The organism is Cyanobium sp. T1G-Tous (genome assembly GCF_024345455.1).
Classification (GTDB): domain Bacteria; phylum Cyanobacteriota; class Cyanobacteriia; order PCC-6307; family Cyanobiaceae; genus Cyanobium_A.
Genome location: NZ_JAGQBD010000003.1, coordinates 1 through 204460 on the forward strand (window position 1 = coordinate 1; position 204460 = coordinate 204460).

A 204460-nucleotide genomic window follows, 5' to 3' on the forward strand; every position below is an offset into this window, starting at 1 on the left:
CCTCCATGGCCGTTCAGAAGATCCGCTGGTATGTCAAGGCCCAACTCGGCGTGCTGCTCCTGCCCGCCGGGCTCTGCCTATTTGGCGAGGCGGTGATCCGCAAAGGCATCCAGGTGCTTGCCGCCGCAGGCAAGTTGGAAACCCTGACCAGCCCCGGGCCCTGGTTTTGGTACGGCACGTTTGGCCTGATCCTGATCAATGCCGGCGTGGGGCTGATGATCGAAAGCGGCTTACTGCGCGGCTATCCCGGACGCAGTTAGGGCTTAGGCAGCTACGACTGCCGTACGAGCGGCTCCAGCACCCAGGCTGGCCATCAACTCCGCAGGCGATTCCAGGGCATGAATCTGCCAGCGGGCCCGCTCACCGCAGAGGGGTAAGAGGCGATCAAGGTCGTCAGCAGCCTGCTTCGGGCTTACGTAGGGCCCAACATGGCGGGTATTCAAACCATCGCGGATGGTCAGCAGATACATACAGGACTGCTCACGTAGTTGATGGAATGGTAGGCAGTCCTAGTTGGCCCTGAAAGGGCGGAAAGCCGCTCCAAAACAGCAGCTAGGCGCCTAGGAGAAACCCTGCGCCTTTAGATTTTCCTTGGAATTGCCGCAATCGCCGAACTGTTTTGCTCCCAGGGGAGCGACCGCTAGTCAGGACTTGCTGCCAGAAGCCCAAGCAGCCCCACTGCGAGCGCGCTTGCCCCACAGCGAATCAAGCCGCCGATCCCGGCCGCAAGCCCAGCGGTAGTAGTTGTATTTGACGCTGTTGAGCTGCGCGTAGTTCTGGTGATAGGCCTCCGCCGGCCAGAAGCGATTCAGCGGCTTGATCTGCACCTTCAGGGCTGCGACCGGACGGCCCAGCTCGGCGGCGGCCGAACGCAGGCTTGCCTGGGCCTGGTTTTGTTGATCGGCGCCACTGGTAAAAATCACCGGGCGATAGGAGCTACCGCGATCACAAAATTGGCCACCACCATCTAAAGGATCAATGTTGCGCCAGTAGGAGCGCAGCAGGGTTGCGTAGCTGATCAGGCCGGGATCGAACCGCACCCGCACCACCTCCTGGTGGCCGCTGCCCCCAGCCGATACCTGGCCGTAGGTGGGGTTAGCTCCAGCGCCGCCGCTGTAACCACTCTGAGCATCCAGCACCCCTGGGAGCTTTTCAAGGTCGTGTTCCAAACACCAGAAGCAACCGCCCGCAAGCACCGCTTCCTGAGGCGCATTGGCAGCCAGGGCTGGTGCTGGGGCTGCGCAAAGCAGGAGCAGCAGGCTCAGCAGCCAGGCCAGGGGGCGGGCCCCAAGAGAGGGGGGGCGGGTGTTCATCGAGCTTCCAGTACCTGGTCAAAGATGGCGGATGCGGCCCGCTGGGTGACGCCCGGCTCCCCTAATTCCAATCGCAGCCGCCGGTATCCATCCAGCATGGTTTGGCGTGCCCCACAGCTGGCATCAAGCTCAAGCAGGGGTAGGGCCTCGCGCACGATGGCCGCAGCCGTGAGGTCCTCCTGCAGCAGCTCCGGTACCAGCCGCTCTCCCAGCACCAGGTTTACGGGAGAAATGTGGGGCACGCTGAAGCGCAGGAGGTGGCGGGCCACAAAGGCTGTAGCCCGGCTGACCCGATACACCACCACCTGGGGCACCCCCCGCAGGGCCAATTCCAAATTCACCGTGCCCGATTTAGCGAGGGCTACATCGGCGGCGGCGCAGAGGCTGGCCTTGAGTTGGTCGGAATCGGCGGCAGCAATGATCACCGCCCGCACCCCAGCCTGGCCAAGTTGCCGCGCCAGATGGGCCTCGAAACCTGGCAATCCCGCCGGCACCACCACCTGCAGCTCAGGCCGCTGGCGCTGCAGCTCAGCCGCCGCCGCCACGATATGGGGCAGCATGTAGCGGATCTCCTGGCGCCGCGATGCCGGCATCAGCAGCAGCACTGGCGCATCACCGCGCAGCCCAAGCTGACGGCGGGCCTCCTGCTGGCTTGGCACTTCACCGATGGTGTCCAGCAGAGGATGGCCCACATAGGTGACATTGGCGCCACGACAGCGATAGAAGCGGGCCTCCTCCTGAAAAATCGCCAGGATCTGATTTGTGAAGCTGATCAGATTGGAGCGGCCGCCGTTGCCGAATTTGAATGCCCACTCCTGCGGGGCTATGTAGTAGGTGACGGGCACCTTGGGAAATCTGCGTTTGAGCCGCAGCCCCAAGCTCACATTGGGCCCCATGTAGTCGATCAGCACCACGCCATCGGGAGGGTCGCGGCGAAACCAATGCTTCAAGCGCCGCTGCAACCTCAGCGTCGGCAACACAAAGGGAATTGCTTCTAGCAAGCCGATGGCACCCATCCGGGTGGTGTTAGCCAGCAGTGCCGCACCGGCGCGCTCCATGCGCTCGCCTCCAAGGGCCACGATCTCGAGATCGAGCTGGCGGCGCCGGGCCTCCTCGTGCAAAGCCTTTACCAAAAGCGATCCCTGCAAATCCCCAGACACCTCACCGGTGCTCACCAGCAGCCGCAGCATCAGCGGGTCCCCGGGATCGGCCCGCGGCGGGAGGGGCCAATGGAGGCCTCTAGAAAACTACAAAGTTGGTCTGCAGCTCCGCCCAGAGGCTGGGAGCGCAACTGGCTTAGGGCTTCTGCCAGGGTGATGCCACTGCGATAAAGCAAGGTCCAGGCCTGCTTGAGCTGCTCAAATTGTTGGCCGCCGTCCTGATCGAAAAGGCCGCTGCGCTGCAAGCCGATCTTGTTGAGCGCCCTGACACGGGAGGGGTGGCCCTCCACCATGGTGAATGGCGGCACATCACGCTCGATACGACTCATACCCCCCACCATGGCCAGGGTACCTATGTGCACGAACTGGTGAATACCGAGCACGCCGCCGATCACAGCCCGATCGCCGATCACCACATGGCCGGCCACGGCTACCCCATTGGCGATCACGATCCGGTCGCCTAATTCGCAATTGTGGCCCAGATGGCAATAGGCCATCAGCAAATTGCCGCTTCCAAGCCGTGTTTGCTGGTGGCCAGTGGTGGCCCGGTTGATGGTGACGCACTCCCTGATCGTGTTCTCGTCGCCCAGCACCACCTCGGTGGGATCCCCTGTGTATTTGAGGTCCTGGGGTTCGAGGCCGATGCAGGCCCCAGGAAATATGCGGTTATCGCGGCCCATGCGCACCCGGCCATCGAGAACCACATGGGGCCCAATGCGGCAGCCAGCACCCAGCTCCACCTGGGGACCGATCACGGCGTAGGGGCCAACTTCAACACCCTCAGCCAGCTGAGCTTTGGGATCGACAACAGCCGTGGGATGGATGGTCGTGGCCATCAGTCCACCAGCGAGAACATCAGTTCGCCGGAGCAAACCAGCAGACCATCCACGCTGGCTTCTGCCTTGACCTTGCCGAAACGGCGGCGCTTGAGGCTCAGCAACTCACAGGTGATTACCAGCTGGTCGCCAGGCACCACCGGACGACGAAAACGCACCCCATCTATGCCTGCAAACACAAATAAGCCCTTGGGCAGATCGGGCATCTGAGTGACGATCAACCCGCCCACCTGGGCCATGGCCTCAACGATCAACACTCCGGGCATCAGGGGGCGACCGGGGAAATGGCCCTGAAACTGGGGCTCATTGAGGGTGACGTTTTTAATCGCCACAGCGCGTTTGCCCGGCTCATGCTCAATCACCCGATCCACCAAGGCGAATGGATAGCGATGGGGCAGCAGTCCCTGAATCTGCTCGCTGGTGAGGATCACCGCGGCTCGGAGATCCAAGGACGCCGGCGCGGCGGGCTCAGAAAGCTGTGGGCTGGTGTCAGACAAGGGCATCAACTGGCGAAAGAACTGGAGGGGGAGGTGCTGGCCAGGCCGGCCAGGGCCGCAGCCAAAGATGTGTGGAGCCCGTGGGAGCCGCGATAGGCGAAAACCTGGGCTCGAGGCAATCCGATTAGCGCCAGGTCTCCCAACAAGTCCAGGATTTTATGGCGCACCGGTTCCTCCACAAACCGCAGCGGCGGATTGAGCCAGCTATCGCCATCACATACAAGGGCATTCTCAAGGCAGCCACCCCGGATCAGACCGGCCGCCCGCAGCTGATCCACCTGGGAACGCAGCCCAAAGGTGCGGGCCGGGGCAATCTGCTCAACAAACGCGCTAGGTGACAAATCGATTGAAAACAGCTGGCGGCCAATGGCCGCATCGGCAAATTCAATCGCCGCACCAAGCCGCAAGCCGGCATGGGGCAAGGCAGTGGCAAAGCTGACTCCACTACTAACAGTGAGCGGCAGCTCAAGCTCCAGCGCCGCTGACGCATAGGGCAGCGCCTGAAGGCCCGCCTCATCTATCGCCTCCACCCAGGGCAGGGCCGATCCATCCAGTAAGGGGATCTCCTCGCCGCTCACGAGGATTTCAGCTTGGGTAACACCGGTGCCGGCCAGGGCAGCCAGCAGATGCTCAACCGTGGCTAGGCGACGTTGGTCTAGCCGCAAAGCTGTACAAAGCTGAGTGTCGCTCACCTGATCCGGGGCCAAACGAATCAAGGGGAGCTCCGGGGCATCCAGCCAACCCACCCAGTAGCCCGGGCGCCGTGATGGCTGTAAACGCACCTGGGTTTGCTGCCCGCTGTGCAAGCCCACACCCTCCCGTTGCACCGACTGGCTCAGAGTCCAGGCACCGGAATAGTCACTTGGCCATTGCGCCACTAGAACTTCCAGCCCACACCCAAGTTGAAGCGCCAATCACTGGAGAAATCCTGGGTGGCAACTTCAAGGCGCAGGGGGCCCACTGGCGTAGTCACGATTAAGCCAACTCCCGGGGAATAGCCCTCACCACTTTTGCCAAGCAATCCGCCAGGGTTACCAGGTATATCTCCCTGGGTCCCAAAAGTGGTACCAGCATCAAAGAATATCTCACCACTAACAATACTAAACAACGGGAATCGATACTCAATTGTTGCCTCAGCAAAGCTCTTGCCAACACCTAAATCGCAGTCGTAGTAACCACGCACAGAATTGCCACCACCCAGGCAGAAAGCTTCGTAAGGGGGAATGTCACTGCCTACCAATGTCCCAGCTGAAACTTGGAAAGCCAATGCCTGCTTACAATCTTTGGTCTCACCGGGCTTGGGGCGGCAGCCCTTGAAGATCTTCAACCACTCCACAGGTATGTAGTGGGTGAAGGTACCCCGAATGCGATTGAAAGTTGGGGAGTTTTCCCCAACAGAAATAAATTGCTCAGTGCCCAGGCTCAGGAAGTTACCCTTTGTTGGGTTGCGGGGGTCGTTAAGGGTGCTGTAGGTAGTACCAACCCTAAAACTAACCAGCTGGTTTTCAGAAGCGCAGTTGAAGGCGAGGCAGATAACCTGGTTGCTGGGCACACGAGTCGGCGATTTAGTAGCCCCGACCACACCGTAAGAATACTTACCTCCCGAAAAGTCCATTGGGGTAACTTCTTGGCCCCCAAATGACAAAATCAGATTCCAAGGAGCTTTTTTGTAAGGGTTACCACCATTCAAGGGACGCACAAGCTGAACGTTTGCCCCAATACGCTGAATCGCAACCGTATCAAAATTTGTCCTGATAGTTTCCGTGCCATTTGGGTTGACCTTGCGACTAGTCACAACGTCAAAATCAGCTCCATCGAAGTTCCTAAGTTGGTAGCTAAACGTTGTATTTTCACTTTGAAATAACTGAGGAATTTCGCGACTAAAGAAGAAGCGAGCCCGGAAGGAAGTTCGATATTTGTTGTCCTTGATCCAAGGATCTGTGAAGGTGATATCACCAAGGCCGCCGAATTGGCCGTAGGAGATGTTGGTGCCGAGGTCCCAAGCCCGGCCAAAGAGGTTGCTGTCCTGCAACTGGATCTGGCCAAACACACCCTGGCTCTGGCTGTAGCCCAGGCCGCCTGACAAAGAACCACTGGACTGCTCAACAATGCCAAGCACAATCACTACCTTGCCAGGCTCGGCCGGCACCGGCTTAAGAGTCACCTTGACATCACTGAAAAGGCCCGTGCCGTAGATGCGCTTGATGTCCTCCTCGAGCTCGCGCCGGTTGAACACCTGTCCAGGGCGCATGGACACCTCGCGGGTCACTACCCAGGGCTTGGTCTTGCCCCGAATTGGCTCGCCTTTGTCGTTGGTGGCAGAGCCTTCCTTATTGAGGAACTGCACCTCAACCCCCTCAACGGTGCCCTGGCGAACCAGCAGCTCCACCACCCCCTCCGGACTCACCCGGCTAGGACCGGTGATCCGTGCCAGGGAGTAGCCCTGATCGGCATACCAGCGCTGCAACTCCTGCATGCGGGTCTGCAGGGTGTTGAGGTTGAGAGTTTTGCCGTAGTCAGCGGCGAAGGTGTCCTTGACCACCTGCTCCGGCAACTTCAGGTCGGCTGGATCGAGCTTGACCTGCTGCAGCACCGGGTTGGCCACCACCACCACCACCAGCCGCACGCCCAGCGGACCATCTACAGGCTGGATCCGCACATCGGAAAACCAGCCGCTGGCATAGATCGCTGATAGATCGGTCTGCAGCTCGTTGCGGGTAACCCGCGAACCTGGGGTGGCCGCCATCGCGGCGTAGGCGGCCAGCTCCAGCCGTTCCCGTTCAGGGTGGTCTTGGAGGCCTTCGATCGCCACCTCGGCAATCAAAACCTTGGGTTCAGCTTTGGCAGCAGGCTCGGCTACCGGGGCGGCCTGAGTTGGAAATGGTGACTGGGGGACGGGCTTGGTGGGCGCGGGCGCCTGGCTGGCCGGATCCGCCAATGGGTTGTCCACCTGCTGCGATGCAGGCTGGGCTAGGGCAGGGCTCGCCGAGAGGAGGGCGGCGCCCATTAGGGGCCAAACAGCCTTCAAACTCAGCAAACCAGCCATGGGGAAGGGGTAGCGGAGCGGACAGGCCGCAAATTGCGCTGACCTTACCGGTAGACCCTTGGTGGAGGACAGGCCCCTTGGACCCGTTTGAGGACCTCCCCGTAGGCCTCGACAACGCCGCCTAAATCCTGTCGGAATCGATCCTTGTCCAAAATCCGGTCCTGAGAATCCAGCACCGCCCGATCCCAAAGACGGCAGGTATCAGGGCTGATCTCGTCAGCAACCACCAATTCACCACTGGCGGTATGCCCCAATTCGATCTTGAAATCCACCAGCTGCAAGCCGATTGAATCAAACAGGGCCAGTAGTTCCCGATTCACCTGACGGGCCAACTCCTCCAGTTTGCAGCGCTGTTCGGGGGTGACTAAGCCCAAATGCTCAAGCCGGGCTTCGGTGAGCAGCGGATCTCCGAAGCCATCGTCCTTGTAATAGAGATCAAGCAAGGGTGGCTCCAGGGGCGTGCCTGGTGCGATGGGCATCTGCTTGCAAAGCGAGCCCGCAGCCACGTTGCGGATCACCACTTCAATCGGGATCACCCGCACTGGACGGGCCAGCATCCAGCGGCTGCCTTCCACCCCGAGGTAGTGGGTGGGGATGCCCCGTGAGGCGAGATGCTCAAAAAGCAAAGCCGAAATTCGGCAGTTCAACTCTCCCTTCCCCGCCAGCTGGGCCTTTTTGAGGGCATTAAACGCCGTGGCATCGTCTTTGTATTCGACAGCTACCAAGTCGGGCTGATCTGTGGCGTATACCCGTTTGGCCTTGCCTTCGTAAAGCAGGGAACCAAGTGTGTAGGCCGTCATGGCTGGGGATCGGGGGACTGCGGTGCGGCGGCATGGCCACCAGGGGCGCGAGGGGTGCGAAGTTGACGCTCCAGATCACCCTGCCGGGACAGGGCAGCTGGATCCCGCCGCTGCAACAGCCACTCACCGTAGGCATCGTCGATGCGGGCGCTGAGGCGCAAGCGCCGCTCCGTTGCCCGGGCGACCTGCTCCGGCGTACTGCCGGCCAGGGCCAGCTGCTGGTCGAGGATCTCAGCTACCAGCCCCCAGCTACCTGAGGACGCCGCCTGCTCGAGGGCCAGCTCCAGCAGCCGGTCCTGCTCAGGAGCTGGTAAGGCTCCAAAAAGCGCCACCGCCTGAGCCAGCCGGGCCACCGTAGCCGCACCGGGCTGGGAGCTGCTGATCAACACCTCCGCGGCCCGTTGCCGTTGACCCAGGCTTTCGAGATGGTCCGCCAATAGATCCAGGGCTGGGCGATTAATCGGGGAGCCGTCCTTTTGCTGGCCCACCGGCAACTCCAGCAACTCCAGCTGCCCAAGGTTTCCAGCAGCGAGCCGCTCGAGGGCATCGGCCGCCAGCTGGTGGTGCAAGCCCGCCTGGGCAGCACGCCACTGCAACACCAGCCACTGGGTCCGCTCAGCGCCCGGTGCCGGACCCACCCGCGCCAGCACCTGCAGGGCCCCCTCAGGGGCCTGGCAGGTCAACAAGCTGTTGGCATTAGCCAGCACCACCGCAAGAGGCTGGGGGGCTGGGTGGATGGAGAGCAGCCGCTGTTGCAGCTGGCGCAACAACGGCCCATCGCGCCGCCGCACGGCACTGACACAGGCAGCGTCGAGGGCATTGAGATCTCCTTCGCGCAGCAGGGCAATCAGGGCTGGATCAGCGCTGGCAGCTGTGGTTTTGGCTTGCGCTTCTGGGGCGGCGGCGGCGGCGATAAGGCCAGCCAGCGCAGCGCCAAAAATTGGGAACAGCCGGGCCCGGGGGGAGAATGGCGCTGGTATTGCCGGCATGTCTAGAAACAGGGCTTGGCGGCCCCCCGCAGCACGTTTCAACTTAGAAGAGCTTTCGCTTCCATCCCACCTCCCGTCCGGCCCATGCCCCCTGCCTCCTGTCCAACACCCGCGAGGATCCTGGTGATCGGAGCTGGTGGCCGCGAGAACGCGCTGGGCTGGGCCCTGGCCCGCTCGCCAGGGGTTGAGGCGGTCTGGATTACCCCTGGCAATGGGGGCAGCTGCGACCTACCGGGCTGCCAGCAACTGGCCATCGCCGAATCCGACCAGGCCGGACTCCAAGCCGCCTGCCGCGACCTAGCAATTGAACTGGTGGTGGTCGGTCCAGAAGCCCCCCTGGCGGCTGGCCTGGCCGACAGCTTGCGCGCCGGGGGATTCCCCTGCTTCGGCCCGGGGGCCGATGGAGCGCAGCTGGAGGCAAGTAAACAGTGGGCTAAAGCGCTGATGCAGGAGGCCGGCATTCCCACTGCCGGCTACTGGGCCGCAAACAGCCGCGAGCAGGCTCTGGAAATTTTGACGAGCCAAGGACGTCCCCTTGTGGTGAAGGCCGATGGCCTAGCCGCTGGCAAAGGCGTCACGGTGGCCGAAAGCGTTGAGGAAGCCAGCGCCGCCATCGAGGAGATTTTTGCCGGCCGCTTCGACTCAGGGCCCAAGGCGGCTGGCGCCGAATTGGCAAGCGCCTGCCTGGTGCTGGAGGAGCGCACCGTTGGCCCCGAAGTGTCCGTATTTGCCCTCTGCGATGGCCAGCGCATGGTGCTGCTGCCCACTGCCCAGGATCACAAGCGCATCGGCGAGGGCGACACCGGCGCCAACACCGGCGGCATGGGCGCCTACGCCCCGGCTCCCCTATTGGATACAGCCGGCCTAGAGGAGGTGCGCCAGAGGGTGCTTGAGCCCACCGTGGCCGCCCTGCGGGCTCGAGGCATCGACTACCGCGGTGTGATCTACGCCGGCTTGATGCTCACCGCAGCCGGACCAAGCGTGATCGAATTCAATTGCCGCTTCGGCGATCCGGAGTGCGAAACCCTGATGCCATTGCTGGGGCCGGAGCTAGCCCAAATTCTGTTGGCCTGCGCCAACGGCAGCCTCGACCAAGCACCAGCCCTCACCATCCATCCCGGCTGCAGTGCCTGCGTTATCGCCGCTGCGGAGGGCTACCCGGGTGAGCTGCGCCGCGGCGACCCCATCGAAAGCGCCCTGCAGCCCACCGACCAGTTGCAGCTGTTCCATGCCGGCACCAGCCGAGATGACCACGGCCGCTGCCTAACCAGCGGCGGCCGGGTGCTGGCGCTGGTGGCCCAGGCCGACGACTTTGATACCGCCTTCGAGCGGGCCTACGCCGGGCTAGCCCAGGTGCACTTTGAGGGCATGACCTTCCGCCGCGACATCGGCCATCAGGTGCGCAGCCGATGAGCTGGCGCCAGGCCATGGGCCGCTGGTGGGCGGAATTCAGCCTGCAGACCAAGCTGCTGGCTGTGGCCACCCTGGTGGTGAGCCTGCTGATGACGGGCATCACCTTTTTGGCCCTAAACGGCATCCAGAGAGATGCCCAGCTGAGCGATACCCGCTACGCCCGAGACCTGGGCCTGCTGCTCTCAGCCAACATCACGCCTTTGGTTGCGGAGGGCAACGACAGGGAGCTGGCGGCGGTAGCGGATCGTTTCTGGCGCTCCAGCCGCAGTCTTCGCTACATCTTTTTCGCCGACCCAGAGGGGGTGATCTACCTAGGCATTCCGATCGGCGCCAGCTCAGGCAGCAGCGAACTGCTGCTCAGCCGCCGCCTCGAATTGCCCGCAGACCTACAGAAACGGCCTGACGCGCCCCTGATCCGCCAGCACCTCAGCCCAGGCGGCCAGGTGACCGATGTGTTTGTACCGATGGTGAGCGACGGCCGCTATCTCGGCGTGCTGGCCCTGGGCATCAATCCCAACGAAACCCTGCTGACCAGTGCCGCCCTCACCCGGGAGGTGACTGTGGCTGTGTTCATCTCAATCTGGGTTCTGGTGATTTTGGGGGCGGTTTTCAATGCCCTCACCATCACGCGCCCCGTGAAAGAGCTGCTGCAGGGGGTGCGCTCGATCGCTGGCGGCAACTTCGAAACCCGGCTGGCCCTGCCGGTGGGCGGGGAATTGGGGGAGCTGCTCGACGGCTTCAACACCATGGCCTCCCAGCTGGAGGACTACAAAGCAGCAAACATCGAGGAGCTAACCGCCGCCCAGGTGAAGCAGCAGTCGCTGATCGCCAAGATGGCCGACGGGGCGGTGCTGCTTGATGCCGAGGGCGCAATTGTGCTGGCCAACCCCACCTCCCGTCGCCTGTTCCGCTGGGAGGGACGCAACCTCGAGGGCAAGGATCTGATTGCCGAGCTGCCGGAACGGCTGGCGATGGAGGTGCAGCCAGCCCTCGACAGCGTGACCTGCCGCGACCGAGAAAGCGCCGATGTGCGTTGCAGTTTTGGTGAACCGATCCGCACCCTGCGCATCGTTTTGCAGTCGGTGAGTGATGCCAGCGGCGAAAGCCTCAAGGGCATCGCCATGACCATCCAAGACCTAACCCGCGAGGTGGAGCTCAATGCCGCCCAAAGCCGCTTCATCAGCAATGTCTCCCACGAGCTGCGCACGCCGCTGTGCAACATCAAGAGCTACGTGGAAACCCTCTACGACCTAGGCGACCAGCTCAGCGAAGAGGAAAAGCGCGAATTTCTGGGGATCGCCAACGCCGAAGCCGACCGGCTCACCAGGCTTGTCAACGACGTACTCGACCTATCCCGGCTGGAGTCGGAGCGGGAGTGGAACCTTGAGCCGCTGGAGCTGGCCCCAGCCATCGAGCAGATCCTGCGCACCTACCGCCTCAATGCCGATGAAAAGGGCGTCTCCCTGGCCTTTGAAGCCGATCCCCAGCTGCCGCGCATCCTGGGCAACTGGGACCTGCTGCTGCAAGTCTTCGACAACCTGGTGGGCAATGCCCTCAAGTTCACCCCCAAGGGTGGGCGGCTGCAATTGCGGGCCTACCCCTGGCCCGATCTCTGCGTGCTTACCCCGGGCAACGAACCCAGCAGCGATAGCCCCAGCTGCGATCTCACCTCGCCCCTACCCCGGATTCGAATCGAAATCGCCGACAGCGGCTGCGGCATCTCGGATGCAGATCAGGAGTGCATTTTTGATCGCTTCTATCGAGTTGAAAACGCAGTGCACACCGAAGCTGGCACTGGCTTGGGACTATCGATTGTGCGGGGCAACCTCGAAAAACACGGCACCCAGGTGCGCATGGCCAGTGCCCTAGGTGTGGGCAGCACCTTCTGGTTTGACCTACCTCTAGAAAATTCAGACACGGACGAACTGCGGTTACTGGCCGAGCGACGCCGCTACGACCAGGCCTAGATTTAAATCTCGTCGTCGGCGACGCTTCGGGCAATACGGGAGAGCTCGCTGCGCTCGTCGGTGGTGATCCGGTGGGGCACCCCGGAGATGATGCGCTCGAAGTTGGAAAAGGAATCCTTGATCTCAGGGCCGTTGCTGGTGATCACGAATTCACGGATGCCCTTGTCGTGCCAGGAGCCACGCATTTTGAACACGTTCAAGGCACGGGCCATCTCACCGCGGATCTCCACGTATTGGAGCAGCAGGATCGTGTCGGTGATTGTGGAGATATGGGAGTCGGTGATCGAATGGCTGCCCATAAACTCCTCGGAGGTGTTCGTAAAGAAGCCGGCAATCTCCTCCTGCTTGGCATAACCAGTAACGCCAATAACAAACTGCCTAAAGGCGTTGTGACTCACGCCCCGGGCTAGGGCACTTAAGGAATCGATCGCCATCCGCGATGGCTTGAACTGACCTATCTCAGTTTTGATGATTTGGAGATGATCTTCCAAACCCGTGGACTCGGGATAGGCGCAAATGATCTTGAGCAGGCCGTCCTGCTCCATCTGCTCAAAATCAATACCCCAGCTGGTGGCATTGCGTAGCAGCTGGGCGCGGGACTCCTCGTAGGCGAACAGGATTGCTCTCTCCTTGGAGCGGCAAGCATCCTCAACAAATTTGGATACCAGCAGGGTTTTACCCGTACCCGTGGCACCGGTGGCCAGGATGATCGAATCCTTGAAGAAGCCTCCGCCGCACATCTCGTCGAGCCTGGGCACGCCGGAGCTGAGCCGCACATTTGAGGAGCGTTGGGTGAGGCGCATGGCTCCCAGCGGGAAAACGCTGATGCCGTGGCTACCCATCGTGAAAGGAAACTCGCCCTTCATGTGGGTGGTGCCGCGCAGCTTGAGAATCTCCGCGGTGCGGCGCCGCCGCTCCCCCTCCAGCACGTTGCGGAGAATCACCACGTTGTCAGAAACAAATTCTTCAACCCCGTAGCGAGCAATCGGACCGTATTCATCGATCCTCTCGGTGGTCATCACCGTGGTGACACCAATTTCCTTCAACCTGGCAATTAGGCGGAAAATCTCGCGGCGCACCACGGAAACCGCGTCGTATTGCTGAAATACAGCCGTGATCGAATCAATCGCTACCCGGCGGGCTTTGTATTTGCGAATCGCATAATTAATCCGCTCAATCAAGCCGGATAGATCAAAACTTCCCGCCACATCTTGACCTTCCGGATCCGGCGAGGCATCCAGAATAAAGAGCTTGTCTTGCTCCACCATCTCTTGCAGATCCCAGCCAAAGCTGGCCGCATTACGCAGAATATCTAGGGGCGACTCTTCAAAGGTTACGAAAATTCCAGGTTCGTTGTACTGACGAATGCCGTTGTACAGGAAGTTAAGAGAAAACACCGTCTTACCGGTGCCTGAGGTACCACTGATCAGGGTGGAGCGGCCGATGGGCAAGCCGCCATGGCACACGTCGTCGAAGCCCTCGATCCCAGTCGGGAGCTTCTGAACCTGCATCAAGGGGTTGCTGGCGGGGCTTGGTTCCTGCATCGAGGGAAGAGATCTGAAGAAAAACTACTCAGGGCAGCGGCTCAAGAGAAGGGAGAGGATCTGTAGGAACCGAAACCGACGGATTTTCCATGCCGTCGGTTTCGCATAATTCCTCTTCCAAAACCTCCTCACTGAGCTCTTCGTAGAGCAAATCAAGCCCGATCAGCACCCGCTCCCGATCGGAGAGATCACCGATGATGCGGCGCACGGGTGGCGGCAGGATCTTGGCCAAGGTGGGGGTGGCAAGAATCTTGTCCTCCTCAGCTAGCTGAGGATTTTTCAACACATCAATCACCTTGAGGGCATATACGCCCCGGAATTCCGTTTCCAGGATATTCCGCAGTGTTTTCAAGGCACGCATCGAGTTGGGCGTATTGCCCGCCACGTAGAGCTTGAGGATGTAGGTCTTGCGTGGAGTCATGGTTAAGAAACCTCCTGGTTCAAGCCATCGTGGGCTGGCCGGACGCCTGGACCGGCAAACCAGTCAAAGGCGCATCGGCTGGAATTGAGCGGCGGTACATCTCGCAGAGATGGGCCATCACATCGAGCAGGGCCAGCCGATAATCCTGGAGGAAATCGTTCTTGTGCCCTTCCAGCTTGAGCTGCTTGGAGAAGCCATCAATGAGATTCATGTGAATCTCAACAGTTTTAGTAATGGGTAAATCACTGAAAAAAGCCGTATTGACGAAACTTTCCAGAGCCTGGTTTGCCGCCGCCGGATCCCGGAAATAACTGAGCAGCAGGTCTCGATAGGTGCGCTCCAAAGAATGGATCAGCTCTTCGCGCTCCTGCTCGCTCAGGTTACGTAGAAAGCGGGCTGGATCACGCTTGTAGAAAACCCCAACAAAGCCGACGCGGCCCTTCAGCCGGTTGGCCAGCTTCCAGCGATCGGGGGTTTCGGTGCTCTGGCCAGCAGGGGAGCTCTCGGAGCCCGCTAGGCCTTCGCGCAAGTAACGGGAGACAGCCGCATCCAGGCTGTAGCTGAGCTGCTCAAGCTGATCGGAGGGCAGGTGCACCTCCGCTTGATGGAGTTCGATCTGGCCTCCCACGCCACCGATCACCACAGCCGGCATCAGCAGTCCCAAATCCCCAAAGGCGCGGCAGTCCTCCGGGCTAAGGGCCCCCTGCTCCAGCAGCACGGCGTCAAATTCCTCGCGGCGCTGCTCAAGCTCCACCAGGGGGTTGCTGGTGGGATCTACCCAGACCATGCGGCAACGCCCCCCGACCAGCCAACGGGAGCACGCTTGCTGCAAGCGGGGATCTCTGATCAGAGAAGCGATGGTGAGGGCCGGTTCGGGCATGGACCGCTTTGGCAGCGGGGCAACCCGCGGGAAAGGCCCCTGAATGTTGACGAAAGGAAGGGCCAGACGGGAGGATTATTGTTTGTTTTTCGATTGTGCGCCAGGCCGAATGACGCCGAGTCACTTTTCGAGCTCTGGGTTTGCTGAAACCCTTGGCTTAGAGGGTGCTCCGTCAGCCTGGCCACGCTCCTGCCGCCATGAGCCCTACCACCGAATCCGCAGCCACTAGCAGCGCCTACGCCATCGTTGAGGCGTCAGGCCAGCAGTTTTGGCTGCAGCCGAACCGCTACTACGACCTCGACCGCCTTGGCATCGATGTCGATGGCACCTTGACCATCGACAACGTGTTGTTGATCAACGACGGCAAAACCACGACCCTGGGCCAGCCGTACGTCAAAGGAGCCAGCGTTGAGCTCAAGGTGATGGCCCATCGCCGCGGCCCCAAGATCATCATTTATAAGATGCGCCCTAAGAAAAAGACCAGGCGCAAGAACGGTCACCGTCAGGAGTTGACCCGGGTGATGGTCGAATCGATTTCCCTAGGTGGCAAAGCTCTGGCCTGAGCTGTTTACCGCTCCCTTTTCAATTTCCATACCCACTCTCTGATACCCCCGATCCATGGCCCACAAGAAAGGCACAGGCTCAACCCGCAACGGCCGCGATTCCAACTCCAAGCGCCTCGGCGTCAAGCGTTACGGCGGTGAAACCGTGAGCGCAGGCTCCATCCTGATTCGCCAGCGCGGCACCTCGGTGCTGCCCGGGGTCAATGTGGGCCGCGGCTCCGACGACACCCTGTTCGCCTTGGTGGATGGTGTAGTCAACTTCGAAAGCATCAAGCGCAGCCTGCGCAACCGCAAGCGCATCAACGTTGCCATCGGCTGAATTGGCCCCAGGCCCTTAAAGCGATTCCTTAAAGCCGGCGGACTTCCGACGGCTTTTTTATGCCCCGGCCTCCCTGCCCTTCAGGCCAATCGATAGGCCCGGGTGGTGATCAGGTAGGGGTGAAACACCTCGAGAAAGCGGCTCTGCAGGGTGCGGAAAAACGCCTCCACCAGCTCTGGGGCATCGAAGTGAAAGGGGTACTCGCCCTGAAATCCCTTGAAGAAATACCAGTTGAGTAGGGCGATGCCGGCTGGGGAGAGGCGCTCTGCAAACAGGGCCAGCTGGGCGGCAGGATCGCTCAGATGCTCCAGCACATCCAGGCAAACGATCGTGTCGAAGCGCCCGGGTAGGGCCGGATCAGCCATATCCCGATAGCAGCTCAACTTGGCGCCCAGGCCGAGCTCGGCAGCGCGAGCCTGCACAAAGGCCCGATTGTGGGGGTTGAGATCCACAAACCACACCCGCTCCACCTCGGGGAGAGCCGCGGCCGCCAGGGCATGGCTGCCGATGCCGCCGCCGAAGTCGAGCACCTGGCCGCGGGCAAAGCGCTGCTGCAGCCGCAGGGTGTCGGCGATGTAGTCGGCGCTGCCTAGGTGCCAGGCCGCCAACTCCAGCAGATGGCCGGTGCCAACAGTGTCTTCATAAAAGCGACCCGCCTGATCTGGATCAAAGGCACCGGGATGTAGGGCGGCCAGGTCGTCGGTGCTGCAGGGCAGGCGGCACTCCAGCTCCTCGGGGGAAATCTCGAGGAAGCTGGCCAACTGGGAGCGCAGGGCGAAGCCATCAGCCAAGAAGCGCTCCACCCCCAACTCCAGCTCCCCTACCGCGCCCATGCCTTGCCTTGCCCTTTAGATGGGGGTCAACCTAGGAGCCAGCCCCGATACGGGCCTCTTCCACCAGTTCAGCCCCTTCTCCCGGCACCTCTAACCAGCGCCGCAGCCAGGCCACCAGGCCATAGAAGGGCAGGGTGTCAGCAAGGGCTGCCACAAGTTTGAACAGGTAGCCACTGGCGATGAAGGAGGCCAACTGGGGCACCACCGGCTCGCCGGGGCGCACCGGCAGCACATGGCTGGCGTAGTGACTAATCAGCACCACGGCACTGGTATCGACCAGTTGGCTCACCAGGGTGGAGCCGTTATTGCGCAGCCATAGGGCCTTGCCCCCGCTGAAGCGCTTCCAGAAATGGAATAGGCGCACGTCGGTGAACTGGGCCGCCAGGTAGGCGACCATCGAGGCCCCGACAGCGCCGAATGCCAGACGACGGACCTCGAAGAAGGTGGCGTCCGGCGCACCGGCAACCCCCGGCAGGATGCCGCCAAGCCAGAGGATCAGCACAATCCAGCCGTTTAGCAGCAGACCCACCCACACCAGCTGGGAGGCCTTCTGCTCACCCCACAGCTCACTGATCAGGTCGGTGCAGAGAAAGGTGATCGGATAGGGCAGGGCCCCCACCGCCACCACGATCGGCCAGGAGCCAATCGTGCCTAACTGCAGAAAGCGTGTGAGTCCAAGGATGTTGAGCATGCCCATGGTGCCCAGGAAGATCCCAGCCAGCACCAGAAACGCCAGGTCGCGGCGTTGCTGCAGGGTCATTGGAGCTGAACATGGGACGCTGCAAGGGTGACGCTCCGATCCATGGCTGACCAGCCCTGCGGCTTTCTGGTGCTCGACAAGGCGGCTGGGCTCACCTCCCACGCCTGTGTCGCCAGGGTGCGGCGCGCCTACAAGCTCAAGCGCGTGGGCCATGGCGGCACCCTGGATCCAGCCGTCACCGGGGTGCTGCCAATCGCCCTAGGCCCCGCCACCCGGCTACTGCCCTACTTGGAGGGCGACAAGACCTATCGGGGCGTGGTGCAACTGGGGCTGCGCACCGTCAGCGACGATCTGGAGGGTGAGGTGCTGGCCCGCTTTGCGGTGCCCGCTTTGGAGGCAGCGGATCTGGAGGCAGCCCTGGCGAGCTTTCGGGGCAGGATCGACCAGGTGCCCCCCCAGGTTTCAGCCGTGCACGTGAAGGGGCAGCGGGCCTATGCCCTTGTGCGCCAGGGCGAGCAGGTCGAGCTGGCCCCCCGAGCGGTCACAATCCAGCGACTGGAGCTGCTCGGTTGGGATGGCGCCACAGCAAGGCTTGAGCTGCTGGTGCGCTGCTCAGCCGGCACCTACATCCGCTCCCTAGCCCGCGACCTAGGCGAGGCGCTGGGCTGCGGTGGTGCCCTGGCGCAGCTGCGCCGCAGCGAGGCCCTGGGCTTTGGCCTCGAACAGGCCGTGCCATTGGAAGCCCTCGATCAGGCGCCATTGCCCGCCCTGCTCAATCCGCTGGCAGCCCTGGGGCACCTACCCCAACGGCAGCTGCTCGACGCAGAACTTGAAGGCTGGCGCTGCGGCCGCGCCCTTGACCATGGGCTGTCGCTGGAGGCCGGAGAGCCGGTGGCGGTGCTGGGGCCGGATGGCAACCTGGCCGGCATGGCTCGCACCAGTGAAGGCGGCCTCTTGCAGCCCAAGCTGGTGTTCAACGCAACCGGCTAGCCCCCCGCCCCTCTCCCCCCGCACCCCGATGGCCGGCCACAGCAAGTGGGCCCAGATAAAACGCACCAAGGCCGTGGTGGATTCCAAACGCGGCGCCGTGTTCACCCGGCTTGGCAGGGAGATCATGGTGGCGGCCCGAAGCGGGGCCGACCCCGCCGGCAACTTCCAGCTGCGCACCGCCATCGAGAAGGCCAAAGCCGCCGGGATGCCCAACGCCAACATCGAGCGGGCCATCGCCAAGGGCTCGGGCCAGGGCAGCGGCTCCGGCGAAGCCTTTGAAGCCGTGCGCTACGAGGGCTACGGCCCCGGCGGCGTGGCGGTGCTGGTGGAGGCCTTCACCGACAACCGCAACCGCACTGCCGCCGAGGTGCGCCTGGCCTTCGGCAAACATGGCGGCAACCTGGGCGAAACGGGCTGTGTGGGCTACCTGTTTGAGCAGCGCTCGGTGGTGCAGCTGGCCGCCGGGGATGGCCAAGCCATCGATGAAGAAGTCCTGCTGGAAGGGTTGCTGGCCCTGGAGGAGCAGGGCGGCCCCGCCGCCCTCGGCTACACCCCCCTCGAGCAAGGGGATCTGGAGGTGTTCGGCACCTTCGCCGACCTAGAGGCCCTGCAGGACGGCCTGCGCCGCCAGGGCTGGGTAGTGGTGGGCTGGGAACACCGCTGGATTCCCCAGACCGCCTGCCCCCTGAGCGACGCCGAAACTCTGCGCGCCTGCCTGCGCATGCTTGATGCCCTCGAGGACCTGGAAGATGGGCGCAGCGTCACCAGCAACCTGGAGGCCGACGAGGGGCTGCTCGAGGCCCTATCGGGCTAACAGGGATTAATTGTCCCTAGGGCCGCCCGATCCGCCAGCACCTCCAGCCGGGGGTGGTGCTGCAGCCAGCTGGCTGGCACCTCAGGGCAGGGGGGCTCCTGCAACGCCCGTTTCAAGATGGCTGCCTTACTGGCCCCGGTGACCACCAGCAGGATCCGCTCAGCAGCCAGGATCTCCGCCAATCCAAGCGTGATCGCCTGGGCCGGCACCGCCTTGGGATCGCCGCCGAAGGCGCCAGCGTTCTGGGTCCGGGTGGCGGCGCTGAGGGTCAGGCAGCGGCAGGGGGCCTTAGCCCCGCAGGGGGGCTCGTTGAAGCCCACGTGGCCGTTTAAGCCCAAACCGAGCAGCTGTAGCCCCACGCCACCGGCAACCGCGAGGGCGGACCCGTAGCACCTGGCCTCAGCCTGGGGATCGCTTGCCAGGCCATCGGGCAGCAGCACCTGCTCCGGCTGCAAACCCAGCGGGCGCTGCAGCCGGGCAGCCATGAAGGCGGCAAAGGAGCGCGGATCGTGAAGCGCCAGGCCCACATATTCATCGAGGTTGAAGCTCAGCCAGCCCTGGCGGATCGCCTGCTGTTGGGGCCCACTGAGCTGCTCAAGCTGCTGGGCTAAGGCCGCGTAGACAGGCTCCATGGTGCGGCCCGTGGCAAGTCCCAGCGGAAGCCGGGGCCGCCGCAGGCGCTCTTCCAGCAGGCGGGACGCCACCGCCGCCGCCACGGCCGGCCCATCAGCGAGGCAGCGCAACTCCAACTTCAGGGGCTGATGTAGGGGCGCAACTCCGCTCCGCGGTAGTAGTGATGCAGGATCTGCTCATAGCTCTGGCCCCGGTTGGCCAGGCCGTGGGCGCCCCACTGGCTCATGCCCACACCATGGCCGAAGCCCCGGCCGATCGCCAGCAGCGCAGGCGGCGGCAGTAGTTGTACGGGCACCTGATCCGGGCTGATGGCAGGCTCGGCAGCCAGCGGCATCAGCGGCGGCAAAGCCGGCAGGGAAGGGGGCAGGGCCGCCAGCTCTGGGGCCAGCACCTCAAAGCGCACCAGGGTGCTCTTGAGCCCCAGGCGGCTGCGCAGTTGGGCGCCGGTTAGCACCAGGGTGCCGGCAGGGCCAGTCACCCGCGCCTGGCGCACCCGACCAGAGCCGGTGGTGGCGAGCACATCGATGCGCTGGGCACCGCCGATCTCGCCAAACGCCTTCTGCAGCTGCTCGGGCTCCAGGCGCAACTGCCAGGCGTGCACCGGGCTGTGCTGATCAAAATCGGGCACGCTCACCAGGTAGGGAAGCTGCTGGCTCCAGAGATCGCCGCTGTTTTCGGTGCTGCCACCGGCGCTGCTGTGAAACACCGTATTGGCCAAGCTGGGACCAAACATCAACACCTGGCCGCGGGTGCTAATCACCGCCTGACGGGTTGAAGGGGTTTCCGCCTCAACGCCCTTGTAAACCTGGCTCGAAACCGTGGCGCTCACGTCAAAGGCGGCAGCTGGCTTGCGCTGACGCAGGGCATAGGTGCGGGCGGCCACCGCCTGAGCGCGCAGGGCCGCCTGGGGCCAGCTAGCCGGCATCTCGCTGGCCACCACGCTGGGCAGGTAGGCCTCGAGGGGCACATGGTTAACGGCCTGTAGGGCTGAGCTGCCCACCAGCACCTGCAGTCGGCCGCGATAGCCCCGCTGCTGTAGCTGAAAATCGGCGCCTTCCTGGGGGCTTAACTGCAAATCCTGCGGGGGGCCAGCGGACTGGGCTGCCGGCTCCAGCCAGAGCTCCCTAACCGCAGGCAGTCGCTCCACGCCGCCGGCACGTTCCAGCACAAGGCTGCCAGCAGCCAGTTGCAACACCACCGGCTCCAGCGGCGCCAGCGACCAGCGCTGGCTACCGGCCCGCAACACCAAGGGCTGCTGAGGCGCCGCCAGCGTCAGCTTGACCGTTTCGAGCAACAGCACCCGCACCGGCGGGTTGGCCTGCTGGGCCCGCAGCTGTCCCGGAGCAGCACCGGTCAGCACCAGGGCGCTTGCCAGCAAAGACACCAGGGGAAAGCGCAATACGGGCACGGAGGCTGCTTCTCCCGACTCGGGGGCCCATTGTGCCCGGCGTGGCAACATGCGCCAGAGGCAGCACGACCGTGCAGGTCACCTTTTTAGGCACCAGCTCCGGTGTGCCCACCCGGGGCCGCAATGTCTCGGCCGTGGCGCTGCGTCTGCCCCAGCGCAGCGAGCTGTGGTTGTTCGACTGCGGCGAGGGCACCCAGCACCAGTTTCTGCGCAGCGATCTGCGGGTGAGCCAGCTGCGGCGGATTTTCGTCACCCACATGCACGGCGACCATGTATTTGGCCTGCCCGGCCTGCTGGCCAGCCTCGGCCTGGCGGGCACCTGCACGGGCATCGACCTCTACGGCCCCGATCCCCTGCGCGACTACCTCGAAGGGGTGCTGCGCACCTCCTCCACCCGGATCAGCTACCCCCTTCGCACCCACCGGGTGCGATCCGCTGCCGAGAGCGGTGCCCTGCTCCTCGATGACGACGACCTCACGGTGCGCTGCACGCCGCTGACCCACCGGGTGCCTGCCTACGCCTACCGGGTCGATCAGAAGCCGCGGGCTGGCCGCTTCGACGTGGAGCGAGCCAAGGCCCTCGGCATCCCGCCAGGGCCGATCTACGCCGAACTCAAGGCTGGGCGCGACATCAGCCTCGAAGACGGCCGGATCATCAATGGCGCCAGCCTTTGCGGCCCCGATCGCCCGGGGGTCAGCGTTGTGTATTGCACCGACACCGTGTTCTGCGAAGCGGCGGTGGAGCTGGCCCGCGGTGCTGACCTACTGATCCACGAATCCACCTTTTCCCACGCCGAAGCGGAGCTTGCCTACCAGCGCCAGCACTCCACCAGCACGATGGCGGCCCAAACCGCCCTGGAGGCCGGCGTCAAGCAACTGGTGCTCACCCACCTGAGCCCTCGCTACATGCCAGGCAATCCGATGACCCCCGACGACTTGGTAGCGGAAGCCCAATCCATCTTTGCCAACACCCTGGTGGCCAAGGATTTCCTCAGCATCGACATCACCCCATCCGAACCAGCCACGGCCTAGCCCTGCAACAGTTCGCGTTAATCGGCTGCGGAGGGCCCTTTTCCCGTGATACAAGGTCTCCGATGCGGTCTTTACCGCCTACCCGCCGGCTTTTTCCAATGGCCTCCTCCTTCCCCTCGGCTGCCCTCCGCAAGGCGGTTCGCGTTCTTGCTCGAACCATGCTGGCCCTCCTGCTGTTCATGGGCTTCGGCAGCCCGGCTCTGGCAGCCGCCTGGACCACAGAGCAGCTCACCGTGCCCGCCACGCCAGACGGCACCCTGGTGACCTTCAGCGAGCAGGAGATCAAGGCCGGTCGCAAGGTGTTCAACAGCAGCTGCGGCGAGTGCCACGCCGGTGGCATCACCAAAACCAATCAGAACGTGGGCCTCGACCCTGAGACTCTGGCCTTGGCGACGCCATCGCGGGACAGCGTTGAGGCCCTAGTGGACTACATGAAGGACCCCACCTCCTACGACGGGGAATACAGCATTGCTGACGTGCACCCCAGCATGCGCAGCAGCGACATCTTCGTGAAAATGCGCGACCTCGACGACGACGACCTGCGCCTGATGGCTGGCTACATCCTGGTGGCCCCCAAGGTTCAGGGCATCCAGTGGGGCGGCGGCAAGATCTACTTCTAGGCTCAGATCAACTTTTAGCCTCAATCCCCCCGTTCAGCCGGTGCAATAGCACCGGCTTTTTTATTGGCCGTAAAAGGCGGTGGCTTGCAGTTGGCCAGGTCTAGGGAGGTGGGCTGCTTGCTGTACCACCACTCCTGCAACTGAGAGCCCAGCCGCATCGGGAACAGGGTGATCACCGTGCGGGTGGGGCGGGCGCCGGGCTGCAGCAGCTCAACGGCATAGGACGGGCAGCGGCGGGAGGCCAGATCTGGCACAAAGCGCCGGCCGATGCGCCGCCAGCTTGGCTCCTTGCTACGCCAGGCCAGCCGACAGCAAGGCCAGGGCAACTCCTCGCGATCAAACAGGCGACAGCAGGGGCCCAGCACCCGATAGCTGTAGTGGCCGCCGGGGCTGGTGTGCTCGCTCCCTGGCTCCAGCAGGGCTGCGACGTTGCCCCGGGAGGGGGGTGCCTGGGCTGACACAGAACTGCGGCTCGGGAATGACAGCAAAAAGCCACCCCTAAGGGTGGCAGAGAAGTTCAGATTGCTCAAGCGCAGGTCGGGGATTTGCCGAGCCTGCGCAGGCTGATCTGGGGCTCAATAGAGCTCTTCTTCAGCGTGGGTCTTGATGGTGCAGTCGCTGGTGGGGTAGGCCACGCAGGTGAGCACAAAACCAGCTTCGATCTGGTCGTCGTCGAGGAAGCTCTGGTCGCTTTGATCGACGGTGCCGGAAGTCAGCTTGCCTGCGCAGGTGGAGCAAGCGCCGGCGCGGCAGGAGTAGGGCAGATCAACGCCCTGTTCTTCAGCAGCGTCGAGGATGTACTGGTCATCAGGAACCTCGATGGTCTTGTTGAGGCCTTCGCTCTCGCTGATGAGGGTGACCTTGTAGGAAGCCATGAAAAAGATTGGGGCTCACAGGCACCCGGAAGCCGGGCCTGTAGGACTCGCCCTTCATACATCCGCCGGACGCCCTAACTGTCGATTTGGCGGCCAGAACGCTGGAAGGCCAATCAAATTGAAGGCACAGATCAGCGTGCCTTATGCGACACGCCGGATCGTCATCAGGCCCCATTGGCTTTGTTCAGCCGTGAGTTCGGCCTGCCAGCCCTCGTCCCGCAGGGCCAGTTGCAACGCCGGAGCCTGGTCAACGAGCAGGCCACTCAGCAGACCCACGCCGTTGGCGGCCAGCACGGTGCTGAAGGCTGGACAAAGGGCCTGAATCACCGGAGCAAGGATGTTGCAGAGCAAAAGATCGGCCGGCTGGCCCTCAAGCAGCTCAGCCAGGGCCTCAACCGAGCCCAGTTGCACCCGTACTTGAGGCGTGAGTCCGTTGAGGGCGGCATTGTCGGCAGTGGCTCGCACTGCCAGCGAATCGGTATCGACAGCCGCTACCGAGGCCGCGCCCAGCCGCAGGGCAGCCAGGCCCAGCACGCCGCTACCGCAGCCGAGGTCGGCCACCCGCAGGCCAGCCAGCCCCTCTGGCGTCATGGCGGCCAGCAGCTCCAAGGCCTCCAGGCACAGCCTGGTGGTGGGATGGCTGCCGGTGCCGAAGGCACTGCCCGGATCCATGGCAATTAGCTTCCGCTCGGCATGCTCGGGCGGACAGGGCAGCCACGCAGGCAGGATCAGCAGCCCCTTGCCCACAGGATCGGCCTGCCAGTGCTGCTTCCAGCTGAGGCTCCAGTCTTCATCGGCCTGCTGACTCCACAGCAGCGGGGGCAGGGCCAAGCCGAAGGGCTCGGCCAGTGGCGCCAGAGCCAGAGCCAGCTGCTGCCGCTCCGGCTCAGGCCAATCGATCGCCGGCAACCAGGCAATCAGCTGACGCTGGCTGGGGGTTTCGGGGCGGTGCTGAACCGCAACCCGAGGTATGCCCAGGTCAGCGAGCTTCCAGAGCAGGGATTCCTCCAGCTCCGGCAGGGAGGCCAGCTCCAGTCGCCACCAGCCCGGAGCAGCAGCCATCAAAGGGTTACCGGGTGGGCTTCCTGAATGCCGTTGATGGCGTGCACCGAGACCAGCAGGCTGGGGGGGATGGGGTCATCGAGGCTGAGCACCATCACGGCGTCACCACGCACGATGCGGCGGCCCACCTGCATCGAGGCAATGTTGACGTTGTGCTCGCCCAACAGGGAGCCCAACTGGCCGATGATCCCGGGCATGTCCCGGTGGCGAGTGAACAGCATGTGGCGGCTTGGAGCCACGTTCACCGGAAATTCATCGATGGTGGTGATGCGCAGCTCGCCTTCGGCGAACACCGCTCCGGTAACGCTGTGGCTGGCCTGGGAATTGCGGCAGCTGAGCTGCAGCGAACCACCGGCGAAATCGCGACTGGCGTCATCCTTGACTTCAAGCACGTGGATGCCTCGCTCCTTGGCCTCCAAGCTGGCGTTCACGTAGTTGATGCTGTCGCCCAGGGCGGTGGAAAGCAGACCCTTGAGGGCCGCCACCACCAGGGGCTGGGCCGGGTGGGCGGCGAAGTCGCCCTGGAGTCTCACCTCGAGCTCACTGATCGGGCCACCAGCCAGCTGGCTCAGCAGCTGACCCAGGGTTTCGGCCAATTGCAGGTGGGGCTTGAGCTGCTCCATCACCTCGGCATTGAGGCCAGGGATATTCACGGCGCTGCGGGCAGGCAAGCCCAGCAGTACGTCGCGGATCTGCTCTGCGACATCGATCGCAACGTTTTCCTGGGCCTCTTCGGTGGAGGCACCCAAATGGGGCGTGAGGATTAGGCGCTCCTTCACCTGCCGCAAGGGCGAACCCGCCTCTAGAGGCTCTTTGGCGTACACATCAAGGGCAGCACCGCCGATGGTGCCGTTCTCAACTGCCTCAGCGAGGGCCGCTTCGTCAATGATGCCGCCGCGGGCGCAGTTAACGATCCGCGCCGTCGATTTCATTGTCTTGAGCAGCTCCGCGTTCACCAGGTTCTCGGTGTCTGGGGTGCGGGGCAGGTGCAGGCTGACGAAGTCAGCTTCGGCAAATAGGGCGGGCAGGGGCAGCAGTCGGACCTGCATTTGCTGGGCCCGCTCGGCAGACACGTAGGGGTCGTAGGCCATCACGTCCATGCCCATCGCCTTGGCCACTCGAGCCACGTGGGAGCCGATCTTGCCGAGACCCACCACGCCCAGCTTTTTCTTGTAGAGCTCGTTGCCTACATATTTCTTGCGATCCCAGCCGCCGGCCATGGTGCTGGCATGGGCATGGGGCACGTGGCGCGACAGGGCCAGCATCAGGGCTAAGGCCTGCTCAGCGGCGGCGATGGTGTTGCCCTCCGGCGAGTTCACCACCAGCACACCGCGCTTGGTGGCCGCCGGCACATCGACGTTGTCGACACCGACGCCGGCTCGGCCAATGATCCGCAGCTTGTCGGCCGCTTCGATGATTTCAGCAGTCACCGTGGTGCCCGAGCGAATCATCAGGGCGTCGTAGTCGCCGATGATCGCCTTGAGCTCCTCGGGGGGCAGGCCAGTGCGCACATCCACTTGAGCCACCTGAGACAGGATGTCAATCCCCGCCTGGTCGATGGGATCCGAAACGAGAACCTTTGTCATGCCCGGCGGTGCGAAGCGGAGAGCCGGCCGTGCAGTGTAGTGAGCGGCGAGAATCGCCCCAACAACACTGAGTAGGGCGCAGCGTGGGCACAAGTGTGGTGGTAGTTCTGAACGACCGCAAAAGGTTGCATCAGCTTCGGGATCGACTGGCCGAGCTACAGCCGCCGCTGCTGCAGTTGGAGGCCATCGGCGAGGGAGAGCAGGCCATGGCCGATGTGGCCCGACTAAACCCTGCGGTGGCAAGGCGGGCCCGCCAGCAGGGCATGGCGCGCTGGCTAATTCCCTTTGGCTTTTTGGCTGGCCTCACCTTCACCTACATCACCGATCTGGACACCTTCGCCTTTGCGGGTGCCTGGAGCCAGCACCTGATCGGCGCCCTGCTCGGCATGGGTTCGGGCTGGATGGGCAGTTTTGCTGCCGCTGCCAGCGTGCGCTCCGAAGAGGACGACCGAATCCGCAGCCTGCGCAACCGAGTGGAAGAAGGCAACTGGCTGCTGCTGGCCGAAACCGCTAACGGCATCGATATGCCTTGGACCTCCCTGCAGCAGGCCAAACCCCTGGCGGTGGTGCGACTGGGCGATGGCTAGGGACCTTGAAGCCGTGATCGCTGCCGCAGACCTGGCCCTGCGGACCTGGGAGCCGGTATGGACCCCCTTTCTTGATGGGGCGTTGCTTGAGCAGGCCCAAGAGCACCTGGCAGGGCTGGCCGAGCTGGAGATGGCCAGCCGGGGGGGCTACCCAGGAGCTGAACGCCAGCGTCTGCTTTTGCAGCGCTACGACGCAGCAATTGATGCCGATGAAGTAGCCGCCGACCTGATGGGCCTCGAGCTGGGCGGCAATTTCCTATTTGACCCGGCTGAGCGACAAGACTTCCGCTCGGGCCTGCTAGCCCTCGGCGCTGCGGAGGGAGAGCTGGGCGATCTCTGGCTGCGAGGCGACCGGGGTGCCCAGGCAATTCTCACGGCTGCTCAAGCTGCTGCCCTTGATGGCCGCACCGCTGTGGTGCGCACGGTGGAGGTGGCCCTGGAAGCCCGCCCCCTGCATGAGTTGCAACTTCCGGCGCCGCGCCTGCCCCGCCGCTTTCAAACCGTGGAAGCCTCCCTGCGCCTCGATGCGGTGGCCTCTGCCGGATTCGGCTTATCTCGCAACCGCATGGCCGAGCTGATCCGCCAAGGCAGAGTGAGACTCAACTGGCAGCCAGTCAGCAGTCCCAGCCGGCCGCTGACGGTGGGAGACCGGGTGCAGCTGGAGGGCCGGGGCGAACTGCAGCTTGAGACGGTCACAGCAACCAAGCGGGAGCGCTGGCGAATCGAGCTGGTGCGCTGCTGAGTGATTACCTGAATCAGGCCTACCTGTAACCTGGCAAAGCTTCTGGGGCGATTAGCTCAGAGGTAGAGCACTACCTTGACACGGTAGGAGTCACTGGTTCGAATCCAGTATCGCCCATTTTTAAAGTTCAGTATTAGCCCTAAGTTTCGAGATGGCAGATGCAACAAGGGAATTGACCGTTGTTGTTGGACTTGCTCGTTCAGGGATTGGTGCTGCTCGGCTGCTTAACCATCTCGGCCATGCGGTGCTGGTGATTGAGAGCCAATCCAGCCCAGCACTTGAAACCAAAGCGAGCGAGTTGCGCCAGGCAGGCATTGATGTGCTGCTAGGCGTGCCCCTCCACGGCGACGCCTTTGCCGCCCTTGGCCCTACTCCAGCAGCCGTGGTGGTGAGTCCAGGCATCCGCTGGGACCATCCCACCCTGGTGGAGCTGCGCAACTCAGGAGTAAGCACCAAAGGCGAAATGGAGCTGGCTTTCCAAGCCAGTGGCGACGTGCCCTGGATCGGCATCACCGGCACCAATGGCAAAACCACCGTTACCCACCTGGTGAGCCACCTGCTTCAGCACGCTGGGCTCGATGCCCCCATGGGCGGCAACGTTGGCTTCTCTGGGGCCGAGCTGGTGCTGGAGCGACTGGAGCGCGGCGATCCCCAACCCAACTGGCTGGTGATGGAGCTCAGCAGCTATCAGATCGAATCGGCCCCTCAAGTGGCACCACGGGTAGGAATTTGGACCACCTTGACCCCCGACCATCTCGAGCGCCACGGCACCATTGAGGCCTACCGGGCCATCAAGCGCAGCCTGTTAGAGCGTTCCACGGCGCCCATACTCAACGCCGATGACGCCGACCTACGCGCCCATGCCGCCGGCTTGCAGCGGGCCATCTGGGTCACCGCCGGCAGCCGGGAGGACCTCCCCCCCACGATCCAGCCCAGTCTCTGGATCGAAGCTGGCCAGGTATGGCAAGCCCCCCAGCCCGGCGAGACCGGCCCCGGCAAACTTTTAATGGCTGCGGATTGCCTAGCCATGCCCGGCGCCCACAACCGCCAAAACATGCTGCTGGCCGCTGCGGCCGGGCTCGAAGCCGGCTTGAGCGGCGCCCAGATGGAGCAAGCCTTCCGCTCCTTTACCGGCGTGCCCCACCGGCTTGAGCTCATCCGCGAGCAGCAAGGCATCAGCTTCTACAACGACAGCAAGGCCACCAACTACGACGCCGCCGAGGTGGCGCTGCACGCCCTGGACGGTCCGCTAGTAGTGCTCGCCGGTGGTGAATCGAAGCAGGGCAATCCCCATAGCTGGCTGGCAGCCTTGCAACAGAAAGCCGCAGCGGTGGTGCTCTACGGAGCTGCCCAGGCAGAGTTTCATCAACTACTTAGCCAAGCAGGCTTTAGCGGAGTTGTGCACTGCTGCGACAACCTGGCTGAAGCCGTACCCCTGGCCAACCAATTAGCCCGCAGCCATCGCTGCCTAGCGGTGCTGCTTTCCCCAGCCTGCGCCAGCTTTGACCAATACAGCGATTTTGAGGCCCGTGGTGATCACTTCCGCCAGCTGGTCAAGTCGCTGTAAGGGCGTTCAGCTAGCTAGCTCCTAACATTCGCGCACCAGGCGACCGCAACGGGCCATGGCCTATTGGTTGATGAAAAGCGAGCCCGATGTCTACGGGATTGACCATCTGCAGCGGGAGGGCAGCACCCTATGGGACGGCATTCGCAACTACCAGGCCCGCAATTTTATGCGGAGCATGCAAATTGGCGATAGGGCTTTTTTCTACCACTCCAATACCAAACCACCGGGCATTGTGGGCTTGATGGAGGTGGTTGAAACCGAGATTGTCGACCCCAGCCAATTTGATCCCAACTCCAAATATTTCGATCCCGCCGCAAGCCTGCAAAAGCCCCGCTGGGACTGTTGCCGGCTGCGCTACTTACGCCACTTCCAGCAGCTGCTCAGCCTGGATGCCTTGCGGGAAAACTTCAGCCCCGAGCAGCTGGGGGTGGTGAAGCGGGGCAACCGACTTTCGATCCTGCCGGTTGAGCCCAGCAGTGCCGAGCGCCTGCTGGAGCTGCTTGAGTCGCCATGAGCCAACTGGCCACGATCAGCCCCAAGCCCCCCCTGGCCATCCGCAGCGCCGTCGAGCGGGGCTGGGCGGCCTTCAGCCACTGCCCCTGGGTGCTGATGGGGTTCACCCTGCTAAGCGGCGGCGCCAATTTGGCGGCCCAGCTGCTTTATCGCTACGAGAGCAGCCTGGTGCTGTCGCTACTGGGCAAGCCCGACCCCGTCGCCATCGCCCTGGCGGCGGCTGCCTGGATCATCTATGCCCTTACCGGGCTTTGGCTGGTGGTGGGGTTGATGCGGGGGGGCCAACTAGCCCTCAATCAGGGGCGACCCAGGCTGGCAGCACTGATCCGGGTCGATGGCAGAGCGATGTTGCGCTGCTTTGGAACCGTGGTGCTGGTCCTGGTTTTGCTGGCCCTAATAGTGCGCCTGGCCCAGGCGAGCTCCTGGCTGCTCACGATGATTCAACCGCTGTTAGCCCCCCTACCGCTGGTGGCGGGTTTGGCTGCCATTGTTTATTTGAGCGCCGATCAAATTCTCTGCCTGCCGCTGGCCCTTATCGGTGGACTTAACCCCCTGGCAGCCTTTCGCAGCGGTCGGACCGCCACCGATCCCCACTGGCTCCAGGCCCTTGGCCTAACCCTGGTGCTGCTAGCCATGGTGCTGGCTGGCTTCCTGGTGCTGCTCATCGGCCTGGTGGTGGCGTTGCCAGTGGCGGCCTGCACCCTCACGGCCGCCTACGAGCAACTCTTTGGCCAGGAGGACCGGGGTCAGCTCACTTCTGTTTGAAGCTCGCCTGGGCGGGAAAGAGATTGGCCAGGTAGCAGCGGGTGACTTCGCGGTCGCCAAGGCCGTTTTGCACCAGGAAACCAGCTAGGGCCGCTTGAAACAACCGATATTGATCCCAATTGGGGTGCTGCTCGATAAAGCCACGCATCGCGGCCAGTAAGGCCTCAGGCACCTCGGCGCGAAAACTCACCGTCAAGCCTTTCCCCTCCACGGGAGCTTGGGCTCGGACGGGAGTCTGCAGATCCATGGGAGATAAAGGTCTTGTGTGGCACCAGTTCTCCACACCAAGCCGGGCCCGTCAAATGGGCTGGCGAAGCAGCCCTGGCCAGACTCCCAGGTTAAGAACCCAGCTCTGCCAGAGCATTTGCCATGGCCCCCTCGCCTTTGGGCCAAGCGGTGGGGCTCAAACCGGCGTTGTCAAGGGGAAAGGGCCTGGCGGCGAGCTTCTCCCCAGGCCCTAGCGGGCAAGCCCCATCTGAACAACTGACCTGGGGAAAAACTGAGCAAAACCAAGACTGATCTGGGGGCTGCGCGGGAATACGGCAATGATCAGCAGTGCTGATCAGCTTCAACTGCCGCTGGGTCTCAGCTGCAACCGTGCGGGCTTGCCCACAGAGCCAGGGCTGCCACCAAAGCCGCGCTGGGCCCGGGTAGCCAGCTGCCCTCAACGGCACGGCATTCAGCCCCAGGCGTGAGTACAAACCGCAGCGACCAGGCGTTGCGGTCGCCTTCCAAGCCAATCCACACAGGGCCGCGTTCGAGTTCAATGCTGATCGACTCTTCCGGCATCAACTGACTTGCCAGATCATGGTGCTCTTGCACCAGCTGCACCAAAGCCCGCCCCAGCCCATCGGCTTCCTCCGCAGTGAGCTCAAAGGCCCAGCCCTGACCGCCAATCAAAAAAGAAAAGGGATGGCGGGCTGAATCCTCCAGCCACCTCCACCCCTCACCTTCTTGAACAAGCATCGGCCGAATCAGCCGGGCAGCAGATCGGGCTGGTCCTGCTCATCACTCATTTCGATGATGGCCCGCTGCACGGGTTTAATCATCGAATCGTCGAGCAGACCATCAAAATCATCAAAACGACGCTGCTTAGCCCGAAAAGCAATCTTCACCGTGGTGAGGTATCGGTTGCTGGTGTGGCGGATCAGACTCTCGGCCCGCTGGGCCAATTCCTTGTGGTTGACGTCAATACCGCTCTGCATGGGCACCCCTGTTTCACCTCAACCTAGGTCAACAGCGGCAATTCCCCGTTTAGAAGGGTGTAATGCGGGGCACGCTGGCGATTGATCTAGGCAGCAGCACCACGGTGGTGGCCTATCAGGGGCCAGACACCGCGGCCAAGCTGCTGGCCCTGCCGCCTTACAGCACCAGCGAGCCGGTTGCGGTACCAACCCTGCTGTGGCTCAGCGATCCAGCCATGTCACGGCCCCTGATCGGTCGGCAGGTATTGGAGGCGGGCCTGGCCCACAGCGATGGCCCGCAGTTGCATCGGGACTTCAAACGACAAATTGGCGCGCTCCCCCCCCCGGCGCCCCAACCAACCCCTGCCTTGCCCCTGGGGCCAGAACAGGCCGGAGCCTTGCTGCTGAGGCAGCTCTGGGCCGCCCTGCCGCCAGGGCTGGCGCCCGAGCGGCTGGTGCTGACCGCTCCGATAGACAGCTACCCCCGCTACCGCCAATGGCTGCAAGAGGTTTGCCGCGAGCTAGAGGTTCCTGAGCTGGCCCTGGTGGACGAGCCCACCGCCGCAGCCATCGGTGCGGGATTGCCTGCTGGCAGCACGGTGCTGGTGGTGGACCTGGGAGGCGGCACCATCGACCTGTCCCTGGTGGCCCTAGAGGGTGGCGAAGGTCGCCCGGCGCCCATGGCCCAGCTGCTGCGCTTCGCCGGCCGGGATCTGAGTTCAAGTCGCCAGGCCCTGCGCTGTGCCCGGGTGATCGGCAAGGCAGGGGTAGCCCTGGGAGGCCGGGATATAGATCGCTGGATCGCAGCCCACCTTTGTCCCGGAGCCCCCCTTGATGGGGCCCTGCTGGAGGCAGCTGAATCGCTCAAATGCCAGCTCAGCAACGCAGAAGAGGCCCTGGTGTTCTGGAGTCCAACGGGCCTGCCTCCCCAACCTCTGCGGCTGAGCCGCAGCCGCTTAGACGCCTTGTTGGTGGAGAGGGGCTTGCTGGCCCAACTCGATGACCTTTTGGAGGTCGTGTTGGCGGGAGCCCGCCGCGATGGCCTGGCCCTAAACCAGATCACCGCCCTGCTGCCGGTTGGTGGCAGCAGCCGCATGCCCCTGATCCGCCAATGGCTGCAGGAGCGCTGCGGCGGCATTCCCCTGCAGGGAAGCCGGCCGGTGGAGGCCGTAGCCCTGGGGGCCCTGGCTCTCACACCGGGGGTGCGGGTACGCGATGTTTTGCGCCACGGAATTTGCCTGCGCTGCTGGGATCAGCGCTCCAGCCGCCATCACTGGCAACCGCTGTTTGTGGCGGGGCAAACCTGGCCGAGTGAGCGGCCGCTGGAAATCGTGCTGGCCTGCAGCAGCCCCAACCAGAAAAGCCTGGAGCTCGTGCTGGGGGAACCAGACAACGAAAGGCGCAGCGAGGTGGTGTTTGAGGCCGGGCTACCGGTGCTGCGGCCGCGAGCAGCGGGGCAAGCCCGCGTGATGCCCTGGAGCGAGCAACCCCCAGATCTTGCCCTCGACGTGCCCGGTCAGCCTGGCGAGGACTGTCTGCGATTGTCATTTTCCGTCAACGATCAAGGCCAGCTGGTGCTGGAGGTCACGGACCTACGCAGCGGTCGCCGCAGTGGCGCCCAACTACTGGGCCCGGTGCGCTGAGGATTAATGGCGGCAAATTCAAGTGGACGCCGCAAGCGCTGCCCTCAGCTGACGGCATCTCGGCCGCAGCGTCCATAAAACTGAGTTTCATATTTCTGTATTTGCCTTGGCCCTACGCCGCCACAGGCTGCCCCGTTTCTGGCTGGGTCTCACCCTGGGTCTTGTGGCCTGCGGCATTGGAGCGACCTACTGGTGGGAGCAGCAGCTGCCGCAACGGTTGGAGCAGGCGGCAAAGAGCGGTGACTTAGAAGCCTGCCTGCGCTACAGCGAGCAGCTCGAAGCCCTGCGCTGGCTGGGGGGTCAGGCCCCTGCCGAACAGGGCAGCTGCCGGCGTCGCAAAGCGGCCCAGCTCTGGCAGCAGGAGCGCTGGGGCGAGGCTCTGCAGTTGCAATTGCAACTGGTGAACTCCCTTGCCGGCAGCGAAGCAGACCGCGAACGGCTGCTGGTGTGGCAGCAAAACCTGCAGCAGCGCGCCATGACCCGCTTCCAGGAGGGCGACCTACCTGGAGCCCTAAAGATCCTGGCTGTGATGGGCGATGACCACCGGGCCAACGGCGACAGCCTGGGCGACAAACTCAGCGAAAACTGGACTCGCAACCGGCTGCAGCTGGAGCGGGCCAAGGGCCTCACAGAGCAAAAGCGCTGGTGGGAGGCCCTCGAGGCCCTCACCCGCATCGACCATCCCTGGTGGAAAACCCAGAGCCGCGCCATACAAGCCAAGGTGCAGAAGGGCATCGCGGGCTTGTCAGTGCAGGAGCGCGAACACGACGCCCATGGCCAGCTGCCCCACACCGTGCCCTCCGCCCAACTCGATGCCCAAGTGCGCCAACGGATCTCCCAGGGTATGGACGAGTGGTCCGCATTCCAGGAGGCCTGTCGGGCCTTAGGTGGACAGGTGGTTGAGGCCGGGCCAGAGACGGCCTGTCAGCGCCGATCCAGCAAGCGGTGATTGGCGCGTGACAAGATTGGCCCCGCGATGAAGCTCTGGAGCCATGCAGCCAGGTGATCAGGTTCAGGTCTCCCAAAGCGTGGTCGTCTACCACCACCCCCAGCACCGCGGGGTCGCCTTCGATCTCAAAGGGCAACAGGGTGAGGTGGTCACCGTGCTCAACGAGTGGAAGGGCCGGGTGATCAGCCCAACCTTGCCGGTGGTGGTTGCCTTCGGCAAATTTAGAGCTCATTTCCGCTCCGATGAGCTGACTCCCGCCTGATCGCTTGCTTAGCTCTCGCTAGAGCTCCGGCCGCAGCAGGAACACACCCTCCTCGCCATCGATCTGCTGCAGGCAGAGCTGGATTGATTCTTGGCGACTGGTGGGCACCACACGCCCACAGAAATCGGGCTGGATCGGCAGCTCCCGGTGACCGCGATCCACCATGGCCAGCAAGCTGACCCGCTTGGGCCGCCCCCAGGCTTGCAAGGCTTCTAGGGCCGCCCGCACAGTGCGCCCCGTAAAGATCACGTCATCCACTAACACCACCTGGCGCCCATCCAGCGCCACGGGCAAATCGGTGGGCTGGCCCAGACGGGTGCCGACTCGCTCCAGGTCATCTCGATGAAAGGTGGGATCGACACTGCCCTGGTCGATCGGATGGCCGGCTAAAATTGCCAAACGTGAGGCCAACACCTCAGCTAGCGCCACTCCACGGGTGGGTATGCCGAGGAGCACCAAGGAGCGGCTGTCGGCAACGCCTTCCAATACCTGGGACGCAAGCCTGTCAAGGGTGCGGCCCAAATCCAAGGCCGAGAGCAGTTCGAGCCGATGCATTAGGGAATCTGGCAAGTCCGCTAGAGCATGTTGGCTGTGTGACCAAAGGCTGACTCCGAGGGAAGCAGCTGGGAACGCAGCACATTTGCATTGTAAGTTGGAATTTGGAAGGCGTTGGTTCAACGTCGCTAGGCGAGACGGGTGACGACTATTCCCTCCCAGCAGCAATCCACCCTGGCGCCAGGTCCAGCATCGGCCTCTCGGGCTTCATCCTCCGTGGCCCCGGTTGTACTCGCCATATTGGATGGCTGGGGCTATAGCCACGAAGCCGATCACAACGCCATTCGTGCTGCCAGCACCCCGGTGATGGATGCCCTCTGGCACGCCTATCCCCACACCCTGATTGAGGCCAGCGGCGCCGCTGTCGGGCTGCCAGATCATCAGATGGGCAATTCTGAGGTGGGCCATCTCACGATCGGCTCCGGTCGAATCATTCGCCAGGAGCTGGTGCGGATCAGCCAAGCCGTCAAGGACGGCAGCCTGGCCGCCAACCCTGCGCTCAATGCTTTAGCCGACGGCCTACTTCTCAAGGGCGGCTGCCTGCACCTGATCGGCCTTTGCTCCGATGGGGGCGTTCACAGTCACATCACCCACTTAGGGGGCTTGTTGCAATGGGCCGCGAGCCGCGGTCTCAAGGATGTCTGCATCCATGTGATCACCGATGGCCGGGACACGGACCCGAGCAGTGCTCCCCGATTCGTCACCCAGGTTCAAGAGCAGATCAGTCGCGCCGGCGTCGGCCGTATCGCCACCCTCTGCGGCCGCTACTGGGCCATGGATCGCGATAACCGCTGGGACCGCACCGAAAAGGCCTACCGACTCTTAACCGAACCAAGCGAGATATCCGAGCTCAGCCCGGTCAACGCCATCCACGCCTCCTACGCCCAAGAGATCGGCGACGAATTCCTCGAACCATTGCGATTGGCGGAGGGATTGATCAAGAGCGGAGACGCTCTGGTGTGTTTCAACTTCCGGCCCGACCGGGTGCGCCAGTTGATCCGCGCCCTGGTTTTGCCGGAATTTGACGACTTCGCCCGGCAGCGCCAAGACCCCCTGGATGTGGTCACCTTCACCCAATATGAAAAGGGCCTGCCCGTAGCGGTGGCTTTCCCGCCCGAATCTCTCGATGGCTTACTGGGCCAAGTGGTGTCGAACTCGGGGCTGCGCCAGTTCCGCACAGCTGAAACCGAAAAATATCCTCACGTCACCTACTTCATGAATGGGGGTATTGAGCAGGCCTTCCCTGGTGAAGATCGCCACCTAGTCCCCTCGCCGCGGGTGGCCACCTACGACCTCTCCCCGGCAATGTCCGCCGGCGAGCTCACTGAAAGCTGTATTGCAGCAATCAAAAAGGGCATTTACTCGTTGGTGGTAATCAATTACGCCAATCCGGACATGGTGGGGCACACCGGCAAAATGGCTGCCACCACTGAAGCAATCACCACTGTCGACACCTGCGTTGGAAAGCTGATGGAGGCCACCAACCGCATGGGGGGCACCCTGCTGATCACCGCAGACCACGGCAATGCCGAAGTTATGGAGGGCCCAGATGGTCGCCCCTGGACGGCACACACCACAAATCCCGTGCCGGTGATTTTGGTGGAGGGCGAGAAACGCAAGCTGCCCGGCCACGGCACCAACGTGTTGCTGCGTGACCATGGCGGCTTAGCCGACATCGCCCCGACCCTGCTGGAAATCTTGAATCTGCCCAAGCCCGCAACCATGAGCGGTGAATCACTGATCCTGGCAACTGGCACAGCAGCCGAAGCCAGTCCCATCCCCCAGACCCTGGGCGTTTAACCTACTCCTATCCAAAGAGGCCCATGATCACTTCAGTTTTGTCATGGGTGTGGATTGGCAGTGGCGTTCTGCTGATCATCAGCGTGCTGCTCCATAGCCCCAAGGGCGATGGCATGGGTGGGCTGGCCGCTAGCGGCGGATCGATGTTCACCAGTGCCCGTAGCGCCGAAGCCACCCTCAACCGCATCAGCTGGACATTGCTGGCAATTTTTCTTGGCCTGGCCGTTGTGCTCAGTGCCGGCTGGCTCGGTTAGGTCTGTGACCCCAATGCCGCGACGCAATCTGCTGGTAGCCCTGGGATCAAGCCTGGGCGCCTTCTTCACTGGTGTCTCCCGCGCCGAAGCCGCTTCCAAGGCCCAAGATCCCGCCTGGCAACTCAGCGAAGCCAGCTGGAAAAAACGTCTCAACCCTGCCGCCTACAACGTGCTGCGCCAGGAGGGCACCGAGCGGCCCTTCTCCAGCCCCTTGAATAGCGAAAAACGCCCAGGCACTTTCGTTTGTGCTGGCTGCGCCCTGCCCCTGTTTAGCTCCAAGGCCAAATACGAGAGCGGCACCGGCTGGCCCAGCTTCTGGCAACCGCTGCCCAAAGGGATCGCCACCAAGGTGGACTTCAAGTTGATTGTGCCACGCACCGAATACCACTGCCGGCGCTGCGGCGGCCATCAGGGCCACGTGTTTGACGACGGCCCTAAGCCCAGTGGCAAGCGCTACTGCAATAACGGCGCAGCCCTCAATTTTATCTCCGGTTAACCGGTGTATTCGCTGTTGTAGGCCTCTTCGCCGTGAGCATTGATATCGAGGCCCTGCTGTTCCTGAATATCGTTAACACGCAGGGGCATCACCAGGCGAATCAGTATAAGAATCACATACGTGCCTACTCCAACAAAAAGAATGGTGAATCCTGCGGCCTTGAGCTGAATCCAGAGCTGACCTGGCTGGCCCACTAGCAGTCCATCGGCGCCAGCGGGATTGAGGCTTTTCAACGTGAACACGCCAGTTAGCAGAGTGCCGAGCAACCCGGCCACGCCATGCACCGGCAGCACATCGAGGCTGTCATCTAGCCGCCAGCGGTTCTTGAGTTGCATGGCATAGCTGCAAACCAGCGCTGCCGCAAAGCCGATCAACACAGCCGCCAGAGGGCTCACATAGCCGGCCGCTGGGGTGATCGCCACCAGGCCGGCCACGGCGCCGGTAGCCACACCCACGGCAGTGGGCTTGCCGCGCTGCCATGTTTCCAGCAGCATCCAGCCCAGGGCAGCTGAAGCGGCAGCGGTATTGGTGGTGAGGCAGGCAAGGGAGGCCAAATTGCCTGCCACCAGGCCGCTACCACCGTTGAAGCCAAACCAGCCGAACCAGAGCAGGCCCGCCCCCAACAAGATGAAGGGCACGTTGTGGGGTGGGGCGGCATAGCCCACGCCCCCACTGCGACGCCGGCCCACCACCAGGGCAGCAACGGCGGCGGCCACACCGGAGGCCAGTTCCACCACCAGGCCACCGGCGAAGTCGATGGCACCGAGGCCGGAACTGCCCAGGAACCCACCTGGTCCCCACACCATGTGGGCCAGGGGGAGATAGATGAAGGTGCTCCAGAGCAGCAGAAACACCATCCAGGCGCGGAAATGCATCCGCTCAACCACCGCGCCGGAAATCAGCGCAGGAGTGATGATCGCAAAGGTGACCTGGAACAGGGCAACGGCGCCGTGACTGAGTTGCCCATCCCCATAGGGAGCCGACCAATTGCTGAGCCCCGCCCACTGCAACCCGCCGATGAAAGGAGCTAGGGGACCGCTACCGGAAGAGAAGGCCAGGCTGTAGCCGAACAACACCCAGAGCACACTCACCAGGGCCATGGCGGTGAAGCTCATCACCATGGTGTTAAGCACGTTGCGGCTGCGCACAAAGCCCGCATAAAAGAGGGCCAGAGCTGGCGTCATCATCAGCACCAGGGCAGCACTCACCAGCACAAAACCATTGTTGGCACTGCGAAGGGCCAGATCGGTTGCAAAAAGCAGCGGCACAGCTGAGCCAAAAGCAGGCGCCACCCTGAAGGCCAACGGACCCAAGACATGTAGCAACTGCTACCAAAAGGGCTCTTAAAGGTGGCAACCGATACAGCCGGGATGGCTAGACCCACTTGGCTGAACGGGAACAAAAAAAGGGCAGAAGGAAAATCCTCTGCCCTCGGTGCCGATGAAGGAGTGGGGCCACAAAGGCCCCACTCCCGCTATCAGTAGTCGAAGTCGCCGCCGCCCATGCCGCCACCGGCGGGAGCAGCATCTTTCTTATCTGGCATGTCGGCCACGATGCATTCGGTGGTCAGCACCATGCCGGCGATGGAGGCGGCATTCTGCAGACCGGAGCGGGTCACCTTGGCGGGGTCGACGATACCGGCAGCCAGCATGTCGACGTACTCGCCGGTGGCGGCGTTGTACCCCTCGTTGAAGGGCTTGTTACGCACGTTTTCAGCCACGACAGCGCCATTGACGCCAGCGTTTTGAGCGATGCGCATCAAAGGCGCGGTGAGGGCGGAGGCCACGATGTGGGCGCCGATCAGCTCCTCGCCAGAGAGGTTGGCCGCAGCCCACTCCTCGAGGGCGGGGGCTAGGTGGGCCAACGTAGTGCCACCACCAGGAACGATGCCTTCTTCAACGGCCGCCTTGGTGGCGTTGATGGCGTCTTCCAGGCGCAGCTTCTTGTCCTTCATCTCGGTCTCGGTGGCGGCACCCACCTTGACCACGGCCACACCGCCGCTCAGCTTGGCCAGACGCTCTTGCAGCTTCTCCTTGTCATAGGAGGAGTCGGTTTCGTCCATCTGCTTGCGGATTTGCTCGCAGCGCGCCTTGACAGCCACTTCGTTGCCTTCGGCCACGATGGTGGTGGTGTCCTTGTTGATGGTGATGCGGCGGGCGGTGCCCAGCATCTCCAACTTGGCGTTCTCCAGCTTGAGACCGGCGTCTTCGGTGATCAGCTGACCGTTGGTGAGAACGGCGATGTCCTCGAGCATGGCCTTGCGGCGATCACCGAAACCAGGTGCCTTGACTGCCGCCACGTTGAGCACGCCGCGCAGGCGGTTGACCACGAGGGTGGCGAGGGCTTCCTTCTCGATGTCCTCGGCAATGATCAGCAGGGGCTTGCCTGTACGGGCGATCTGCTCAAGCACGGGCACGAGGTCCTGCACCAGGCCGATCTTCTTGTCGGTGAGCAGGATGTAGGGCTCTTCGAGCACCGCTTCCATGCGCTCGGTGTCGGTGGCGAAGTAGGGCGAGATGTAGCCCTTGTCGAAGCGCATGCCTTCGGTGACCTCCAACTCGGTGGTCATCGATTTCCCTTCTTCCAGGGAGATCACACCTTCCTTACCGACCTTGTCCATCGCATCGGCGATCATGCGCCCCACCTCTTCGTCGTTGCCGGCGGAGATGGTGCCCACTTGGGCGATGGCGCTGGAGTCGGAGATGGGCTTGGCGTGCTCCTTGATCTTGCCTACGAGGAAATCGGAAGCCTTGTCGATGCCCTTTTTGAGGGTGATCGCATTGGCGCCGGCAGCCACGTTGCGCAGGCCTGCCTTGACCATGGCATGGGCCAAAACCGTGGCGGTGGTGGTGCCGTCGCCGGCGGCATCGTTGGTTTTGGAGGCGGCCTGACGGATCAGGGCAACACCAGTGTTCTCGATGTGGTCCTCGAGCTCAATTTCCTTGGCGATGGTGACGCCGTCGTTGATGATCTGGGGTGCACCAAACTTTTTCTCCAGCACCACGTTGCGACCCTTAGGTCCAAGGGTGACAGCAACGGCCTCAGCCAGAATGTCGATACCTCTTTCGAGAGCTCTGCGAGCGTTCTCGTTGTAAATAATGCGCTTAGCCATGGAAGGCGATTTCCTTATGGGGTTAGGTCGGATTCAGTAATAGGCCAGTCGTCAGTTGACGATGGCGAGGATGTCCTTCTCGGAAAGCAGCACAAACTCGTCGCTGCCGAGCTTGATGTCGGTGCCGGCATACTTGCTGTAGAGCACCTTGTCGCCAACGCTGACCTCAGGAGCCTGGCGGCTGCCGTCGTCGTTGCGCTTGCCTGGGCCGATCTGCACCACTTCGCCCACCTGGGGCTTTTCCTTAGCGGTGTCAGGCAGAAGAATGCCGCCGGCGGTTTTCTCCTCCGATTCGGACACCTTGATAAAAATGCGATCTCCGAGGGGCTTAACCGTGGAGACGCTGAGAGAAACAGCAGCCATGGATGGATTGCGAGAGCAATGACATGGCGCCTGAGACGCCACAGAACAGTGAACTGGAGTGGGCCAGAGAGGCGATTTAGCACTCGAGCTCAACGAGTGCCAATTTATGCCCAACCAAGCTCCAGTGCCCAGGCCCAGACCGTGCGGGTGACCGAACCACCGGGGTGAACAGGGGCTGAACAGAAGCCCGCGCCTACCGCAGTGGTAAGGTTGCGCCGCTTCAGGCGGGCTGATTCCCCCTGCGCTTCCCCGAGATTTCCTTACCTATGGCAGCTGCTACCGCCACCGGCACCAAAGGCACCGTCCGGCAGGTGATTGGCCCGGTTTTAGACGTTGAATTCCCGGCCGGCAAGCTGCCCAAGATTTACAACGCGCTTCGAATTGAAGCCAAAAATTCGGCCGGCCAGCTAGTCGCTTTAACAGCTGAGGTCCAACAGCTGTTGGGCGATCACCGAGTCCGTGCTGTGGCCATGAGCACCACCGACGGATTGGTGCGTGGCATGGAAGCTGTAGATACGGGCGCCCCGATCTGCGTACCCGTGGGCGAGGCCACCCTCGGTCGCATCTTCAACGTGCTCGGCGAGCCGGTGGATGAGCAGGGTCCAGTAACCACCACCGTGACCGCTTCGATCCATCGCGCCGCCCCCAGCCTCACTGAGCTGGAGACCAAGCCCAAGGTTTTTGAGACAGGCATCAAGGTGATCGACCTGCTGGCTCCCTACCGCCAAGGGGGCAAAGTTGGCCTGTTCGGCGGTGCCGGCGTTGGCAAGACCGTTCTGATCCAAGAGCTCATCAACAACATCGCCAAGGAGCACGGCGGCGTTTCCGTGTTCGCTGGCGTTGGCGAGCGCACCAGGGAAGGCAACGATCTTTATGAGGAGTTCAAGGAATCGGGTGTGATCAATCCCGACGACCTTTCCAAATCGAAGGTTGCTCTCTGCTACGGCCAGATGAACGAGCCCCCTGGTGCCCGCATGCGCGTGGGCCTCTCGGCACTCACCATGGCTGAGCACTTCCGCGACACCAACAAGCAAGACGTCTTGCTGTTCGTCGACAACATCTTCCGCTTCGTGCAGGCCGGCTCTGAGGTTTCAGCACTGCTGGGCCGCATGCCCTCTGCTGTGGGCTATCAGCCCACCCTCGGCACCGACGTGGGCATGCTGCAAGAGCGCATCACCTCCACCCTGGAAGGCTCGATCACTTCGATCCAGGCCGTCTACGTACCTGCAGACGACCTCACCGACCCGGCACCTGCTACCACCTTTGCCCACCTAGACGCCACCACCGTGTTGAGCCGCGGCCTGGCTTCCAAGGGCATCTACCCGGCCGTGGATCCTCTGGATTCCACCAGCACCATGCTTCAGCCAGCGGTGGTAGGTGATGAGCACTACCGCACTGCACGCTCCGTGCAAAGCACCCTGCAGCGCTACAAAGAGCTCCAAGACATCATTGCGATTCTTGGTCTCGACGAACTCTCCGAGGACGACCGCCGCACGGTTGACCGGGCCCGCAAGATTGAGAAGTTTCTCTCCCAGCCCTTCTTCGTGGCTGAGATCTTCACAGGTCAAAAGGGTGAGTACGTCAAGCTGGACGACACGATCAAGGGCTTCAACATGATTCTGGCCGGCGAGCTTGACGACCTACCTGAAGCTGCCTTCTACCTAGTGGGCAACATCGACCAGGTGAGAGCCAAGGCCGCCAAGATTCTTGCCGACGCCAAGGGTTGATACCCTCTTTTCCCTGAGGACCCCTACCCATGAGTCTCACCCTCCGCGTTCTGGCCCCTGATCAGAGCGTCTTTGATGGAACCGCCGAAGAGGTAATCCTGCCAAGCACTACTGGGCAGGTAGGTATCCTGCCTGGCCACGTCACCATGCTGGCAGCCCTGGATACTGGCGTAATGCGTCTGCGCTCCGGCGGCGCTTGGTCAACGATCGCCCTGATGGGTGGTTTCGCCGAAGTGGAGGCCGACGAGGTCACCGTTTTGGTGAATGCCGCTGAGCTAGGCAGCTCAATTAATGCCGCATCCGCCGAGGCTGCCTTTGAGGCCGCCCAATCGGCAGCAGCTGCTTTTGAGGGCAAGCCAGCCAGCCCAGAGAAGCTCAAAGCCCAGCAAGCACTGGCTTCATCGCGCGCCCGCTTCCAAGCCAGCAAAGCAATCTAATTTTTTTAAAACCTAGATTTTTAAAATCCTAGATTTGAACAGTCTAGATTTTTATATAATTTCATTCCGGAAGTCAACCCTTAAGCTCGGGGCTGGCTTCCGGATTTTTTAAGACCTTGCTCTTAATGGGTAAAATGATGCATAAAAAAGCACTCCTCGCGGAGTGCTAGTAAATTCAACTTATGCTTGGGCAAATAACTAAGCTTTAGAATTTAGCACTAATCAGGCGGTACCGCAGAAAGTAACATCGGGGAATTTAAGCTTGGCATCGTCCAGGCTCTTGCCTTTGCCCTCTTCCTGCCAGTAGTTGATCACCTCTGTGGCCTTGTTGAGCACCTCAACGCGCTCGTTATCTGTGATCCAGCTCTTGCCTTCGAGCTCGGTCTTGAGGGTTTCCCAGGCATCTTCCCGAGGCCAGAAGAAGTAAGAAGTAAGGGGGCTCGGACCACCGCCAACAATCTGATCCACCGCTAAGGCGACGTTGTCAGGCAGCCACAAGATCTTGAGCAGGAAACGACCTTCGTCAGCCTTGGGGGTATAGCCAGAGGGAACGCCATCCTCATCAATGGTGGCGGTCGCCAGGGCCGCACTACCGCCACGCATCACCGGACGCCCCTGGGTGGTGGTGTCTTCGGCAGCCGCGGCCACTTCGGCCATATCGGTCAATGCTGCGTCAGGAGCGCTCTCGATGGCTGTCATGGGGTCAGTGCTCAAGGCAACAGAGCAAAGAACTAACCTACCAGCCGCCTGGCCGCCCTCGGCCCCTGCCTGCGGCTATGGCCCTGCGCCTGTTCCTCGATTCGGCCGATCCCAAAGCCTGGCAGCAGTGGCTGCCCAGCGGCCTATTTCATGGCGTAACCACCAACCCCACTCTGCTGCGCCGGGCCGCCCAGCCCTGCAGCCTCGACAGCCTGGCAGCCCTCAGCCGCACGGCTCTGGCCCATGGCATCGCCGAACTCCAGCTGCAGGCATGGGGCGCCACCTCGGCAGACATGCTGCGCTGCGGCCAGGCACTGGCGGCCCTGGCCCCCGGCCACATCGCCGTGAAGCTGCCGGTGACCCAGCAGGGAGCAGCGGTTGCCCGGGAGCTGGTTGGCGCCGGCGGGGCCGTCACCTTCACCGCCTGCTACGAGCCCCACCAGGTGCTGATCGCCGCGGCCCTGGGGGTCGACTACATCGCCCCCTACCTGGGCCGCATCCAGGATCAGGGGCGCGATGGGGTAGCCGAAGTGGTCACCATGCAGCGATGCCTTGCCGGGCTTGGCTCCAGCGTGCGGCTGCTGGTGGCCAGCTTGCGCCAGCCCAGCGAACTGAGCCGCCTGGCCGCTGAAGGGCTGAACACCTTCACGATCAGCCCGGCACTGGCAGCAGAACTGTTCGGCAGTGAGGCCACCGCTGCAGCCAGCGTCCAGTTTGAAAGCGATGCCCGTTCCTGAAAGCCAATCCTGATGCCCCTGTCTGCCTCTCCGCCCCGGGCCGTCGTGCTGTTCGACATCGATGGCGTGATCCGCGATGTGAGCGCCAGCTACCGCCGGGCAATCGTCGAAACGGTGCACCACTTCCATGGCCAGCGTCCCGAGCCCGCCGCCATAGACGGCCTCAAAAGCGAAGGAAGCTGGAACAACGACTGGCAAGCCTCGATGGAGCTGCTGCGCCGCATTGGCCATGCCCCCCTGCCGGCGTTTGAGGAGCTGGTGGCGGTGTTCGAAGGCTTCTATTTCGGCGGCGATCCCGCCGGCGATCCGGGCCAGTGGCGGGGCTTCATTCGCGACGAGCCCCTACTGGTGCAGCAAGACTTTTTTGCCGCTCTGGAGGCTGCAGGTCTGGCCTACGGCTTCGTAAGTGGCGCTGAGCCCCCCTCCTGCCGTTACGTGCTGGAAACCCGCCTGGGGCTCGCCAATCCGCCCTTGATCGCCATGGGCGATGCGCCCGATAAGCCCGATCCCACCGGCTTGCTGCAGCTAGCCAGCCGGTTGGCCGGCAAGAGCATGGGGGCTGGCGCAACGCCTGTGGTTTACCTGGGCGACACCGTGGCCGATGTGCTCACCGTGCAGCGCGCCCGCGCCCAGTGCCCCGCTCAGCGCTTCTTGAGCTTTGCGGTAGCGCCACCCCATCTGAACAGAGAGCCTGAGCGACGGGCTGCCTACGAGGCCAAGCTGCTGGAGGCCGGCGCCGACGCGGTGATTCCCTGCACGGCCAACCTGCTGGAGCTGCTGCTGCCGCTGCTGGACTGATGCTCTGCCCTGCCCTGAGCCTCAGCGCTCCAGCGCCGCCGGCGACTTCAAGGCTGCAGCGGTGAGATTTTCATGGCCGTGGCTGGTCACGGCCACATCGTCTTCGATGCGAATGCCGATGCCCTTCCAGCGCGCTTCGATCTCCGGCTGGCCCTCTGGCACCGGCAGCCGATCGCTCACGTAGAGGCCCGGCTCCACGGTGAGCACCATGCCCGGCTCCAGCTCCACGTGGTGCTCACCGAGGCGATAGGCCCCCACATCGTGTACATCAAGGCCCAGCCAGTGGCCGGTGCGGTGCATGTAGAGGTGGCGGTAGGCCCCCTGCTCGATCACCCCATCAAGGGATCCCGCCAGTAGCCCCAGGTCCAGCAGGCCAGCCACCAGCACCCGCAGGGCGGTCTCATGCACCCCTTCAGCACTGAAGCCCGGGGCCACCGAATCCACCGCCGCCTCCTGGGCTGCAAGCACCAGCTCGTAGAGGGCGCGCTGCTCACCACTGAAGCGACCGTTGATCGGGAAGCTGCGAGTGATGTCGCCGTTGTAATAATCATCTAGGGAGCATCCGGCATCAATCAACAGAAGATCGCCGTCCTTCAGCGGGGCGTTGTTGGCGATGTAGTGCAACACGCAGGCGTTATCGCCGCCGGCAACGATCGTGCCGTAGGCCGGGCCACGGGCACCCTGCTCAAGGAAATGCTGCTCAATCACGGCCTGCACCTGCCGCTCATTGAGGCCAGGCCGCACCACCTGGCGGGCCAGCTCGTGGGCCTCGGCCGAGATTCGCGCCGCCTCGCGCATGCGCTCCAGCTCCTCGGGGCCCTTGCGCAGCCGCAGCTCATGCAGGAGCGGACAGGGGGCCACCAGGCCCAGGGCAGCCCGGCCGCTGCGGGGGGCTCGGTCGAGCTGAGCGGCCCAAGCCGCCAGCACCAGCGGCTCCACCTTCGGGTGCTTGCCAACGCGAAAGGCGATGCCCTCAGCGCCCCTGAGGTAGTCAGGCAGGCGCTGCTCTAGCTCGCTGCGCGGATGGGCTAGGTCGGCGCCAAACTCGGCCACGGCGCCTTCAGCACCCCAACGGAAACCATTCCAAACCTCGGCGCTGGCCTCGCGGGGCTGCACAAACAGCACGTAGCGCTCACCCTCGGGGCGGTGGGGCAAAAACAGGGCCACCGCCTCGGGTTCATCAAAACCAGTGAGATACCAGAAGTCGCTGTTTTGGCGGAAGGGCCACTCGCAGTCGGCGTGATGGGTCACCAGCGTTGCCGCCGGAATCACGGCAGCAGCTTCCCCGAGCTGAGCGAAGAAGCGCTGACGCCGCTGGGCGAAGGTCGACGGATCGAACATAAAAAGCGGCCGGCGGGCCCTGCATAAGTCCAGTTTGGAGCAGGCAGCGGGACAGACGCTGGCGGAGCCGATTTAATAGGTAGATGGCGAGCGGCGAAATGGCGCAATGAACGACCTGCTCACCCTGGCGCTGCTGGTGGTGCTGGTGATCGCAGGTTCGGCCCTGTGCTCTGGAGTTGAGGCTGCCCTGCTCACCGTGAACCCGGTGCGGGTGCATGAACTCGCCGCCCGCAGCAAGCCCGTGCGCGGCGCACGGCGCCTGGAGCAGCTGCGCCAGCGGCTGGGCCGCACCCTGTCGGTGCTGGTGATCGCCAACAACGGCTTCAACATTTTTGGCAGTCTGATGCTGGGCGGCTATGCCGCAATAGTTTTCAAACGGGAGGGCATCGAGGGAATCGCCCTGCCCCTGTTTTCCGTGGGGCTCACCGTGCTGGTGATCCTGCTTGGGGAAATCCTGCCCAAGGCCCTCGGCAGCCGCCTAGCCCTGCCGGTGGCCCTGGCCAGCGCCCCTGCCTTGGCAATCCTGACCAGGCTGATGCTGCCCCTAGTGCTGCTGCTGGAGCGCCTGCTGCCGGCGATAACTGCCGAGAACGAGATCAGCACCGACGAAGAAGAGATTCGTCTACTGGCCCGGCTGGGCTCCCAGAAGGGCCAAATCGAGGCTGATGAAGCGGCCATGATCGCCAAGGTGTTCCAGCTCAACGACCTCACCGCCCGCGATCTGATGACACCCCGGGTGGCAGCTCCCACCCTCGATGGGGCGACCAGCCTGGAGCAGTTGCGCGAAGACCTACTGGCGAACAACGCCGAGTGGTGGGTGGTGCTGGGCGAAGAGGTGGATGAGGTGCTGGGCGTGGCCGGCCGGGAGCGACTTTTGGCAGCCCTGCTCCAAGGCGAAGGCAATCGCACTGCCGCTTCCCTAAGCGAGCCGGTCGATTACGTGCCGGAAATGATCCGGGCCGACCGGTTGCTCACCGGCTTCCGCCGCAACAGCAGTGGCGTTCGCGTCGTGGTGGATGAATTCGGCGGCTTCGTGGGCGTGATTGGCGCTGAGTCGGTGCTGGCGGTGCTGGCGGGCTGGTGGCGCCGTCCCCAACCGGCGGGCGAAGGGATGCGGCCATGAGGCCCGAACCTTGCGCCAAACCGTGCCCCGATCAGGCGCCCGCCATCCCGGAGCGCTGCCAATCCCTGCTCGACCAGTGGCGCCGCCAGCTCCAGCTCAGTGGCCGCGAGCAAAGCCAGCTGGCCGGCCAGCTGCTGGCCCTGGATCGCCAGCTAGGGCGCCTGCAGCAGCGCAGTCTGCGGGTGGCCGTGTTCGGCCGAGTGGGGGTGGGCAAATCGAGCCTGCTCAACGCCTTGCTGGGGGAGGCGGCTTTCGCCACCGACGTGGCCCACGGCTGCACCCGCCACCAGCAGGCCCAGTCCTGGGCGCAACCCATGGCGGGACTCAGCCGGGTGGAGCTGGTGGACACCCCAGGCATCGATGAGATCGCCGCCGCCGCCAGGGCCCGACTGGCGGCCCGAGTAGCCCTCGGCTCAGATCTGGTGCTGCTGGTGCTAGATGGCGACCTCACCAGCGTCGAGCACGACGCCCTGGCGCCACTGCTGGCCAGCGGCAAGCCGGTACTGCTGGTTCTCAACCGCTGCGACTGCTGGAGCGAGGCCGAGCAGGCCGAGCTGATCGCCAGCATCAAGCGGCGGCTGCCGGCAGCGGCCCGGCACCTGGAGCTGATCCCGGTGGCCGCCGCGCCACGCCAACCCCAGCTGCTGGCCGATGGCCGGGTGCGCAGCGTTGTTCAAGCTCCGCAGGTGGAGCCGCTGCGGCAGTCCCTGCTGCAACTGCTGGAGCAACACGGCTGCCTGTTACTTGCCCTTAATGCCCTGGGCAGCGCGGAGCGCTTTCACCAGTCCCTGCAACGTTGGCGCCTGGGGACCAGCCGCCAGGCCGCCCAAAGCCTGATCGGCCGCTTCGCCGCCCTCAAGGCCACCGGCGTGGCCGCCAACCCCCTGGTGCTGCTGGATCTAGCCGGCGGCCTGGCCTGCGACACCGCCCTGGTGCTGCAGCTCTGCCAGCTCTACGGCCTGCCAATGCATGGCGCCGGCGCCCGCCAGCTGCTGCGGCGGCTCTCCGGCCACAACGCCCTGCTGGGCGGCGCCCAGATCGGCATCCAGCTAGCCCTGGGCGCCCTACGCCAACTGCTGCTGCTGGCGGCACCGCTCACCGGCGGCCTCAGCCTCGCTCCAGCCGCCCCGGTAGCCCTGGCCCAGGCAGCCCTGGCCGTGCACACCACCCGGCTCACCGGCCGGCTCGCCGCCGCCGAACTGCTGCGGAGCGCCCAGCGAGGCGGCCAACCTGGAGCCCTGCTGCGACGACTGGCTATCAGCGATCCCCAGGTGCGCCTCTGGCTAGGCGAGCGAAGCGAGCCCGCCCCCAACCTGCAGGCCCTGCTGCCATGAGCAACGGGGTTGTCAAAGCCGCAGAGGGGCCGGTCGCCCTGTTTGGCACCAGCGCCGACCCGCCGACCCGCGGCCACCAGGCCCTGTTGGAGGGCCTGGTGCAGCTCTATCCCCAGGTCGCCACCTGGGCCAGCGACAACCCGCAAAAACACCACGGTGCCCCCCTGGAGCAACGGGCCATCCTGCTGGGCGAGCTGGTGGCAGCCATCGACGATCCGAGGCTGAGCCACCGGCAGGAGCTCAGCAGCCCCTGGGCGATCACCACCCTGGAGCAGGCAGCGGCCCACTGGCCTGGCAGCGAGCTGGTGTTTGTGGTGGGCAGTGATCTGACTGCCCAGATCCCCAGCTGGAAACAGGCCGAAGCCGTGCTGAAAGCTTGCGTGCTGGCAATCGCCCCCCGGGCCGGCTGGCCCCTGCAGCCCAAACAACTGGAGCAGCTCACCCAGCTGGGGGGCCGAGTGGTGATCCTGCCCCTGCAGGTTCCCGCCACCGCCAGCTCGGCGCTGCGCCAAACCCCCGACCCCGCCCAGCTGCCTGCGGCCCTGTTGCCGCTGCTGCTCGAGCAAAATCTCTACGGCCTAGCGGGCGATCCGAGCCTCAGCCAGCCCCTCAAACACCCCTGATGCGCCTCGCCCTGGCCCAACTAAATCCGCTAGTTGGCGACCTGGCGGGCAACGGCGAGCTGATCCTGGCGGCCAGCCGTCAGGCCGCCGCCCAGGGGGCCGATCTGGTGCTCACCCCCGAGCTTTCCCTTTGGGGCTACCCCCCGCGCGACCTGCTGCTGCGCCCCAGCCTGATCGCTAAGCAAGGCGCCGTGCTCAACCAGCTGGCCGCGTCCCTAGCCCAAGAGCTACCCCAGCTGGCCGTGCTGGTGGGCATGGCCGAACCATCAGGCGCCGCGCCGTTGCCCAACCTGTTCAACGCGGTGGCGTTAGTGGAGGCCGGCGGCTGGCGCGTGGTGGCCCGCAAGCGGCTGCTACCCACCTACGACGTCTTCGACGAGCAGCGCTACTTCTGCGCCGCCACCGCGCCCAGCGTGCTGGAGCTTAAGCGGGGCGGCCGGACCTGGCGCCTGGGGCTAACGATCTGCGAAGACCTCTGGGTTGAGGAGGAGCTGCAGGGCCACCGCCTGGCTGGTGCCGATCCCGTCGCCGAGCTGCTCTCAAGCCGCATCGACCTGCTGCTCAACCTCTCGGCATCACCGTTTGGCCAGGCCAAAGTGGCCCTGCGTCAGAGCCTGGCCCGCCGCGCCGCCAGCCGGCTCGCTTGCCCTGTGGTCTACGTCAATCAGGTGGGCGGCAACGACGAGCTGGTCTTCGACGGCGCCAGCTTCGTAGTGGATGCCAGCTTCGTAGTGGATGCCAGCAGCGTGGTCGATGCAGGCAGCGCAGTGGTGAGCCAGCTGGCCAGTTGTAAGGAGCAGGTGAGCTGCTGGGAAGTCAACGGCCCAGCGCCAGCGACATCTTTGCCACCTTCATCTTTGCCAGTGGCACCTTTGCCTACTGAAAACGAGCAGTTGTTTCGGGCCCTGGTGCTGGGCGTGGCCGACTACGCCCGCAAATGCGGCTTCAGCAGCGCCCTGCTGGGCCTGAGTGGCGGCATCGATTCGGCCCTGGTGGCCGTAATCGCCGCCGCTGCCCTGGGGGGTGAGCGGGTGCAGGTTCTGATGATGCCCTCCCCCTGGAGTTCGGCAGGCTCCCTAAACGATGCCCAGGCCCTGGCTGGGCGCCTGGGCCTGGGCAGCCGCACCGCTGAGATTGCAGCGCTGATGGCCAGCTTCGACACCACCCTGACACCGGTGCTGGCGGGCCCACCCAGCGGCCTGAGCGCCGAAAATCTGCAGTCGCGCATCCGCGGCACCCTGCTGATGGCTGTGGCCAACCAGCAGGGCCAGCTGCTGCTCTCCACCGGCAACAAAAGCGAGCTGGCCGTTGGTTATTGCACCCTCTACGGCGACATGAACGGCGGCCTGGCCGTGATCGGCGACCTCTACAAAACCAGCGTGTTCGAGCTCTGCGCCTGGCTCGATTCGGCCGCCGCCGGCCCCTGCCGGCGTGAGCTGGGGCTGCCAGGCGACGGCGAGCTGGTGGGGCGGGCGATCCGCGATAAACCCCCCAGCGCCGAACTGCGCCCCGACCAGCTCGATAGCGATTCCCTGCCCGACTACGCCGTGCTCGACCCGATCTTGAAGGCCTACATCGAGGAATTGGCCAGTCCGGAGCAACTGATCGCCAGCGGTACCCCAGCGGAGCTGGCCGAACGGGTGATGCAGCTGCTGCGCCGGGCCGAGTTCAAGCGGCGCCAGGCCCCACCCCTGCTCAAGATCGGTGGCCGGGCCTTCGGCAGCGGCTGGCGCATGCCGATCGCCGCCCGCTGAATCGTGCATGGCGCCGATCGCCAGCCGCAGCCAACCTGGAACCACAAACGGCAGCACATCCATGGCACCCCCCAGCTCCAGCGGCGCCAGCCTGACGGCCCCGATGGCAAGCATCGGCGTGCCCGCAGAGATCAAGCGCGATGAACAGCGCGTAGCCCTCACCCCTGACGGGGTGGCCGATCTGGTGAACCAGGGCATGGAGGTGCGCATCCAGGCGGGAGCTGGTTTAGGGGCTGGCTTCAGCGATGCCGCCTTCGCCGCCGCCGGGGCCCGGCTGGTGAGCGCCGCAGAAGCCTGGGGCGCCCATTTGGTGGTGAAGGTCAAGGAGCCCCAGCCCGAGGAATTCGGCTTTCTGCGCTCCGATCTGGTGCTGTTCACCTACCTGCACCTGGCCGCCTACCCGGAGGTGGGCCGGGCCCTGCTGGAGGCTGGCACCACTGCCGTGGCCTACGAAACCGTGCAGCTCGAAGACGGCAGCCTGCCCCTGCTGGCGCCGATGAGCGAAATCGCCGGTCGGCTGGCAGCCCAGGTGGGGGCCCATCTGCTGGAGCGCCCCCACGGCGGTCGCGGCATCCTGATGGGGGGCTGCACCGGGGTGCGGCCAGCGCGGGTGGTGGTGCTGGGGGCGGGCAGTGTGGGCTGGAATGCGGCCCGGATCGCCGCCGCCATGGATGCGGAAGTATTCCTGCTGGATCGCTCGCCCGAGCGGCTGCGCAGCCTCGAGGCCCACCGCCGCGGCCGCCTGGTGAGCCTGGTGAGCAGTAGCAGCCTGATCGAGCGCCTGGTGCCGGGTGCCGATCTACTCATTGGTGCCGTGCTCACCGCCGGGGGCCGGGCCCCCACCCTGGTGGAGGAGGCGCTGGTGCGGCAGATGCAACCCGGATCCGTGGTGGTGGATGTGGCGATCGACCAGGGGGGCTGCATTGCCACCAGCCGCGAAACCAGCCACACCGATCCGGTGCACACGCTCCACGGCGTGCAGCACTATGCCGTCGGCAACATGCCAGGGGCCGTGCCCTTCACCTCCACCGAAGCGCTGGTGAGTGTCACCCTGCCGTACATCCTGGTGATGGCGGGGCGGGGCCTGGTCGAAGCAGTCACCGACCGAGCCGAACTACTCTCCGGTCTCAACACAGTGCATGGGGCGGTATGCCATCCCGGCGTTGCCCGGGCCCTGGATGTGACACCCCGCCACCCGATGGCCTGTCTGCGCTGACACGGCTTGCACTGAGCCGGCTTGCACTGAGCCGGCTTGAGCCGATGAAACAAGGGTCAGTCCAGTTCCAGCGCCTCCAGGTAGAGCCAGCCACCTTCGAGGCTGTTGCCCGCCCGCCCGAACAGCGAGCATTCCCGCATCACACCCCTCTGACCGGCAGCGTCGTAGTGGGCCTCAAAAGTCACCGTGCCGCTGAGGTCGTGCGGGCCGCCGGCCGTAACGGCCAGGATCTGTAGCCGCTGCCAGTGGAGCTGGCCGAGGCTGGCCGCCAGCTCCCGGCACCGGCGCGCCAGGGGCACCGGGGAGGGCTGGGTCTGCAGCAGGTACTCCACCTCCCCCAGGGCATAGGCGCTGTAGCGCGAGCGCATCAGCTGCTCGGCCGTGGCCGCCTGGCGTTCGCCGCGGTGCAGCGGCGCGCAGCAGCTGGAGTAGAGAAAGCCACCACAGGGGCAGGGGTTCTGCATGGATTCAGGCTGACCCAGCCAGCGGGCGGGTCAGGGCCGCCGGATCGATCCCCTCGCGCAGGGCCAGCACCAGCCCGGCGGCTTCGGCGTAGGAGCTGGCCGGGATCGCCGCCAGCCCCAGCGCCTCGGCGGTCACCTCCAGCAGGCAGGGATTGGCGACGCTGATCAGGGGGATGCCCCGCTCGGCACAGGCCAGCACCGCCGCTCCGCCCAGGGCACCGGCGGGGGCCACCACCGCGCCCAGCTGCGCGGCGTGCAGCAGCGGAGCCGTTCCGCGCGTTGCTGAGTCCACCAGGGGCAGCAGATCCGGCGCCCGGCTCAGTCCCACCAGCACGCAGGGCAGAAAGGTGTGACCCAGCTCTTCGGCCGCGGCGCGGGGATCTAGCGCTGGATCGAGAGGCAGGGGCAGCAGCGCCGGGGCATGGGCACAGGGAATCCCCAGATGGCGCACCAGCAGGTGGCTGATCACCGCTTCGGCGCCCGCCAGGGCATCGACGCCGGAGCCGGCCCGGTAGGCCGCCAGGGCTTCGCTTTCGGGATCCTCAGGGAAGCGGGCCACCACGGCGATGGCCGTCGCACCGGCCGCCACCAGCTGCTCGCCAGCGCGCAGCAGGACATCGGGGCGTTCGATCGTGCCCCAGCTGCTGCCGCTGGCCCCCTGCTGCAGAATCACCCCCAGGGGCAGCTCGCTGCTCAGCACCGGCCCGATCGGCAGGCCGAGGCTGGCCCGGCAGGCGTCGATCACCTGGCGGTGGCGTAGGGCCAGCTCCGGCTCGATGCCGGCATCGAGCAAAACGCCCACCCGCTGCGACGCCCGCGGCGCCAGGGCCAGCTCGCCGGCTGCGAAGCGATCCAGGGCCCAGCCCTCCACGTAGTGGATGCGGGAATCGCTCCAGTACAAGGAGGCCCCATTCATCACGTTGGGATGGGTGATCAGGCAGCCACTGGCGGCCGCCAGCAAGCGGGCGGCGGGCAGGCCATCGCCCGCATAACCACCCAGTTCACATCCAATCCCGGTGGGAATCACCAGCAAGGTGGGCAGAGGCAGGCTCGCCGTCATGCCAGCACCACCGCTTCAAGCGTCAGCAATGGGCAAGATCCACCCAGACCTGGCTCCACCGCGGTGATCGCCCAGCGCAGCGGTTGGCCGTGCGGAGCCAACGCGGCCTCGATCTGGGCCAACAATGGCCCTGGAGTGCGGCGGAACTGCAGTGTTACGGGCTGCAGGCGCAGCACCGCAGCACTCATTTCTGGTATTGACCGAACTGGGCTTCGTAGAGGGCGTCCTCCATCCCCGCTTGGAGCTTTAGATCAGCCAGGGGAAAGGAAACGCAGAGCAGGGCATAGCCCTTTAGTTGCAGGTCTGTCTTGACCCCCATGGCATCGGGCTGCTGAACGCTGCCCTCACTGATCAGAGCCGCGCAAGTGGTGCAGACCCCTGAACAGCAGGAACTGGGCAAGGGGACCCCAGCGGCCTCGGCTGCAGACAGCACGGTTTGGTCGCTGCGGCAAGGGAAGGTGTGTTGGGTGCCTTGAAACTCGGCGGTGATTGTGAAGGTCTGGGTTTCGGTCACAGGATGGTGCCGGAGTGGGCAGCTAAAAGCCATTGTTCCAGTCCGCCCGCGCCAGCCGCGGCGATCAAAGCTCCTGCCACTGGCTTGGGTGGGGAGCCAGGTATTCCGGTGGCGAGGAGCTATCCCTAGCCACGGGGGCTGTTAGGGCGAAATCGATGCTGAGGGAGCAGCGCAAATCATCTGGGTCCTCGTTGGGCAACACCGCATGATCGAGGCAGCTGGGAAACAGCAGCAGCAGTCCTGCCTGGGGAGCCACATCCAGCCAAGGTGCGCTCCAAGGCGATGCAGCCAACGGACCTTCGTGGCCAACGGCCATCCCAGGCACCAGCTCATTCACCTGCCGCTGCGGCCACAGGCGCAGACAGCCACTGCGGCCGCTGCCATCACCGTTGAAGTAGTAGATGGCACTGAGGTGAGCGTTGGGGTGATGGTGGCGGCCTACCACCTGACCCTCCTCACTAAGCACGGGCCAGCAGCGCTGCAGGTGCAAGGCGACTCGGCTGAGATCGAAACCCAATTGCTGCAAAAAAGCTTCTGCATGGCCTGTCAATACAGCAATCAGTGGCGCAAAGGCCGCCTGACGCTGCAACTGCCAAACACCATTAAGGTCTCCAGTCCAGGCGCAGCCAGGATCGGGGTTGGAGCTGGCTTGGGCCCGCAACTCGTGCAGGGCCTGAAGTTGCAGTGCCGTATCCAAAGGATCAGGCGAGAGCTGCACCCTGCCAAGAGCCACCGGAAACAGAGGCTCGATCTGCAAACCAGCCCCCAGGCTCAGGACATACCGGCAGAACCACCAACCACTTCCAGAATTTCCTGGGTAATGGCGGCCTGGCGAGCCTTGTTGTAGTCGAGCGTGAGGCTCTTAGCGAGAGCCTTGGCGTTATCACTGGCGTTGTTCATTGCCGTCATCCGACTGGCCAACTCAGAAGCTGCGGCCTCCTGCAGAGAACGCAGAAGCTGGTTTTCCAAATAAAGGGGCAGCAGGGCATTGAGCAACTGATCAGGGCTCTGATCAAAGACAATGTCGGAGGGCAGCTTGGGCTGCAAGTTGGCAGCCGTGCCCACTTCAACTCCCAGCCGACCTTCCCGGGTAGTGAGACGGAAGATCTCGTCCTCAGGGATAGCAATGCCCTGGGGATCCAGGGGCAGCAGGGTCTGGATTACGGGCTTGGAGCTCACCAAGTTGATGAACTTGGTGAAGATGATCTCGACACGGTCGGTGCTGCCGGAGAGAAACTCCGCCAGCACTTCGTTGGCGATACCCATCGCTTCACTGGCCTTGGGCACCTGGTCAAGACCGGTAAAGGTGGCGCGAATCGTGTACTGGTTAGCACGATTCTGGAAGTAGGTGATCGCCTTACGACCGATCAAGACCAGATCCACCTTGTAGCCCTGGCCAACCAATTCAGCAGTGCGCAGTTCGGTGCGCTTGATGATGTTGGCGTTGTAGCCACCGCACAATCCCCGATCACCGGTAACGGCAAGCAGAGTGATGGTGGCAACCTCGCGCTGCTCGAGCAGAGGAGCGTCGGCATCTTCAAAACGCATGCGTGACTGGAGATTTTCCAGCACGCGGGCGAGCCTGTCAGCAAAAGGACGGCTGCGCAGCACCTGCTCCTGAGCGCGGCGAACCTTGGCGGCTGCCACTAGGCGCATGGCCTCAGTGATCTTGCGAGTGTTCTTGACCGAACCAATCCGGTCGCGGATATCTTTGAGGTTTGCCATTAGTTATGCCCCTCCTCAAACGGAGGCGAGCATGGTCGACTTCACCTCGTTGATGGCATCCTTGAGCATGGCTTCAGCTTCGTCGCTGAGCTGCTTCTCGGTCTGCACCTTGGAGATGAACTCGGCCTTATTGCTCTTGAGGTATTCGCGCAGCTCGCGGCAGAACTGCACCACAGACTCCACAGGAACTTCGTCGATCAGGCCCTTGACGCCGGCATAAACCACAGCCACCTGCTCCGCAAGGATTAGGGGGCTGAACTGGGGCTGCTTGAGAATCTCGCGCAGACGCTTACCCCTGCCGAGCTGCTGCTGGGTTGCGGCATCGAGGTCGGAGGCGAACTGGGAGAAGGCAGCTAGTTCATCGAACTGGGCCAGCTCGAGCTTCAAGGTACCGGCAATCTTCTTGATCGCCTTGGTCTGGGCAGCGCCGCCCACCCGACTCACGGAAATACCAACGTTGATGGCGGGGCGTAGACCAGAGTTGAACAGGTCGGAGCTCAGGAACACCTGGCCATCGGTGATCGAGATCACGTTGGTGGGGATGTAGGCAGATACGTCACCGGCTTGAGTTTCGATAATCGGCAGTGCGGTCATCGAGCCCTTGCCCATGGCATCGCTGAGCTTGGCGGCACGCTCAAGCAAACGGCTGTGGCAATAAAAGACGTCGCCGGGATACGCCTCACGACCGGGGGGGCGACGCAGCAGCAGGGACATCTGGCGATAGGCCTGGGCCTGCTTGGTGAGGTCGTCGTAAATCACCAAGGTGGCCTTGCCCTTGTACATGAACGATTCGGCCAGCGCCGCACCGGTGTAGGGAGCCAGGTATTGAAGGGCTGCAGCCTCGGAGGCACTCGCAGCTACCACAATGGTGTAATCGAGGGCTCCCTTCTCCCGCAGCACTTCAACCACGTTGGCTACGGATGCGGCCTTCTGACCAATGGCCACATAAACGCAGACGACGTCTTCGCCCTTCTGGTTAATGATCGTGTCGATGGCGATAGCGGTTTTGCCCGTCTGACGGTCGCCAATAATCAGCTCGCGCTGGCCCCGGCCGATCGGAATCATGGCGTCGATGGCGGTGATGCCCGTTTGCATGGGCTCGTGCACCGACTTGCGCTGGATGATGCCAGGCGCCATCGATTCGATTAGGCGAGTTTCGGTAGTGGCGATGTCACCCTTGCCGTCGATGGGCTGGCCCAGCGAATTGACAACCCGACCAAGCATGGCGTCGCCTACGGGCACGGCGGCGATCTTGCCGGTTGCCTTGACGGTGCTGCCCTCCTGGATGCCGCGACCTTCGCCCATCAACACCACGCCGACGTTGTCGTCTTCGAGGTTGAGGGCGATGCCTTCGGTGCCGTCCTCGAACTGCACCAGTTCACCGGCCATCACCTGCTGCAAGCCATACACGCGGGCGATGCCATCGCCGATCTGCAGCACGGTGCCAACGTTGCTGACCGAAACCGACTTGTCGTAGTCCTCAATCTGCTGCTTGAGGATGGCGCTGATCTCGTCGGGGCGGATGGAAACCATGGGAGGAAGTCCCCACAGGGGGGCTAATGGAGGGGAAGACGGGGAAGCGGGGAGAGGGCTAACGGACCAAGAAGGTTCCGGAAGATTGGGCGGCCAGGTGAGCTAGCTCACCTGGGCCAGCGCCAGTCCGAGGCGGCGCACCTGACCAGACAGGCTGGCGTCAATGACTTGGGAGCCCATGCTGACGATGAAGCCTCCTATCAAGGAGGGGTCAACCACGAGGTCGAACTCCACCGATTTAGAACCTGCAATCGCTTGAACTTTGCTGTTGAGCTCAGCCTGCTGCTCCTCGCTGAGGGCAGCAGCAGAAGTCACCTTGGCCAAAGTGATATTGCGCAGCTCCCGATAAAGTTCCAAGAAACGCATCAAAACAGCCTCCATCATGGGCAGGCGCTGGCGATCGGCCAAGAGCTTGAGCAGGTTTTGCACCGCAGGGGTGACCTGATCGTCGAAAAGCTTTGCCAAAGCAGCCTTCTTGGCTTCGGCTTCAAGCACGGGCGACGCCAGAGCAGCTCTGAGCTCGGGACTTGAAGTCAATACGGCCAGAAGGGATTTTGCCTGTTCGGCAACAGCGTCAGTCTCATTACGAGATTCAGCTACCTGCAGCAACGCTTCGGCGTAGGGAGTAGCAATCGAGTTGAGGAGTGGCATCAGGCTTTACCCAGGGTTGAAATGGACTGATCGATCAGTCGGGCCTGGGCATCTGCATTGAGCTTGCCGGGAAGGGTGGCAAGTGCTTGGGCGATAGCCCGATTGGCGGCTTCGCGGCGCAACTGGTCGGTGACGCGGGCTGCTTCGGCATTCAAGTCGGCCATAGCTCCCTGCTTAAGGCGAGCCATTTCATCGATCGTGCGCTTTTCGCTTTCCAGACGCAAGGATTGGGCACGGGCCAAACCATCAGCGCGAATCTGCTCAGCCTTTTGTTGGGCAGCCGCCAAATCCTGCTGAGCTTGAGCTAACGAAGAAGTTGCTGCGAGAAGACGCTGCTCAGCATCTTGCAAGTCGTTAAGGATGGCTGCACGACGGCGCTCCAGGATGCTGCCGAGAAAACCTGGCAAAAACTTCCAAAGGCCGGCGATCACAATCGCCAAGTTGATGATGTTGGTCTCAAACGGATTGAGGTTGAAACCAAATCCACCGTGACTTGCTAGCAAGGTGGGGAGCAGGAAAGTCATGAGGCAGCCAGCAAGCGGGTCACGATCAGATCACCGAGCTTGTCGGCGTCTTTATTAAGCCGGTCCATCGCCTGATCTCGCTGAGAATCAATCTCACGGCGGGCCTGCTCCCGGGAAGCATTGGCATCGGCAGTAGCCGCGGCAAGGGCGTCGCGGTAGAGACGATCCATCTCCTGCTCGGCCTCGAGGATCAGCTTTTGGGACTGCTGACGCGCGTCCTTGAGCTGTTCCTTGAGATCTGCTTCTAGCCGCTCGGCTTGAGCCAGCTTCTGCTTGGCGTCGGCGCGGCTGGTGGAGATAAAGCTCTCACGCTCCTCCACGGCCCGTCCTACGGGGCGGAAGAACAGCGAATTCAGAATGAAAGTGAGGAGAACAACCTGAACCGCCATCAGCGGCAGGGTGGCATCGAGGTCAAAAAGACCTCCCTCAGGGACACCTGCTTCGGCGAGCAGAAGCCAGCTGGTCATTTGGGCGAGGGCGCTGGAACGATCGGTCGGGATTGAGGTTTGTGAGCCTGGGAGGGCAGGAGCAACAAGCCCCCGCCCTCCTTCCACTCACAACAACGCTCAACCAGCGAAGGGGTTGGCAAACAACAGCACCAGTGCGACCACAAGGCCGTAGATGGTGAGCGCTTCCATGAAGGCCAGGGAGAGCAGCAAGGTGCCGCGAATCTTGCCTTCGGCTTCAGGCTGACGTGCAATGCCTTCAACGGCGCCGCCAGCTGCGGTGCCCTGACCGATGCCGGGGCCGATGGCACCGAGGCCTACAGCCAGACCAGCGGCCAGAACAGACGCAGCGGAGGTGATGGAATCCATGGTGGAGTGGGGGATTGGGGTCGCGGTTGTGGCGCGTTATGGACCGGGAATAAAACCCTGCGCTGAGGACATCCTTTCAAGGATGGGCCCGGGATGCTGCCGGACCTGCGCGAGGGAGATTTAGCAGATCGCCGGAGCGGAGCTGCTGGTGAAGAGCTACTAGTGGTGCTCTTCGTGCACTGCCTCGCCGATGTAATAGGCAGCGAGGGTGGCAAAAATCAGAGCCTGAATAGCACTGGTGAAAAGACCCAGGAACATTGCAGGCAGGGGCACAATCAATGGCACCAAAAATGCCAGAACTGCAACCACCAGTTCATCCGCCAAGATGTTGCCAAAAAGACGGAAGGAAAGGGAAAGGGGCTTGGTGAAATCTTCAACGATCTTGAATGGAAGCATGATCGGTGTCGGCTCCACGTAGTACTCGAAGTACCTCAGACCCTTACGGCTCAAGCCGGCATAGAAGTAGGCAAGGGATACCAACAAAGCCAAGGCAATGGTTGTGTTGATATCAGCCGTTGGTGCACCAAGCTCGCCACTAGGCAGGTGGATCAGCTTCCAGGGCACCAGAGCTCCGCCCCAGTTACTGACAAAGATGAACAGGAACAGGGTGCCGATGAAGGGCATCCAATCGCGGTAAGCCTTCTCACCAATCTGTTCACGGGAGAGATCGCGGATGTAATCCCAGAGGAACTCCAGCAGGTTCTGGGTGCCTCGGGGATCACGCTCCAGCTTGCGGGTGCCAACCACTACAAGGGCAAGCAAGGCACCGATAACCACCCAGGAGCTCAGGAAGACCTGGCCGTGAATCTTGAGGTTGCCAAGTTGCCAGTAGAGGTGTTTACCAACCTCCAGTTCAGCAAAGGGGAGAAGGAGAGGCATCGGAGCCAGCGAAGGGGAGTTCGGGGTCGCCAGGGCGACGGAACGGAAACGGGATCAGGTGTCGAAGACTGCCTGAAGGATCACGGCCGGCTTGTAGAGCAGAAAGCCCAAAAGAGCCGGCAGGATCGAAAGTTGGGGGGTCCGGGCTGCGATCAGCACCAGGACGACCGGCACCAGCAGCTGAACCTTGCTAACCCGCCGGGCATTTTCTCCCAGCTTGGTGACACTGCGGCTGAGCAGCCACAGGTAAAGAAGGCCAGCTAGAGCACCCACCAACAGGCTTGAAGCCGTGGAGATGGAGCCAAAAACGGCTGTTCCTGCCACCGCCACTGCCGAAAGCAGCAAGGTTGCTAGCAAAAGCCGGCGTTGGAGCCGGAAATAACCATCCATGCCATTGCTGACATCGGCGGTTAGCGCTGGCAGGGTTGATGCACCGGTGGCATCATCCAACTGCTCGACCGCTTCACCAGCCTGAACTGCCGTTGAAACGGTGGGTTCAGGGTCGGGAAGTAGGGGGCAGGGGAGAGATACCGACAAGCGCGCTCAAATCCCTGAAAAGGCGCGCGGAATCTATCACGGTGCTGATCCCCGACCCCTCAGAGCACCGGCAGCAAAACCCTCTGCTTCAGCAGTTGGCGAGCCACGGCAATCCGTTGCGCCGCAGGCCAATCCAATGGAAGCTGGCCGATCGCCACACCCGGCGCGCTCTCAATGGCAGCCATCAAAATGAGTCCCTCCTCGCTGACGTCAAGGGGCATTAGGTCTGGCCCCATCAAGCGGGTGGCTGGCCAACCCCAAAGGCAGCGGTTGGTTTCACCCCCCGCTGCCAGCAGAACTTCGTCGTCGCCCCAATCGGGTGCCCTCACCGCACCATGGCTGAGAAAAAATTCGAAATGGCTGATATCGGGATCAAGCTCCTCCACCAGGCTCCACTGCTCAAGCTGACTGAGGCCCTGGGCCCGCTCCAGCAGCTCACCACTCAGCAAGCGCGCGGGCGACCACACCTCCGGATTGGAAAACCCGGCAAACTCCAAACCCGCTGAGGTGACAAAAGCCAGCAGACGCTCGAGGTTGTAGCTGGTCTCTTGGGGGTGCAGATACATATCCGCGAAATTGGCATCGGCTGCCGTGTCGACGATCCAGCGCCGCTCGTGATGCTGTCGCAGTCGGTTCCCCTCAGGCAACTCAGCCAGCAGCTGGCGACCCAGCCGTAGCCCCTCCTCTCCTGAGCCGACGGCCAGCCGTGCCAAGGCCCGCTGGGTGCGGTGAATTTCCCAGCGGCCGCCATCCGCATACAAAAAAAGATGCAGTAGCCCGCCCGGCCGCAGCAATCCAGCCAGTGCCTGCAAACCTGCCTCTGGCTCACGCAGGTGGTGCAGAACGCCGACGGAATTGATGTAGTCGAAGGGTCCCTCGCCAGCCAGATCCAGCAGGCTGCGCTGTTCGATACGCAACTCGCGCACCGCTTTTGCCGCACCTGAACGACGGATGCGCTCCCGTGCGACCTCAAGGGCTCCGGCGCTGATATCCACTGCCATCACCGCAGCACCTGGATTGAGGTGGCAGAGGTAGTCGGTGCTGACGCCGGTGCCGCAGCCGGCGTCGAGAATCCGCCAAGGGCGTTCACCCTGGTCGGGTCGCGGCGGCAGGGCTCCAGTAGCAGCAGCCCAGGCGCTATCGACGCACCAGCGCCAGTTGTATCCAGGGGGTGGGCCGTCTTGGAGGGGGTCTCCCGGGTAGGGGAAACGGTCGTAAAAAGCGCTCACCATCGGCGTGGCGGCATCACTGGCGGGCAAGGACGGATCAGCGGCAACCGGCTGAGCTTTTCACGCCCAGCGGCCACTAGAACGAGTCAATTGGCATCAGCAAGCCAGCGAAGCTGCAAACATTTGTTCATGGCTGGGCAAAGGCCCGGAGGGCCCGCCGTAACGTGGCCCAGCCCGGTTCGCTCTCGTCAATGACCGTGACCGCCAGCAGCGGCAGCACCAGGGTTTCACCCCAGCGCTACGACACCCTGCCGCTCTCCAGCGTCCGTCAGGCGGAGCAACAGGATCGCTTCCCTGACGGCGGGGAGCTTGAAACCCTGGTGGCGTTTTTCCAGAGTGGCCAGCAGCGCTTAGAAGCTGCACGCCGCATCTCGGAAAACGCTGATTTCATCGTGGCCAAGGCTGCCAACCGGATCTTCTCCGGCGGCACGCCCCTCTCCTACCTAGATGCTCCCTTGAGCGTCGTCAGCGGTGGAGCCAGCGACGCCACCCCTCTGGCCGCTGACCAGGCCGCCTTCCAGCGCTCGGTGCAGACCTTCGCCCAGGGCACTGGCGACTCCGGCGGCAACCTGATCACTCGCTTACTTGAAAGCTCAGGTGGCGACGCCGACGTGAGGGTTGTGCTGCCCACCGGCTTCAGCCCGATCGCAATAGGCCGATACGGCACCGATCGGATGCGCAAGTCGCTGCGCGACATGGGCTGGTTCCTCCGCTATGTGGGCTACGCCCTGGTGGCAGGAGACCCGAGCATCCTGGCCGTAAACACCCGCGGCCTGCGCGATCTACTGGAGAAGGCCTGCTCCCTGGCGGCGACCAATGTGGCTCTGCAGGAAATGCGTGCCGCAGCCGCCGGCCTCTGCAAAGACAATCCCCAGGCCCGCCAGCTGGTGATCCAGTACTTCAACGTGCTGCTCGCCGAACTGCAGGTGGCCACACCAAGCACCCGGCAGCGCCTCGGCAGCCCTGAAAGTCAGGGCCTGCAGCTGCCTGCTATCTATGCCCTAGCCGCAGACGGCAAGCAGCGCTTCATCATGCGGCCGCGCCTAAGTGGTGCCCAAAAGGCCGAAGTGATTCGAGCCGCCTACCGACAGGTTTTCGAACGGGACATCGCCAAGGCCTACAGCCAGACGCCCTGCCCAGTTGAGGCCACCCAGGTGCGCCAGGGCCAGCTGTCGATGAGGGAATTCATCCGCTCCCTCGGCCACAGCAAGGAATACCGCCAGCAGTTTTTTGGCCGCTTCTCCAATAGCCGGGCGGTTGAGCTGGCCTTCCGCCACTTCCTCGGTCGCGGCATCAGCTCCCGCGAGGAATTCACCCGCTATTTCGACATCGTCAGCGTCCAAGGCTTGAATGGCCTAGTGGATTCCCTGATCAACACCCTGGAATACGCGCGGGTGTTCGGCGAGGAAACCGTGCCCTACCTGAGGGATCTCGGTGAAGAAGCCCAGGAGAGTGCCGGCTGGGGATCAAATCGCAAGCTTTTCCGCTTCAGCGCTCCCTTTGAAGGCGCACCCCAATACGTCACCCTCTACGCCTCCTATCGCCAACCCTTCGCCGATCAGCACGTCTACGGCGGCGGCAACGACCCCCTGGCCCTCAACTACGGCGCGATTTTCCCTTCTGGCACCGCCTCAGTGGCAACCCGGCCAGCGCCCTACGGCTACGACAGCCGCCGCATCCTGATCGGCAATGGCCTGGCCCAGCCTGGCCAGATGGACAGCGTCCAGTTCCGCAAGGCCACTCCTCGCCGAGTGGGCCCCAAGGTCGTACGCCTCCAGCAGATTGCTACCGGCGGCAGCTCCGTGCCCCGCCGTGGCGGCCAACCCAGCATCCGTGGCACTGAAGCCAGCACCCAGGCCGTTATTAATGCGGTCTATGTGCAAGTTTTAGGCACTGCTGGCTATGCCGGAGAGCGCAATAAAGTTGAGGAAATCAAGCTCGAGAACGGCGATATCAGCCTGCGGGAGTTCATCCGCCAGGTAGCCCGTTCCAAGGCCTTCCGCCGCCGTTATTGGACCGGCCTTTACATCACCAAGGCCATCGAGGTGATGCATCGCCGGCTGCTAGGTCGCCCAACCTTCGGGAGATGGGAAATCGATGCCTACTTCGATACCGCAGCACGCACTGGCTTCTATGGGGTAGTCGATGGGATTCTCAACAGCAGCGAATACAACGAAACCTACGGCGAAGACACAGTCCCCTACGAGCGTTTTGTCACTGCTAATGATCGAAATGCGCGTAAGGTGCCCGGCCTAAACCGCCCCTTCGACGCCTCTGCCTATGCCAATGAATTTGCCCAGGACAAACGTCCAAATGTGCCCGTTGATCAGACCATACGCACTACCGGGGATATAACCAATCGAAATCTGTCGGCCCGTCGGCAGATGGTAGTGGGGAGCTGGACAGCCCAGACCGTAGGGGGCGAAACAATGAAGGCTGCTCAACCCCAAGACAACTTCATCGCGGGGCCGGGCAGCATCCGCCAAGCACCTGCGCCGAGTCGCCGCTGGAAGTAGCCCCCTAAGTCCAGCAACGCCTCAACCGCATGCCAACCCTGCGCCTGCGCACTGCTTCATCGACTTCGAGCCTCCCGGAGACACTTCGGGGGGTTTTTATGATCAAAATAACAATTGTCGCAAAAGTTGAGCCGCAAGCCGAAACAAGTGGAGCGATTAACGAAGCAAAATGATGAATAATTGCTGCGCCAAGTCGCTATTAACAATATCGCCCAAAGCCATTGCGCCGCAGCGGGTTTTCCGAGCACAAACGCCATGAAGAACTGTTACCGCCACGGGAGCAGCGAGGGGCTTTGCCGCAGAATGATTTGGCGATCGGCGCAAGTCGATCCTTTCCCTTACCCACCGGATATCGGTCTCCGTCAAGGCGGCCGCTTGTTTCGAGGCAGAACTGCATGAGCATCGTCTCCAACTCGATCATCAACGCGGACGCGGAAGCCCGCTATCTCAGCCCTGGCGAACTCGACCAGATCAAGTCCTTCGTGGGCGCTGGTCAACGTCGTATTCGCGTCGCCCAGGTTCTCGGAGAAAGCCGCGAGCGCATCGTCAAGACCGCTGGTGGCGCCCTGTTCCAGCGGCGTCCCGACGTGATTTCCCCCGGCGGCAACGCCTACGGCGAGGAGATGACCGCTTCGTGTCTCCGCGACATGGACTACTACCTGCGCTTGGTGACCTACGGGATCATCGCCGGCGATGTGACCCCCATTGAAGAGGTTGGCATCATCGGAGCCAAGGAGATGTATCGCTCCCTCGGCACTCCCCTCGATGCCATGGCTGAGTCCGTGCGGGAAATGAAGAACGCCGCCATGGGCCTACTCACCGGCTCTGACGCTGAAGAAGCCGGTTTCTACTTCGACTACGTCATTGGCGCCCTCTCCTGAGGCAGCGTTCTTTTACTACTCCCCGCCACCACAGCTGGATTCATGCAAGACGCGATCACAAACGTCATTAATCAGGCCGACGTTCAGGGCCTGTACCTAGACGACTCCGCCATGGGCCGCCTGGAGCAGTACTTCACCAGTGGTGAACTGCGCGTCCGCGCCGCTGCCACCATCAGCGCCAATGGTTCGGCCATCATCAGAGAGGCCGTAGCCAAGTCGCTGCTGTATTCGGATATCACCCGTCCGGGCGGCAACATGTACACCACCCGTCGCTATGCAGCCTGCATCCGCGATCTGGACTACTACCTGCGCTACGCCACCTACGCCATGCTGGCTGGCGACACCTCCATCCTCGATGAGCGGGTCTTGAATGGTCTCAAGGAGACCTACAACTCCCTGGGTGTACCCATTGGTGCAACCGTTCAATCCATCCAGGCCATGAAAGAAACCACCGCTGCCTTGGTGGGTCCTGATGCCGGCCGTGAAATGGCTGTCTATTTCGACTACATCTGCTCCGGCCTGGGCAACTGATCCCTGCCATCGGCACACCCGAGGATCATCTCCATGCGTCTGTTCAAGATCACGGCTTGCATTCCTTGCCCGGAAAAGAGCCGCTCCCAGCGTGAGCTTCAAAACACCTATTTCACCAAATGGGTGCCCTACGACAGCTGGTTCGCTGAGCAGCAGCGGATCATGAAGCAGGGCGGCAAGATCCTCAAAGTGGAACTAGCCACTGGGCGTCGCCAACAGAACGTCGGCAACTGATATTCAGTACCTTTCGTTTCTCCCCAAGCTCGGCAGATGCCGGGCTTTTTTATTGTTTGACTCTGGTTGCCAGGGGTCGACAACACCCCCCCGGGCACGGCTCAATGGGTTGACGATGGCCCTACCTCTGCCACTCCCCAATTTCAGCCTTGGCCCGCACCGCAACTCACAACCCCCACCGCGACGCTGTCGGCGGTCCTCCGAAGGCTGGAGCGCTGCTGCCGTTGCCCTGGTCCCAGTGGCCAGCAGAGGCCAGGTTGCTTCTGGGCATGGTGGCGCTCTGGAGCGTGATCGGACTATTAGTGCTCACCTCTGCCAGTTGGTGGGTAGCTGAACGGGAGATGGGTGACGGCGCCTTTTATCTCAAGCGCCAGTTGATTTGGATGGCTGCCAGCTGGGGGCTGCTCTGGCTCGGCCTGCGCACCAGCCTGCGGCGCTGGCTGCACCTGGCACCGCTGGGGTTGTGGGTTGGCATCGTTCTGGTCGCAGCCACCCTGGTGATGGGCAGCACTGTCAACGGCGCCAGTCGCTGGTTGGTGCTTGGACCGGTACAACTGCAGCCATCGGAATTAGTCAAGCCTTTTGTGGTGTTGCAGGGCGCTGCTCTTTTTGCCCACTGGAAGCGCATCGGCAACGACCAGAAACTGCTCTGGCTAGGGGCATTTGGCGCCCTGATCCTGCTGATCCTCAAGCAACCAAACCTCAGCACCGCGGCCCTATCCGGGCTGCTGCTCTGGCTGCTGGCCCTGGCTGGGGGCCTTTCTCTGCCCATGCTGCTCGGGGCAGCCGGAGCGGGGGGGCTGCTTGGCAGCGCCAGCATCATGATCAACGAATACCAGCGTTTGCGGGTGGTGTCCTTCCTGGATCCCTGGCGAGATGCCCAGGGGGACGGCTACCAACTGGTGCAGAGCTTGATGGCGATCGGCTCAGGAGGCTTCCTAGGCGAGGGGTTTGGCCTTTCCACCCAGAAGCTGCAATACCTGCCGATCCAGAGCACCGATTTTATTTTTGCAGTGTTTGCTGAGGAATTTGGCTTCGTGGGCTCGGTGGTGCTACTGCTGTTTTTGCTGCTGTTTGGCTTTGTTGGGCTGAGGGTTGCCCTCAGCTGCCGCAGCAACCAGCAGCGCCTGATCGCCATCGGCTGCACCACCTTGCTGGTGGGCCAATCCATCCTCAATATCGCCGTAGCCAGCGGTGCCATGCCCACCACCGGCCTGCCATTGCCACTGATCAGCTATGGCGGCAACTCCTTGATGGCCAGCCTGCTTGTTTGCGGCCTATTGATCCGGTGCTCGCTGGAGGCAGGCGGTCTTGCCCCTACCCCCAGGCGCCGGCGCACCGCAGCTGCCCGATAGGCTGATTCCATGATTAGTTTTGGGCCCCAACTGGCCGATTGGGCCCGCAGCAGCGAGGCGCTGCTGCAGCACTCCCTGGCCAGCCCCACCCCCACCACCGTTGGGGTTGTCTTTGCTGGCGGCCTGCTCACGAGCCTGGGGCCCTGCTCCCTATCGCTTTTGCCGGTCACCCTTGCCTATCTGGCTGGCTTTGGCGGCACGCCCGGCGTTAAGCCCAGCCAGGCTCCCTGGCAGCGCAGCCTCAGCTTTGCGGCCGGCATCGTGGCCTCCCTAGTGCTGCTGGGCCTGGTTAGCGGCCTACTGGGCCGGATCTATGGCCAAATCCCCGGGCTGATTCCCACGGTGGTGGCTGTGCTTGCCCTGCTGATGGGCCTAAACCTGCTGGGCCTGCTGAAGCTGCCCCTGCCCGCCGGACCCGATCCTGAAATCTGGCGTCGCCGGGTGCCGGCACCCCTGGCTCCCATAGCCGCAGGCCTAGCTTTTGGATTAGCCGCAACCCCATGCACCACCCCTGTGCTGGCTGTGCTGCTGGCCTGGATGGCCCAAAACGGCAAACCCCTGGTAGGCATGTTGCTGCTCACCAGCTTCGGAGCGGGTCAGGTGGTGCCCCTGCTGCTGGCCGGCACGGCGGCCGCCAGCCTGCCGGGCTTGCTGAGCCTGAGGCGGCTGGGCCAATGGGTTCCCCCGATCAGCGGCGTGGTGCTGGTGACAACCGGCGCCCTCACCCTTGTGGCCAACTGGCGATGAAAGCCTTGCTGCGAGTTGTGGGCTGGATCTCCGATCTGCGGGTGGCGATCGTGCTGCTTTTGGTGATTGCCATCACCAGTGGCGTCGGCACGGCCATCCCCCAGCGGGAACCCGCCGAGCTCTACCACCGGCTCTACGACCCCCAGCCCTGGCTTGGACTGCTGAACGCTGATGGGGTGCTGGCCCTGCAGCTCGACCATGTGTATTCCAGCGGCTGGTTCCTGGGGCTGCTGGCCTGGCTGGCCCTAGCCCTGCTGCTCTGCAGCTGGCGCCGCCAGTGGCCCGCCCTGCAGGCCGCCCTGCGCTGGATCGACTACAGCTCACCCCGCCAGCTCAGCAAGCTGAGCGTGGCTGAAACCCTCAGCACCGACACCCCCAAGGAGAGCCTCGATCAGCTGGCCGGACTGCTGCAACTCCAGGGCTGGCAAATTCAGCGCCATGACGATCGCCTAGCCGCTCGCAAGGGGCTGCTGGGCCGGGTCGGGCCCCTGCTGGTGCACGCCGGCATGGTGGTGCTGATGCTCGGAGCGGCCTGGGGAGCACTTGGTGGGCAACGGGCTGAGCAATACCTGGCCCCCGGCCGCAGCCTGGAGCTGATGGACAGCCGGGGCAGCAGCCAACTCACCCTTGCCCTCGACGGCTTTTCAATCCAGCGCGATCCCGCCGGGCGACCTGAGCAATTCACCTCCCAGCTGCGCATCCTCGAGGGCGATGGCAGCGGCGGCAGCCTGCTGAAGCAGGCCGAGATCAGCGTCAACCATCCGCTGCGCTTCCAGGGGGTCACCCTCTATCAAGCCGACTGGGCCCTGGCCACCATCAGCCTGCAACTCGGCAAAAGCCCCCTGCTGGAGCTGCCGCTGCAGAGCTTTCCTCAGCTAGGCGAACAGATTTGGGGCATCGTCCTGCCCACCCGTCCCGATGGCAGCGAGCCGGTGCTACTCAGCCTGGGCAGCGAACAAGGACCAATTGAGATCTACGGCGCCGACGGAATCTCCCTAGCTCGCCTAGCCCCAGGCGGCGCAGCTGTGGAGGTAAAGGGGCTGCCGATACGGGTCGAAAGCGTTCTACCCGCCAGTGGCATCCTGCTGAAGCGTGATCCTGGCGTGCCTTTGGTGTACGCAGGATTTGCGATCGCCCTGGCCGGCGGCGGGCTCAGCTTGCTTGCTACGCGTCAGCTTTGGGCCATTGCCGAGCAGCCAGCCGGCCAGGCGGGTCAGCTGCATGTTGCCGGACTCTGCAACCGCAATCTCACCGGCTTCGCTGCCGAGCTGCCCCAGATGCTCGCCCAGCTGCTCTAACAAGCCAGCCGCGTGCCGTGGCTGACGCGCACCACGGTGTGAACGTTGCCGCGGGGGTGAAAATCAGCCTCCAACTGCATCCACTGGGGATCGGTGGCGGCAACCAGATCATCCAAGATGCGATTGGTCACCTCTTCATGGGAAATGGAGCGGTCGCGGTAGCTGTTCACGTAGAGCTTGATCGCCTTGAGTTCCACCACCCGGGGGCCGGGCTGGTAGATCAAACGCAACACCGCAAAATCGGGGTAACCGGAAAACGGGCACTTACAGGTGAACTCCGGCAGCTCGATCGAAATCTCGTAGGCACGGCCAGGCCTGGGATTGTCAAAACAGATCAGCTCCGCTTCAGCGATGGCGCGCTCGCCATACATGGGCGTCTGGGTGAGGGAGGACGCGCTGGCAGAAACTGGGCTGGAAGACATCGGAGCAAGGAAAGGGAAAGGGCCAGTGCCACTAGGCGATCTTAAGGAAAGTGGCCGCAGCCAACGGCTGCCCGAGCCGGTAGCAATCGCTACGACGACCCCCGCAAAGCTCGGGCCTAATGGCTTTATTCCCTACCATCGGCAGGGATTTCCTGAGAGACTTCCTACCCAGCCCGAGCTGTTCCTATGAAAAAAATTGAGGCCATCATTCGTCCCTTCAAGCTCGAGGACGTCAAGGTCGCCCTGGTCAATGCGGGGATCGTGGGCATGACCGTGAGCGAAGTGCGGGGTTTTGGCCGTCAAAAGGGCCAGGTGGAGCGCTATCGCGGCTCTGAATTCACCGTCGAATTCCTCCAGAAACTCAAACTTGAGATCGTTGTCGATGACGACAAGGTCGACACCGTGGTGAGCGCCGTTCAAGACGCGGCCCGCACCGGCGAAATCGGCGACGGCAAGATCTTCGTGAGCACAATTGATTCGGTGATTCGAATCCGCACCGGTGATCGGGACAGCGGCGCCATCTGAGCGCCAACGCTCCTTTTGCTTTTTATGCCCTGGGAGTCAGCGTGCTGGCGACCAGGGTTTTTATTTGCTCTGGGCTGATTGCCCTAGGGCGGAATTTCGGGTCGCTTTGGGCTGGTTCAACAAGCTGTTCAACAGGCTCGAAAACATCCACTGCAACATCTCCGGCAACATCACCCAGTCCGTCCTGCCCATCGCGATCAGAGCGCCGCAGCCAGAGCAGATACTCATGGTTGCCGGCAGGCCCGGTGATCGGTGAGGCCACCAGGCCGCAGGCCTCAAGCCCCAACGCCCCGGCCGCCGCCATCACCCCCGCAATCGCATCGCAGTGGGCAACCGGATCACGCACCACCCCGCCCTTGCCCACCCGGCCCTTGCCCACCTCAAATTGAGGTTTAACCAGCAACAGCAGATCCAGCGGCGCCTCGGGCAGGAGCAACCCCAGCAGGGCCGGCAGCACCTGGGCGAGGGAAATGAACGACACATCGGCCACAGCCAGGGTTGGCCAGGGGTCCTCGGGCCCGTAGAGCTCGGCCGGGGTGAGGTGACGCAGGTTGGTGCGCTCCTTGAGCACTACCCGCGGATCAGTGCGCAGGCTCCAGGCCGTCTGGCCATAGCCCACATCAATCCCGTAAATCCGGCAGGCCCCGTGCTGAAGCAGACAATCGCTGAAGCCGCCAGTGGAGATGCCGCCGTCAAGGCAAACGCGACCCTGCACGGCTACTGGGAAGGCCTCTAGTGCCCTCACTAGCTTTTCGCCACCCCTTGATACGTAGCGAGGAAGCTGCTGCACCAGCAACTCCGCCTCCGGAAGCACCTCGGTGCCTGGTTTATCGAGCACCTTGTCGCCTTGGCGCACCCGGCCGGCCCTAATCAACAGCTGGGCCTGCTGACGGCTAGCCGCCAGTCCGCGGGCCACGAGCTCCAAATCCAGTCGTTGCTTGCGAGCCATGGCGCTCCACCTTTTGTGATCAAACCACAACGCAACCGGAACAGATTCCAAGCATCTCCGCCTCCGCACCAAAACCCGGCAGAGGATGGCGCCGAGAAGTTGATCCGGCACCGATGGCCACCTCAATCCGGAGCGCGAATGCTGCAGCCAATGTGCTGGAACTGCTCTATCCCGGCAGCTTCGTCAAACTGCGCAATCAACCCTCCGACCTGCCCCCCTTCCAGCTGATCCAGTGCCGCGGGGGGCGATGCTGGGTGCGGCAGCAGGCCTGGGGCAGCCTGGTGCAGTGGGAGGTGGAGCACCAGCGCCTGACGGCAGCTGCCTAAAGAGCGCTGAGTAAGGGGCGGCAGGGGCGCACCCATACATTGGTCTGGCAGTGAGCCAGGCGCGGCCTTGATCGAGCGTTATACCTTGCCCGAGATGGGCAACCTCTGGAGTGAAGAGGCCAAGTTTCAGAGCTGGCTCGACGTGGAGATCGCTGCCACCGAGGCCAACTGTGAGTTGGGGCGAGTGCCTGCTGAGGCGGTCGCAACGATTAAGGCGGAGGCCAGATTTTCGGTAGAGCGCATCCTCGAGATCGAGGCCGAAGTGCGCCACGACGTGATCGCCTTCCTCACCAATGTGAACGAGCACGTGGGCGATGCGGGCCGCTACATCCACGTGGGCATGACCAGCTCAGATGTGCTCGATACAGGCCTGGCCCTGCAGATGAAAGCATCGGTGGCCCTGTTGCGCGCCGAGCTCGACGCACTCGCCGATGCCCTCAGGGCGCTAGCCCGCGAGCACAAGGGCACGGTGATGATCGGCCGCAGCCATGCCATCCATGGCGAACCGATCAGCTTCGGCTTCAAGGTGGCCGGCTGGCTGGCGGAAGTGGAACGCAACCGCGAGCGCCTCGAGCGGCTCGAGCGGGTGGTGAGCGTGGGCCAGATCAGCGGCGCCATGGGCACCTACGCCAACACCGACCCCCAGGTGGAGGCGATCGCCTGCGCCAAGCTCGGCCTGGTGCCAGATACGGCCAGCACCCAGGTGATCGCCCGCGATCGCCACGCCGAATACGTGCAGACCCTGGCCCTGGTGGGCGCGGCGCTGGAGCGCTTCTCCACCGAGATCCGCAACCTGCAGCGCACCGACGTGCTCGAGGTGGAAGAGAACTTCGCCAAGGGGCAGAAGGGCAGCTCGGCCATGCCCCACAAGCGCAACCCGATCCGCAGCGAGCGGATCAGCGGCCTGGCGCGGGTGCTGCGCAGCTATGTGGTGGCGGCCCTTGAAAACTGCGCCCTCTGGCACGAGCGCGACATCAGTCACAGCTCTGTAGAGCGGATGATGCTGCCCGACTGCTCCACCACCCTGCACTTCATGCTGCGGGAGATGACCGAGGTAGTGAAGGGCTTAGGGGTCTACCCAGAAAACATGGCCCGCAACATGAATGTGTACGGAGGCGTGGTGTTCAGCCAGCGGGTGCTGCTGGCCCTGGTGGAAGCCGGCATCAACCGCGAAGACGCTTACCGGATTGTGCAGCGCAACGCCCACAGCGCCTGGAACAAAGATGGCGGCAACTTCCGCGCCAACCTTGAAGCCGATGGGGAGGTGACCAGCAAGCTCAGCGCTGAGCAGCTGGCTGAGTGTTTCAGCACCGATCTGCATCAGGCCAACCTGGGCGTGATCTGGCAGCGACTGGGGATTTGAGCCGGGGGTTTGAGCTGGCAGGCAATTCAGGCCCAGTGCAGCCGCATCGGCACTGACCCCTCCAGGCTCAGCTTGACCGGGCAGCTTTCACCGGCCTGACGCAGAACGGACCGCTGCTGCTCGCTGAGACCCGCCGGCAAGCTGATCCACACCTCCAGTAGGGCAATGCGCCGCGGCGCCTCAGGGGTCATGGTTTTTTCAATCCGGGAGGTTGCACCCTGCAGCGGCCAGCCGTGGCGCTCGGCGACGATCCCCAGGATCGTCAGGATGCAGGTGCTCAGGGCCGTGGCCACCAGATCGGTGGGCGAGAAACGCTCCCCCTTGCCCTGGTTGTCGGTGGGGGCATCGGTCTCGAGCACAGAGGCAGAGGGGCCATGGCTGGAGTGGCAGCGCAGGGCTCCCTCGTAGCGGCTATCAATCGTGGGCATCGCGTGGCGTAAGCACCACCCCACTCAAGCGCCTGGGCGGTGGTAGGGCCCACCCTGAAGAATGGTGTTGGCGCGATAGAGCTGCTCGAGCAACAACAGCCGCGCCAACTCATGGGGGAAGGTCATCGGCGAAAGGCTGAGGCGCCAGGCAGCCTGGGCCTTGAGCGCCGGCTCCAGGCCATCCGCACCGCCGATCACGAAGGCAATCCGATCAGAACCAGATCCACGCAGCTGCTCGGCAAAGGCCAGCGAATCCAAGGTGCATCCCTCTTCGCTGAGCACCACCAGCCGCTCCTCAGGCCGCAGGGCTGCGCCGATCGCCTCCGCCTCCTTGGCCATCGTGGAGTCTTTGAGCTCCGCGATCTCCAGCCCGGGCAACCGCCTGCGATAGAGGGCAATCCCCTCTTGCACCCAACCCTTGCGCACTTTGCCAATGGCCAGGATGCGGATGCGGGCTGGGTTGATCACTGCCTAGGGGCCTTTAACCAAAATGTTGTAGAGGGAAGCCGCATTCAGCAAGGGACCAAGGGGCTCCACAGTTTGGGCAAGACGCTGATTGAAACTCGTCCAGCCATTACGAGCTACAACAATTACATCACCGTTCTGCAGAGCAGGGTTGTTGATTGATCCAAGTGTCGCTCCTGGTTCAAAACGCAACCGAGTAGAAGCAACTGTGCCGTCGCTCTGCATCCTCAACAGGCGAATGAAATTGGCATCGGCTCTCAGCTGATTGAGGTCTCCGGCTGCCATTACCGCCTCAGTAAGCGAGCTATTGGAACGAACTTGCTTGAGACCAGGTGCATTAACCTCTCCCACGACCGTAACGGCAATAGCATCAGCGGAAAGGTTCGACTTACCAGCCCTGATCAAAATCTCATTAGTAGTAACACCTTCAAGCTTGGAAACTTGAACTGTGTCCCCATCCATCAGCAGGGGATTGACCGTCTGGGACTGGCCCAAAAGAGTAGCTAGAAAATCAAAACGAAAGCTGGTCTTGGGCAATTCAGGCCTGCCTCCCTGACGGATCAGCTCAACATCAGAGAGATTGGCATTGGCAGTAATGCCCCCTGCCTTCTGAACCGCTTCGACCAAGGTGGGCCAACCGGCACTGGAAACGGTGGTCTGCGGGGCGCCGACAGCTTGGAGACTCGAACTATTAGCCTGTGGGGTGAGGCTATAGAAGCCGGGCTTCTGAACCTCCCCCACCACGGTGATCCGCACCGGACGGGGAGCAATTAAATCGAGATAGACTAGAGGTCTGCGCAGGTAACGGGAATACAAGCTTGTAATTCGTTTCTGAGCTTCATCCAGGCTGAGGCCCGAGACGGGCACTGAGTTCAACCGTGGCAAGTTGATAGTGCCGTCGCTGAGTATCTCCACTTCTGCGGCGTAGCCTTCAACCTTGAATACGGACATACGCAACCGGTCCCCTGGACCAAGCCGATAGCGGAAGCTCCTGCCCGGATCCGCTGGCCACACAGCAGAGGCGCTCGGCAGAGCTCCTGGTGCCCCTGGCATGGGGTAAGACTGCAGCTGGGGCTGAGCCAGAGCAGCAAGGCAGCTGAATGGGGCACCCAGTGCTGTGGCCACCATCAGCCTGGCCAGGGGCCTGCGGGTAGCAGACGGTTGGGAATGGAAATCTGCAGGCAAGGGTCCTGGAAGGCGATGGGGTTTGGAAATCGGCGTAGCAGCTAAACCAATGCGGTCTCTAGTCGGGGCTAATCTTCACCTACTTTGAGCCCAAGCGTGAAGGGGAAGGAAGGGACCATCTTGAATCAGCCAGCCCCAGTAGCCCTTCCTCTTCAGCAGGTAGAGGCTGAGCTCGCCCCTTACTTTTTGTTCAGCTCCCAGGGCCTCGACCTTTATTTGCTGCCTGGTGAACATTTTGCACCCTATGCAGACCCAGTCGGCATCCTGCGGGAGCTGACCTACCGCCAGCAACTTTCAGGATCGGGGCAGACCCATGACCTAGACAGCAGGGATTGCTTCTACGACCATTTCCTACTGGTGGAGGGCTGTAGCGGCGAGTTGGCAGGCTCTGCCCGGCTCCAATTCGTGCCTCGACATGACTTCGGCCAAAGCGGCCAAGCAGGCGCCGAGACGCCAACTCCAGCAGGCCATCAGTCCTACCTCGAGCACGTTTATCCAGGCATCAAAACGATGCTGGCCCAGCGAGGCAATCACCTGGAAATTGGTCGAGTAGCTCTTGCGCCCCGCTTCCAGCGCCAGCCTCACACCTTGATGTGCCTGTTTAGGGGCGGACTTCAGGTGGCAGTTTCCTCTGGCTACCAATCCATCCATGGACTGGTCTCCTACAACCATTTTGCCTACAGCGACGCAGTCAACCAAAGCTTTCTAGGCAGCCTGATGCGGGCACCATTTCTGGAAACGGAGCTGCCCTGTCCCCAGCCCCGCCATTCGCTTAGCTGGCTTGAACCAATTGAAGCCCAGGGATCCATCGAGACCATTCAGGGCCTTGAACAGCAGATCAGGGAGCAGCTGGAGCCAAGCTTTCGGTTGCCCGTGCTGCTCCGGCAGTACATCAACTTGATGGAAGCCAGGGTTCGAAACCTCTCCCTGGCCCGTGACTTCAATCAAATCACCGAAATCCTGATGGCTGCCGACCTCAGCCGCATCCCCCGCCGTCGTCTACAGCACTTCATCGACTTCGTCCACCAACCTGTCTACCGGCGTTTCAGCTGGTACCGAGGCAGCTGAACCAGCCCTCTGGGCTGGTACGTTTCCATGCAGTCGCTTTGGGGTCCTCGATGCGCGCGAACCCTGAAAACGACCAGGCTGAATCCCTGCCCTTGAGCCCCACGAATCCTTCCCGCCGACCCAGCTCTGAGGCCCATCTGCCTACAAACTCCGGGCAAGCAATTGCTTCAGTCTCGCTGCAAAACCCCGACGATCTTCAGGATCGGCTGACTCAGATCCTGATTCAGATCTCAGGAGCTGACCCTGCCCAGATCACCCCTGAGGCCCGCCTGATCGAGGACATAGGCATTGACTCCTTGGGCTTCTACGAAATTCTGATCGAAGCCGATGAGTCCCTCGGCATCAAAATCCGGGAGGAAGACCTGCTCAAATTCCGAACGGTGGGCGATATTCAGAACCACCTGAGGTCCATGGAGCAACCCGATGCGCAAGCCACCTGAACGGCTGGCGGTTACCGGCTGGGGCTCGATAAACCCATTAGGGCACGACCCCGAAAGCACCTGGCAAGCAATACTCTCGGGCCGCTCCGGAGTTCGCTCACTCGCTGATGAATGGGCAAAAGACCTGCCTATCCGGTTGGCAGGTCGCGTACAGCAAGACATACGCGAGACCCTAGAGCCCCTGCTGCAACGGCGCCTGGATCGCTGTTCCAAACTGGCCCTGCTGGCAGCCCGCCAAGCATGGGCGCAAGCTTCACCCCACCTCTCAGGTGTAGATCCTGCCCGAATTGCAGTTGTGATTGGCACGGGGATAGGTGGCCTGGCCACGCTTGAGCGCCAGCACACCATCTTGCTGAATGCGGGCCCGACACGGGTTAACCCCCTGACTGTGCCAATGCTGATACCCAATGCAGCGGCAAGTCATATTGCGATCGACCTTGGACTTCACGGAGGAGCCCATACGCCAGTTTCAGCTTGCGCGTCTGGCGCCGAAGCCCTGCTGCTGGCCCAGCTACTGATCAATGACAATCGGGCTGACGTGGTGTTGGCAGGTGGCACAGAAGCCCCTGTGAATCGACTGGGATTGGTGGGGTTCGCCGCAATGCGGGCGCTCTCTAGTCGTAATGAGGAACCTGAGCAGGCTTCCAGGCCCTATGGCCAAGACAGGGACGGTTTCGTGCTGTCAGAGGGCGCAGGCGTATTGGTATTGCAAAGGGAGCGGGACCTGGCCAGCGGAGCACCTGCTCCCTTGGGAATAATCCAGGCCTGCGGTTGCAGCAGCGATGGTCACCACATCGTTGCCCCTGAACCAGAAGGCCTGCAAGCAAGCCAAGCAATTGCCGATGCCCTGCAGCGGGCGGATCTGACAGTGGCGGACCTCAGCTTCGTCCAGGCTCACGCCACGGGCACACCAATGGGAGACCTGGCAGAGTCGCGAGCCCTGCGCCGCGGTCTAGGCAATGCCCTAGACCATATGCCTGTAACAGCGCCTAAGGGCCAGTTGGGACATCTACTCGGGGCAGCCGGAGCAGTGGAAACCATCCTTGCCCTACAAGCTTTGCGTCAAGGAATAGTGCCGCGCAGCCTGAACTCAAACCCTCTCGATCCAGCCGTAAATCTTGCAGTGGTTCAACAGGAGTCGCTAGCACTGCCAAGCCGTAACAGCGAGCGCTATGCCCTCAAGAATGCCTTCGGCTTCGGCGGCCACAACATCAGCCTGATCCTGGCGGCCTGATCACCCCTTATCAGTTCTACTGGGAACGTTAGTGGTGCGGGCGTAATAAGCCTGCACCGCTGCCTTAAAGCTGCCGACGTCACAGTTTGATTCAGGCAGCAGCAGATCCCGGGCACGCCCTCGCCGGCAATAAATGGTGCCAATCGGAGCTGTAAGTCTTGACAGCAGCAATCTAAGGGGGCGATAGCGCAAGTCTTCAGGACTCGGCAATCCTTCCTGCACAAAGGTCCATGGCACAACAAGGGCACTATGACGACGGGCTAGCAGTAAGGGGCTCGCCGAAACTCTCTGATGTATTGGCGTAACCAATGAACCATTGGGCGCCAGGATCACCTGTCCCCGTTCCGCCAGCGTGCGGGAGGCAGCATATAAAGCAGCAGTGCGCGATCGCCCATCTTTATGATTCATCAGCGCATGGCCCGCATTAGCAGCCGACTGGGCAAACCAAGGCATGAAGTGGCTCATGTGCAGGTTGGCAGTTGTGATACTTGGCAACCTGATCACCCCTTGCACCACCAGCACATCTATCGGGCTTGTGTGATTCCAGATATGAACCAAGGGCACACCAACTGGCTCGCTGGGCTGGCTGTCATCAAGGACCACCTGTACACCAAGAGCCCTTAGTCCCGCCCCAGCTGTACAAGCAAGCAACCAGGAAGCAGCACGCTTAAAGCCCAAAGCAAGTGCCAGTAACTGCAAGCCATAAATCGCAAAAAACCCTGCAGCCCAGCCCAAACGGCCTAGCAGACGAGGCAGCAGGATCACGCCGGATCTGCGACTGGGCACGGGGGCATCTGGCAGCTGGGGAGAAGGCGCTAACCGGCGAGCATCTGGACCTATGGGGAAAGTAGTCCGAAAGGGGAAATCGCCATCAAAATTGCCATTAACCTGAGTGCTAGTGACGAGGTGGGAGTAAAAGCGATAAAAGAGTGGCCGATCACTAGTCTGGGGCTGCTGCCAGAATTGATCCAGAGGCTTTTGATCAGTAAGGCCAGGTAAATTATAAAAAGTTTGCCCCATAACCTTTGTAGGCACAGCATGAAACAAGGCCTGCAAACCAACCGTACTGTTGACCGTTACAACGCCCCTGCAGGCACGCAGAAAACGACTCAAGGCTCCATCGTGAAAATAATGCACACGTCCGGAGACTCCATAACGAGTGGCTAAAAGCTGAATGAGCCTACCGTAATGATTATATCCACGATCACGTGGATGATGCTTAAAGGCAAGGTGATCAGAGGCATGGGCGTTCGCAGCAAACGAACTGATTACATCCTCAATAAAATCATGCATGCCCCGATAGGGCGAGCCCATCTGGATCTGCGAATCACTAGAGACCTGAAGCACAACCAAGAAGAAGGAGAGATGTTCAAGCAGCCTCCTCTTGATCGAACGCTCACTAAATCTATAAAGCCAGAAACGCCAATTACCGCGCAGCTGGCACCAGACAAACTGAGGCGAAGGCTGCAACTTGTGCTCACCCTCAATAATCGGATAACGAGTGAAAGCATGCTGAAGGAAAGTTGGAGCCTTCCAAATCTTGCGCCACCTCCAACCTGGCTCCAGACAACCACCAGGCAAAACATTCACAGGCGGCAGGGCCCTATAAAATTCAAATGGTTGATTTAGATTAGAGCGGGAGTTCACCCTATCCCGCTCCAAGCTTACATAATTAGGCCTTATATAGCCGAGTTCAAACACCCAAGCCTCTATGCCAATGCGCTGAGCCTCCTCAATTGCGACGCGATGGGGAATTATAAAATCTCCATACATAAAGATGTGGCGAATCCCTCTCTCCACCAGCAGCTGGCGCAAAAAGGGGCGCCACTCCTCCATTGAGCTATTAAATGGCACGCGCACATCTCGCGCAAAACCAAATTCGTGCAGGGGAAACGCCACCTTGACGACTGGGATACCACAGCCGCGGAGGTAGTTGCAGAAGCGTGCAAAGAACAGACCAATCGGGCCGATCAACAGCAACACAGGGCCATTGATCTGTACTTGAACCAAGGTCGCAGGCCTGGAAGAGTTCAAACGAGTATCCCTTGAGCTAGATTTGGAGTTAATTTTGCCATGTTTAGAATAATAAAAGTGTCCATATTTAAGCAGTGGAAGATGCGCGCCATTCCACCAGCTCATCGATGGCCTGCTCCGGGGTGATCTGCCAGCCGCTGCGACGACTGACGTAGCGCGGGTAAGCTATTAATGCCCCATACACAAGGGCATCTAGACTAATCTTTCTCCCTCGACGAGAGCAACTGTTTGCGTCCTTGGTAAGCCCCCAGCCGGCGTAGAAGGGAAGCCCCCAAACATGGACCTCTATGCCTCGCAGCAGAGCTTCGAATCCGGCCAAAGAGGTGAGCACGTGAACCGCATCTACTTGAGCAAATAATTGCTGCACAGAAGCTTCTCTTAGCACCAAATCAGCAACCAACAAGGCTTGACTTTCAGCAACCGAAGATCGACGCAACCCCGCGACTACGTCGGGATGGGGCTTATAAATAATATATGCATCTGGCTCCGCATTGCGCACGGCTTGAATCAGCTCTAAGTTGGTTCTTATTCCTGGCGCCCCAAAACGAATTGAAGCATCACTTTCTACCTGTCCTGGCACCAGCACTACCCGCCGCAAGCCTGATGGCCTATGCCAAGCTGGAGCCGAAAGATTATATTTAGTAATTGCCTCTTGAACTAGACGCTGGCGCAGGGCAGCGGCCCGTTCGAGCTGCTCAATACTGGGATCAGCAGTCGCAAGCCAGCTTTCCAACGCTGAAGGACGGGTGGAGTCGTAATAGACACCCTGGTGATCTACTACCCAAGACAAAGGGCTGGGGGGACGAGCAGCCCTGATCCCAACATTATTAAGTAGCTGAACTATTCGCAAATGAATCTTATTGCCAAATCCAACTGAGCGCAAAAAGCCATCTTCAACCTGAATTACTTGACCAGGATGGGCCAACAAAAGCTGCTCAGAAGCCCGGCCCCAGTGCACAATCCGCCTATGGCGTTGCCGCTCGCGTGAGCGCAAAAAAGACAACTCGCAACCAGGCATAAAGCGCCGCAAGAAGGGTCTTTTCCAGCGTGTAAAGCCAAGCGCCACAGCTCGGGCGGGATCGGCAGCCAATCTCTGACGTTGCAAGCCAATCGAACACACTAATTCTTCAACTTCGCAGGGCTTAAGAGTATGAGGATTGATATAAACTGCATACTCGACCAAAGCTGCATGCACAAGATCGGCCAGCTGTCGCTGGCCTGCGGAAACCCGTCGAGGCGGCGAAGGCAGTTCATCATGGGTTAGTCCCCAGCCAGCGAAGAAAGGAAGTCCGAAGCAGTAGACCTCCTTCCCCCACATCAAGGCTTCAAAACCCAGCTGGGAAGTCACCACATACACAGCCTCGGCTTGCTCAAGCAGAGCCGCGGGATGACCACCACTAGAATCTAAAATTATGCGGGAATCGGCTAGTTGTTCGGCCGTAAAATGTCCCTTCTTTCTGCCAGCGACCACATCGGGGTGGGTTTTGACCACGACTTTGAGACCAGGATGATTTCGAAGCGCCGCGGCCAACATGGCGGCAAACTGATCTTGAGAACCTGAACCCAGTCGTATCGAAATATCGGCAACGGTTTGGTCAACCACAAGTACGTAGGGCTGAACAGGTGCCGGTACATCGGCTGATTGGTTGTACTTGCTGACTCGGTGCTCGCGCCAGAGGCGCTGCAGCTTGATCGCACGCGCCAGCTCGTCAGGGCTGTGATTACGGGCAATCAGCTGCTCAAGACGGCTGGGTTCTGAGACGTCGTAGTAGATCCCTAAATCATCTAGGACCAGACCAAGAGGCGGGCAGTCTGCTCCCAAACCCAGGGAACGAACAAAGGCATCTTCACATCGCCAAATGGGTAGATCACGGGCGACAGCAAGCCGCTCAGCAGCTCGAGCGCTGGGCTTGCGTCCCCAGGCCAGCAGGGCATCCAACTGCTCACGACCGCAGCGACCCGAACCGCGCACCAAGCTGAACGGAGACAGCAGGGCCTTCAAGGTTGCGTGACGGAACATTCCTGCATCCGGCAGGCCCAGTCGAACTGCGGAGGATGGATAGACCAAAGGCGGGTGGCGCTACGGATTCCCTTTAACCAAGGTACCGACAGGTGAAGACTGCTAGCTTCGATTTATGTACTGAAAGCAGTAGGCCGGTCATCCGACGCATGCAGATCCAAGGCCCCCTAGACAGTCTGTGTGCCGCTATCTCGGCCGAAACGGGCATGCCTTCTGGCCGGATCAAAAAAGTTGTGCTCGCGCTCCAGCGACACCAAAGCAGCACCTGCGTCGAGTCGGCTCCCGAGCCCCAAGGGCCTGAAGATCCGCTGCGCTTCTACCCCCTTGGTGCCAACGGCAGGCTGCGCCCCCCCAGCGGTAGCGCTGGATGAGTCCTCCTGCCTTGGTGAACCGGATAAACCCAGATCTGGCTCCGCTTGTTTTGATTCCTGCGCGCGGGGGTTCCAAAGGGGTTCCCGGCAAAAATCTTCGCCCCGTTGGAGGGATTCCCTTGCTTGCACGCTGCATAAGGGCCGCTAGGGCAGCTTCGAGCGTCGGAGCCATCTGGGTGAGCAGCGACGATGCCGGCATCGGCCACCTTGGTGAAGAGGAGGGTGCTAGTTGGCTGCAGAGACCAAGTGAGCTCTCGGGCGACCAAGCATCATCAGAATTGGCCCTGCTCCACGCCCTCAACGAACTAGCAGAGCGCGGCCCTCTGCCTGGCCTGTTTGTTTTTCTGCAGTGCACCTCGCCCTTCACCACTGGGCCCCAGATTGATGCTGTGGTGAACGCCCTTCAACTCAGCCAGGCCAACATGGCTTTCAGCGTGATGCCATGGCACGGCTTCTTGTGGTGCCTCGATGGCAATGGCCACGGGGTAGGAATTAATCACAACTCCAACGAACCCCGCCGCCGGCGCCAGGACTTGGAGCCCGCGTATCTAGAGACCGGTGCCATTTACGCAATTCGAACCAAAGCGTTTCTGGAACACGGAACCCGGTTCATCCAGCCCACCCTGCCCGTACCCCTGGAAGGGTTAGCCCCTGAGATAGACAGCATGCAAGACCTTGAGCTCTGCGATCGATTAGCGCCCCTGTTGAATGGGGCCAATCAAGCTTCATCGGAACACACTTCATCGGAATGCAATTGATGGGCAGCCTGCAGGGGCGCCAGGTGGCAGCCCTGGCCTGCTTCGACTCCTTCGGCAAAACCGCCATGAACCTGCTGCGCGTGGCGCGGAAGGAAGGAGCATCGACGAGCCTGCATCTGCTTGAACTGCCTGGACGCAAACTCTCACGCCGCCAGGTGCTGGAGATCCGCCGCATAGATCCCCGCACCGCCATCAAGCAGCACGAGTGGGGCCAACTGCGAGAGCTGCGCACCGATCTTGTGCAAGTCGATGCCCTTGTGCTCGGTTTGGATGGACGCCGCACCCGAGAGACCCAGCTGCTGCTGCAATCGGCCTGGATGGATCAGCTCCGCCGGCCCGTACTGATTAGCGCCTATCCGGGCATTCTGTTCCGCCATCAACTGGAGGGAATGATGGATCGCTCCGGCGTAGACCTGTTGTGCCTAAACGGAGAAACCGACGCCCAGCTTTATTGTCAGGCCTGCAGTGCCCTAGGGCTGGACAGCAGCAATGCTGTTGTGACTGGACTGCCGATCCTCTGGTCGATCGAACCAAGACTCCAAGTACCGGATGCCGCCTCGATCGTGTTTTTCGAGCAGCCCTCAGTGCCTGACAACCCGATTCAACGCAAATACATTTGTAGGCGCCTTGCCGATCTGGCCCAGGCCTGGCCGGCACATCCGGTGATCTTTAAGCCACGCACCTCGAAAATCGAAGCCACGCTGCATCGCCAGCATGGTGAGATGGCCAGCCGGGTTGAGAAGCTCAGCCGCCGCATACCCAACCTGCAGATCAGCTACAAGCCCAGCCTGACTCTGCTGAAAAAGTGCGGCTGCGCCATCACTGTGTCCTCCACCGCTGCCATGGAAGCAATGGCTTTGGGTGTGAGCACCCGCATTGTCTCGGACCTGGGAGTCAATGAAACCTTGGGCAATCATTACTTTCTTGAATCGGCAGCCATCGCCGATTTCGACTCAATCATTCGAGACCCCTTCAGCCTCCGCCTCGATCAGGCCTGGCCGGAGCGCCATGGTCACATTCCTGGAGGTGACCAGGTTTTTATTGCTGCCCTGGCCAGCCGACTGACAAATCCGCCCCAGTCTTCCGAGTCGGCAGATAGGGAAGGTCCCCCGGGCTGGGGTAGTAATTCCTGGCAGACCTACGCCCTGGCAAAAGGGGGGAAGAAAATGCTGAGTTCTGCCGGCGCCCGCTCCCGACTAGTGGCGAGTCATCGCGGAAGGAATCTGCTGCGACGGGCACGCCAGAGGGTGGTAGGTCTCTGGGGACTGGAGCGGCTGTTTAAGGGCCGATGAAACTGGCACTGGTTTGCGACGGAGAGCCCGGACTGGGAGCCTGCCAGCGGCTTGCGGTGGAACTGAGATTGTTGGGAGCGGAGGTGACTCTGATCAGTCCCGATGCCAGCGCTCAGCACTGGTTACCTCTGCAGCCTTTAGTTGCCGCCTGCAGCGACCTTCTCAATGGTTTTGACGCTGTTGGCGTGTTTCTAGAGGGGGCCCAGCTGACCCAATTCCGGCAGGTGCATTTGGAGTCGGCTCGGTTGAGGGGGGAGCGGCCTTGCCCCTTATTTACGGGCCCAATTCGCCCCTTGTATGGGGACACCTTGATGGCAGACCTGCTGCCCCGCCTGGGCTACGACCTGATTTGCCTGCAGGGTGAGGCTCAGATGCAGGAACTGGCCTGGCTGGTGCGCGGCAGCGAAAGCGCATCCCAGGCCAGCGAGGCCATTGGCCTTTGGTGCCTGCCAACCGAGCCGCTGGGCCACGCCAACAGCCAAGCACCACTGCTGCTGGTGCTTGATCAGCAAGACATCCCCCCTTCCCCTTTTGCCAACGGTGTCTTGTTTCAACGCTTGCGCACGATCGCCCTGGACTGCCCCTCCTGGCAGATCCGCATACAGCCCGATGCCCCCTTGGCGACTGAGGGGGCGCAGCAGCCCTCAACTTCCCTGGCCTGGCACTTCCAGCAGGATCTGCACCCACCCAGCAACCTTCAACTCGGCCAGGTTGATGACCTGGCCATTGCCCTGGTCCAGGCCAGCGCCTGCCTTGGCATCGCCTCTCCCTGGCTGCTTACGGCCATGGTGTGGGGTAAGCCAACCGTGGTGCTGGGTGACTACGGCATCCGCACCGACTTCAACGGACCGCTGTTCTTCGGCTCTGGTGCCATGCATCAACTTGCCGACTGTGTGCCCTTGGATCGACTCGCCAAGCTGAAGCGGCCCAATCGCCAATGGTTGGCAGATCGGGGCTGGGCCATCGCCAATGGCCCCCAACGGCTACTGCGGCGGCTGAAGCAGCTGGTGGAGCCGCGGCCATGACCCTCCAGATCCTGCTGATTGCTGACAGCGACAGCCAGCTGCTGGCTTGCCAGGCCTTGGCTCGCTTCAGCAACGCAAACGGGGCAACAATCACAGTGAACGCCATTCCGCGCGATGGGACCCCGGAAGGCGTGCTCCAAGCCCTGGAACTGATCGGAACGGTGTGGACGCTGAATGCCCAGGCTCTGCTGGCAGATCGACGACTCGACCAATTCGACGCGATCGGGGTGTATCTCACTGGCAGCAAGTTGGCCGAATTCCGCAGCTGCTACCACCGCAACTGCCTAAACAACAAGCGACCAGCTCGTCCCCTGTTCTGTGGCTTCAACGGGGTGGTGCTGGAGCGCTTCGAGGAAGCAATTGCCTGGAGGTTGGGTTACGACCTGATCTGCCTTAACGGCCCGCGTGACCAGGCCCGCCTGGATCTGCTGCTGCGCCACACCCCCTTTCAACAGCAGCGCAGCGTGCTCACGGGCCTAGGCCGCAACCTTCCTGTGCAGGAGCGCGGGGAGCGACCAAAAAGGCTGGTGTTCGCCGAACAGGTTGTGATGCCGGCGGCCGCCTCTGAGCGGAGACACCTAATCCGTATTTTGACGCGGCTGGCCCGCCGCTCACCCGAATGGGAGGTGGTGATCAAACCGCGGGTGGCCCCCCATGAAACGACGTTTCACACGGTCGATAGCCATATCAGCCACACCCTGGTGGAAACCGTGGGCAGCCCTCCAACCAACCTGCGGCTCAGCTACGAACCCCTAGCAGAACTGCTGTTGAACAGCCGGCTGCTGGCCACCGTGTCGTCAACCGCCCTGTTCGACGCCCTCGACCTGGGCTGCAGACCGGTGGTGATGGACGATTTTGGCTTACGTCACGACCTCGGCACGCCGTTTTTTGCCAGCTCAGGCCTACTGCGATCCCTGGCAACGGCAGAGGATCTCGACAGCCTGGATGGGGGCCCCGATCCGGATCCCGACTGGTTGCATTGGGTGGGATATCACACCGATTTCACCCCAGCCAACCTGCTGCAGGCCTTGAAGCAACTGGGGCACAACTCGCAGGACAGCCTTCTAAACCTGAACCATCCTGGTTATGTAGTTAATGCCGCTGACCTCTCCACAAACCAGCTAAGGCGTAGAGCCGAGGCCGCCATACGCTGCCGCGACTATGGGGAAGCCCGGCGGCTGCTCGAAGTTGCGCTGCTACAGCGGCCGGACAACCGCAATATCAGTCGCCGCCTGGCAGCACTGCAACAGAGCAACCGCTGGCTGCGCCGTCTGGCCCTCCTGGTTACCCCCCGGTTCCGGCTCTAGAGTCCGCAACTGGAAACAGCGGGCGAAATAGACGTGCAATCGGTTCAGATCGAGCGGAATTTCACCCAGTTCGTCGTCTTCGCCGAAGACGCGATCCTGACGGCACTGAACAAGATCACGGCCAACAAATGCCGGCTGATCTTTGTGGTGTCAGAAGCAGGCATTCTCCAAGGGGTGCTCAGCGATGGCGACTTCCGCCGCTGGATCGCGGCAAGCGACGTGATTGACCTGAACAGGCCGGTCACCGATGCCATGAATCCAGATTGCATGGCAGCAGCCGAAGCCAGCGCAGCAGCCGACTTGGCGGCCCTTTTCTCCCAGAAGATCCAGGTCATCCCCCTGCTCGATGACCACGGCAGGGTGGTGGCAGTGGCCCGAGGCGGTCAGCGGCAGCTTCTGCTAGCAGGCCGACCGATCGGCGAGGGCGCCCCTTCATTTCTGATCGCGGAAATCGGCAACAACCACAACGGCAGCCTGGAGATCGCCCTACAGCTGATTGACGCAGCAGCCACTGCCGGTGCGGACTGCGCCAAGTTCCAGATGCGTGACATGAACCAGCTCTATGTCAACGCGGGCGACAGCAACGACATGGCCTCAGACCTGGGAACCCAGTACACCCTGGATCTACTGGAGCGTTTCCAGCTCAGCGACGATGACCTGTTCCGCTGCTTCGATCACACCCTGAGCCAGGGGTTGATCCCGCTCTGCACCCCTTGGGACACCACGAGCCTGGAGAAGCTCGATAGCTGGGGCATGCCGGGATACAAGGTGGCCTCGGCCGACTTCACCAACCACGATCTGCTCACTGCCATCGCCGCCACTGGCAAGCCGTTGATTGCCTCCACCGGCATGGCCACCGAGCTCGAAATCAGTGCCGGCATTCGTCACCTGCGTCAGCAGGGAGCTGCCTTCGCGCTGCTGCACTGCAACTCGACCTACCCCACCCCTTTCAAGGATGTCAACCTGCGCTATCTGCGGCGGCTAGCGGAGCTGGCTGAGGCGCCGGTGGGGTACTCGGGCCACGAGCGGGGTTTTGCCGTACCAATCGCAGCCGTATCTCTCGGGGCGGCAGTGATCGAAAAGCACATCACCCTCGACCAAGGGATGGAGGGCAACGACCACAAAGTGAGTCTGCTTCCCGAGGAGTTCACGGCCATGGTGGCTGGGATTCGGGCGGTGGAGGAGTCGATGGGCTCGGAATCCCCCCGCAGCATCAGCCAGGGCGAGCTGATGAATCGGGAGGTACTGGCTAAGAGCCTGGTGGCTGCCTGTCCGATCGCAGCTGGTACTCCGATCAGCCGCGAGATGGTGCGGATTCAGAGTCCGGGACAGGGACTGCAGCCCTATCGGCTCAACGACCTAATAGGCCAGAGCATCAGCAGTGATAAAGCCGAGGGCGAATGCTTCTTTGAATCCGACCTGAAACGCGCGGCAGCCACCCCGAGGCCCTACAGCTTCGCTAATCCCTTTGGCGTGCCAGTGAGGTATCACGATCTCGAGGCATTCCAAGGCGCCAGCAACCTTGACCTCGTGGAAATACATCTCAGCTACAAAGATGTGGAGGTAGATATCGACGCAGTGCTCCCAGAACGGGTGCCAATGGGGTTGGTGATACACGCACCTGAGCTATTCACCGGTGACCACACCCTCGACCTTTGCAGCCAAGACGAAGACTATCGACGCCATTCAGTGACGGAACTGCAGCGGGTGCTCGACCTCTCCGCCCGGCTGCGTAAACGCTTTGAGTGCCCAGGCGAAGTGTTGCTGGTGACAAATGTGGGGGGCTTCTCTGCGAACCACCATCTCAGCAGCCAGGAAAGACTGCCGCTCCTAGACAAACTAGCGACCAGCCTGCGCGAATTGCACTGCAACGGAGTGGAGATAATTCCACAAACCATGCCACCGTTTCCCTGGCACTTCGGCGGCCAGAGATATCACAACCTATTTGTAGATGCGGATTGCATCGAAAACTTCTGCCACAATCATGGTCTAAGGGTATGCCTGGATGTTTCCCATTCCAAGCTTGCCTGCAACCATCTACACCAGCCCTTCTCCAGTTTCCTGGAGCGAATTCTGCCTCTCACAGCCCACTTGCACCTAGCCGACTCCAGCGGAGTAGATGGAGAGGGCCTGCAAATTGATGAGGGGGATATCGACTGGGCAAATGTTTTTAATTTGCTGCGCCAGATGGCTCCGACAGCCTCCTTCATTCCGGAAATCTGGCAGGGACACAAAAACAATGGGGAAGGGGCTTGGCTGGCCCTAGAGAGACTGGAACAGCATCAACTAGCCGTAGGTCCCAATTTGGTAGCAGCATGACGGCCGCCAACCCTGCGATGCCGGCAGCAATGGATGAGCACTTCATCCTTTTCCAACAATTGCCGCTGATTTATGGGCGGGTGCCCAAGGTGGCCAATTCGTCAGTGAAGGCCGCGCTTACCCGACTGCTTGATCAACCGCCGGAGGAGGGCTACCGCACCACCGCCGATGCCCTATGGCGCAAGGGAACCCATGGCGAAACCACGATGGTCGACGCGGTGGAGGCTATGCAACGACGTAGCAGCCACTTCTGCTTCAGCTTCGTGCGCAACCCCTTCGATCGTTTGGTGTCGGCCTATAACAACAAGCTGATCGAAAACGACACGTTGTCGACGGCGATGCAACGAATGGGGCTGGAGCGTCATATGCCGTTTCGACGCTTTCTGGAGGTGGTGGTCGCCACAGCAGATGCTGATTTAGACGTACACCTACTCCCTCAAAGCAGCATTCTTTGCATAGACGGCGTGCCGGTGCCTGGATTCATCGGCCAAATGGAAGCAATGGCAGACCACTGGCAGCTGCTACGCCGTCGCATGCGTCAAGCTGGTTTGCCAGCGCTTGGCAAGCTACCCAGTAAAAACGTGCGCAGAGCTGGCGAGACTGACCTTACCGCCCACTTCAGCGACGAAAACCTGATCAGCCTCGCTAGGGAGCGCTACCGAGAGGACGTGGAGCTGTTCTACGGCGATCACGACTTGTATAAACTTGCCAGAGGCCAGCTCAGCGTGACACCAACCCCCTTGGAACGCATCACAGCGATGCTGCCCGCCTGATCAGGCTAGGTGATTGACGTAAAATAATCCACCAGCAAACCCCACCCACAAAGGAGAACGTCTTGGGCCTCAACCGTCAATTGCGAAAAGTAATTGAGGCCGGATTGCGGGGCGAACACGAGGCAGAAGTGCAAGCACTGGGCCGCAGATTGCCAAATTTCATCATTATTGGAGCGGCAAAATCTGCCACAACAACACTCACTTCAATACTGCCTCGCCACCCCGACTTCTTCATCAGCAAACCGAAAGAGCCAAAATTCTTTGGTCGGCGCTACGACATGGGCTGGAAATGGTATGGCCGTCTTTTTAAAGCTGGCAAGGCCTGCAAATTGCGTGGCGAAGGTAGCACCATGTACGCCAGCGCTCTCAAGAGCTCTACCAACGCTCCAGCATTGATGCACCGCTATCTACCCAATCTGAAATTGGTGTATGTGGTGCGCCATCCACTGGATAGGATCGTATCCCAGTGGCGCCATCGCAAAGGGCGCCAACCTGGCACCCGTGATTTCAGTGGTTTGATGAATTCTGGCCACCTGCGTCGCCTAGTGGTGGGCTGTTCTCTATATCACGAACGCCTGCAAGCCTTTCGCAAATTTTATCCTGACGACCAGATCCACTGTCTTACTTTCGAAGATCTGATCGCAGCACCTCGCCCCACACTTACAGCTCTATTGAATTTCCTGGGAGCTTCAACAGACCCAGAGTATTTAGATCTGCTGCTTGATGATGGCCAGCTACCACGGGTAAACGAAGCCGGTGACAAGGGCAGAGCCATGGTGGCGGCTCCCGCCTGGACGGACAAGCTGCGCAGCCAGGTGCTGGAGGTGGTGCGGCCCGATGCCGAACAGATGCTGGCCTACATGGGCAAACCGCTAGATACATGGAAGCTATGACTCTTGAGCTGTGCAGTGGCAAATGGAGATCGACCTTCTTGCCGGTTAGTAAGATCAAAGGATTGGAATCCGGATATTTACATTGACATCAGCTACAGCCAGGTTCCTGAAGCACTCATGCCCCCTGAGTGCCATCCCCGCAGACCATCACTGCCTTTGGGGAGAACTAGCCGTAACACCACCACGGCCGCTGCTTTTGGAGGCCGACGCCAGATTGCTGCCCACAAAGCGCACAGGCATATCAGACAACTGGTGGACCAGCCGTAGCCAGGGTGGGATTGATAACAAGGGACAACCGATCGAGGCGCTTAGCGACTTCCGAGGGCATAGACCGATATATGCCTTAGCGGCTGGGGCCGGTGATGGGATGGAAAATCGGGGCAAGCGTCGCCCTCTGGTGCTCTACGGAGGCACATTATTTGAACATTTCGGCCACCTGATCGTGGATCTGAGCCGGCTTTACCAATTGCTACCGCTATTTCGCCGCAGCCGCGAACCAATTTGGTTTCACTACCCAGCCCTAAGCGAGAACGGCACCATTAACAATCCTCTAGTGCTCTCCTGGCTGGAATGCTTAGGCATCCGGAAAAGGGCCCGAGTGCTGCGCCGTACCCTCCTTGCAGAGCAGCTGGTGTCTTCCCCTGTTCTCTACCGAGACCGCTGCTTCGTTACATCAGATTTTCCAAGAGCTGCTCAGCGGGCCTTGGCACCGAAATTGCGGAGACGGTTACTAGCCCTAGAACCGGAGGGTGCTCCGATTGCCTACTTATCACGCCACAGGCTGAGCGGGGGCACCACTCGCTTTGAGGGAGAACAGGAGGTGGTGGAAGCTCTTGGCAAGCTCGGCAATGTGGACGTCATCTGCCCAGAAGAGCTCTCGATCGAATCGAAGTTGGGACTTTACCGCCGCTACCGGTTGGTGACTGGCTTCGTGCAGGCAGCGATGTTGCTGAAATACTTCTTACCGGTTCCTAGTACTGGAAGTTTGGCTGAGCAATTGTTGCTTGTCGCCGGTCGGCACAGCCTTAACAGCAACTGGGTAAATTTAGAAAATGCCTATGGCTTCGGAGACCAGATGCTCGATTGCAGCATTGACTCTCAGACGTCCATAGGATCGGAAACCACTGAAATTGCATCAGATTACAGTGCTGAATTCCAGCGTCATCACAGATTCAACGTTGGTTTAGTGATCGACCAGTTACGGACATTGGCAAGTCACTAAAGATGGAAATGATCCACTCGTTCAAATCTCTCGCCGGAATTTCCAGCGACCATCCCTGTCTATGGGGAGACTTTGAAGTTCGCGACAGTCAACCACTCCAAACTTGGCATAACGCAACCTTGCTACCTCCACGCCGCCGCAAGGGTCAGACTCTTTGGTGGAGACGATACGGATTCGGTGCATTCGATGCCTCAGGCCAGCATATTCGAACGCTGAGTGACATGCGGGGAAAACGCCACTGCTGCCATCCAGCCTCAAGGCTGGAAGACAACCCTTACAAGGAGAATCGACTGGAGGAGCATGAAGTGGTGCTCTATGGAGGCACCTTATACGACCACATCGGTCACCTAATCTTGGACGGCGGGCGCGCATTCCAACTGCTTCATCACTACAGAGACAGCGAGCTGCCGATCTGGTTCCATGACGCCAGTCCCAATCGCAATGGCCCTGCCATTTTGAAGCTGGCATTAGTGCAAGATTGGTTCAAACAATTGGGGCTCAGAAAGCGTGCCAGGTTGATTCGTAGGCCAATGCTGGCCCGGCAGCTGGTTTCTGGCCCAGCCCTCTGCTGTGATCGGAGCTTTGCTAGCCGAGATCTACGGACCGCCTGTGTTGCTGCCCTGAAGCCGAGGTTACGCGGTCGGCTTGAGACCATCAGCAAACCAGAGCGCCGTTTAGCTTACCTTTCACGCCACAAACTCAGCCAGGGCAGCACCCACTTCGCCCAAGAAGCCGAACTAGTCGCCCAGCTAAGCCAACTTCCCAACGTGGATATAATTTGCCCAGAGGAGCTGAATTTCGAACAGAAGCTAAACCTTTATCGACGCTACGAGATAATTACAGGCTTTCCACAAGCCTGCATGACCCTAAGAATGTTCGTACCTGGTGAGAAACTGGCCCAGCAGGTAATGTTTATTGCGGGTGCCCGCAGCCTAAGCAGCACATGGGTAAACATAGATCGCGCCACAGATGGGGGAGTTGGCTATTTCGATTGTGGTCTAAATGAATCCCGGACAGTGGCCGATGACCCCTCCGCTGCATTCCAACGCTCAAACCAATTCAACGCCGAAACCGTGCTACGTGCAGTCCAAACACTGAGTCGCTGAATCGAACCGCAACAGATGCCCATTCATCTACACATCGGCACCCATAAAACCGGTACCACCTCCATTCAGCGACAGCTGAAACGCAACCGTGAATCCCTTAAAAAGCTTGGGATTTGGTACCCCAGCGAAGGAGAACTGCTCCCAGGCCGGGGCCATGGTATTACGCACCGCAATATTGCCCGATCGCTGGACAACAGAGGAGGCCCAAAACCATACTCAACAGATGAATTGCTTACAATTGCCAGATCCATCGCTGTCAAATCTCAACAATATGAGCATACAATCATCAGCTCAGAAGCGTTCTGGCGTATCGGCTTTGCCGCAGCTCCAGAACTCTACTCAGAAGATGAACTTTGGCTCCGAAAACAATCCAACATTGCACAAATACGCCGCCTTTTCCAAGACGTTGATGTACGTGTGACTGCCGTACTCCGAGAACGGGGCGCCTATATCCAAAGCGGCTACAGCGAATTCATCCTTGCGACCATTTACAAGCATGAAATCAAGACCTTTATTCGCTCATATGGCCATGGATGGGACTACGGGAGGCAGCTTCTGGCATGGAGCAGCCAGTTTCCCGTTCAAGCCCACTCATACGAAGACCTAAGCAAATCGGGTCAGCTTCCCCTTGATTTCTTACGGCGTTTGTGTGAACGCAATTTACCAGACGAGACCCTAGCACCCGACAAAAAATCTCACGCCAATATCTCCGATCCTATTGCCTGCGTTGCATTCAAATTGTTTCTAAATCAGCTACCACTTGATTACCACAAGCGCAATAAGCTTTACCGCAAATACTCTAAGGTATTTAAAGCGACTTGCACTGAGCCCTCCTGGCAAAGCCTTGCCGCAGCCAACAGTTGGCTAACTGGTGCCGAGCTAACTGCACTTAGGCAATCCTTTGTTACTTCTGATCAGCAGATCCGTTTTCTCTACTGCCCCAAGTTCATATCCATCCATACCGACGAGATGGCACAAATTCAGCCAGGTAATCGAACGCTTCTTCCATTATCAACTGCTGATCATCAACAGGTGCTCAGCATGATGCTTTCCAAGAAGCCCCTTAAACCAGCCTGGTTCAGCCCAGCAGAACTAAAAGAGTGATGACCAGCATCGACCTGATCACACCTTGCCGCAACCGTGCCGAGCACGTCTTGCACAGTCTTCCTTCCTGGCTGGCCTGCTCCCAGCTGGGGAAAATCCTGATCGTGGATTTCAATTCCACCCCAAAACTTGCTCCACAGCTAGCGAACTTCGATCTGGAGAGAGTGCATGTAATCCGATTAGAAAATGAGCCCCTTTGGCGCCAAGGTCGCGCACAGAACGTGGCCCTGCGCTACTCCAAAGCTGAAATCATTCTCAAATTAGATGCCGACATCGAACTGCTCACGATTGCGCCTTATTTAGGAGCCATGGATCGTGATCCAGCACTCTTTTACCGAGGCTTCAGCAAATTAGGAAGCTCCTCTGGCAGCTGTCTATTCAGGCGCAAGGATGGTCGCCGCTGCGGCGGCTGGCACGACCACATGTCGGGCTGGGGCGGCGATGACGTCGACTTCTATCAGCGGCTGCGGAGGCGGGGTCTTAAGGCAGCGGTGTTCGAACCGGAAAGCTTTCGGGAAACAACCCAACCAATGGAGGTCAAGAACAGTGAAGCCGCCCGCATCGATAGCCAAATACTGCAGAACCAGCCCCAGCTGGCCTGTCAGCCCCGCTTTAGCGGGGTGCGCAACACGCTGCTGAGCGTGGTGCAGAAACAGACCCGAAGCCGGGCCCTGCGCTATGCATTTCATCAGGATTCAGGCTTACCCCATAGGGTTATGACAAACATGAAGAACCGCTCTAATCAAGAATTGGAGATAAGTCGCTTTAGTATCGAGCTGGCAAATATTCTCGCCATTCACCATTTCCAACCAGACCTGGATCCTCGAGATCTCCTCAACAGCCCGTCCTTCACCAGTGTTCTCCGGCGCCACCAGCTGCCCCGCAGCCGCAGCCACAAGGAACGCCAGATGCTGCTGGAGTCTCTACCGAAACGGATGGGGCAGCTGCGCCAGCTGGCCGAGGAACTTGGAGTTGCCACCCTCCCGCTTTAACTGCCATGGTCGGCTCGATCTGGATTCTCGATGACGATGTGGAGTTGGGCGCCCTGCTGCTAGAGCAATTCAGCCAACGGGGCTGGCAGGCTCGCCATCTCAGCCATCCCCGCGAGCTGGAGCAGGCGCTTAGCGAGACGCAGCCGGACTTACTGGTGCTCGATGAGCTGTTGCCGGAGCAACGCGGCACCGATGTACTAATGCGGCTGCGTCGGGGCCATCCCCACCTCCCCGTGCTGATGCTCTCGGCGCTGGGCGCCCCGCGGGATCGGGTGGCGGGGCTTGAGGCCGGTGCCAACGACTACTTGGGCAAACCATTCCTGTTTCGGGAGCTGCAACTGCGGGTGGAACAGCTGCTCAAACCTGCCCTTGCCAGCGTGTCTGCCCCTCAGTCCTGGCAACTCGGCGAGCTGCAACTTGATCCCCAGCGGCTCTGGCTGGGGATGCGCACCGGCGCAGGACAGGAACTGTCCCGCGGCGACATTGCGTTGCTACAGCTGCTCTGCAGCCGCGCCGGCGAGGTGGTGAGCCGCCAGGATCTGGTCCAGGCCAGCGGCAGCTTGGTCGATGTGGAGCAGAGCCGCAGCATCGATGTGCGGTTGTCGCGGCTGCGGCGCCTGCTCGAAGAGCTGCAACCAAATTGCACCATGATCGAGACAGTTCGCGGCAGGGGCTACCGCTTAGTGGTGCCGGTGCAGCCTCTGTCGCAGAGCGCGCCGCCCCTTGAGGGCTGATCCATGACTTTGCCCAGAGCACGACTGGCCGGCTACGACTGGGGTGTGCTCATGGTCAGCCTGGTGCTCGGAGGCGTGGCCGGCTACCTGGGCCTGCTGCTGGGGATGCGCCTGCTGCTGGAGCCGCGCATTGTCAGCGAAACAGCCCTGCGGCTGAGCAAATACACGGTGCTGGTGGAAGAGGTGCTGAAGCAAACCGACCGAGTCGCCCTGCCATCGGGAGTACTGGTGCGGCCTGAAAACCTGCTGGTACAGCCTAAGCCGAGCGCACCAGGGCGTTTTGAGCGCCTGGTGCAGTTGGCGATGGTGCGGGAGTTTGGGGTAAACCGGCGGCTGCAACGCGACCAGCCTCCCCTGCAAGACCCTTGGGGAGGGCACTGGGTGCAACTGAACCTGGGCAAGGACCGGGCCGGCCAGTCCCTGTGGCTGTATCAGTCAGAGCGGCTCAGCAACAGCATCTGGTATCTCCCCCTGCTGAGGATCCTGGCCATCGCGATGGGCGGGCTAGGGGGCCTGGTGCTCTTCCTCCGACTAAAGGTGGAACGCCCCCTGAGCCGGATGCTGAATTTGCTCGGGGAGCAAGGAGTCGCCGTGCCCCTGCGACTGCTGCCCGAGGAGGGAATCGCGCCGATCCGCCTACTCAGCCTCCGCATCAACCGGCTGCTCGAGCGGATCAACAACACCGCGACCGCGCGACGCCAGCTGCTGCACGGCCTCACCCACGACCTGGGCGGCCCCCATGCCCGGCTGATGCTGCGCACCGAAATCCTCTGCGAGCGGCTCGATGGCGGCAACGGGGAAGTAGCCAAAGCGATGGCTATGGATCTCGAACGACTGCGAAGCCTCACTGACCAACTGGCCCTTTTGGGAGAGCAAGAGCTGCCGGCTGAGCGGCGTCAGGCCTGCGCCCTAGACGACCTCTGCGGCCGCATCGTGGCCAGCCACCCATGTCAGCTGATCCGCCTAGGGATGCCGCGGCTGCTGGTGAAGCTCGACCCCGACGGACTGGAGCGGGCACTCAACAACCTGATCGACAACGCGCTTGAGTACGGCGCCCCGCCGGTGCAACTGAGTGCAGTGCGCCAGGGCAACCAGGTGCTTTTGCGGGTGGACGACCACGGAGCGGGAATTGCCACCGACACCTTGCTGACCATGCCCGGCCCCAGCCGCAGCAACGACCGCCAACGCCAACGCCATCGTGGGCTGGGGCTAGCAATCGTGGAACGCTTCTGCCTCGATCACCAGGGAAGACTGGCCCTACTTGAGGCTCCAAGCGGAGGCTTGCGAGCGGAACTGCGCCTACCCGTGCTGCTCAGCGCCCAAGACCAAAGCTAGGTGCAGGCAATTCTGCAAAGCAAACGGTAAATTGGTTTACCTTTGCCATCCTGGGGCCACCTCACCCTTCCGATGCAGTACGAACCCCTGGCCATCGCAGGCGCTTTCAAGGTCACGAGCCCGCCCATCGGCGACGAGCGTGGCTGGTTTGCAAGAGCCTTCTGCCAGAAAGAGTTGCGTGAGCATGGGGTGGATTTCCAGGTGCGACAGATCAATCGCTCCTACAACCAGCGAGCTGGCACCCTGCGCGGCTTTCACTTTCAGTTTCCGCCCTATGCAGAACACAAGTTTCTGCGGTGCGTAGGTGGAGAGTTGGTAGATGTGCTGGTGGACCTGCGCCCGGAATCACCCACTTTTCTGCAGACCGAAATGGTTGAACTGCGCGCGGAAGACCACCAAGCAGTGCTGATTCCGGAGCGCTGCTGCCATGCACTCCAGACCCTCACCGATGCCACAGAGATTCTTTATCAGGTGAGCGAGTTTTATACCCCAGAAGCAGAATTCGGCCTGCGCTGGAATGATCCCGAGCTGGCCATCAGCTGGCCTCTGGAGGTCAGTGAAATCTCGCCCAAAGATGCCTCCTGGCCGCTGCTGAACGAAAGCTTGGCCAGCATCCGCGAGCAAATGACCTTGTCAGAGGGTCTGAAAATTTGATCCTGCTCGACACGGCCCTGCGGCAGCGCGAACAGGAGGGCCGGCCCCTGCGCATCGGCGTGATCGGGGCCGGGGCGATGGCCCGGGGCCTGGTGGCCCTGATCACCAACCAGATCCCCGGCATGGAGGTGGTGGCGATCGCCAACCGCACCCTGCAGCGGGCGGCGGATGCCTACGCCTTCGCCGGCCGCGACGGAGCCGTGGCCGCCTCCGACCTGGCTGCGCTGGAACGCAGCCTTAGCGCCGGCGAACCAGCTATCACCAGCGACCCGGCGCTGCTGGTGCGCTCGGGGGCGATCGATGCCCTGATCGACATCACCGGTTCGGTGAACCACGGCGCCGCCATTGTGCTGGCGGCGATCGAGCACGGCAAACCGCTAGTGCTGATGAACGCGGAGGTGGATGCCACGATCGGGCCGATCCTGCACGAGAAGGCGCGGGCAGCGGGGGTGTTGCTCAGCTGCTGCGACGGCGACCAGCCCGGCGTACAGCTCAACCTCTGGCGCAAGGTGAAGGGCATGGGCCTGATCCCGCGAGTGCTGGGCAACATCAAGGGCCTGCAGGACGAATACCGCACCCCGACCACCCAGCAGCGGTTCGCCGAACAGTGGAACCAGGACGTGACGATGGTGACCTCGTTTGCCGACGGCTCGAAGGTGAACTTTGAGCAGTGCATCGTGGCTAACGCCACCGGCTTCACGGTGCTGCGCCGCGGCACCTCCCGGATGGAATATCGCGGTCCGGTCGAAGACCTCACCACCCACTACGACTTGGACCAGCTGCGGACGCTCGGTGGAGTAGTGGATTTCGTGGTGGGCGCTCAGCCGGCGCCGGGGGTGTTCTGCCTGGCGGAGCTGGCCGACCCGCGCCACGCGCCGATGCTGGCGGCCAAGGGCCTAGGCGATGGGCCGCTCTACTGCTTCTACGAGCCTTATCACCTCTGCCACCTGGATGCACCGATGAGCCTGGCGCGGGCGGTGCTGTTTGGCGATGCGGTGGGCCAACCGATCGGTGGGCCCGTGGTGGAGGTGGTGGCCATCGCCAAGCGCGACCTGGAGGCGGGTGAAACCCTCGACTCCTTCGGCCGCTACATGACCTACGGCCAATCCGAGCAAGCCAGTGTGGTGCGTACCGAAGGTCTGCTGCCAGAGGGTCTGGTGGAGGGCTGCCGCCTGAAGCGCGCCATCGCTAAGGATCAGCCGGTGCACTGGGCCGATGTGGAGGCCCCGAGCGACCAACTGGCCCACCAGCTCTACGCCGAGCAGCAGGGGAGGTGGGGTAGCGTTTAGCCATACGGCTGGCCCTGGATGATTCTTGTCGACACCGCCTTGCGCCAGCGCGAAAGCGAAGGGCGCCCGGTACGGGTTGGCATGTATGGGGCCGGGGCGATGGCCCGGGGCTTTGTAGCCCAGGTGTCGGCACTGGTGCCGGGGATGGAGGTGGTGGCGATCGCCAACCGCACTCTGCAAAAAGCAGCTGACGCCTATGGCTTCGCTGGCCGCGACGGCGCTGTGGCGGTTAGCAACCTGGCGGAACTGGATCGGGCAATAGCGGCTGGCACACCGGCGATCACCGACGACCCCAGCCTGCTGGCGCGCTCAGCTGGCATCGACTGTCTGATCGATATGACCGGAGCCGTGAACTTCGGCGCCGCCCGGGCCCTAGAGGCGATCGGCGAGGGCAAGCCCTTGGTGCTGATGAATGCGGAGGTGGATGCCACGGTGGGGCCGATCCTGCATGAGAAAGCACGTCGTGCGGGGGTGCTGCTCACCTGCTGCGACGGCGACCAGCCCGGCGTGGAGCTCAACCTCTGGCGCTACGTGCAGGGGCTGGGGCTAACGCCGCGGGTGCTGGGCAACATCAAGGGCCTGCAGGACGAATACCGCACCCCCACCACCCAGCAGGGCTTTGCCGAGCAGTGGAACCAGGACGTGACGATGGTGACCTCATTTGCCGATGGCTCGAAGGTGAACTTCGAGCAGTGCATCGTGGCCAATGCCACCGGCTTCACCGTGGCCCAGCGGGGCATGAGCCGGCGCGTGCACCAGGGTCACATCGACGAGCTCACCGCCGCCTACGACCTCGAACAACTGCGGGAGCTCGGCGGTGTGGTGGATTTCGTGATCGGCGCGCAACCGTCACCTGGCGTTTTCTGCCTGGCGGAGATGGAGGACGAGCGCCATGCCTCCTACCTGGCGCTCTACAAGCTGGGAACGGGGCCCCTGTACAGCTTCTACCAGCCTTATCACCTCTGCTATCTGGAGGCACCGATGAGCGTGGCAAGAGCGGTGCTATTCGGCGATGCGGTGGGCCAACCGCTGGGGGCGCCGGTGGTGGAGGTGGTGGCGATCGCCAAGCGCGACCTGCAGGTGGGCGATAGCCTCGATTCGTTTGGCCGCTACATGACCTACGGCCAGGCGGAGAAGGCGAGCGTGGTGCGGGCCGAGGGGCTGCTGCCGGAAGGGCTGGCTGAGGGCTGCCGGCTGAAGCGCGCCATCGCCAAGGATCAACCGATCCACTGGAGCGACGTGGAGGCCCCGAGCGAGCAGCTGGCGCACCAGCTCTACGCCGAACAGCTCAAGATGCCCCTGGCGCCGTAGCCCCTGGCGAATTAAAAGTGGCTGCGTAAGCCTCCAGATCGGCGCGGCAGCAGGCGAGCGGGGAGGCACCTGCCGCCACCTGCCGGTACCAGGCTGCGGTGCGGGCCACGGTGGTGGCGAAGTCCCAGCGGGGCTGCCAGCCGAGGCGCTGGCTGGCCTTATCGATCACCAGGTGCAGCAGGCCGGCCTCATGGGGGGCACCGGGATCGCTGAGGTCGCGCCACTGGCCGCTCCAGTGCTGATGCAGGGCCTCCACCAGCTCGCCCACGGGCCGGTTGGCCTCCAGCTGGGGGCCGAAGTTCCAAGCCTCGGCGTGGGCGGCGGGGTCGGCCGCCAGAGCTTCGGCGAGGCTGAGATAACCGCAAAGCGGCTCGAGCACATGCTGCCAGGGCCTGGTGGCCCTGGGGTTGCGCAACACCAGGGGCTCGGCGGCGGCGCAGGCGCGCATGGCATCGGGCACGATCCGATCGGCGGCCCAGTCGCCGCCGCCGATCACATTGCCGGCACGGGCAGTGGCGATGGCGAGATGGGGCGTCTGGTGAGGTGCGCTGCCGCAGAAACTGGCGCGCCAGGAGGCAATAGCCAGTTCGGCAGCAGCCTTGCTGGCGCTGTAGGGGTCGTGGCCGCCGAGGCGATCGGTTTCGCGATAGCCGTAGCACCACTCACGGTTTTCATAGACCTTGTCGGTGGTGACCATCACCACCGAGCAGGGATGATCCAGGCCGCGCAGGGCCTCGAGCACATTCAACGACCCCATCACATTGGTGGCCCAGGTGCCGAGGGGATCGAGGTAGCTGCGGCGCACCAAGGGCTGGGCCGCAAGATGCAGCACCACATCGGGGTCGGCTGCCGCGACCAGCGCAGCCAGGGCAGAGGCGTTACGAATGTCGGCGCGGCTGTCTTGCAGCTCGCCGGGCAGAGCGGCTGCGACTAGATCCAGGGCGCCAAAGAGACTGGGGCTGGTGTCGGGGTCAAGGGCCACGCCGGTGACGCGGGCACCAAGCTTGAGCAGCCAGAGCGCCAGCCAGCTGCCCTTGAAGCCGGTGTGGCCGGTGAGCAGCACGCGCCGTCCGGCCCAAAAGGAAGGGTCAGGGCTGCAACCAGGGCGGGCCATCAGCTCCAGAGCTTCCAGGGGGCCTGGCCACTATCCCAAAGGTCCTCGAGACGGTTGCGCTCACGCAGGGTGTCCATCGACTGCCAGAAGCCGTGGTGGCGGTAAGCCCCCAACTGGCCGCGACGGGCCAGCTCGGAAAGCACATCGGCTTCAAACAGACAGGCGTCGGAGTGGATTAAATCGCAGACGCTGGGCTCAAGCACTAGGAAGCCGCCGTTGATCCAGGCCTGCTCGCCATCGGCTTTTTCCTGAAAGTTGGCGACGCGATTGTCTTCGAGATGTAAGGCGCCATAACGACCGGGGGGCTGCACAGCGGTGAGGGTGGCCTGCAAACCCTGCTGGCGGTGCTGGGCGATCAGGGCGCCCATGTCGACATCTGCCACCCCATCGCCGTAGGTGAAACAGAAGGGCTCATCGTCGAGATAGGAGCGCACGCGACCCAAGCGACCGCCGGTTTCGGTCTTGTCGCCGGTGTCAATCAGGGTGACCTTCCAAGGCTCAGTGGTGCGCTGATGCACCTCCATATGATTGCCTACATCCATGTGAAAAGTCACATCACTGGTGTGCAGGAAATAGTTGGCAAAATATTCCTTGATCATGTAGCCCTTGTAGCCACAGCACACGATGAAATCGTTGATACCGAAGGAGCTATAGATCTTGAGAATGTGCCAGAGAATTGGCAGACCACCTACCTCAACCAGAGGCTTGGGGCGTACCACGGTTTCTTCGGCGAGTCGGGTTCCCCTACCTCCAGCAAGAATGACTGCTTTCAAGCGTTTCTAGCCCACAAATATGGGACTGAAAGTAGCAGAGTTAGCCCATGTCTCTTAGGAGCAGGTGCTGTCGAACTAAGGCGGTGACACGGGAATCACAAGCCGCAGCCACGCTCTGCCAATCGTCAATGTCTTGGCGGATGGGATTGAGCCGCAACAGCTCAGTTTTGAGAAAGGGGAATTGCAGCTCCTCAAGCAGCTGACGCCAACGCGTGTGGGTGACGTTGCCATGCTGACCGGCCAAATAGAGGGCCTCCAGCTGGAAACCGGCATCGGCCAGCACCCCGCTCCAGCCCACCTCGCAGGAGCGCACCAAATCAATCTTGGTGTGCCAAATACCGATCTGTTCCCAGAACGCCCAAAACAGTGGGCTGCGCAACACCCGGGGCCGGTAGGCCATGAAGTAGCTCTGCAGATGGGAGCGGATCGCCGTGCTCTCGGTGAGGCCCACCACATCAGCCCGGCTGACGGCTAGCCGTTCAAATATCCCGTCAACGCTGTGGAGGGGCCCGTAGCAGCTGTCGTTGGTAAGGATCAGCAGGGGCACATGATCCAGCCAGCGCCGGCAGAAGGAAAGCCCAGCGGCCCAGCTACCGAAGTCGTAGCCCTCGTTCTCACGCACTAGCACCACCTCACAGAGCTGCCGCAGTTGCCCCATGGCGGCCCGCTGCTCCAGCAGGGCCGGCGCCGCCGAGACGAATACCAGATCGGCATGGGACCGGTAAGCCCGCAGCTGCTCCAGCACATCCGGCCGCACCAGGCCCTGGCCATCCCAGTGCACGTAGATCATCAGTGGCCGCATACCAGGCCGGGTCCATTGCGGCCGCACCCAGCTGTAGAGAATCCGCTCCCGAGAGGGCGCCAGAGGTTTGGCAGGCAGGGCCATCGGCTCGAAGCGATGGGAGGCGGGCCCGAGAAAGCGGTGGTAAAGGGGATCCCCCTGCTGGAAGCGGCGCGGGTAGCGCTGGCGTAGGGCACCCGATTCCCGGGCCAGGCGGTTGCGTTTCTCGCCGGCGATGTCATCGCCGCGGCTCTTCGACTCGGCGTGAATGATGCGCGGCTCCGGGGTGACGATCACAGCCCGTCCCTCAGCGCTGAGCCGCCAGCAGAGATCCACGTCGTTGTAGGCCACCACGAAGGATTCATCGAAGCCGCCGAGGCGATCAAAGTCGGCCGCTCGCATCAGCAGGCAGGCGGCCGTGGCCGCCGACCACTGCTCCTGGAGCTCCAGGGCCGCGAAGGGATCGGTCTCGACCCCGGGCCGCAACCCCTTGCCGGGAGAAAGGATGTCGTGGGGCTGGCGGGGCGCCGCGGCCAGGCCATGGTGCTGGATGGTGCCGTCTTCAAACAGGAGCCGGGCACTCACCGCTCCGGTGAGTGCCATGGCGAAGGGATCGAGCAGGGCCTCAATCGGCGCCAGCGACTCAAAGCGGATGTCGTTGTTGAGAAACAGCAGGAAGTTGCCGCTGCAGTGCTGGCGGGCCCGGTTGTTGAGGGCGGCGAAGTTGAAGGGGCTGTCGTCGCGCAGCCCCAGCAGGGCAATGCCGCGCGCCGCCGCCAGCGGAGCGAGCTCGGCGGCCAGGGCGATGGCCGCGGCCTCGCTGCTGCCGTTATCAACCAGCACCAGCTCCAGGGGCGTGGGGCCGGCCTGCTCCAGCAGGCTCTGCACGCAGATGCGGGTGAGTGCGGCCTGGTCGCGGAAGGGAATGATCACCGAGACGCGCGCCTCGGCGGCTGGTGTGTAGCGCAGCTGGAAGCTGGCCTGGCGGAGGCCTGGCTCAAGCCGCCCCCCAGGGGCCAGCCAGGCGGGGCCGTGGCGAAGGGTGATCGCCGCCAGCTCCAGCAGCTGGTCGCCGCTGAACAGCTGACGCTGGTTGGGGGTGCTGATCGCCAGCAGGGTGGGATTAATGAGCGGCTGGCGGCGCAGCAGGGCCTGGGGCAGGGCCTCGATGGTGCCGCCCCGCTCCAGCCACAGCAGGCCGAGATCCTTGAGCAAGGTATGGAGGGAGCCATAGCTGGGCTGGAGTTCGAGCCCGGCTAGGCCCGTGGCCGGGAGCGCCACCAGGCCTGGCAGCTGGCCGCGACTGAGCAGGCGAAAGGGGGTGGCGGGGCCGGCGAACTGGCGCTGGCCAATGCGCTCGGGCTGCTCACACCAGAGCAGCTCCTCGTCGCTGCAGAGAAGCTGCTCTGGCTTCCAGGCCAACTCGGCAGCCAGGTGCTGCCAAGCGCAGGGGCGGAGCTGATCGTGGGGACCAATGAAGGCCAGCACCGGCAACAAACCATCCCCAGCCGCAGCCCCCAGCTGCCGCAGCTGGTCTACGGGGTGATCGGCCAGCTGCAACACGCCAGCCCGGACAAAACCGGCCGCGTCGGCCTGCTGGCGCACCCGCCGCTGGAGCCACGCGAGGCCGAAGTCGGCCACCTGGGCCTCGCTGGCCGCCAGCACGAGCACGCCGACGATGGGGGTTGGGGTGAGCGGCTGCTCAAGCCGGCGCAGCAGGTCGGGCTCCAGGCGGGGCTTCTCCAGCACCGGTGGAGCAGCCAACCAATGCTGCAGAAAGGCCAGGATCTGCTCAGGCTGGCGCCGAGCCAGCCAATGGGCCGAGATGGCGAGCAAGGCGGCCTCAGCGCTGGGGCGGGCCGGCAGGATCTCGCGGAGCCCCTCCCGGGTCTCCCCCAGCTGGCAGAAGGGGCGGTGCGGACGGCGAGCCGCCAAGCCCCGGATCAGGGGTCCCCAGGCAGCCGGTGGCGCTGCGCTGCCGTTCCAGAGCAAGTAGTGCCCGCCCCCCTGCAACATCCGCTGGGCGGTATCGATCGCCAGGGCTTCGGCCCCAGCGCGGTCGGGCACCAACCGCACCCCATCCAGCGCCAGGGCCTGGCCCAGCAGGTGGCCACAGGGCTGGCCGGGCCCCTGAATCCAGATCCAGGGCTTCTCCAGCAAGGCGTCATGGCGGCTGGGAGCCCAGCGGCCCAGGGCCGACAGATCTGCCCCAGGGCTCTCCATTGCTAAGCAGTCGAGGGCGGTGCGGGCCCGCAGCCAGCCGCGACGGCCGGGGGTGAGCTGCAGCAACTGGTGGTAGTGGCGAATGTCGAGGGCGGGCAGGCCCGGATAAAGCGGCATCTCCCCACGCAGCACGCCGTTGAGGTGCTCGCTGACAAACGTCTGGGGATCGCAGCCGTGGGCTAGCTCCAGCAGCAGGGGATCCAGGTTGCCGTGGGAGAGGGCGGCTGGAAAACGGGGTGCCAGTAGCAAAGCTGCCGGCACCAGATCAAGATTCAGGTAGGCCCCATCCAAGCCGGGATGGCAGCTGGCCAACATTGGCCGCAGCAGCGCCGCCGGATAGGCCTGCTGGCGCAACAGGCTGAACAAGTGGAGGGCGCCTGGCAGATCATCAGCCTCAAGCGCCTGGCGCAGGCGACCAAGCTGGGCTGGGGATTGCATCTTGAGGCCACTCCAAAGCAAGCCTAATTAATACAGACGCTTAGGGTTGTCTGGCTTGCGATTTGCCATGTTTCGCTGGGCTTCCGCGCAGCCCCTGCCCCAGCGCCTGGAGGAGCTGCTGGAAAGGGCCGGGGCGCTGCGCTGCGATTGGGTTGGCCGAAACGCCAACGAGGTGCTGGTGTTCCTGCCGCCCCACCTGCTGCTGAGCTGTGGCAGGCTCCCCCTAGCCGGTATCGAGGCCAGCTACCGCCTGCTGCTGGAGGCGGCCGGCACGGCCGTGCTGCTCAATGGAGAGCGCCTGCTGAGCCTGAGCGCCGCCGAACTGGCCAGCTGGAAGCCCGGGGAGCCCCTGCCAAAGGCCTGCACCCTTGCCGAGCCTGCCCCCCTGGAGGCGGCCCTAACCGCCGCACTGCTGGAGGCCGAGCCGCCACTGGCCGCGGCCTACCAGGATCTCGACGGCCGCTCGGAACGGGGTGGGGCGCCGGCGGAGCACGACTACCGGGACCGCCTGCGCTGCAGCGACGCCCCAGGGCTGGTGGCCCACTGGAACCAGCAGCTGGAGCGGCGCCAGGCGGAGCAGGATCTGGAGCTCCTGCGCCTGCAGCTGCTGGAGGTAGAGCAGGAGTGCGAACGCCAGCTTCTAAGCGGCCGGGAAACGGCCGGCAAGCTCTCCTGGCAGCGGCGACTCAACGAGCAGGCCGCTAAACAGCTGGGGCGCTACGGCGAATTGGTGCAGCAGCTGCTCAGCCTGCAGGGCCGGCTGCTGTGAGAAGGGTTTTGGTGAGCAGCGGCACCGCCGATGCCATCAACACCAACCAGCGGCTGCGGCTGCGGATCGCCCATGGCTTCCGGGAGCTGGGGCTGGCCAGCGAGGCCTGTGCGGTGGAGCGGGTGCCCGCCCTGCTGCTGCAGGAGAGGGTTGATCTGCTGCTGATCACCGGTTCGATCGCCGATCCAAACGTGGACCTCAGCTGGCTGGTGGGGCGGGCCCGGCGGCAGCAGACCCGGGTGGCCTTCTGGTTGCACGATGACCCCTACGAATTCGACCTGCACTGGCGCCTTGACGGCCTCGACTGCCCGGTGTTCAGCAACGAACCCAACTGCTTGTCCTACTACCCAGCTAGCTGCCAGCCCCGGGCCCTGGCCCTAGCTGCCTCCCCCCTCGACGACCTACCTGGCGCCTCAGAGTACGGGCAGCCGGAGGTGGACCTGGGCTTTTGCGGAGCGGCCTTCCCCCAGCGGGTGGCACTGCTGCGCCAGTTGCTGGCTGCGGGCTTCAGCCTGGCCTGTTGGGGTGATGGCTGGCCGGATGATCTCAGCGGCGCGGTGAACCTGCGACTGGGTCCGGCGGGCCTGCGCCAGCTCTACCGGCGCTGCCGCTTCGTGCTCAACCTGGGCCGGGAGGTGGCGATCGCCAACCGGCGCCACCAAATCGCCGCCTCCATGCCCGGGCCCCGCACCTTCGAGGCGGCGCTGCTGGGGGCCGTGCAGCTTCACCTGGGCCAGAGCCCCCGCATCGCCAGCTATTACTCAGCGGAGCAAGGGGTGATTCCTGCCAGGTGCATCGAGGAGATCGGCGCCCTGCTGGAGCGGGCCCGGGCCAATCCCAGCTGGCGGCGGCAACTGGGTGCAGCCGCGGCCCGGCACACCCGCCACCACCACCTTTACCGGCACCGCTGCCACGACCTACTCGCCGCAGTGGCCGCACCGGGGGTCTGGCCATGAAGCTGCTCCTCTACGACACGGAAATGCGCACGGCCAACGGCTATCTGCCGCGGGCCATTGCCAGCGCAGCGGAGGGCCTCCTCGGGGCCAGCAATGTGCAGCTCTGCGATCACGCCTCGGTGGTGGCTGCAGCCGCTTCCGGCGCCTGGGATGGGCTGCTGGCGATCGGCGGCGCCGGTGCCGATCGCCATCTGCTGACCGCCCTGATGGACACCCCCATCCCCCGGATCCTCTGGAGCACGGAGGACCCCTACGAGCGACGGCTGGTGGCGCGGGCCGAGCCGGCCTTTGATCACGTGTTCAGCAATGAGCGCCACTGCGAGGGGGCCAGCCCTCGCACCACCTACCTGCCCCTGGCCGCCGAAGCCTCGCTGCAGCTGCGGCCCCTGCGGGAGCAGGACGCCGACTACAGCTACGACCTCACCTTCGTGGGCACGGCCTGGCCGAACCGGGTGGCCAGCCTGGGACGACTGCTGGCCCAGCTGCCCGCCGATCTGCGCCTGCACCTGGCCCTGCCCTGGAACCGCCACATCCCTGAGCCGAAGCTGCCGGGCATCGGCGCCCTGCCCCAGCTGCGGCTGGGCATCGGCGACCTCTGCGACATCTGGAACCGCTCCCGGGTGGTGCTCAGCATCGGCCGGGAGTTTTCCAATGCCGGCGCCCAAAGCAGTGAGGCCCGGGGCAGCTCCCCACCACCGCGGGTGTACGAAACAGCCCTGGCCGGCGGCTTCCAGGTGGCCCTGGCCGGTGCCGGCATGGACCTGGCCCCGGCCTATGGCGAGCTGATCCCCCTGGCGGCGGATGAACAGGAGGCTGCCGCCCTGATCCGCCAGCAGCTGGCCGAGCCGGAGCAGCGCATCGCCCGGGCCCGGGCCATCCAGGAGCACACCCTGGCCCACCACACCTACGCCCAGCGGCTGGCGGTGGTGCTGGAGCGCTTCGCGGCCCTGCGCCGCGAGCGCCAGTCGGCGCCAATCCACCTACCCCTGCGCCAACCGGCGGTGTTGCATCTGGCCCACAACCTGGTGGGGCTGCGGCGCGCCGGCGGTACCGAGGCCTACATCCAGCAGCTGGCGGAGCTGCAGCAGGAGCGGCGCCCCGTGTTTGCCCTAGCCCCCAAAGACCGCATGCGGCTGGCCCTGCTGGATTACGCCCAGGGGCGCCCCCAGCTGCGACGCAGCTTCAAGGTGGGCAAGATCAGCCGCTTTCCGGCCAGCCACCCGGCCTACGAGCGGGCCTTCTGCGAAGTGATCAGCAGCTGCGGGATCGGCGTAGTGCATGTGCACCATCTGATCGGACTGCCCCTGAGCCTGCCCCTGTTTGCCAAGGCCCTGGGCTGCCGGGTGGTGGTGACCCTGCACGACTTCCACCTGGCCTGCCACCGCTACACCCTGCTCGGCCCAGACGACCGGTTCTGCGCCATCCACGAGGCTGATGATTACCGGCTGCAATGCCGGCTGTGCCTGCAGGCCAGTGGCCTGGGCGGCGAGGAGCGCAGCCGCAGGCTGGCCCTGAGCCGCCGCAGCGTGGCCGCCGCCGATGTGCTGCTGGCCAGCACACCCAGCAGCGCCGCGATCATGGCGGGGGTGTATCCGGAGGTGGCCGAGCGCATCGAGGTGCTGGAGATGCTCACCCCCGGGCTGGAGGCGCTGGAGGCGGGCCGCCGTCAGCGCACGGCAGCGTCGTTCCAGGGGCCGCTGCAGGTGGGGGTGATCGGCAATGCCATGCCCCACAAGGGCCTGGACACCCTGGTGCGGCTTATCTCTGCCAGCCACGACCAGCCCTTCCATCTTCACATTCTCGGCGCCACTCCAGAGCTGGATCAGGCCCTGGAGGAGGCCGGCCTCAGCGCCGATGCAGCCCCGATCGTGCGCTACCAGGGGGCCTACGACCGCCCCAGCTTGGTGCGGCTGCTGCAGCGGCTACACGTAGCCCTATTCCTCTCCCCCTGGCCCGAGACCTACAACATCTGCCTGGGGGAAGCGATGCGGCTGGGGGTGGTGCCAGTGGCCACCGCCGTAGGCGCCCACAACGACCGGGTAGAGCATGGCCGCACCGGGCTGCTGGTGCCGCCAGGGGATCCCCTGGCGGTGCTCAAGGCCCTGCTGAAGCTCGAGGGCGACCGGGCCCTGCTGGCCCGGCTCAGTGCCGGCGCAGCCGCGGTGCCGCTGCTGGATCCCCGCGAGCATGGCCAGCGGCTGGAGGCGATCTACGCCGCCCTCGACCCCTGGCGCGGCCGAGACCCAGCCAACTGCGAACTGCAGCTCGATCCCCAGCTCGATCTGGCGGCTCTGGGGGTGCGGCTGGCCCAGGATCGCTGGATCGAAGCGGGCGTGCGCTGGGACGAACCGACATGAGCAGCAAGGCCGGCATCAGCAGCAACCGGGAGGTGTTCCTGGAGCAGCCGCGAAACTTTCTGGCACCACTGCGGGCAGGGGGGAGGCAGTGATGGCAGAGGCCTGGGCGATCAAAGCGGGCGCCGCTGGCCTGGAGCTGCGCTGCCGCCATCCCCGCCCGGTGCGGGCCCTGCTCACTGAGATTGAGCTGCACTGGGCCGATGGCCAGCAGCAACGGATCGAGCGGCCCAGCAAGCAGCGGGGCAGCGCCTTGATCGGCCCCCTGGCGGCTGGCCGGGACCAGCCCGAGCGGATCCAAGCACGCCTGGATCTGGGCCGGGAGATGAACGGCCTGCGGCGGCTGGCCCCCTCAGGCGAGGCCCTCAAAGCTTGGCTGGCCAGCCTGCGCAGCCGCCCGCGCCGCTGGCGGGGGCTGGTGCTGGCGGCGGGTTGCGGCGACCCCAGCTTCACGGTGGCCCCGGCCTACGACAACAGCTTCCTGCCCCTGCTGCTGCGGCTGGCCCTGCTGGAGCCGGTGGAGGACCCGGCCCTGGGGGTGCTGATGGCCTTCAGCCGCAAGGGGCGCCGGCTGCACAGCTGGCTGCAGCTGCTGGGGGGCGCCAGCGGCGGCCAGCTCACCCTGTTGCGGCTCTCCGAGATCGAGGGGCTGGACCGCCAGGAGCGGCTGCTGGCCCTGAGCCAGCTGGCGGGCCGCGCCCCAGGGGCCATGGGCTTCGCCGCGACTAGCAGCATCGAACCGCTACCGCTGCTGCAGTACTGGCAGGGAACGCCGGTGCCAGGCGACATAGAAACCATGCTGGGAGCATGGCTGGCCCTGCTGCCGGAGCTGCAACCGCTGCGCCTCGATGCCGAGGGTGGGCTGGAATGGATCAGCGAGATTGGCGACAGCAAAGATCCCGAGCGCTTCCAGCGCTGCTGGCACCCGGCGATGCAATCAGACTTCCTGCGGGTGCTGAGCGTGGCCACCCGGGGGGGTATCTATCTGGATTGCGACACCCCCACACCAGATACCCCTGCAGCTGTTGAGCGCTGGCGGGCGCTGGCCCAGCACTGCTGGAGCGACCGCACCCTGGCCCTATGCGTCAATGCGGTGCGCCGGCCAGGCGACTGCCGCCACTACGTGGTGAATTGCTGCCTGTGGGCACCGCCGGGCCATCCATTCATGCAGCGCTGGCTGGCGGCCTACCGCCAGACGCTCGACGGCCTGGCCAGCGAGCTGGTGGGTACGCCGGGGGGCATTCACCGGCTGGGCCCGGAACTGGTGAGCCAGTTGGTGGATGAACTGCTGGCTAACCCAGAAACCCGGCTGGAGCCGCTCGACTGGCAGGGCCTGCGCCTGCCCCAGCTGGAGTGGCAGGGCTGGAAGCTGCTGCTGCTCGACACCGGGGCCTACCGCGAACTGTTCGGCGTGCCCTTTTCCTGCCACGCCAGCTACCAAAGCTGCAACGACCCGCGCGACTGGAAGCTGGGGGTGAAGCCATGACCCTGCATGTGCATGTGGTGGCCCATCAGGACGACTGGATGCTTTTCCATGGCGAGGAGGCGGACCGGCACCTGGCCGATCAGAGCAGGCCTGTGGTGTTCATCCACACCACCGCCGGCGATGCGGGAGAAAGCGACGGCTGGTGGGAGGCCCGGGAACTGGCCACGGTGATGGCGGTGCGGCAGCGGCTGGGCAATCCGCCGCTCACGATCAGCCGGCCCCGGGTGAAGGGCCATGGGCTGCAGCGCTACAGCTGCGGCCACGCGGTGCTCTATTTCCTGCGCTGCGCCGATGGGGGTAAACAGGGCAGGGGATTTGGTGCGCACCGCCACCGTTCCCTGAGCCGCCTGCGCGATCAAGGCAAAGCGCTGCCGGCGGTGGATGGCTCCAGCCGCTACCGGAGCTGGGAAGATCTGTGCACCACCCTGGCGCGCATCGTGGTGCGGGAGCGCCGAACCTGCCAACCACGCCAAGCGGCAGCCGACGCCTGGATCCACTGCGGCGACTACGCCGCCAGCACCAACCCCGGCGACCATGCCGACCACCAGGCCACCGCCGAAGCGGTGCGGCAATTTGCAGCCGCAGCGGGCTACGGCCGCACCTGGTATCTCACCTATTGCAGCCGCAACCAACCGGCCAATCTCAGCGCGGCCGAAGCCGAAGCCAAGCTCGAGCTATTTCGCCTCTATGGCGAAGAACTGGGCCGCCTGATGGGAGCGGCAGCAGGGCTGAATGCCGAGGAGTGGGCCTGGTGGGGATTGAAGAGCTACAGCCGCGAGCTGCCTCCGGGCAGCGAAGATCCAGCAGGTCAGGATTTTGCATCAACTATGCGTTGACCCTTTCTTTGCAGGTCTTCAATGCTGAGCTCAAAGCCCAGCTCTTGGGCCAGGGCCAGGGTGGCCTCCTGTTTGGCGCGGCGTAGCCGCTGGCGCAGGAGGTGGTCGTGGCGCAGGCGGAAGCGAAAAGCCTGGAGCTCACTGCGATCGGAACCAGAAGAGGAAGCCATGGCGGCGGAATCAGGGCTCAGGAGTGAATCCCAGCACAGCAGCGAAGTCGTTGCCGAGGTTGTAGGTGCGCAGGCTGGTGGTTGCCGGCAGGTAGGCCAAGGCAACCAGCTGGCGCACCAGGCGGCGGAAGCGCTCGTTAGTGAACTTCCAGCAGTGCACATCCACATAGGGATGGGCCTGGTATTCCTCCAGGGCGGCCTCCAGCAGGGCCCGGGTGGGCAGACCCACTCCATCTAGGGGGTTAGGCGCCTCGAGCCAGTCGGTCACGGTGAAGCACTTGTGCTCCACTAGGGCCTGCAGGGGCGGGCGGCTGCGGCGTTCCAGATGGGCTGTGACCACATCGATCAAGCCGCTAGGCGGCAGATAGCGATCGAAGCAGCGCCGCTGGTCGGGCAGGGTGAACAGATAAACCCCAGCGGGTTTGAGCAGCCCGGCCACCTGCAGCAGATGGCCGATCAGGTCTGGCTGGTGCTCAAGGCAGTGGTGCGACACCACCGCGTCGTAGCGCTGCTGGATCTGGTCGTAGCCACCCTCGGCCAGCACATAGCGGATTGGGGGCACGGCCTCTGGATTGCGCTCCGGGCGTAGCCGGGCCCGCTCCACCAGCTCGGTGCGGCTGAGGAAGTCGGCGTAATCGATCTGGAGGCCCGGCCGCTGCAGGGGCTCGAGGGAGGGGTTGTCAAAGGGTCCGATCTCAAGGAGATGCCCGGCCAGCTGGAGGTAACGGAGCAGGTCGTCGCGGCTCTCCAGCGCGGTGGCGTTGCGGCGGCCGCGACGCCCCTCCTGGCGCCAGTGGTCCTTGAGCTGGGAGCGGCGCAGGCCGGCCAGATCGGCATAGCGGCTGCGGTAGACGGCGGCGTCGAATTCCGGCGGGAAACTCAGCACCAGCCTCTGGCCCTACTTGCGACCCATAGCATGACTGCAGAGGGTATGGCTCGGGCGTGCTGTTTGTCGAACCCCGGCGCTGGTTTTCCCTGCGGGAGCTGGAGGTTGGGGCCTCCCTGGCCCGTCTTCAGCTCTGCGGCAGCCAGCTGGCCCTGGCCGGCCAGCTCAGCGAGCCACTGGAACTGGAGCTCAGCAGCGGTGATCGGCAGTGGCACTGGCCGCTGCAGCCAGGCGAGGAGGGGGGCTGGGGTTTCAGCGGCGAGCTGGCCGCTGCTGAGCTGGGCGAGGAGCTGCTGCTGAGCCTGCGCCGGGGCGACCTACAGCTCCCCTGGGTGGCGATCCGGGTGCTGCGGGCCACCCCCGCCGAGCTGGAGCAGTGGCAAGCCTTCTTCGCTGGCGAGGCAGGAGCCCTGCCGGAGGCAGAGCTGGAACGGATCAGCCACTGCGCCCTGCTGGGCACGGCTGTGCAGCGCGGTGGCGACCGCCCAGAGGCCGTGGCCGCCTTCTGTGAGCGGGCTGCCAGCCAGGAGCTGGTGGTGGAGGCGGCCCGGCTGCGCCACCAGGGCCGATTTCCCAGCGTGCTGGGCCGGGGCCCGGGGCGGATCCTGGCCAGCCGGCTGGTACTGAACTGGAACCTGCTGCTGGTGCAGGAGGGCGAGCAGCGCTTTGTGGTGTTCCAGGGGGTGAGCAGCAGCGATGCGGTGCTGCTGCCGGGGCTAAACCTGCTGCTGCTGGTGTGCCACCTGGAAGCCGGCACGGTGCGCACCTGCCTGGCGATCCTCAGCCGCACGCCGGAATTCTTCAGGCCAAGCCAGCCGGCCCGCTTCGGGGGCTATCTGGTGGGCCATAGCCGGCCTTACCACTGCTCCTACGACGGGCTGCTGGCCCTGCAGGCGGTGCGCCAAGCCCAGCAGCTGGACGCAGACGATGCCCTGTTTTCCAAAGAAGGCGAAGCTTTTGTGGATCTGGGCCGTTGCCTGGAGCTGGCCCAACCCCACCAGCAGCTGAGCCAGGAGGCTCTCAATGAGCTGACGGCCAGCAACGGCACCTACCTGCTGCAGCTGGGCTTTTGGTTTCACACCCGGGCAGAAGATCCCCAGCTGCGGGCCCTGGCCGGCGCCGTGGATGGGCAGCTGCGGAATGCGGCCCGGCGAGATTCCGAGCTCGAAGCGATCGGCGCCCTCAAGCAGCTGGAGAGCTGCACACCGCTGATCTGGGTTGGCATCACCGGCCAGAAACGCAGCTGGGTGGAGCAGGTGGAAGGCACCGCCGCCCTGCTCAACGCCCTGCATGCGCTGTATCCACGCCTCGGCGTGATCTTTGACGGCTGGACGCCGCCGCTGCACAGCTCCGACTACCACCGCCGCGAGGCCCGCAACGACGACCGGGTAATCCGCCGCATCCTCAAGCGGCTCAACTTCAAGACCAGAGGCCGGGTGGGGGTGGTGGCCGGATTGCCGCTGCTGGAGAAGGTGCGGGTGGGATTGGGCGTGGATGCCTTCGCGGCCAACTACACCACCGGCTCCCTCAACGTGGCTCGCATCTGCGCCAGACCGGGCGTGGGCCACATGGGCCAGCGCATGGCCGAATCCAAGCACCAGCACATTCACCACCACACCCGGGAGATCCCAACCGAACTGGTGCAGGACGTGAGTGATCCGAGCACGCCCACCGGCTATGTGAATTACAGCCTGCCCTGGGAAGCGCTGCGCGATGAGCTGATCAAGGTGCTGGCTGAGCAACAGCCATGACCATCAACACCGCCTTGCCAGGAACCCAGGAAGATCAGCTATTGACGATTTAACTTTCGCATCAGCAGACGCGCCACTTTCTTTCGTCCCTGCGACTTAATAATAACGGAGAGATTTACGAGTTCATCAATAGTTTGCCCAGGCTCCTTAAGCCTAGCCTGTGATTCCGCAATAACTCTATAAAGTGGCAGGCCCGCATAAAACTCCGAAAAACGAACCAGATTGAGATCGGCCTTGGCCATCGCCAACGAAAAGCTCTGCCGAAGCAAAGCTGCATAACGCGTTGCGCCCTCTAAATTATGATCCAGTGCCAGATCAAGCGCATAGTTAAGGCCAATAATTCGAGCAATTCGCGTATTGGTGCCGTAATAAGACCCAGTCAGCGCACCACCCTCAGGGAAACGTCCCACTTCTCCAACGGCACCTTGAGCTAAGGCATGTGCGTCGCGCCAGCGGCGATGGGTGAGCTGCACATGCAGCATGGCCAACATTGTCGAAAAACCAATATGCAGGCGATCGCGCTTGGAATTTTCCGAAGAACCACAAGCCTGCCGATGGTGCAGCGATGCATAGCCCCTAGCCAGATAGCGCTCTGCTCGCTCAACATCTGGAGCATTACTCACCTTGTAACAGCAACGCGTATTTGCATAGATGCGTAGATAAAGTGGTAACTGACGGGACCCATAGAGATACTCAAAAACGTCATACTCCAACGACTTATCTGGAATGTGTGCAGCCTTACTGGTAATAATTAAAAGAAGAAATTTCTCCTGCTCCTGCCGGATTAATTCATTCAGAAAATTTTTTACGGCTTCAAAATCTTGCTCCGAGCACAGGCTTCGATAACGACTGATGCAAGCAGCTGAATCAGGGCCCAGACCTTGCAGCACGACAGCCATCCGAGGAGAGAGGTCTATTCAAGCGCACAGTCGCCAGTAATCCTTGACACAACTGAGATCTACCGAGAGATCTACTGGCTGCAGCTTAAGGTTTCCAAATTCGTCCGTCCTGTTTTTTTGCCGATGGCTGCGGTCTCACCGGTTCCGATCTTCATCGGCTACGACCCGCGGGAGCGGGCGGCCACCAACGTGCTGATCGACAGCCTTTACCAGCACAGCAGCGTGCCGCTCGCGATCACGCCGCTGGTGACGCCCCAGCTGGAGGCCCAGGGGCTCTACTGGCGCCAGCGCGACCCGCGCCAGAGCACGGCCTTTTCCTTCAGTCGCTTCTTGGTGCCCCAGTTGATGGGCTTTGAGGGCTGGGCCATCTTCATGGACTGCGACATGCTCTGCCGCAGCGACATCGCCGAGCTCTGGGCCCTGCGCGATGAGCGCTATGCGGTGATGTGCGTACAGCACCAGCACGTGCCGGATCAGGAGGTGAAATTCCTGGGGGAAACCCAGAGCCGCTACGAGAAGAAGAACTGGAGCTCGCTGATGCTATTCAACGGCAGCCGCTGCGCCGCGCTGACACCGGAGTATGTGAACAGCGCAAGCGGCCTGGAACTGCACCGCTTCCACTGGCTCGGCGACGACAGCCTGATCGGCGCTCTGCCCATGGAGCGCTGGAACCACCTGGTGGATGTGCAGGAGCGCCCCCTGGCAGAACCCTCCGCCCTGCTGCACTGGACCCTGGGCGGGCCCTGGTTCCGGGAGCAGCGCACCATGGGTGGGCCGCTGGCGGCGGAGTGGTTCAGCGCCCGCGACGATGCCATGCGGCTTTGGAACTGAAAAGCCATCCCCCAAGCGGTCATTGCAGGTCTTGCGGCGAAAGTGGCAGCAGCTTGAGGCCACGACGAACTAAATCAAAGCGACGGCCGATGGGTTGGGCGTGCAATAGCTGCTGACGATGACTAAGGAAATTCATCATTGAAAAACAAAAATGGCCTGAGGTACTGATACAGACATCACAATCTTGTAGTGCCTGCAAAGAGAGAAGGTCCTGTTCTGCGGAGTCACCAATTACAGAGCCAGCCGAAAAAAACCGAGCGGCGTCAACAGCAAGCCGTGCCTGCAGGATCTGGATCTCTCGACAAATCGATGCTTCAGCCTCCGCTGCATCGACACCCAACTGAGCAGCAACCCAACTGAGATTGCCGGGCTTCAACAGCAGCCGCTCAGCCAATGCATAACCATCTGTGATGAGCCGGTAGTTCATTCCTGGATGCAGACTCTCCGCAATCTCAAGCAATCGGCCCAGACTTGAGACTGGCCTGCGCGCAAGGGATGCCTTCGCAGCAAGAACATCAAAGTAGCGATCTTGATATTGATCAACAAACCATGGCACCAACTCAAGACCACCTATCTTCACCACAGCGAGGTCACCCAAGCGCTGCTGACAAACAACGAGACCCGACCGCGAAGAATTCAACCCAGAAGATTCAGCGACTTGAGCAAACAAAGAAGAACTGCAATCCGCTTGAATTACCCTGGCCAAGCGCCTAGCAAAAGCCGGCCAACGATCAGGTGAATGCAGACAACCTGCCAACGAATCAAGCAGCAATTCCAACAACCGAACGCCACCGGAAATCGGCACATCGCCCTGCAACGGCAAACGCTGCAGAAGACGGCTTACAAAATCATCCAATAACAGGCTGATACGGTTGATGGATAGAGAAGAATCAGCATAAATATCAATCCCTTTAAGAGGCAAGACATCCGCTTCCGAGCCAGGCCAAGTCTCCAGGATGGGAACAAATCCAGCAATCAACTCAGCCGTCTTTCCCCGCGCACGATTCGCTCCATAGGAATCGAGCAAAACGGCGCCACCCTGTTTCAAAGGCAAATCAACCAGCCACAACAACAACCATTGACAAATTAATGCGTAAAAAATGTCTCCATAGCCCTGATGGCTATACATTCCGATTTTGAACTGGCGGGCATCAGCAACCATTCTCTCCCGCAATAAAGCGAGATCTTCAGACTCCACAACCTCAATAGCCGGCTCAACATCAAAAGACTCAAAAGCAGCCCGCAGGGACAGCTCGTCGAGCACAAAAGCACTTCTCGATTTTGGCGGATTAACCCGAATCCTGATCCCTGATTCTTCTATCTCAACCCGGAAGCGAACCGAAACTCTCAGCCCACATGCCTTCACCCTGAGTGCACGCAGCTGCCAATGGCTGAGATCAGTCTGGGGAATCCACAGCACCACTCCTTGAACCAGTCGCAGATGGGGAAACCGCCAGGTGAGGCGAGGCCGGATCGGATCAGGGGAGCAAGTGATCACAAACTTTTGCCGGAATTGGGCCCAAACTTGAAACCACCGAGCACGTGCTGCCACGCATCGGCCAGCTGCTCACTGCTGCGCTGCTCCCACAGGTGCCCATGGGCCGCCTGGGCCAGGCGCCGCAGCCGGCGGCGATGCCCAGCTGCCCAAAGGATTTGCTCAGCCCATTGGCCGGGCTCAGCCGGCAAGGCCAGGCCCGCTGCCAACAGCTCCTGGTAGGCCGGCCCAGGCGAACAGAGCGCCGGCAGGCCGAGGGCGGCGTAGTCGAGCAGCTTCACGTCGCTTTTGGCGGCATTAAAGGGGTTGGCCACCAGGGGGGCCAGGCCGAGATCGTGGCGGGGCAACCGGCGCAGCCAGCGCACGAAGCGGGGATAGCGGCGGGCCTCCAGAGGCACCTCCAGGCTGTGGAGCCAGGGGCGCTGCAGGGGCTGGCTGACGCCGCCCACCAGGGTGAGGCGAAAGGCATCGGGATCGCGCGCCGTCAGGGCGTCGAGCTCCGGCAGGATCAGGGCCAGGTCTGCGTCATGGGTGCGGCTGCCCATGTAGAGCAGCTGCAGGGGGCCCTCGGCCTCAGCGCGGGGGAAGCGGGCTGGCCCCTCCCAGGCTTCAGCATCAAGGCCATTGGCCAGCACCGCCTGCGGGCCGAACTGCTGGCACTGGGCCGCCAGGGTGGCCGTGGAGAACACGCGCAGATCGGCCGCCGCCAGCAGGTGCTCAAGGGCAGGGATGGCGGGGGCGTAGCGCTCGCGCTCGGGGTGGTCGGCCGGCAGGGAGAAGAGGGCGTCGTCGAGATCGAGGATCAGGGGCAACGAGCGCTGACGGCAGGCCTGCACCAGGGCTTCGGCCATGCCCAGGCTGGGGCAGGCAGCGCGCTGCACGATCAGGCGATCGAGGTCAGCGAGCGCCAAGGCCGGGGCGTCGTCCGTTGCGGCGGGCTCCAGTTGCGCCACGACGCAGCCCCCCTGCTGCTCCAGGCGTCGCAAGGGCAGCAGCAGCCGGATCCAGGCGGAGCTGGTGAGTGGCCCACCGGGGGCCTGGGCCAGCACGCCAACGCGGAGCATCAGGCCAGGGCCTGGGCCAGGCGGCCCTGCAGGCGCAGGCTGGCATCGCTGCCCGCACTCACCAGCTGCTCGAGCAGGGCCAGGCGGCGGGCGAGCTGCTCGAGATCGAGCTGCTGGGCCTGGAGGCTGAGCTGCAGCTCGCTGCAGCGCTCCTGCAGAACATCAGCCTGCTGCAGGCGCCCCTGCAGCAGCGCCAGCTGTTCCCGCAGGGCCAGGGCCTCCAGCTGCCGCTCCTGCAGCGGCTCCAGCTGCTTCGCCAGCTCCGCCAAATCGGCCTCCAGGGCTGCCCGCTCCTGCCGAGCCGCGAGCAGGGCGTTCAGGTTGGCGGCCTGCTGGTAGCGCGCCAGGCAATCGAGATCGGGGGGCCGCCCATCGAGGGCGGCGGCGAGGGCGTGAGCTTCCAAGGCTTGATAGGCCTGCAGCTGCTCTGGATGCTCCTGCAGCCAGGCGATCGCCAGCAACGCCTCGAAAGGATCGGGCACGGCGAAACGCGGCAGAGCCTCCGCTGGTACACCCGCACAGGGATCCACGGCCCAGGCCACCAGTGCGGGCAGGGCCACACAGCTGAGGTTCACCAGGCGGCAGCGGCTGGCGGAGCGCTCCAGCTGGGGCAGGGCTGCCAGCAGTGCCCCACCATGCTCGCCTGCACCCTGGGAAGCGAGCCGCCCCAGGGGATCGGCATAGGCAAGCAGCAGCGGCAGCTCGGCACGGGCCAGGGCGGGATCGGCCAGCGGCAGCACCTGCAGGTGGGCCTGCACCTGGCCATCAGTAAGCCAGGCCGCATCCAGCCCAGGTGCCCAGATCTGGATCTGCACGGCTATTTCCCTCTAGCAACCAGATACTTTTGCAGACACCGCCACCAGCCCAAGGGCATAAACTCAATTACATGCTATCAAAAGGTATTTATGGCGGGTACGAGCAAGGCCACATTTGCCGTGCTTGCTCTATTCAAGAATGAGGCCACCAACATTGTGGAGTGGATATCACACTACGCATTGCAGGGTGCTTCCAAGATAGTTCTGGTCAACAATAACTCAACCGACCACTGGCGGGATGCCCTAAAGAAATGTGCCTACCAGAGCATCGTAGAAATCAAGGAAGACTCTCGATGCCATGCGCAGATGACGATCTATCGCGATCTCCTGAAGAGCGGAATCTTTAGCGATTACAAATGGCTACTTGTTTGCGATCTCGATGAGTTTGCTTATGCACGTAATAATTACACAACAATCGCGGCCTACCTGGAAACCTTTACACTCAAGCAAGTGGGAGCCATCATGTTGCCTTGGAAGAATTTTGGCTCCTCGGGCCATGATCAACAGCCGGAAAGCCTGCGATCAAACTTTATCACTAGGGCCAAGGTGCCTTTTCCAGAACCGGCGCCTGGATTCAGCCGTGGAAAGTATTTATGCCGCGTGGCATTCACACGAGACGTTAGAGTTCACCATCCAGTTTTGGAAAAAGGTCGCTACATTCTTCCTTCTGGCCGCGATATATCCAAGCAGCTTACCCATATTTACGGGGGCTTTGCTCCAACTTCGGAATCCGAGCTAGAAGCCAGCCACCTGCACATGAACCATTATCCGATACAAAGCAAAAGCTATTTCACAAACATCAAGGCCACCAGGGGAGATGTTTACTTCAGCGATCCAGGTCTGCAGACTAAGGGCATGGCCTACTTCAAAAAGTTTGACCGTAACGAAGTTGTCGATGAAGAGCTTGCCTGCCTTGCTCGCCAGGAGGAGCGCCCGCTATCGGGCCTAGCAGGCTCCCTCCGCCGCCTGGTTGCTTCTTTGCGGTTTCCCAGCTGAGTGCTTTGCCGATCCTGTTTCAGCCCCCCCAGATTTATTGCTGGCAGGTAGCAGCTCAAGAGCCCAGGTGCCCAGATCTAAATCTGCACGGCAACGTGCCCTCCAACTGGCCTCACTGTCGCAGAGGCCGCCAGAGTGGGGCCAACTGCATGCCTCTGGGTGCAGCAACCGGCCAAAACCCGCGATTCGGCGCTCGTCACCAGCCTTTCGGTGCTGGCCCAGTTAAAGAACGAAGGCGACATCCTCAGGGCGTGGAGCCGCCACGAACTGTTGCAGGATCCGCCTGCTCATGCTCCCATATCTCAATTGCGAGCTTATAATGTAATCGCTACACTGCTCCGAAAAGCCCGGCAGCACGAAAAAACCGAATACTGCGTGCCAAGGACTGATATTGAGATAAGCATTTAATTTCTAGGCAATGATGTACGTCAAACCACTTGAATGGTTTTGCTTAGATGAGTTGCATCGGAAGGCCAGCCTGGAGTGCCTAAAGATGAGCGATGGGGAGCTACACCTCGCAGGCTGGCTTATGGGGGAGCAAAAGCACACAACTGTGTTGGTGATTGAAAGTACGCAGCAAAGCCGGGAATGGCACCTGGAGGGCAGCGGCGAGGTCTGGGGCTTTTCGGGGTCGATTCCTGCTAACGAGCTTGGGGAGCAGATTCTGCTGAGCCTGCGCGAAGGAAATCTGCAACTGCCATGGGTAACTTTAAAGGTGATCCGGGCTACCCAGCAAGAGCTAGATCACTGGCAGGCCTTCTTCGTTGGCAGCGAAGCTGATCTACCAGGGCCTGACCTGGAGCGCATCTGCCACTGCGCCCTATTGGGCTGCGCAGTAAAAGAAAGCAGCGATCGACCAGCAGCGCTAGCTAACTTCTGCGATCGTGCCGCCAGCAAGGAGCTGGTGGTGGAAGCGGCCCAACTGCGCGACCAGGGCCGTTTCCCAAGCGTGCTCGGCAAGGAGCCGGGGAGAATCCTCGCTAGCCGATTGGTGATGCATCTAAACCTGCTGCTGGTTCAGGAGGGCGAGCAACGGTTTGTCGTGTTCCAGGGGGTGAGCAGCAGTGATGGGGTGCTGCTGCCGGGCCTCAATATGCTTTTGCTCGTGTGCCATTTAGGCGAGGACACGGTGCGATCCTGCTTGCGGATCCTCTGCCGCACACCGGAGTTTTTCACACCTCTCCATGCAGCCCGCTTTGGCGGTTATTTGGTTGGTCACTCCAGGCCTTACCACTGTATGTATGAAGGCTTACTAGCCTTGGAGGCAGTGCGGGAAGCCAATGAACTTCAGGCAGGAGACAGCCTGTTCTCCAAGGAGGGAGAAGCTTTTGTAGACCTCGGCAGCTGCCTTGAGCTATCCCAACCCCACCAGCAGCTGAATCAGGAGGCTCTCAATGAACTCACCAGCAAGAACGGCATCTACTTGTTACAGCTAGGTTTTTGGTTTCGCAGCGTAATTAGAGACCCAGCGCTGCAGACATTAGCTGGAACCGTTGATAGGCAATTGCGAATTGCGGCCCAGCGTGATTCGCAATTGGCGTCAATTGGAGCCCTCGCCGCTCTTGAGCGGTGCAGCCCCCTGATCTGGGTGGGTATCACAAGCCAAAAGCGTATCTGGATCGAGCAGGTCGAAGGCATTGCCGCACTCCTCAATGCCTTGCACAGCTCCCACCCCCAGCTGGGAATTATATTTGATGGGTGGACGCCACCACTGACGAGCTCTCGTTATCACAGACGCGAAACCCGTAGCGACGATCAGGTAATCAGACGCATCATCAAAAGACTAGATTTCAAAACGAAAAGGCGCATCGGTATAATCGCTGGTCTACACCTTCTCGAGAAAGTGCGGGTGGGCCTAAGCGTGGATGCCTATGTAGCCAACTTCACCACAGGATCTCTCAATGTTTCCAGGATCTGCGCCAAGCCGGGCGTAGGTCACATGAGCAGTCGCATGGCAGCTTCCCACCCTGAACACATACATATTCACCACCACACGCGCACGATAGCGCCTGAACTAGTGCAGGACGTGAGCGACACAAACGCTCGCAACGGCTACGTAAACTACAGCGTTCCGTGGGAAGCACTCTACAACCAACTAACGGAGATTCTCAACGAGAAACGACCCAAGAGCGAAAATCCCCCGCCTCCATAGATTTAGGCTTGATGACCACTTTAAAACTTTCGTGGAGCCGGCAGCCAGCGTGACTGTGCAAGTCTGCTTTCAGGTGTTGTGCCGCAGCGACGCGAGAGGGCTGCGGCTCACTCTGGCCAGCATTGATCAAGCCACCAAAGCTTGGCGGCGGGATGCCCAGGAGCTCTGGATCGAAACTCAGCTTTTGCCCTGGAACTTGAGCTGGGAGGGGCTCCGCTCGGTCACAGTCTGTTGCGCCCAGAGCCCTAATCTGAGATGGGTGTCCACAGATACATCGTGCGAAGCAAGCCTTCGGCTGAGTGCCAGCCAACAGGCGCGTGGGGCCTGGATTTGGTCGTTGGAGGCGGGCGACCAACTTCAGCCGGAGGCTTTGGTGCAGTGGGCCGATGCCGCGAGGAGCAACCCCGAGGCGCTGTTGATCGCTGGTGATGGAGAACAGATGAATCATCTAGGAGTGGTGGTGCGCCGCCATGGCGCCCTACCGGCCAGCACACGGCTGCGGCAGCTGGTGCAAGAGCAGCTCTACTGCCCAGGAGCGCTGTGCCTGCGGCGCCGGCTGTTACAGCGCAGCCCCCTGCCACTCACGCCCAACTTGCACGGCAGCTACCAGGACGCTTGGCTGGTGGAGGTGCTGGAGCAGCACCGCGATCGGATTGTGGTGGTGCCGCAGCGGTGGGTGCAGACCCACCAACTCAGTGATTGGCAGGCCGACGGCCGCTGCCGCCAGCGGGCACTGGAATTGAGCGCGCACCTTGCCCAGCGCTGGGGTGAATCCCCTGCAGGCTTGATCCACCGCTATGGCCTGCAACTCCAGCTCGGGGAAGCCACGGTGCCGCAAGGCTCCACTGCTTTGGCCGAACTGGCTACAGCGCTGGAGACCGCACGCCCCTTGCTGGGGAAACAAGCCTGGAAACAACTGCAAATCGGCTGGGGACTCAACCCCAGCGCCGCTCCATGGCAAGAACGGCTGGAGGACAGCTTGCGCCAGGGGGGTCTTGATCGGCTGTGGTGTGTCTCGCTGCTGCGCGACCTGCTCCATCCGGAGCTGGGGGCGCTGCAACTGGGCTCACCCTGGGGGCCCCAGCTGCGACTGGCTGAACGGCTGCTCAGCCCGGAGCTGTGGGAGCAATACCGCCTGCTGCGGCAAGACGAAGGCTTGCTCCAACTGCTCAACCAGCCGATCGATCAGCTACCGATGGTGGCCTTGCTGCAGTGGCAGCGGGATCCGGCGCTACAGGATCGCTTCCCACTTCCGAAAGCCCTTGAGAAATATCGAAACTGGTGGGGAGAGCACGCCTCCAGCCAACTCAGCCATCTGCCCTTCAACAGCCATGGAGAGATCACGGCAGAACCATGGCAAGAACAACTGTTTCCCAGCCCTGAACAACGCCCGTTCGGAGTGAATTTGATCGGCCATGCCTTTGAGGTGTTTGGCATTGGCGAAGACGTGCGTATGGCGGCGCTGGCTCTGGAGAGCGCAGACGTGCCCTACTGCGTGGTGAATGTGCCGGCCAACAATGGGGCGGCCGCCAGTGAACGCAGCCTGGAAGCCCGCACCCTGCCCCCAGGAGAACTGGGCCCCTACCGCTTCAATCTTGTCTGCCTTGCAGCCCCCAGCCACGGCGCCTGGATCGCCCGCGAAGGCCTGGCCCAGCAGCGGGGTCGCACCACGATTGTGGCCTGGCCCTGGGAAACGCAGACCTGGCCGAAAGCCTGGGAGTGCATGATTCCGCTGGCGGATGCGTTGTGGCCCTCCAGCACGTTTACGGCCAAGGCACTGGAACCCTTCTCTGATCCCCTGCAAAAGCCCCTCCAGGTGATGCCGATGGCGGTGCACATCGAGCAGCCGGAGCAATACCGCGAGGCTGCTCGCAGACGTCATACCCGCGAGCGTTGGGGCCTCGACCCCGAGGCCAAGTTGGTGCTGTTCGTGTTCGATGTGAAATCTTCGCTGGAACGCAAAAACCCATGGGGGGCCCTAGAGGCCTTTCAGCAGGCCTTCCCAAAGGGCAATAGCGACAACGTGCAGCTGGTGATCAAGGCATTGCTCCCGGGTTCAGCCAATCAGCAGTGGAAAAGGCTGCAGCGACAAGCAGCTGGAGACCCGCGTCTGAGGGTGATCGAAGCCGATATGAAGCGGGGTGATCTTATGGCCCTAATGGGGGCATGCGATGTGTTTCTTTCGTTGCATCGCAGCGAGGGCTTTGGGCGCGGCATTGCCGAGGCGGGCGTGCTCGGTCTGCAGGTGGTGAGCAGCAACTGGGGCGGCAATGTGGACTTCTGCCAGGGGGAGAGTTTTCACCTGGTGCCGTGCGCCGCAACGCCGATACTTCCAGGAACCTATGCCCAGGCAGAGGGGCACATCTGGGGAGAGCCAGATATAAACATGGCCGCACAGTTGCTGCTGCAGGCGATCGGCCAGTCAACCCGCGTGACCTGCCCAGGCTCGGTACTGCAGAATCTATCCATCAAGGCCACAGGCCTGCGCTATCGGGAGGCCCTGAACATCTCCGACCACATAGGCCAGACTCCGAAAGCATGAGATGACCACCGCCCCGAACATCGATCCCCAGTGGCACGGCCTGCTCGCGGCAGCCCTGCCAGCAAAGCAGCGACTTGAGGTGATCCTCAGGGCAGAAGACGACAATCGCCACCGTCTAACCGTTACCGCCACGCTGCGCTCCGGCACCACCCGGCAACTTGAGATCGCCTTAGCCCAGAAAACGGCCCAGACCCTTCCACCGTTTGAATCCCACCGGGTGCAGTGTTGCCTGAAGGTATGGACACCCTGGCTGATCAGGTTGCATCGGCGCATCCGATGCGACTATAGCCTCAAACTATCGATGTGTGATGGCGGCCAGCCAGGAATCGCCTCGATGGACGGAGCCGAAAGGGATGCGTTGATTCCCGACCTCTACGCCATGCAGGCAGCATTAAAGCCTGAGAAATATGGCAAACCGCTGAGCTTCTCGCGCTTTTATGCACGCTGGCAAAGGCGCCACCCCCAGGTGTTCTGGCGGGGAGGCACCACGGGCATCCGGCCGGGTGGTCCGATTGCCGATGTGAGCCGGCTAGCGACCAATACACGGGTAAAGGTGTGCCTACAGGAACGCAACACCACGGGCTGCAACATCAAGATCAGCCGCGTAGTACAGACGGATCCCGCGTTCACCACGCTGGCCGAAGCCTGGCTCCAGAGCGAGGGGATTCTGGCCGCGCCGGTGCCGGAATCGACGTTTGAGAACTATCGCTACTACCCCGATCTTCCCGGCAACGCCCTGGCCTGGGGCACGATCTTCAAGCATCTACGGGGCTGCTTGGTGTTCCGGGCACCCCAGAAACGATCGCTCTATTACTACAGGCTGATGCAGCCTGGACAGCACTACATGGAGGTGCAACCAGACTTTTCAGACCTGGACTCAGCGTTGCAGTGGGCTGAGAGCCATCCCGAACAGGCGGCCTGGATGGCCTGGTGCGGCCATCGCGTGGCCCATCGCTACCTACGCCAGATCGGCAGCCACTTCAGTGATGCCGCCCTGGCGCACATCCAACCTCTGCTCACGGCCTAATCCGGCTGGTGTGTCTTCCAGAGCTGGAGAAGTCGGTCTTTCAAAACCTGGCCAGAGCGGACTCTTTCCTCATCAAGACTGGGGAGCTGTGGGATCCGATTGATTGAAATGGCACGCTGTAAAGCTGCAATGGCCGCATCCCGATCGGGCTCGCCCCAAAAACACCCTTCCGCATCGGGGAAGGCACCGCGCCCAATCGGCGACTGCCGGGCTGGCACCAACTGCAGATTGGCAGAGGCCTGAAGATCAAGCGCCGCGCCACTGGCCGTGGCGATCACCTGCAACCCCATGGCCTGGGCTGTGCCAAGCAGGGAAGGAAATGCATAGCTGCGTTGCAATGACAGCCATCCATGCGCTTGAGCCATCAAGGGGAGGAGCTGCTCGGTGGCCGAACCAGCCAGCACCCGCACCTGCATGCAGGAATCATGGGCCGAACAGGCCTGCAGCCACTGCCATTCAGGGGCAGACGCATCGGCATGCTCCACCAGAATCTGGAGCTGCGGGCTTGGGGTGAGGGCCGAGGCTGCACCGGATGACGGGGCAGGAAAGGCTCGACGGAACACGTCCACGGCTCCGAAGGTGTTGAGCAGATGGGGCGACACCTGGCCATCCACATGGAGCAGCAGACACGGGACATCTGCCGTGGGCGCAGGGTTGATAGCAAGCTGGTTGGCGGGCCAGGGCAGCGGTGGGATCGGCCAGACCGGAGGGCTAGAGCCTGTACTGAGCGCCTGGAACACCAAGCCACTGGGGGCCCAGATCTCATCCACAAGGGCCAGCAGGGGCTGCCAGGTATCCGGCCAGTCACTCGCGATCCAGGGCCAAGCGGCGACGCCCAGGCGATCCAGCTGGGGCTCCAGCCCACGGGCCAACAACCATTCGGCATGGGCCGGAGGGGGCAGGGCGATCAGGTTGATGGCGTAGGGGCCTGGATCAGCCAAGGGCTCGCAGAGCGCCAGAGGCACCCGCGCCGCCCGAAGCGCGGCCAGCAGCGCCTGCAGCCAGAGATCGGCTTCAACACTGCCTTGCGGTGCATGAATGAGATTCACGCCGAAGGGCAAAGGGGTGCGCATGCCGCCATGGGCCCGGCGCTCAATCCAGCGCTGCAGGGCACTCTCTTGCTGCAAAAGGGGGTAGCTGGATGCGCATTGCGCAAACGCCGCCTGAAGGCGGAGATGGGGGCCCGCCGGGGGCCCAGGGTGCTGGGGGCGCAAATGGGGCTGAACGATCTGCAGCAAGGCGGCCGTAGGACGCGAAAAGAGGGCTGCTTCGGCAGCGACCTGCTCGGCAGCCTGCAGGGCTATGGCAGTGCGTTGATCGAGCAACCAGTCGCAACGAAGCTGGCAGAGATCTACGGGAGAAATCCAGGGCTTTGCTTGGCCGAAGACCTCCGCAAGATGGCCTGAAAGTGAGCAACCAGCGGGCAGCTCCGCCAGGCCGAGTTGCAGCTCCAACGCATACGCGTGCAGGCGGGTGGGAGGAGCAGACCCGAAGTGGCGCGCTAGCAGCGCCGTGGCCTCCAGGGCCACCTGGGCACGCTGGCGGCTGGTGATGGTGCTGGCGTGCAGCCGGGTGAGCCCCTGGAGATTGGGGAGGTAGCCGATGCGATCGGGGAACGCGGCAAACGCCCTGAGCCAGTAATCGAAATCAAAGGCGGTGCGCCACTTGAGATCAAAGGGGCCCAGAAGCAAGCCCATGGTGCGGCGAAACACCACTGTCGGCTGGCAGATAAAGCAGTGGGAGCGAAAGCCGCCCAGGCCCACCACCGGCTGAAGAGTGGGGTAGCGCTGGCGCGTGCCAGTGGCAGCATCAAACTCTTCGCCTTCGCCGTACACCATCAGCCAGCGAGGGTTGGCGCTCAAGGCCTGGGCGGCCCGGCCAAGGGCACCGGGGGGGGAGAGGTCGTCGGCATTGAGCCAGCCGATCAGGGTGCCGCGGGCCTGGGCGAAGGCCTTGTTCAAGGCGTCGGCAGGCCCCTGGTCGGGCCCGGGGATGATGCGCAGGCGGGCATCGGCTGACGCAAGGCCCTGAAGGACCTCCAGGGAGCCGTCGGTGGAGCACCCCTCAGCCACAATGAGCTCAAGACACTCCGGCTGAGCCAGCACCGAAGCCACGGCCTCCTGCAGAAAAGCCCCCGGGTTGAAGCAGGGCATCAACACGGAGACAGCTGGGACAACAGCCGACGGTGGGCGGGATGTCAAGAGCGCTGGAGACGCTGCCACCAAGGCATCAGCTGACGGCGCAGGGAAGGCAAAGCGATGCGTCCATCCAGGGCCAAGAAGCGCTGCTGAAAACGCCCATGCAGACGCAGCATGCGCAGCAGTACTTCCCGCTGGCCGCGCAACCAGTGCAGCTTTTCTTCCTTACGCTGATTCTCGAGAAAATAGTACTCAAGTTCTTCCTGAACCTGATGAAGTTGGAGCAACAACAGCTCAGATTCCTCTCGGGCATCAATCAACTCCTTCTGCAATCCTTCCTTCTCTCCTCTCACATCCCCTAACTCCTTCTGCAATCCTTCCTTCTCTCCTCTCACATCCCCTAACTCCTTCTCCAATCCTTCCTTCTCTCCTCTCACATCCCCTAACTCCTTCTCCAATCCTTCCTTCTCTCCTCTCACATCAGAAAGATTTTCGCGAAGGCTTGATTCTTCTGCTTGCCAAGCTTGACGATGCTTCTCGCCAATCTCACGCAACTCGCGATAGCGGTCTTCAAGGATTGTGAGACTGCGCTGGATTGCGAGGGTGTCCACGGCCTACTTTTTTACGAATCATAGGCCAGACACGCGGCTGGCTTTCCTGCAGTGGCGAGCGAGGGTTGGGGCGAATGCAAGTCGATTAGGCTCGCTTGAGGGGATCTCGGTAGCCAACCGGCCGCGCTGTAGCGCGTGGAGCCTGCGTAAAAGCTCTTCATCTCAGCAGCCGGGCACAAGCCCAAGCTCAGCTCGCCTGCTCGTCCTGCGATGGTCCCGCCCGCTAGTTGACTAAATAGGCGAGGAATCGCCGGTGGAGGGGGCTTAGTTAGAGGAGGAAAAGAGCTCCTGCTCGAAGCGCGCGATTCTGGCGTTGCTATCCTGCAGCAGCTTCATGCGCTTCTCGCTTTCGAGAATCTGCTTCTCGCTCGAGCGCAATTGCCTCTCGCTGGCGAGCGCGTTCAGTTCGAGCTTGTTCGTACGCTGCTCGATGTCGTAAACGGGTCGCCAGTTGAACATCCCCAGCAAGCGCCGCTAGGGCGCCAAGGTGGAGGCATATTCCGACCTTGTCAGGGGCCAGGAGGTTGCCGAAGTGGGAGAGGCTGTCATCGCCGTAGTTCGTGGTGAACGAAATCAGGAGCAGCAGAAACCGGCAAGAAGAGTTGACCAGCCCCGACGATCCAGCAGCCGGGGCCGCGGAACTGGAGCAGGCAACCCCGGGAGGGCGTTGGCAGCTGTCATCACCGCAGCGAGCCCGAACGACTCCATAGTAGATCTACAATGTCGAGCTGGACTCTCCACGGCTGAGGCGTCCAAGGGCGGTTGCCAGTACTACCAGGCTTCATGCTCCGCAAGTTGACGCTGACTGAGTGGGTTATGCATCTGGAGCGGTTGCCGCAGCAGCCTGGTGCGACTCTGCCGACCAACCACTGCGATAATTAGTCCATTACTGGCCACCGCCCAATGCCAACCAGCTCCACCCTCACCGAGCAGCTGGCCACCCTGGGGATCCACCTGCCGGCCTGGCCCGAGGAGCCGGAGGGAGACAGCGCCACGGGCGACTGGATCCAGCGGGGAAAGGCCTATGCGGAGGGGGTGCGGCTGTGGCGGGCGCAGCTGCGCAATGCGCCGGAGAGCACCAAGGGGGTGGTGGATCAGCTGTTGCGGTACCTGCACGACACCGGGCAAGTGGGGGTGTGGGATCAGCTGGTGTATAGCGCGATCAAGCCAGAAGTGCAGGGATCGGCGGACTATGAACGCTGGCAGGCGTGCAGCAAGTTGATTCGCTCGTCGGCGCTCACGCCGTCGCAGCTGCTTGGCATGACGCTGGAAATGGCGCGGGAACAGAGGCTGGCTGCAGCCACCTATGGCGTCAAGCGGCTGTTGAAGGAACTACCTGGCATGGGCAGGCAAGAGCGTCTGCAGCTTTGCTCAGAACTGGTAGCCACGGCCAACACCAGTCGTCTAATGACGGATGCCCAGTCGGGCTCGGCCGATTGGGAGCGAGCCGTTGGCTTGCATGAGGAGATGGTTGGCCTGCTGGCAACGGCCATCGCCGCTGAGATGCCAGCCGATTCCTCCCGGGGTGGCCATCAAAAGGAAGGAACGGGACTGCTCAGCAGGCTGGATGCCATCAACAACTGCCTTGGCAGCAAAGGCGCCCACGGGCATGCCGTGTTCATTCAGATCTGCCGCGAGAAGCTGCCTGAGCTGCTGAGTAACTGGAGAGGGGAACGACCATGGCTTGTGGAGGTGGGCTGCTCCAGGGAAATCATTGAAGGCCAGAACAGCACCGTGCAGTTGTTGGCGCTGGCTCAAGAGTTGGGTTTGCCTTTTGCCGGTATCGACTTAGACCACGCCAATATCGAAGCCCTCGAACGTGACTACAGGGAGAGCAATGCCAGCTGGATCACGGGAAAAGGAGAGGAAGAACTGCAGAAGTGGGATAGGCCGATCGCTGCCTGCTATTTAGACGCTTACGACTTTTGGCACGCCAGCCATTCAGATCTGAGACAGAAGGCGTATGTAGAGAGCTATGGCTCGCGGATTAACGACGCCGAGTGCCACACCATGCATCTGGAAGCTGCCCGCCACTGCTCCCGCCTGATTCCCCCGGGCGGACTCCTCGGATTGGACGACACCTGGATAGAGAAGGACGTGTGGGCAGGAAAAGGGGCGCTTGCTTTGCATTGGTTGCTGGATCAGGGATGGCAGCTTCTTTCTTGTGCTAATCGGGGCACTGTGCTTCTCAAGCAAGGTGTAGAGCAATGAATAGCTATATCGAGAAATTCAAACATCAGTTGCCTTTATTGAAGTATTGCGACGGGCCTGGCACGCAAGAGGATGGAATCATCAGGCATCTCCTGGGCTTGCTTGATCTTAAGAGTAATTATTTTGTTGAGTTTGGTCAGCGCAGTCTCGGGGGAGGAACACTTGGGCGCATTGCCAAAGAAAGACAAGCCAGCCTTTTGAATATTGATTCGGAAGCAGTTAAGGATGAGGTGAGAATCCCCTGGAACGATGGCCAGAAGTGGATATTGAAGAAACAATCTGTATCGCCCCTGAATATCAATCAGATTTTTGACGAATGCGGGGTCCCCGGTTCGCCGGCAGCCTGCGTGATCGACGTGGACGGGATGGATTACTGGTGCATGCTAGCGATCCTGCAGAAACGACGGCCATCCTTGCTGATTTGCGAATACAACTGCCATGTGCCTGCAGATGTTTCGGCCAGCCTCTCCTTTAACCCAAGCCATCAGTATAAAAGGGACAAGAACTACGGCGCATCTCTTCTCGCATTAAGCCAGCTGGCTCGAGACCATGGCTACCGTCTGGCCCATATTCATGGCCCCTTAAACCTCTATTTCATGCCTGAAGACTCCAAGGCATGGAAAGGAATCGAAGAGGGCTTGAATCTCAATGGGTTGGCGAACGACGATCTTGCTGGTCTTTCCAATACAAACGATTTTTATGACAGCTTTCACCCAGGCCAAAGGCCAAGCTGGTATGAATCCGATGAGCCAAACTTCAATTTGCCTCCCTGGATTCGGCTCGATCGGATTGGGGAGAAAGTTCAAACCATATCCATCGATGAGTTCAAGCTATCCGTGTATGTATCAGATCAAGGCGGTGATCATTACAAACAGAGGGGACATAAAGAAGACAGTGTCTCACCACTTTGGCGACTAATCCGCCACACGCTTGAACCAGAGGTTGTGATCGATATTGGGGCGAATTATGGATATACCGCTGCAATGCTTTGCTCCCGGCTAGGCGCCAAGAGGCTAATAGCGATTGAGCCGGACCCTCGGCTGCTTCCCATCCTTCGCGAAAATCTGAAGCAAATCACACCTGACTGCAGGGTACAGGTAGTTCAGGCAGCTGTGTCCAGTCAAGAGAGCTTCGTGACCGCGATTGGTGTTAATCCTGTCTCGACCCAGGACAATCGTGTTGTAGCACAGAAGAACTGGCAGGAGGTAGTTGTTCCCACCACCAACTTAAACAAAGTTCTCGAGTCAGTTCCCATATCTAGTCGACTCTTTATCAAGTCCGATACACAAGGCTTTGATGTGAGTGTTATCAGGTCGGGCTTCAAGGAACTTTCTAGGCGCAGTAACTGGATGCTGCGCTGCGAGTTTGCGCCGCATTGGATGGAGAGCCAAGGATTTTCTCCTGTCAATGAGCTTGAATGGCTGTGCGTAAACTTCCGGGTTTTTGAGGCTCCGTTACGGACACCATGGAATTCGCGATTAAAAGAAGTTTTCAAGAGACCTATTGAGGCGTGTGAAGCAACCTGCTTTGTAGATTATGTCAAGTCTCTCAATCATCAAGACAGGGGGTGGGTTGATCTCTATTTACTTCCCGGGGCTCAGACTCAGTAGTCTGACTTATACGCAGAGATTCGCAGTCTTCAAGGAGGACAAGGTAGTAAATGCCGCCTAGTAGCCAAAGGGCGCCAAGCCCATAAAGCATGCAAGTTCATGTTTCTATGCATTCAAAATAATAGAGCCGATAGACTCATCCTTGAAGCAAAGACTGTCAACGCCTCTTATGATTATAGCGCGCAAAGTATTTGTGTTGCTTCAGTACTAACGCAATAGTTGAGAGAATCAAGAGGAGCACGCTGGGGTGAATTGCCTATGAAAAGCAAGCCGTTCATATTCGCTTTGACAGCCTCGATATCTCGCCACATAGAGGTTCAATGTGGCCCTCTTGAGCGGTGAATGAAACAGTGAGGTCGGCGAGGCAATTACCAGCAGAGCAAAGTAGGAGATGCCCGAATAAGCAGATGCATCAGAAAGCTTGATAGACCAAAATGATTAATCCCAATAGAACAGCAGCAGGAACCAATCGCTTATCGATGCATTAGAAAATGGCCTAAGTCAATTCCCCAGAACAAGGCGTCGAGCTCGTGCATAATCGTAAAGAGCCGGCATATCAGCCTCGCTCGAATAGCAATCGAAGCTAGCTTCAACATATTCATCTAGATTATACGTGAGCTTGATTCCATCTGCAATTACTCCATAGCAGCCGTCGTCTTCAGCATTAATGCCCAAGGCTCGGACTGCGCGGTCAATGGGTGCAAAAGATGTACGTAGATAATCAGGCCGTCTTTCCGCATTTTCTCGACAGCTTGGGCTGACTGCAAGACCAAGCTTATCAAGAAGCTGTGTAGCCAGATGAATCATTACTTCATTGGCGGGATGGTTAATAACATAAAAAAGCTTTCGATTGCGATGGTGGCTTCTCAGATAATCTACAGACCGAGCATCTAGCCTGCCCTCACGCTCGCGATCTTCAAGCTTGGCAAATTCTGCACCAATAAAATTGCTATCTAACTCCACACTTGATAGCCACTGCAAAGCCTCTCGGACGGTTAGGCCATTAATATAACTTCTCACAATTCGCTCATCATGATAGTCACTGACAGGGCCTTTCAGTGTGCCTCCAGTGGGTTTGCGTAAATACATCAGCCATGGATGGTAGCCTTTAAAATAAAGCGATGGAAAAGACAAATAAGACTTATCCGGAAAACGCTTTTTAACAGAATCAATTCCAAACTCGCCAAAACTAGAGCCTATCGGCTGGTGAATCACTACCTCAGACTCAGATATCGTATGATCAAAAGCAGCTAGATCATCGGCTTTGAGCAGGTGAATTGGCTTGACCCTTAACCACTCAAGACATGGAGCTAAGGCCAATAAGAGATTGGCCATCGGACCCGATTGACAGTTCGCTATTACGGTGAATTTCATGGGAGATTTTCAGTTCTTTGGCGTATTAGAGCATAGACAAGTCTGCAGTGGCAGACCAGGTGTTTTCAGCGAAATAGGCTGGAGCCCCCTTGGAAATCCTGCGCTGAACAATGTCATAATTGGCTAGCAAGACTTTCACCGCACTAATTAATGTTAGCGGGCTAAAGTAATTCACAACCAAGCCGGAGCCGGTACGTCTAACAACATCCGCCAACCATGTATCGCCTATAACAATAACTGGTAACGTACTAATGAGTGCATCTGCTAGGATGCCAGATGTTCGATAGGTAAAAGCTGGCGCAAGGTAGGGCAATATAGCGACATCTGAAGTACTTAAAAGGTGCCAATATGTCTTATCGTCAATCTCTTCACCTAAAAATTCGACACCGAGGATAGGGGGCGTTCCTGATGGCGGGGCACCGCGGAACAGAAAGCGCTGACCCGCAGGAACCCCGAAGTGCCGCAGATGCTCTAAGAGTTCGTTACAGATCTGCCCACCTTTCTCATCGCGTGGATTACCTAATAACAACACCGATGCGAGTTGATCTTCTTTTTTATTTTTTCCTTTGACGATGCTCTTTTGGAGCAGAGAAGTGTTTACCGAATCGCTAAGACTCGGTGCCGGATTTGGAAAGACTGTGGTTGCCACGCCAAATTTGGCAAACACAAGATCGGATAGCTTATCCGTAACGCTAGCGATACGATAACTATCGACTTGTGCCACGCTCTCAGACAAGATCTCAGCAGCATTCGGCGGAAAGCGAGGTTCAGTTCGACTTAGATCTAATATTACTGATTCATGAAAAAGACATACAAAGGATTTTAGGCTGCATCCTTCTCGAAGTAGTTCTCTCCGAACAAGCTGAAGCGCCTTTAGAATTTGAACCGAGCCATAGTAGACATACAGAGAAAGCTCAGATGGCAGCGGATCATGTTGTGCTTTTATTCCGCCCAAAAGCTCATTAACAAAAGCAACAAATTGCTGTGAATCTGGAAAATCACGGCAAAAACAATAGTCTGCACGGCTTATGCTCCAGCTAAAGCATGTAAAAGTAGGCCGTGCAGGGCATGAATACAGTGAGGCGTCTTGCTTGCAGTTACACAATACGTCAACTCGCTCAAATTTGTGCTTTAATTCTGCAATTAGGTTGTTGTGCCAGCGTACATAATGACCACTCATGCCAACACCATCTGGCTCTATGACAACACAAGCTCTAGCGTTGCCTGCTCGCCTTTGAGCAGCCTTTGAACGGGCTTGTATTAGGGGTTCACTTAAATACTCTGCTGGCCTATCTCGCAGTGCTGGTATATGCGAGGGGCCGTGGTGAGCAAATCGGTACCCAGCATCTTCGCCTTGCTCCAACAAGTTTGCAAGCGTATTGCAATGCTCATAGTAATACTCGTTGTAGTCTATCGCGAAGAAGCCAGGATGCACTTCCTTAATATTACTCATCTTGTCATTTATCTGCACACTGTTTCCGTGTCCCCAAAAATATTCATCATTTTCAAGAGGTCGGCCATCACACCCAATCAAATTTATTCTGCGGGAGAAAGTTGTTGCCAATGGCAATAATAACAGTGTAAGAATATTAGCAGTTACCTTAACCAAAAAATTCTTGCCAAGATCAAGGTTGTGATGCAGTAGCGCATCAAAAGGTATGCCAATTATTCTATTCTTGTGCTCAGGAAAGCAGGAAAGAAGGAGGGGATAGTATTTAAACGGAACTACAATGATAATGCTTGTTTTCTCCAGCTGAGATTTAACTGATGACCTAAACATTCCCGCATATTCAGAAACTCCAAAGTGAAATATTGGATCAGCAAATACCAAGATCGATGGTTTACAGTAATCCATCAGATCTTGATTGAGAATCACACTATTACACGCAATCACTATCGCATCATCGTAATCGTGATTAGCGTATGATTCAACGCTTGGCCCCGTAGCTATTAGCCAAGCCGCAGGACGACGGCCAAGACGTTGCATAAGAGCTTGGAATTTATTATGGCAATCATTAATTAGCTCTGCTTTTGTATATAATAATTCGTGGGCACATTGGATATAAAATGACCCCTCTTGGCGAACTTTCTCTGAATCAACTCTAAAGGTTCTTTTTTTACACAGCTTTATGGCTTGCTCGACATCGCTATCGCCTTCTATGAATTTCAATACAACGTCTGCAACCTCTAGCAATTTATAAGCTTCGCTTGCGGATGTATTAAGTTGGAATCTAACCTTAGGCAGATAGCTATCTAATACATTTTGCACCTGGGGATCAAATTTTCTTGGTATTTTGATATCTGAAGGAGCACCAATACCTGGAGCCAATGGTACAAATAGCTGAGCATCTTCTAGGTAGGAAAAGTGCCATGCAGCACGAGCGATTAGATCACGGAGTTGCTCGAAGGATTGAACAACTGGATAGAGTTGAATACGTCTAGTCATAATTTCTAGAAGAGCCTATCATGACCTACAACTTTTTTTAGCAAATCAGGTATCTTATTGTCAAGTTTTGAGGCATACCTTTCTGCAATATCGTTAAACATTTCTAGATAAGAATTGTTGACTAATACGAGGTCGGTCTGAATTAATCTTCTACGCCGTTTCATAAAGTCGAATACTTTTTCATAGTCATCCCATAGATGGCGTCTTTGGCCAAAAAAGATTGTTTTTCCTATAGTATTGACACCCTGAGATGTAATGCAAAATAGATCTTTTATCAAGTCATTTGGCTCGCCAACGAACAGGTAGTCTGTATCAAAGGCAACAAAGCCTGCATCATAGATAAACTTTAGCAATTCAGGTTGCCCAGTGAACTCCAGCCATATAATTTTTGTGTCACTAAGCATATGATCAAGACCAATTAACGCGTCAAGCTCACCTCCCTGCAAGTCGAGCTTAAGAAAATCAATTTTACTAAAATTGAATTCCTTTAGCTTGTCGATGAGGCGGACAACAGGCACCATAATTGTTGTAATATTGTTATCCGAAGAATCTACAGCTAATTTTCCAACATAGCTGGTTCCCGGAACTCTAAAAGGATTACTACTGTCTTCGATTGTTGTACTAGTAATCTGAAAAGACGAAATCCCAGCACATGCGCCTAGTGCTTCAGGTATAAGCATAATCTTATCAGAATATCGATTAATAAAAGCAGCAGTATTGGCTGGATTTGGCTCGAAAGCTAGTAATTTCTTCTTTGGTCTGATGCAACTTCTAATTATCTGTTCAGCCGTTTCACCGAGGCCTGCACCACCATCAACAAAAGAATCAAAACACGAATCTACTCGGAAAAGATGCTCTATGATGCCGACGAAGCTATTCAGATTTAAAGATAACATCTGCATGGTAGTCGAAGCGGCGATTTTCCTATCAAGAATTAAGTTTAGATTCTAAGCCGTTGTAAAGCAACTGGGAGAAATGAGAAATCAAAGCATTCTGCTATCTTGGATAGTATTTGAACATATCTCCATATATATCTTTAGCCCCTCCATCAGAAGAATCTCTTTCGGCGCAAACGTAAGTAGTATTTGTAATATGCTTTTCATTGGCAGGCTTATTCCAAAAATGAATAAGTGGATCGCTTCCTTCTTGAATATTATTATAGCCTGCTTCTACTAAAGATTGAAAAAGTAGCTCTCGGGAGAGATGCCATCCAGTCATCCCTTTCATTGTTGCACGCATGCGTTCAGGCATTTCTTGCAGACGATTGACTTGTATTAATCCAGTTTTGTCGGTACATTGGGTCGAAAGGAAGAGCCATCGGTGACTCAAAGATGCTAAGGATTGGATAATGAAGTGGGGATATTTAAAGTGATAAAGCAAGCCAAGAAACAAAATGACATCGCATGATTCTTGAGTCCGAATAACATCCTCTAAAACTCCATTGCGGACTTCGATATTCAATCCTTCAGGCTCGATATCCTTGACAACGCGCCGATAGCGATTGGTTGCCCTAATGTCAGGCTCGATAGCCACCACATTTCCACCTCTACGAGCAATCTCTACTGAAAGGCCACATGTATTTGCACCAATATCAATTACCTTCTTCCCGCGCCAAAAATCTTGATTGTTAGAGCCAATTGATCGTTCTAATATCGAAAGAATAACTTTTGGATCCCACCATCCATCAACCAACAGAGACGAGCCATCTCTCGAATATATTTTTTGAAATCCACGGGTTTCTTCCTCGGCGTGCTGAGACATAACAAAATCAATTGGTTGGAATGAATGATAACTAAGATGTTTCTTGTTTAAGCCTGGGATTTAGGCGGAGCTAAAATGACGTTAGTCACTTAAATAGCATTTGACCATGGTTTTGCATAGATTATACCTTATCAGAACATTTCAATTCGTGTAGGTACGCCCTGGCAACTTTGGCAAAATTCCAATCTGCTGGAGTATCAATATCAACGGATTCATGGAGTGGGCTCTCATACATCATGGGCTGCTTGCCAATGCGTGCTTTGGTAAGTTCAAAACTTTCATGTGTAAAAATATAAAGATTTGAGTTCTCCTCATACCAAGGTTCAAGATTTTGAGTGGGGACAAGATTGCCCGGGTCATGGTTCACAGGGCTTCTATCGGCTCGATAGAAACGGGCCTGTACCTTGTCCACAGTGAAAAGAGAATCGGCTTTACCTACTGCCATGTTCTCTTTGAGGGCAACAATCGCTTTTTGGATTGTCTTGGCGCTGATCAAAGGGTTTGTAGTATGCGTCATGATGAATAAGTTTGCCGGGAGGTTAGACACATCATCCGCTAAAACAAGGTTCATGGACACATTGTCGCCGCAAATCTCAGGCTTGCGGTCACGGATCAGAATGCGATTCGTCTCCGTTAGGCCATTCTCTGCTAGAAGTTGGCGCGCATCTGTATTAATAACTACCTGATCAATTTCATCAACCTCAAGCAACGTATCAAGAACCCAGCGAAATAACGGCTTTCCGCAGAAGTCTCGAAAGTTTTTTCCCTTAACACGTGTGCTATTAGCCTTCATAGGCAAGAGAGCCACGATTCGTTCGGATTGAGGCTTGTTCATTCGGGAGAAATTCTGCTGCTTAGAGGCAGCCCTTTGGATGGAGTTGGATAAAAATAACTATCGCGGAGCTCGTGGCTCATTCTTTTATGGAGGTGATTGCCGCGATAACTCCCGGCATACTGGTGGTATCGATATCGAATGATCTGCTGGAATGTTTTAGGGGTCAAGGTTGTAGGCAAACCAGCAACAAGGTCACGGATTATGCCACGACTGAAATAGCGCAAGAAATCGCGACGCCTTAAGATCATTTCAGGGCAAATTTGCTGTAGAGCCAAGGCTTCCCGCTCAAAACGCCTCTGCACCTGCCTCCAGCCTTCGTGATGGATGTGGTAGACGCTGGCCTCAGCTGCGTAGCCAACTTTGCCCTGATCTGCAACCAAGCGCTTGGCAAGATGCATGTCTTCCAGGCCTGTTAGTTCTTCGTTGAACTTGAAGCGGTTCCAGGTATCAGCAGCAATAGCGCTATTCGCGTTGTTGCAATAAAAGCCTTGTTGCGGAATCGAGCTCTCTTCTGGAAAGTATTTGGCGAAGATCTGACATTCACTCCAGTACGTCTGCGGCCCCCCTACTTGACGGCCATAGCAGTATTGAACAAACCCTTGTGTAAGTGGTTGAACAAGATTCTGCAGCCAGTGATGATCACACGGAATGCAGTGGCCGCTGATAAAGGCCAAATAGGTACCCTGTGCTGCTTCGCAGGCACGGTTCAGGCTGCGGCCAAACGAAAACTCTTCGCGGCTGATATGTAGAATCCGGCAATTGTAGTTTTTGGCAACTGTGAGGGTATTATCCGTTGAGCCCGAATCGATCAGTATGACCTCACACGAGAAGGCTGACTTTTGGCTGGCAATGCTGCTGAGCAGCTCAGGCAAGTAGCGCTCCTCGTTCAGAGTGCGAATAACGATCGAGACATCTGGCTTGGTCATAGATGGATCATCGACGCATCAATCAGCTCAAACGGCCACGACATGCTCTCGTAAACCGCCTCGATTTCCTTTGGGCTCGTGCTATTGACGGCAAACATGTCCCAGTGAACTGGCACCACCTGTTCAATTCCCACTTCGGCTGCCAAGCCAAATGCTTCTCGGATGCTCATGTTGCCTACAATGCCCATGCGTCGCCGGAAGAAATTATCCTCATTCACGGGCAGCAAAGCTGTATCGATTGGTGCGGCGAGCTTCAATGCCGCGAGCAGCTCATCGCATACGGCCGTATCCCCAGCTAAATAGAGTTTCTGATATTGGCGCCGGAAAAGATAACCCACAGCCAAGAGCTGGCCGTTTTGATCGAGACGGATCTTGGGGTGGGCTGCTGGCATGGCTTGCACCGTGAGCTCCTCACCCAGATCCAGCTCAGCTACCGGGGTAGGAAGGATCCGCTCTTGAGCAATTCCCCACTGCTCGAGCTGCCGACGAACGCCAAGCGGGCCTACAAAACGAGCCTGGGGGCTGGCTTGAGACAAGGTCGGCAGCGTATGAGGATCACAGTGGTCCATATGGTCATGGGTGATCAACACCCAATCAACAGACGTGAGCTCCTCGGGTTGGTATGGGATTGGCACCTGGCGTACCAGATCAGGCGCCTCCAACTCCTGCACTGAATTGCTCAGGTAAGGATCCACCAACACTGTGAGATCGGCGATGTCGATTCTCAGGCCCGTCTGGCCTAGGTGCTCGATACGGGCCTTGTTGAGTGTGCTCATGCTGTTGGCTCCTGCAGAAAATCTGCCAAAAGCTGAATTGCCTTGTGGCTGGTGCGCTCCACACCATCCACCGTATTGGACGCATTGTGCGAGCCAAAGATGCAGGCCGGATGGCTGCGCAGGGGTGAATCCAACGGCAGCGGCTCCTGCTCAAACACATCCAGGGCCGCCGAATGCACCTGGCCACTGGCGAGCGCCGCAATCAGCGCTTGCTCATCAATTACAGGCCCGCGCCCCACATTCACCAGCCTTACGCCAGGTTTCATGGCCGCAAACGCTTCTGCGTTGAGCAGGTGATGGCTCGAGGCGGTCAGCGCGCAATTCACCACCACAAAATCCGCCTCTCCAAGCCGCTCTGGCCATGCCGCCAGGCTCACGCCAGCTTCCAGGCTGCTGGGCTCCACAAACGGGTCGTAGGCGATCACCGCCATGTCGGCCGCCAGTAGCCGCCGTGCCGTGTTGCGGCCGATATCGCCATAGCCCACCACAGCCACCGTGCGCCCGGCCAGAGACAGGCCACGCGGTTTGGGCCAACTGCCTGCGCGTACACCCCGATCAATTTCCACGGTGTGGCGGGCCAGGGCAATCACATAGCCCACCGCCACATCGGCCACCTCGCCGCCAAACATGCCTGGCGTGTTGATGATCGGGATCCCTAGGGCCTCGCAGGCCTTGAAATCCACGTTGTCTACGCCGATGCCCCACTTCACCGCCGCTTTCAGCGACCCGCGTTGGCCCGCCTCAAACACCTGCTGCGTAGCGGGGTCATCGCCGATGATCCAGCCGTCAAACTGCGGCAACAGTTCGATCAGCTCAGCTTCGCTGAGGGTCTGGGTGACCTCTTCGGGCACCAGCTCCAGCCCCAGCTCCCGGGCTGGAGCCACAAAAGCTTCCAACATGCCGAGCATCGGCGGACAGGTGACGAGGACGCGATGGGCTGCCATGGGGTTCAAGCGGGATCGTGCAGGCGGCTGTGAATACCACCGCCCAGCGATAGCACACAGCCATTGAGGAAGCGGTTGGCTGGATCGAGCAGAAACAACACGGCGCGGGCCACATCCGCGGGGCTGCCAATGGCACTCGTGGGATGGAAGGCCTCCAGCTGGGCTTTCAACTCAGGGGCGCCGGCGAAGCCGGCCTCGAGCATGGGCGTGGCGATCGCCGCCGGCTCAATTGCGTTCACGCGCACCGATCCCCCCAGCTCCACCGCCATCGCCCGCGTGAGCCCAGCCAGTGCTGCCTTGCTGGTGGCATAGGCCGTGAAACCAGGCTTGGTGAGCTGGCTGTGGATGCTGCCGATGTGCACGATCGAACCGTGTTGGCGCTTGAGCTCGGGAAGCAGGGCTCTGCTGATCGCCACAGGTGCCAGGAGGTTGACTGCCATTGTTTCATGCCAGTCGCTTGCGGAGAGCTGTTCAAAGCTGCCCAGGCGTTGCAGGGCTGCGTTATGCACAATCGACATAACATCTGCACTTTCTGTAGCGGAGAGCACAGCAGCCTTGAAGGCTTCTAGTTGATTTGGCTCCTGGTTCAGGGTCGCCAGGTCAGCGGGAATCCAGCCTCGGCAGTGCTGGCGGATGCTGGTGGCTGGAGATGTGGATGGGTGATCGGAACCGAGCACAGCCCAACCGGCCTCAGATAGTGCCTCCACCAGGCCTGCGCCGATGCCTCCGGCTGCACCGGTGACTAACACTGCTTTCGCCATCAGCCGCCACCCTCCAAGGGGTTGGCCGTGCCATATCCGTTGGGGTTGGCGCTCTGCCAGGCCCAGCCATCGCGGCACATCTCCGCCAGGCCGCGCCGCGTGCGACAGCCCAGGCGCTGGGCGGCCAAGGCCGGATCGGCCACGCTGCTGGCGGCATCACCGGGGCGGCGCGCCACCAGCTCGTAGGGCACCGGGCAGCCGCTGGCGCTTGCAAACGCCGCCACCACTTCCAGCACCGAGTGCCCTTGGCCGCTGCCCAGATTCAGGGTGAGCAGCTGGGGCTCTTCTGAGAGCAGGGTGTCGAGCGCCGCGCGGTGGCCCTCCGCCAGGTCCATCACATGGATGTAGTCGCGCACGCCGCTGCCATCGGCGGTGGGCCAATCGCCGCCGAACACCTGCAGGCGCTCACGGCGACCGACCGCCACCTGGCTCACAAACGGGAACAGGTTGTTGGGGATGCCGCGCGGGTCTTCACCGATGCGGCCGCTGGGGTGGGCCCCCACCGGGTTGAAATAGCGCAGCCGGGCAATGCGCCAGCCTGCCTCGCTTGCTGATAGATCATCCAGCAGCTGCTCCACCGCCGCCTTGCTGTGACCGTAGGGGTTGATCGGCCTGATCGGGGCCGTTTCCGGGATCGGCACCTGCTCAGGCATGCCGTAGAGGGTGGCGCTGCTGCTGAACACCAGGGTGCGGCAGCCCTGGGCCTGCATGGCCGCCAGCAGCTGGCGGGAGCCGCCCAGGTTCACATCCCAGTAGCGCAGGGGGTGTTGCACCGATTCCCCCACGGCCTTGAGCCCGGCGAAGTGGATCACGGCCTCGATGGGCTGGCCGGCCGGAGCAGCAGCAAAAGCCCGTTCCAGATCGTCGCGGATTCGAATGTCTCCTGTTGCCACCGTGAGGCGTGCCTCGGCATCTGGCCCCGCCAGCTCCAGCAAGCGTCTGAGGCTCTCGGGGGAGCTGTTGGCGAAGTTGTCGAGCACCACCAGGCTGTGGCCGGCCTCTAGCAGCACCAGGGCGGTGTGGCTGCCGATGAAGCCGGCGCCACCGGTGATCAGAATCGATGTCATCGCAGCACCTCCTCGAGCCGGCCTTTTTCAAACACGGTGCAGGCACCATCCACTGTGCAATCGATGATGCGCCGTCCGGCGGCTTCGAAGGTTTCCCGTGCCATCGAGTAGAAGCGCTCAGAATTGGCCAGATCAGGATTATCCCAGGTGTGGCCGCTGAAGTAGCTGGAGTCGAAATGGTTGGGATCTGGTCCAGAGAGCTCTCGGGGCTCATTAGGGGCCCCTTCAAATGAGTAGCGATGATCCATACCCACGATCACAACCGCCTCAAAACCCATGAAGAAGGCAATTTGCAGGGCAGCGAAAGTCACTGTGTAGCCCTCAAAGAAACCAGCACACAAGTTTTCATGGAATCGCCGCTCCGGACTGGAAGGAAGCAAGTAAGTAAGAGCCGATTCAGGCAAGGGATTGTCAGCTCCTAAATCCCTCAAAAAACGGATACAGTTCAAGCGTTGAATCTCACGTGCACTCTGCTCGATTACGCGACGATTTATCGCCGAATAATAGCGCGGATAAAAACGAAGTCTTTTGAAGCCAAGATAGATCTTGTTCAGCCCCATGCTCACTTCATTTCGAATCAGAGAAAAGTCGGTTTGATTCAAGGAAGGGCCGTTGCATACCAGCACCATCCGTTCGCCGCGATGGCACTCACGGAAGCGGTTGAGCCGTGGCTTCAGATAAGCCTGCTGACCGGTCACAAACGCACCAAATTTTCACTGAGGTGCTCGCGAAATGCAGCCACCGTGTCTACGAGCCCATCCGCCAGCGGAATCCGCGCCCGCCAGCCCAAAGCGGCCAGCCGGCTCACATCCAGCTGTTTCTTCGGGGTGCCGTCAGGCTTGCTCGTATCCCAAGTGATCTCACCCCTGAACCCTGTGGCGTTCGCCACTGTCTCCGCCAGCTGGCGGATGCTCAAGTCCACACCCGTGCCCACGTTCAGGAACTGCAGCTGATCCGGGGCCGGCTGCCAATGCTCCAGGGCAAACACACAGGCCTCGCCCAGGTCGTCCACATGCAGGAATTCCCGCAGCGGCGTGCCCGTACCCCAGCAGGTCACGGTTGGGGCGTTCGCCTCTGCGGCCTCATGGAAACGGCGGATCAGCGCCGGCAGCACGTGGCTGTTTTCGGGGTGGTAGTTGTCACCCGGCCCATAGAGATTTGTGGGCATCAGGCTGATCGCATCAAAGCCGTGCTGTTTGCGCAGGGCTTCGCAGAGCTTGATGCCAGTGATCTTGGCGATCGCGTACCACTCGTTGGTGGGCTCCAGCGGCCCAGTGAGAAGGGCTTCCTCGCGGATCGGCTGCTCGGCGAACTTCGGATAGATGCAGCTGCTGCCTAGAAACAGCAGGCGTCGCACACCGCTGCGCCAGGCCGTTTCGATCACGTTGGTCTGGATCTTGAGGTTGTCCAGCAGGAAATCAGCCGGGTAGTTGCTGTTGGCCTGGATGCCACCCACCTTGGCGGCGGCCAGCACCACCACCGTGGGCTGGTGCTCGGTAAACCAGCGCTGCACGGCGGGGCCGTCTTCCAGATCCAGTTCGGCGCGGCTGGCCGTGAGCAAGTTGCTGTAGCCCGCCCGCTGCAGCGCCCGGCAGATGGCGCTACCCGCCATGCCACGGTGACCGGCTACAAAGATGCTGTCGGGAGGGGTGATCAGGCCAGCCATCAGCCCTTGTCTCCAGCTGCGGCCACCGCCAAAGGATTGGTGGGCGGGTTCTCCATGGATCCAACCACGTTGAAGCCCTTCAGGCGCAGGATCGCCTCCTTGCGGGCTTCCTCCCGATCCGCCGCCACCATCTCGCCCACCAGTTGCTCAAGTGTTGTGGTGGGGGTCCAGCCCAACTTCTCGCGGGCCTTGCTGGGATCGCCCAGCAGGGTCTCCACCTCAGCTGGGCGGAAATAGCGCGGATCGATCCGCACCACCACCTCGCCGCTGCTGCGCCGCCCCACTTCTTCGATGCCGCTGCCCTGCCATTCGATCGCACCCCAGCCCAGCTCGGCGGCGGCCAGCTCAATGAAACTCCGCACCGATTCCTGCCGCCCTGTGGCAATCACAAAATCTTCCGGGGTGCCGGGCTGCTGCAGCATGCGCCACTGCATCTCCACATAATCCCTGGCGTGACCCCAGTCGCGTAGCGAATCAAGGTTACCCATATATAAACAATCTTCCAAACCTTCATTGATTCGCGCTAGTCCCCGAGTGATTTTGCGAGTTACAAACGTTTCACCGCGCCGCGGTGATTCGTGGTTAAACAAAATGCCATTGCAGGCATACATGCCGTAGGCCTCGCGGTAGTTCACCGTGATCCAGTATGCGTAAAGCTTGGCCACCCCGTAAGGACTACGAGGATAGAAAGGCGTTGTTTCCCTCTGGGGGATCTCCTGCACCAGGCCGTAGAGCTCGGAAGTGCTGGCCTGGTAGATGCGGGTTTTATTGCTTAGCCCCAGCATCCGCACCGCCTCCAAGATCCGCAGCGTGCCCAGAGCATCGCTGTTGGCGGTGTATTCCGGCGCCTCAAAGCTCACCGCCACATGGCTCTGGGCACCGAGGTTATAGATCTCATCGGGCTGCACCTGCTGAATGATCCGGATCAGATTTGTGCTGTCCGTTAGATCGCCGTAGTGAAGGCTCAGCCGTGGATCACTTTCATGGGGATCTTGGTATAGGTGATCGATGCGGGCGGTATTGAAGCTGCTAGCGCGGCGCTTGATACCGTGCACCGCGTAGCCCTTCTCCAGCAGCAGCTCGGCCAGATAGGAGCCGTCTTGCCCAGTGATGCCGGTGATCAGAGCCGTTTTCATCATTGCCTCCATGTACAGCAATTTTCCCACAGCCAGCAGCAGCGCTCAATGTCAGAACCCTTGCCTCCTATCTCCAGGCAAGCCATCAAGCGCTGGGGCAACCACCTGGGACTTCGCCTCCCCGCTGCCTTGGCCCATGAGGCAGTGGAGCTCACCCTGGTGTTGGCGGGTGAGTTTCGATCACATGGGTCTGGAGCTTCAGGGTCCCCAGTAGAAAATCGGCGGGGTAGCTCTGACTGCGAAAATGCTCTTCACGCCTGTGCTCGTAGTAGAGCCAACCGCTCCAGACCTTCAAATCGCTCAAAATCGCGATCGAAACTCACCAGCCGCCATCCATTGGCCATCGCCACGGCGGCCAGGTAGGCATCGGTGCAGAGGCCTGCTGCTCCCAGTAGTGCAAGGCCTGGCGGTGATGGCTGTGGTCGGGGCAGGCCAGCGCCAGCCACACATTCAGATCCGGAAGGTCAACCGTGGTGCTCACGCGTCAAGCAGGTCGAACAGAAGATAGCCAAGGGCCCCTCTACGCGGGGCAGGGTGTGCGCCGAACGCTTCGAGCCGGAGCCGGCGGGCGTGGCATTCAGGCGCACAAACAGGGGATCCGGAAGCTCCAGGGTGGTACGCATCACAACCAGGGAGCGATGTGCGAATTTTAGTGCGCATCACCCCTGGCCTCTGCGGGCCTTCTCGGCCGCCATCGGGTTGGTCGGCAGTAGTGGGGAATCACCCAGCAGGATTTCCACCTCCCCCTCCAGTGACCGCAGCCATACCTTGATCGTGATGGCATTGTTGAACATTCTGTTCAACAACTCAGGAGTGCAGGAAAGCCTTTGCCTTTGCTCAGCGGATCGGGCACACAGCCAGTGGTCATAGCTGACAAAACGAGCCGGAACAGAGCGAGCGCGGTGACCGGGCAGAACAAATGATGCTTGCTGCGGCGTTTGGTTGTCGTCATTAGATCCCTCTCCCGCGCCCCAGGAACAGATAGCGGTAGGTAAGTCGTGGCATGAACGATTCCGTACAAGCTGTACTGAACCCTGAGTAGCAGATCAAGGGTTCTTGACTGTTGGCTGAAGGTTCAGCCGCCCAGCCACCAGGGCCAGTTGCCGATCGAAGCTGATCAAAGCCCCACAGCCCTCGCTTCGAGCCAGATGGAGCGCATCGGCAAAGTCCATGCCCTGCCGGTGCCACTCCAAGGCTCGCCTCACGAGCTCTTCCTGCTCCACATGGAGATGGCGGATGGCGAGTAGTCCCTCAAAGGCCGTGATCACGGCTTCACGAGACAATTTGTAGGCACCACGCAGCACCCACTCCAGCTCCAGGGCCACGGTGATCGGCACAAAACAGGCGGCGCTGGCATCGATCAGCGCTGCCGCCTGCTCAGCCTGAGCCGGATCGTCGTTCACCAGCAGGCGCACCAGCACGTTGGTGTCGAGCGCCACAGGCAAACTCATGCTTCGGCGAAGCGTGCCGGATCCATCTGCTCCAAGCTCAACGGTGGCCCCTGGTATCCAGCGCAGCCGATCAAGGCGCGGGCAGAGCGGCTTTTTTCGCGGTCCTCGGGAACCAGGCGCAGCCCATCAGCCTCCAGGCTCAACGCCAGCCGATCGCCTGGCTGTAAACCCAATAGCTGACGCAACCGTGCCGGGATCACCAGCTGGCCCTTGGATGACAGGGTGAGCAGCGCATCCATAGCGCCATCGTTCGAACGTCTTACCAGTGTAAGGCGGCTGCGTGAACTGAGCGGATGACGCGGTCATTGAACCAGCTATTGGCGACCAGCCAGGCGGCAGGGATTGCGCGCGTGGTCGTGCTCCACCAGAGCGGAAGCTTCTCCTGAGGTTTTGACCGCCGCGCCCATCAGCTTCCGTGATGGCTGCGGTCGGGACAGGCCAGCGCCAGCCACACATTCAGATCCGGTAGGTCAACCGTGGTGCTCACGCTTCAAGCAGGTCGAACAGCGCAGCGTTGCTGAGTTGCTGGCCGGAGATGACCAAGGGCACCTCCACGCGAGGCTGAGCGTTGAGGCCCTGCTGCACATAGCTGCGCAACAACTGCTTCAGGCTGAGGCGCTCGCTGACCGCCCGGGCCTTCAGGCGCGCAAACAGCGGGTCTGGAAGCTCCATGGTGGTAGGTACCACAACTCGAAAAAGCTATGCGCATTTTAGTGCGCATCAGCCCTGGCCTCTGCGGGCGTTTCCACCTCCGCCTCCAGTGACCGCAGCCATGCCTTGGTCGCCATGGTGTTGTTCAACCTTCTGTTCAACAACTCAGGAGTGCAGGAAAGCCTTTGGCTCTGCTCAGCAGATCGGGCATATCACCACACGAATTCCGCGCTACGCCCCAGCACCCGCCTACCTAGTTGACATCAGGATGCTTATCCCAGATCCAACCAACCGCGCAGGGCCAGATCCAATTCCGCCATCGCTGCCGGCTCGAGCACACCGATCACCTCACCAATCGCGGCCATGGGCACCGTGCACAGCTTGTCGGTCATCAGCTGAGAGGGTTTGCGCAATCCGTTGCCCGGCGTTGGCTGCACGGTGAGGCGCACGAGTGGGGCCTCAATCAGGGTGCTCGTCAACGGACACAGCGTCACACTCGGGTGATCCTGCAACCAGCGATTGGCCTGCACCACTACCGCAGGCCTTGGCTTACCTGAATAGGCACTTGGCCGTCATGCCGTCCAGTCAGACCAATCGGGCACCTGTTCACTCCAATGGCTTGAGCCGGCTTGCTGGCGGATCAGCTGCGACTGACGCAGGGCCTCTTCACCCCCACTGAAGCGATCCACGTAGAGGGCGATGGCTTCTCGCACACAGGTACTGCGACTCTTACCAAGACTGATCGCCAGCTGGTCCAGCCGGCGTTCCAATTCAGGCTCAACCCGTACGCCGACCGCCATGGCGTTGTTCAACATATTGTTCAACAACATAGGAGGACTGCAAGCCATTGGCTCTGTTCAGCGGATCGCGCGCGGTGACCGGGGAGAACAACAGCTTCCCTGGCGATCACGCGTCAAGCAGGTCGAACAGCGCAGCGTTGCTGAGCTGCTGGCCGGAGATGGCAATCCTAATTCGCGCCGACGCCTCCTGCCCTAGCAGACACCTCCGAGCTCGGCCATGCCGCCGGAGAAGGAGGGACACAGCGGCTATTCCCTGGACAGTGCATTTGTACTATGATTGATGGTGTCGTGATCAGCTCGGGCTGTTTAGGGTGAGTGGAGAGTTTCAAGATTTGGATTCGCCACCGTCCTGGTGGCGGCTTGGATTCGACGGCAAAGCCCTGTTGGAAGCCTTTGTAGGAAGTGTTGTTGGCCTGATTGCTCTCTTCTCCTCCTATGACCACGTCAACCTCCCCCTCCGCCAGCTCCCACTCCCCCAGCAGTGGGGCGTCTGGCTCATCGCTCTCTCCCTTCCGCTCGTTTTTGTCGATGCTCAACTGGCGGCGCGATCCCGTCAGAGAGATGCAGATCGAGCTCTCAGAACAGAGAACGAAGCAGCTGAGGAGCGAAACCGAGCGGATCGAGAAAGAAATCGAGCAGCTGAAGAGAGACAACGCGTTGCTCAGCTGGATGCACTCCGAAATAGACTTGATCGAGGCCGACTTGCCTTCCAGCTCGACCCCTCCGCCAGCAATCGCCGCACGCTCCAGCGACTATTGAACCTGCTCAACAGCCCAGGGATGGCTGAGTTGTATCGCGGTTGAGCTCAGGCCGCTGCCTCCAGCAGAGAATCTCCTGCGGTCTTAACCACCTTCAAGAGCAGCATGCAGCTGCCGGTGAGAAGGATTTTCATGCAGCCTTGAGCTCCATCGGGCTCAGCGCCGAGAGATCCCGCCGCTGGCGGGCCTGCCAAGAGCCCGCAAGGCTCCTGATAAACCCCTTAGATGAACTCGCCAGGGTGCAGTGGGTTGTGCATCTGGGTCCCGTGATTAAGCGTCATCAGTGGTAATCCTCGAAATCCAGATTGACCATCGCCCTTTGTCTGCGCCCTTGAGCTGATGCAGGCGATAGCCCGGCAAATCCATGTCTTCGATCTGGGTTGCGAAATGCAGAGCCGCGAGCTGGCTAGGCTGCTAGCAGAAAGCAAGCAGGGGTCACTTGTTACACGCACTCTCTACATCCGCCACGTCCCCGACGACGTGGCCGAGCGGCTTGAACGGCTGGCCAACCGCGCTGGAGTGCCGTTGAGCACCTTTGCTCTGCAGGAGCTCAGCGAAACAGCCCGCCGTGCCGACAATGCCGCACTACTCCAGGCGCTGCCATCGGCAACCATCGACCCCGGCGCCATTCTCGAGGCCCTGCGCCAGTGCCGTACTGAACGCTGATGGTGGTGGTGGATGCCTCCGTGCTGGTAGATGCGTTGCTGATCGATGGCACAGCCCGCGCCCGGCTGGCCGAGGCCAACCTCCAGGCCCCCGACCTGATCGATGCCGAGGTTCTCTCGGTGCTGCGCCGCCTGGAGCTGGCCGCGTGCCTGGGAGCTTCGGGCCAACCTCAGCGCCTACGACGCGCTCTACGTGGCCCTGGCCGAACAGCTGGGCACCACCTTGCTCACCGCCGATGCCCGTGCAGCCCGGGCACTCGGCCTGCTCTGCCCTGTGGAGGTGATGGCCCCATGAGCGGGCACCTCACACTCGCCCCAGGGATTAGTGGGTAGGTTCTGAATCAAGCCCACCACCTTGAGCGCCGCACACCGCTGCGCCATGCCGTTTCGATCACATGGGTCTGGATCTTCAGGTTCTCCAGCAGGAAATCGGCCGGGTAGCTGTTGCTGGCTTCAATCCAGCCAGCTGCATGGCCCGGCATCAGCGGCGGCCTCCTGCTTAGTCCAGAATCGGACTAACCTGTTGGGGCCACTTGCAATTGGGGCTGTCCATGACCGCTGTGCCAGGGCGCATCGTGAATGTGCATGAGGCCAAGACCCAGTTCTCTCGCCTGATCGATGCAGCCCATGCGGGCGAAACGATCGTGGTGGCCAAGGGCGGCAAGCCCTGGGCACGGCTGGTGCCGCTTGAACCACCCCATGCACGCCGCGCTCCAGGGGTCTTGACGGGCCGACTCAATTTGCCGCCTCTGGAGGTGCTGCTTGAGCCGCTGCCTGAGGAGGAGCTTGCTGCGATGGAGCAGCCGTTGCTGTGAGCAAAAGCCATCCCCCCGAGCTGCTGCTCGACACCCATGCCTTGCTGTGGTGGCTGGCTGAGCCCGATCGCCTCTCGCCAGCGGCCTATGGGGCTATTGCTGACCCTGGCAACCGGGTGCATGTGAGTGCGGCGTCTGGCTGGGAGATCGCAACCAAGATTCGCCTGGGCAAGCTCCCGGCGGCCCGAGAACTGCTTGAGGATCTTCCTGAATTGCTGGCAGCCCAAGGGTTTCTGCTGCTGCCGATCACGCTCCTACATGGCTTGCATGCCGGCGGTTACAAGCTGGGCCATCGAGACCCATTCGATCGGCTTCTGGCCGCCCAGGCCGAACTGAGCGGTCTCACCCTGGTGAGCCTTGATCCTGCGTTGCAGGCTTTTCCCTGCCGCTTGCTCTGGTAGCGCCATCAGCCCTCCATCGACCCCACCACGTTGAAGCCCTTCAGCCCGCAGCGATTCCTGCCGCCCTGTGGCGATCACGAAGTCTTCCGGAGTGCCGGGCTGCTGCAGCATCCGCCACTGCATCTCCACACAATCCCTGGCGTGGCCCCATTCGCGCAGCGAATCAAGGTTCCCCACATATAAACAATCTTCCAAACCTTCATTGATCCGCGCTAGCCCACGGGTGATCTTGCGCGTCACGAATGTCTCACCGCGCCGCGGTGATTCATGATTAAATAAAATGATATTGCAGGCATACATCCCGTAGGCCTCGCGGTAGTTCACCGTGATCCAGTAGAGAATCTCCTGCGGTCTCGACCGCTGCGCAACAACTGCTTCAGGCTGAGGCATCAATTCGAGCGCTCACCCACTGATCCGCTCCACCTAGTGCTGCCTAAGCATTCACCGATGGTCTGCAGGCCTTCCTCCAAAGGCAGCGGCCCACCCGCTGCACATGGGCCTCGATGCAGAGATCAATGTCAGAACCCTGCTGATGGCGCCCCATTGCCCGCGAGCCAAACAGCCACACCGCCTGCAGCTCCTGATTAGATGTCAACAACTGGATCAGTCGCGCTTGGGCCTGCTCGGGGATGCCGGGGATGGACTGAACGCCTGCTTGGCTGATTGTCACGAGGTCTCCTCTTGCAGGCGTTGCGCCAACTTGCTGCGCAGCTGCTGGAAGCACGGCAGATAGCTGCCAGTGATATTCGCGGCGATGGCCTCGGCTGTAGCGCGGTTGTAGGTGTGACTGGTGAGGTTGCGGTCTTGAATCATCAGCATCCAGGCTTCACCTTCCTCAATCAGCCCGAGGCGAAAGGCCTCTCGCAGGGTGTCCCGCGATCCGATCAAGGTGGCATCGCCCTGGCTGCGCAGCAGATCGCGCAGGGTGTTCCAAGCAAGTTCAAACGTGTATTCGTAGGCCTTGATCATCCCCAGCTGTTCGCGTTCATTCAGCCTGGGCGGCTCCACAAAGGTCTCTAGCTGAGCCAGAGCCCGGCGGTAATTGCTGAAGCGCTGCTGCCAGCGGATGTCTTCTGCCATCAACCCAGGCCTCCTGGTTGGAACGCTAGGAGAACAGCCGCCCGCTGAGCTGGCTGAATTTTCACGCGTCCTTGATTCTGTACAGCCTGTATGTAATTAAGGACAGTACCGGCCCAACCCTTTGCCCAGGGCTTCAGTCAGCGTTAATGCGACTCAATGTGAGCTAGCAACGCTGCTCGATCAGGCAAGCAATTCGTTCGATCAGTGCATGAGCTCGAAGGGAAGTTGCTCCGCCATGCGCACCAGCCTTTTCCTGGTCTGGGTGGCGTATCTGAATCTCCGCAAAGAAGAGGCTTGAATGCCCCTGGGAATTGCCGGGCCTGCTTCATCACAGCGAGCGAGCCCCTGCTAATCAGCGCTGCAAAGCCGCACCAGCTCGCCACCCATCTGCCCCTGCAGATAGCCCAGGCAATCGGCCAGCACCACATCATTGCCGCCGCGCTTATTAATAGACAGAAACAGCGTCTGACCGATCGGCTGGCCGGGCACCCCGCGCTTGAGGGCCGCGCCCTGGCTACTCAGCTCCACGAACTGCTGGCTCATGCTGTGGTGCAGCAGCAGGCTCGGCGTGGCAGTGAGCAGCGTGTGGGTCTTGAACCACAGATCATCGGCATGGCCGGCGATCGCCAGGGCCCGCTCCACATCGCGCACTCGCCAGTCGAGCTGGCCCAGCCGGTAGCAGATGCCGTCCTTGCCCGTGGGCACCGTCAGCAGGCTGGGCTGCAGCAGCCGCTCGTCGTTTACCCGCCAATCCCGATAGGGCACCACCTCGCCCTGCTCCAGCACCATCTGGCGCCCACGGAAGGCCACCACGCAGCCCCAGCGCTCCTGGGCCGCCACCAGCCGCCGCAGCCAGTCGCGCGGATAGAGGGTGTCGTCGTCGGCGGTGATCAGCAGCGGATCAAGCGCCTGCTGCTCCGGCGTCAGCCGCTCCAGCAGCGGCAACAGCTTGCGGTAGGGGCCCCAATTCGCCGTCCAGTGCACCTGCAACCGCAGGCCCGGCCCCAGCCGCGAGCTCCAGATGCGGCGCTGCAGAAAGCCAGGCAGGGCCGCAAAGCCCCGATCCAGCAGATAGGGCTCGCGCGAGATAAATAAATGCAGCTCCACCAGCCGGCCATCGGCGGGCAGCTGCTGGGCCAGCAGGGAATCGAGCGTCCGCTTCAGGGCGCCCTCGCGGCCGCGGATCGAGGTGAGACCAATGAAGACTGGTGCTGGTTTAGCCATGGCAACAGACTTGTTCACGGCAACAGCCCTTGCCGCATCAGCCGCCGCCAGCTGGGCAGCCCCAGGCTGCAGCCGTATTCATAGGCCGACGACACCGTGGCCGCAGAGCCCCGCATCAGATACAGCGGCGCCTGCAACCGCACCACCTTGGCCGCCCCATAGTGCTGCTCCAGCCGGCGGCGGAAGTCCACATCACCGCGGGAGCGCACCGAATAAAAGCCGCCCAGCTCCAGCGCCGTAGCCCTGCGCAGCAGCAGGGTGGTGATGCCATCACCGAAGAAGACACCACCATCGCCATCGGCCTGGGGGGCGCCGCTGGCCTCATCCAGGCGCCCATGGCGGCCATACACCGCCGCCGCCCCCTGCTGCAGCGCCTGCCACTGCAGCTCCAGGCGCAGGGGATGGGAGAGGTCGTCATCGTCGTGAATCGCCAGGGCCTCGCCCGCCATCTGCTCGATCGCCAGGTTGCGGCAGGCGTACTGGCCCTGGTTGCGCTCTTGGCGTAGCAGCCGCAGCGGCAGATCCAGCTCAGCGGCGCTCTGCTCCAGCAGCGCTGCCAGCGCAGCCGCCTCGGGCTCCGGCGTGCCGTCGTCTACCACCAGCACCTCCACCACCGCCACGCTCTGCAAGGCCAGGGATTCCAGGGCCTGGCGCAGCAGCTCCAGCCGCGGCCGGTGGCAGGTAAACAGGACCGTGATCGGCAGAGTTGCTCGCTCCGCCGCCGGCGGCAACATTTGGCGCCACTGGGCCAGGCAGGCGGCAAACACGGCCTGCACGCCGCCAGTAGGGGGCAGCAACAACGGCAGTAGCTCCGGCACGCCGGCCCGCTCCGCCGCCAGCCGCGCCAAGCCCACCGCCCGGCTGGGCAGGCCGGCTGCTACCGCCAGCACCAGGGCCTCTTCGTCGTCGCCATCGAGCAGCCGCAGCAGGGGCGTTTTGCCAGCAGCGCTGGCCAGGCGCAGCAGGGCGCCGCGCTCCTCCGCGCCCATCACCAAGCGCAGCAGCAGGGTGAGCTGCAGGCGCAGCAGCCGGCGCGGATCTTCCGGCTCGCCGGGCAACTCCTCCGGCGCCAGGGGGCGCAGCTGCAACGGCTCGGGGCCATTGTTTGGCGGTGGCGGCGCCACGCCGCGGCTGTGCAGCTGCACCAGGGCCGGCAGCAGCTCGGCGTTGTCGGCCTGCAGCCAAGTGGTGTGCAGGGGGAAGCGGCGCAGGTCGTGCAGCAGCTTCTGCAACAGATCCGCCTGCCACCACAGCCGCGGCAGCCCCCGCTCCAATAGCGCCAGCAGGGCCCGCCGCCAGGGCCGATCCAGCCGGGCGATTGCCGGGTCGCCCAGCAGCAGCACCCCCTTCACCAGCACCAGGCAGGCAGCTGGAGGCAGCAAACTGGGCAGGCGGTAACTAGTTTCTGGCGCCAGTTGCGGCAGCAGGGCCTGCAGCAGCGGCAGGTTCGTGCTGCCGCTGAGCACGATCGCCTCCAGCTGGCGCTGCAAAGCCCGCTTCTGCTCTCGCTCACCCGCCTCGGCTGCCACACCGATCGCCAGCACCAGGGCATCGATGGCGCCGGCCAGGGCCGCCAGCCAGCCAGGCCGCTCTTCTGCCAAGGGCGCCTGCAGCAAACGCATCAACGCCAGGCCCCGCTCGCCGGGATCATCCAGGGCCGCGCCCCGCTCCAGCCCAGACCGGCGCAAATCAGCCGCCAGCGCCACCAGCTTGCTCTGGCGGCTATTTATCCCGCCCACCAGCGCCTCCAGCAGCCGCAGCCAGGGTTGGGGCTCGGCCTGCTCCAAACCCGCCAGCAGCAGCGCTTGCAAGCTGTGGGCGTAGGCGGGCTGCTCGGCCGCCGGCAGCAGGTGCAGCAAGGCCACCAGCTGGTCGCTCAGGCGCTGCAGGGCAGCGGCTTCCGCCGGGGGGGCGACCAGCCAGCGGGCCAGGGGCAGGGGCCGGCCCAGGGCAGCGGGGGCAGGCCAGCAGCCAGCGGCGAGCTGGCGGCGCAGCTGGCGCTCCAGCTGCAACAGCTGCAGGGCGGCGGCCGGCTCCAGGGGCTCGGCGGCGGCCAGCAGGGCGCGGTAGGGGGCCAGCAGCAGCGCCAGGGCGGAGGGGAGCAGCTGGGCTTGGGGCTGCTCAGAGAGCTCGAGCTCGGGCCAGGCATCGAGAGCCAGCGGGGTGGCGCCCGCCTCCAGCAGCGCCTGAAGCGGCGGCGCCTCTGCAAGCTGCATCAGGCCCCGACTCCAGGCCAAAGGCAGGGCAAGCAGCAATGCCGGATCGCCGAGCTGGCCCTCCAGGTCGATCAGGGAGGGCCCCAGCCGCTGGGGCCAGAGGTCTGGGTCAGCCCGCAGAAGCAGGGCCTGATCACAGCCGGTTGCAAAGCTGTAGCGCCGCACAGCTGGAAGCGCGAAGAGCTTGCGCACCAGCTGGCAGCGGTTGAGGCCCAGGTGGATTGAATTCCCTTGGGGAGATGGCAGGTGCGCGGTGATCAGCGACATGGCAGCCGGGCCAGTGGCGAGAATAGGTGGCCACAGCTGGCCCGCCATGCGGCACCTCGACCTGCTGATCGCCGCGCCGGCCGATCCGGCCGCCCAGGCGGGCTGGGGTGATGTGCATTTCGCCCGCGGGCTGCAACTCGGCCTGCAAAGCCTGGGGCTGAGCTCCCGCCTGCTCTGCCGCGACAGCCACCAGAGCAGTCCGCCGCCGCCGGATGGGAGTGGCCTGCTGGTGCTGCGCGGCAAGTACGCCCCGCCCCTGGCCTGGCTAGAGCGCCAGCCCTACACCCACAAAGCCCTTTGGCTGATCAGCTGGCCGCTCAATCCCACCCCCGCCGAGCTAGCCAGCTACGACCAGATATTTGTAGCCAGCGGCCAAGATCAGCCCCGCATTGCCAAGCTCAGCGGCCGCCCCACCAGCACCCTGCTACAAGCCACCAGCTTCTGGCACTTTGGTCGTCCTGAGCCAGCCGGCGGGGGCCTGCTGTTTGTGGGCAACACCCGAGGGGTGAGCCGGCCAATCGTGCGGGCCTTCCACCAGGCCGGCCTGCCCTTGGAGCTGATCGGCAGCGGCTGGGAGCAGCTGGGCCTGCAGGCCCAGGCCAGCAACATCGCCAACGCCCAGCTGCCGGCGCGTTACCGCCGCGCCCTGGCCGTGCTCAACGACCACCACCAGGCCATGCTGGATTACGGCTACCTCAACAACCGGGTCTTCGATGTGCTGGCCTGCGGAGTGCCGGTGATCACCGATGGGGCACCAGGCTGCCCGCCGGAGCTGATGCCGGCCGTGGTGTGCCATCGGCCCGGCAGCGATCCACGCGCCAGCCTGCAGCTAGCAACCGCCCTGCGCGCCCAGCCCCTGCTGCTCAGCCAGGTAGCCCGCACAGTGAGGCAGGAGCACAGTTTCGTAGCTCGCGCTCGCCAGCTGCTTGCCGAGCTGGTTCAGGCCTGAACCAAGCGCTGCCCACCAGCCTGTTGCCCCCACCAACCAGCGAAAGGTGCCAGAAAAGCTCGCCTGCCTTCAGCATCAAGCCAGGGCCGGGGCACGAAGCCGCCCGCACCCTGGAGCTGGGCCATCACACCGGCATTACGGGCAATCGCTTCCACATCTCGGTTTGATTGAGAGGGCTGAAAATCCAGACCATGGGGAATCGAGAGGTAGCTCCAGCGGTGATCCCCCCGCTTGCGGCCGCCATAACCCGCCAGCAGGAAACGACGCGTCCATTCGATGTGCTCGTAGCCGTAGCCCTGAAACAACGGATTCACATAGCCCACATCGCGGCGCAACACGGTCGTGTCGCAACCACTGCAGTCACCAGAAACGATGCTCCAGCGTTCAGGCTTTCGAGCCGAACCCTTTCCCCCCAGCAACTTGCCATGAAAAGCAGGATTGTTGCGCGGCCAGCGGGTGGAACTGAAGTTGATATGACCGTGGCGATGAATTGCCCTACTCCAGATGCGCAGCCAGCGCGGGCTGGTCACCACTACATCATCTTCAAGGAGAATCAGCTGATCAACGGGCTGCAGCGCCAGGAAATAAAACAGAGCTCGGTTCTTATTAGTGGGTATCCCACCGTTTGGAGCCTCCAGCACAGCATCCACTAATGGTGCAACAGCAGCGGCAGTGCCATCGCTACTGCCGTCGTCGAACACCGCCAAGTGAACCTGATCTCGACAGTGCTGACGCAAACTGTGAACCAAGCGCAGCAACTGCTCGCGGCGGTTGTAAGTGGTAATCGCTATACCGATGCGGGGCCGCATGGGCCCTCTCAGGCTTCTGCCTTGGATCGCGAGCGTTTCTTTGCCTGCCGCTGCTCCGGCGGCGGCGGTGCACTCAGCGGCGGGATGCCGGCCTTATCAAACAACTGCTCCAGCTCATCCACATAGGCGCTGAAGGCCTCAAGCTGCAGGGCTTCCTGCTTGAGATCCTTGGGGAGCTCGGCCCAGGGGTCCTTGCGACCAGCCTTGATGCGTCGCTGGCGGCGCTGTTCAACCGCTTTTTTAAGTAGCTCGTGATAAGCGGGGTGCTGGGGGTCTTCCAGCAAGGCCCGGGTGAGCTTCTTGATCGCCGGCACCGGCTGCTGCTCAGCCAGATGGGCCTTGACCTCGGCGGTGTTGCGACGACGCAACTCCTTCCACTGGGCCAGCGTGCGCTTCTGGCCTGCCCCTGGAAGCAAAACAGCCCGGGCATTTGCTTTGCCCTTTCCCTTGGCGCCGGCCTTGCCTTTAATGCGGCTGATCAACTTTTTAAAAGGTGCCGCGATCCGGCCAAGCAAGGAGGGCTTAGGCCTCTTTTTTGGTTTTGTCTTTGCGGGATTGCCGGCTGCAGCTGTGGCGTTGCGCTTGGGTTTGGGCATGCCCTGTCTAAATACTAACTAGAGCTTACGAGCCCTCGCCACCGAGACCAGGCAGGGGCTTGCCCCCTGCCGAAAGCAGGCGACGCCGCACCGCCCGCTCCACACCAGCCAGAGGCGGATTGCTCCAGGGCTCAAAGCCCTCCTGCCAAGGCCCAGGACCGGCGATCAGATCCTCGCCTTGGGCCAGCTCAGGGCTGAACGGCGCCTCAATCAATAGCCAATGCCAATGCACTCCGGGCGGCAGCGGCAGCTGCCGCAAGGCCGGCTCCCACTCCAAGGGAGCCCAGATTTGTAATGGCGCCACCGCCTCTAAGGCAGGGAGCCAGGCGTGAGGCCAGCAGGGATGGTCAGGCCAAGCTTCTCCAAACAGTTGGGGATCGCAAAGCAGCAGATGAGCGCTGCTACCGAGCGGCCGACCCCCTGGAGCTAGGCAGCCCGGCTCCGTTGCCAACTGGGCTGGACCCGCCGGCAGGGGAGCGGCGGCGGCCAGGTACTGGCGGTGCAAGGCAAGCCGCCAGGCCATCAGCTGAGACCGGTAAAGGCGATTCCAGAACAGATGATCGGTAACCGCACCAGACCGCTGCTCACCCGGTTCGGGCGACAGCCAAGGCCAGCTGAGCCAGGGCTTAGGCCCAGCAAAGTGCAGCACCGAAAGCCCCTCAGCGCAGCCGCCGAGGTACTGCACCAGATATTTGATGTTGCAGTTGAAATTGAGCGGCAGCAGCTCTACAGGCTGATTAAAGAGAAACTGATTCCATACCTTCTGATCCGCAAAGCGATCGAGCAGCGGACAAACCGGCTCCGCCGCCTGGCGGATCAGCGCCTCAAAACGGCCTTCCAGCTCGCCATTGAGGGCCCAACCCGGTAGCGACAACACGCCTGAATTGAGCACCGGCCTGCCCGTATGGGGGGAGATCGCTGCCCAAGGCCGATCGCCGCAGTCGGGCACGGCGCGGAAAGCATCGCCCTCGCCCCAGAGGGGATCGAGCGATCCGGTGATCAACAGATCGGAATCAAGCACCAGCACCCGCCGGTAACCCCTCAGGCTGAACGCATAACCATTGAGATAACCCAAAAGGCCGATGCGCTGGCGGTTGCTGGAATCGAGCGGCAGGCTTTCAGCCCAGGCGGGTTGCGGCTGCACAAATTGCAGCAGCGGATGAATAGCCAGGAGCCGGCGCTGCAAAAAAGGGCCCAGGCTGCCGTCGTGGGCCACCACCACCGGCGAACTCAAGCTTGGATAAACGGCCTTAAGGCTCAGCAGCAACGCCTCCAAGCCGCGGTAAAAACGATCATTAGCAACCGTGAGCAGCGCCACCTCCGGTCCGGGGTCGCAGGCCGTCAGCAATGCGTGATGACGACTGGGCCAGTGCAGGTCGTTCAACAATTCCTGCTCGCTGCGACGCAACGAATCAGGCTGTGGGTTAGCCGCCTTGAGCGCTGCCGCCTGCTGAGCTGCGGAGGCAGCGAGCACCGGGCGGTTTAACCAACCGTAGGGACCAATGGTCAACGGCGATCAACTATTCCCAAGGCAAAGGTACCGATGCCCCAAAGCACGATCAACACCCCCAAAGTGCCCAGGAACCCCTTCCAGCGCCAGTCCATCGCCTGCAACTGCGGCACCTCAGGATCAGCCAAGCGCACTAAAAACTTGACCTGCTGCTGGGTGCGCTGGCGGCTGTTGTCTGCGGCTGTAATCGAAGATTTAAGGGCTTCAGTGGCAAGCAGCATTTCCGTTTCCAGCTTGGAACCTTCAGCCACAATTCGGTTCAGATCCTTACCCTCTGGATTAACCAGCAGGGAGCGTTCCTCACTGATCTGGCGCTGCAGCTCATCAACCTGATCAGTTATGTAGGCAACTTCCGGAGTGGAGTGATCCTTAAACTGACGCTTAAGACTGGCTTCTTGGACCTTAAGATCAACGAGCTTACTTTCCAATGATGTTATGTAATTACTAGCTCCAGCAGCAGACTGAGAAGGATTTATCTCACGATTTTGGTTCTTAAAAGAATTAAAAGCTAAAGAGGCTTTGTCAAGACGCTCCCGAGCCCTCTGCACTTCAGTCTCCGCAAAAGTCTGCTGGGTGGCACTGATATTTTGATTAACCCGGTTCATGAAAACCTCAGCCTCCTGCAGCAGCAAGCTGTTGAGTCGATATGAAGGAGTAGGCGCCAAGCCAACCGTGGTGAGATTGATTACACCAGTGAGATCCTGGGGAACCACGAAAACCTGGCGGCGGAAGAAAGCGAGCTTTTCATCAAAAGTGGCACCACGCCTCAGCCCCGCAAAAGGATCACGAAGATTCCGTGCCCAGGCAGTTTCAGGTTGGAGCCGCAAAAACACACGCTTCATCACCTCTGGCGAAGTCAAATAAACAGCCAGAAAGCGTCCATCTTCTAGCGAACCAAGCATGGTGGGACCCGCCAGAGTCGTGCCCAGCAGACTTGATCCTGTCGTAACAGGAGTTTCAGGCAATCGCACAATGAAGCTTGATTGAACCTGATAGCGGTTGCGACCCACCCCAAAAAAGTAAATCGCCGAGCCCAACACCACCACACCAGCCAACAAGACAGGTACTGGCAATCTCAACACTGGCTGCATCCGATCCCGCAAGCGGCTGCAAAGGCCAGGAGCCTGAGCTTGGCCTTCGCTATCAGGTTCGGCGGAGTCGGCCAGCTGCTGAGCGGGCCGCAAGGAGGTAATAAGACTGGTTGTGCGATGAAGCAGCCCGCTCACCAAGCTTCGCAAGGGAGCAGCTACCCGCCCCACACCCTGCTCCCCACGGAACAAGGGGCGAGCAAATTTCGGGCGAGAGAACTGGATCAAGAGGTGAAATGCTGTGCGTTTACCAAATCTATCAGCGAAGGCGATCAATCGCCATCAACACCCGAATCAACCGACACGGACTTATCCACTACGAACAATAAATTTTCATTATTTCCATAAACCAATAGACCAAAACCTATCGATCCCACCACCCAACCCCAAAAATAGAATGCACTAACTCCAGGGATGGGATAGGCAGGGTTGCACGCAGCCCGCATCAACTCAACACCATGGGCAATAGGATTCCAGAGAATCCAGGGGCGGAAAACATCAGGGATGAAACTGATCGAGAAAAATATACAAGAAGTCCAAAGCAATATACGGCGCAGAAACATCTGCATGAACCAAGCAACAACTGGCAAGCGGTGGCCAATAATCAAAGTACTCAAACCAATACCGAATCCAAGCAAGGCAAGACCCAAAAACAGAAAAATCAGTGTTCCAGGATCCTGAACCACAAGCCGCCACTCCCAAGCAGCGGAACCAAGCACAAATACCAGCAACAATGCTCCATAGATCTGCCCAAGCAACAGGCCATTACCCATCAAGGAATCCAGGGGACGAAGACGCCTGTAAAAATATAGCTCACTATTTTTATCTACTCCCCCAATCGCTTTAATAGCGATCTCGGCAAACATAAAAAACGGAATAAAACCTAAAGCCAGCCATAACGCTGGATTCATGTAAGTTGCGTCCCCTGCTCCACGCAAAAAGATGCGAAGAGCAAGAAAAGTGACGATTAAAGCCAGCGGCTCAGCAAATACACCAACAACACCCATAGCACCCTTTGCAGCCCGCAACTGAAGCTCGCGGCGAGCCACCGCAGACACCACACGCAGCTGCAAAAGCAGCTTGGACAAAACGTAGCGGGGGGCAAGGCTACGCATGGATCAACTCACCGAACTATTAGTGGATTCCATCGTAAAGGCGCTGCTCCTCATGGCCAGATCAAGGGGCTGATTGTGACGCGCCAAAACTTTGATGCCCTGCTGCACCAGCTTTTCCAGCGAATCGACCCCACCACTTGCCTCTGCGGCAGGGTTGAACTGCCGTCGCTTCATTTGCAGCTCTGGCACCCTGTCACGCCAAGAACAACCCCAAACCCGTTGGGCAAACTCGTCATTTGGCTGGGCGTAATGGGCTGCCACGGCAGCAGCCCCTGCTGCATCAAAGCCGCAATAACGATCATCCTGCCAACCCTGTTGTTCTGCGATGCGACGCACCACAGCTCCCGCATTGACTAGAGATTTCCCCCTAATGCCCAGCTGATCTAGTCGCTCACCGATCGCCTGAGCCAGCCAAACCCCTTGGCAACCCGGCTGCACGTTGCCTTTACTCGGATCGGCGGGTAGCCAACCTTCGGCTGGGACTTGAACGCCCAAAGCGGCCATCATCCGTTCAAATGGGTCGCCAAAAATGCTGCCATAAGGCAAAAACGTACATGTAATAGCAGGGTTTTTCAGCAAGCTAGCGAACATATAATTGTAGTCGTAGATGTGACGCCTCTCCCCTAACTGATCAGTCACATAAGCGTCAAAGGATTGATGATGATACAGACGTCTGGTGGAATGCACATAGCGGGCATTAATATAATCGGGCTGATCGCGCAGGAAAAACAAAACCTGCAGGCGCCAGCCTTCAGACTTCAGCATTTCAACGAGCGCTTTCAGGCTCCTTTTTTTTGTGAGCGGCTGGGTGAATTGCTCTGCACTCAGCAACAACATCGACGCATCAGCCGGTTGCTTGCGTAAAAAACGCTGCCAGATCGGCCAGCGTCGCTTGGCCAAAGCTGAAGCCAAAGGCTTGTGCTTACGAGCCGCCGAGGCTGGATAGCGAACTAAAACTCCAGACCTAGCCAGCTGCTCGGAATTTACAGCCATACGGCCTTGAATATAAGAACTGGCCGTCTTATGAGTCCCGGCATGTATCACAAGCAAGCGTTGGGCGGCGCTATTCACGGGAGACATATTCAAGAGAAATGTATTGACAGGAGAAGACGCGCACAGAGTTAACGCAATACCAAAACATCATCACTTGCATTAACTTCAAGCGAATCATCTAGCTCCGAATCATCTAGCTCATCATTGCCAACCAATTTCGCGACGCGCTTGCTAACACGCTCCCGCCGCCTCTCTTTTTGACGCCTGGACTCCTCCTTAACCATTTTCATGCACACTTCCGGGTCACCCCGATATAAAATTTTACCGTCAACTAGCGCAAGACCTTCTTCACAATAATCGATAGCCAAATCACTCTGACCGTTACCACACACAACCAATGTGCGTCCCTCAATACGCTGCTCAAAGCATTTACGAATACGTACCGAATGGGGATGAATTGCACGATGATTCCAGCCCGAAATCCGCCCCACCATGACCACATCAAATTCAAAAGCGAGTGGCACTGCCAACTTGAGCGAATCCCGCAACGCGCTAGGCCAACCAGCCAAGGGCTCGTGAAACATACTTTCATCCACCCCGGCCAACTCCCGAATTAGCCGAATATCCTCATCTATTTGCCCAGGCAGGCTGTAAACATCCGCGGCAAAGCGTGCATTCACATAACCAGACAACTTGCCCAAGAAGGCGTCGTTTGTTCCTAAAGGCCATGACACCGACGCGTTGTGCTCAACGGTGCCTGCATCTAGGGGCTCAACCCCGCTCAGGCAAGCCACCAAGGCTTTGGCCTCAAAACCATTAGCTGCAAAAATGCCTATTCGCTCGCCAGCAAAAACCTCAAGAGAAAGGTCGTAAAAGGCCCTGTAGGAGTGGTTGACCCCCTCTACTACCCGCTTAGAGGCCCCTCGCATCTCCAGCACAACCTCGGGCTGCTGCATGAGCGAACTTGTGTGCATGGGCGCAGTCAAGATTTACTCCGACATAACCATCTTAACTTGGCTCTACGAATACCCCCTTAATGAGCCAGCTGAGTCGTCGCCAAATTCTGCTGGGCCTATCCAGCGCAGGAGTTGCCGCAGTGCTTGCCGGCGCTGGGGTTGCTCGTGTGCGTCAAAGCGGCCCTGCCCAGCGGGGGCCTCAAGATCGCCTGATCAGTAATCCCTTCATCTCCGGGGAGGGGGGATACAGCTGCTACCGCACCCCTGGCCTGGCGATCAGTGCCAAAGGCAGCGTGCTGGCCTTCTGTGGCGGGCGCGTCGACAACTGCAAGGACGAGGGCAACATTGATGTGCTGCTGCGGCGCTCCCTCAATGGCGGCCTCAGCTGGGAGCCGCTGCAGGTGCTGGCCAACGACGGGCCCAACCCCTGCAAAATCCCCCTGCCTGTAGTGCTTCCCAGCGGCCGCATCCTGCTGCTATGGCTCTGGAATGCCTCCGTAGCGAGTGAGTCTGATCGGGGCTCGAGGGACGTACGCGTCACCTTCTCCGACGACGACGGCAGCAGCTGGGCCCCCTCCCGCGACATCACTAGCCAGGTAAGACTGCCGGGCTGGAAGCCCTGGTATGGAATCGGTCCCGGCCACGGCATCGTCAAGCAGTTGGAGCCCGCGAGTGGGCGCATCGTTGTGCCTGCACGGCACAGCATCAAAGGCCGCGGCAGTGCCTCCCACCTGCTGCTCTCAGACGATGGCGGCGTTAGCTGGCGAGTGGGGGCAGTGGCGAGTTACAGCCCCTCCAGTGAATGCACGGTGAGCGAACTCGGCGACGGCAGCCTGATGCTGAACAGCCGCAGTAACGGCGGCCGGCGGGTGGTGAGCGTCAGCCGCGATGGCGGTCTCACCATGGCCAGCAGCGGGCCCGATCCCCAGTTGATCGAACCGTTCAACGGCTGTCAGGCAAGCCTGCTCACCTATGGCTTCGGTCACGGCCAGCAAGCCACCTTGCTGTTTGCCAATCCGGTGGATCTACGGCACCGCACCAACGGTCGCATCCGCCTCAGCACTAACAATGGCCAGAGCTGGAGCCGGGGGTACGGCTACGGCCAGGGGGCCGGCAGCTTCACTGGCTACAGCGACTTGGCCCGCTTCGCCAACGGCGATGTGGGCCTGCTGGTGGAATCCGGAGCCAGCTACCGCAAAGCTCGGGACAACCAGCGCCACGGCGGCATCGTCTTCCAGCGCATTCCCTTTGAACTGATCCGCTCAGCCTGATCGGGCCGCTTTAAAGATGCCAGCCCATCGGCCAACAGCTGATCGGCAAGGGCAACCAGCTGGCGCCGCTCCTCATCGCTGCGAGGTGCCTCCGGGCTAGGGGAGGGGATGGGGCGGGGGAAAAGCTCCCGCCAGGAACAGCCCCACACCCGGCTGGCAAAACGATCGTTACTTGCTCCATAGCGATGTTCCAGCCGATCGAGCAAAGGCTCGCTCAGCCCCTGAAACGGTTCAGCAGGCCAGCCCTGGCTCTCGGCCATTCGCTCGAGTCCTGCGCGAATCCTCGATTTGCAGGCTCCAGCACGCCAGGCCTGCAAATGGTGGCGCCGCAGCCGCCGGGCAATCCGCTGGGCGATCCACACGGCCTGCCAGCCAGGTTGGGCGTTGGCGCGCTGATCCAAGGGATTCAAATCGGCGCAGCTAGCTACCCCGATGGCCTGCAGCAGGCGCTCACAGGGATCGCCTTCGCCACTACGAAAAGGCAGTAGCGAACAGCGCACCTCACTGCGCTCCAAGGCTTCGCCGAACAGCCGCTCGTAATCGCACTCGCTCTCACCGCCAGCGCGCATGGTCTGGCTCAGGTAACGCTCAAAAGGCAGAGCAAAGTAAAAGCGCTTCAGCAGCTGGGTGTAGCGCGAGTTGAGGTAAGCCGGCTGATCCCGCACAAAGGCCACCAGATGGAGTTCCACCCCCCGCTCCTTGAGAAAACCCAGCAACTGCGCCAGTACGGAGCAGTCCCCATCAGCACTTGGGCTAGCCAGCAGCAGCGAAAGGAGCTCGGCCGACACCAGCGGCGTGCGGCCCTTGCGAGCTGCACGATCCAGCAATTTGCCCCAGGGCTGCAGGTTGCCCTGGCTGAGAGCCTTGACCAGACGCATATGGTCACGCCGCCGGCCTGGATAAAGCAGGCCTTGCTGGCGCAAGAACCGCTGATTGCGCTTGAGACGGTGCTGGATGTAAGTCGAAGCGGTCTTGTGGATGCCCACGTGCATGACCAAGGTGCTTGCGGCCAACCGATGTCGATGCTTGAAGGGCTGCAGACTACGAGGCCCTACCCAGCCAGGCTTCAGCCCGCCGGCGCAGCCCCTGCTGGCAGCGCCGCTCCAGCCGATCGAGCAGTTGCTGCAGGGCCAGGTTGAGCACGGGTGCGGCTGCCACGACGGCCACCCCAGGCAGCTCGGCCCACACCAAAGCCTCGGCCTCTAGGGCTGTTGGTGCAATTGCAGCCGGGCGCAGCCGGGCCTCCAAACCAAAGCGCAGCCGCTCCTGCCACTCGCCCAAACCATCCACCCTGCAGGCGACCTGCTCGATCAACAGCTCCCCTGCAATCAGCCGAGCCCGCAGCGAAACCCGGGGTTGGAGGGTCCAGCCCGCCACTCCATAGGGTCTTGATCTGTAGTCGTACAAATCACCACCATCGGACTGGAGGCGATTGGGGTCGAGCAGGCCGCGCAATGGCCGCAAGGGTTTGGCCAGGAACAGCTCCAGCTGGTCCGCCAGCGGGGCAGGTTCAAGCGGCACACGGCAGAGGCGCCGCTGCTCCAACCTCATGCGGGTTCAACCGGCCTGGCAATCGCCGCCGGCTCCTTGGGCAACAAATCCTCGATCTCGCAAACCGGGAAGCGATTGATCGATTTGAGGGCAGCGCGGGCCTTGCTGCGCAGCTGCTCGCTGATCGCCTCGCAGTAGGGCACCTGGGCCAGCAAATCCACGGTGCGGCGCAGGATCCGCACCACATCACCCTCGTCGAGGGAGGTGTTGGCAATCATGTCGCTCCAGCTGGCACCTTTAGCCCAGGCGTGCACCAGGCCCATCAACTCAGGCTCCCACCAAAGCGGGAAGTTGACCTTGGCCTGCTCCTGCTGACGCTCCAGCTCGCGGCGCAGGCCGCGCAGATCATGCAGGGCCTCCTCGGCGGCCGGTGGCGGCGGGTAGCCGCACCACAGATCGGGCCGGTTGACTTCGGTGGAGATAGCTTCAAACACCGCCGCCAGCTGGGGCGGATCGAGCTCATCGAGGTGGCCGCTCATCAGCGACAGTCCCAGCCACAGCTCGTTGTCGCCGCGCAGGGCGGCCACCGTGCGGCCCACCTCGGTGGGCTCCAGGCCATCAGCTCCCGCCAGAGCACCGAAAAAGCGCAACACCTCAATCAACGCCAGGAACGTATCCCAGTGGCGATTAGAGCGGAAGTGCAGCAGCTGCTGGCGCTCCTCGATCTCCAGCTGCAACTCCTCCATGCGGCGGCGGTGCTTCTTGAGCTGGCGGCGGTCGCCCCAGCGGTGGGCTGGATGCAGCTCCAGGCCTTCCTCCAGCTGATGCACCTGCTGGGCCTGGTCCTGCACCTCACCCGCCAGGTCGTACTGGGGGGTGGCCATGTCGTGGCGACTGGCCATGTGGGCAACGGCAAGGGCCAAGCCGCCACTGGCCTGATCGCCGTGGCGCAACTCACCAAGCTGGCGCAACTCGGGGGGATCCACCTGGCTCACCTGCAGGCAACTGAGCTCGGCATGCAGGCTCACCACCCCGTGGCAGGGCAATAACAGCCAAAGGTTCTCGTCGGTGAGGCACTTGAGCAGGGGAAACTGCCCCGGCCCCTTCACCTTCTCCACAATCACCGCCGGCGTCACCCGGCCGCGCAGCTGGGGTGCCTTGAGGCTCACCAAAGTGCCCTCGCTGGCGAATTGCAACGCCAAGGTGAGCTCGTGGGCGACGGTTTCCTCGGCCTGCTGCTGCAAGATCCGCAGAATGCGCCTCTCTTCGCGCAGGTGAGCTCGCTGCTTTTCGTAGTCCTCGAAGTCGTCCCAGGGCACCTCACCGGAGCCATCTTCCAGGCCTTCGAGCTGCTGCATCAACTGGGCGATACGGGCCTCGTCCTCGACTAGATCGAGGGTGGCAAGGTAGCGGCCAAAACTGCGCTCAACCAGCTCCTTGGCCTTAGCCAGGTCGTAGCGCTGCAACAGGTTGAGCACCATGCCGTAGCTGGGCATGAACTGGCTCACCAGCGGATCAGCCGGCGCCGTAGCGAGCTGGCCCGCCTCGCGCACGCCTTCAAAGCGGCTTTGCACCGTCACCACGTAGCCCTGGGTATCGAGGCCGCGCCGGCCGGCCCGGCCCGCCATCTGCAAAAACTCACTGCCCATCAAAGGGCGGTGGCCTCGCTCGGTGCGCTTGCTCAGCGCCGAGATCACCGTGGTGCGAGCAGGCATGTTGATGCCGGCCGCCAGGGTTTCGGTGGCAAACACCACCTTGATCAGCCCTTGCTGGAAAAGCTCCTCGATCAGCTCCTTCCAGGCCGGCAGCACACCGGCATGGTGGGCGGCAATGCCCCGCAGCAGGGCCTCGGCGTGGCCGCCTTCCCGCACCGCCTCGGGGGTCGTTGCCACAAACAGATCCAGGCGGGCCTTGATGCGCGCCTGTTCAGCGGGCGTCACTAGGGCGGCCTTGCCCAGCTCCTTGACGCCCTTATCGCAGCCCCGGCGGCTGAAGATGAAGTAGATGGCCGGCAGCATGTCGCGCTCCGCCATCTGGGCCACCACAAAACCCAGGGGCGGAGCCTCGGGCTGGGGCGGTTTCGGAGTTTTCGGGCCCTTGCGCTGGCTGCCCTTGGGGGCGCGCCACACCTTGCAGTTGGGATGGAGCCCTGTGCCCTCGTCGTTGAGCAGGGGGTGCAGTCCCTTGGCACTGCAGAAGCTGAAGGCCAGCGGCACCGGCCGGTGGTCACTGAGCACCAGCTGGGTGGGCCCATGCACTCTCTCGATCCAGTCGGTGAGCTGGCCCGCATTGGCCACCGTTGCCGAAAGCGCCACCAATTGAATCGGCGGCGGGCAGTGAATGATCGACTCCTCCCAGACGGTGCCGCGCTGGGAATCGTTCATGTAGTGGCACTCATCGAGCACCACCGCCTCCACGCCCTCCAGCGGGTCATCTCCCGCATCGGCTTCCGCGTAGAGCATGTTGCGGAAAATCTCGGTGGTCATCACCACCACCTGGGCCTCTCTGTTGAGGCTCATGTCACCGGTGAGCAGCCCCACCTTGTCGGCACCAAACTGCTCGCGGAAATCGCGCAGTTTCTGATTGGAGAGCGCCTTCAGCGGCGTGGTGTAAAAAACTTTCTGGCCATGGGCCAGAGCGCGGTAGATGGCGTACTCACCCACCAACGTCTTACCGGAGCCCGTGGGGGCGCTCACCACTACCGAGTGGCCCTGGTTGAGCGCGTCGATCGCCTCGAGCTGGAAGTCGTCGAGCGGGAAGGGGAAAATTGCTGCAGGATCCAGCCCATTGGGCGCCATTTCAGGCACGCTGCTTTTTGAGCTGGATCATTTACCCATCCTATGAGGGAGATGCCTGATCCGCCTCAGGCCAGCTCTAGTAGCAACAGGCCGGGGCACAAGCTCGGATTTAGCGTTTGCGCAGCCCTGTCCGGTCGTTGACACAACCCGGCACCACCTCGCCCCCCTCAGGGGAAAGAGCCGCCAGCTGGCGGGATGAATTGCAGCGTCAGCTCGCAGCCATCCCCGCCCAGCGCCGCCGCGGCCTGCGCAGCTTTGCCCCAGCTGAAACCGCCGCCACCCTTGATCTGGCAACTTCCCATGGCAGGAGGCCCCCCCTGCTGGATCTAGCCAGCAACGACTACCTGGGCCTGAGCCGTCACCCCGAGGTGGTGTCAGCCGCCCAGGCCGCCGCGGCCAGCCAGGGACTGGGGGCCGGAGCATCGCGGCTGGTGAGCGGCAGTCGGCCGGTGCATGGCGAGCTAGAGGCAGCGCTGGCTGCCTGGCTGGGGCGCGAGCAGGTGCTGCTATTCCCCAGCGGCTTTCAGGCAAACCTGGCGGCGGTAGGGGCCCTGGCCGATCGCCACAGCCTGGTGCTGGCCGACCGGCTGATCCACCACTCCCTGCTCACCGGGGTGCGCGCCAGCGGTGCCCGGTTGCAGCGCTTCGCCCACAACGACCTGGCCCAGCTCGACTCCCAGCTGCAAGCAGCCCGCCAGAGCGCTCCCGAGCAGCGGCTGCTGGTGCTGAGCGAGAGCCTGTTCTCGATGCAGGGCACCAGTGTGGATGTGGCGGCCCTGACGGCCCTCTGCGCCGAACACGGCGCCGCCCTGCTGCTCGATGAGGCCCATGCCCTGGGGGTGCTCGGCCCCGGCGGACGGGGGTTGGGCCACAACCAGCCCGAAATCGCCCTGATCAGCGGCACCTTCGGCAAGGCTTTTGGTGGCGGCGGGGCCTTTCTGGCCGGCGATGCCCTGGTGGGGGACTGGCTGCTGCAATCCAGCGGCGCCTTCCGCTACACCACAGCCCTTGCCCCACCTTTGGCCGCCGGCGCCCTGGCTGCCCTGGCCCTGATTCAGGCCGAACCCCGCGGCGAGGCCCTGCTGCAGCGAGCCGCCCGTTGGCGCACCGGCCTGGAAGCGGCCGGCTGGCCGCGGCCGCCAGGCACCGGGCCGATCCTGCCGCTGCTGGTGGGCAACGATCTCCGGGCTCTCGAGCTGCAACAAAGATTGGAAGCAGCCGGCCTATTGAGCGTGGCCATCCGCCCCCCCACCGTGCCCGAAGGCACGGCGCGGCTGCGGCTGGTGCTGCGCCACGACCTACCGGCGGGCACATTGAAGCGATTGCTCACAGCGCTGGGGAGTCCTGCATGCAGCTGATCGCCATGCACGGATGGGCCGGCGATGCCCAGGGCTGGGAACCATTCCACAGCGCCTGGAGCGCCCGCGGTTGGGCGTGGCAGTGCGGCGAACGGGGCTACGGCGGGCAAGCGCCCAGGCCGGTGGCCTGGCAGAGCAACCAGGGGCTGAAGCTGGTGATCGCCCACTCGCTGGGCCCCCATCTGCTGCCCGCTGCCGTGCTGGCCCAGGCCGATGCGGTGGTGCTGCTAGCCAGCTTCGGAGCATTCCTGCCCGAGGGCCCCGGCGGCCGCCGGCTGCGCAGCGCCGTGGCGGCCATGGCAAGCCAGCTGGCCGGCCCAAAAGCCAGCGCCATGCTGCAAACCTTCATGGAGCGCGCCGCAGCCCCCCAGCCCGCCAGCCTGCTGCCACCCGGCATCGCCGCCGCCCCCCTTGATGCATCTGGCCGCCAGCGGCTGGCGGGAGATCTAAACCTGTTGGCGGCCACGGCGGGGCTACCGACTGGCTTCCCGCTCCAGGCGCGGGTGTTGATAGTGGAGGGCGGCGAGGATCAGATCGTGAGTCCGCAAGCTCGCCAACAGCTGCGCAGCCTCCTACCTGCCGCCGACACCCTGGTGCTGGCGGGGGTGGGGCATTGCCTGCTCAGCCCGGCCCTCGTGCCCACCGTGTGTGGCTGGATCGAGGGCCTGCCATGAACGCAAATCCAGTGCGTGACACGGTTTTAAGTGACACGCTGTTAGATGACGCAGTGTTCAGCGCGCGCGTGAGCAGCCGCTTCGGCCGCCATGCCGCCGGCTACGCCCGCCATGCCCGCCTGCAGCAGGGGGTGGCCTGGCGCCTGGCCCACCTATGCGCGCCCCTCCACCTTGCCGCCGGCCCAAGGGCCGATCTGGGCGCCGGCAGCGGGCTGATGGGGCAGGCGCTGCGGGCTCAGGGATGCCAGGAAGCCCTCCTGCAGCTTGATATCTGCCCCGAACTACTGGCCCATAACCCCCTGACCACTGCCGGCGGCCAGCTCGGCTGGGACCTCAACCGGGGGCTGCCGGAGCAACTGGGCCAGGCCTCCCTGCTCACCTCCAGCTTCGCCTTGCAGTGGCTGGAGAATCCCCCAGCCCAAGTGCAGCACTGGTGCGAGCAGTTGCGGCCAGGGGGCTGGCTCGGCCTGGCAGTGCCGACAAGCGCCAGTTTTCCCCAGTGGCACCAGGCCGCCGCGGCCGCGGGGGTGCCCTGCACAGCCCTGAGCCTGCCCGCCGCCGAAGCCCTGCAGGCCGCTGCCAGCCGGGGCGGCCTGATGGCTCACTACAGCCGCCGGCTGCGCTTCAGCCGCGCCTACGGCAGCGGCCTCGGCTTTCTGCAGCAGCTACAGGGCCTCGGGGCCAGCGCCAGCCGGGCCAGCCGCCTCAGTGCAGCCCAGTTGCGCCGGCTGCTGCACTGCTGGCCAGCAGATGGCTGCGTCAGCTGGGAAGTATTAGTGCTGCTTGGTCAGCGACCCGGCCCATGAGCAGTTGCAGCAACGCCCTGGTGATCTGCGGCACCGACACCGACGTGGGCAAAACCGTGGTGAGCGCCCTTGTGGTGCAGGGGCTCGGGGCCACCTACTGGAAACCGGTGCAAAGCGGACTGGAGGGCGGCGGCGACTCGGGCCGCCTGCAGGCCCTGCTGCAGCTACCAGCGGAGCGGTTGCTACCGGAGGCCTACCGGCTGCAGACACCGGTTTCACCCCACTGGGCCGCCGAACTAGAGGGCATCACGATCGACCCGGCCCGGCTGGCCCTGCCGGCAGTGGCCGGGCCATTGGTAGTTGAGACCGCCGGTGGGCTGCTGGTGCCCCTGCGCCGCGACTGGCTGCAAATCGATCAGCTAGCCGCCTGGGGGCTGCCGGTGCTGCTGGTGGCCCGCAGCGGCCTGGGCACCCTCAACCACACCCTGCTGTCGGTGCAGGCCCTGCGCCAGCGCTCGATTCCCCTGCTGGGACTGGTGCTGAATGGCCCGCTCCATCCCGACAATCCCGCCACCCTGGCCGCCTTGGCCCAAGCGCCCGTGCTAGCCCAGCTGCCACCTTTAGAACCGCTCACAGCCTCGGGTCTGGCTGCCCAATGGCAGGCGCAAGAACTAAGCCGTACCCTGACGGCAGCCATGGGCGCAGGCCCCAACCCCAGCCGATGAGCAAGCAGCACTGGTTGGTAAGTGGCGCCCTGGTCCTGCTCTGCGGCGGCGTGCTGGTGCTGTTCACCGACGTTGAAACCTCCCTGGTGCGCTGGGTCAACTGCGGGCCGCTCTCCAGCGCAGAGGAGCGCCAGAGCCGCATCTGCCGTTAAGGCCCCGCCAGGATCACCGCTTCGGCATCGGCCCGCGACAAGCCATAGGGAAAGTGACGCACACACACCTGGCCGTCGCTATGCCAGCTCACTTTGAGCTCGTCCACCTCCAGCTCAATCTGGGCGCTCCATTCGGGGCGGTGCAGGTCCCAGAGGCAGGGATTGGCGCGCTGCCGCTTGGCACCCAACTGATCCAGCCAGTGCTCCAGAGCAGGCAGGGGGTGGTGGTACAGCGGTGTCTGGGAACTGGGCATATCGGTCATGAAACCAACCCTGTCACGTTGGTGGGGGCGCCCTCAGGCCACCAGCTCGGCCATTGCACCAATTGGGCGCCGCGCATCCAGGCCACTCCCACACCCAGAACCAAGCTCAACACCAGGGCAAAACCCAGCAGCAGCAGTGCCAGCCACTCGCCACCAGAAAGATCACGCCGCACCGAAGCAGGCCGAGAAATGATGGTCTGTGGCGGTGCAACGGGGCTGCTGGGCAGCGAAGGCGGGCGCAGCTGGTCGTCGTAGCGCTGGCGCAGGGCCGGGTCGCTCAGCACCCCATAGGCCTGCTGAAGCTGCTGGAAAGCCAATGCAGCCTCCCCAGCCGGCAGCACGGTGGTGTCGGGGTGGTAGCGCTTGCTCAGCCCCCGGAACGCTTGGCGTAGCTCCTGGGGCGAGGCGCTCTGCTGCACCTGGAGCAACGAGTAATAACTGGGTGGGGAGCAGGCCAAGGGCAGGGCACCGGGAAAACGATCCGGTCTGGGGGATCCTAGAGATCAGAAACCCGTCGCCAAGCTGGATGGCTCGCACCCTCACCGGCAATGCCCTCTGGCAGGAGCTCGGCTGGCAGCCCAGCCCAGCCCAAGAAAAGTCGCTGGGCGACCTGCAGGAGCAGCTGCGCCAATGGAACAGCAAGCTCAACTTGACCCGATTGGTGGAGGACGACGACTTCTGGATAGCCCAGGTGTTTGACAGCCTCTGGCCCCTGGTGCCCCTACTGCAATCGGGGGCAGCCCAGGCACCGCTGCGGCTGATCGATGTGGGCACCGGCGGTGGCTTCCCCGGCCTGGCGCTAGCGATCGCCTTTCCCCAGGCCCAGTTGACCCTGGTGGATTCGGTGGGGCGCAAGGTGGAGGCGGTGCAGGCCATGGCCGCAGCGCTAGGGCTTGGGGAGAGGGTGCAGCTGCGCTGCGAACGGATCGAGCGCACCGGCCAGCAGCAGGCTTGTCGGGGCAAGTTCGACTGGGCCCTGGCCCGGGCCGTGGCCAGCGCGCCGGTGGTGGCCGAATACCTGGTGCCGCTGCTGCAACCCCAGGGGCGAGCCCTGCTTTATCGCGGCCAGTGGTCAGCCGATGACCAACGGGACCTCAACGCCGCCCTTATCCCCCTAAAGGCTGGCATCGATCAGTGCCTGGCCAGGGAATTACCTAGTGGCCGGGGTAGCCGCCACGCCCTGGTGGTTAAACCGCTGGCCCCCTGCCCGCGCACCTATCCCAGGGCCGTGGGGCTGCCGGCTAAGCAGCCCCTGGGCGCGGCAACGTGCGCTTGAGCCGCACCGGCGAAGGCACACCAAGGGGAAGAATTTCCTGGCCGTCTAGCTGCTGCTGCAACTCGGGCAACTGCTCATAAGCAACCCAATGGATGCAATCAACGGGACAGGTATCGATCGCCTCCTGTATCAGCTCGGTGGAGTCGCCGTCTTGGCGAATCGCCCGGGAGCGGCCCCAGTGGGGTTCAACCGCAAAGGTGTTGACGGCCACGTGGGAGCAGTAGCGACAGCCAATGCAGACAGCCTCGTCAACCCAGACAGCCTTCTGACCCAAAGCTCCGCCCAGCAGTGGTTCGTGACCACTACGCCGTGAATCGGGGGAAAGGGCCGTGGCGGTGAACGCCAGGGAGGGATCAACCATGCCGGGGTGAGCTGCCGGATCTAGGCCCAACGGGTAACCACCAATTCAATGCTGCCGTCTTGCTGCTGGGCTTGCTCGCTCACCTGGAAACCCTCCTCAGCAGTGGCGGCCAGGATGCTGCGCAGGGCATATCGCTGATTGAGCTGGGCCAGGAAGCGCTCCACCGGCACGGCCTGATTCCAGAGGTCGAGATCGGTCACCAGCTCATAGCTACCGGTCTCAGGATTGAGGCAAAAACCGATATCAGCGCCATTGGCCTGAGCCACAGCCAGCTGGGCCTCCACGGTTTGGCCGCGATAACCGCGCACCATCAAGCTTCCCTGCCTTGGGGCGTGGCCCAGATCCTCAAGCGCCTCGAGCAAGGACTGGCAATCACGGAGCTCGGTCTTGATGGTGCTGAAGTGCGACATCGATTTAAGGAGAAATAATTGATTCAGGAGAGGGACTGGACCTGGCTTTGCTGGGCCTGCTGCTGGCAGAGAAAGGCCTCAGCCGTTGACCGGCGCTGCTGCACAACTCCAAGCCTGGCCTCAATGCGCTCAGTGAGCTGTTCGCACGCCATGCCATTCAGACCTTCCACCAGCTCCTCGACGCGCCCATCGGGGTGGATTCGATAGCGGATGGTGAGCTGATCCATCCCATTGCCTGAGAGCTTTGCGGATGTTAACCAGGAAATCCTGCGCCTGGTCAGCTGAGCAGCCCCTCCTCCACCAGCGTCTGCAGACGCTCCAACACATCCGGCTGTTCGAGCTGCTCAAGGGCCAGCCGGGCCTCATCGCGCACCCCGGATTCGAAATCGTTGAGCATGGCGTTCAACAGCGACTCAACCACCAGCTGCTGCCGGGGCTCCACCAGCTCGCCGTAGAGGCGACCGAGAGCCCAAGCGCTATTGCTGCGCACCGCCGGCTCACTGTCGATGCGCAGGCTGAGCAACAGCTGGGCCGCAGCCGGATCGGCCTTTGCCGGCCCGGTGCAGCCCGCCTCAGCCAGGGAGCTGGCAGCCCAGAGGCGCACCGCGGAGATATCCACCTGCAGGGAGCGAATTAGGGGATTAAGGATGGGAGCGTCGGGGTAGTTGCCCAAGCTCCAGGCCACGGCCTTGCGCACGTAGCCGTTGTCATCTGAGACCAGCAGGCCCAGCAGGGGCTCAACCGCCTGGGGACTGGGGTTGCGGCCCAAGGCGTAGACCGCACTCATCCGCAGGATTGGACAGCTCACCGTCAGCAGCGGCAGCAGCAGGGGCAGGGCCCGGGGATCGCGGTGTTCACAAAAAATGCGCAACCCCTGCATGCACTGCTCATGGCTGCTTCCCCCTGCCTCGCCCCGCAACAACACCAAGCCCAGATCGCACTCGGCCGCCACATCACTGGCCGATGGATCACTGCTATCAAGATCGTCGAGCGGATCACCGCGCAGCTCCTCTGCCAGCTCCTGAGCCAGCATCTCGGGGTCGAGGTACAGCTCTTGTGGGCTGGCACCGAAGGGACCGTCACCGAAGGGACTCGCCCCACCGGATGGCTGATCGGACTGGGGAGAAACGCTCACAACGTTGACTCAGCCAATCGGGGCGGGGGCTGCCATGTCACCTGGCAACCAGATGCGGGCGCTCACGGCAAACAGGGCCAGACCAAACAACACCACAATCGCGGCCGGCAGCAGGGTGGAGCGAAAAAATTGCACGGCCGGGGCGTTTTCGAGTGCTGGCCTCCATCATCGCCCCTAGGGTTCGCCGATTAAAGCCCACGTGATGGCAGATAAGAATTCCGGCAGCTGGCGGCGTCTAACAGCTGTGACCGCCGAGGGAGTAGCCAGCGGCACCCCGCTGATGGTTGGCAGCAAGTTGCTGCAGGGCTGGCTCACCGCTAGCGGCGTTCCTCTTGCCCTGATCGGCCTGATCCCACTGGCTGAGCTGCCCTACACCCTCAAACTTTTCTGGGCGCCGCTTTTAGATCGCTGGCCGATCGCCTGGCCCGATCGGCGCCGCGGCTGGCTGCTGCTGATGCAGCTAATTCTGGTGCCCGTGATTGCGGCGATGGCGCTGCTGCAACCCAGCACTAATCCAGCCAGCCTCACCGCCATCGGCATCGCGGCCCTGGTGCTGGCCGTCTGCAGTGCCACCCAGGACATCGCTGTCGATGCATACCGCACCGACCTCCTGCCCGAAGTGGAGCGGGGGCCAGGTGCTGCCGGAGCCACCCTCGGCTACCGGGCAGCCATGCTCGCGGTGGGTGCCGGTGGATTCCTGCTGGCTGATCGCTTTGGCTGGCCGGCCGCCTTCCTTGCCGCCGCAGCTCTGCTGGCGGCCGTAGTGCCGATCACGATCTGGGCCCCGGCCCTGCAACCGGTGCAACACCCGGTCACGAGCCTGCGGCAGGCGGTGCTTGGTCCAACGCGGGAGTTCTTGTTCCGGGCGGGACCAAACCGGGCCTGGCAGTTGCTGCTGCTGGTGCTGCTCTACCGCTGGCCCGATGGCCTGCTGAACGCCATGGCCATCCCCTTCCTGAAATTGCAGGGGTTCAGCGATGCCCAGATCGGCTTGGTGCAGGGGGGCTGGGCGATTGCCGCCACCATGGCCGGCACCGTGATTGGCGGCGTGCTGTTTGCCCGGATCGGCATGAACCGCTCCCTGTGGCTGTTCGCCATCGCCGGCGTCTGCGGCAACCTCACCTACTGGGCCCTAGCCCAATTCAATTGGGGCTTCGGCGGGCTGATCGCCGCCGTGAGCCTGGAGAACCTGAGCGGAGGCATGGTGGGCGCGGTGTTTGTGGCGCTGCTGATGAGCCTCTGCAACCCACGCTTTTCGGCCACCCAGTACGCCCTGCTTTCTGGCATCTATGCCCTCAGCCGCTCGCTGCTGTCAGCCCCGGCCGGCGTGGTGGCGGGCAACGTGGGCTGGCCCATGTTTTTCCTGGCTACGGCCGCTGCCGCCATACCGGCTTTTCTACTGATGCTGCAGCTCACCCCCTGGGGGGAACAGGAAGCACGCGGCGCCTTCGATCCCAACCGCGACGCCACCTGATCGAGCTCTGGCTTAAGCCGGCTCCAGGCTGCCCTCGAGCCGGCGACGCAGTTGGCCGCAGGCGGCATCGGCATCGAGGCCGCGGCTGGCCCGCACACTCACAGCCACGTGGCGATCGATCAGGGCCTGTCGAAACGCCTCCACCGCGCCAGGCGCTGGACGCTGGAATTCCTCCTCGGCGATCGGGTTGTAGGGGATCAGATTCACATGGCTCTGGAAGCCGCGCAGGAGCCGCGCAAGGGCCTCGGCATGGCGGGGCTGGTCGTTTAGCCCGCCCAGCAGGATGTATTCAAAGCTGACCCGCCGGCCGGTGAGCTCAACGTAGTGGCGGCAATCGGCCAGCAACGCTTCTAGGGGATAGGCATGGGCCGTGGGGATCAGCTCCTCCCGCAGGCGCTGGTCCGGGGCATGCAGGCTCACCGCCAAGGTGAACTGGGCCCTGCCCAGCCGCTCTAGGGCCTGCTCCGCCAAGGTTGGCAGGCTTTTGGGCACCCCCACAGTGCTCACCGTGATCTGGCGCTGGGCCATACCCAGATCAGTGCAGAGGCAATCGATCGCTGCCAGCACCGCCTCGCTGTTGAGCAGGGGCTCACCCATGCCCATAAACACCACGTGGCTGGGGCGCTGGTCCATCACCTCACGCACGCTCAGCACCTGATCGACGATCTCGTGCACCGCCAGGGAGCGCTGCAGCCCCCCTTTACCGGTAGCGCAAAAGCGACAGGCCATCGGGCAGCCCACCTGGCTGCTCACACACACCGTGAGCCTGCCTTCGGCGGGGATGCCCACGGTCTCGATACTGAGGCCGTCGTGGGTACCCAGCAATAGTTTTGTGGTGCCATCGCGGGCGACGCTGCGGTGCAACTCCCGCGAGCGACCAATCCAGTCGCCGGCATCAATGGGGGGCTGGGTGGTTAGCTGGTCCCGGAAAAACTTGGGAAGCACAGTCACCTGGTCGAGGCTGCGAGCTCCCTTGGCGTAAAGCCAATCGTGCAGCTGGCGGCCGCGGAAGGCGGCTTGACCATGGCTAACGGCCCACTGCTCCAAGGCCGCCAAACCCATCCCCAGCAGGGGAGTGGCTAGCGGCGCAGCGGGCGATGTGCTCAAGGCCAGATCAGCAAGCCGTGGCCCAGCTTCCATTCCGCCACCAGCAGGGCAATAAAACCCAGCATGGCCATGCGGCCATTGAGCAGCTCGGTGTGGGCGTGGAAGCCAAAGCGGGGCAACCGGCGCTGGGGCACCGGCGTGTTCAGGCTGGTGCGGGCGGAATTACTCATCGGTGAGGAGCCCCTCTTCCTGCAGACCCTCGAGGGCAGCGGGATCAGCGATCAGCTCCTCCTCCAGCCCCTCCTCAACGGATGGTCGGGTAAAGGCTGCCGTGCCGCTGACGCTTGCTTCGATGCCATGGCGGCTGCGAGTTGCCTCCAGATCCGCATCGGAGGGATCATCCAGCACGGCCATCGACGCCGCTGGAGCCGGCATCTCGACGGTGTAGTCGGGACGCAGGTTCTGCATGCGGCGATAGCCCATGGCCTCCTCCTCGAGAATGTCGGGATGGGGGCCCGCCTCAGCCCGCAGCTCCTCTTCGAAGCCGCTGAAGCCAGTACCAGCAGGGATCAAGCGGCCGATGATCACGTTCTCCTTGAGACCGCGCAGCCAGTCGCTCTTGCCCTCGATGGCAGCTTCAGTCAGCACCCGGGTGGTCTCCTGGAAGGAGGCAGCCGAGATGAAACTGTCGGTGTTGAGCGAGGCCTTGGTGATACCCAGCAGCACTGGTGTGAACTCGGCGGGTGCGCCACCGGTGATTGCCATGGCGCTATTGACCTGCTCCACTTGACGCAACTCGATTAGCTCACCGGGCAGCAGGGTGGTATCCCCAGCATCCTCGATGCGCACCTTGCTGGTCATCTGGCGCACGATCACTTCGATGTGCTTGTCGCTAATCGCAACTCCCTGGCTCTTGTAGACGTTCTGCACCTCCGTGACCATCCGGAACTGCAGCTTGGAGATGGCTTCCTGGGCCGCCTCCATGGTGGGCTTACGGCTGCGCAGATCTTCGAAGAAGCACTCAAGCAACTCGTGGGGATTGATCGGGCCGTCGGTGAGCGATTCACCGGCATGCACTTGCTGGCCATCACTCACCATCACGTTGCGACCCAACAGGATTGGGTACTCGGTGATGGCATCGTCGTGCTCGATAACCGAGACGGTTATGGAGTCATCGTCATCACCCTGCTTGATCTGCACGGTGCCACTCTTGCGGCAGAGAATTGTGGATTCCCGCGGACGGCGGGCCTCCAGCAGCTCCTCAATACGGGGCAGACCCTGCACGATGTCGCCTGTCTTTTGACGTTCGAACACCAGCAGGGCCAGGGCGTCACCGCGCTGCACCAACTCCCCATCGCGCACGTGCAGCACGGAGTCGGGCGAAACCATGTAGGGGCGACCGAGGCGAATCGTGAGGGTGCTGCCGTTGATGGCTTCCACCTGACCGCAGCAGGGGGCTTCGACCCCTTCCGCCAGCCGGTCGCCATCGACGATGCGCTGCTCAACCCCAACCTCACACTTAGCCGAACCAAGCTCGATGTTGCGGGTGTCGCCGTCGCGCTCGACGATCAAACGGCGAATCGGCTCGCCATCGACCAGATCAGGCAGCTGAACTACTCCATCCTCCTTGCAGAGGATCTGGGTGGTGGCCACCACATCGCCTCGCTTCACCGCAATGCCGTCTTCCACCTGGAGATCGGTGTGGGTGGAGCCGTGGCTGGCATCAGAGAGGGTGTCGCGACGCACCAGCAGGGTTTCCAAAATCGTCAGCTGCAGGCGCTCGATCGTCTTAGCCCGCTTATCAGACACCGCTTCCACATCCACCGTCATCTGGGGAGTGGTGTCGATGGTTTCCAGGATCAGCTGGGTGCGCAGCAGCTCCACACCATCGACGCTCTTGATCAGCTCGCCGTCCTTAAAGGCCAAGCGCTGGGTGGCCTTGAGATTCAAAGAGGGTCCGCCAGACTGCTTAACCGCGCCCAATTCGGGCAGGTGGGCAGCATCTGGAATGGCGTACTCCTCAACCGGACGCAGCAGCAGGGCCCCACCGTCGGGGGTTTCAACTGCTTCCACAAACAGAATCGCCTCTGCCTTAAGACCCTTGGCGATCTCCTCGCCAGGAGTAACCATCTTGCCGTCAGCAAATTTGCTGATGGTTTTGCTGTCGGAGACCAGGTGGAGAGTGCCTGAGCGCACAATGATTTCCCGAAGAATGTCGTTCTTCTGGGTCACCGTGACGATGCCTGCGGTCTGGCTGAAGATGTCCTTCACCACCTCGGTGCCGGCCTCAATCCACTGGCCGTCCTCAATCATCAACAGGGAAATGTCCTTGTTGATCTCGTGGGTTTCCTGGGGAATCCACAGCAGGGTGCCGCCCTTGCTCACCTCGTAGCCATTCTTGGCGCTGCGGGCTTTCTTGATCGACAAACCAGGGGCAAACTTGACGGTGCCACCGGTCTGGGTGCGGAAGCGATCGTCGGCGAGCTCAGCGATCACCTCACCGTTGGCGATCTTGCTGCCCGGGGCGGTATTGAGGCGGTAGCGAATGTTGTCCTTGCCCTCGAGGTGCCAGATCTCGCCAGAGTGGGTGGATTCACCAACCAACTTGCAGTCTTTGAGGGTGAGGCTGGCGGTGACAATCTGTACCTCGCGGGAGTCACCGGCGCTATCGCGCAGGCGCACGGCGCCGCCGTACTCGCTCACCAGGCGGCTTTCGGCCAGCACTTCGCCGGTGGTGACGGCCTTGTTGCCACCCACCACGGGCAGGGCATTGGGGGGCAGGTTGTAAACGTCACCGCTGAACACCCACATCCGGCCCAGGCGCTGGGCCTTGAGGGTGATGTTGCCCTGGCGGTCGGTGACCTCCTTGGGCTGGATCGCATCCTCGTAGCGCACCTGACCGGCCAGATCGCAGATCACGTCCTTGGTGGCCTTCTCAACGCTCTTTTTAACTGTCACGCCAGCGGCGATCTGGGCCAAGATCGTGTCTCCAGGCACGGTGTCGCCATCGGCGACAAACAGGATCGAGCCGTTGATGATGTCGAGCTTCTGCAGCTTGCCCTTACCCGTGGGCTTAACGCTGAGGGTGAAGTCGGTTTCGGCTAGCTGGGCCTCCACACCGTGGGGGGTGCGGAAGGGGCGCACCCGAGCCTTGGGCCCGAATTCAACCGTGCCATCCACCAAGGAGCGGACCACGCCGGTTTCGGCCGTGGACACACCACCGGTGTGGAAGGTCCGCATCGTGAGCTGGGTGCCGGGTTCACCGATCGACTGGGCAGCAACGATGCCGACGGCTTCACCGAGGTCAACCAGCTGGTTGTGGGCTAGGGCCCAGCCGTAGCACTTACGACACACCGAGCGGGAGGCCTCGCAGGTGAGCGGCGAACGCACCTTCACCGTTTTCACACCTCCTGCCTCGATCCGGCGCGCCAGGATCGGGTCGATCTCACCGTCGCGATCAACAATGATTTCGCCGTCCTCTGCAACCACGGGCTCGGCTGCAAGGCGGCCGATCAACCTGGAACCAAACCTGCCTTTCTCATCGGCATCGATTGGAATGCTGCGGGTTGTACCGCAGTCGTCTTCCCGCACGATCACGTCCTGGGCTACGTCTACCAAGCGACGGGTGAGGTAGCCGGAGTCGGCTGTACGCAGGGCGGTGTCCACCAGACCCTTGCGGGCGCCGTAGGAGGAGATCACGTATTCGGTGACCGTCAGACCCTCGCGGAAGTTGGTGCGAATCGGCAAGTCGATGATTTCCCCTTGGGGGTTGGCCATCAAGCCGCGCATGCCCACCAGCTGGCGCACCTGGGACATGTTGCCCCGGGCGCCGGAGTTGGCCATCATCCAAACCGAATTGAGTGGATCGTTCTCGTTGAAGTTGCGGCGCACCGCAGCCACGAGACGTTCGTTGGTTTCGGTCCATGTGTCGATCACCTTGGTGTGACGCTCAACCTCGGTGATCTCGCCGAGCCGGTAGCGCTCTTCGGTTTCAGTGATCTGCTCCTCGGCTTCAGCCAGCAGCGCAGCTTTGTCACCAGGAATGCGCAGGTCATCGACGGAGATCGAAACGGCGGCCTGGGTGGCGTAGTGGAAGCCGAGATCCTTTAGCTCATCAGCCATGGAGGCCGTAGCAGCCGTGCCGTGGTGCTTGTAGGCCCAAGCGACCAGATTGCGCAGGGCCTTCTTGTCGATGATGCGGTTGCGGAAGGGTGGCGCCTGCTTGCTAAGCGCCTTGCTCGCCTTCAGTGCTGCAGCAGCAGCAATTTCCAGAGCGGCTGCCTCGGCGGCCTTCTTGGCGCTCTTCTTGGTGGTTTTCTTAGCGGGTGTGGCTGTCATGGCTGCGCGCAGTTAATAGACGTAAGAGGAAGGAAAACGGAAACCCGGAACCTTGAATCCGGAACGGCCGTCAGGTCGCAGCCACGGCGTCGATGATCGTGTGGTTGATCACGACGCGGCCCACGGTGGTGAGCAGGTAACGGCTGATTAGGGCGCCATCTTCATCAAAGCGATCGCGGCGGAAGAGCCACTGCTCGATGCGAGTGCCGTCGCTGAGGGTTTCTTCTTTTTGGGGATGCTTGTCCTCGTCGTCGTTCTCCACCTCGCCGTTGAAACGCACCCAGATCCAATCGTGGAGGTGAAGGTGCTTCTCCTCAAAGGCATCGATCACATCGTCGAGGTTGGCGAAGGTCTTGGCCCGGTCGCCAAATTCAGGCTTGATGGCTCCAGGCTTTTCGGCCGTGAGGTAGTAAGCGCCAAGAACCATGTCCTGGGACGGGGTGATGATCGGCTCGCCAGTAGCGGGCGAAAGGATGTTGTTGCTGGCCAGCATCAACATGCGGGCCTCAGTTTGAGCTTCGATCGCCAGTGGCACGTGCACGGCCATCTGGTCACCGTCAAAGTCAGCGTTAAAGGCCGGACACACCAGCGGGTGTAGCTGGATGGCGCGACCATCAACCAGTTTCGGCTCAAAGGCCTGGATGCCAAGACGGTGCAGGGTCGGAGCTCGGTTCAGCAGGATCGGGTGACCTTCGATCACCTCCTGAAGCACCTGCATCACTTCATCATCGGCGCGCTGAATCAACTTCTTAGCGGCCTTGATGTTGTTGACGATGTTCTGGCGAATCAGGCGGTGGATCACGAACGGCTGGAATAGCTCGATCGCCATCTCCTTAGGTAGGCCGCACTGGTGCATCTTCAGCTTCGGACCCACCACGATCACGGAACGACCGGAGTAGTCGACCCGCTTGCCAAGCAGGTTTTGACGGAAGCGGCCCTGCTTGCCCTCAATGATGTCGCTCAGTGACTTCAGAGCTCGGTTGTTGGCGCCCACCACGGTGCGGCCGCGGCGGCCGTTGTCGATTAGGGCGTCTACCGCCTCCTGCAGCATCCGCTTCTCGTTGCGAACGATGATTTCAGGAGCCAGGATCTCCTGCAAACGGGCCAACCGGTTGTTGCGGTTGATGACGCGGCGGTAGAGGTCGTTGAGGTCTGAGGTGGCGAAGCGACCGCCATCGAGCTGCACCATCGGGCGCAGGTCGGGCGGAATCACCGGGATCACATCGAGCACCATCCAGTCGGGACGGGCACCAGTAGCGATGAAGTTGTCGATCACGCGCAGACGCTTGATCAGCTTGGCGCGCTTTTGGCCCTTGCTGGCGGCAATGTCCCCACGCAGCTGCTCGGCGGTCTCGTTGAGTTCAAGATCTTCCAGCAGTTGCTTCAACGCCTCGGCGCCGATTCCGACCACGGGCTCATTCTCAATATCCGAATCCTCGGCGTAGATCTGGTCCTCGATCTCCAGCCACTCATCTTCCGTAAGAAGTTGCTTATAGGTGAGGTCCTTGTGGTCGCCCGGATCAAGCACCACATAGCAGTTGAAGTAAACAATCTGCTCCACATCCCGCAGGGGCATGTCGAGCAGGATCGCTACGTAGCTGGGAATGCCCTTGAGATACCAAACGTGGGATACGGGGGCAGCCAGCTTGATGAAACCCATGCGGTGGCGGCGCACCCGGCTCTCCGTCACCTCCACACCACAGCGCTCGCAGACGATGCCGCGGTGACGCACCCGTTTGTACTTGCCGCAGTGGCACTCCCAGTCCTTGGACGGGCCAAAGATCTTCTCGCAGAAGAGCCCGTCCATCTCGGGCTTCAGCGTGCGGTAGTTGATGGTTTCGGGCTTGGTTACCTCACCCACCACTTGACCGTTGGGCAGCGTGCGCTGCCCCCACTGCATGATCCGCTCAGGCGACGCCAAGGTGATCTTGACGTAGTCGAAGTGGTTTTCGGTGCGGAGGTTGCTGTTGGACATCGGCTTGCAGCTCGCGGAGATCGAGAAAGGAATGGGAGGCACGGCTTCGCCCGCTGAAGGAGCGATCCGCGATCAATCAGCGATCAGTCGTCGTCATAATCCGCGACGCCGAGGGATTCGTAGGTGGGACGACTGGGGGTGCTGCGGCGGGGGTTGACGTCCTGCATCAGATCCACTTCTTCGCCGGCGTCGGTGTAGACGGCGATGTCTAGACCCAGCGACTGAAGCTCGCGCATCAGCACCTTGAAGGACTCCGGCGTGCCAGGACGGGGGATCGGCTTGCCTTTAACGATGGCGTTGAGCGCCTCGTTGCGGCCCTGCATGTCGTCGGACTTGACGGTGAGCAGTTCCTGCAGGGTGTAAGCGGCGCCATAGGCCTCAAGAGCCCAGACCTCCATCTCACCGAGACGCTGGCCGCCCTGCTGGGCCTTGCCGCCCAGGGGCTGCTGGGTAACCAGGGAGTAGGGGCCGGTTGAGCGGGCGTGGATCTTGTCGTCCACTAGGTGAACCAGCTTGAGGATGTGGGCGTACCCAACAGTCACAGGCTGGTCAAAAGGCTCGCCGCTGCGGCCGTCGATCAACTGAATCTTGCCTGGGTTATCGGGGTTGTAGACCCATTCCTTGCCGGGCAATTTGGCGGCTTCCTCGAGGTAGGCCTGCACGGTCTGCTTCGACTTTTCAGCGCCGTGCATCTCGTCAAATGGCACCACCTTGACCCGGCAGTCGAGGTGGGAAGACGCCCAACCCATCAGGCACTCGAACACCTGGCCCACATTCATGCGGCTCGGTACCCCCAAGGGGTTGAGCACGATGTCGATGGGGGTGCCATCGGGCAGGTAGGGCATGTCCTGCTGGGGCAGGATCCGGCTGATGATGCCTTTGTTGCCGTGGCGGCCGGCCATCTTGTCGCCAACCTGAATCTTGCGGCGCTGGGCCACATAGACCCGCACCACCATGTTGGCGCCGGGCGGCAGTTCGTCGCCCTGCTCGCGGGTGTAGATGCGCACGTCAACAACCCGACCCCTTTCAGTGCTGGGCACTCGCAGGGAGTTGTCGCGCACGTCGCGGGCCTTCTCGCCGAAGATTGCACGCAGCAACTTCTCTTCTGGGGGCTGGTCGGATTCACCTTTGGGGGTCACCTTGCCAACCAAGATGTCGCCGCTTTCGACATAGGCACCGATGCGGATAATTCCCATCTCGTCGAGGTGGCCCAGGCTCTCCTCGGCCACATTAGGGATTTCCCGCGTGATCTCCTCAGGCCCAAGCTTGGTCTGACGAGCTTCGATCTCGTACTTCTCGATGTGAACCGAGGTGTATAGATCGTCATGCACGAGACGATCGCTTAGCAGGATCGCGTCCTCATAGTTGTAGCCCTCCCAGGGCATGTAGGCGATCAGCACGTTCTGCCCCAGGGCGATCTCGCCGCCCTCGCATGCAGAACCGTCGGCCAGCACTTGACCGGCAATCACGGGATCGCCCTGGCGCACAATCGGGCGCTGGTTGAGGCAGGTGTCCTGGTTGGAGCGCTGGTACTTCTGTAGGTGGTGCACATGGTCGGTGCCCTGCTCATCGCGAATCACGATGGCTGTGGCATCGACAAAGGTGACCGTGCCATTGACCCGGGTGATCGGCACCATGCCGGAGTCGCGGGCCACCTGGGTTTCCAGGCCGGTGCCCACCAAGGGGCGCTCTGGCCGCAGCAAAGGCACAGCCTGGCGCTGCATGTTCGAACCCATTAGGGCCCGGTTGGCGTCGTCATGCTCAAGGAAGGGGATCAAGGAGGTAGCCACCGAGATCACCTGCACCGGCGAGAGCTGGACGTAATCGACCTGCTCGGGGGGCACCTTCTCAAAGTCCTGGCGGTAGCGCACAGGCACCAGATCTGCGGTGATGTAGCCATCGGAATTGGTGGGCACGTCGCCAGGAGCTACGCGGCACTCATCCTCGAGATCGGCAGATAGGTAGATGGGATCACCGCTCTTATGAACAATGCCCTCTTCAACCCTCCAGAACGGCGTCTCGATGAAGCCGTACTCATTGACTCGAGCGTGGGTGGCCAGGGAGCCAATCAGGCCTGCATTCGGTCCTTCCGGTGTCTCGATCGGGCAGATGCGCCCGTAGTGGGAGGGATGGATGTCGCGCACTGCAAAGCCCGCCCGTTCGCGGGTCAAACCGCCTGGGCCCAGGGCGCTGATCCTGCGCTTGTGGGTTAGCTCCGCCAGCGGGTTGGTCTGGTCCATGAACTGACTCAGCTGGCTGGAGCCAAAGAACTCCTTGATCGCCGCCACTAGGGGCTTGGGGTTCACCAGCTGGGCAGGGGTAAGCGACTCGGTTTCGCCAACCGTCATGCGCTCTTTAATGATGCGCTCGAGCCGGTTGAGACCAACCCGCACCTGGTTTTGCAGGAGCTCTCCCACCGAGCGCACCCGGCGATTGCCGAGGTGGTCGATGTCATCGAGGCTGGCGCCGCCCACATCGAGCTCGAGGTTGATCAAGTAGTCGATGGTGCTGAGCACGTCCTCAGGGGTGAGGGTGCGCACGGCATCGGGGATGGTGAGGCGCAGCTTTTTATTTATCTTGTAACGACCGACGCGACCTAGGTCGTAGCGCTTGGCATCGAAGAAGCGGCTGTGCAGCAGGGTCTGGCCGCCGCTGACAGAGGGAGGCTCGCCTGGACGCAGCTTTTTGTAGAGCTCAAGCAGGGCCTGATCTTCGGAAGAAATGCCCTCGTCGTTGGCCGACTCGATCGACTTCTGGTAGTACTCGGGGTGGCGAAGCTTATCGAGCACGTCGTTGTCAGACAGGCCGATAGCCCGCATCAACACGTGAGCGTTGATCTTGCGCGTCTTGTCGACACGAACGTGCAGCAGGTCGTTTTTATCAGTTTCAAACTTCAACCAGGCACCCCGGTTAGGGATCAAGCTGGCGTTGAAGGTTTTACGACCGTTCTTATCCTGCTCATCCTTGAAATAGACGCCAGGTGAGCGCACGATCTGGTTGACAATCACCCGCTCGGCACCGTTGATGATGAAGGTGCCTCGCTCGGTCATCAAGGGCAGCTCGCCGATGAAAACCTCCTGCTCCTTAATCTCCCCTGTCTCCTTGTTAACCAGGCGGCAGGTGACATACATCTGGGATGCAAAAGTCGCATCACGGCGCTTTGCTTCTTCAACGTCGTGACGCGGGCGCTTCAGCCGGTACTCGCTACCGATGAAGTGCAGCTCAAGCTTGCCGGTGTAGTCGGTAATCGGCGAAAAGCTCTCGAGCTCTTCGATCAGGCCCTTCTCCAGGAACCATTTGAAGCTCGCGCGCTGCACCTCCACCAAGTCGGGGAGGTAAGTGGCGGTCTTGGCGACCTGGATCGCGCTGCTCATGCGGTGAACCTGCAGGAACGGGTGGATAAGGACTGGGCAGTGGAACGCATCTGATGCCGATCACCGCTTACTTGAATGCTCCGCAACCGCCCACACAAACAGCCGCTCCCCTCGTAGGGAACGGCTGCCCGCGGGGGCATGCTCAACGGGGTCGCTTCAAGAATGCAGACGTCGACAACAAGCAGCGCTTCCGCTTCCAGACCAATAAAACATCATACATTGTGAAGCGGTAGTCCAAACAGCCGTGCCGCGTTGGAAGTGCTGGCATGAGCCACTTCTGTGAGGGTTTGCCCACGCAAATCGGCTACCCGGGCTGCCACCGCCGCCACAAAAGCCGGTTCGTTGCGCTTGCCGCGGCGGGGCACCGGCGCCAAGAAGGGGCAATCGGTTTCCACCAGGTAACGATCGGCGGGCACTTGGCGGGCGCAGGCATGGATGGCTTCCGCCTTGGGAAAAGTCACCGTGCCGCTAAAGCTAATAAAGAAACCGAGCTCTAAAAAACCAGCCATCTCACCCGGATCTCCGCCCCAGCAATGCATCACGCCGCGAGGGCAGCCACCTAGGGAGGCCCGCTGCCTCAGCAAGGCCAGCATCGGCTCGGCAGCGTCGCGGCAATGCACGATCACAGGCAGGTCCAGCTCCACTGCCAGATCAAGCTGGGGCTCGAGCATGGCCATCTGGGCAGCCAGATTCTGCTCACGGAACAGATCGAGGCCGAGTTCTCCGATCGCCACCACCCGCCGATCAGCCTGGGCAGCCTGACGCAAAATCTCTGGCGTGTCGGGCTGCCAATGCTCGGTATCGAGCGGATGGACCCCTACGGAATAACGCAACTCCTCAAAACGATCTGCCAGGGCGCGGATCGCTGGAATTTCTCCGGGCTCAACGCAGGCATGGACCAAGGAACGAACGCCTGCATCGCGCCAGCGCTGGGCCACTGCCTCCAGATCGTCGTCGAAATTGCGGAAAACGATGTGGCAGTGGCTGTCAACCAAAACGGGCAAACCCGATTCAGTCGGTGCTGGCGAAGCAATCACGGAGGGGAGCTGGCTCAGGCTTGGGCGGCTGCGGCTGGCTCGATCACCTGCTTCACAGCAGCACTGATACGCGACTTCTGGTTGGCTCCGGTGTTGCGGTGCAGCACACCCACCTTCACCGCCTTGTCAATCTTGCTGAAGGCAGCATTCATGGTGGTTTGAACAGCTGTCTTGGCGTCTTCACCAGGGGTCTGGGAATAGGCGCTGCAAGCGGTGAAGCAGCGCTTCATCAAGGTGCGCAGGGCCGACTTGTAGGTGCGGTTGCGGAGACGGTTGCGCTCGGCAACCTCAATGCGCTTCTTCGATGAGGTGTTATTGGCCACAGGCGGACGGACGCTGGATCAGAGAAGGTAGATCTTACCGCCAGGCCCTCCTAAGGACCCTCACCGCCTGCAAGAGCTATGCCGGCCTAGCTTGACAATCCCGTAACCCTGAGCCGTTCCGTGGTCGCAACGCCTGCTGCCCTATCGATCAGCTGCCTGCGCGATGACGGTTCAAACGCCGCCGCTGATCGACTGGCAACCATCGCCGAACGCACCAGTGGCGGGCGCCTACGCGAAGAGATGGTTCGGGTCGAGGAGATCCTCGCCCGGGTGCAAGCGGAAGGCGATGCCGCCCTGATGGAGCTCACCGAACGCTTTGATGGCGTGCGCCCCGATCCCCTGCGGATTCCGCCACAGCGGCTGGCTGACGCCTGGAAAGCCACATCGGCCTCCCTGCAGGACGCCCTGCGATTGGCACACCAGCGAATTCTCGCCTTCCACAAGCATCAACTGCCGGCCGACCTGGCCGTCACCGGTCCCCATGGCGAACTGTTAGGTCGGCGCTGGCGGCCGGTGGAGCGCGCCGGCCTTTACGTGCCTGGGGGACGGGCTTCGTACCCCAGCACCGTGCTGATGAATGCTGTGCCGGCGCGGGTAGCCGGGGTGCAGCGGGTCGTGATGGTGACGCCCCCAGGCCCCGGCGGCGAGCCCCATGCAACCGTGCTGGCGGCCGCCCACCTGGCCGGGGTCGAGGAGGTGTATCGAGTTGGGGGCGCCCAGGCGATCGGAGCCCTTGCCTTCGGTACCGCCACCATTCCCCGGGTCGACGTGATCAGCGGCCCCGGCAACCTCTACGTGACCCTGGCCAAAAAAGCGGTCTACGGCCGCGTGGCAATCGATTCGCTGGCAGGCCCCAGTGAGGTATTGGTGATCGCCGACCAGAGCGCCAGGGCAGACCAGGTAGCCGCAGACCTGCTGGCCCAGGCCGAACACGACCCCCTGGCCGCCGCGATCCTGCTGACCACCAGCCCGGAGCTGGCCGCCGCCATGCCAGCAGCCCTGGAGGCCCAGCTTGAAAACCACCCCAGGTCTGAAATCACCCGCACCGCCCTCAACGAGTGGGGGCTGATCGTGCTCTGCGACAGCCTTGGCCGCGCCGCCCAACTCAGCGACTGCTTCGCCCCCGAACATCTGGAGCTGCTGGTGCAAGACCCCGAAATCCTGGCCGAACAGATCAAGCACGCTGGCGCCATCTTTATGGGTCCGTATACCCCCGAGGCCGTCGGCGACTACCTAGCCGGTCCCAACCACACCCTGCCCACCGCCGGCACGGCTCGCTTCGCAGGCGCCCTGAGCGTGGAGACCTTTATGCGCCACACCAGCCTGATCCGCTTTAACCGGGAGGCCCTGGAGGCCACCGGGTCCGCTGTGATCACCCTGGCCGAAAGCGAGGGGCTGCATAGCCACGCCGAGTCCGTCAAGCGCAGGCTGAACTGAGATGGGGGAGTTTGCCTCGCCATGGTGACGTTTCACTCCACCCGGCTGGAACGCACCACCACGGCCAGCTTCAGCTGCGACGACATCAGCGCCGACCTGCAAGCCTTCGTGGATGCGACCGGGATCCGCAATGGTCTACTGGTGGCCGCCGGCCAGCACACCACTACCGCCTTGGTCGTGAACGAGGCCGAGGAACGGTTGCTGGGCGACATCGAGCGCCACTTCCTGGCCCTGACGCCCCCAGAGCTGGCCTACGCCCACAACGACCTGCACCTGCGGCCGGGCATTCCCGACGATGAGCCGCGCAACGCCCATGCCCACCTAATCGCCCTGAAGCTGGGCAACCACCTCACCCTGCCGGTCGTGGACGGCCGCTTGGGCCTGGGTCGCTACCAGGCCGTGCTGCTGGTGGAATTGGATGGCCCCCGTCAGCGCCAGGTGCTTCTGCAGCTGTGCGGAGACGGAAGCGCGGCTGGGGACTGAGCCTCAGCGCTTGACCAGATCCCGCACCCGGGGCTCGCCATCCACAATTTCACCCACCAGCACCTGGTCGGTGATGTTCACGAACAGACCGTTCTCCAGCACGCCCGGCAGGTTGTTGATCGCCGCCTCTAGTTCCGCCGGATCGCTAATGCCAGCTGCGAATTTCACATCCAACACGAGATTGCCCTGGTCGGTGACCACCGGGCCCGCCTTCTTGACGGCCATGCGCAACTGGGCATCGCCGCCCATTGCTGCTAGCTGGGCCTGCACCTGACGCCAGGCACCAGGCAGGACCTCTACGGGCAACAGAAAGCTGAGATTCAAGGTCTCGACGAGCTTGGTGGAATCCACAACCACCACAAAGCGCTCGGCCCGCACTGCTACCAATTTCTCCTGAACGTGGCAGGCACCACCGCCCTTGATCAATTGAAAAGCGGGATCCACCTCATCTGCGCCATCAATTGCAAGATCGATGCGCTCAATCGCATTAAGGCTCTTGAGCGGAATGCCGAGCTCAGCTGCCAGCACCTCGCCTTGGAAGGAGGTGGTGACACCCACCACATCGGTGAGTTCACCGCTCTTGAGCTTGGCTCCGAGGGCCTGAATCATTAGGGCTGCGGTAGAGCCGGAACCCAAGCCGACCACCATGCCGCTCTGGATCTGCTCAGTGGCCGCAGCAGCCACCGCCTGCTTCATCCGGTCTTGCAGATCCGTCATCAAATATTCCTGAATCGGCCGCGACCGTAGCAGTGCTCAACCGGAGTGGGGCAAGGCCGCCGGCTTGATCATCAGGCTCAGTTCGCGTTGACCCCGAACCACCGTGAGAGCCAGGGGCTCGCCAACGCTGCTGCGCTCAACACGCTCCAGCAGGCTGGCCGGATCGGGCACGGGCTGGTCTGCCACGCCCACCACAAGGTCACCGCGGCGCAGGCCAGCCGTTTCCGCCGGACTAGCGGGCAGCACCCGTTGCACTAGGGCACCATCCCGCTCTGGCAGCTGCAGCAGAGCCTCGGGATCACGATTGTTGTCACGGGCGCGGCGGGCAGTGAGAGGCACCAGCTGCAAGCCCAAATAGGGGTGAACCACCTCGCCGCCGCTGCTGAGCTGGCTGGCCACGCCTCGGGCCAAATTGATCGGGATGGCAAATCCCAGCCCTGCGCCTGGTCCAGAGCGCACGAGGGTATTGATACCGATCACCTCGCCACTGGCGTTGATCAGCGGACCACCTGAATTACCTGGATTTATGGCCGCATCTGTTTGGATCAGATCGAGTCGCTTGTCGGAGAAGCCCAGGCTGTTGATGTTGCGGTGCAGGCTAGAAACAATGCCCAGGGTCACGGTGCGCTCAAGCCCATAGGGGCTGCCCATGGCAATGGCCCAATCGCCCACCTCCAGGGCCTCGGAGTCGCCCAGGCGGGCGGAGCGCAAATCCCGCGGACCGGAGATTTTGACCACGGCCAGATCGGTCACCGAATCGGCGCCCACCACCGCACCATCCACATGGCGCCCATCGGCCAAGGTGACCTCGACGCTGTCGACCTGATCGACCACGTGGGCATTAGTGAGTACAAGGCCCTTGGCTGCATCGATTACGACGCCAGACCCCTGCCCCCGCTCTCGCATGCTGCCGGAGGGATCGCCAAACAGATCCCGCAGCAAAGGATCGAGCAGGGCGGGATCAAACGCTTGGCGAGCCACCTCGCGCTCGGTGTCGATCCGGACCACAGCTGGCGCCACGGCCCGAGCTGCTTCAGCCACAAAGCTGTGGGGAATGGCCTGAGCAATCGGATCGACCGCAGGCTCCAGAGCTAAGGCAGCAGCGCTGAAGGATCCAACTCCCAGGACTAAGCCGAGGCCGACCGTCAAAACCAGCCTGACAAGGGACAAGCTCGACCCCAACACCCACTTCATCGACGTTCTTTGTCGCATGGCTATGAGGCTAGGGAGCCCATCAAGTCGGCAGGGAATGGGGATAGGGGCAGGCAGGCGGTTGTAACGGCCTAAATTGAATCCAGATCGCACAGCGGCTATGGCAGCTATTCCCCCCGGCACGCGTCAGCGATGCAGCCTTTGCCAGGTGGAAATCCAGGGCATGGTTGGCGGCAACGACCTAGTGCACTTCAGCCAGGGAGGCCCCGGTACCCGGGCAAAGCTCTGGGCACGGGTATGCCAATACCTGCGCACCGGCGAACAGCAAGCTCAGTGCCTGAATCAGGACGCCAGCCAAAGGGGCACCGTCCAACAAAGCGATTACTTCGCCGAAGCCCCGATTATCGAAATACCTCCGGCGGCGGCGCCTGGCTCCTGAGCCGTCCATCCCCTAGGCTGAATGCTTGCCCGGCGGGCATACCCTCCAGTCACGGTTTGGCGCCTCGCTGAGCATTCAGCGCTTCGCTAAGGGTTCAGTTTTTACTGAACAGCTGTGGTTTGTAGGGCAGTTTTAGTACTGCACAAGCCGGCGGGCCGCCTGCCCCCAGCTTCCCCGCCCCATTGCCCCACCCTCTCCTGCCCGACCTGGAGCGCCTAGCCCAAGCGGCTGTGGTTGCTACTGGCTTTGAGCTCAAAGGAGTGCATGTCTTCACCCATCGCATCCCCATGACGGTGCAGGTGCTGGTGCAGCGAGGTGATGGCAGTGACATAAACCTGGATGAGTGCGCTTCCCTTAGTGCACCGCTGGCCGAGGCGATCGAGGCAGCCGAGCTGCTTGGTGATGCTTATGTGCTGGAGGTCAGCAGCCCTGGCGTCAGCGACGACCTGCGCGACGATCGGGATTTCCGCTCATTTCGCGGATTTCCCGTTGTTGTGCTCTGCCGTGACGACCAAGGGCTCGACGTGCGGCGCGAAGGGCTCCTCCTAGAGCGCGATGCGACGGATGTTCACATCAACATCCGCGGCCGCACTCAGCGCATCCCCCGAGACTCGGTGATCAGCGTCTGCCTGGTCACCCCATCCGAGTCCGACTGACCTTTCCCTGACCATTTCTCACCCCTGATCCATGGCCCTGGTTCTGCTCCCCGGTCTGAATAACCTGATCGAGGACATCAGCGACGAGAAGAAACTTGCGCCCGCCGTGGTGGAGGCTGCCTTGCGGGAAGCCCTGCTCAAGGGCTACGAGCGCTACCGCCGCACCCTCTACCTCGGGATCAGCGAAGACCCCTTCGAAGAGGACTACTTCTCCAACTTCGATGTGGGCCTGGACCTAGAGGAGGAGGGCTACCGAGTTCTGGCCTCGAAGATAATTGTTGAGGAAGTTGAGAGCGAAGACCACCAGATCGCCCTTGCCGAAGTGCAGCAGGTTGCCGATGACGCCCAGGTCGGCGACACGGTAGTGCTTGATGTCACCCCGGAGAAAGAAGACTTCGGCCGCATGGCCGCCGCCACCACCAAGCAGGTGCTGGCTCAGAAGCTGCGTGACCAGCAGCGCCGCATGATCCAGGAGGAGTTCGCCGACCTGGAAGACCCGGTGCTCACCGCTCGGGTGATCCGCTTCGAGCGCCAAAGCGTGATCATGGCCGTGAGTTCTGGACTGGGTCGCCCAGAGGTCGAGGCCGAGCTGCCCCGCCGCGACCAGCTACCGAACGACAACTACAGAGCAAATGCCACCTTCAAGGTGTTCCTCAAGGAAGTGAGCGAGGTGGCGCGGCGCGGCCCCCAGCTATTCGTGAGTCGCTCCAATGCGGGCCTGGTGGTCTATTTGTTCGAAAATGAAGTTCCCGAGATCCAGGAGGGTTCGGTCCGAATCGTCGCCGTAGCCAGGGAAGCCAATCCCCCTTCCCGCTCAGTCGGCCCGCGCACCAAGGTGGCCGTCGACTCAGTAGAGCGCGAAGTTGATCCAGTGGGTGCCTGCATTGGCGCCCGCGGCTCCCGAATTCAGCAAGTGGTTAACGAGCTGCGTGGCGAGAAAATCGACGTGATTCGCTGGTCGCCCGACCCGGGCCAGTACATCGCCAACTCCCTCAGCCCTGCCAGGGTTGAGATGGTGCGCCTAGTCGACCCTGAAGGCCAGCACGCCCACGTGCTGGTTCCCTCCGATCAGCTCAGCCTCGCCATTGGCCGCGAAGGCCAGAACGTACGTCTGGCCGCCCGCCTTACCGGCTGGAAACTCGACATCAAGAACGCCGGCGAATACGACCAGGCCTCGGAAGATGCGGTGGTGGCTGAGCTGATTGCACAGCGGCAAGAGGAGGAGGCTCTTCAGGCCGAAGCCGAAGCCCGCCTCGAAATCGAACAGGCCGCCCGGGCCGAGGAGGATGCCCGTCTGCGGGAGCTATATCCGCTGCCAGAAGACGAAGCCGATTACTACGAGGAAGAGGAGGTGGCCGAGGCCGAATATGAGCCCGCTCCGGAGGAGGCGCCCCAGGCAACCGAGGCAGAGGCCCGGTGAGTCGCCGTGCCGTGCTTCGGCGCTGTGTTGCCTGCCGCGCGCTGCTGGATCGCCAGCAGCTTTGGCGGGTAATTCGGCTGGCCGAAGGGGGACTCGGGTTGGATCAGGGCATGGGCCGTTCGGCCTATCTCTGCCCCAACCAGGCGTGTCTAGAAGAGGCGAAACGACGTAAGCGTCTGCAGCGGGCCCTGCGCTGCCAGGTTGCAGATGCAATTGTCGAAACGCTGGAAAAGCGCCTGACCCCAGGCGCCGATCTCGCCTCTGAGGCAAGATGAACATTGGCCGCAGCGCGCGTGCGGCCTGGTGTGCCCCTCGGCCCCGCATGGCGGCCCTTGGGCCCCGACCCATGGAGACCTGAATGACCAGCAGCGGCAAAGTCAGAATTTATGAGCTGTCCCGGGACTTAGGCCTGGAGAACAAGGACGTGCTCGACGCCGCCGAGAAGCTGGGGGTTGCGGCAAAGAGCCATAGCAGCTCTATCAGCGACGACGAAGCGACACGGATTCGCTCCTTGATCGAGGGCGGCTCGAACGGCAGCAAGGCGGCGGCGCCGGCCGCTGCCGCTCCGCCGAAAGCGATCCTCGCCGTCAAAAAGGCTGAGACAACCGCTGTCCCATCGCCGGCCCCTCCCCAGCCAGCCACCAGCCCCCGGCCGGTCGCTCCAGCGGCGGCAAAGCCGGCAATGCCTCCGGCCCGCCCCGCCGCAGCTCCTGCGGGTAAGCCAGCCCAGCCCAACAAACCCCCTTTGGCAAGCAAGCCACCCCTGGCCTCCAAGCCACAAGTGGTTGCCAAGCCTCAGCTGGTCTCTAAGCAGCCAGAGCCTGCCAAACAGCCTGAGCTTGTAAAACAGCCGGAAGTTGTAAAACAGCCTGCGGCTGCCAGCAAGCCCACTTTGGTGAGCAAGCCGCCAGCACCGAGCAAGCCGCCTGCACCAGCCAGGCCCGCCGCTGCTGCGCCCAGCAAGCCTGCTGCACCCAGCAAGCCTGTGGTGATTGCATCCAAACCAGCTCGCCCAGCCACCCCAGCCCCGGCCCGCCCGGCCCCTGCAGCTCCGGCACCGGCTGCGAGCCGCAAACCGGAATTACCGATGCGGCCAGCGCCCGGCAAGCCCCAGCTGGTGGGTAGGCCCATCAGCACCCCTGCGGGCACCACCAGCAGCCGCCCGGCTCCGCCTGCAGGCAGGGCCCCCCTGAGTCAGCGTCCCGCCAGCCCCCAACGCGCTGGCGTGCCAGCTCCAACCCGGCCCGGCCAGCCTGGAGCTGGGGGCCGTCCTGGCCCAACCCCCTTGGAGCTTGTCGGCAAGCCGATTCGCCGCGATAGCGCAGCCCCTGGAGCCCCTACTGGCCTGGGTGCTCCCGGTCGCCCGGCAGCTCCTGGCCGCCCGGGTATGCCAGCCGGCATGCGCAAGCCGATGGCTCCTGGCGAGCTGATGCAGCTCCAGAAGCCTTCCGGCCGTCCCACAGCGCCGCCCCCGCGGCGCCCCGGCGACCGCAGCGAAGCCCCAGCAGGTGCACCCAGCAGCCCCGGCGGCACCCCGGAACTGGTGCGACCCAGCGCAACCCCGCCAGCAGCCCCCAGAAGGCCTGGCTTCCGGGCGCCAACTCCCGCTGGTGCAGCGGGACGCCCCCGTCGCCCTGACTGGGACGACAGCGCCAAACTGGAGGCCCTACGCAGCCGCACGCCGCAAAAGCAGCGCACCAAGGTTCACATCATCGGCGAAAACGATGATGCGCTCACAGCTGAAACCGGTGGCTACGCCGGTGAACAAGAGGCCTATGTGCTGCAGGCCAGCCTGGCCCGCCCGGCCAAGCCCCGCACCGCACCCGCCCCAGCCGCCAAACCCATGGCGGCGATGCGCAAGCGCAAGAAGGAAACCACCCGCCAGCGGCAGCGTCGCCGGGCTATGGAACTGCGTGCGACCCGCGAGGCCAAGGCTGTTCGCCCTGAAATGCTGATCGTGCCGGAGGGCAACCTCACCGTGCAGGAGCTGGCCGAAAAGCTCGGCGTGGAAAGCTCCGAGATCATCAAGAGCCTCTTCTTCAAGGGGGTCATCGCCACGGTGACCCAAAGCCTGGATCTCTCCACAATCGAAGCGGTGGCCGAGGAATTCGGCGTGCCGGTGCTTGAAGACGACGTAGAGGCAGCGGCCGCCAAGACGGTCGAGATGATCGAGGAAAGCGATCGCGCCCACCTGATCCGTCGCCCTCCCGTGGTGACCGTGATGGGACACGTCGACCACGGCAAAACCAGCCTGCTCGACGCAATCCGCAAAACCAGGGTGGCCGCGGGCGAAGCCGGCGGCATCACCCAGCACATCGGCGCCTATCAAGTGGAGATCCCCCACGCAGGCGAGCAACGCAAGATCACCTTCCTCGACACCCCGGGCCACGAGGCATTCACCGCCATGCGGGCCCGCGGCACCAAGGTCACAGACGTGGCTGTGTTGGTGGTGGCAGCCGATGATGGTGTTAGGCCCCAGACCCTGGAAGCCATAAGCCATGCCCGGGCCGCCAAGGTGCCGATCGTGGTGGCGATCAACAAGATCGACAAGGAAGGCGCCTCCCCCGACCGGGTCAAACAGGAGCTCTCCGGCCTCGAACTGGTGGCTGAAGACTGGGGTGGCGACACGGTGATGGTGCCTGTGAGCGCCCTCAAGGGTGAGAACGTCGACAAATTGCTGGAAATGATCCTGCTGGTCACCGAAGTGGAAGACCTCCAGGCCAACCCGGACCGCATGGCTCGGGGCACCGTGATCGAGGCTCACCTCGACAAGGCCAAGGGCCCTGTTGCCACCTTGCTGATTCAGAACGGCACCCTCAAAGCGGGTGACGTGCTGGCGGCCGGCCCGGTACTGGGCAAGGTGCGCGCCATGGTGGATGACACCGGCAAGCGGGTTAAGGAGGCAGGTCCTTCCTATGCCGTAGAAGCCCTCGGCTTCAGCGAAGTCCCAACCGCTGGTGACGAATTTGAGGTCTACCCAGATGAGAAGACCGCCCGCTCGGTGGTGGGCGATCGCGCCAACGAGGCACGGGCCACCCGACTGGCCCAGCAAATGGCTTCACGCCGGGTTTCCCTGGCCTCGATGTCGGGCCAGGCCAGCGAGGGCGAGCTCAAGGAGCTCAACTTGATTCTCAAAGCAGACGTGCAGGGATCCGTGGAGGCGATTCTCGGCTCCCTGGAGCAGCTCCCTCAGGGCGAGGTGCAGGTGCGGGTGCTGCTCTCAGCACCGGGCGAGATCACCGAAACCGACGTCGATCTAGCCGCCGCCTCCGGCGCCGTGATCGTTGGCTTCAACACCTCAATGGCCCCTGGCGCCAAACGGGCCTCCGATGCCACCGGCGTCGACGTGCGCGACTACGACGTCATCTACAAGCTGCTGGAGGACATCCAGATGGCTATGGAAGGCCTGCTGGAGCCGGAGTTGGTGGAGGAGTCCCTCGGCGAAGCCGAGGTGCGCGCCGTATTCACCATCGGCCGCAGTGCGGTGGCTGGTTGCTACGTGACCAACGGCAAGCTGCAACGCAACTGCAAAGTGCGGGTGTGGCGCGGCAAGGAGAAGGTGTTCGAGGGCGACCTCGACTCCCTGCGTCGCAACAAGGACGACGTCAAGGAAGTTGCCACCGGCTTCGAGTGCGGCATCGGCACCGACCGCTACACCGGCTGGCAGGAAGGGGATCGAGTTGAGGCGTTCAAACTGGCCACCCAGCGCCGAACCCTCACCATCTGACCTCCGTGAACCCCCGCAGCGAGCCCCTGCTCTGGCTCCAGCTGGTAGCCCTTGGGGCCTTGCCACTGGAGCTTTTGGGGTTGGTACTTGTACTGGCGGGGGCGGATCCTGGCCCCCTGCCTGGGCTGGAGCGCTTGCTGGCCTGGGCAATCGGCGCCCTAGGGCCGGCAATCCTGCTCTGGCAGCGCCCAGCCGACGTTTGCTCTTTGCTGGTAATCCAAGTACCAATCAAAGCCAGGAGCAGGGCCCAGCTCAGCTTGGCGGCACTGCAGAGCAGCCTGGTGCTCAAGCTCCTTATGGCAGCTGGCGCTGCAGCCCTGCTGCCCCTTTTTTGGTGGATAGACCAGCACGCAGCCCTGGCCACGCCTCTCTCGCCACTGACAGCAAGCCCTCGCTTCGTAGGTCTGCTAGTGGCCTGCCCGCTACTAGCGGTAATCACCTGGCAGTGGCAACAACTGATCCAGGCAAGCGCCCTGCTAATCCGCAACCCAGCCACGCTCCCCGAGCGTCCACCCCTGAGCCTGCAGCAGCTCGTCAGCCAGCGAATGTCCCTAGGGCTGCCCCTTTTGCTGCTGAAACCGCTTCTGACCACCCAGCCGACTGCTCCAGAGACTCCAGCAGCAGAGTCTCCAGCGGCAGAGGCTGTCATCCAACCTGAAGCTTCTTCAGTCGCCAGCACGGTTGCGATCCAACCAGAAGAGACTGCCGAACAAGCTGAGGGCACCGACCTGGATCAGCAGGTCAGTTGAGGCAACTTCCGCTCCGCTGGCCAATCGCATTGCCATCGTGGCCAACCCCACAGCACCGGAAGCGGCCAAGGCCACCCAGAGACCGCGCCGCAGACCGCGCCAGGGGGTACGAGCTTCTTGGAGCAACCTCGCCTTAAGGGCTGGATCAATTGAATCTGGCTTGGATCCCATCACTTACCCTTCCCATCAAGGCCAACCCCTGAATGCTAATTTCATTGAGCTGCCGGTGTAGCTCAGGGGTAGAGCAACTGATTCGTAATCAGTAGGTCGTCGGTTCAAATCCGATCACCGGCTTAAGAAATAAAACCAACAGCGACTCCCTGAGCACAGCTGAATGTCGTCAGCGCGTTTCGACTTGCACTTGTTCAACCGCCTGGGCCAACTGCAGCAAACGGCGCTCGGGCGATCCCACCAGCTCAATTAACAACGGCGGACTCTTTTTGGGCAAAATATCAAAACGACCATCTCGATAAATCTGCTTAAAGATAACATCCACCTCGTCGCGGTAGGAATGATCAACCGGACGAATTCCGTCATCCTCCATGGCCACCGGCCAATCCTCAGACTGAGGCACGAACGCCAAGACATCAAGACGCTCCAAAGATTCCCTTACCGCAGAAACCATTGACAGGACAAAGTCGTCATCAATATCAGTCAAATGTTGATTTGCCGTGTACTGGGAATAAGCAATGTAATCAACTGGCGCCCTATCAAAGATGACCTGTTCAGCAGGCGTGAAATAGCGATTAAGACGGCCAATGCTGTAGTACATCTGAATTCCGTTGTGCAATCGCGTGGAGGCTTCGCGAAAACGAATCTCATAGGGACCGCGCAGGCCAAGAACTCGATATGGCTCTTCCTCGCGCATGTAGTCGCCATTAAGCGCAACCCAATCATTTACGACCGTGGACTTCCCGAGAGAATGGGATCCAGAAATAGCAATCCGCATGGCCAGCGCCAACTTGCGATTTCAGGGTAGGGACTGCTCTGATGTTTTTTCCTATTTGCGGTTGATATTCATCCTGCCCACCAAGCCCAACCATCCAGCCAATAAAAAAGCCCCCTGGTGAGAGGGAGCTTTTGGGATTCCGTTATTTCCCAGCCGTAGCTGGGCTGTTGACTATCAACCGATTGCAGGTGCGGTCAGTGCCACGGGGGTGGCAGTAGCAG

The 204460-nt window shown here is 61.8% G+C and carries 209 protein-coding genes, 2 tRNA genes and 4 pseudogenes; 97 read left to right on the top strand and 118 right to left on the bottom strand.

Annotated elements, in window-relative coordinates; genetic code table 11:
• Positions 1-5 precede the first annotated feature (5 nt).
• Complete coding sequence (locus tag KBY75_RS02730; protein WP_254937474.1) at positions 6-260, top strand: hypothetical protein; 255 nt, start codon at positions 6-8, stop codon at positions 258-260.
• Between the two features lie 3 nt (positions 261-263).
• Here KBY75_RS02730 and KBY75_RS02735 read toward each other — a convergent pair whose 3' ends face one another.
• From KBY75_RS02735 to KBY75_RS02775, 9 genes are all read right to left on the bottom strand, one after another.
• Complete coding sequence (locus KBY75_RS02735) at positions 264-470, bottom strand: hypothetical protein (protein WP_254937473.1); 207 nt, start codon at positions 468-470, stop codon at positions 264-266.
• Positions 471-644: 174 nt separating this feature from the next.
• Positions 645-1313 (bottom strand): peptide-methionine (S)-S-oxide reductase MsrA, encoded by a 669-nt coding sequence (gene msrA / locus KBY75_RS02740; protein WP_255022868.1) that lies wholly within the window; start codon positions 1311-1313, stop codon positions 645-647.
• The gene (gene lpxB / locus KBY75_RS02745; RefSeq protein WP_255022869.1) at positions 1310-2503 is read right to left on the bottom strand and encodes a lipid-A-disaccharide synthase; all 1194 of its coding nucleotides are present in this window, start codon (positions 2501-2503) and stop codon (positions 1310-1312) included. The genes msrA and lpxB overlap by 4 nt, the downstream gene beginning before the upstream one ends.
• On the bottom strand, positions 2503-3309 hold the full coding sequence (lpxA, locus tag KBY75_RS02750; RefSeq protein ID WP_255022870.1) for an acyl-ACP--UDP-N-acetylglucosamine O-acyltransferase: 807 nt from the start codon (positions 3307-3309) through the stop codon (positions 2503-2505). Before lpxA ends, lpxB begins: the two co-directional genes overlap by 1 nt.
• Positions 3309-3758, bottom strand: a complete 450-nt coding sequence (gene fabZ, locus KBY75_RS02755; protein ID WP_261347184.1) for a 3-hydroxyacyl-ACP dehydratase FabZ — start codon at positions 3756-3758, stop codon at positions 3309-3311. Before fabZ ends, lpxA begins: the two co-directional genes overlap by 1 nt.
• A gap of 53 nt (positions 3759-3811) precedes the next feature.
• Positions 3812-4684 (bottom strand): UDP-3-O-acyl-N-acetylglucosamine deacetylase, encoded by an 873-nt coding sequence (lpxC, locus tag KBY75_RS02760; RefSeq protein ID WP_255022871.1) that lies wholly within the window; start codon positions 4682-4684, stop codon positions 3812-3814.
• Positions 4684-6813 (bottom strand): BamA/TamA family outer membrane protein, encoded by a 2130-nt coding sequence (locus KBY75_RS02765; protein WP_255022872.1) that lies wholly within the window; start codon positions 6811-6813, stop codon positions 4684-4686. The genes lpxC and KBY75_RS02765 overlap by 1 nt, the downstream gene beginning before the upstream one ends.
• An 83-nt stretch (positions 6814-6896) precedes the next feature.
• Positions 6897-7652, bottom strand: coding sequence for a phosphoribosylaminoimidazolesuccinocarboxamide synthase (purC, locus tag KBY75_RS02770; protein ID WP_255022873.1), 756 nt, complete (start codon positions 7650-7652; stop codon positions 6897-6899).
• Positions 7649-8683 carry a hypothetical protein gene (locus tag KBY75_RS02775; RefSeq protein WP_255022874.1) on the bottom strand — a complete coding sequence of 345 codons (1035 nt, stop codon included), beginning with the start codon at positions 8681-8683 and terminating at the stop codon, positions 7649-7651. Before KBY75_RS02775 ends, purC begins: the two co-directional genes overlap by 4 nt.
• A gap of 42 nt (positions 8684-8725) precedes the next feature.
• Here KBY75_RS02775 and purD point away from each other — a divergent pair, with 42 nt between their 5' ends.
• Both purD and nblS read left to right on the top strand, forming a co-directional pair.
• On the top strand, positions 8726-10054 hold the full coding sequence (gene purD, locus KBY75_RS02780; protein ID WP_255022875.1) for a phosphoribosylamine--glycine ligase: 1329 nt from the start codon (positions 8726-8728) through the stop codon (positions 10052-10054).
• Entirely contained in the window at positions 10051-12021 is a 1971-nt protein-coding gene (nblS, locus tag KBY75_RS02785) for a two-component system sensor histidine kinase NblS (protein WP_255022876.1), read from the top strand. The genes purD and nblS overlap by 4 nt, the downstream gene beginning before the upstream one ends.
• Positions 12022-12023: 2 nt before the next feature.
• Here the strand turns inward: nblS and kaiC are convergent, their stop codons facing one another.
• Genes kaiC through KBY75_RS02800 form a run of 3 tightly spaced genes read right to left on the bottom strand, consistent with a single transcriptional unit; the run spans position 12024 to position 14866 of the window.
• On the bottom strand, positions 12024-13565 hold the full coding sequence (gene kaiC, locus KBY75_RS02790; protein ID WP_255022877.1) for a circadian clock protein KaiC: 1542 nt from the start codon (positions 13563-13565) through the stop codon (positions 12024-12026).
• A 28-nt stretch (positions 13566-13593) separates the two neighbouring features.
• Complete coding sequence (gene kaiB, locus KBY75_RS02795; protein ID WP_255022878.1) at positions 13594-13986, bottom strand: circadian clock protein KaiB; 393 nt, start codon at positions 13984-13986, stop codon at positions 13594-13596.
• Between the two features lie 19 nt (positions 13987-14005).
• Complete coding sequence (locus KBY75_RS02800; protein ID WP_255022879.1) at positions 14006-14866, bottom strand: circadian clock protein KaiA; 861 nt, start codon at positions 14864-14866, stop codon at positions 14006-14008.
• A 197-nt stretch (positions 14867-15063) separates the two neighbouring features.
• On the opposite strand from KBY75_RS02800, the gene rplU reads away from it, so the two are divergent.
• Together rplU and rpmA are read left to right on the top strand one after the other, a co-directional pair.
• Positions 15064-15429, top strand: a complete 366-nt coding sequence (rplU, locus tag KBY75_RS02805) for a 50S ribosomal protein L21 (protein ID WP_255022880.1) — start codon at positions 15064-15066, stop codon at positions 15427-15429.
• A gap of 55 nt (positions 15430-15484) precedes the next feature.
• Entirely contained in the window at positions 15485-15748 is a 264-nt protein-coding gene (gene rpmA, locus KBY75_RS02810) for a 50S ribosomal protein L27 (protein WP_255022881.1), read from the top strand.
• 80 nt (positions 15749-15828) lie between these two features.
• On the opposite strand, the gene KBY75_RS02815 is transcribed toward rpmA, so the two are convergent.
• Together KBY75_RS02815 and KBY75_RS02820 are read right to left on the bottom strand one after the other, a co-directional pair.
• Positions 15829-16581, bottom strand: a complete 753-nt coding sequence (locus KBY75_RS02815) for a bifunctional 2-polyprenyl-6-hydroxyphenol methylase/3-demethylubiquinol 3-O-methyltransferase UbiG (protein WP_255022882.1) — start codon at positions 16579-16581, stop codon at positions 15829-15831.
• A gap of 31 nt (positions 16582-16612) precedes the next feature.
• Positions 16613-17341 carry a queuosine precursor transporter gene (locus tag KBY75_RS02820; RefSeq protein ID WP_254937458.1) on the bottom strand — a complete coding sequence of 243 codons (729 nt, stop codon included), beginning with the start codon at positions 17339-17341 and terminating at the stop codon, positions 16613-16615.
• Between the two features lie 42 nt (positions 17342-17383).
• On the opposite strand from KBY75_RS02820, the gene truB reads away from it, so the two are divergent.
• Both truB and KBY75_RS02830 read left to right on the top strand, forming a co-directional pair.
• A complete protein-coding gene (gene truB / locus KBY75_RS02825; RefSeq protein WP_255022883.1) occupies positions 17384-18271 on the top strand; it encodes a tRNA pseudouridine(55) synthase TruB in 888 nt (295 codons plus the stop codon).
• A gap of 28 nt (positions 18272-18299) precedes the next feature.
• Entirely contained in the window at positions 18300-19085 is a 786-nt protein-coding gene (locus KBY75_RS02830; RefSeq protein ID WP_255022884.1) for a YebC/PmpR family DNA-binding transcriptional regulator, read from the top strand.
• On the opposite strand, the gene KBY75_RS02835 is transcribed toward KBY75_RS02830, so the two are convergent.
• The gene (locus KBY75_RS02835; RefSeq protein WP_396097863.1) at positions 19082-19834 is read right to left on the bottom strand and encodes a glucosamine-6-phosphate deaminase; all 753 of its coding nucleotides are present in this window, start codon (positions 19832-19834) and stop codon (positions 19082-19084) included. The genes KBY75_RS02830 and KBY75_RS02835 overlap by 4 nt on opposite strands.
• Before the next feature lie 2 nt (positions 19835-19836).
• Positions 19837-21177 (bottom strand): SpoIID/LytB domain-containing protein, encoded by a 1341-nt coding sequence (locus KBY75_RS02840; protein ID WP_255022885.1) that lies wholly within the window; start codon positions 21175-21177, stop codon positions 19837-19839.
• A gap of 20 nt (positions 21178-21197) precedes the next feature.
• Here KBY75_RS02840 and rnz point away from each other — a divergent pair, with 20 nt between their 5' ends.
• Both rnz and psbV read left to right on the top strand, forming a co-directional pair.
• Positions 21198-22157 carry a ribonuclease Z gene (gene rnz, locus KBY75_RS02845; RefSeq protein WP_254959892.1) on the top strand — a complete coding sequence of 320 codons (960 nt, stop codon included), beginning with the start codon at positions 21198-21200 and terminating at the stop codon, positions 22155-22157.
• Positions 22158-22255: 98 nt separating this feature from the next.
• Complete coding sequence (psbV, locus tag KBY75_RS02850; RefSeq protein ID WP_106502299.1) at positions 22256-22777, top strand: photosystem II cytochrome c-550; 522 nt, start codon at positions 22256-22258, stop codon at positions 22775-22777.
• 20 nt (positions 22778-22797) lie between these two features.
• Here psbV and KBY75_RS02855 read toward each other — a convergent pair whose 3' ends face one another.
• The 4 genes from KBY75_RS02855 to serA form a co-directional block, all read right to left on the bottom strand.
• On the bottom strand, positions 22798-23238 hold the full coding sequence (locus tag KBY75_RS02855) for a hypothetical protein (RefSeq protein ID WP_255023016.1): 441 nt from the start codon (positions 23236-23238) through the stop codon (positions 22798-22800).
• Between the two features lie 114 nt (positions 23239-23352).
• Entirely contained in the window at positions 23353-23652 is a 300-nt protein-coding gene (locus KBY75_RS02860; RefSeq protein ID WP_106502300.1) for a ferredoxin, read from the bottom strand.
• Positions 23653-23793: 141 nt separating this feature from the next.
• Positions 23794-24714 (bottom strand): 50S ribosomal protein L11 methyltransferase, encoded by a 921-nt coding sequence (gene prmA / locus KBY75_RS02865; protein WP_255022886.1) that lies wholly within the window; start codon positions 24712-24714, stop codon positions 23794-23796.
• Positions 24714-26300: a phosphoglycerate dehydrogenase gene (gene serA, locus KBY75_RS02870; protein WP_106502302.1), complete on the bottom strand. Its 1587-nt coding sequence runs from the start codon at positions 26298-26300 to the stop codon at positions 24714-24716. The genes prmA and serA overlap by 1 nt, the downstream gene beginning before the upstream one ends.
• 95 nt (positions 26301-26395) lie before the next feature.
• Between serA and KBY75_RS02875 the strand changes: the two genes are divergently transcribed.
• The 6 genes from KBY75_RS02875 (at position 26396) to KBY75_RS02900 (ending at position 30474) form a co-directional block, all read left to right on the top strand.
• Complete coding sequence (locus KBY75_RS02875; RefSeq protein ID WP_255022887.1) at positions 26396-26887, top strand: hypothetical protein; 492 nt, start codon at positions 26396-26398, stop codon at positions 26885-26887.
• Positions 26880-27629: a photosystem II S4 domain protein gene (locus KBY75_RS02880; RefSeq protein WP_255022888.1), complete on the top strand. Its 750-nt coding sequence runs from the start codon at positions 26880-26882 to the stop codon at positions 27627-27629. Before KBY75_RS02875 ends, KBY75_RS02880 begins: the two co-directional genes overlap by 8 nt.
• Before the next feature lie 45 nt (positions 27630-27674).
• A tRNA-Val gene (locus KBY75_RS02885) sits at positions 27675-27746 on the top strand.
• A 34-nt stretch (positions 27747-27780) separates the two neighbouring features.
• Positions 27781-29196, top strand: coding sequence for a UDP-N-acetylmuramoyl-L-alanine--D-glutamate ligase (murD, locus tag KBY75_RS02890; RefSeq protein ID WP_255022889.1), 1416 nt, complete (start codon positions 27781-27783; stop codon positions 29194-29196).
• A 55-nt stretch (positions 29197-29251) separates the two neighbouring features.
• Positions 29252-29710 carry an EVE domain-containing protein gene (locus tag KBY75_RS02895; protein ID WP_255022890.1) on the top strand — a complete coding sequence of 153 codons (459 nt, stop codon included), beginning with the start codon at positions 29252-29254 and terminating at the stop codon, positions 29708-29710.
• Positions 29707-30474: a hypothetical protein gene (locus KBY75_RS02900; protein WP_255022891.1), complete on the top strand. Its 768-nt coding sequence runs from the start codon at positions 29707-29709 to the stop codon at positions 30472-30474. Before KBY75_RS02895 ends, KBY75_RS02900 begins: the two co-directional genes overlap by 4 nt.
• On the opposite strand, the gene KBY75_RS02905 is transcribed toward KBY75_RS02900, so the two are convergent.
• From KBY75_RS02905 to KBY75_RS02915, 3 genes are all read right to left on the bottom strand, one after another.
• Positions 30461-30721 (bottom strand): DUF2811 domain-containing protein, encoded by a 261-nt coding sequence (locus KBY75_RS02905; RefSeq protein ID WP_255022892.1) that lies wholly within the window; start codon positions 30719-30721, stop codon positions 30461-30463. The two genes, KBY75_RS02900 and KBY75_RS02905, sit on opposite strands and share 14 nt — an antisense overlap.
• A gap of 338 nt (positions 30722-31059) precedes the next feature.
• Complete coding sequence (locus tag KBY75_RS02910) at positions 31060-31440, bottom strand: DUF1818 family protein (RefSeq protein ID WP_255022893.1); 381 nt, start codon at positions 31438-31440, stop codon at positions 31060-31062.
• 8 nt (positions 31441-31448) lie between these two features.
• The gene (locus KBY75_RS02915; RefSeq protein WP_106502311.1) at positions 31449-31679 is read right to left on the bottom strand and encodes a DNA-directed RNA polymerase subunit omega; all 231 of its coding nucleotides are present in this window, start codon (positions 31677-31679) and stop codon (positions 31449-31451) included.
• A gap of 62 nt (positions 31680-31741) precedes the next feature.
• On the opposite strand from KBY75_RS02915, the gene KBY75_RS02920 reads away from it, so the two are divergent.
• The 3 genes from KBY75_RS02920 to KBY75_RS02930 all read left to right on the top strand — a co-directional run bounded on the left by KBY75_RS02920 (position 31742) and on the right by KBY75_RS02930 (position 34512).
• Entirely contained in the window at positions 31742-33301 is a 1560-nt protein-coding gene (locus KBY75_RS02920) for an Hsp70 family protein (RefSeq protein WP_255022894.1), read from the top strand.
• Between the two features lie 106 nt (positions 33302-33407).
• Positions 33408-34250, top strand: a complete 843-nt coding sequence (locus KBY75_RS02925) for a hypothetical protein (protein WP_255022895.1) — start codon at positions 33408-33410, stop codon at positions 34248-34250.
• A 43-nt stretch (positions 34251-34293) separates the two neighbouring features.
• Positions 34294-34512, top strand: coding sequence for a ferredoxin-thioredoxin reductase variable chain (locus KBY75_RS02930; protein ID WP_254937437.1), 219 nt, complete (start codon positions 34294-34296; stop codon positions 34510-34512).
• Between the two features lie 18 nt (positions 34513-34530).
• On the opposite strand, the gene pyrR is transcribed toward KBY75_RS02930, so the two are convergent.
• Positions 34531-35067, bottom strand: a complete 537-nt coding sequence (gene pyrR / locus KBY75_RS02935) for a bifunctional pyr operon transcriptional regulator/uracil phosphoribosyltransferase PyrR (protein ID WP_254937436.1) — start codon at positions 35065-35067, stop codon at positions 34531-34533.
• 216 nt (positions 35068-35283) lie between these two features.
• Between pyrR and gpmI the strand changes: the two genes are divergently transcribed.
• From gpmI to msrB, 3 genes are read left to right on the top strand one after another with little or no spacing between them, the layout of a single operon-like run.
• Positions 35284-36867, top strand: a complete 1584-nt coding sequence (gpmI, locus tag KBY75_RS02940) for a 2,3-bisphosphoglycerate-independent phosphoglycerate mutase (protein ID WP_255022896.1) — start codon at positions 35284-35286, stop codon at positions 36865-36867.
• Between the two features lie 23 nt (positions 36868-36890).
• Entirely contained in the window at positions 36891-37121 is a 231-nt protein-coding gene (gene secG / locus KBY75_RS02945; RefSeq protein WP_254937435.1) for a preprotein translocase subunit SecG, read from the top strand.
• Positions 37122-37134: 13 nt separating this feature from the next.
• Complete coding sequence (msrB, locus tag KBY75_RS02950) at positions 37135-37617, top strand: peptide-methionine (R)-S-oxide reductase MsrB (protein WP_254959834.1); 483 nt, start codon at positions 37135-37137, stop codon at positions 37615-37617.
• Here msrB and KBY75_RS02955 read toward each other — a convergent pair.
• The 3 genes from KBY75_RS02955 to groES all read right to left on the bottom strand — a co-directional run bounded on the left by KBY75_RS02955 (position 37614) and on the right by groES (position 41092).
• Positions 37614-38909 carry an ammonium transporter gene (locus tag KBY75_RS02955; protein ID WP_255022897.1) on the bottom strand — a complete coding sequence of 432 codons (1296 nt, stop codon included), beginning with the start codon at positions 38907-38909 and terminating at the stop codon, positions 37614-37616. The genes msrB and KBY75_RS02955 overlap by 4 nt on opposite strands.
• Positions 38910-39094: 185 nt before the next feature.
• The gene (gene groL / locus KBY75_RS02960) at positions 39095-40729 is read right to left on the bottom strand and encodes a chaperonin GroEL (RefSeq protein WP_106502318.1); all 1635 of its coding nucleotides are present in this window, start codon (positions 40727-40729) and stop codon (positions 39095-39097) included.
• A 51-nt stretch (positions 40730-40780) separates the two neighbouring features.
• Entirely contained in the window at positions 40781-41092 is a 312-nt protein-coding gene (groES, locus tag KBY75_RS02965; protein ID WP_094561335.1) for a co-chaperone GroES, read from the bottom strand.
• Positions 41093-41358: 266 nt separating this feature from the next.
• On the opposite strand from groES, the gene atpD reads away from it, so the two are divergent.
• A complete protein-coding gene (atpD, locus tag KBY75_RS02970; protein ID WP_254937433.1) occupies positions 41359-42819 on the top strand; it encodes a F0F1 ATP synthase subunit beta in 1461 nt (486 codons plus the stop codon).
• A 29-nt stretch (positions 42820-42848) separates the two neighbouring features.
• Positions 42849-43256: an ATP synthase F1 subunit epsilon gene (gene atpC, locus KBY75_RS02975; protein ID WP_255022898.1), complete on the top strand. Its 408-nt coding sequence runs from the start codon at positions 42849-42851 to the stop codon at positions 43254-43256.
• 222 nt (positions 43257-43478) lie between these two features.
• On the opposite strand, the gene KBY75_RS02980 is transcribed toward atpC, so the two are convergent.
• Entirely contained in the window at positions 43479-43955 is a 477-nt protein-coding gene (locus KBY75_RS02980) for a 30S ribosomal protein PSRP-3 (RefSeq protein ID WP_396097869.1), read from the bottom strand.
• Positions 43956-44032: 77 nt separating this feature from the next.
• Between KBY75_RS02980 and KBY75_RS02985 the strand changes: the two genes are divergently transcribed.
• A complete protein-coding gene (locus KBY75_RS02985; protein WP_255022899.1) occupies positions 44033-44692 on the top strand; it encodes a transaldolase family protein in 660 nt (219 codons plus the stop codon).
• A 12-nt stretch (positions 44693-44704) separates the two neighbouring features.
• Positions 44705-45490, top strand: coding sequence for a TIGR01548 family HAD-type hydrolase (locus KBY75_RS02990; protein WP_255022900.1), 786 nt, complete (start codon positions 44705-44707; stop codon positions 45488-45490).
• 21 nt (positions 45491-45511) lie between these two features.
• On the opposite strand, the gene KBY75_RS02995 is transcribed toward KBY75_RS02990, so the two are convergent.
• Positions 45512-46831 (bottom strand): aminopeptidase P N-terminal domain-containing protein, encoded by a 1320-nt coding sequence (locus tag KBY75_RS02995; RefSeq protein WP_255022901.1) that lies wholly within the window; start codon positions 46829-46831, stop codon positions 45512-45514.
• A 106-nt stretch (positions 46832-46937) separates the two neighbouring features.
• Here KBY75_RS02995 and KBY75_RS03000 point away from each other — a divergent pair, with 106 nt between their 5' ends.
• The 5 genes from KBY75_RS03000 to ald all read left to right on the top strand — a co-directional run bounded on the left by KBY75_RS03000 (position 46938) and on the right by ald (position 52881).
• A complete protein-coding gene (locus tag KBY75_RS03000; RefSeq protein ID WP_255022902.1) occupies positions 46938-47954 on the top strand; it encodes a CNNM domain-containing protein in 1017 nt (338 codons plus the stop codon).
• The gene (locus KBY75_RS03005) at positions 47951-49288 is read left to right on the top strand and encodes a GTP-binding protein (RefSeq protein ID WP_255022903.1); all 1338 of its coding nucleotides are present in this window, start codon (positions 47951-47953) and stop codon (positions 49286-49288) included. The genes KBY75_RS03000 and KBY75_RS03005 overlap by 4 nt, the downstream gene beginning before the upstream one ends.
• A complete protein-coding gene (locus KBY75_RS03010) occupies positions 49285-49911 on the top strand; it encodes a nicotinate-nucleotide adenylyltransferase (protein WP_255022904.1) in 627 nt (208 codons plus the stop codon). Before KBY75_RS03005 ends, KBY75_RS03010 begins: the two co-directional genes overlap by 4 nt.
• Positions 49911-51665, top strand: coding sequence for an NAD+ synthase (locus KBY75_RS03015; RefSeq protein WP_255022905.1), 1755 nt, complete (start codon positions 49911-49913; stop codon positions 51663-51665). Before KBY75_RS03010 ends, KBY75_RS03015 begins: the two co-directional genes overlap by 1 nt.
• A 103-nt stretch (positions 51666-51768) precedes the next feature.
• Positions 51769-52881 (top strand): alanine dehydrogenase, encoded by a 1113-nt coding sequence (gene ald, locus KBY75_RS03020; RefSeq protein WP_255023017.1) that lies wholly within the window; start codon positions 51769-51771, stop codon positions 52879-52881.
• A gap of 56 nt (positions 52882-52937) precedes the next feature.
• On the opposite strand, the gene KBY75_RS03025 is transcribed toward ald, so the two are convergent.
• From KBY75_RS03025 to KBY75_RS03090, 14 genes are all read right to left on the bottom strand, one after another.
• The gene (locus KBY75_RS03025; RefSeq protein WP_255022906.1) at positions 52938-53345 is read right to left on the bottom strand and encodes a YchJ family protein; all 408 of its coding nucleotides are present in this window, start codon (positions 53343-53345) and stop codon (positions 52938-52940) included.
• A gap of 4 nt (positions 53346-53349) precedes the next feature.
• Positions 53350-54405, bottom strand: a complete 1056-nt coding sequence (locus KBY75_RS03030; RefSeq protein WP_255022907.1) for a DUF3326 domain-containing protein — start codon at positions 54403-54405, stop codon at positions 53350-53352.
• A complete protein-coding gene (locus tag KBY75_RS03035; protein WP_254937421.1) occupies positions 54402-54593 on the bottom strand; it encodes a hypothetical protein in 192 nt (63 codons plus the stop codon). Before KBY75_RS03035 ends, KBY75_RS03030 begins: the two co-directional genes overlap by 4 nt.
• A complete protein-coding gene (locus KBY75_RS03040; RefSeq protein WP_261347181.1) occupies positions 54590-54952 on the bottom strand; it encodes a 2Fe-2S iron-sulfur cluster-binding protein in 363 nt (120 codons plus the stop codon). Before KBY75_RS03040 ends, KBY75_RS03035 begins: the two co-directional genes overlap by 4 nt.
• A gap of 31 nt (positions 54953-54983) precedes the next feature.
• Positions 54984-55676 (bottom strand): TIGR02466 family protein, encoded by a 693-nt coding sequence (locus KBY75_RS03045; protein ID WP_255022909.1) that lies wholly within the window; start codon positions 55674-55676, stop codon positions 54984-54986.
• Between the two features lie 14 nt (positions 55677-55690).
• Positions 55691-56644: a F0F1 ATP synthase subunit gamma gene (locus KBY75_RS03050; RefSeq protein ID WP_254937418.1), complete on the bottom strand. Its 954-nt coding sequence runs from the start codon at positions 56642-56644 to the stop codon at positions 55691-55693.
• 15 nt (positions 56645-56659) lie between these two features.
• Positions 56660-58177 (bottom strand): F0F1 ATP synthase subunit alpha, encoded by a 1518-nt coding sequence (gene atpA / locus KBY75_RS03055; RefSeq protein ID WP_254937417.1) that lies wholly within the window; start codon positions 58175-58177, stop codon positions 56660-56662.
• Positions 58178-58279: 102 nt separating this feature from the next.
• Positions 58280-58828, bottom strand: coding sequence for an ATP synthase F1 subunit delta (gene atpH / locus KBY75_RS03060; protein WP_255022910.1), 549 nt, complete (start codon positions 58826-58828; stop codon positions 58280-58282).
• Entirely contained in the window at positions 58828-59352 is a 525-nt protein-coding gene (locus tag KBY75_RS03065; protein ID WP_254937415.1) for a F0F1 ATP synthase subunit B, read from the bottom strand. The genes atpH and KBY75_RS03065 overlap by 1 nt, the downstream gene beginning before the upstream one ends.
• Positions 59349-59819, bottom strand: a complete 471-nt coding sequence (locus tag KBY75_RS03070) for a F0F1 ATP synthase subunit B' (protein WP_254937414.1) — start codon at positions 59817-59819, stop codon at positions 59349-59351. The genes KBY75_RS03065 and KBY75_RS03070 overlap by 4 nt, the downstream gene beginning before the upstream one ends.
• A gap of 99 nt (positions 59820-59918) precedes the next feature.
• On the bottom strand, positions 59919-60167 hold the full coding sequence (gene atpE / locus KBY75_RS03075; RefSeq protein ID WP_106502337.1) for an ATP synthase F0 subunit C: 249 nt from the start codon (positions 60165-60167) through the stop codon (positions 59919-59921).
• A 159-nt stretch (positions 60168-60326) separates the two neighbouring features.
• A complete protein-coding gene (gene atpB / locus KBY75_RS03080; RefSeq protein WP_396093617.1) occupies positions 60327-61046 on the bottom strand; it encodes a F0F1 ATP synthase subunit A in 720 nt (239 codons plus the stop codon).
• Between the two features lie 54 nt (positions 61047-61100).
• Entirely contained in the window at positions 61101-61583 is a 483-nt protein-coding gene (locus tag KBY75_RS03085) for an ATP synthase subunit I (RefSeq protein WP_254937413.1), read from the bottom strand.
• A gap of 59 nt (positions 61584-61642) precedes the next feature.
• Positions 61643-62815 (bottom strand): class I SAM-dependent methyltransferase, encoded by a 1173-nt coding sequence (locus KBY75_RS03090; RefSeq protein WP_255023018.1) that lies wholly within the window; start codon positions 62813-62815, stop codon positions 61643-61645.
• Between the two features lie 188 nt (positions 62816-63003).
• Between KBY75_RS03090 and KBY75_RS03095 the strand changes: the two are divergent.
• From KBY75_RS03095 to KBY75_RS03125, 7 genes and pseudogenes are all read left to right on the top strand, one after another.
• Positions 63004-65325, top strand: a pseudogene (locus KBY75_RS03095) (phycobilisome rod-core linker polypeptide); the annotation flags it as partial.
• Between the two features lie 398 nt (positions 65326-65723).
• Positions 65724-66209, top strand: a complete 486-nt coding sequence (locus KBY75_RS03100; protein WP_106502340.1) for an allophycocyanin — start codon at positions 65724-65726, stop codon at positions 66207-66209.
• A gap of 42 nt (positions 66210-66251) precedes the next feature.
• On the top strand, positions 66252-66740 hold the full coding sequence (gene apcB / locus KBY75_RS03105; RefSeq protein WP_255022911.1) for an allophycocyanin subunit beta: 489 nt from the start codon (positions 66252-66254) through the stop codon (positions 66738-66740).
• Between the two features lie 33 nt (positions 66741-66773).
• Positions 66774-66974, top strand: coding sequence for a phycobilisome linker polypeptide (locus KBY75_RS03110; RefSeq protein WP_254937411.1), 201 nt, complete (start codon positions 66774-66776; stop codon positions 66972-66974).
• A 215-nt stretch (positions 66975-67189) separates the two neighbouring features.
• Positions 67190-68329 (top strand): FtsW/RodA/SpoVE family cell cycle protein, encoded by a 1140-nt coding sequence (locus KBY75_RS03115; RefSeq protein ID WP_254937521.1) that lies wholly within the window; start codon positions 67190-67192, stop codon positions 68327-68329.
• Positions 68330-68338: 9 nt separating this feature from the next.
• Entirely contained in the window at positions 68339-69076 is a 738-nt protein-coding gene (locus tag KBY75_RS03120; RefSeq protein ID WP_254937410.1) for a cytochrome c biogenesis protein CcdA, read from the top strand.
• Positions 69073-70374, top strand: a complete 1302-nt coding sequence (locus KBY75_RS03125; RefSeq protein WP_255023019.1) for a cytochrome c biogenesis protein ResB — start codon at positions 69073-69075, stop codon at positions 70372-70374. The genes KBY75_RS03120 and KBY75_RS03125 overlap by 4 nt, the downstream gene beginning before the upstream one ends.
• Here KBY75_RS03125 and queF read toward each other — a convergent pair.
• Positions 70371-70796: a preQ(1) synthase gene (gene queF, locus KBY75_RS03130; protein ID WP_254937408.1), complete on the bottom strand. Its 426-nt coding sequence runs from the start codon at positions 70794-70796 to the stop codon at positions 70371-70373. The genes KBY75_RS03125 and queF overlap by 4 nt on opposite strands.
• A gap of 186 nt (positions 70797-70982) precedes the next feature.
• On the opposite strand from queF, the gene KBY75_RS03135 reads away from it, so the two are divergent.
• Positions 70983-71321, top strand: coding sequence for a P-II family nitrogen regulator (locus KBY75_RS03135; protein WP_254937407.1), 339 nt, complete (start codon positions 70983-70985; stop codon positions 71319-71321).
• A 22-nt stretch (positions 71322-71343) separates the two neighbouring features.
• Here the strand turns inward: KBY75_RS03135 and KBY75_RS03140 are convergent, their stop codons facing one another.
• Positions 71344-72270, bottom strand: a complete 927-nt coding sequence (locus tag KBY75_RS03140; RefSeq protein ID WP_255022912.1) for a TlyA family RNA methyltransferase — start codon at positions 72268-72270, stop codon at positions 71344-71346.
• A 113-nt stretch (positions 72271-72383) separates the two neighbouring features.
• Here KBY75_RS03140 and KBY75_RS03145 point away from each other — a divergent pair, with 113 nt between their 5' ends.
• Together KBY75_RS03145 and purB are read left to right on the top strand one after the other, a co-directional pair.
• Positions 72384-72596: a hypothetical protein gene (locus tag KBY75_RS03145; protein ID WP_254937405.1), complete on the top strand. Its 213-nt coding sequence runs from the start codon at positions 72384-72386 to the stop codon at positions 72594-72596.
• Between the two features lie 67 nt (positions 72597-72663).
• Positions 72664-73959, top strand: a complete 1296-nt coding sequence (gene purB, locus KBY75_RS03150; protein WP_255022913.1) for an adenylosuccinate lyase — start codon at positions 72664-72666, stop codon at positions 73957-73959.
• Between the two features lie 26 nt (positions 73960-73985).
• Here the strand turns inward: purB and KBY75_RS03155 are convergent, their stop codons facing one another.
• Genes KBY75_RS03155 through KBY75_RS03165 form a run of 3 tightly spaced genes read right to left on the bottom strand, consistent with a single transcriptional unit; the run spans position 73986 to position 75905 of the window.
• A complete protein-coding gene (locus tag KBY75_RS03155; protein WP_255022914.1) occupies positions 73986-74387 on the bottom strand; it encodes an OsmC family protein in 402 nt (133 codons plus the stop codon).
• Between the two features lie 24 nt (positions 74388-74411).
• On the bottom strand, positions 74412-74852 hold the full coding sequence (locus KBY75_RS03160; RefSeq protein ID WP_255023020.1) for a 23S rRNA (pseudouridine(1915)-N(3))-methyltransferase RlmH: 441 nt from the start codon (positions 74850-74852) through the stop codon (positions 74412-74414).
• A 6-nt stretch (positions 74853-74858) separates the two neighbouring features.
• Positions 74859-75905 (bottom strand): polysaccharide biosynthesis/export family protein, encoded by a 1047-nt coding sequence (locus tag KBY75_RS03165; protein ID WP_255023021.1) that lies wholly within the window; start codon positions 75903-75905, stop codon positions 74859-74861.
• Positions 75906-76157: 252 nt separating this feature from the next.
• On the opposite strand from KBY75_RS03165, the gene KBY75_RS03170 reads away from it, so the two are divergent.
• Genes KBY75_RS03170 through KBY75_RS03180 form a run of 3 tightly spaced genes read left to right on the top strand, consistent with a single transcriptional unit; the run spans position 76158 to position 78779 of the window.
• The gene (locus tag KBY75_RS03170; protein ID WP_255022915.1) at positions 76158-77105 is read left to right on the top strand and encodes a GNAT family N-acyltransferase; all 948 of its coding nucleotides are present in this window, start codon (positions 76158-76160) and stop codon (positions 77103-77105) included.
• Between the two features lie 50 nt (positions 77106-77155).
• Positions 77156-77545 (top strand): acyl carrier protein, encoded by a 390-nt coding sequence (locus KBY75_RS03175; RefSeq protein WP_255022916.1) that lies wholly within the window; start codon positions 77156-77158, stop codon positions 77543-77545.
• On the top strand, positions 77529-78779 hold the full coding sequence (locus KBY75_RS03180; protein ID WP_255022917.1) for a beta-ketoacyl synthase: 1251 nt from the start codon (positions 77529-77531) through the stop codon (positions 78777-78779). The genes KBY75_RS03175 and KBY75_RS03180 overlap by 17 nt, the downstream gene beginning before the upstream one ends.
• On the opposite strand, the gene KBY75_RS03185 is transcribed toward KBY75_RS03180, so the two are convergent.
• Complete coding sequence (locus KBY75_RS03185; RefSeq protein WP_255022918.1) at positions 78780-80918, bottom strand: 1-acyl-sn-glycerol-3-phosphate acyltransferase; 2139 nt, start codon at positions 80916-80918, stop codon at positions 78780-78782. It lies immediately after the preceding gene.
• Positions 80881-82752 (bottom strand): capsular polysaccharide biosynthesis protein, encoded by a 1872-nt coding sequence (locus KBY75_RS03190; RefSeq protein ID WP_255022919.1) that lies wholly within the window; start codon positions 82750-82752, stop codon positions 80881-80883. Before KBY75_RS03190 ends, KBY75_RS03185 begins: the two co-directional genes overlap by 38 nt.
• Before the next feature lie 448 nt (positions 82753-83200).
• Here KBY75_RS03190 and KBY75_RS03195 point away from each other — a divergent pair, with 448 nt between their 5' ends.
• From KBY75_RS03195 to KBY75_RS03270, 16 genes are all read left to right on the top strand, one after another.
• Positions 83201-83962, top strand: coding sequence for a cytidylyltransferase domain-containing protein (locus KBY75_RS03195; protein ID WP_255022920.1), 762 nt, complete (start codon positions 83201-83203; stop codon positions 83960-83962).
• On the top strand, positions 83962-85254 hold the full coding sequence (locus tag KBY75_RS03200) for a DUF6716 putative glycosyltransferase (RefSeq protein ID WP_255022921.1): 1293 nt from the start codon (positions 83962-83964) through the stop codon (positions 85252-85254). Before KBY75_RS03195 ends, KBY75_RS03200 begins: the two co-directional genes overlap by 1 nt.
• Positions 85251-86279, top strand: coding sequence for a DUF6716 putative glycosyltransferase (locus KBY75_RS03205; RefSeq protein ID WP_255022922.1), 1029 nt, complete (start codon positions 85251-85253; stop codon positions 86277-86279). Before KBY75_RS03200 ends, KBY75_RS03205 begins: the two co-directional genes overlap by 4 nt.
• The gene (locus KBY75_RS03210) at positions 86276-87586 is read left to right on the top strand and encodes a DUF6716 putative glycosyltransferase (protein WP_255022923.1); all 1311 of its coding nucleotides are present in this window, start codon (positions 86276-86278) and stop codon (positions 87584-87586) included. The genes KBY75_RS03205 and KBY75_RS03210 overlap by 4 nt, the downstream gene beginning before the upstream one ends.
• 33 nt (positions 87587-87619) lie before the next feature.
• Positions 87620-89905 (top strand): N-acetylneuraminate synthase family protein, encoded by a 2286-nt coding sequence (locus KBY75_RS03215; protein ID WP_255022924.1) that lies wholly within the window; start codon positions 87620-87622, stop codon positions 89903-89905.
• On the top strand, positions 89902-90678 hold the full coding sequence (locus tag KBY75_RS03220; protein WP_255022925.1) for a sulfotransferase family protein: 777 nt from the start codon (positions 89902-89904) through the stop codon (positions 90676-90678). Before KBY75_RS03215 ends, KBY75_RS03220 begins: the two co-directional genes overlap by 4 nt.
• 128 nt (positions 90679-90806) lie before the next feature.
• Entirely contained in the window at positions 90807-91571 is a 765-nt protein-coding gene (locus KBY75_RS03225) for a sulfotransferase (protein WP_255023022.1), read from the top strand.
• Positions 91572-91767: 196 nt separating this feature from the next.
• On the top strand, positions 91768-92793 hold the full coding sequence (locus KBY75_RS03230; protein ID WP_255022926.1) for a glycosyltransferase 61 family protein: 1026 nt from the start codon (positions 91768-91770) through the stop codon (positions 92791-92793).
• Positions 92794-92801: 8 nt separating this feature from the next.
• Positions 92802-93899 carry a glycosyltransferase 61 family protein gene (locus tag KBY75_RS03235; protein WP_255022927.1) on the top strand — a complete coding sequence of 366 codons (1098 nt, stop codon included), beginning with the start codon at positions 92802-92804 and terminating at the stop codon, positions 93897-93899.
• Positions 93900-93914: 15 nt separating this feature from the next.
• Entirely contained in the window at positions 93915-95003 is a 1089-nt protein-coding gene (locus KBY75_RS03240; RefSeq protein ID WP_255022928.1) for a hypothetical protein, read from the top strand.
• Complete coding sequence (locus KBY75_RS03245; protein ID WP_255022929.1) at positions 95003-95995, top strand: glycosyltransferase family 2 protein; 993 nt, start codon at positions 95003-95005, stop codon at positions 95993-95995. Before KBY75_RS03240 ends, KBY75_RS03245 begins: the two co-directional genes overlap by 1 nt.
• A 5-nt stretch (positions 95996-96000) precedes the next feature.
• Positions 96001-96729: a response regulator transcription factor gene (locus tag KBY75_RS03250; RefSeq protein ID WP_255022930.1), complete on the top strand. Its 729-nt coding sequence runs from the start codon at positions 96001-96003 to the stop codon at positions 96727-96729.
• 3 nt (positions 96730-96732) lie between these two features.
• Entirely contained in the window at positions 96733-98064 is a 1332-nt protein-coding gene (locus KBY75_RS03255) for a sensor histidine kinase KdpD (protein ID WP_255022931.1), read from the top strand.
• 72 nt (positions 98065-98136) lie between these two features.
• A complete protein-coding gene (locus KBY75_RS03260; protein ID WP_255022932.1) occupies positions 98137-98718 on the top strand; it encodes a dTDP-4-dehydrorhamnose 3,5-epimerase family protein in 582 nt (193 codons plus the stop codon).
• Entirely contained in the window at positions 98715-100007 is a 1293-nt protein-coding gene (locus tag KBY75_RS03265) for an NAD(P)H-dependent oxidoreductase (RefSeq protein ID WP_255022933.1), read from the top strand. The genes KBY75_RS03260 and KBY75_RS03265 overlap by 4 nt, the downstream gene beginning before the upstream one ends.
• Positions 100008-100046: 39 nt before the next feature.
• Positions 100047-101318, top strand: coding sequence for an NAD(P)H-dependent oxidoreductase (locus tag KBY75_RS03270; protein ID WP_255022934.1), 1272 nt, complete (start codon positions 100047-100049; stop codon positions 101316-101318).
• Here KBY75_RS03270 and rfbG read toward each other — a convergent pair.
• From rfbG to KBY75_RS03285, 3 genes are read right to left on the bottom strand one after another with little or no spacing between them, the layout of a single operon-like run.
• Entirely contained in the window at positions 101296-102432 is a 1137-nt protein-coding gene (gene rfbG / locus KBY75_RS03275; protein ID WP_255022935.1) for a CDP-glucose 4,6-dehydratase, read from the bottom strand. The two genes, KBY75_RS03270 and rfbG, sit on opposite strands and share 23 nt — an antisense overlap.
• Entirely contained in the window at positions 102432-103205 is a 774-nt protein-coding gene (gene rfbF, locus KBY75_RS03280) for a glucose-1-phosphate cytidylyltransferase (RefSeq protein WP_255022936.1), read from the bottom strand. The genes rfbG and rfbF overlap by 1 nt, the downstream gene beginning before the upstream one ends.
• A gap of 40 nt (positions 103206-103245) precedes the next feature.
• The gene (locus KBY75_RS03285; RefSeq protein WP_255022937.1) at positions 103246-106647 is read right to left on the bottom strand and encodes a rhamnan synthesis F family protein; all 3402 of its coding nucleotides are present in this window, start codon (positions 106645-106647) and stop codon (positions 103246-103248) included.
• A gap of 67 nt (positions 106648-106714) precedes the next feature.
• Between KBY75_RS03285 and KBY75_RS03290 the strand changes: the two genes are divergently transcribed.
• The 5 genes from KBY75_RS03290 to KBY75_RS03310 all read left to right on the top strand — a co-directional run bounded on the left by KBY75_RS03290 (position 106715) and on the right by KBY75_RS03310 (position 113048).
• Entirely contained in the window at positions 106715-107416 is a 702-nt protein-coding gene (locus KBY75_RS03290) for a hypothetical protein (RefSeq protein ID WP_255022938.1), read from the top strand.
• 11 nt (positions 107417-107427) lie between these two features.
• Positions 107428-108372, top strand: a complete 945-nt coding sequence (locus KBY75_RS15365) for a glycosyltransferase (RefSeq protein WP_255022939.1) — start codon at positions 107428-107430, stop codon at positions 108370-108372.
• Positions 108369-110729 carry a glycosyltransferase gene (locus KBY75_RS03300; RefSeq protein WP_255022940.1) on the top strand — a complete coding sequence of 787 codons (2361 nt, stop codon included), beginning with the start codon at positions 108369-108371 and terminating at the stop codon, positions 110727-110729. Before KBY75_RS15365 ends, KBY75_RS03300 begins: the two co-directional genes overlap by 4 nt.
• Before the next feature lie 91 nt (positions 110730-110820).
• Complete coding sequence (locus KBY75_RS03305) at positions 110821-112212, top strand: glycosyltransferase (protein WP_255022941.1); 1392 nt, start codon at positions 110821-110823, stop codon at positions 112210-112212.
• Positions 112209-113048, top strand: coding sequence for a PIG-L family deacetylase (locus KBY75_RS03310; protein ID WP_255022942.1), 840 nt, complete (start codon positions 112209-112211; stop codon positions 113046-113048). Before KBY75_RS03305 ends, KBY75_RS03310 begins: the two co-directional genes overlap by 4 nt.
• On the opposite strand, the gene KBY75_RS03315 is transcribed toward KBY75_RS03310, so the two are convergent.
• Positions 113021-113218, bottom strand: coding sequence for a Nif11-like leader peptide family natural product precursor (locus tag KBY75_RS03315; RefSeq protein ID WP_255022943.1), 198 nt, complete (start codon positions 113216-113218; stop codon positions 113021-113023). The two genes, KBY75_RS03310 and KBY75_RS03315, sit on opposite strands and share 28 nt — an antisense overlap.
• 10 nt (positions 113219-113228) lie before the next feature.
• Entirely contained in the window at positions 113229-114104 is an 876-nt protein-coding gene (locus KBY75_RS03320; protein ID WP_255022944.1) for a methyltransferase domain-containing protein, read from the bottom strand.
• A gap of 56 nt (positions 114105-114160) precedes the next feature.
• Here KBY75_RS03320 and KBY75_RS03325 point away from each other — a divergent pair, with 56 nt between their 5' ends.
• Complete coding sequence (locus tag KBY75_RS03325; protein ID WP_255022945.1) at positions 114161-115855, top strand: hypothetical protein; 1695 nt, start codon at positions 114161-114163, stop codon at positions 115853-115855.
• 38 nt (positions 115856-115893) lie between these two features.
• On the opposite strand, the gene KBY75_RS03330 is transcribed toward KBY75_RS03325, so the two are convergent.
• On the bottom strand, positions 115894-116754 hold the full coding sequence (locus KBY75_RS03330; protein ID WP_255022946.1) for a hypothetical protein: 861 nt from the start codon (positions 116752-116754) through the stop codon (positions 115894-115896).
• Positions 116755-116877: 123 nt separating this feature from the next.
• On the opposite strand from KBY75_RS03330, the gene KBY75_RS03335 reads away from it, so the two are divergent.
• Complete coding sequence (locus KBY75_RS03335) at positions 116878-117585, top strand: glycosyltransferase (protein WP_255022947.1); 708 nt, start codon at positions 116878-116880, stop codon at positions 117583-117585.
• Between the two features lie 19 nt (positions 117586-117604).
• Here KBY75_RS03335 and KBY75_RS03340 read toward each other — a convergent pair whose 3' ends face one another.
• The 3 genes from KBY75_RS03340 to KBY75_RS03350 all read right to left on the bottom strand — a co-directional run bounded on the left by KBY75_RS03340 (position 117605) and on the right by KBY75_RS03350 (position 120959).
• The gene (locus tag KBY75_RS03340) at positions 117605-119008 is read right to left on the bottom strand and encodes a hypothetical protein (protein ID WP_255022948.1); all 1404 of its coding nucleotides are present in this window, start codon (positions 119006-119008) and stop codon (positions 117605-117607) included.
• A 71-nt stretch (positions 119009-119079) separates the two neighbouring features.
• Complete coding sequence (locus tag KBY75_RS03345) at positions 119080-120144, bottom strand: hypothetical protein (protein ID WP_255022949.1); 1065 nt, start codon at positions 120142-120144, stop codon at positions 119080-119082.
• Positions 120144-120959 carry a hypothetical protein gene (locus KBY75_RS03350; RefSeq protein WP_255022950.1) on the bottom strand — a complete coding sequence of 272 codons (816 nt, stop codon included), beginning with the start codon at positions 120957-120959 and terminating at the stop codon, positions 120144-120146. Before KBY75_RS03350 ends, KBY75_RS03345 begins: the two co-directional genes overlap by 1 nt.
• Before the next feature lie 90 nt (positions 120960-121049).
• On the opposite strand from KBY75_RS03350, the gene KBY75_RS03355 reads away from it, so the two are divergent.
• The 5 genes from KBY75_RS03355 to KBY75_RS03375 all read left to right on the top strand — a co-directional run bounded on the left by KBY75_RS03355 (position 121050) and on the right by KBY75_RS03375 (position 127676).
• Positions 121050-121955, top strand: a complete 906-nt coding sequence (locus KBY75_RS03355) for a glycosyltransferase family 92 protein (protein WP_255022951.1) — start codon at positions 121050-121052, stop codon at positions 121953-121955.
• Positions 121956-122114: 159 nt separating this feature from the next.
• Positions 122115-122363 carry a cytochrome P450 gene (locus KBY75_RS03360; protein ID WP_255022952.1) on the top strand — a complete coding sequence of 83 codons (249 nt, stop codon included), beginning with the start codon at positions 122115-122117 and terminating at the stop codon, positions 122361-122363.
• A gap of 85 nt (positions 122364-122448) precedes the next feature.
• Entirely contained in the window at positions 122449-124107 is a 1659-nt protein-coding gene (locus tag KBY75_RS03365) for a hypothetical protein (RefSeq protein ID WP_255022953.1), read from the top strand.
• Positions 124108-124444: 337 nt separating this feature from the next.
• Positions 124445-126649 carry a glycosyltransferase gene (locus tag KBY75_RS03370; RefSeq protein ID WP_255022954.1) on the top strand — a complete coding sequence of 735 codons (2205 nt, stop codon included), beginning with the start codon at positions 124445-124447 and terminating at the stop codon, positions 126647-126649.
• Position 126650: 1 nt separating this feature from the next.
• On the top strand, positions 126651-127676 hold the full coding sequence (locus KBY75_RS03375) for a glycosyltransferase family 90 protein (protein ID WP_255022955.1): 1026 nt from the start codon (positions 126651-126653) through the stop codon (positions 127674-127676).
• On the opposite strand, the gene KBY75_RS03380 is transcribed toward KBY75_RS03375, so the two are convergent.
• The 3 genes from KBY75_RS03380 to KBY75_RS03390 form a co-directional block, all read right to left on the bottom strand.
• Positions 127673-129835, bottom strand: coding sequence for a glycosyltransferase (locus KBY75_RS03380; protein WP_255022956.1), 2163 nt, complete (start codon positions 129833-129835; stop codon positions 127673-127675). The two genes, KBY75_RS03375 and KBY75_RS03380, sit on opposite strands and share 4 nt — an antisense overlap.
• Positions 129836-129873: 38 nt before the next feature.
• Positions 129874-130425, bottom strand: a complete 552-nt coding sequence (locus KBY75_RS03385) for a hypothetical protein (protein WP_255022957.1) — start codon at positions 130423-130425, stop codon at positions 129874-129876.
• Positions 130426-130689: 264 nt separating this feature from the next.
• Entirely contained in the window at positions 130690-130884 is a 195-nt protein-coding gene (locus KBY75_RS03390; RefSeq protein ID WP_255022958.1) for a hypothetical protein, read from the bottom strand.
• Between the two features lie 444 nt (positions 130885-131328).
• Here KBY75_RS03390 and KBY75_RS03395 point away from each other — a divergent pair, with 444 nt between their 5' ends.
• Together KBY75_RS03395 and KBY75_RS03400 are read left to right on the top strand one after the other, a co-directional pair.
• Entirely contained in the window at positions 131329-132636 is a 1308-nt protein-coding gene (locus tag KBY75_RS03395; RefSeq protein WP_255022959.1) for a hypothetical protein, read from the top strand.
• A complete protein-coding gene (locus KBY75_RS03400; protein WP_255022960.1) occupies positions 132633-134246 on the top strand; it encodes an FkbM family methyltransferase in 1614 nt (537 codons plus the stop codon). Before KBY75_RS03395 ends, KBY75_RS03400 begins: the two co-directional genes overlap by 4 nt.
• 501 nt (positions 134247-134747) lie before the next feature.
• Here the strand turns inward: KBY75_RS03400 and KBY75_RS03405 are convergent.
• From KBY75_RS03405 to KBY75_RS03505, 22 genes and pseudogenes are all read right to left on the bottom strand, one after another.
• Positions 134748-135620, bottom strand: a complete 873-nt coding sequence (locus tag KBY75_RS03405; RefSeq protein ID WP_255022961.1) for a WcbI family polysaccharide biosynthesis putative acetyltransferase — start codon at positions 135618-135620, stop codon at positions 134748-134750.
• 25 nt (positions 135621-135645) lie between these two features.
• Positions 135646-138066 (bottom strand): hypothetical protein, encoded by a 2421-nt coding sequence (locus tag KBY75_RS03410; protein ID WP_255022962.1) that lies wholly within the window; start codon positions 138064-138066, stop codon positions 135646-135648.
• Positions 138067-138071: 5 nt separating this feature from the next.
• Entirely contained in the window at positions 138072-138968 is an 897-nt protein-coding gene (locus KBY75_RS03415; RefSeq protein WP_255022963.1) for an FkbM family methyltransferase, read from the bottom strand.
• A gap of 94 nt (positions 138969-139062) precedes the next feature.
• Positions 139063-139827, bottom strand: a complete 765-nt coding sequence (locus KBY75_RS03420) for a bifunctional 2-polyprenyl-6-hydroxyphenol methylase/3-demethylubiquinol 3-O-methyltransferase UbiG (RefSeq protein ID WP_255022964.1) — start codon at positions 139825-139827, stop codon at positions 139063-139065.
• A gap of 121 nt (positions 139828-139948) precedes the next feature.
• Positions 139949-140662, bottom strand: a complete 714-nt coding sequence (locus KBY75_RS03425) for an acylneuraminate cytidylyltransferase family protein (protein WP_255022965.1) — start codon at positions 140660-140662, stop codon at positions 139949-139951.
• The gene (locus tag KBY75_RS03430; RefSeq protein ID WP_255022966.1) at positions 140659-141588 is read right to left on the bottom strand and encodes a glycosyltransferase family 2 protein; all 930 of its coding nucleotides are present in this window, start codon (positions 141586-141588) and stop codon (positions 140659-140661) included. Before KBY75_RS03430 ends, KBY75_RS03425 begins: the two co-directional genes overlap by 4 nt.
• Positions 141585-142364: an MBL fold metallo-hydrolase gene (locus KBY75_RS03435; protein ID WP_255022967.1), complete on the bottom strand. Its 780-nt coding sequence runs from the start codon at positions 142362-142364 to the stop codon at positions 141585-141587. The genes KBY75_RS03430 and KBY75_RS03435 overlap by 4 nt, the downstream gene beginning before the upstream one ends.
• A complete protein-coding gene (locus KBY75_RS03440; protein ID WP_255022968.1) occupies positions 142361-143308 on the bottom strand; it encodes a phosphoglycerate dehydrogenase in 948 nt (315 codons plus the stop codon). The genes KBY75_RS03435 and KBY75_RS03440 overlap by 4 nt, the downstream gene beginning before the upstream one ends.
• A gap of 5 nt (positions 143309-143313) precedes the next feature.
• A complete protein-coding gene (locus KBY75_RS03445) occupies positions 143314-144069 on the bottom strand; it encodes an SDR family NAD(P)-dependent oxidoreductase (protein WP_255022969.1) in 756 nt (251 codons plus the stop codon).
• A complete protein-coding gene (galE, locus tag KBY75_RS03450) occupies positions 144069-145136 on the bottom strand; it encodes a UDP-glucose 4-epimerase GalE (protein WP_255022970.1) in 1068 nt (355 codons plus the stop codon). The genes KBY75_RS03445 and galE overlap by 1 nt, the downstream gene beginning before the upstream one ends.
• A complete protein-coding gene (locus KBY75_RS03455; RefSeq protein WP_255022971.1) occupies positions 145133-145834 on the bottom strand; it encodes a hypothetical protein in 702 nt (233 codons plus the stop codon). The genes galE and KBY75_RS03455 overlap by 4 nt, the downstream gene beginning before the upstream one ends.
• Positions 145831-146802 (bottom strand): GDP-L-fucose synthase, encoded by a 972-nt coding sequence (locus KBY75_RS03460; protein ID WP_255022972.1) that lies wholly within the window; start codon positions 146800-146802, stop codon positions 145831-145833. Before KBY75_RS03460 ends, KBY75_RS03455 begins: the two co-directional genes overlap by 4 nt.
• Positions 146802-147941: a GDP-mannose 4,6-dehydratase gene (gene gmd, locus KBY75_RS03465; protein WP_255023023.1), complete on the bottom strand. Its 1140-nt coding sequence runs from the start codon at positions 147939-147941 to the stop codon at positions 146802-146804. The genes KBY75_RS03460 and gmd overlap by 1 nt, the downstream gene beginning before the upstream one ends.
• A gap of 248 nt (positions 147942-148189) precedes the next feature.
• A complete protein-coding gene (locus KBY75_RS15435; RefSeq protein WP_396097910.1) occupies positions 148190-148282 on the bottom strand; it encodes a hypothetical protein in 93 nt (30 codons plus the stop codon).
• Entirely contained in the window at positions 148258-148419 is a 162-nt protein-coding gene (locus KBY75_RS03470; protein ID WP_315859046.1) for a hypothetical protein, read from the bottom strand. Before KBY75_RS03470 ends, KBY75_RS15435 begins: the two co-directional genes overlap by 25 nt.
• Positions 148403-148561 (bottom strand): hypothetical protein, encoded by a 159-nt coding sequence (locus tag KBY75_RS03475; RefSeq protein WP_255022973.1) that lies wholly within the window; start codon positions 148559-148561, stop codon positions 148403-148405. Before KBY75_RS03475 ends, KBY75_RS03470 begins: the two co-directional genes overlap by 17 nt.
• 36 nt (positions 148562-148597) lie before the next feature.
• Complete coding sequence (locus KBY75_RS03480) at positions 148598-148732, bottom strand: hypothetical protein (protein WP_255022974.1); 135 nt, start codon at positions 148730-148732, stop codon at positions 148598-148600.
• A 252-nt stretch (positions 148733-148984) separates the two neighbouring features.
• Positions 148985-149389, bottom strand: a complete 405-nt coding sequence (locus KBY75_RS03485) for a type II toxin-antitoxin system VapC family toxin (protein ID WP_254937367.1) — start codon at positions 149387-149389, stop codon at positions 148985-148987.
• Entirely contained in the window at positions 149386-149628 is a 243-nt protein-coding gene (locus tag KBY75_RS03490; protein WP_254937366.1) for an AbrB/MazE/SpoVT family DNA-binding domain-containing protein, read from the bottom strand. The genes KBY75_RS03485 and KBY75_RS03490 overlap by 4 nt, the downstream gene beginning before the upstream one ends.
• Positions 149629-149872: 244 nt before the next feature.
• Positions 149873-150061, bottom strand: a complete 189-nt coding sequence (locus KBY75_RS03495) for a hypothetical protein (protein ID WP_255022975.1) — start codon at positions 150059-150061, stop codon at positions 149873-149875.
• 251 nt (positions 150062-150312) lie between these two features.
• Positions 150313-150585 (bottom strand): annotated as a pseudogene (locus tag KBY75_RS03500) (type II toxin-antitoxin system PemK/MazF family toxin); the annotation flags it as partial.
• Between the two features lie 27 nt (positions 150586-150612).
• Positions 150613-150840, bottom strand: coding sequence for a ribbon-helix-helix protein, CopG family (locus KBY75_RS03505; RefSeq protein WP_255022976.1), 228 nt, complete (start codon positions 150838-150840; stop codon positions 150613-150615).
• Here KBY75_RS03505 and KBY75_RS03510 point away from each other — a divergent pair.
• The 4 genes from KBY75_RS03510 (at position 150839) to KBY75_RS03525 (ending at position 152558) form a co-directional block, all read left to right on the top strand.
• The gene (locus tag KBY75_RS03510; RefSeq protein ID WP_255022977.1) at positions 150839-151036 is read left to right on the top strand and encodes a hypothetical protein; all 198 of its coding nucleotides are present in this window, start codon (positions 150839-150841) and stop codon (positions 151034-151036) included. The genes KBY75_RS03505 and KBY75_RS03510 overlap by 2 nt on opposite strands.
• A 326-nt stretch (positions 151037-151362) precedes the next feature.
• The gene (locus KBY75_RS03515; RefSeq protein WP_255022978.1) at positions 151363-151599 is read left to right on the top strand and encodes a hypothetical protein; all 237 of its coding nucleotides are present in this window, start codon (positions 151363-151365) and stop codon (positions 151597-151599) included.
• Positions 151600-151937: 338 nt separating this feature from the next.
• On the top strand, positions 151938-152264 hold the full coding sequence (locus KBY75_RS03520; RefSeq protein ID WP_255022979.1) for a hypothetical protein: 327 nt from the start codon (positions 151938-151940) through the stop codon (positions 152262-152264).
• Positions 152265-152366: 102 nt separating this feature from the next.
• Complete coding sequence (locus KBY75_RS03525; protein WP_255022980.1) at positions 152367-152558, top strand: type II toxin-antitoxin system VapC family toxin; 192 nt, start codon at positions 152367-152369, stop codon at positions 152556-152558.
• A gap of 64 nt (positions 152559-152622) precedes the next feature.
• Here KBY75_RS03525 and KBY75_RS03530 read toward each other — a convergent pair.
• A pseudogene (locus KBY75_RS03530) lies at positions 152623-152727 on the bottom strand (GDP-L-fucose synthase); the annotation flags it as partial.
• An 87-nt stretch (positions 152728-152814) separates the two neighbouring features.
• Between KBY75_RS03530 and KBY75_RS03535 the strand changes: the two are divergent.
• Positions 152815-153078, top strand: a complete 264-nt coding sequence (locus KBY75_RS03535) for a type II toxin-antitoxin system Phd/YefM family antitoxin (protein WP_255022981.1) — start codon at positions 152815-152817, stop codon at positions 153076-153078.
• A complete protein-coding gene (locus KBY75_RS03540; protein WP_255022982.1) occupies positions 153075-153479 on the top strand; it encodes a type II toxin-antitoxin system VapC family toxin in 405 nt (134 codons plus the stop codon). Before KBY75_RS03535 ends, KBY75_RS03540 begins: the two co-directional genes overlap by 4 nt.
• 45 nt (positions 153480-153524) lie before the next feature.
• On the opposite strand, the pseudogene KBY75_RS03545 reads toward KBY75_RS03540, so the two are convergent.
• From KBY75_RS03545 to KBY75_RS03565, 5 genes and pseudogenes are all read right to left on the bottom strand, one after another.
• Positions 153525-153815, bottom strand: a pseudogene (locus tag KBY75_RS03545) (GDP-mannose 4,6-dehydratase); the annotation flags it as partial.
• 97 nt (positions 153816-153912) lie between these two features.
• Positions 153913-154149, bottom strand: coding sequence for a nucleotidyltransferase domain-containing protein (locus tag KBY75_RS03550; protein WP_255022983.1), 237 nt, complete (start codon positions 154147-154149; stop codon positions 153913-153915).
• Positions 154146-154559, bottom strand: coding sequence for a nucleotidyltransferase substrate binding protein (locus KBY75_RS03555; protein WP_255022984.1), 414 nt, complete (start codon positions 154557-154559; stop codon positions 154146-154148). The genes KBY75_RS03550 and KBY75_RS03555 overlap by 4 nt, the downstream gene beginning before the upstream one ends.
• Positions 154560-154907: 348 nt before the next feature.
• Positions 154908-155801, bottom strand: coding sequence for a beta/gamma crystallin family protein (locus tag KBY75_RS03560; protein ID WP_255022985.1), 894 nt, complete (start codon positions 155799-155801; stop codon positions 154908-154910).
• Positions 155798-158266 (bottom strand): glycosyltransferase family A protein, encoded by a 2469-nt coding sequence (locus KBY75_RS03565; protein WP_255022986.1) that lies wholly within the window; start codon positions 158264-158266, stop codon positions 155798-155800. The genes KBY75_RS03560 and KBY75_RS03565 overlap by 4 nt, the downstream gene beginning before the upstream one ends.
• On the opposite strand from KBY75_RS03565, the gene KBY75_RS03570 reads away from it, so the two are divergent.
• Positions 158265-159215: a glycosyltransferase gene (locus tag KBY75_RS03570; protein ID WP_255022987.1), complete on the top strand. Its 951-nt coding sequence runs from the start codon at positions 158265-158267 to the stop codon at positions 159213-159215. The genes KBY75_RS03565 and KBY75_RS03570 overlap by 2 nt on opposite strands.
• Here the strand turns inward: KBY75_RS03570 and KBY75_RS03575 are convergent.
• The 7 genes from KBY75_RS03575 to KBY75_RS03605 form a co-directional block, all read right to left on the bottom strand.
• A complete protein-coding gene (locus tag KBY75_RS03575; protein ID WP_255022988.1) occupies positions 159206-160024 on the bottom strand; it encodes a glycosyltransferase family 2 protein in 819 nt (272 codons plus the stop codon). The genes KBY75_RS03570 and KBY75_RS03575 overlap by 10 nt on opposite strands.
• A gap of 8 nt (positions 160025-160032) precedes the next feature.
• Positions 160033-160539 carry a hypothetical protein gene (locus tag KBY75_RS03580; protein ID WP_255022989.1) on the bottom strand — a complete coding sequence of 169 codons (507 nt, stop codon included), beginning with the start codon at positions 160537-160539 and terminating at the stop codon, positions 160033-160035.
• 106 nt (positions 160540-160645) lie between these two features.
• Positions 160646-162094 (bottom strand): hypothetical protein, encoded by a 1449-nt coding sequence (locus tag KBY75_RS03585; protein WP_255022990.1) that lies wholly within the window; start codon positions 162092-162094, stop codon positions 160646-160648.
• Positions 162095-162126: 32 nt separating this feature from the next.
• Positions 162127-163188 carry a sugar ABC transporter gene (locus KBY75_RS03590; protein ID WP_255022991.1) on the bottom strand — a complete coding sequence of 354 codons (1062 nt, stop codon included), beginning with the start codon at positions 163186-163188 and terminating at the stop codon, positions 162127-162129.
• A gap of 302 nt (positions 163189-163490) precedes the next feature.
• On the bottom strand, positions 163491-164333 hold the full coding sequence (locus KBY75_RS03595) for an ABC transporter permease (protein ID WP_255022992.1): 843 nt from the start codon (positions 164331-164333) through the stop codon (positions 163491-163493).
• Positions 164334-164336: 3 nt separating this feature from the next.
• Positions 164337-165404: a hypothetical protein gene (locus KBY75_RS03600; protein ID WP_255022993.1), complete on the bottom strand. Its 1068-nt coding sequence runs from the start codon at positions 165402-165404 to the stop codon at positions 164337-164339.
• A gap of 50 nt (positions 165405-165454) precedes the next feature.
• Positions 165455-166282, bottom strand: a complete 828-nt coding sequence (locus KBY75_RS03605) for a hypothetical protein (RefSeq protein ID WP_255022994.1) — start codon at positions 166280-166282, stop codon at positions 165455-165457.
• 80 nt (positions 166283-166362) lie between these two features.
• Here KBY75_RS03605 and KBY75_RS03610 point away from each other — a divergent pair, with 80 nt between their 5' ends.
• Entirely contained in the window at positions 166363-167553 is a 1191-nt protein-coding gene (locus KBY75_RS03610; RefSeq protein ID WP_255022995.1) for an exo-alpha-sialidase, read from the top strand.
• Here KBY75_RS03610 and KBY75_RS03615 read toward each other — a convergent pair.
• Genes KBY75_RS03615 through KBY75_RS03625 form a run of 3 tightly spaced genes read right to left on the bottom strand, consistent with a single transcriptional unit; the run spans position 167472 to position 171842 of the window.
• The gene (locus KBY75_RS03615; protein WP_255022996.1) at positions 167472-168566 is read right to left on the bottom strand and encodes a hypothetical protein; all 1095 of its coding nucleotides are present in this window, start codon (positions 168564-168566) and stop codon (positions 167472-167474) included. The two genes, KBY75_RS03610 and KBY75_RS03615, sit on opposite strands and share 82 nt — an antisense overlap.
• 28 nt (positions 168567-168594) lie before the next feature.
• Complete coding sequence (locus KBY75_RS03620; protein WP_255022997.1) at positions 168595-169104, bottom strand: DUF1997 domain-containing protein; 510 nt, start codon at positions 169102-169104, stop codon at positions 168595-168597.
• The gene (locus KBY75_RS03625) at positions 169101-171842 is read right to left on the bottom strand and encodes an RNA helicase (protein WP_255022998.1); all 2742 of its coding nucleotides are present in this window, start codon (positions 171840-171842) and stop codon (positions 169101-169103) included. Before KBY75_RS03625 ends, KBY75_RS03620 begins: the two co-directional genes overlap by 4 nt.
• Before the next feature lie 200 nt (positions 171843-172042).
• Here KBY75_RS03625 and KBY75_RS03630 point away from each other — a divergent pair, with 200 nt between their 5' ends.
• The 5 genes from KBY75_RS03630 to KBY75_RS03650 are packed head-to-tail and all read left to right on the top strand — an operon-like array spanning position 172043 to position 175497.
• A complete protein-coding gene (locus KBY75_RS03630; RefSeq protein WP_396097912.1) occupies positions 172043-173200 on the top strand; it encodes an aminotransferase class I/II-fold pyridoxal phosphate-dependent enzyme in 1158 nt (385 codons plus the stop codon).
• Complete coding sequence (locus KBY75_RS03635; protein ID WP_255023000.1) at positions 173191-173874, top strand: alpha/beta fold hydrolase; 684 nt, start codon at positions 173191-173193, stop codon at positions 173872-173874. Before KBY75_RS03630 ends, KBY75_RS03635 begins: the two co-directional genes overlap by 10 nt.
• Positions 173871-174680: a methyltransferase domain-containing protein gene (locus tag KBY75_RS03640; protein ID WP_255023001.1), complete on the top strand. Its 810-nt coding sequence runs from the start codon at positions 173871-173873 to the stop codon at positions 174678-174680. Before KBY75_RS03635 ends, KBY75_RS03640 begins: the two co-directional genes overlap by 4 nt.
• Positions 174677-175345, top strand: a complete 669-nt coding sequence (gene bioD, locus KBY75_RS03645) for a dethiobiotin synthase (RefSeq protein ID WP_255023002.1) — start codon at positions 174677-174679, stop codon at positions 175343-175345. Before KBY75_RS03640 ends, bioD begins: the two co-directional genes overlap by 4 nt.
• Entirely contained in the window at positions 175342-175497 is a 156-nt protein-coding gene (locus KBY75_RS03650; RefSeq protein ID WP_254937343.1) for a hypothetical protein, read from the top strand. Before bioD ends, KBY75_RS03650 begins: the two co-directional genes overlap by 4 nt.
• Here the strand turns inward: KBY75_RS03650 and KBY75_RS03655 are convergent.
• Both KBY75_RS03655 and KBY75_RS03660 read right to left on the bottom strand, forming a co-directional pair.
• Positions 175494-175760 (bottom strand): DUF3143 domain-containing protein, encoded by a 267-nt coding sequence (locus KBY75_RS03655; protein WP_254937342.1) that lies wholly within the window; start codon positions 175758-175760, stop codon positions 175494-175496. The two genes, KBY75_RS03650 and KBY75_RS03655, sit on opposite strands and share 4 nt — an antisense overlap.
• Complete coding sequence (locus tag KBY75_RS03660) at positions 175757-176218, bottom strand: J domain-containing protein (RefSeq protein WP_255023003.1); 462 nt, start codon at positions 176216-176218, stop codon at positions 175757-175759. The genes KBY75_RS03655 and KBY75_RS03660 overlap by 4 nt, the downstream gene beginning before the upstream one ends.
• 68 nt (positions 176219-176286) lie before the next feature.
• On the opposite strand from KBY75_RS03660, the gene rsmG reads away from it, so the two are divergent.
• Complete coding sequence (gene rsmG, locus KBY75_RS03665; protein WP_255023004.1) at positions 176287-177036, top strand: 16S rRNA (guanine(527)-N(7))-methyltransferase RsmG; 750 nt, start codon at positions 176287-176289, stop codon at positions 177034-177036.
• Here the strand turns inward: rsmG and KBY75_RS03670 are convergent.
• The 5 genes from KBY75_RS03670 to KBY75_RS03690 all read right to left on the bottom strand — a co-directional run bounded on the left by KBY75_RS03670 (position 177002) and on the right by KBY75_RS03690 (position 179077).
• On the bottom strand, positions 177002-177397 hold the full coding sequence (locus KBY75_RS03670; RefSeq protein WP_255023005.1) for a ferredoxin: 396 nt from the start codon (positions 177395-177397) through the stop codon (positions 177002-177004). The genes rsmG and KBY75_RS03670 overlap by 35 nt on opposite strands.
• Before the next feature lie 20 nt (positions 177398-177417).
• Positions 177418-177807 carry a DUF1257 domain-containing protein gene (locus tag KBY75_RS03675; protein ID WP_255023006.1) on the bottom strand — a complete coding sequence of 130 codons (390 nt, stop codon included), beginning with the start codon at positions 177805-177807 and terminating at the stop codon, positions 177418-177420.
• Positions 177808-177830: 23 nt separating this feature from the next.
• A complete protein-coding gene (locus tag KBY75_RS03680) occupies positions 177831-178034 on the bottom strand; it encodes a DUF2997 domain-containing protein (protein WP_254937337.1) in 204 nt (67 codons plus the stop codon).
• Positions 178035-178084: 50 nt separating this feature from the next.
• Positions 178085-178840, bottom strand: a complete 756-nt coding sequence (locus KBY75_RS03685) for a HEAT repeat domain-containing protein (RefSeq protein WP_255023024.1) — start codon at positions 178838-178840, stop codon at positions 178085-178087.
• A 111-nt stretch (positions 178841-178951) separates the two neighbouring features.
• A complete protein-coding gene (locus KBY75_RS03690; RefSeq protein WP_254931229.1) occupies positions 178952-179077 on the bottom strand; it encodes a hypothetical protein in 126 nt (41 codons plus the stop codon).
• A gap of 67 nt (positions 179078-179144) precedes the next feature.
• On the opposite strand from KBY75_RS03690, the gene KBY75_RS03695 reads away from it, so the two are divergent.
• A complete protein-coding gene (locus KBY75_RS03695; RefSeq protein WP_255023007.1) occupies positions 179145-180416 on the top strand; it encodes an AmpG family muropeptide MFS transporter in 1272 nt (423 codons plus the stop codon).
• 12 nt (positions 180417-180428) lie between these two features.
• Here the strand turns inward: KBY75_RS03695 and rlmN are convergent, their stop codons facing one another.
• The 7 genes from rlmN to rpsT form a co-directional block, all read right to left on the bottom strand.
• Positions 180429-181478 carry a 23S rRNA (adenine(2503)-C(2))-methyltransferase RlmN gene (rlmN, locus tag KBY75_RS03700; protein WP_254937514.1) on the bottom strand — a complete coding sequence of 350 codons (1050 nt, stop codon included), beginning with the start codon at positions 181476-181478 and terminating at the stop codon, positions 180429-180431.
• Positions 181479-181519: 41 nt separating this feature from the next.
• Positions 181520-181693: a chlorophyll a/b-binding protein gene (locus KBY75_RS03705; protein WP_255023008.1), complete on the bottom strand. Its 174-nt coding sequence runs from the start codon at positions 181691-181693 to the stop codon at positions 181520-181522.
• Positions 181686-185801: a DNA-directed RNA polymerase subunit beta' gene (locus KBY75_RS03710; RefSeq protein WP_254937334.1), complete on the bottom strand. Its 4116-nt coding sequence runs from the start codon at positions 185799-185801 to the stop codon at positions 181686-181688. Before KBY75_RS03710 ends, KBY75_RS03705 begins: the two co-directional genes overlap by 8 nt.
• A 70-nt stretch (positions 185802-185871) precedes the next feature.
• The gene (locus tag KBY75_RS03715) at positions 185872-187776 is read right to left on the bottom strand and encodes a DNA-directed RNA polymerase subunit gamma (RefSeq protein ID WP_255023009.1); all 1905 of its coding nucleotides are present in this window, start codon (positions 187774-187776) and stop codon (positions 185872-185874) included.
• Between the two features lie 83 nt (positions 187777-187859).
• Positions 187860-191150, bottom strand: coding sequence for a DNA-directed RNA polymerase subunit beta (rpoB, locus tag KBY75_RS03720; RefSeq protein ID WP_254937332.1), 3291 nt, complete (start codon positions 191148-191150; stop codon positions 187860-187862).
• A 212-nt stretch (positions 191151-191362) separates the two neighbouring features.
• A complete protein-coding gene (locus KBY75_RS03725; protein WP_255023025.1) occupies positions 191363-192184 on the bottom strand; it encodes a TatD family hydrolase in 822 nt (273 codons plus the stop codon).
• Between the two features lie 17 nt (positions 192185-192201).
• Complete coding sequence (gene rpsT / locus KBY75_RS03730) at positions 192202-192510, bottom strand: 30S ribosomal protein S20 (RefSeq protein ID WP_255023010.1); 309 nt, start codon at positions 192508-192510, stop codon at positions 192202-192204.
• A 120-nt stretch (positions 192511-192630) separates the two neighbouring features.
• Here rpsT and hisD point away from each other — a divergent pair, with 120 nt between their 5' ends.
• Together hisD and KBY75_RS03740 are read left to right on the top strand one after the other, a co-directional pair.
• Positions 192631-193947, top strand: coding sequence for a histidinol dehydrogenase (gene hisD / locus KBY75_RS03735; RefSeq protein ID WP_396097904.1), 1317 nt, complete (start codon positions 192631-192633; stop codon positions 193945-193947).
• Positions 193948-193968: 21 nt separating this feature from the next.
• A complete protein-coding gene (locus KBY75_RS03740) occupies positions 193969-194430 on the top strand; it encodes a secondary thiamine-phosphate synthase enzyme YjbQ (protein WP_255023011.1) in 462 nt (153 codons plus the stop codon).
• 3 nt (positions 194431-194433) lie between these two features.
• Here KBY75_RS03740 and rpiA read toward each other — a convergent pair whose 3' ends face one another.
• Positions 194434-195147, bottom strand: coding sequence for a ribose-5-phosphate isomerase RpiA (rpiA, locus tag KBY75_RS03745; protein WP_254937329.1), 714 nt, complete (start codon positions 195145-195147; stop codon positions 194434-194436).
• 36 nt (positions 195148-195183) lie between these two features.
• Complete coding sequence (locus KBY75_RS03750; protein ID WP_254937328.1) at positions 195184-196359, bottom strand: trypsin-like peptidase domain-containing protein; 1176 nt, start codon at positions 196357-196359, stop codon at positions 195184-195186.
• Between the two features lie 100 nt (positions 196360-196459).
• Between KBY75_RS03750 and KBY75_RS03755 the strand changes: the two genes are divergently transcribed.
• From KBY75_RS03755 to KBY75_RS03780, 6 genes are all read left to right on the top strand, one after another.
• Positions 196460-196738, top strand: coding sequence for a hypothetical protein (locus KBY75_RS03755; RefSeq protein WP_254937327.1), 279 nt, complete (start codon positions 196460-196462; stop codon positions 196736-196738).
• Positions 196739-196920: 182 nt separating this feature from the next.
• Positions 196921-197394, top strand: coding sequence for a ribosome maturation factor RimP (gene rimP, locus KBY75_RS03760; RefSeq protein ID WP_254937326.1), 474 nt, complete (start codon positions 196921-196923; stop codon positions 197392-197394).
• A 31-nt stretch (positions 197395-197425) separates the two neighbouring features.
• Positions 197426-198814, top strand: a complete 1389-nt coding sequence (gene nusA / locus KBY75_RS03765; protein ID WP_254937325.1) for a transcription termination factor NusA — start codon at positions 197426-197428, stop codon at positions 198812-198814.
• A complete protein-coding gene (locus KBY75_RS03770; protein WP_106502372.1) occupies positions 198811-199089 on the top strand; it encodes a YlxR family protein in 279 nt (92 codons plus the stop codon). Before nusA ends, KBY75_RS03770 begins: the two co-directional genes overlap by 4 nt.
• 83 nt (positions 199090-199172) lie before the next feature.
• A complete protein-coding gene (infB, locus tag KBY75_RS03775) occupies positions 199173-202541 on the top strand; it encodes a translation initiation factor IF-2 (protein WP_255023012.1) in 3369 nt (1122 codons plus the stop codon).
• A 5-nt stretch (positions 202542-202546) separates the two neighbouring features.
• Complete coding sequence (locus KBY75_RS03780) at positions 202547-203290, top strand: low-complexity tail membrane protein (RefSeq protein WP_255023013.1); 744 nt, start codon at positions 202547-202549, stop codon at positions 203288-203290.
• On the opposite strand, the gene KBY75_RS03785 is transcribed toward KBY75_RS03780, so the two are convergent.
• Positions 203207-203461 carry a DUF3493 domain-containing protein gene (locus tag KBY75_RS03785; RefSeq protein ID WP_254937322.1) on the bottom strand — a complete coding sequence of 85 codons (255 nt, stop codon included), beginning with the start codon at positions 203459-203461 and terminating at the stop codon, positions 203207-203209. The two genes, KBY75_RS03780 and KBY75_RS03785, sit on opposite strands and share 84 nt — an antisense overlap.
• Before the next feature lie 51 nt (positions 203462-203512).
• Here KBY75_RS03785 and KBY75_RS03790 point away from each other — a divergent pair.
• Positions 203513-203584: transfer RNA gene (locus KBY75_RS03790), tRNA-Thr, on the top strand.
• A gap of 46 nt (positions 203585-203630) precedes the next feature.
• Here the strand turns inward: KBY75_RS03790 and KBY75_RS03795 are convergent.
• Positions 203631-204251: an AAA family ATPase gene (locus tag KBY75_RS03795; protein WP_255023014.1), complete on the bottom strand. Its 621-nt coding sequence runs from the start codon at positions 204249-204251 to the stop codon at positions 203631-203633.
• Positions 204252-204460 lie beyond the last annotated feature (209 nt).

Coding starts and splice junctions, on each gene's coding strand:
- msrA (WP_255022868.1), bottom strand. CDS start 1,313: ATGAACACCCGCCCCCCCTCTCTTGGGGCCCGCCCCCTGGCCTGGCTG.
- KBY75_RS03065 (WP_254937415.1), bottom strand. CDS start 59,352: ATGACTTTCCTGCTCCCCACCTTGCTAGCAAGTCACGGTGGATTTGGT.
- KBY75_RS03695 (WP_255023007.1), top strand. CDS start 179,145: ATGGCAGATAAGAATTCCGGCAGCTGGCGGCGTCTAACAGCTGTGACC.
- KBY75_RS03220 (WP_255022925.1), top strand. CDS start 89,902: ATGACGGCCGCCAACCCTGCGATGCCGGCAGCAATGGATGAGCACTTC.
- KBY75_RS03415 (WP_255022963.1), bottom strand. CDS start 138,968: ATGCAGATGTTATCTTTAAATCTGAATAGCTTCGTCGGCATCATAGAG.
- KBY75_RS02830 (WP_255022884.1), top strand. CDS start 18,300: ATGGCCGGCCACAGCAAGTGGGCCCAGATAAAACGCACCAAGGCCGTG.
- KBY75_RS03610 (WP_255022995.1), top strand. CDS start 166,363: ATGAGCCAGCTGAGTCGTCGCCAAATTCTGCTGGGCCTATCCAGCGCA.
- purD (WP_255022875.1), top strand. CDS start 8,726: ATGCCCCCTGCCTCCTGTCCAACACCCGCGAGGATCCTGGTGATCGGA.
- rlmN (WP_254937514.1), bottom strand. CDS start 181,478: ATGGGTTTGGCGGCCTTGGAGCAGTGGGCCGTTAGCCATGGTCAAGCC.
- KBY75_RS03000 (WP_255022902.1), top strand. CDS start 46,938: ATGAACGACCTGCTCACCCTGGCGCTGCTGGTGGTGCTGGTGATCGCA.
- KBY75_RS03330 (WP_255022946.1), bottom strand. CDS start 116,754: ATGGCTGTCGTGCTGCAAGGTCTGGGCCCTGATTCAGCTGCTTGCATC.
- KBY75_RS03035 (WP_254937421.1), bottom strand. CDS start 54,593: ATGAGTGCTGCGGTGCTGCGCCTGCAGCCCGTAACACTGCAGTTCCGC.
- KBY75_RS02730 (WP_254937474.1), top strand. CDS start 6: ATGGCCGTTCAGAAGATCCGCTGGTATGTCAAGGCCCAACTCGGCGTG.
- KBY75_RS02860 (WP_106502300.1), bottom strand. CDS start 23,652: ATGGCTTCCTACAAGGTCACCCTCATCAGCGAGAGCGAAGGCCTCAAC.
- KBY75_RS03300 (WP_255022940.1), top strand. CDS start 108,369: ATGAAGCTGCTCCTCTACGACACGGAAATGCGCACGGCCAACGGCTAT.
- psbV (WP_106502299.1), top strand. CDS start 22,256: ATGGCCTCCTCCTTCCCCTCGGCTGCCCTCCGCAAGGCGGTTCGCGTT.
- atpE (WP_106502337.1), bottom strand. CDS start 60,167: ATGGATTCCATCACCTCCGCTGCGTCTGTTCTGGCCGCTGGTCTGGCT.
- KBY75_RS03305 (WP_255022941.1), top strand. CDS start 110,821: ATGGCAGAGGCCTGGGCGATCAAAGCGGGCGCCGCTGGCCTGGAGCTG.
- rfbG (WP_255022935.1), bottom strand. CDS start 102,432: ATGGCCCGCCCTGGTTGCAGCCCTGACCCTTCCTTTTGGGCCGGACGG.
- galE (WP_255022970.1), bottom strand. CDS start 145,136: ATGACATCGATTCTGATCACCGGTGGCGCCGGCTTCATCGGCAGCCAC.
- KBY75_RS03595 (WP_255022992.1), bottom strand. CDS start 164,333: ATGCGTAGCCTTGCCCCCCGCTACGTTTTGTCCAAGCTGCTTTTGCAG.
- KBY75_RS02990 (WP_255022900.1), top strand. CDS start 44,705: ATGCCCCTGTCTGCCTCTCCGCCCCGGGCCGTCGTGCTGTTCGACATC.
- KBY75_RS03635 (WP_255023000.1), top strand. CDS start 173,191: ATGCAGCTGATCGCCATGCACGGATGGGCCGGCGATGCCCAGGGCTGG.
- nblS (WP_255022876.1), top strand. CDS start 10,051: ATGAGCTGGCGCCAGGCCATGGGCCGCTGGTGGGCGGAATTCAGCCTG.
- secG (WP_254937435.1), top strand. CDS start 36,891: ATGATCACTTCAGTTTTGTCATGGGTGTGGATTGGCAGTGGCGTTCTG.
- KBY75_RS02880 (WP_255022888.1), top strand. CDS start 26,880: ATGGCTAGGGACCTTGAAGCCGTGATCGCTGCCGCAGACCTGGCCCTG.
- KBY75_RS03670 (WP_255023005.1), bottom strand. CDS start 177,397: ATGGTTGATCCCTCCCTGGCGTTCACCGCCACGGCCCTTTCCCCCGAT.
- atpH (WP_255022910.1), bottom strand. CDS start 58,828: ATGCCACTCCTCAACTCGATTGCTACTCCCTACGCCGAAGCGTTGCTG.
- KBY75_RS03570 (WP_255022987.1), top strand. CDS start 158,265: ATGGCAGCCGGGCCAGTGGCGAGAATAGGTGGCCACAGCTGGCCCGCC.
- KBY75_RS02820 (WP_254937458.1), bottom strand. CDS start 17,341: ATGACCCTGCAGCAACGCCGCGACCTGGCGTTTCTGGTGCTGGCTGGG.
- KBY75_RS03135 (WP_254937407.1), top strand. CDS start 70,983: ATGAAAAAAATTGAGGCCATCATTCGTCCCTTCAAGCTCGAGGACGTC.
- KBY75_RS03245 (WP_255022929.1), top strand. CDS start 95,003: ATGACCAGCATCGACCTGATCACACCTTGCCGCAACCGTGCCGAGCAC.
- apcB (WP_255022911.1), top strand. CDS start 66,252: ATGCAAGACGCGATCACAAACGTCATTAATCAGGCCGACGTTCAGGGC.
- KBY75_RS03505 (WP_255022976.1), bottom strand. CDS start 150,840: ATGGCGGTCGGCGTACGGGTTGAGCCTGAATTGGAACGCCGGCTGGAC.
- KBY75_RS03625 (WP_255022998.1), bottom strand. CDS start 171,842: ATGGCGCCCAATGGGCTGGATCCTGCAGCAATTTTCCCCTTCCCGCTC.
- rpiA (WP_254937329.1), bottom strand. CDS start 195,147: ATGACGGATCTGCAAGACCGGATGAAGCAGGCGGTGGCTGCTGCGGCC.
- KBY75_RS03405 (WP_255022961.1), bottom strand. CDS start 135,620: ATGAAATTCACCGTAATAGCGAACTGTCAATCGGGTCCGATGGCCAAT.
- KBY75_RS03430 (WP_255022966.1), bottom strand. CDS start 141,588: ATGACCAAGCCAGATGTCTCGATCGTTATTCGCACTCTGAACGAGGAG.
- KBY75_RS03375 (WP_255022955.1), top strand. CDS start 126,651: ATGACCACCGCCCCGAACATCGATCCCCAGTGGCACGGCCTGCTCGCG.
- KBY75_RS03485 (WP_254937367.1), bottom strand. CDS start 149,389: ATGAGTTTGCCTGTGGCGCTCGACACCAACGTGCTGGTGCGCCTGCTG.
- nusA (WP_254937325.1), top strand. CDS start 197,426: ATGGCCCTGGTTCTGCTCCCCGGTCTGAATAACCTGATCGAGGACATC.
- KBY75_RS03240 (WP_255022928.1), top strand. CDS start 93,915: ATGCCCATTCATCTACACATCGGCACCCATAAAACCGGTACCACCTCC.
- atpA (WP_254937417.1), bottom strand. CDS start 58,177: ATGGTTTCCATCCGCCCCGACGAGATCAGCGCCATCCTCAAGCAGCAG.
- KBY75_RS03425 (WP_255022965.1), bottom strand. CDS start 140,662: ATGAACAAGCCTCAATCCGAACGAATCGTGGCTCTCTTGCCTATGAAG.
- KBY75_RS02800 (WP_255022879.1), bottom strand. CDS start 14,866: ATGCCCGAACCGGCCCTCACCATCGCTTCTCTGATCAGAGATCCCCGC.
- KBY75_RS03125 (WP_255023019.1), top strand. CDS start 69,073: ATGAAAGCCTTGCTGCGAGTTGTGGGCTGGATCTCCGATCTGCGGGTG.
- KBY75_RS03495 (WP_255022975.1), bottom strand. CDS start 150,061: ATGGAGCTTCCAGACCCGCTGTTTGCGCGCCTGAAGGCCCGGGCGGTC.
- KBY75_RS02995 (WP_255022901.1), bottom strand. CDS start 46,831: ATGTTCGATCCGTCGACCTTCGCCCAGCGGCGTCAGCGCTTCTTCGCT.
- KBY75_RS03440 (WP_255022968.1), bottom strand. CDS start 143,308: ATGGCAGCCCATCGCGTCCTCGTCACCTGTCCGCCGATGCTCGGCATG.
- KBY75_RS03140 (WP_255022912.1), bottom strand. CDS start 72,270: ATGGCTCGCAAGCAACGACTGGATTTGGAGCTCGTGGCCCGCGGACTG.
- KBY75_RS03050 (WP_254937418.1), bottom strand. CDS start 56,644: ATGGCAAACCTCAAAGATATCCGCGACCGGATTGGTTCGGTCAAGAAC.
- KBY75_RS03315 (WP_255022943.1), bottom strand. CDS start 113,218: ATGGCTTCCTCTTCTGGTTCCGATCGCAGTGAGCTCCAGGCTTTTCGC.
- KBY75_RS03445 (WP_255022969.1), bottom strand. CDS start 144,069: ATGGCGAAAGCAGTGTTAGTCACCGGTGCAGCCGGAGGCATCGGCGCA.
- rpoB (WP_254937332.1), bottom strand. CDS start 191,150: ATGAGCAGCGCGATCCAGGTCGCCAAGACCGCCACTTACCTCCCCGAC.
- KBY75_RS03010 (WP_255022904.1), top strand. CDS start 49,285: ATGAGCAACGGGGTTGTCAAAGCCGCAGAGGGGCCGGTCGCCCTGTTT.
- infB (WP_255023012.1), top strand. CDS start 199,173: ATGACCAGCAGCGGCAAAGTCAGAATTTATGAGCTGTCCCGGGACTTA.
- KBY75_RS03290 (WP_255022938.1), top strand. CDS start 106,715: ATGTTTCGCTGGGCTTCCGCGCAGCCCCTGCCCCAGCGCCTGGAGGAG.
- KBY75_RS03180 (WP_255022917.1), top strand. CDS start 77,529: ATGCGCAAGCCACCTGAACGGCTGGCGGTTACCGGCTGGGGCTCGATA.
- groES (WP_094561335.1), bottom strand. CDS start 41,092: ATGGCTGCTGTTTCTCTCAGCGTCTCCACGGTTAAGCCCCTCGGAGAT.
- prmA (WP_255022886.1), bottom strand. CDS start 24,714: ATGGCTGCTGCTCCGGGCTGGTGGCGACTGGAGCTGGCCTCCCTGCCG.
- KBY75_RS03250 (WP_255022930.1), top strand. CDS start 96,001: ATGGTCGGCTCGATCTGGATTCTCGATGACGATGTGGAGTTGGGCGCC.
- rplU (WP_255022880.1), top strand. CDS start 15,064: ATGAGCCCTACCACCGAATCCGCAGCCACTAGCAGCGCCTACGCCATC.
- KBY75_RS15435 (WP_396097910.1), bottom strand. CDS start 148,282: ATGGCCAATGGATGGCGGCTGGTGAGTTTCGATCGCGATTTTGAGCGA.
- purC (WP_255022873.1), bottom strand. CDS start 7,652: ATGACGGCCTACACACTTGGTTCCCTGCTTTACGAAGGCAAGGCCAAA.
- KBY75_RS02915 (WP_106502311.1), bottom strand. CDS start 31,679: ATGCAGAGCGGTATTGACGTCAACCACAAGGAATTGGCCCAGCGGGCC.
- KBY75_RS03605 (WP_255022994.1), bottom strand. CDS start 166,282: ATGCAGCAGCCCGAGGTTGTGCTGGAGATGCGAGGGGCCTCTAAGCGG.
- KBY75_RS03400 (WP_255022960.1), top strand. CDS start 132,633: ATGAATAGCTATATCGAGAAATTCAAACATCAGTTGCCTTTATTGAAG.
- KBY75_RS03090 (WP_255023018.1), bottom strand. CDS start 62,815: ATGGTGAGCGCTTTTTACGACCGTTTCCCCTACCCGGGAGACCCCCTC.
- KBY75_RS02985 (WP_255022899.1), top strand. CDS start 44,033: ATGGCCCTGCGCCTGTTCCTCGATTCGGCCGATCCCAAAGCCTGGCAG.
- KBY75_RS03200 (WP_255022921.1), top strand. CDS start 83,962: ATGGGCAGCCTGCAGGGGCGCCAGGTGGCAGCCCTGGCCTGCTTCGAC.
- KBY75_RS03145 (WP_254937405.1), top strand. CDS start 72,384: ATGGCCACCTCAATCCGGAGCGCGAATGCTGCAGCCAATGTGCTGGAA.
- atpC (WP_255022898.1), top strand. CDS start 42,849: ATGAGTCTCACCCTCCGCGTTCTGGCCCCTGATCAGAGCGTCTTTGAT.
- KBY75_RS03435 (WP_255022967.1), bottom strand. CDS start 142,364: ATGAGCACACTCAACAAGGCCCGTATCGAGCACCTAGGCCAGACGGGC.
- KBY75_RS02900 (WP_255022891.1), top strand. CDS start 29,707: ATGAGCCAACTGGCCACGATCAGCCCCAAGCCCCCCCTGGCCATCCGC.
- KBY75_RS03715 (WP_255023009.1), bottom strand. CDS start 187,776: ATGTCCAACAGCAACCTCCGCACCGAAAACCACTTCGACTACGTCAAG.
- KBY75_RS03410 (WP_255022962.1), bottom strand. CDS start 138,066: ATGACTAGACGTATTCAACTCTATCCAGTTGTTCAATCCTTCGAGCAA.
- KBY75_RS03175 (WP_255022916.1), top strand. CDS start 77,156: ATGCGCGCGAACCCTGAAAACGACCAGGCTGAATCCCTGCCCTTGAGC.
- rsmG (WP_255023004.1), top strand. CDS start 176,287: ATGGCTCGCACCCTCACCGGCAATGCCCTCTGGCAGGAGCTCGGCTGG.
- KBY75_RS02920 (WP_255022894.1), top strand. CDS start 31,742: ATGCGGGGCACGCTGGCGATTGATCTAGGCAGCAGCACCACGGTGGTG.
- KBY75_RS03650 (WP_254937343.1), top strand. CDS start 175,342: ATGAGCAAGCAGCACTGGTTGGTAAGTGGCGCCCTGGTCCTGCTCTGC.
- KBY75_RS03365 (WP_255022953.1), top strand. CDS start 122,449: ATGAGCGATGGGGAGCTACACCTCGCAGGCTGGCTTATGGGGGAGCAA.
- KBY75_RS03030 (WP_255022907.1), bottom strand. CDS start 54,405: ATGACGGCGAGCCTGCCTCTGCCCACCTTGCTGGTGATTCCCACCGGG.
- KBY75_RS03750 (WP_254937328.1), bottom strand. CDS start 196,359: ATGCGACAAAGAACGTCGATGAAGTGGGTGTTGGGGTCGAGCTTGTCC.
- atpD (WP_254937433.1), top strand. CDS start 41,359: ATGGCAGCTGCTACCGCCACCGGCACCAAAGGCACCGTCCGGCAGGTG.
- KBY75_RS03390 (WP_255022958.1), bottom strand. CDS start 130,884: ATGTTCAACTGGCGACCCGTTTACGACATCGAGCAGCGTACGAACAAG.
- KBY75_RS03740 (WP_255023011.1), top strand. CDS start 193,969: ATGGTGACGTTTCACTCCACCCGGCTGGAACGCACCACCACGGCCAGC.
- pyrR (WP_254937436.1), bottom strand. CDS start 35,067: ATGCATCGGCTCGAACTGCTCTCGGCCTTGGATTTGGGCCGCACCCTT.
- rpmA (WP_255022881.1), top strand. CDS start 15,485: ATGGCCCACAAGAAAGGCACAGGCTCAACCCGCAACGGCCGCGATTCC.
- KBY75_RS03525 (WP_255022980.1), top strand. CDS start 152,367: ATGCCGAGGTTCTCTCGGTGCTGCGCCGCCTGGAGCTGGCCGCGTGCC.
- KBY75_RS03710 (WP_254937334.1), bottom strand. CDS start 185,801: ATGACAGCCACACCCGCTAAGAAAACCACCAAGAAGAGCGCCAAGAAG.
- KBY75_RS03620 (WP_255022997.1), bottom strand. CDS start 169,104: ATGAGGTTGGAGCAGCGGCGCCTCTGCCGTGTGCCGCTTGAACCTGCC.
- gmd (WP_255023023.1), bottom strand. CDS start 147,941: ATGATGAAAACGGCTCTGATCACCGGCATCACTGGGCAAGACGGCTCC.
- KBY75_RS03520 (WP_255022979.1), top strand. CDS start 151,938: ATGCAGGCGATAGCCCGGCAAATCCATGTCTTCGATCTGGGTTGCGAA.
- bioD (WP_255023002.1), top strand. CDS start 174,677: ATGAGCAGTTGCAGCAACGCCCTGGTGATCTGCGGCACCGACACCGAC.
- KBY75_RS03285 (WP_255022937.1), bottom strand. CDS start 106,647: ATGCAATCCCCAGCCCAGCTTGGTCGCCTGCGCCAGGCGCTTGAGGCT.
- KBY75_RS03185 (WP_255022918.1), bottom strand. CDS start 80,918: ATGAGCTGGTGGAATGGCGCGCATCTTCCACTGCTTAAATATGGACAC.
- KBY75_RS03015 (WP_255022905.1), top strand. CDS start 49,911: ATGCGCCTCGCCCTGGCCCAACTAAATCCGCTAGTTGGCGACCTGGCG.
- KBY75_RS03480 (WP_255022974.1), bottom strand. CDS start 148,732: ATGTTCAACAATGCCATCACGATCAAGGTATGGCTGCGGTCACTGGAG.
- lpxB (WP_255022869.1), bottom strand. CDS start 2,503: ATGCTGCGGCTGCTGGTGAGCACCGGTGAGGTGTCTGGGGATTTGCAG.
- KBY75_RS03310 (WP_255022942.1), top strand. CDS start 112,209: ATGACCCTGCATGTGCATGTGGTGGCCCATCAGGACGACTGGATGCTT.
- truB (WP_255022883.1), top strand. CDS start 17,384: ATGGCTGACCAGCCCTGCGGCTTTCTGGTGCTCGACAAGGCGGCTGGG.
- KBY75_RS02910 (WP_255022893.1), bottom strand. CDS start 31,440: ATGCTTGTTCAAGAAGGTGAGGGGTGGAGGTGGCTGGAGGATTCAGCC.
- KBY75_RS03345 (WP_255022949.1), bottom strand. CDS start 120,144: ATGCTCCGCGTTGGCGTGCTGGCCCAGGCCCCCGGTGGGCCACTCACC.
- KBY75_RS03705 (WP_255023008.1), bottom strand. CDS start 181,693: ATGAGTAATTCCGCCCGCACCAGCCTGAACACGCCGGTGCCCCAGCGC.
- lpxA (WP_255022870.1), bottom strand. CDS start 3,309: ATGGCCACGACCATCCATCCCACGGCTGTTGTCGATCCCAAAGCTCAG.
- KBY75_RS03155 (WP_255022914.1), bottom strand. CDS start 74,387: ATGCCCACGATTGATAGCCGCTACGAGGGAGCCCTGCGCTGCCACTCC.
- atpB (WP_396093617.1), bottom strand. CDS start 61,046: ATGCCTCTCCTTCTCCCCTTTGCTGAACTGGAGGTTGGTAAACACCTC.
- KBY75_RS03755 (WP_254937327.1), top strand. CDS start 196,460: ATGGCAGCTATTCCCCCCGGCACGCGTCAGCGATGCAGCCTTTGCCAG.
- KBY75_RS03120 (WP_254937410.1), top strand. CDS start 68,339: ATGATTAGTTTTGGGCCCCAACTGGCCGATTGGGCCCGCAGCAGCGAG.
- KBY75_RS03510 (WP_255022977.1), top strand. CDS start 150,839: ATGGCGTTGTTCAACATATTGTTCAACAACATAGGAGGACTGCAAGCC.
- KBY75_RS03555 (WP_255022984.1), bottom strand. CDS start 154,559: ATGGCAGAAGACATCCGCTGGCAGCAGCGCTTCAGCAATTACCGCCGG.
- KBY75_RS03335 (WP_255022947.1), top strand. CDS start 116,878: ATGGCTGCGGTCTCACCGGTTCCGATCTTCATCGGCTACGACCCGCGG.
- KBY75_RS03195 (WP_255022920.1), top strand. CDS start 83,201: ATGAGTCCTCCTGCCTTGGTGAACCGGATAAACCCAGATCTGGCTCCG.
- KBY75_RS03395 (WP_255022959.1), top strand. CDS start 131,329: ATGCCAACCAGCTCCACCCTCACCGAGCAGCTGGCCACCCTGGGGATC.
- KBY75_RS03640 (WP_255023001.1), top strand. CDS start 173,871: ATGAACGCAAATCCAGTGCGTGACACGGTTTTAAGTGACACGCTGTTA.
- KBY75_RS03040 (WP_261347181.1), bottom strand. CDS start 54,952: ATGGCTTTTAGCTGCCCACTCCGGCACCATCCTGTGACCGAAACCCAG.
- KBY75_RS03680 (WP_254937337.1), bottom strand. CDS start 178,034: ATGGATCAGCTCACCATCCGCTATCGAATCCACCCCGATGGGCGCGTC.
- KBY75_RS03685 (WP_255023024.1), bottom strand. CDS start 178,840: ATGCTGGCTCAGGAGCTGGCAGAGGAGCTGCGCGGTGATCCGCTCGAC.
- KBY75_RS03070 (WP_254937414.1), bottom strand. CDS start 59,819: ATGACCAGCTGGCTTCTGCTCGCCGAAGCAGGTGTCCCTGAGGGAGGT.
- KBY75_RS03110 (WP_254937411.1), top strand. CDS start 66,774: ATGCGTCTGTTCAAGATCACGGCTTGCATTCCTTGCCCGGAAAAGAGC.
- groL (WP_106502318.1), bottom strand. CDS start 40,729: ATGGCTAAGCGCATTATTTACAACGAGAACGCTCGCAGAGCTCTCGAA.
- KBY75_RS03655 (WP_254937342.1), bottom strand. CDS start 175,760: ATGACCGATATGCCCAGTTCCCAGACACCGCTGTACCACCACCCCCTG.
- KBY75_RS03260 (WP_255022932.1), top strand. CDS start 98,137: ATGCAGTACGAACCCCTGGCCATCGCAGGCGCTTTCAAGGTCACGAGC.
- serA (WP_106502302.1), bottom strand. CDS start 26,300: ATGACAAAGGTTCTCGTTTCGGATCCCATCGACCAGGCGGGGATTGAC.
- kaiB (WP_255022878.1), bottom strand. CDS start 13,986: ATGACTCCACGCAAGACCTACATCCTCAAGCTCTACGTGGCGGGCAAT.
- KBY75_RS03475 (WP_255022973.1), bottom strand. CDS start 148,561: ATGCGTACCACCCTGGAGCTTCCGGATCCCCTGTTTGTGCGCCTGAAT.
- KBY75_RS03235 (WP_255022927.1), top strand. CDS start 92,802: ATGATCCACTCGTTCAAATCTCTCGCCGGAATTTCCAGCGACCATCCC.
- KBY75_RS03535 (WP_255022981.1), top strand. CDS start 152,815: ATGACCGCTGTGCCAGGGCGCATCGTGAATGTGCATGAGGCCAAGACC.
- KBY75_RS03005 (WP_255022903.1), top strand. CDS start 47,951: ATGAGGCCCGAACCTTGCGCCAAACCGTGCCCCGATCAGGCGCCCGCC.
- murD (WP_255022889.1), top strand. CDS start 27,781: ATGGCAGATGCAACAAGGGAATTGACCGTTGTTGTTGGACTTGCTCGT.
- KBY75_RS03675 (WP_255023006.1), bottom strand. CDS start 177,807: ATGTCGCACTTCAGCACCATCAAGACCGAGCTCCGTGATTGCCAGTCC.
- queF (WP_254937408.1), bottom strand. CDS start 70,796: ATGTCTTCCAGCCCAGTTTCTGCCAGCGCGTCCTCCCTCACCCAGACG.
- KBY75_RS03460 (WP_255022972.1), bottom strand. CDS start 146,802: ATGGCTGGCCTGATCACCCCTCCCGACAGCATCTTTGTAGCCGGTCAC.
- KBY75_RS02765 (WP_255022872.1), bottom strand. CDS start 6,813: ATGGGCGCCGCCCTCCTCTCGGCGAGCCCTGCCCTAGCCCAGCCTGCA.
- KBY75_RS03575 (WP_255022988.1), bottom strand. CDS start 160,024: ATGCGGCCCCGCATCGGTATAGCGATTACCACTTACAACCGCCGCGAG.
- msrB (WP_254959834.1), top strand. CDS start 37,135: ATGCCGCGACGCAATCTGCTGGTAGCCCTGGGATCAAGCCTGGGCGCC.
- KBY75_RS02905 (WP_255022892.1), bottom strand. CDS start 30,721: ATGGATCTGCAGACTCCCGTCCGAGCCCAAGCTCCCGTGGAGGGGAAA.
- ald (WP_255023017.1), top strand. CDS start 51,769: ATGGCAAGCATCGGCGTGCCCGCAGAGATCAAGCGCGATGAACAGCGC.
- KBY75_RS03025 (WP_255022906.1), bottom strand. CDS start 53,345: ATGCAGAACCCCTGCCCCTGTGGTGGCTTTCTCTACTCCAGCTGCTGC.
- KBY75_RS03100 (WP_106502340.1), top strand. CDS start 65,724: ATGAGCATCGTCTCCAACTCGATCATCAACGCGGACGCGGAAGCCCGC.
- KBY75_RS02895 (WP_255022890.1), top strand. CDS start 29,252: ATGGCCTATTGGTTGATGAAAAGCGAGCCCGATGTCTACGGGATTGAC.
- KBY75_RS03255 (WP_255022931.1), top strand. CDS start 96,733: ATGACTTTGCCCAGAGCACGACTGGCCGGCTACGACTGGGGTGTGCTC.
- KBY75_RS03210 (WP_255022923.1), top strand. CDS start 86,276: ATGACCCTCCAGATCCTGCTGATTGCTGACAGCGACAGCCAGCTGCTG.
- KBY75_RS03565 (WP_255022986.1), bottom strand. CDS start 158,266: ATGTCGCTGATCACCGCGCACCTGCCATCTCCCCAAGGGAATTCAATC.
- KBY75_RS03785 (WP_254937322.1), bottom strand. CDS start 203,461: ATGGGATCCAAGCCAGATTCAATTGATCCAGCCCTTAAGGCGAGGTTG.
- KBY75_RS03165 (WP_255023021.1), bottom strand. CDS start 75,905: ATGCCAGGGGCACCAGGAGCTCTGCCGAGCGCCTCTGCTGTGTGGCCA.
- kaiC (WP_255022877.1), bottom strand. CDS start 13,565: ATGCAGGAACCAAGCCCCGCCAGCAACCCCTTGATGCAGGTTCAGAAG.
- KBY75_RS03420 (WP_255022964.1), bottom strand. CDS start 139,827: ATGTCTCAGCACGCCGAGGAAGAAACCCGTGGATTTCAAAAAATATAT.
- KBY75_RS03355 (WP_255022951.1), top strand. CDS start 121,050: ATGGCGGGTACGAGCAAGGCCACATTTGCCGTGCTTGCTCTATTCAAG.
- KBY75_RS03490 (WP_254937366.1), bottom strand. CDS start 149,628: ATGGATGCGCTGCTCACCCTGTCATCCAAGGGCCAGCTGGTGATCCCG.
- KBY75_RS02735 (WP_254937473.1), bottom strand. CDS start 470: ATGTATCTGCTGACCATCCGCGATGGTTTGAATACCCGCCATGTTGGG.
- KBY75_RS03205 (WP_255022922.1), top strand. CDS start 85,251: ATGAAACTGGCACTGGTTTGCGACGGAGAGCCCGGACTGGGAGCCTGC.
- KBY75_RS02840 (WP_255022885.1), bottom strand. CDS start 21,177: ATGTTGCCACGCCGGGCACAATGGGCCCCCGAGTCGGGAGAAGCAGCC.
- KBY75_RS02815 (WP_255022882.1), bottom strand. CDS start 16,581: ATGGGCGCGGTAGGGGAGCTGGAGTTGGGGGTGGAGCGCTTCTTGGCT.
- KBY75_RS02930 (WP_254937437.1), top strand. CDS start 34,294: ATGCAGCCAGGTGATCAGGTTCAGGTCTCCCAAAGCGTGGTCGTCTAC.
- KBY75_RS02980 (WP_396097869.1), bottom strand. CDS start 43,955: ATGACAGCCATCGAGAGCGCTCCTGACGCAGCATTGACCGATATGGCC.